Origin of the sequence: Silvimonas iriomotensis (assembly GCF_014645535.1) — a bacterium.
Classification (GTDB): domain Bacteria; phylum Pseudomonadota; class Gammaproteobacteria; order Burkholderiales; family Chitinibacteraceae; genus Silvimonas; species Silvimonas iriomotensis.
In genome coordinates this window covers 691,556-919,409 of record NZ_BMLX01000002.1, presented here as the reverse complement: position 1 = coordinate 919,409, position 227,854 = coordinate 691,556, and the positions used below count along the sequence as shown (strand labels likewise).

At 60.3% G+C, this 227,854-nt stretch carries 216 protein-coding genes, 2 tRNA genes, 1 pseudogene and 1 CRISPR repeat array (2 of these 220 cut by a window edge); of the genes and pseudogenes, 108 read left to right on the top strand and 111 right to left on the bottom strand.

Annotated elements, in window-relative coordinates; translation table 11 throughout:
* Both IEX57_RS10730 and IEX57_RS10725 read left to right on the top strand, forming a co-directional pair.
* Window positions 1-879: the 3' portion of a TAXI family TRAP transporter solute-binding subunit gene (locus IEX57_RS10730; protein ID WP_229708964.1), read on the top strand. It extends 366 nt beyond the left edge of the window; 879 of the gene's 1,245 nt are visible here — the last part of the coding sequence; its start codon lies beyond the left edge, outside the window; the stop codon is at window positions 877-879.
* A gap of 110 nt (window positions 880-989) precedes the next feature.
* Window positions 990-1,496, top strand: coding sequence for a hypothetical protein (locus tag IEX57_RS10725; protein WP_188704314.1), 507 nt, complete (start codon window positions 990-992; stop codon window positions 1,494-1,496).
* 166 nt (window positions 1,497-1,662) lie between these two features.
* Here the strand turns inward: IEX57_RS10725 and IEX57_RS10720 are convergent, their stop codons facing one another.
* Window positions 1,663-2,478 carry an SDR family NAD(P)-dependent oxidoreductase gene (locus IEX57_RS10720; protein WP_188704313.1) on the bottom strand — a complete coding sequence of 272 codons (816 nt, stop codon included), beginning with the start codon at window positions 2,476-2,478 and terminating at the stop codon, window positions 1,663-1,665.
* Between the two features lie 282 nt (window positions 2,479-2,760).
* Here IEX57_RS10720 and IEX57_RS10715 point away from each other — a divergent pair, with 282 nt between their 5' ends.
* Together IEX57_RS10715 and IEX57_RS10710 are read left to right on the top strand one after the other, a co-directional pair.
* A complete protein-coding gene (locus IEX57_RS10715; protein ID WP_188704312.1) occupies window positions 2,761-3,708 on the top strand; it encodes a GlxA family transcriptional regulator in 948 nt (315 codons plus the stop codon).
* Window positions 3,709-4,112: 404 nt separating this feature from the next.
* Window positions 4,113-5,816, top strand: a complete 1,704-nt coding sequence (locus IEX57_RS10710) for an amidase (protein WP_188704311.1) — start codon at window positions 4,113-4,115, stop codon at window positions 5,814-5,816.
* 346 nt (window positions 5,817-6,162) lie between these two features.
* Here IEX57_RS10710 and IEX57_RS10705 read toward each other — a convergent pair whose 3' ends face one another.
* The 14 genes from IEX57_RS10705 to IEX57_RS10640 form a co-directional block, all read right to left on the bottom strand.
* Entirely contained in the window at window positions 6,163-6,441 is a 279-nt protein-coding gene (locus IEX57_RS10705; RefSeq protein WP_188704310.1) for a hypothetical protein, read from the bottom strand.
* A gap of 426 nt (window positions 6,442-6,867) precedes the next feature.
* Window positions 6,868-7,485 carry a DUF1801 domain-containing protein gene (locus IEX57_RS10700; RefSeq protein WP_188704309.1) on the bottom strand — a complete coding sequence of 206 codons (618 nt, stop codon included), beginning with the start codon at window positions 7,483-7,485 and terminating at the stop codon, window positions 6,868-6,870.
* A gap of 19 nt (window positions 7,486-7,504) precedes the next feature.
* Window positions 7,505-8,005, bottom strand: coding sequence for an SRPBCC family protein (locus IEX57_RS10695; protein ID WP_188704308.1), 501 nt, complete (start codon window positions 8,003-8,005; stop codon window positions 7,505-7,507).
* Complete coding sequence (locus IEX57_RS10690; RefSeq protein WP_188704307.1) at window positions 7,995-8,339, bottom strand: ArsR/SmtB family transcription factor; 345 nt, start codon at window positions 8,337-8,339, stop codon at window positions 7,995-7,997. Before IEX57_RS10690 ends, IEX57_RS10695 begins: the two co-directional genes overlap by 11 nt.
* A gap of 443 nt (window positions 8,340-8,782) precedes the next feature.
* Window positions 8,783-9,634, bottom strand: coding sequence for an MBL fold metallo-hydrolase (locus IEX57_RS10685; RefSeq protein ID WP_188704306.1), 852 nt, complete (start codon window positions 9,632-9,634; stop codon window positions 8,783-8,785).
* Window positions 9,631-10,278, bottom strand: a complete 648-nt coding sequence (locus IEX57_RS10680; protein ID WP_229708986.1) for a cysteine hydrolase family protein — start codon at window positions 10,276-10,278, stop codon at window positions 9,631-9,633. Before IEX57_RS10680 ends, IEX57_RS10685 begins: the two co-directional genes overlap by 4 nt.
* Before the next feature lie 76 nt (window positions 10,279-10,354).
* Window positions 10,355-11,335 (bottom strand): ABC transporter substrate-binding protein, encoded by a 981-nt coding sequence (locus tag IEX57_RS10675; protein ID WP_188704304.1) that lies wholly within the window; start codon window positions 11,333-11,335, stop codon window positions 10,355-10,357.
* Between the two features lie 103 nt (window positions 11,336-11,438).
* Window positions 11,439-12,428 carry a LysR family transcriptional regulator gene (locus IEX57_RS10670; protein WP_188704303.1) on the bottom strand — a complete coding sequence of 330 codons (990 nt, stop codon included), beginning with the start codon at window positions 12,426-12,428 and terminating at the stop codon, window positions 11,439-11,441.
* Window positions 12,429-12,669: 241 nt separating this feature from the next.
* On the bottom strand, window positions 12,670-13,824 hold the full coding sequence (gene argE, locus IEX57_RS10665) for an acetylornithine deacetylase (RefSeq protein ID WP_188704302.1): 1,155 nt from the start codon (window positions 13,822-13,824) through the stop codon (window positions 12,670-12,672).
* Between the two features lie 12 nt (window positions 13,825-13,836).
* Complete coding sequence (locus IEX57_RS10660) at window positions 13,837-14,511, bottom strand: DUF1028 domain-containing protein (protein WP_188704301.1); 675 nt, start codon at window positions 14,509-14,511, stop codon at window positions 13,837-13,839.
* Window positions 14,508-14,933: a RidA family protein gene (locus IEX57_RS10655; RefSeq protein WP_188704300.1), complete on the bottom strand. Its 426-nt coding sequence runs from the start codon at window positions 14,931-14,933 to the stop codon at window positions 14,508-14,510. The genes IEX57_RS10660 and IEX57_RS10655 overlap by 4 nt, the downstream gene beginning before the upstream one ends.
* 9 nt (window positions 14,934-14,942) lie before the next feature.
* A complete protein-coding gene (locus IEX57_RS10650; protein WP_188704299.1) occupies window positions 14,943-16,244 on the bottom strand; it encodes a flavin-containing monooxygenase in 1,302 nt (433 codons plus the stop codon).
* 20 nt (window positions 16,245-16,264) lie between these two features.
* The gene (locus tag IEX57_RS10645) at window positions 16,265-17,632 is read right to left on the bottom strand and encodes an aspartate aminotransferase family protein (protein WP_188704298.1); all 1,368 of its coding nucleotides are present in this window, start codon (window positions 17,630-17,632) and stop codon (window positions 16,265-16,267) included.
* Between the two features lie 21 nt (window positions 17,633-17,653).
* Window positions 17,654-19,153 (bottom strand): aldehyde dehydrogenase, encoded by a 1,500-nt coding sequence (locus IEX57_RS10640; RefSeq protein ID WP_229708963.1) that lies wholly within the window; start codon window positions 19,151-19,153, stop codon window positions 17,654-17,656.
* Window positions 19,154-19,311: 158 nt separating this feature from the next.
* Between IEX57_RS10640 and IEX57_RS10635 the strand changes: the two genes are divergently transcribed.
* Window positions 19,312-20,088, top strand: a complete 777-nt coding sequence (locus tag IEX57_RS10635; protein WP_188704297.1) for a helix-turn-helix transcriptional regulator — start codon at window positions 19,312-19,314, stop codon at window positions 20,086-20,088.
* A gap of 274 nt (window positions 20,089-20,362) precedes the next feature.
* On the opposite strand, the gene IEX57_RS10630 is transcribed toward IEX57_RS10635, so the two are convergent.
* The 3 genes from IEX57_RS10630 to IEX57_RS10620 are packed head-to-tail and all read right to left on the bottom strand — an operon-like array spanning window position 20,363 to window position 23,234.
* Window positions 20,363-21,382 (bottom strand): zinc-dependent alcohol dehydrogenase family protein, encoded by a 1,020-nt coding sequence (locus IEX57_RS10630; RefSeq protein ID WP_188704296.1) that lies wholly within the window; start codon window positions 21,380-21,382, stop codon window positions 20,363-20,365.
* A gap of 55 nt (window positions 21,383-21,437) precedes the next feature.
* A complete protein-coding gene (locus IEX57_RS10625) occupies window positions 21,438-22,442 on the bottom strand; it encodes a zinc-dependent alcohol dehydrogenase family protein (RefSeq protein WP_188694512.1) in 1,005 nt (334 codons plus the stop codon).
* A gap of 54 nt (window positions 22,443-22,496) precedes the next feature.
* Window positions 22,497-23,234, bottom strand: coding sequence for an SDR family oxidoreductase (locus IEX57_RS10620; RefSeq protein ID WP_229679093.1), 738 nt, complete (start codon window positions 23,232-23,234; stop codon window positions 22,497-22,499).
* A gap of 152 nt (window positions 23,235-23,386) precedes the next feature.
* Here IEX57_RS10620 and IEX57_RS10615 point away from each other — a divergent pair, with 152 nt between their 5' ends.
* Window positions 23,387-24,316 carry a LysR family transcriptional regulator gene (locus IEX57_RS10615; protein ID WP_188694515.1) on the top strand — a complete coding sequence of 310 codons (930 nt, stop codon included), beginning with the start codon at window positions 23,387-23,389 and terminating at the stop codon, window positions 24,314-24,316.
* Between the two features lie 346 nt (window positions 24,317-24,662).
* Here the strand turns inward: IEX57_RS10615 and IEX57_RS10610 are convergent, their stop codons facing one another.
* Window positions 24,663-25,130, bottom strand: a complete 468-nt coding sequence (locus tag IEX57_RS10610) for a MarR family winged helix-turn-helix transcriptional regulator (RefSeq protein ID WP_188704295.1) — start codon at window positions 25,128-25,130, stop codon at window positions 24,663-24,665.
* Between the two features lie 40 nt (window positions 25,131-25,170).
* On the opposite strand from IEX57_RS10610, the gene IEX57_RS10605 reads away from it, so the two are divergent.
* Window positions 25,171-25,605 (top strand): cupin domain-containing protein, encoded by a 435-nt coding sequence (locus tag IEX57_RS10605; RefSeq protein ID WP_188704294.1) that lies wholly within the window; start codon window positions 25,171-25,173, stop codon window positions 25,603-25,605.
* A gap of 77 nt (window positions 25,606-25,682) precedes the next feature.
* A complete protein-coding gene (locus IEX57_RS10600; RefSeq protein WP_188704293.1) occupies window positions 25,683-26,048 on the top strand; it encodes a hypothetical protein in 366 nt (121 codons plus the stop codon).
* 401 nt (window positions 26,049-26,449) lie between these two features.
* On the opposite strand, the gene IEX57_RS10595 is transcribed toward IEX57_RS10600, so the two are convergent.
* The 3 genes from IEX57_RS10595 to IEX57_RS10585 form a co-directional block, all read right to left on the bottom strand.
* Window positions 26,450-27,610, bottom strand: a complete 1,161-nt coding sequence (locus IEX57_RS10595; RefSeq protein WP_188704292.1) for an NHL repeat-containing protein — start codon at window positions 27,608-27,610, stop codon at window positions 26,450-26,452.
* A gap of 673 nt (window positions 27,611-28,283) precedes the next feature.
* Window positions 28,284-28,838, bottom strand: a complete 555-nt coding sequence (locus tag IEX57_RS10590) for a helix-turn-helix domain-containing protein (protein ID WP_188704291.1) — start codon at window positions 28,836-28,838, stop codon at window positions 28,284-28,286.
* A gap of 20 nt (window positions 28,839-28,858) precedes the next feature.
* Complete coding sequence (locus IEX57_RS10585) at window positions 28,859-30,148, bottom strand: NAD(P)/FAD-dependent oxidoreductase (RefSeq protein ID WP_188704290.1); 1,290 nt, start codon at window positions 30,146-30,148, stop codon at window positions 28,859-28,861.
* Window positions 30,149-30,468: 320 nt separating this feature from the next.
* Here IEX57_RS10585 and IEX57_RS10580 point away from each other — a divergent pair, with 320 nt between their 5' ends.
* A complete protein-coding gene (locus IEX57_RS10580) occupies window positions 30,469-31,614 on the top strand; it encodes an alpha/beta hydrolase family protein (protein ID WP_229708962.1) in 1,146 nt (381 codons plus the stop codon).
* Window positions 31,615-31,761: 147 nt separating this feature from the next.
* On the opposite strand, the gene IEX57_RS10575 is transcribed toward IEX57_RS10580, so the two are convergent.
* From IEX57_RS10575 to IEX57_RS10545, 7 genes are all read right to left on the bottom strand, one after another.
* Window positions 31,762-32,985, bottom strand: a complete 1,224-nt coding sequence (locus IEX57_RS10575; RefSeq protein ID WP_188704289.1) for a Bcr/CflA family efflux MFS transporter — start codon at window positions 32,983-32,985, stop codon at window positions 31,762-31,764.
* 3 nt (window positions 32,986-32,988) lie between these two features.
* Window positions 32,989-33,420 (bottom strand): MarR family winged helix-turn-helix transcriptional regulator, encoded by a 432-nt coding sequence (locus IEX57_RS10570; protein ID WP_188704288.1) that lies wholly within the window; start codon window positions 33,418-33,420, stop codon window positions 32,989-32,991.
* A gap of 169 nt (window positions 33,421-33,589) precedes the next feature.
* Window positions 33,590-34,003 carry an Ohr family peroxiredoxin gene (locus IEX57_RS10565; RefSeq protein ID WP_188704287.1) on the bottom strand — a complete coding sequence of 138 codons (414 nt, stop codon included), beginning with the start codon at window positions 34,001-34,003 and terminating at the stop codon, window positions 33,590-33,592.
* A 159-nt stretch (window positions 34,004-34,162) separates the two neighbouring features.
* Window positions 34,163-37,030 carry an ATP-binding protein gene (locus tag IEX57_RS10560; RefSeq protein ID WP_229708961.1) on the bottom strand — a complete coding sequence of 956 codons (2,868 nt, stop codon included), beginning with the start codon at window positions 37,028-37,030 and terminating at the stop codon, window positions 34,163-34,165.
* A 109-nt stretch (window positions 37,031-37,139) separates the two neighbouring features.
* Complete coding sequence (locus tag IEX57_RS10555) at window positions 37,140-38,303, bottom strand: acyltransferase family protein (RefSeq protein WP_188704286.1); 1,164 nt, start codon at window positions 38,301-38,303, stop codon at window positions 37,140-37,142.
* Window positions 38,304-38,490: 187 nt separating this feature from the next.
* The gene (locus IEX57_RS10550; protein ID WP_188704285.1) at window positions 38,491-39,123 is read right to left on the bottom strand and encodes a response regulator transcription factor; all 633 of its coding nucleotides are present in this window, start codon (window positions 39,121-39,123) and stop codon (window positions 38,491-38,493) included.
* 299 nt (window positions 39,124-39,422) lie between these two features.
* Window positions 39,423-40,103 carry a TetR/AcrR family transcriptional regulator gene (locus IEX57_RS10545; protein WP_188704284.1) on the bottom strand — a complete coding sequence of 227 codons (681 nt, stop codon included), beginning with the start codon at window positions 40,101-40,103 and terminating at the stop codon, window positions 39,423-39,425.
* A 107-nt stretch (window positions 40,104-40,210) separates the two neighbouring features.
* Here IEX57_RS10545 and IEX57_RS10540 point away from each other — a divergent pair, with 107 nt between their 5' ends.
* Window positions 40,211-41,350 (top strand): FAD-dependent oxidoreductase, encoded by a 1,140-nt coding sequence (locus IEX57_RS10540; protein WP_229708960.1) that lies wholly within the window; start codon window positions 40,211-40,213, stop codon window positions 41,348-41,350.
* Between the two features lie 31 nt (window positions 41,351-41,381).
* On the opposite strand, the gene IEX57_RS10535 is transcribed toward IEX57_RS10540, so the two are convergent.
* Window positions 41,382-42,158, bottom strand: a complete 777-nt coding sequence (locus IEX57_RS10535) for a hypothetical protein (RefSeq protein WP_229708959.1) — start codon at window positions 42,156-42,158, stop codon at window positions 41,382-41,384.
* A gap of 155 nt (window positions 42,159-42,313) precedes the next feature.
* Window positions 42,314-42,946, bottom strand: coding sequence for a TetR/AcrR family transcriptional regulator (locus IEX57_RS10530; RefSeq protein WP_229708958.1), 633 nt, complete (start codon window positions 42,944-42,946; stop codon window positions 42,314-42,316).
* A gap of 61 nt (window positions 42,947-43,007) precedes the next feature.
* On the opposite strand from IEX57_RS10530, the gene IEX57_RS10525 reads away from it, so the two are divergent.
* Window positions 43,008-44,219, top strand: a complete 1,212-nt coding sequence (locus IEX57_RS10525; RefSeq protein ID WP_188704281.1) for a TCR/Tet family MFS transporter — start codon at window positions 43,008-43,010, stop codon at window positions 44,217-44,219.
* Between the two features lie 121 nt (window positions 44,220-44,340).
* Complete coding sequence (locus IEX57_RS10520) at window positions 44,341-45,777, top strand: MFS transporter (protein WP_188704280.1); 1,437 nt, start codon at window positions 44,341-44,343, stop codon at window positions 45,775-45,777.
* On the opposite strand, the gene IEX57_RS10515 is transcribed toward IEX57_RS10520, so the two are convergent.
* Complete coding sequence (locus tag IEX57_RS10515) at window positions 45,774-46,679, bottom strand: LysR family transcriptional regulator (RefSeq protein WP_188704279.1); 906 nt, start codon at window positions 46,677-46,679, stop codon at window positions 45,774-45,776. The two genes, IEX57_RS10520 and IEX57_RS10515, sit on opposite strands and share 4 nt — an antisense overlap.
* A gap of 148 nt (window positions 46,680-46,827) precedes the next feature.
* Here IEX57_RS10515 and IEX57_RS10510 point away from each other — a divergent pair, with 148 nt between their 5' ends.
* From IEX57_RS10510 to IEX57_RS10500, 3 genes are read left to right on the top strand one after another with little or no spacing between them, the layout of a single operon-like run.
* A complete protein-coding gene (locus IEX57_RS10510; protein WP_188704278.1) occupies window positions 46,828-48,033 on the top strand; it encodes a Bcr/CflA family multidrug efflux MFS transporter in 1,206 nt (401 codons plus the stop codon).
* 22 nt (window positions 48,034-48,055) lie between these two features.
* Entirely contained in the window at window positions 48,056-48,898 is an 843-nt protein-coding gene (locus tag IEX57_RS10505; RefSeq protein ID WP_188704277.1) for an SDR family oxidoreductase, read from the top strand.
* 13 nt (window positions 48,899-48,911) lie between these two features.
* Window positions 48,912-49,904 carry an aldo/keto reductase gene (locus IEX57_RS10500; protein WP_188704276.1) on the top strand — a complete coding sequence of 331 codons (993 nt, stop codon included), beginning with the start codon at window positions 48,912-48,914 and terminating at the stop codon, window positions 49,902-49,904.
* A gap of 126 nt (window positions 49,905-50,030) precedes the next feature.
* On the opposite strand, the gene IEX57_RS10495 is transcribed toward IEX57_RS10500, so the two are convergent.
* On the bottom strand, window positions 50,031-50,243 hold the full coding sequence (locus IEX57_RS10495; protein WP_188704275.1) for a hypothetical protein: 213 nt from the start codon (window positions 50,241-50,243) through the stop codon (window positions 50,031-50,033).
* A 208-nt stretch (window positions 50,244-50,451) separates the two neighbouring features.
* Entirely contained in the window at window positions 50,452-51,471 is a 1,020-nt protein-coding gene (locus IEX57_RS10490; RefSeq protein ID WP_188704274.1) for a LacI family DNA-binding transcriptional regulator, read from the bottom strand.
* Between the two features lie 299 nt (window positions 51,472-51,770).
* On the opposite strand from IEX57_RS10490, the gene IEX57_RS10485 reads away from it, so the two are divergent.
* From IEX57_RS10485 to IEX57_RS10465, 5 genes are all read left to right on the top strand, one after another.
* Entirely contained in the window at window positions 51,771-52,910 is a 1,140-nt protein-coding gene (locus tag IEX57_RS10485) for an ABC transporter ATP-binding protein (protein ID WP_188704273.1), read from the top strand.
* Window positions 52,907-54,904 carry a beta-galactosidase gene (locus tag IEX57_RS10480; RefSeq protein ID WP_229708957.1) on the top strand — a complete coding sequence of 666 codons (1,998 nt, stop codon included), beginning with the start codon at window positions 52,907-52,909 and terminating at the stop codon, window positions 54,902-54,904. The genes IEX57_RS10485 and IEX57_RS10480 overlap by 4 nt, the downstream gene beginning before the upstream one ends.
* A 74-nt stretch (window positions 54,905-54,978) precedes the next feature.
* Window positions 54,979-56,223, top strand: a complete 1,245-nt coding sequence (locus IEX57_RS10475) for an ABC transporter substrate-binding protein (RefSeq protein WP_188704272.1) — start codon at window positions 54,979-54,981, stop codon at window positions 56,221-56,223.
* Window positions 56,224-56,295: 72 nt separating this feature from the next.
* Window positions 56,296-57,225, top strand: coding sequence for a carbohydrate ABC transporter permease (locus IEX57_RS10470; RefSeq protein WP_229708956.1), 930 nt, complete (start codon window positions 56,296-56,298; stop codon window positions 57,223-57,225).
* Between the two features lie 20 nt (window positions 57,226-57,245).
* The gene (locus tag IEX57_RS10465; RefSeq protein ID WP_188704270.1) at window positions 57,246-58,097 is read left to right on the top strand and encodes a carbohydrate ABC transporter permease; all 852 of its coding nucleotides are present in this window, start codon (window positions 57,246-57,248) and stop codon (window positions 58,095-58,097) included.
* Between the two features lie 20 nt (window positions 58,098-58,117).
* Here IEX57_RS10465 and IEX57_RS10460 read toward each other — a convergent pair whose 3' ends face one another.
* On the bottom strand, window positions 58,118-58,753 hold the full coding sequence (locus IEX57_RS10460; RefSeq protein ID WP_188704269.1) for a glutathione S-transferase family protein: 636 nt from the start codon (window positions 58,751-58,753) through the stop codon (window positions 58,118-58,120).
* An 85-nt stretch (window positions 58,754-58,838) separates the two neighbouring features.
* Between IEX57_RS10460 and IEX57_RS10455 the strand changes: the two genes are divergently transcribed.
* Complete coding sequence (locus IEX57_RS10455) at window positions 58,839-59,534, top strand: TetR/AcrR family transcriptional regulator (protein ID WP_188704268.1); 696 nt, start codon at window positions 58,839-58,841, stop codon at window positions 59,532-59,534.
* 63 nt (window positions 59,535-59,597) lie between these two features.
* On the opposite strand, the gene IEX57_RS10450 is transcribed toward IEX57_RS10455, so the two are convergent.
* The 4 genes from IEX57_RS10450 to IEX57_RS10435 form a co-directional block, all read right to left on the bottom strand.
* The gene (locus IEX57_RS10450) at window positions 59,598-59,972 is read right to left on the bottom strand and encodes a surface-adhesin E family protein (RefSeq protein ID WP_188704267.1); all 375 of its coding nucleotides are present in this window, start codon (window positions 59,970-59,972) and stop codon (window positions 59,598-59,600) included.
* A gap of 139 nt (window positions 59,973-60,111) precedes the next feature.
* On the bottom strand, window positions 60,112-60,978 hold the full coding sequence (locus IEX57_RS10445) for a helix-turn-helix transcriptional regulator (RefSeq protein WP_188704266.1): 867 nt from the start codon (window positions 60,976-60,978) through the stop codon (window positions 60,112-60,114).
* A 117-nt stretch (window positions 60,979-61,095) separates the two neighbouring features.
* Window positions 61,096-61,413: a hypothetical protein gene (locus IEX57_RS10440; RefSeq protein WP_188704265.1), complete on the bottom strand. Its 318-nt coding sequence runs from the start codon at window positions 61,411-61,413 to the stop codon at window positions 61,096-61,098.
* Between the two features lie 36 nt (window positions 61,414-61,449).
* The gene (locus tag IEX57_RS10435; RefSeq protein WP_188704264.1) at window positions 61,450-62,553 is read right to left on the bottom strand and encodes an AbrB family transcriptional regulator; all 1,104 of its coding nucleotides are present in this window, start codon (window positions 62,551-62,553) and stop codon (window positions 61,450-61,452) included.
* Window positions 62,554-62,757: 204 nt separating this feature from the next.
* Here IEX57_RS10435 and IEX57_RS10430 point away from each other — a divergent pair, with 204 nt between their 5' ends.
* On the top strand, window positions 62,758-63,405 hold the full coding sequence (locus tag IEX57_RS10430; RefSeq protein WP_188704263.1) for a TetR/AcrR family transcriptional regulator: 648 nt from the start codon (window positions 62,758-62,760) through the stop codon (window positions 63,403-63,405).
* Here the strand turns inward: IEX57_RS10430 and IEX57_RS10425 are convergent.
* From IEX57_RS10425 to IEX57_RS10405, 5 genes are all read right to left on the bottom strand, one after another.
* The gene (locus IEX57_RS10425) at window positions 63,392-64,114 is read right to left on the bottom strand and encodes a LytR/AlgR family response regulator transcription factor (protein ID WP_188704262.1); all 723 of its coding nucleotides are present in this window, start codon (window positions 64,112-64,114) and stop codon (window positions 63,392-63,394) included. The two genes, IEX57_RS10430 and IEX57_RS10425, sit on opposite strands and share 14 nt — an antisense overlap.
* A 12-nt stretch (window positions 64,115-64,126) precedes the next feature.
* Window positions 64,127-65,197, bottom strand: coding sequence for a sensor histidine kinase (locus IEX57_RS10420; protein ID WP_188704261.1), 1,071 nt, complete (start codon window positions 65,195-65,197; stop codon window positions 64,127-64,129).
* Window positions 65,194-65,889: a DUF6622 family protein gene (locus IEX57_RS10415; protein WP_308433865.1), complete on the bottom strand. Its 696-nt coding sequence runs from the start codon at window positions 65,887-65,889 to the stop codon at window positions 65,194-65,196. Before IEX57_RS10415 ends, IEX57_RS10420 begins: the two co-directional genes overlap by 4 nt.
* Entirely contained in the window at window positions 65,846-67,228 is a 1,383-nt protein-coding gene (locus IEX57_RS10410; protein WP_188704259.1) for an MFS transporter, read from the bottom strand. Before IEX57_RS10410 ends, IEX57_RS10415 begins: the two co-directional genes overlap by 44 nt.
* Window positions 67,229-67,385: 157 nt before the next feature.
* Window positions 67,386-67,598 (bottom strand): DUF1289 domain-containing protein, encoded by a 213-nt coding sequence (locus IEX57_RS10405; protein WP_188704258.1) that lies wholly within the window; start codon window positions 67,596-67,598, stop codon window positions 67,386-67,388.
* A gap of 133 nt (window positions 67,599-67,731) precedes the next feature.
* Here IEX57_RS10405 and IEX57_RS10400 point away from each other — a divergent pair, with 133 nt between their 5' ends.
* The 4 genes from IEX57_RS10400 to IEX57_RS10385 all read left to right on the top strand — a co-directional run bounded on the left by IEX57_RS10400 (window position 67,732) and on the right by IEX57_RS10385 (window position 71,326).
* Window positions 67,732-68,592: a UDP-2,3-diacylglucosamine diphosphatase gene (locus IEX57_RS10400; RefSeq protein ID WP_229708955.1), complete on the top strand. Its 861-nt coding sequence runs from the start codon at window positions 67,732-67,734 to the stop codon at window positions 68,590-68,592.
* Window positions 68,589-69,644 carry a glycosyltransferase family 4 protein gene (locus IEX57_RS10395; RefSeq protein WP_188704257.1) on the top strand — a complete coding sequence of 352 codons (1,056 nt, stop codon included), beginning with the start codon at window positions 68,589-68,591 and terminating at the stop codon, window positions 69,642-69,644. Before IEX57_RS10400 ends, IEX57_RS10395 begins: the two co-directional genes overlap by 4 nt.
* 90 nt (window positions 69,645-69,734) lie before the next feature.
* The gene (locus IEX57_RS10390) at window positions 69,735-70,577 is read left to right on the top strand and encodes a M90 family metallopeptidase (RefSeq protein ID WP_188704256.1); all 843 of its coding nucleotides are present in this window, start codon (window positions 69,735-69,737) and stop codon (window positions 70,575-70,577) included.
* Window positions 70,574-71,326, top strand: coding sequence for a class I SAM-dependent methyltransferase (locus tag IEX57_RS10385; RefSeq protein ID WP_188704255.1), 753 nt, complete (start codon window positions 70,574-70,576; stop codon window positions 71,324-71,326). The genes IEX57_RS10390 and IEX57_RS10385 overlap by 4 nt, the downstream gene beginning before the upstream one ends.
* On the opposite strand, the gene IEX57_RS10380 is transcribed toward IEX57_RS10385, so the two are convergent.
* On the bottom strand, window positions 71,327-71,857 hold the full coding sequence (locus IEX57_RS10380) for a helix-turn-helix domain-containing protein (RefSeq protein ID WP_188704254.1): 531 nt from the start codon (window positions 71,855-71,857) through the stop codon (window positions 71,327-71,329). It lies immediately after the preceding gene.
* A gap of 267 nt (window positions 71,858-72,124) precedes the next feature.
* Between IEX57_RS10380 and IEX57_RS10375 the strand changes: the two genes are divergently transcribed.
* Window positions 72,125-72,949, top strand: a complete 825-nt coding sequence (locus tag IEX57_RS10375; protein ID WP_188704253.1) for a symmetrical bis(5'-nucleosyl)-tetraphosphatase — start codon at window positions 72,125-72,127, stop codon at window positions 72,947-72,949.
* 86 nt (window positions 72,950-73,035) lie between these two features.
* On the opposite strand, the gene IEX57_RS10370 is transcribed toward IEX57_RS10375, so the two are convergent.
* The 10 genes from IEX57_RS10370 to IEX57_RS10325 form a co-directional block, all read right to left on the bottom strand.
* Window positions 73,036-73,920 carry a lysophospholipid acyltransferase family protein gene (locus IEX57_RS10370; RefSeq protein WP_188704252.1) on the bottom strand — a complete coding sequence of 295 codons (885 nt, stop codon included), beginning with the start codon at window positions 73,918-73,920 and terminating at the stop codon, window positions 73,036-73,038.
* A 169-nt stretch (window positions 73,921-74,089) separates the two neighbouring features.
* Window positions 74,090-74,839, bottom strand: coding sequence for a GNAT family N-acetyltransferase (locus IEX57_RS10365; RefSeq protein WP_229708954.1), 750 nt, complete (start codon window positions 74,837-74,839; stop codon window positions 74,090-74,092).
* Between the two features lie 95 nt (window positions 74,840-74,934).
* Entirely contained in the window at window positions 74,935-75,132 is a 198-nt protein-coding gene (locus tag IEX57_RS10360; RefSeq protein ID WP_188704250.1) for a DNA gyrase inhibitor YacG, read from the bottom strand.
* A gap of 57 nt (window positions 75,133-75,189) precedes the next feature.
* A complete protein-coding gene (gene zapD / locus IEX57_RS10355; protein ID WP_188704249.1) occupies window positions 75,190-75,948 on the bottom strand; it encodes a cell division protein ZapD in 759 nt (252 codons plus the stop codon).
* 171 nt (window positions 75,949-76,119) lie between these two features.
* On the bottom strand, window positions 76,120-76,713 hold the full coding sequence (coaE, locus tag IEX57_RS10350) for a dephospho-CoA kinase (protein ID WP_188704248.1): 594 nt from the start codon (window positions 76,711-76,713) through the stop codon (window positions 76,120-76,122).
* 13 nt (window positions 76,714-76,726) lie between these two features.
* Window positions 76,727-77,611: a prepilin peptidase gene (locus IEX57_RS10345; protein ID WP_188704247.1), complete on the bottom strand. Its 885-nt coding sequence runs from the start codon at window positions 77,609-77,611 to the stop codon at window positions 76,727-76,729.
* The gene (locus tag IEX57_RS10340; RefSeq protein ID WP_188704246.1) at window positions 77,611-78,855 is read right to left on the bottom strand and encodes a type II secretion system F family protein; all 1,245 of its coding nucleotides are present in this window, start codon (window positions 78,853-78,855) and stop codon (window positions 77,611-77,613) included. Before IEX57_RS10340 ends, IEX57_RS10345 begins: the two co-directional genes overlap by 1 nt.
* Window positions 78,856-78,908: 53 nt before the next feature.
* Complete coding sequence (pilB, locus tag IEX57_RS10335; RefSeq protein WP_308433864.1) at window positions 78,909-80,618, bottom strand: type IV-A pilus assembly ATPase PilB; 1,710 nt, start codon at window positions 80,616-80,618, stop codon at window positions 78,909-78,911.
* A 292-nt stretch (window positions 80,619-80,910) separates the two neighbouring features.
* Complete coding sequence (locus IEX57_RS10330; protein ID WP_188704245.1) at window positions 80,911-82,179, bottom strand: HlyC/CorC family transporter; 1,269 nt, start codon at window positions 82,177-82,179, stop codon at window positions 80,911-80,913.
* A 114-nt stretch (window positions 82,180-82,293) separates the two neighbouring features.
* Window positions 82,294-83,106 (bottom strand): cytochrome C assembly family protein, encoded by an 813-nt coding sequence (locus IEX57_RS10325; protein WP_188704244.1) that lies wholly within the window; start codon window positions 83,104-83,106, stop codon window positions 82,294-82,296.
* 249 nt (window positions 83,107-83,355) lie between these two features.
* Between IEX57_RS10325 and ffh the strand changes: the two genes are divergently transcribed.
* The 9 genes from ffh (at window position 83,356) to IEX57_RS10280 (ending at window position 91,252) form a co-directional block, all read left to right on the top strand.
* Window positions 83,356-84,699 (top strand): signal recognition particle protein, encoded by a 1,344-nt coding sequence (ffh, locus tag IEX57_RS10320; RefSeq protein ID WP_188704243.1) that lies wholly within the window; start codon window positions 83,356-83,358, stop codon window positions 84,697-84,699.
* Window positions 84,700-84,909: 210 nt separating this feature from the next.
* Window positions 84,910-85,161 carry a 30S ribosomal protein S16 gene (rpsP, locus tag IEX57_RS10315; protein ID WP_184099752.1) on the top strand — a complete coding sequence of 84 codons (252 nt, stop codon included), beginning with the start codon at window positions 84,910-84,912 and terminating at the stop codon, window positions 85,159-85,161.
* Between the two features lie 10 nt (window positions 85,162-85,171).
* Window positions 85,172-85,720, top strand: coding sequence for a ribosome maturation factor RimM (gene rimM, locus IEX57_RS10310; protein WP_308433863.1), 549 nt, complete (start codon window positions 85,172-85,174; stop codon window positions 85,718-85,720).
* Between the two features lie 28 nt (window positions 85,721-85,748).
* On the top strand, window positions 85,749-86,549 hold the full coding sequence (gene trmD / locus IEX57_RS10305) for a tRNA (guanosine(37)-N1)-methyltransferase TrmD (protein ID WP_188704242.1): 801 nt from the start codon (window positions 85,749-85,751) through the stop codon (window positions 86,547-86,549).
* A gap of 4 nt (window positions 86,550-86,553) precedes the next feature.
* Window positions 86,554-86,934, top strand: coding sequence for a 50S ribosomal protein L19 (gene rplS / locus IEX57_RS10300; RefSeq protein WP_188704241.1), 381 nt, complete (start codon window positions 86,554-86,556; stop codon window positions 86,932-86,934).
* 106 nt (window positions 86,935-87,040) lie between these two features.
* A complete protein-coding gene (locus IEX57_RS10295) occupies window positions 87,041-87,565 on the top strand; it encodes a methylated-DNA--[protein]-cysteine S-methyltransferase (protein WP_188704240.1) in 525 nt (174 codons plus the stop codon).
* A gap of 6 nt (window positions 87,566-87,571) precedes the next feature.
* Window positions 87,572-88,483: a site-specific tyrosine recombinase XerD gene (gene xerD / locus IEX57_RS10290; RefSeq protein WP_188704239.1), complete on the top strand. Its 912-nt coding sequence runs from the start codon at window positions 87,572-87,574 to the stop codon at window positions 88,481-88,483.
* Window positions 88,484-88,557: 74 nt separating this feature from the next.
* Complete coding sequence (locus tag IEX57_RS10285) at window positions 88,558-89,388, top strand: mechanosensitive ion channel family protein (RefSeq protein WP_188704238.1); 831 nt, start codon at window positions 88,558-88,560, stop codon at window positions 89,386-89,388.
* Between the two features lie 253 nt (window positions 89,389-89,641).
* Complete coding sequence (locus tag IEX57_RS10280; RefSeq protein WP_188704237.1) at window positions 89,642-91,252, top strand: response regulator; 1,611 nt, start codon at window positions 89,642-89,644, stop codon at window positions 91,250-91,252.
* Window positions 91,253-91,340: 88 nt separating this feature from the next.
* Here IEX57_RS10280 and clpA read toward each other — a convergent pair whose 3' ends face one another.
* Complete coding sequence (gene clpA, locus IEX57_RS10275) at window positions 91,341-93,611, bottom strand: ATP-dependent Clp protease ATP-binding subunit ClpA (protein ID WP_188704236.1); 2,271 nt, start codon at window positions 93,609-93,611, stop codon at window positions 91,341-91,343.
* Window positions 93,608-93,919, bottom strand: a complete 312-nt coding sequence (clpS, locus tag IEX57_RS10270) for an ATP-dependent Clp protease adapter ClpS (protein ID WP_188704235.1) — start codon at window positions 93,917-93,919, stop codon at window positions 93,608-93,610. Before clpS ends, clpA begins: the two co-directional genes overlap by 4 nt.
* A gap of 242 nt (window positions 93,920-94,161) precedes the next feature.
* Here clpS and IEX57_RS10265 point away from each other — a divergent pair, with 242 nt between their 5' ends.
* Window positions 94,162-94,365 (top strand): cold-shock protein, encoded by a 204-nt coding sequence (locus IEX57_RS10265; protein WP_018748498.1) that lies wholly within the window; start codon window positions 94,162-94,164, stop codon window positions 94,363-94,365.
* A gap of 243 nt (window positions 94,366-94,608) precedes the next feature.
* On the opposite strand, the gene icd is transcribed toward IEX57_RS10265, so the two are convergent.
* Window positions 94,609-95,832: an NADP-dependent isocitrate dehydrogenase gene (gene icd, locus IEX57_RS10260; protein WP_188704234.1), complete on the bottom strand. Its 1,224-nt coding sequence runs from the start codon at window positions 95,830-95,832 to the stop codon at window positions 94,609-94,611.
* A gap of 208 nt (window positions 95,833-96,040) precedes the next feature.
* Between icd and IEX57_RS10255 the strand changes: the two genes are divergently transcribed.
* Window positions 96,041-96,592, top strand: coding sequence for a pseudouridine synthase (locus tag IEX57_RS10255; RefSeq protein ID WP_188704233.1), 552 nt, complete (start codon window positions 96,041-96,043; stop codon window positions 96,590-96,592).
* A 79-nt stretch (window positions 96,593-96,671) separates the two neighbouring features.
* On the opposite strand, the gene IEX57_RS10250 is transcribed toward IEX57_RS10255, so the two are convergent.
* A complete protein-coding gene (locus IEX57_RS10250) occupies window positions 96,672-96,899 on the bottom strand; it encodes a hypothetical protein (RefSeq protein WP_188704232.1) in 228 nt (75 codons plus the stop codon).
* Between IEX57_RS10250 and IEX57_RS10245 the strand changes: the two genes are divergently transcribed.
* Together IEX57_RS10245 and mnmA are read left to right on the top strand one after the other, a co-directional pair.
* Window positions 96,898-97,353 (top strand): NUDIX hydrolase, encoded by a 456-nt coding sequence (locus tag IEX57_RS10245; RefSeq protein WP_229708953.1) that lies wholly within the window; start codon window positions 96,898-96,900, stop codon window positions 97,351-97,353. The two genes, IEX57_RS10250 and IEX57_RS10245, sit on opposite strands and share 2 nt — an antisense overlap.
* Window positions 97,354-97,356: 3 nt before the next feature.
* On the top strand, window positions 97,357-98,415 hold the full coding sequence (gene mnmA / locus IEX57_RS10240; protein WP_188704231.1) for a tRNA 2-thiouridine(34) synthase MnmA: 1,059 nt from the start codon (window positions 97,357-97,359) through the stop codon (window positions 98,413-98,415).
* 70 nt (window positions 98,416-98,485) lie between these two features.
* On the opposite strand, the gene IEX57_RS10235 is transcribed toward mnmA, so the two are convergent.
* Together IEX57_RS10235 and purB are read right to left on the bottom strand one after the other, a co-directional pair.
* Window positions 98,486-99,991, bottom strand: a complete 1,506-nt coding sequence (locus IEX57_RS10235) for a YdgA family protein (protein ID WP_188704230.1) — start codon at window positions 99,989-99,991, stop codon at window positions 98,486-98,488.
* Between the two features lie 82 nt (window positions 99,992-100,073).
* Complete coding sequence (purB, locus tag IEX57_RS10230; RefSeq protein ID WP_188704229.1) at window positions 100,074-101,444, bottom strand: adenylosuccinate lyase; 1,371 nt, start codon at window positions 101,442-101,444, stop codon at window positions 100,074-100,076.
* A gap of 459 nt (window positions 101,445-101,903) precedes the next feature.
* Here purB and IEX57_RS10225 point away from each other — a divergent pair, with 459 nt between their 5' ends.
* Window positions 101,904-102,815, top strand: coding sequence for a 2OG-Fe(II) oxygenase (locus IEX57_RS10225; RefSeq protein ID WP_188704228.1), 912 nt, complete (start codon window positions 101,904-101,906; stop codon window positions 102,813-102,815).
* 109 nt (window positions 102,816-102,924) lie between these two features.
* Here IEX57_RS10225 and IEX57_RS10220 read toward each other — a convergent pair whose 3' ends face one another.
* Complete coding sequence (locus IEX57_RS10220; protein WP_188704227.1) at window positions 102,925-104,118, bottom strand: pyridoxal phosphate-dependent aminotransferase; 1,194 nt, start codon at window positions 104,116-104,118, stop codon at window positions 102,925-102,927.
* Window positions 104,119-104,311: 193 nt separating this feature from the next.
* On the opposite strand from IEX57_RS10220, the gene IEX57_RS10215 reads away from it, so the two are divergent.
* Window positions 104,312-107,239, top strand: a complete 2,928-nt coding sequence (locus IEX57_RS10215; RefSeq protein ID WP_188704226.1) for an HD domain-containing phosphohydrolase — start codon at window positions 104,312-104,314, stop codon at window positions 107,237-107,239.
* Here the strand turns inward: IEX57_RS10215 and IEX57_RS10210 are convergent, their stop codons facing one another.
* Together IEX57_RS10210 and xseA are read right to left on the bottom strand one after the other, a co-directional pair.
* Window positions 107,240-108,337, bottom strand: coding sequence for a PLP-dependent cysteine synthase family protein (locus IEX57_RS10210; RefSeq protein ID WP_188704225.1), 1,098 nt, complete (start codon window positions 108,335-108,337; stop codon window positions 107,240-107,242). It abuts the gene before it with no gap.
* 161 nt (window positions 108,338-108,498) lie between these two features.
* Complete coding sequence (xseA, locus tag IEX57_RS10205) at window positions 108,499-109,815, bottom strand: exodeoxyribonuclease VII large subunit (protein ID WP_229708952.1); 1,317 nt, start codon at window positions 109,813-109,815, stop codon at window positions 108,499-108,501.
* Between the two features lie 575 nt (window positions 109,816-110,390).
* Here xseA and IEX57_RS10200 point away from each other — a divergent pair.
* The 6 genes from IEX57_RS10200 (at window position 110,391) to adk (ending at window position 114,150) form a co-directional block, all read left to right on the top strand.
* The gene (locus IEX57_RS10200) at window positions 110,391-111,014 is read left to right on the top strand and encodes a MotA/TolQ/ExbB proton channel family protein (protein ID WP_188704223.1); all 624 of its coding nucleotides are present in this window, start codon (window positions 110,391-110,393) and stop codon (window positions 111,012-111,014) included.
* A gap of 15 nt (window positions 111,015-111,029) precedes the next feature.
* Window positions 111,030-111,455, top strand: coding sequence for an ExbD/TolR family protein (locus IEX57_RS10195; protein WP_188694827.1), 426 nt, complete (start codon window positions 111,030-111,032; stop codon window positions 111,453-111,455).
* Window positions 111,455-112,501, top strand: a complete 1,047-nt coding sequence (gene lpxK / locus IEX57_RS10190) for a tetraacyldisaccharide 4'-kinase (RefSeq protein WP_188704222.1) — start codon at window positions 111,455-111,457, stop codon at window positions 112,499-112,501. Before IEX57_RS10195 ends, lpxK begins: the two co-directional genes overlap by 1 nt.
* Window positions 112,482-112,667: a Trm112 family protein gene (locus IEX57_RS10185; RefSeq protein ID WP_184099711.1), complete on the top strand. Its 186-nt coding sequence runs from the start codon at window positions 112,482-112,484 to the stop codon at window positions 112,665-112,667. The genes lpxK and IEX57_RS10185 overlap by 20 nt, the downstream gene beginning before the upstream one ends.
* Window positions 112,664-113,428 carry a 3-deoxy-manno-octulosonate cytidylyltransferase gene (gene kdsB, locus IEX57_RS10180; RefSeq protein ID WP_188704221.1) on the top strand — a complete coding sequence of 255 codons (765 nt, stop codon included), beginning with the start codon at window positions 112,664-112,666 and terminating at the stop codon, window positions 113,426-113,428. The genes IEX57_RS10185 and kdsB overlap by 4 nt, the downstream gene beginning before the upstream one ends.
* Before the next feature lie 65 nt (window positions 113,429-113,493).
* On the top strand, window positions 113,494-114,150 hold the full coding sequence (adk, locus tag IEX57_RS10175) for an adenylate kinase (protein ID WP_188704220.1): 657 nt from the start codon (window positions 113,494-113,496) through the stop codon (window positions 114,148-114,150).
* An 80-nt stretch (window positions 114,151-114,230) separates the two neighbouring features.
* Here the strand turns inward: adk and IEX57_RS10170 are convergent, their stop codons facing one another.
* From IEX57_RS10170 to aceB, 7 genes are all read right to left on the bottom strand, one after another.
* The gene (locus IEX57_RS10170) at window positions 114,231-114,866 is read right to left on the bottom strand and encodes a histidine phosphatase family protein (protein ID WP_188704219.1); all 636 of its coding nucleotides are present in this window, start codon (window positions 114,864-114,866) and stop codon (window positions 114,231-114,233) included.
* 182 nt (window positions 114,867-115,048) lie between these two features.
* The gene (locus IEX57_RS10165) at window positions 115,049-115,546 is read right to left on the bottom strand and encodes a glycine zipper 2TM domain-containing protein (RefSeq protein WP_188704218.1); all 498 of its coding nucleotides are present in this window, start codon (window positions 115,544-115,546) and stop codon (window positions 115,049-115,051) included.
* Window positions 115,547-115,692: 146 nt separating this feature from the next.
* On the bottom strand, window positions 115,693-116,310 hold the full coding sequence (locus tag IEX57_RS10160; protein WP_188704217.1) for a glutathione S-transferase N-terminal domain-containing protein: 618 nt from the start codon (window positions 116,308-116,310) through the stop codon (window positions 115,693-115,695).
* A gap of 145 nt (window positions 116,311-116,455) precedes the next feature.
* On the bottom strand, window positions 116,456-117,769 hold the full coding sequence (locus IEX57_RS10155) for a DUF3422 family protein (protein WP_188704216.1): 1,314 nt from the start codon (window positions 117,767-117,769) through the stop codon (window positions 116,456-116,458).
* A 151-nt stretch (window positions 117,770-117,920) separates the two neighbouring features.
* On the bottom strand, window positions 117,921-118,202 hold the full coding sequence (locus IEX57_RS10150) for a HigA family addiction module antitoxin (RefSeq protein WP_188704215.1): 282 nt from the start codon (window positions 118,200-118,202) through the stop codon (window positions 117,921-117,923).
* A gap of 9 nt (window positions 118,203-118,211) precedes the next feature.
* Window positions 118,212-118,496 carry a type II toxin-antitoxin system RelE/ParE family toxin gene (locus IEX57_RS10145; RefSeq protein WP_188704214.1) on the bottom strand — a complete coding sequence of 95 codons (285 nt, stop codon included), beginning with the start codon at window positions 118,494-118,496 and terminating at the stop codon, window positions 118,212-118,214.
* A 133-nt stretch (window positions 118,497-118,629) separates the two neighbouring features.
* Window positions 118,630-120,225 (bottom strand): malate synthase A, encoded by a 1,596-nt coding sequence (gene aceB, locus IEX57_RS10140; RefSeq protein WP_188704213.1) that lies wholly within the window; start codon window positions 120,223-120,225, stop codon window positions 118,630-118,632.
* A 405-nt stretch (window positions 120,226-120,630) separates the two neighbouring features.
* Between aceB and IEX57_RS10135 the strand changes: the two genes are divergently transcribed.
* The gene (locus IEX57_RS10135; protein WP_188704212.1) at window positions 120,631-121,527 is read left to right on the top strand and encodes a LysR family transcriptional regulator; all 897 of its coding nucleotides are present in this window, start codon (window positions 120,631-120,633) and stop codon (window positions 121,525-121,527) included.
* A gap of 108 nt (window positions 121,528-121,635) precedes the next feature.
* Window positions 121,636-122,289, top strand: coding sequence for a glutathione S-transferase family protein (locus IEX57_RS10130; RefSeq protein WP_229708951.1), 654 nt, complete (start codon window positions 121,636-121,638; stop codon window positions 122,287-122,289).
* Window positions 122,290-123,522: 1,233 nt separating this feature from the next.
* Here the strand turns inward: IEX57_RS10130 and aceA are convergent.
* Window positions 123,523-124,803 (bottom strand): isocitrate lyase, encoded by a 1,281-nt coding sequence (gene aceA / locus IEX57_RS10125; protein WP_188704211.1) that lies wholly within the window; start codon window positions 124,801-124,803, stop codon window positions 123,523-123,525.
* A gap of 208 nt (window positions 124,804-125,011) precedes the next feature.
* On the opposite strand from aceA, the gene IEX57_RS10120 reads away from it, so the two are divergent.
* The 5 genes from IEX57_RS10120 (at window position 125,012) to dnaJ (ending at window position 129,431) form a co-directional block, all read left to right on the top strand.
* The gene (locus IEX57_RS10120) at window positions 125,012-125,254 is read left to right on the top strand and encodes a hypothetical protein (protein ID WP_188704210.1); all 243 of its coding nucleotides are present in this window, start codon (window positions 125,012-125,014) and stop codon (window positions 125,252-125,254) included.
* Window positions 125,244-125,786 (top strand): nucleotide exchange factor GrpE, encoded by a 543-nt coding sequence (gene grpE / locus IEX57_RS10115; protein ID WP_188704209.1) that lies wholly within the window; start codon window positions 125,244-125,246, stop codon window positions 125,784-125,786. Before IEX57_RS10120 ends, grpE begins: the two co-directional genes overlap by 11 nt.
* Before the next feature lie 156 nt (window positions 125,787-125,942).
* Window positions 125,943-127,877, top strand: coding sequence for a molecular chaperone DnaK (dnaK, locus tag IEX57_RS10110; RefSeq protein WP_188704208.1), 1,935 nt, complete (start codon window positions 125,943-125,945; stop codon window positions 127,875-127,877).
* 25 nt (window positions 127,878-127,902) lie between these two features.
* Entirely contained in the window at window positions 127,903-128,262 is a 360-nt protein-coding gene (locus IEX57_RS10105; RefSeq protein ID WP_188704207.1) for a four helix bundle protein, read from the top strand.
* Between the two features lie 35 nt (window positions 128,263-128,297).
* Window positions 128,298-129,431 carry a molecular chaperone DnaJ gene (gene dnaJ, locus IEX57_RS10100; RefSeq protein ID WP_188704206.1) on the top strand — a complete coding sequence of 378 codons (1,134 nt, stop codon included), beginning with the start codon at window positions 128,298-128,300 and terminating at the stop codon, window positions 129,429-129,431.
* Window positions 129,432-129,522: 91 nt separating this feature from the next.
* On the opposite strand, the gene IEX57_RS10095 is transcribed toward dnaJ, so the two are convergent.
* Both IEX57_RS10095 and IEX57_RS10090 read right to left on the bottom strand, forming a co-directional pair.
* Entirely contained in the window at window positions 129,523-129,882 is a 360-nt protein-coding gene (locus IEX57_RS10095; protein ID WP_188704205.1) for a 5-carboxymethyl-2-hydroxymuconate Delta-isomerase, read from the bottom strand.
* Between the two features lie 99 nt (window positions 129,883-129,981).
* Window positions 129,982-132,498 (bottom strand): beta-N-acetylhexosaminidase, encoded by a 2,517-nt coding sequence (locus IEX57_RS10090; protein ID WP_188704204.1) that lies wholly within the window; start codon window positions 132,496-132,498, stop codon window positions 129,982-129,984.
* 406 nt (window positions 132,499-132,904) lie between these two features.
* Here IEX57_RS10090 and purL point away from each other — a divergent pair, with 406 nt between their 5' ends.
* Window positions 132,905-136,855, top strand: coding sequence for a phosphoribosylformylglycinamidine synthase (gene purL / locus IEX57_RS10085; RefSeq protein WP_188704203.1), 3,951 nt, complete (start codon window positions 132,905-132,907; stop codon window positions 136,853-136,855).
* A 398-nt stretch (window positions 136,856-137,253) separates the two neighbouring features.
* The gene (locus IEX57_RS10080) at window positions 137,254-137,559 is read left to right on the top strand and encodes an Mpo1-like protein (RefSeq protein ID WP_188704202.1); all 306 of its coding nucleotides are present in this window, start codon (window positions 137,254-137,256) and stop codon (window positions 137,557-137,559) included.
* Between the two features lie 9 nt (window positions 137,560-137,568).
* Here the strand turns inward: IEX57_RS10080 and IEX57_RS10075 are convergent, their stop codons facing one another.
* Entirely contained in the window at window positions 137,569-138,504 is a 936-nt protein-coding gene (locus tag IEX57_RS10075) for an ankyrin repeat domain-containing protein (protein ID WP_188704201.1), read from the bottom strand.
* A gap of 181 nt (window positions 138,505-138,685) precedes the next feature.
* Here IEX57_RS10075 and IEX57_RS10070 point away from each other — a divergent pair.
* Window positions 138,686-138,770: transfer RNA gene (locus IEX57_RS10070), tRNA-Leu, on the top strand.
* A gap of 76 nt (window positions 138,771-138,846) precedes the next feature.
* Here IEX57_RS10070 and IEX57_RS10065 read toward each other — a convergent pair.
* Window positions 138,847-139,560: an SAM-dependent methyltransferase gene (locus tag IEX57_RS10065; protein WP_188704200.1), complete on the bottom strand. Its 714-nt coding sequence runs from the start codon at window positions 139,558-139,560 to the stop codon at window positions 138,847-138,849.
* Entirely contained in the window at window positions 139,557-140,156 is a 600-nt protein-coding gene (locus IEX57_RS10060) for a Maf family nucleotide pyrophosphatase (RefSeq protein WP_188704199.1), read from the bottom strand. Before IEX57_RS10060 ends, IEX57_RS10065 begins: the two co-directional genes overlap by 4 nt.
* A gap of 60 nt (window positions 140,157-140,216) precedes the next feature.
* Here IEX57_RS10060 and IEX57_RS10055 point away from each other — a divergent pair, with 60 nt between their 5' ends.
* From IEX57_RS10055 to IEX57_RS10000, 12 genes and pseudogenes are all read left to right on the top strand, one after another.
* Window positions 140,217-140,741 (top strand): YceD family protein, encoded by a 525-nt coding sequence (locus IEX57_RS10055; RefSeq protein ID WP_229708949.1) that lies wholly within the window; start codon window positions 140,217-140,219, stop codon window positions 140,739-140,741.
* An 87-nt stretch (window positions 140,742-140,828) separates the two neighbouring features.
* On the top strand, window positions 140,829-141,008 hold the full coding sequence (rpmF, locus tag IEX57_RS10050) for a 50S ribosomal protein L32 (RefSeq protein ID WP_188694896.1): 180 nt from the start codon (window positions 140,829-140,831) through the stop codon (window positions 141,006-141,008).
* Window positions 141,009-141,125: 117 nt separating this feature from the next.
* Entirely contained in the window at window positions 141,126-142,190 is a 1,065-nt protein-coding gene (plsX, locus tag IEX57_RS10045; protein ID WP_188704198.1) for a phosphate acyltransferase PlsX, read from the top strand.
* Between the two features lie 43 nt (window positions 142,191-142,233).
* Window positions 142,234-143,190 (top strand): beta-ketoacyl-ACP synthase III, encoded by a 957-nt coding sequence (locus IEX57_RS10040; RefSeq protein ID WP_188704197.1) that lies wholly within the window; start codon window positions 142,234-142,236, stop codon window positions 143,188-143,190.
* Window positions 143,191-143,235: 45 nt separating this feature from the next.
* Window positions 143,236-143,463, top strand: a pseudogene (locus IEX57_RS21420) (hypothetical protein); the annotation flags it as partial.
* Window positions 143,369-144,295: an ACP S-malonyltransferase gene (fabD, locus tag IEX57_RS10030; RefSeq protein ID WP_188704196.1), complete on the top strand. Its 927-nt coding sequence runs from the start codon at window positions 143,369-143,371 to the stop codon at window positions 144,293-144,295. The pseudogene IEX57_RS21420 and the gene fabD, both read left to right, overlap by 95 nt.
* A 77-nt stretch (window positions 144,296-144,372) precedes the next feature.
* Window positions 144,373-145,116 (top strand): 3-oxoacyl-ACP reductase FabG, encoded by a 744-nt coding sequence (fabG, locus tag IEX57_RS10025; RefSeq protein WP_188704195.1) that lies wholly within the window; start codon window positions 144,373-144,375, stop codon window positions 145,114-145,116.
* Between the two features lie 170 nt (window positions 145,117-145,286).
* Window positions 145,287-145,526, top strand: a complete 240-nt coding sequence (gene acpP / locus IEX57_RS10020) for an acyl carrier protein (protein ID WP_184099651.1) — start codon at window positions 145,287-145,289, stop codon at window positions 145,524-145,526.
* A gap of 196 nt (window positions 145,527-145,722) precedes the next feature.
* On the top strand, window positions 145,723-146,964 hold the full coding sequence (gene fabF / locus IEX57_RS10015) for a beta-ketoacyl-ACP synthase II (RefSeq protein ID WP_188704194.1): 1,242 nt from the start codon (window positions 145,723-145,725) through the stop codon (window positions 146,962-146,964).
* Between the two features lie 111 nt (window positions 146,965-147,075).
* The gene (locus IEX57_RS10010) at window positions 147,076-148,374 is read left to right on the top strand and encodes an aminodeoxychorismate synthase component I (protein WP_188704193.1); all 1,299 of its coding nucleotides are present in this window, start codon (window positions 147,076-147,078) and stop codon (window positions 148,372-148,374) included.
* Window positions 148,375-148,377: 3 nt separating this feature from the next.
* Window positions 148,378-149,196, top strand: coding sequence for an aminodeoxychorismate lyase (gene pabC / locus IEX57_RS10005; protein WP_188704192.1), 819 nt, complete (start codon window positions 148,378-148,380; stop codon window positions 149,194-149,196).
* 219 nt (window positions 149,197-149,415) lie between these two features.
* Window positions 149,416-150,759 carry a sigma 54-interacting transcriptional regulator gene (locus IEX57_RS10000; protein WP_188704506.1) on the top strand — a complete coding sequence of 448 codons (1,344 nt, stop codon included), beginning with the start codon at window positions 149,416-149,418 and terminating at the stop codon, window positions 150,757-150,759.
* On the opposite strand, the gene IEX57_RS09995 is transcribed toward IEX57_RS10000, so the two are convergent.
* The 6 genes from IEX57_RS09995 to IEX57_RS09970 are packed head-to-tail and all read right to left on the bottom strand — an operon-like array spanning window position 150,701 to window position 158,061.
* Complete coding sequence (locus tag IEX57_RS09995; RefSeq protein WP_188704191.1) at window positions 150,701-151,516, bottom strand: amidohydrolase family protein; 816 nt, start codon at window positions 151,514-151,516, stop codon at window positions 150,701-150,703. The genes IEX57_RS10000 and IEX57_RS09995 overlap by 59 nt on opposite strands.
* Before the next feature lie 8 nt (window positions 151,517-151,524).
* Window positions 151,525-152,328 carry a GIY-YIG nuclease family protein gene (locus tag IEX57_RS09990; RefSeq protein WP_188704190.1) on the bottom strand — a complete coding sequence of 268 codons (804 nt, stop codon included), beginning with the start codon at window positions 152,326-152,328 and terminating at the stop codon, window positions 151,525-151,527.
* Complete coding sequence (locus tag IEX57_RS09985) at window positions 152,321-153,454, bottom strand: aminotransferase class I/II-fold pyridoxal phosphate-dependent enzyme (RefSeq protein ID WP_188704189.1); 1,134 nt, start codon at window positions 153,452-153,454, stop codon at window positions 152,321-152,323. The genes IEX57_RS09990 and IEX57_RS09985 overlap by 8 nt, the downstream gene beginning before the upstream one ends.
* A gap of 18 nt (window positions 153,455-153,472) precedes the next feature.
* Window positions 153,473-155,632: a hypothetical protein gene (locus IEX57_RS09980; RefSeq protein ID WP_229708948.1), complete on the bottom strand. Its 2,160-nt coding sequence runs from the start codon at window positions 155,630-155,632 to the stop codon at window positions 153,473-153,475.
* 20 nt (window positions 155,633-155,652) lie between these two features.
* A complete protein-coding gene (locus IEX57_RS09975) occupies window positions 155,653-156,978 on the bottom strand; it encodes a hypothetical protein (protein ID WP_188704188.1) in 1,326 nt (441 codons plus the stop codon).
* Between the two features lie 15 nt (window positions 156,979-156,993).
* Entirely contained in the window at window positions 156,994-158,061 is a 1,068-nt protein-coding gene (locus tag IEX57_RS09970) for a hypothetical protein (RefSeq protein WP_188704187.1), read from the bottom strand.
* A 99-nt stretch (window positions 158,062-158,160) separates the two neighbouring features.
* Between IEX57_RS09970 and IEX57_RS09965 the strand changes: the two genes are divergently transcribed.
* Window positions 158,161-158,340, top strand: a complete 180-nt coding sequence (locus tag IEX57_RS09965; RefSeq protein WP_188704186.1) for a hypothetical protein — start codon at window positions 158,161-158,163, stop codon at window positions 158,338-158,340.
* Window positions 158,341-158,526: 186 nt separating this feature from the next.
* Here IEX57_RS09965 and IEX57_RS09960 read toward each other — a convergent pair.
* Window positions 158,527-158,616: transfer RNA gene (locus IEX57_RS09960), tRNA-Ser, on the bottom strand.
* A 109-nt stretch (window positions 158,617-158,725) separates the two neighbouring features.
* Between IEX57_RS09960 and mltF the strand changes: the two genes are divergently transcribed.
* From mltF to IEX57_RS09940, 4 genes are all read left to right on the top strand, one after another.
* Complete coding sequence (mltF, locus tag IEX57_RS09955) at window positions 158,726-160,246, top strand: membrane-bound lytic murein transglycosylase MltF (RefSeq protein ID WP_188704185.1); 1,521 nt, start codon at window positions 158,726-158,728, stop codon at window positions 160,244-160,246.
* 937 nt (window positions 160,247-161,183) lie between these two features.
* On the top strand, window positions 161,184-162,572 hold the full coding sequence (gltX, locus tag IEX57_RS09950) for a glutamate--tRNA ligase (protein ID WP_229708947.1): 1,389 nt from the start codon (window positions 161,184-161,186) through the stop codon (window positions 162,570-162,572).
* 54 nt (window positions 162,573-162,626) lie between these two features.
* Window positions 162,627-164,222 (top strand): beta-N-acetylhexosaminidase, encoded by a 1,596-nt coding sequence (gene nagZ, locus IEX57_RS09945; RefSeq protein WP_229708946.1) that lies wholly within the window; start codon window positions 162,627-162,629, stop codon window positions 164,220-164,222.
* 179 nt (window positions 164,223-164,401) lie between these two features.
* A complete protein-coding gene (locus IEX57_RS09940) occupies window positions 164,402-164,947 on the top strand; it encodes a hypothetical protein (RefSeq protein WP_188704184.1) in 546 nt (181 codons plus the stop codon).
* Window positions 164,948-165,005: 58 nt separating this feature from the next.
* Here IEX57_RS09940 and IEX57_RS09935 read toward each other — a convergent pair whose 3' ends face one another.
* The 7 genes from IEX57_RS09935 to glgB form a co-directional block, all read right to left on the bottom strand.
* Window positions 165,006-165,578: an NUDIX domain-containing protein gene (locus tag IEX57_RS09935; RefSeq protein WP_188704183.1), complete on the bottom strand. Its 573-nt coding sequence runs from the start codon at window positions 165,576-165,578 to the stop codon at window positions 165,006-165,008.
* 105 nt (window positions 165,579-165,683) lie between these two features.
* Window positions 165,684-168,131 (bottom strand): glycogen/starch/alpha-glucan family phosphorylase, encoded by a 2,448-nt coding sequence (glgP, locus tag IEX57_RS09930; RefSeq protein WP_188704182.1) that lies wholly within the window; start codon window positions 168,129-168,131, stop codon window positions 165,684-165,686.
* Window positions 168,132-168,154: 23 nt separating this feature from the next.
* Entirely contained in the window at window positions 168,155-169,591 is a 1,437-nt protein-coding gene (gene glgA / locus IEX57_RS09925; RefSeq protein ID WP_188704181.1) for a glycogen synthase GlgA, read from the bottom strand.
* 364 nt (window positions 169,592-169,955) lie between these two features.
* Window positions 169,956-171,230 carry a glucose-1-phosphate adenylyltransferase gene (gene glgC, locus IEX57_RS09920; RefSeq protein ID WP_188704180.1) on the bottom strand — a complete coding sequence of 425 codons (1,275 nt, stop codon included), beginning with the start codon at window positions 171,228-171,230 and terminating at the stop codon, window positions 169,956-169,958.
* Between the two features lie 63 nt (window positions 171,231-171,293).
* Entirely contained in the window at window positions 171,294-172,925 is a 1,632-nt protein-coding gene (locus tag IEX57_RS09915) for an alpha-D-glucose phosphate-specific phosphoglucomutase (RefSeq protein WP_188704179.1), read from the bottom strand.
* Window positions 172,926-173,004: 79 nt separating this feature from the next.
* Window positions 173,005-175,062, bottom strand: a complete 2,058-nt coding sequence (glgX, locus tag IEX57_RS09910) for a glycogen debranching protein GlgX (protein ID WP_188704178.1) — start codon at window positions 175,060-175,062, stop codon at window positions 173,005-173,007.
* Entirely contained in the window at window positions 175,059-177,239 is a 2,181-nt protein-coding gene (gene glgB / locus IEX57_RS09905) for a 1,4-alpha-glucan branching protein GlgB (protein ID WP_188704177.1), read from the bottom strand. The genes glgX and glgB overlap by 4 nt, the downstream gene beginning before the upstream one ends.
* Window positions 177,240-177,454: 215 nt before the next feature.
* Between glgB and IEX57_RS09900 the strand changes: the two genes are divergently transcribed.
* Window positions 177,455-179,089, top strand: a complete 1,635-nt coding sequence (locus IEX57_RS09900) for an alpha-amylase family glycosyl hydrolase (RefSeq protein ID WP_188704176.1) — start codon at window positions 177,455-177,457, stop codon at window positions 179,087-179,089.
* A gap of 26 nt (window positions 179,090-179,115) precedes the next feature.
* Window positions 179,116-180,258 (top strand): glycerate kinase, encoded by a 1,143-nt coding sequence (locus tag IEX57_RS09895; protein WP_188704175.1) that lies wholly within the window; start codon window positions 179,116-179,118, stop codon window positions 180,256-180,258.
* Here IEX57_RS09895 and IEX57_RS09890 read toward each other — a convergent pair.
* Both IEX57_RS09890 and IEX57_RS09885 read right to left on the bottom strand, forming a co-directional pair.
* Window positions 180,255-180,809, bottom strand: a complete 555-nt coding sequence (locus IEX57_RS09890; protein ID WP_188704174.1) for a YbhB/YbcL family Raf kinase inhibitor-like protein — start codon at window positions 180,807-180,809, stop codon at window positions 180,255-180,257. The genes IEX57_RS09895 and IEX57_RS09890 overlap by 4 nt on opposite strands.
* 137 nt (window positions 180,810-180,946) lie before the next feature.
* Complete coding sequence (locus tag IEX57_RS09885; protein WP_188704173.1) at window positions 180,947-181,843, bottom strand: AraC family transcriptional regulator; 897 nt, start codon at window positions 181,841-181,843, stop codon at window positions 180,947-180,949.
* A 287-nt stretch (window positions 181,844-182,130) separates the two neighbouring features.
* Between IEX57_RS09885 and cysE the strand changes: the two genes are divergently transcribed.
* The 12 genes from cysE to IEX57_RS09825 all read left to right on the top strand — a co-directional run bounded on the left by cysE (window position 182,131) and on the right by IEX57_RS09825 (window position 190,920).
* Entirely contained in the window at window positions 182,131-182,886 is a 756-nt protein-coding gene (gene cysE / locus IEX57_RS09880) for a serine O-acetyltransferase (protein ID WP_188704172.1), read from the top strand.
* Between the two features lie 116 nt (window positions 182,887-183,002).
* Window positions 183,003-183,503 carry a Fe-S cluster assembly transcriptional regulator IscR gene (gene iscR / locus IEX57_RS09875; RefSeq protein ID WP_188704171.1) on the top strand — a complete coding sequence of 167 codons (501 nt, stop codon included), beginning with the start codon at window positions 183,003-183,005 and terminating at the stop codon, window positions 183,501-183,503.
* 79 nt (window positions 183,504-183,582) lie between these two features.
* Window positions 183,583-184,797, top strand: a complete 1,215-nt coding sequence (locus tag IEX57_RS09870) for an IscS subfamily cysteine desulfurase (protein ID WP_188704170.1) — start codon at window positions 183,583-183,585, stop codon at window positions 184,795-184,797.
* 143 nt (window positions 184,798-184,940) lie between these two features.
* Window positions 184,941-185,324, top strand: coding sequence for a Fe-S cluster assembly scaffold IscU (gene iscU, locus IEX57_RS09865; protein WP_188704169.1), 384 nt, complete (start codon window positions 184,941-184,943; stop codon window positions 185,322-185,324).
* A 65-nt stretch (window positions 185,325-185,389) separates the two neighbouring features.
* Complete coding sequence (gene iscA / locus IEX57_RS09860; RefSeq protein ID WP_188704168.1) at window positions 185,390-185,713, top strand: iron-sulfur cluster assembly protein IscA; 324 nt, start codon at window positions 185,390-185,392, stop codon at window positions 185,711-185,713.
* Between the two features lie 118 nt (window positions 185,714-185,831).
* Entirely contained in the window at window positions 185,832-186,365 is a 534-nt protein-coding gene (hscB, locus tag IEX57_RS09855) for a Fe-S protein assembly co-chaperone HscB (RefSeq protein WP_188704167.1), read from the top strand.
* A gap of 162 nt (window positions 186,366-186,527) precedes the next feature.
* On the top strand, window positions 186,528-188,384 hold the full coding sequence (hscA, locus tag IEX57_RS09850) for a Fe-S protein assembly chaperone HscA (protein ID WP_188704166.1): 1,857 nt from the start codon (window positions 186,528-186,530) through the stop codon (window positions 188,382-188,384).
* Window positions 188,385-188,425: 41 nt separating this feature from the next.
* A complete protein-coding gene (gene fdx / locus IEX57_RS09845) occupies window positions 188,426-188,764 on the top strand; it encodes an ISC system 2Fe-2S type ferredoxin (RefSeq protein WP_188704165.1) in 339 nt (112 codons plus the stop codon).
* A complete protein-coding gene (locus tag IEX57_RS09840; protein ID WP_188704164.1) occupies window positions 188,764-189,255 on the top strand; it encodes a YbaK/EbsC family protein in 492 nt (163 codons plus the stop codon). Before fdx ends, IEX57_RS09840 begins: the two co-directional genes overlap by 1 nt.
* On the top strand, window positions 189,252-189,443 hold the full coding sequence (iscX, locus tag IEX57_RS09835; RefSeq protein ID WP_188694999.1) for a Fe-S cluster assembly protein IscX: 192 nt from the start codon (window positions 189,252-189,254) through the stop codon (window positions 189,441-189,443). Before IEX57_RS09840 ends, iscX begins: the two co-directional genes overlap by 4 nt.
* A 114-nt stretch (window positions 189,444-189,557) precedes the next feature.
* On the top strand, window positions 189,558-190,529 hold the full coding sequence (locus IEX57_RS09830; RefSeq protein WP_188704163.1) for an HD-GYP domain-containing protein: 972 nt from the start codon (window positions 189,558-189,560) through the stop codon (window positions 190,527-190,529).
* A gap of 79 nt (window positions 190,530-190,608) precedes the next feature.
* Window positions 190,609-190,920, top strand: coding sequence for a DUF2322 family protein (locus IEX57_RS09825; RefSeq protein ID WP_188704162.1), 312 nt, complete (start codon window positions 190,609-190,611; stop codon window positions 190,918-190,920).
* Between the two features lie 70 nt (window positions 190,921-190,990).
* On the opposite strand, the gene cysB is transcribed toward IEX57_RS09825, so the two are convergent.
* Window positions 190,991-191,941, bottom strand: coding sequence for an HTH-type transcriptional regulator CysB (gene cysB, locus IEX57_RS09820; protein WP_188704161.1), 951 nt, complete (start codon window positions 191,939-191,941; stop codon window positions 190,991-190,993).
* 132 nt (window positions 191,942-192,073) lie between these two features.
* Here cysB and IEX57_RS09815 point away from each other — a divergent pair, with 132 nt between their 5' ends.
* The 9 genes from IEX57_RS09815 to IEX57_RS09775 all read left to right on the top strand — a co-directional run bounded on the left by IEX57_RS09815 (window position 192,074) and on the right by IEX57_RS09775 (window position 201,756).
* Complete coding sequence (locus tag IEX57_RS09815; RefSeq protein ID WP_188704160.1) at window positions 192,074-192,847, top strand: sulfite exporter TauE/SafE family protein; 774 nt, start codon at window positions 192,074-192,076, stop codon at window positions 192,845-192,847.
* Window positions 192,848-192,884: 37 nt separating this feature from the next.
* Window positions 192,885-193,613 carry a phosphoadenylyl-sulfate reductase gene (locus IEX57_RS09810; protein ID WP_188704159.1) on the top strand — a complete coding sequence of 243 codons (729 nt, stop codon included), beginning with the start codon at window positions 192,885-192,887 and terminating at the stop codon, window positions 193,611-193,613.
* Between the two features lie 186 nt (window positions 193,614-193,799).
* A complete protein-coding gene (locus IEX57_RS09805) occupies window positions 193,800-194,681 on the top strand; it encodes a glucosamine kinase nucleotide-binding domain-containing protein (protein WP_188704158.1) in 882 nt (293 codons plus the stop codon).
* A gap of 100 nt (window positions 194,682-194,781) precedes the next feature.
* A complete protein-coding gene (locus IEX57_RS09800; protein ID WP_188695019.1) occupies window positions 194,782-195,528 on the top strand; it encodes a GntR family transcriptional regulator in 747 nt (248 codons plus the stop codon).
* A gap of 525 nt (window positions 195,529-196,053) precedes the next feature.
* The gene (locus IEX57_RS09795; RefSeq protein ID WP_188704157.1) at window positions 196,054-197,307 is read left to right on the top strand and encodes an ABC transporter substrate-binding protein; all 1,254 of its coding nucleotides are present in this window, start codon (window positions 196,054-196,056) and stop codon (window positions 197,305-197,307) included.
* 193 nt (window positions 197,308-197,500) lie between these two features.
* Window positions 197,501-198,748 (top strand): ABC transporter substrate-binding protein, encoded by a 1,248-nt coding sequence (locus tag IEX57_RS09790; RefSeq protein WP_188704156.1) that lies wholly within the window; start codon window positions 197,501-197,503, stop codon window positions 198,746-198,748.
* A gap of 99 nt (window positions 198,749-198,847) precedes the next feature.
* Entirely contained in the window at window positions 198,848-199,714 is an 867-nt protein-coding gene (locus tag IEX57_RS09785; protein WP_229708945.1) for a carbohydrate ABC transporter permease, read from the top strand.
* An 18-nt stretch (window positions 199,715-199,732) separates the two neighbouring features.
* On the top strand, window positions 199,733-200,572 hold the full coding sequence (locus IEX57_RS09780) for a carbohydrate ABC transporter permease (RefSeq protein WP_188704155.1): 840 nt from the start codon (window positions 199,733-199,735) through the stop codon (window positions 200,570-200,572).
* Between the two features lie 83 nt (window positions 200,573-200,655).
* A complete protein-coding gene (locus IEX57_RS09775; protein ID WP_188704154.1) occupies window positions 200,656-201,756 on the top strand; it encodes an ABC transporter ATP-binding protein in 1,101 nt (366 codons plus the stop codon).
* Window positions 201,757-201,820: 64 nt separating this feature from the next.
* Window positions 201,821-202,568: direct repeats of the CRISPR family, unit length 28 nt; unit sequence CTTCTAAACCGCCTGCACGGCGGTGAAC.
* A 207-nt stretch (window positions 202,569-202,775) separates the two neighbouring features.
* On the opposite strand, the gene thrC is transcribed toward IEX57_RS09775, so the two are convergent.
* From thrC to IEX57_RS09735, 8 genes are all read right to left on the bottom strand, one after another.
* Window positions 202,776-204,185: a threonine synthase gene (gene thrC / locus IEX57_RS09770; RefSeq protein WP_188704153.1), complete on the bottom strand. Its 1,410-nt coding sequence runs from the start codon at window positions 204,183-204,185 to the stop codon at window positions 202,776-202,778.
* A 13-nt stretch (window positions 204,186-204,198) separates the two neighbouring features.
* Window positions 204,199-204,492 carry an antibiotic biosynthesis monooxygenase family protein gene (locus tag IEX57_RS09765; protein ID WP_188704152.1) on the bottom strand — a complete coding sequence of 98 codons (294 nt, stop codon included), beginning with the start codon at window positions 204,490-204,492 and terminating at the stop codon, window positions 204,199-204,201.
* 16 nt (window positions 204,493-204,508) lie between these two features.
* Window positions 204,509-204,898, bottom strand: a complete 390-nt coding sequence (locus tag IEX57_RS09760) for a hypothetical protein (protein WP_188704151.1) — start codon at window positions 204,896-204,898, stop codon at window positions 204,509-204,511.
* The gene (locus IEX57_RS09755) at window positions 204,891-206,207 is read right to left on the bottom strand and encodes a homoserine dehydrogenase (RefSeq protein ID WP_188704150.1); all 1,317 of its coding nucleotides are present in this window, start codon (window positions 206,205-206,207) and stop codon (window positions 204,891-204,893) included. The genes IEX57_RS09760 and IEX57_RS09755 overlap by 8 nt, the downstream gene beginning before the upstream one ends.
* Window positions 206,204-206,644, bottom strand: coding sequence for a GNAT family N-acetyltransferase (locus IEX57_RS09750; protein ID WP_188704149.1), 441 nt, complete (start codon window positions 206,642-206,644; stop codon window positions 206,204-206,206). The genes IEX57_RS09755 and IEX57_RS09750 overlap by 4 nt, the downstream gene beginning before the upstream one ends.
* Window positions 206,644-207,873 (bottom strand): pyridoxal phosphate-dependent aminotransferase, encoded by a 1,230-nt coding sequence (locus IEX57_RS09745; RefSeq protein WP_188704148.1) that lies wholly within the window; start codon window positions 207,871-207,873, stop codon window positions 206,644-206,646. The genes IEX57_RS09750 and IEX57_RS09745 overlap by 1 nt, the downstream gene beginning before the upstream one ends.
* 176 nt (window positions 207,874-208,049) lie before the next feature.
* Window positions 208,050-208,544 carry a DUF3291 domain-containing protein gene (locus IEX57_RS09740; RefSeq protein WP_188704147.1) on the bottom strand — a complete coding sequence of 165 codons (495 nt, stop codon included), beginning with the start codon at window positions 208,542-208,544 and terminating at the stop codon, window positions 208,050-208,052.
* Between the two features lie 106 nt (window positions 208,545-208,650).
* Window positions 208,651-210,180 carry a sensor domain-containing diguanylate cyclase gene (locus IEX57_RS09735; RefSeq protein ID WP_229708944.1) on the bottom strand — a complete coding sequence of 510 codons (1,530 nt, stop codon included), beginning with the start codon at window positions 210,178-210,180 and terminating at the stop codon, window positions 208,651-208,653.
* A 136-nt stretch (window positions 210,181-210,316) separates the two neighbouring features.
* Between IEX57_RS09735 and IEX57_RS09730 the strand changes: the two genes are divergently transcribed.
* A complete protein-coding gene (locus tag IEX57_RS09730; RefSeq protein ID WP_188704146.1) occupies window positions 210,317-210,685 on the top strand; it encodes an Mth938-like domain-containing protein in 369 nt (122 codons plus the stop codon).
* Between the two features lie 71 nt (window positions 210,686-210,756).
* Here IEX57_RS09730 and murJ read toward each other — a convergent pair whose 3' ends face one another.
* The gene (gene murJ, locus IEX57_RS09725) at window positions 210,757-212,295 is read right to left on the bottom strand and encodes a murein biosynthesis integral membrane protein MurJ (RefSeq protein WP_188704145.1); all 1,539 of its coding nucleotides are present in this window, start codon (window positions 212,293-212,295) and stop codon (window positions 210,757-210,759) included.
* Between the two features lie 176 nt (window positions 212,296-212,471).
* On the opposite strand from murJ, the gene rpsT reads away from it, so the two are divergent.
* Window positions 212,472-212,738 (top strand): 30S ribosomal protein S20, encoded by a 267-nt coding sequence (rpsT, locus tag IEX57_RS09720; RefSeq protein ID WP_184099541.1) that lies wholly within the window; start codon window positions 212,472-212,474, stop codon window positions 212,736-212,738.
* 268 nt (window positions 212,739-213,006) lie between these two features.
* Window positions 213,007-214,125 (top strand): diguanylate cyclase domain-containing protein, encoded by a 1,119-nt coding sequence (locus IEX57_RS09715; protein WP_188704144.1) that lies wholly within the window; start codon window positions 213,007-213,009, stop codon window positions 214,123-214,125.
* 69 nt (window positions 214,126-214,194) lie between these two features.
* Here IEX57_RS09715 and IEX57_RS09710 read toward each other — a convergent pair whose 3' ends face one another.
* Entirely contained in the window at window positions 214,195-215,589 is a 1,395-nt protein-coding gene (locus IEX57_RS09710; protein ID WP_188704143.1) for an N-acetylmuramoyl-L-alanine amidase, read from the bottom strand.
* Window positions 215,559-216,038, bottom strand: coding sequence for a tRNA (adenosine(37)-N6)-threonylcarbamoyltransferase complex ATPase subunit type 1 TsaE (gene tsaE, locus IEX57_RS09705; protein ID WP_188704142.1), 480 nt, complete (start codon window positions 216,036-216,038; stop codon window positions 215,559-215,561). The genes IEX57_RS09710 and tsaE overlap by 31 nt, the downstream gene beginning before the upstream one ends.
* A 6-nt stretch (window positions 216,039-216,044) precedes the next feature.
* Between tsaE and queG the strand changes: the two genes are divergently transcribed.
* The 6 genes from queG (at window position 216,045) to IEX57_RS09675 (ending at window position 221,577) form a co-directional block, all read left to right on the top strand.
* The gene (gene queG / locus IEX57_RS09700; protein ID WP_188704141.1) at window positions 216,045-217,118 is read left to right on the top strand and encodes a tRNA epoxyqueuosine(34) reductase QueG; all 1,074 of its coding nucleotides are present in this window, start codon (window positions 216,045-216,047) and stop codon (window positions 217,116-217,118) included.
* A complete protein-coding gene (gene pxpB, locus IEX57_RS09695) occupies window positions 217,115-217,762 on the top strand; it encodes a 5-oxoprolinase subunit PxpB (protein WP_188704140.1) in 648 nt (215 codons plus the stop codon). The genes queG and pxpB overlap by 4 nt, the downstream gene beginning before the upstream one ends.
* Window positions 217,759-218,703: a 5-oxoprolinase subunit C family protein gene (locus tag IEX57_RS09690; RefSeq protein ID WP_188704139.1), complete on the top strand. Its 945-nt coding sequence runs from the start codon at window positions 217,759-217,761 to the stop codon at window positions 218,701-218,703. Before pxpB ends, IEX57_RS09690 begins: the two co-directional genes overlap by 4 nt.
* Window positions 218,679-219,404 (top strand): 5-oxoprolinase subunit PxpA, encoded by a 726-nt coding sequence (gene pxpA / locus IEX57_RS09685; protein WP_188704138.1) that lies wholly within the window; start codon window positions 218,679-218,681, stop codon window positions 219,402-219,404. The genes IEX57_RS09690 and pxpA overlap by 25 nt, the downstream gene beginning before the upstream one ends.
* A 102-nt stretch (window positions 219,405-219,506) precedes the next feature.
* Window positions 219,507-220,964, top strand: a complete 1,458-nt coding sequence (locus tag IEX57_RS09680) for a peptide MFS transporter (protein WP_229708943.1) — start codon at window positions 219,507-219,509, stop codon at window positions 220,962-220,964.
* Between the two features lie 223 nt (window positions 220,965-221,187).
* A complete protein-coding gene (locus IEX57_RS09675) occupies window positions 221,188-221,577 on the top strand; it encodes a hypothetical protein (RefSeq protein ID WP_188704137.1) in 390 nt (129 codons plus the stop codon).
* Here IEX57_RS09675 and IEX57_RS09670 read toward each other — a convergent pair.
* From IEX57_RS09670 to IEX57_RS09660, 3 genes are all read right to left on the bottom strand, one after another.
* Complete coding sequence (locus IEX57_RS09670) at window positions 221,574-221,870, bottom strand: hypothetical protein (protein ID WP_188704136.1); 297 nt, start codon at window positions 221,868-221,870, stop codon at window positions 221,574-221,576. The genes IEX57_RS09675 and IEX57_RS09670 overlap by 4 nt on opposite strands.
* Before the next feature lie 107 nt (window positions 221,871-221,977).
* Window positions 221,978-222,640 carry an amino acid ABC transporter permease gene (locus IEX57_RS09665; protein ID WP_188704135.1) on the bottom strand — a complete coding sequence of 221 codons (663 nt, stop codon included), beginning with the start codon at window positions 222,638-222,640 and terminating at the stop codon, window positions 221,978-221,980.
* A gap of 84 nt (window positions 222,641-222,724) precedes the next feature.
* A complete protein-coding gene (locus IEX57_RS09660; RefSeq protein WP_188704134.1) occupies window positions 222,725-223,504 on the bottom strand; it encodes a transporter substrate-binding domain-containing protein in 780 nt (259 codons plus the stop codon).
* A 216-nt stretch (window positions 223,505-223,720) separates the two neighbouring features.
* On the opposite strand from IEX57_RS09660, the gene IEX57_RS09655 reads away from it, so the two are divergent.
* Entirely contained in the window at window positions 223,721-224,170 is a 450-nt protein-coding gene (locus IEX57_RS09655; RefSeq protein ID WP_188704133.1) for a hypothetical protein, read from the top strand.
* 37 nt (window positions 224,171-224,207) lie between these two features.
* Here IEX57_RS09655 and IEX57_RS09650 read toward each other — a convergent pair whose 3' ends face one another.
* The 3 genes from IEX57_RS09650 to IEX57_RS09640 form a co-directional block, all read right to left on the bottom strand.
* A complete protein-coding gene (locus IEX57_RS09650; RefSeq protein WP_229708942.1) occupies window positions 224,208-225,077 on the bottom strand; it encodes an AraC family transcriptional regulator in 870 nt (289 codons plus the stop codon).
* A gap of 154 nt (window positions 225,078-225,231) precedes the next feature.
* The gene (locus tag IEX57_RS09645; RefSeq protein WP_188704131.1) at window positions 225,232-227,445 is read right to left on the bottom strand and encodes a TonB-dependent receptor; all 2,214 of its coding nucleotides are present in this window, start codon (window positions 227,443-227,445) and stop codon (window positions 225,232-225,234) included.
* A gap of 269 nt (window positions 227,446-227,714) precedes the next feature.
* A protein-coding gene (locus IEX57_RS09640; protein WP_188704130.1) for a cupin domain-containing protein crosses the window boundary here: on the bottom strand, window positions 227,715-227,854 show its end. It continues 829 nt past the right edge of the window; only the last 140 of its 969 coding nucleotides appear in the window; the start codon falls outside the window, past its right edge — the gene reads right to left on this strand; it ends in the stop codon at window positions 227,715-227,717.

The window sequence follows — 227,854 nt, the reverse complement described above, 5'->3', positions numbered from 1 at the left end:
CGTGAAGGTGGCGGCACCCGGGTTATCGCGCTGAATTTGCTGAAGGCGAATGGCATAGAACCCGGCGACGGTACCACGCTGCTGCCTTTCGACGGTCAAGAGGCGGCGCGGCAGGTCGCCATTGGCAAGCTCGACGCCGCGTTTTTCAATGGTGACTCTGCTACACGCGGGCTCATGCTGCGGCTACTGCAAATTCCGGGGGTGAAGGCCATGAGTTTTGAGCAAGCAGCGGCCTATACGCGCTTGTTTCCGTATTTGAACCAGATTGATCTGCCACCCGGTGTGCTTGATCTGGGCCGCAATCAGCCGCCCGCTACCGTACATTTGATCAGCCCCATGGTCGAGTTGGTCGCACGGCCCAATCTGCATCCGGCCATTTCAGACTTGTTGATCGAGGCCGCGCAAGAAGTACATGGCCCTGGCAGCTTGCTGCAACACAGTGGTGAATTCCCCAGCCCGATCGAACATGAATACCGCATCAGCGAAGACGCGGCGCGTTATTACCATTCGGGCAAAAACCTGTTGTACCGGAATTTGCCATTCTGGGCCGCCAGCTTGCTTGACCGCACGCTAGTGCTGCTCATCCCGTTGGCGGTGCTGGTTTTTCCGACGCTGCGGCTGTTGCCTGCGATTTACCGCTGGCGGGTACGCTCGCGAATATACCGCTGGTATGGCTTGCTGATTGCCATCGAGCGAGAAGCGCTGGGGTCAGTCGCGCCAGAAAAACGCGAAGAACTGATCAAGGAACTGGACCATATTGAAGAGAATATCAACCGTATCAAAATGCCGCTGGCGTATGCCGATGGCTTTTACGTGTTGCGTGAACATGTTGGTTTTGTCCGGGCACGTCTGACTGGCGAACATTCGCAGCACTTCTGAGCGCATACTCTGGTCCGCCGAACAAACGCTGGTCTAGTACCTCCAGACTAAAGTCGAGACCGCGCAGTAACCGCGTTGATGTACTTAATCTACACACCAGGGAAGGCACGATGGGCCTGGATATTTTTGCTTACAAAGCGCTGCACGCGGTCAAGAAGCGGAGCGATGATGATGACGGTGATGAGCTGATCGCCTTCTATAAAAACCCGGATTTTGCCGGGCGGGCGGATGATATTGACGAGAGTTCACTTTACGAAGCGCAGGATAGTGTTGAGTTCCGGGCGGGAAGTTATAGCTGGTACAACTGGTGGCGAGAGCAATTGGCCAGGATTGCCGGTTACCCGGCAGTAGCCGCGCCGGGAGGGCAGAGTCAGGCGCCGAGCCATGCCCAGGGGGCCTGGAATGCGACCAGCGGACCTTTCTGGGAGTTGATTCATTTCAGTGATGCCGAAGGCGTGATTGGTACTGCGATCTCCAGAAAACTGGCAGCAGACTTTGCGGCCTTTGAACACAAAGCCAGATACTGGTGTCCAACCGATGACTGGTATGCACTCTACCTGGAGTGGAAAAAAGCCTTTGAATATGGGGCGGCCAATGGCGCAGTCGTGTTTTGCTGAATCGTTGGGCATCACTTGAGCGCTGGTTTCGCGGCAAGGGCTTGGGATTCGGCTTGTACGCTTGCTGTAGTAGATGCCCGGAGTAGTTGGCGGAGGGCGATGAAATGAAAAAGCCCTCGAATGAGGGCTTTTTCTATGCTGCGGGCCTGCGTGAATTGCAGCAGGCTCAGGCTTTGCTGCTTGCAATGCCATAGCGCGGAGCGGGTATGGCGTTGGCGAATTTTGGCGCCAGAGTGCGGCGATCCGCTTCCCAGCGTGCCCAGTCGTCACCGTCGTGCAGTGTCGGGATCGTCACCAGTTCGCCCTGATCAAGGCCAGCCAAGGCAGCGTCCACCAGGTCTTCGGCGGTCATGGTACTGGCGGCTTCTTTTTGTTTGGCGTAGCCCGCCACATCCCAGAATTTAGTGGCGGTCGCCGCCGGCAGCACGGTCTGGATGCGCACACCTTTATCCGCAAGATCACGCTGCAGCGCATGACCAAAGCTCAATACATAAGATTTAGAGGCGCTGTACACCCCGTTCAGGAGTTCAACCGCGATCCCGACCACAGAGCTGATGTTGATGATGGTGCCGGCGCCCCGGGCGGCAAACGCCGGCGCGACCGCGTAGGCCAGGCGCGTCAGCGCCGTAATGTTCAGATGGATCATCGACTCCATCTCGTCGACGTTGCCGTTGAGGACCGAGGCCACCGAGCCGACACCTGCGTTGTTGACCAGCATGGTGATGCTTTGGTCCTCACGCAGCACGCTCTCAACCTGCGCCAGCGCGGCTTTGTCGTTGAGATCGGCAGCCATGGTCCGGATTGAGCGCCCCGTTTCGGCGGCCAGGCGTGATGCCAGCGCATTCAGGCGCGCTGCATTGCGGGCGACCAGGATGAGGTCATAGCCCTGTTTGCTCAGGCGATCTGCATACACGGCGCCGATGCCGGTGGATGCGCCAGTGATGAGCGCGGTGCCTTTGGTAGATGTCGTTGGGTTGGTCATGACGGGTTTCCCTCTTGTGATGTTTACCCGACGGGATGTCAGGAACTGAGGGCAATTCTGGCAACGTCATGGGATATCTTCAATGACGTATATGCAATGTTTAAGGACATTGGCGGTTCTTGTCTTTTGGGTCTGATAGGGGCCTCGTGATCCAGATTAAATCGTTGTGAATACTGGAAATCCTATCAAATTATGGAGTAGCAGCAAGGAGACAAAAGCGCCGGCAGGTTTGTCTTCATGATGATATATTCAATGAATCGAGACATATGTGGCGGCACAACCATGCACTCCGTCGGACTTGTGGTTTACCCAGGCTTTCAGTCACTTGCACTGGCCGTCGCGAGCGTCTTCGAGTACGCCAATCTGTCGCGCGGGGAGCGGGTTTATCAGTTCCGCGTGGTGTCTGAAGCAGGCGGGCCTGTCATGACCTCCCAGAGCTTTTCCATCAATACGGACCGGCTGCGGGACGCTAACTACGACACGCTGATCGTGGCGGGCGACAACAACTGCGATCTTCCCCCAGATAGCTTGCTGGACTACGTCCGCAATGCACCCAACCAGAGCCGGCGCGTTGCGGCCATTTGTACCGGGGCGTTTGTGCTGGCCGCTGCGGGCTTGCTGGATGGCAAGCGTGCGACTACCCACTGGTTTCACGCGCAGAACTTCAAAAAGCAGTATCCCGCCGTGTTGCTCGATGAAGACCGCATCTTTGTGAATGACGGACAGTTCTGGACTTCCGCCGGCATGACCGCCGGGGTCGATCTTGCGCTCGCCATTGTGGAAAACGACTTCGGGCTGGAGATGGCGCGCATGATCGCGCGCAAGCTGGTGGTGTACCAGCGCCGTGGTGGCGGGCAGTCCCAGTTTTCGGCATTGCTGGAGCTGGATGCAAAGTCTGACCGGGTCCAGATGGCTCTGGCTTATGCAAAAGAGAACCTTGGCGGCGACCTGTCCGTGGAGACGCTGGCTGACATTGCACGGCTCAGCCCACGCCAGTTCAGCCGGGTATTCCGGGAAGAAACCGGCCAGTCTCCCGCCAAAGCGGTCGAGCGCCTCCGGGTAGAGGCTGCCCGGCTGATGATGGAAACGACCCGACATCCTATCGAGGTGATTGCCCGCGAGACCGGCTTTGGCGATCGCGAGCGAATGCGACAGTCATTCCTGCGCGCCTTTGGGCAGCCGCCGCAGTCGATACAACGGGCGTCTGGAGGCGCTTCGATCTCGCTGTGAGCAAGGTTCTCTTGCAGGGGGGGGCGTTTAAAGTTGTCCGTCATTTCGCCAGTCGCGTAAACATGGCCTGGCGTGATCCTCCCCAGAAATCCCGTCCCGATGAAAAATGGGTGGAATCCCTGTGGAATGGCGCCAATACGTCATTGCTTCAAATTGCTGGAAGACCGGTGGAGTACACGGGATTTTGAACGTCAGCGGGCCTGACTGCAGGTGTGCTCAGCAATGCTGAACCGGTTCACGGTGCTGGATACCCCGCTGACGATGCGTGTTGCATAATCCGGTGCGAGGCATGGCGTTACGCCGGATGCCGGCTGATTGATGCAACATCGCACCGCCACACGATTCGTTCGCCGCCAGGGTTTGCAGGCTAATAAAACCTTCACCTGCCTGCAGGAGATAACAAGATGATCGAGGTTACCGAGGTTTCCATTGCCGAGCTGCGAGAAGCACTCGAATCCGGCCGGGCGACGTCGGTCGAACTGGTCAAAGCCTATTTCGCACGGATCGATGCCTACGACGGTCCCGAGACGGAGACCCGACTGAATGCGGTGGTGGTGCCCAACCCCGACGCGCTCAAGGAAGCCGAGGCTTCCGACGCCCGCCGTGCCCGTGGCGAGATACTCAGCCCGCTGGACGGCATTCCCTATACCGCCAAAGACAGCTACCTGGTGAAGGGTCTTACCGCCGCATCCGGCAGCCCGGCCTTCAAGGATCTGGTCGCCTGGCGCGATGCGTTCACCATCGAGCGCCTGCGCGCCGCCGGTGCCATCTGCATGGGCAAGACCAACATGCCGCCGATGGCCAATGGCGGCATGCAGCGCGGTGTCTACGGTCGCGCCGAAAGCCCATACAGTGCCAGATACCTTACCACGCCGTTCGCCTCCGGCTCCTCCAACGGGGCTGGCACGGCCACAGCCGCCAGCTTCTGCGCCTTCGGCCTGGCTGAAGAGACGTGGTCCAGTGGCCGGGGCCCGGCGTCGAACAACGGCCTGTGCGCCTACACCCCTTCGCGCGGCGTGATTTCGGTGCGCGGCAACTGGCCATTGACGCCCACCATGGACGTCGTGGTGCCGTACGCCCGTACCATGGCCGATCTGTTCGAAGTGCTTGAAGTCGTGGTCGCAGACGACCCGGACAACCGCGGCGACCTGTGGCGCCTGCAGCCATGGGTGGACATTCCCAAGGCCTCGGCGGTACGCCCGGCCTCTTACCGTGACCTCGCGGCCCAAGCCGACACACTCAAGGGTAAGCGCCTCGGGGTGCCACGCATGTACATCAACAAGGATGAACTGGCCGGCACCAGCGAAAAGCCTGGCATTGGCGGCCCGACTGGCCAGCGCATCAACACCCGCGCTTCGGTGATCGACCTTTGGGAAGCCGCACGTCGCGCACTGGAAGCGGCCGGCGCAAAAGTGCTGGAAGTGGATTTTCCGCTGGTCTCCAACTGTGAAGGTGACCGCCCTGGCGCGCCGACCTTGTTCAACCGCGGCATCGTCTCGCCGGAATTCCTCAAAGATGAGTTGTGGGCGTTGTCCGGCTGGGCCTTCGACGACTTCCTGCGCGCCAACGGCGACCCGAAACTGAACAAACTTGCCGACGTCAACGGACCGCTGATCTTCCCGCACGACCCGGGCACGCTGCCGAACCGCGAGGACGACCTGGCCGCCGGCATGCACGAGTACGTCAACATGGCCAGGCGCGGCCTGAAGAGCTGGGACCAGATTGGGAGCCTGCAGGACGGGCTGCGCGGCCTGGAGAAGACCCGCAAGCTGGATCTGGAAGACTGGATGGACGAGCTCAAACTCGACGCCGTGCTGTTCCCCACCGTGGCCGACGTCGGCCCGGCAGACGCAGACGTCAACCCGGCCTCGGCCGACATCGCCTGGAGCAACGGCGTCTGGGTCGCCAACGGCAACCTGGCCATCCGCCACCTGGGCGTGCCTACGGTGACCGTGCCGATGGGGGTGATGGCTGACATTGGCATGCCGGTGGGCCTGACCTTTGCCGGTCGTGCCTATGACGACAACAACCTGCTGCGCTTCGCCGCTGCCTACGAGGCAACCGGCAGCAAACGTCTGGTCCCGCCACGAACGCCGCCGCTGGGTTGATACGCGCGGCGTTGCTGTATAAACCAGGCGACCCTGACGCGTAGCCGCCAGCGTGGCACAGGGCAGCCATAAGCAAACCTGCCCCCGCCCGCTATAAAACTATCAACTGGAAGGCGGACCACACCGCCCTCAAGCAGCGGGACGGCCTGGGTATCAGGCCAGATAAAGACACGCAGTGGTTCGCTGCTCTGCGTATTTGTGTTTTACACAGGCTTGCCGATTTGCAGCCAGCCTGGCAGCGGTACGGCTGCTTATCGGCCTGAGCGGACCTTAAGAGCCTACGGTAGCGCTGGCTGCTTTGCGTACCAAAGCGGCGCCTGAGCGCGTCTACAAAAGCAGGATCAATTCATACAGCGGCTTGGCTCGGAACATAAAACCCCCACACACCGTTGGAAAGCTCCGTGGCGGCAAAGCGGATCGTTTTATTACCCGTGGAAACCTCGTAGACCCAAGCCCTATGACGCTGTTGTGGGTATGAGGGATGAGGAACAACGATGTGTAGCTCCTGAACCATATGCCAAGTAAGTGCGTGTAACCATGGATTGATACCGGCAATGGAGAGTGCCGCCCCCTCTAGTCCGACATGAACCGGCTCCCAACCCTTGGTAAATTCTTCAAGCTGCATGACAGTTGACCAGTCTCTGTTTTGCCCAGGTGATTACTAAAGATATCCCAACTGGACCGCCCCGTGTTCAGTGGCAAACTTCCGCCTGCACGCTGCAGCCTGTTCATGGCCCTCGGGACGAATGCTCCACCCAGGCCCCATGTAAAAGTCGGATACCCAACTCAGAGCAGACACTCAGAGCTGCGCGTGTGTAAGACTGCTTCGGCCGAAAAGCTGCCGGACACTCCCTGACAAATTGACGAGTGAAGTGCGCATTGCAAAGCGAACTTGATAAGCTATCTGAACGCGTGAAATCGCTTGAATCCAGTCAGTCTTGAAGCGCAATCAAACGCAACTGCTCGCGTTCAATCACAGTGACTTTGCTGCCTGTGATGACATAGCCAAGGCTGGACGCCGCGACCTGTTGCCGCCTTGAATGGTTCGCCGCTATTTGGCGTACTTCCAGAAACGCCCCTTGCCCTCCGCGATCCAGGCTAGCGCTTCTTCGATGCGCTTTTCACGCGTGGCATCTGTTTTTGCTTCGCCAATCCAGACGTTGTATTCCTTTTGAAACGACGCCGACTTGCTCTCGAAAATCTTGATGATCTCCGGGTTGGCCTGGAGCTTTTCGGCAAATGCCGCTGGCACGCCAACTTCTTTGGGCGTTTTGGCTTCGCGTGCCGGCAGCTTCAGGCCTTGCTCATTGAGTCCCATCGCTTCCTTGATCCAGGCGGTCAGCTCATCTTCTGGAGGCAGGTCGGTCACCCTGGTCAGCTTGCCCATGAAACGCCTGGCAGCGGGGAGGGCATCATTGGCCTTGAGCCGTGGGTCGCTCATCAGCGCGTCTTTGTAAAACGTGAAGGAGCAATGCTTCTTGTAGGCGGCGAAGATACACATCATGTCGCCTTTGTAGTCGAAATGCGGGATTCCCCATTTGACCTCTTCAACGACCTCCGGGCACACCGTATGAATCAGGTTTCGCAGATGGGTGAAGATGGGCTTGGCAAAGTCTTCGGCCTGTTCTGCGTAGGCATCTACCTTGGGATTGTGTTTTGGCGTAGGCATCAGATCATGCTCTCAATGTTCAGTTGAGGGTTAAAAGCAGTTCGTCCAGACGTTCCAGTGTCGAGGCCAGACCTTCTTTCAGCCCCATCTGGATGACTTGCTGGAGAGCTTCGGCCGACGCGTAGGAAACGACCGTCTCGACCAGCGTATGCGTCTCGGCGTCCGAGAAGGTGACGCTCCATTGAGATCTGGGCAGCGCCGGATTGAGCGCGCCGGTGTTATCGCAAAAACCATCAAGCGAAGTGTAGTGGTCGATGGGCCGAATCGTTTGGTAGTCCATGCGGCCCCAGTATTCCTGGCCACCGGGTTCCACCATGGCATAGAGCCAATGTCCGCCTTCACGAAAATCCATAAAGCTGGTTTTCGTGATTAAAGGCTTGGGTGCAAACCAGCGGTCGAGCAGCTCACTTTTGGTGTAGCAGTCCCAAACCAGCTGTCGTTTGGCCGCAAACGCTCTTTTGATGGTGATGGTGTTTTTTTCTTTGTTAACGAGGAAATCAAATTGAAGCTCAGCTTTCATCTTGTTCGCCTTTCAGGTGAGTTAACAACTGATCCAGATTTTCATAGCGGCTTTCCCAAGCGACGCGTTGCTCATCAAACCACTTTTCAGCAGCGGCCAAATTGCCACGTTGGAGTTTGCAGGTCCGCACTCGCCCTACCTTCTCTGACGCAATCAGGCCGCTGTTTTCCAGCACTTTGATGTGCTTCAAAAACGACGGCAGCCCAAGCCCGAAAGGCGCTGCAAGCTCCTTGATCGACGCCGGGCCTCTACCTAGCCTCGCAATCACCGAGCGCCTTGTGGGGTCGGCCAATGCGTGAAATACGCCGTTGAGCGCGATTGAATAGTTTTCCATGTAGAAAACTATAGCAAATGGTTTTCTACATGGAAAACTATTTAAATGGACGATGCCGGAATCCCCGTGATCACGCTTCAGGGGCGAGGTGAGGTCAGCGCCTGGGCTGATCGGCTTGCGCCGTGTGGCAACGCGTTGGTCAAGCCGTGCCAGGAATATGTCTGCTTCAGACGCGTTTGAGGGAGACCTTTACGGGCGGCGGCTGACAAATCCAGTCGTGGTTTGCGTCGACAGTCCGGAGACAATTCGCTGACTCAGGCCACGACTGGGTCTGTAGCCTGCATATGATGTCTGCGCCACTGCGTAATAAGCCAGCCACGGTGTTGGTCAAAGCAAAGGCCCGCAGGTGCGGGCTTTTGTTGGTGCTGCTGTTTGCCATTCTGTATGGGGCCCAGTCGGTAAATCTGCTCTGTATCCCGCTTTACCCTGGGCAGACACCCCGCCTACGCAGGCTGAACCTGGTCGCTCATGCCCCATCGGCGCAGGTAGGTATCAATGATCTCGACCAGTCTTTCACGCCCGAAGCTGGGGTCGTGTCCGGCGTGGACGGTCTGGATCGGCATGGCCTTTAGCCGGCGTAGAGACTGCGCGTAGATATCCAGATCCATGCCTGGGCCTTCGTACACCAGGGGGCCGTCGTAGATGAGGTCGCCGGAGTAGAGTGTGGCTGTCGCGGCTTCCCAGACGCAGATGCTGCCGGGGGAGTGGCCGGGTAGCTGGATGATCTCGAAACGCCGGTCGCCCAGATCAATGATGTCTTTGTCCCTGACCAGATGAGTCGGTTCTGCGCCGCGCAAACGGTATTGGCGCGGGTCGTATCCGGCGTGGGGCATTGCATCGATAAGCAGTTCGTCGAAGGGCGGGTACCCGGCTGCGACGAACAGTGCTGCCAGTTGCGGGTGGATATCGGCGCAGACCAGTGTGGTCACCCCGGATGGATGCGCCATTTGCCGCGCCTCTGCCTCGTGCACCCAGCGCTGCTCGAATTCGTGCACCGCGCCGATGTGGTCAATATGCGTGTGGGTGGCCAGCGCAATCACTTCTTTGCTGCCGAACAGGTCTGGAAAGCTGGGGCGCAGCGGTACGATGCCCATGCCGCTATCAATCAGCAAATCCCGGTCTCTGCCGCAGATATGCCAGAAATTGGCTTGTTCCAGTGGGTGCACGTGCGGCTCCCAGAAGCGGGTCACGCCGTTCTCCAGGGTCAGCCGTTCGTACCAGCGTGCTGCGATGGGGTAGGGGCGCCCGCTGCCCCAGGGCTGTGGCTTTGCCGCGGTTTCAGTTGGCACATTCATGCGCATGCTCCGATGACACCTGGGGCGGTTTCGAGGGCCGGGTTAGCGAGCGCCGCAACGACTTGTTCGCCCTCGGTGATCCAGCCGAACAGGTGCGCTTCGCTGGCGATGATCTGCAGTGTGGCGTCGTGCAGGGCGGGTTCGAAACTCGCGCAGCAATCCGCCAGCGTCAGGCAGAAAAAGCCGCGGTCGACGGCCTCACGCAGGGTTGAGTGGACGCAGCACTGGGTCGTCACGCCGGCCAGCAGCACATGGGTGATGCCCATGTTGCGCAGCATGTGTTCCAGATCCGTGGCGTAAAAGGCGCCGTATCCGGGCTTGTCGATAATCGGCTCGCCGGGGACAGGTTGCAGTTCGTCGATAAAGTCGTGGCCGAACTCCCCACGGACCATGAAGCGCCCGAGCGGTCCGCGCGCGCCGATTTCTGCGCCTGCCTGCAATGTGCGTTGCTGCTTTGTTGCGCACAGGTCGGCCAGGTCGGTGCGATGTCCTTCGCGGGTATGAAACACCCGTACACCGTGCCGCCGTGCCGCAGCCAGCACGTTTTGCAGGCGGGGAATGATGGTGCGCAGCGGGGCCAGATCAAAGCCGCTGACCCCGCTGGCACCTTCCGGTGCCAGGAAGTCGCGCTGCATATCAATCACGATCAACGCCGTGTGCTGCGGGGCAAAATCAAACTGCCGATCATGATGGCAAGAGACCGCAATCATCGTCGTTCTCTCAATGCGCCGGGATGAAAGAGCCGTCCACCATGTCGCTGCCCTTGAGGGTTTTGGGGATGGTCTTGTGGCTGCTGTAGAACGCCGAGATATTGTCCAGCGTCTGCGCGGCCACCTTGTCGTGCAGCAGTCTGGCGTTGCCAGCCATGTCATAGAGCCGCACACCCACCAGCATGCCTTTGACTTCGTCCGGCTTGACCTCAAGCCGTTTGGCCACCAGGGGCAAGGCTTCATCCGGGTTGGATCTGACATAGGCCGTGCCTTTGTCTACCGCAGCCAGGAACGCGGCAATCGCTCTGGATTTGTTTTTGATGGTGGCGGGGCTCACCGTCACCACGTCCAGGATCAGATTGGGCACCTGCGCGCTGGAAAACACCACTTTGCCGCCCCCGGCCACTGCTTGCGAAATCCAGGGCTCCCACGTGACGGCAGCGTCGACCTGGCCGGCAATGAACGCTGCGCCTGCGCTGTCGGGGTCCATGTTCACGCTTTTGATGTCGCCGGGCTTCATGCCAGCTTTTTCCATGCCCTTGAGCAACAGCAGTTCGTTCACTTCGTTCTGCGTCACGGCCACGGTTTTGCCTTTCAGATCGGCCAGGCTGGTGAGGTTTTTCTTCGAGACCACGGCATCTGCACCGTTGGAGGTATCGGTCGCAAAAATGATCTTGAGATCGGAGCCACTTCTGGCGTTGACCAGCACCACGTTATCGGCCGTCGTCAGGGCGACGTCGATATGGCCGGCCACCAGCGGTGGAATGGCGTCGCTGGGGCCTTTGAACGGTACGAACTCGACATCCAGCCCGGCCTGCTTGAAAAAGCCTTTTTCCTGCGCGACAAACACGCCGGCAGAACCAACCCAGTTGTTGTAACCGATCTTCAGTTTTTCAGAGGCGTGTACCGACGGGCTGAACAGCCCGGCCGTCAGCAGCAAGGCGGCAAACAGAGACTTCCGCCGGGGCAGCACAGACCGCTTTTTGCTCATATCTCGCATGATTCGCTCCAAAGTATTTACGGTGCCGCAGGACCATCGTCGCGCGGGTGGAAACTTGTGAGCTCATCCTATGAGGCGCTGCTGATGCGTTCAATTACAGAGCTTCAATGTTGACATCGCTGGCAGTGAAGTGAGTGCGTGGCGCATCGTTCAGGGTGTCAGTGGCCTCGGCGCGCATTTCATTGAGCACGATCTCCACGCACTGCAGAAAGCCGCTTAATGAACGGGATGGCGCGGGCTGATAGGTGCGCGTGACCAGAGAGAAATCAGAGTAGCGCGTGCATTGCCCCGGTAATAACGCCACCATGTCGCCACGGTCTATCCAGTGCCGGGCATAGTGCTCTGGCAGAAAGCCGATATAGGCACCGCTGCGAATCAGCAACGCCGCGGCCTCGACATGGGTGACCGTGGCAAAGATGGTGTCGGCATCGGTATCCAGCGGCACCAGCTCTTGCGTGCCCAGAAATGTCCGGATCACCTTGCGCGCGCGGCTGATTTCGGCGGCCAGCGCCGGGCCGTGCGGCATCCGGGCGATGGGATGGGTGCGATGGCAGACCAGGAGATCGCGCTCGCGGTAAAGCGGTTGGTAGGTCAGCCCGGAAAGCGGGCTGCAGAAAATGCCGAACGCCACATCGATGCGGCTATCAAGCAGCTGGGTTTCCAGTTCTTGTGGCGACATGACCTGCAGCGATACGCGTACCGCGTTGTTGGGTTTGCGCGCAAATTCTGCCAGTGCACGGCTCACCGGACAGGCCGGGTCGGTAATGATGCTGTCGATGATACCAATGCGCAGATGCCCGCTCAGCCCTCCTTTCAGCTCTTCGGCTTGCTGGTGAAATTGCTGGAACGACTGGAACAACTGCACCACCTGGCGGTACATCAGATCGCCCTGTTCGGTCAGCCGGAAACCACTGCGCCCGCGATGGCACAGCGTAAAACCCAAGCGGGTTTCCAGCTGCGACATCTGCGTGCTGATGGTCGACTGGCTGATATTGAGCAGAGCCTGGGCATTGGAAAAACCGCCGGCCTCGACCACCGCCCGGAACACGCGCAACAAACGCAGATCGATATCGCTGATCACCATGGTATTGACCCGAATCTATGGGCAGCCGCAGGCCCTGGATGGAAGCATGGCCAGGGCGCCGGATCATCTTGTGCGGCGCACCTTTGGCACACGGACAAGATACCTGACAGACACCGATGAGATGCAAGCCGTGTTACCGGAATAACCAGTATCGCAACATGCCGGCATGGCGTTCATTGTCATGAACACGCTCTCGGCCGGCGCGCAATCTACCCCGAGCGCTTTGCCAAAGTCAGCGCATTCACTGTGTCAGTTGCTGGACCAGATTGGCCAGCATGGCATCGCACGCGGCGAGTTGATCCAGCGCCAGCCATTCATCAGGCTGGTGCGCCTGGGCAATGTCGCCGGGGCCGCAGACCACGGTAGGAATTCCGCAGCGTTCGGCAAACAGGCCGCCTTCCGTGCCAAAGGCAATCTTGCCAGGCGCGGTGTCGTCGCCCAGCAAACCTTGCACAAAACGCACCACGGCGGCATCGGGCGGGGTGCACAAGCCAGGGTAGGTGCTGCGTTCGGTGAAGCTGATGCCGGTGTCAGCCGCCACGGCCTGCATGGCGGGTTCCAGCGTCTGGGCTGCAAACTGGCGGATAGCGGCGATCAGTGCATCGGGCGGGTCTTCCGGCAAGTGGCGGATTTCAAAGTCGAACACGCATTCAGCCGGGATGATGTTCAGCGCGGTGCCGCCGCGTACCGTGCCGACGTGCAGCGTGGTGTACGGCACTTCATACAGCGGATCGAACGGGCCGTTTTGCTGGCGTTCGCGTGCCAGTTTGCGGATAAAGGTGATCAGTTCGGCGGCGTATTCCACGGCGTTGACGCCCGCCAGCGGGTTGCTGGAGTGCCCTTCATGGCCGCGCACGCTGACGCGAAACGCCGTTTTACCCTTGTGGGCGGCAATCACGCGCAGGGTTGTGGGTTCACCCACGATGCCCATCACCGGCAGCACCGGCAAGCCACCCAGGACATCCAGCAGGCGGCGCACGCCAATACAGCCGATTTCTTCATCGTAAGTCAGGGCAATGTGCACCGGCATGCTCAGGTTGGCACCGGCCAGTGCCGGCACGGCGGCCAGCACCGCGGCAATAAACCCCTTCATGTCTGCGCTGCCCCGGCCATAGGCGCGGCCGTCGCGGATATCCAGCGTGAACGGCTCGGACTGCCAGTGCTGGCCGTCTACCGGCACCACGTCGGTGTGGCCGGCCAGCATGATGCCGCCGCGGTCGGTGGGGCCGATGGTGGCGTACAGGTTGGCTTTGGTGCCGGTGGCATCCTCCACCAACTGGCTGGTAATGCCAAAGCCGGCCAGATAATCCTGCACAAAGCCGATCAGCGCCAGATTGGATAAACGGCTGGTGGTATCAAAGCCCACCAGTTTGTGCAGCAGCGCCAGGGAATTCATGGTCGATCCTTGCTACAAGTTGCCCGGCACGCCATAGCTGGGCGCGGCCTCGGGTGATACGGCGCGGGTAATATAGGCCTGCATCTGGGGTTGATAACGTTGCCACAATCCGGCCAGTTCGGCCACGGGCTGGCCGTCGCTCCAGTCCACGCGCAAATCCACCACCGGCCAGCCGGTCATGTCGGCCACCTTGATGCCGCTGGCGTGGATGGGGCCGGCTTCACCGCCCATGTCGACCGCAGCCTGCAAGGCCGCCAGCAGCCGGTCTGGCAGGGTGCCACGGCTGCGCTCAAAGGCATCGACCATGGCCTGGGGCAGGTCGGGCGTGTTCAGCAAGTTGCCCGCTGCGGCGCAATGCTGGCCGGTGGCCGAGCCATACACCCCCAACGCTTTGTCGCCGGTAAACACCAGCGGCGTGCCCCGAAAAGGCACCAGCACCACCTGACGCCAGGCCATATGCGGATCAAACACGCCCAGCCGCTGGGCGATCTGTTCACTATCCAGCCCCATGGCCATCAGGTCCAGCGCGTGCTGGCCCAGCATGGGGTTGGTGACATTCTGACTGAGTACCGCGCCGATGCGCGCACGCACATTGGCGCAGCGGCTGGCCACGCAAATGCTGGATGACGCCAGCGCCACGCCAACCATGCCGCTGTCCCGGCAACGGGCGGCTATCGAAAACGTCATGCCTGACGCTCCTGCGAAATCACGGCGGTGATATCGATCTCGACCAGCCACTCGGGCCGGGCCAGCGCCGACACCACCAGCCCGGTCGAAACCGGGTACACGCCTTTGAGGTATTTGCCGACAATCCGGTAGACGGCTTCGCGGTAGCGCGGGTCAACAATATAGATGACCACTTTGCAGACATCGTCCAGGCAGCTGCCGGCTTCTTCCAGCAGCATTTTGACGTTGGCCATGGCTTTTTCGGTTTGCGCGGCCACGTCACCAATCCCGACGGATTCGCGGGTTTCCAGGTCCTGGCCAATCTGCCCGCGCAAAAACACCATATTGCCGGCCACGACGGCCTGGCACAGATCGTTGTCCAGATTCTGTTCCGGATAGGTGTCGCGGGTATTGAACTTGCGGATGCGGGTATGGGTGGTCATGGACAAGTCTCAGTTCTGAATGGCAGCTTCTGCTACCGGATGATGGAAGTCGGCCTGCTGGCGGCGACCGGGATCGCCCTGGGCAAAATACTGGCGCTGTATGGCGATGTGATCGGCCACATAGCTGGCGTCGTGCCACACACCCCAGATAAAGCTGGAGCCGCGGCGAGACAGCCAGGGCAGGCCGACAAAATAGATGCCAGGTTCGCTGGATACCCCGCGGTGATGACGCGGTTTGCCTTTGTCATCCAGCGCGTTCACCTGCAGCCAGCTGTAATCGGTGGTAAACCCGGTGGCCCAGACAATGGCCGTCACGCCGGCGGCGGTCAGATCCAGTTCGGCCAGGGGTTCGGTCAAACAAGCCGGATCAGCCAGCACCTGGCGGGCGGCGGGCTCTGGCGGCAAATCCAGGCCGTTGCGCGCGGCATACGCGTCAGCGGCATCCAGCAGCGCCAGATAGTTGGCATCACCGCGGGCAATGTTCCGGGCCAGATCAGGCTGAAAACGGATCACCCCGTCGGCAAAGGATTGGGTCATGCCCACCAGCACCATGCCCTGGTGCGCCAGACGCCGAAAATCAATGGTCTCGCCGCCGCGCGCGCCGCTCACGGCAATGGTTACATGTTCTGCGCCCGGCTTCATGGCGGGGGCATCCCACTCGCCCAGCACGCCCAGCCACCAGCAAAAATCCCGCCCGCGATACCCGCGCGGTGGCCGGTCGTGCGGGCCCACCGACAAATACACCTGGCGGCCAGCGCGCTGCAGTTCATCGGCAATCTGCACGCCAGACGAACCCGAGCCCACCACCAACACCGCGCCTGGCGGCAATTGCGCCGGATTGCGGTACTGGGCCGAGTGAAGCTGCAGCACGGCAGCGTCTTGCGGCACCACTGGCGGGATCACCGGGCGCTGGAACGGGCCGGTCGCCACCACCACCCGCTGCGCCTCTATCACCCCGGCTGAGGTGTTCACCGTAAAGCCCGGCTTGCCGTGGTTGCGCACCACTTGTGTGACCTCCACTCCCGTGCGGATGGGGGCGTTGAATTTGCGCGCATACGCTTCAAAGTAGGCGGCCACGCGCTCTTTGGGGGCGAAGCCGTCGGGGCTGATGTCGTCAAACTCTAGCCCGGGAAAACGGTCGTGCCACGCCGGGCCGTTGGCCACCAGCGAATCCCAGCGTTCAGTACGCCAGCGCTCGGCAATGCGGTGGCGTTCCAGCACCAGGTGCGGCACGCCCTGGCGGCTCAGGTGTTCGCTCATGGCCACACCGGCCTGACCGGCACCAATGACAAGGGTATCGATTGTTTCCATCGTGTTGTCTCCGGTCCGGGTCAGAGCAGGCCCAGTTCTGCCGCGGTGCGATCCACGGCGCGGCGGGTTTTGTCGATCAGCTCGTCAATCTGCGCATGGCTGATCACCAGGGCCGGCGCCATGATCATGCGGCCTGCGGTGGAGCGGATGATCACGCCTTCTTCAAAGCCATGGGTGCGGCAGCGCCAGGTGATGTCGGCCTCGTTGGCAAAGCGTGTGCGGCTGGCTTTGTCCTCACAGAACTGCAAGGCGGCCACCATGCCGGTGCCCTGGATTTCGCCCACCAGCGGGTGCCGGTCAAAGACTTCACGCAGCGACTTTTGCAGGTAGGGGCCGGTGTCGTTTCTGGTGCGTGTGACAATGCCTTCCTGATCCAGCGCATTGAGGTTGGCCAGTGCCACGGCCGCCGCCACCGGGTGGCCAGAGTAAGTCAGGCCATGGGCAAAGACGCCGCCGCGTTCGACCAGGGCATCGGCCATGCGCTTTGACAGCACCAGACCGCCCATGGGCACGTAGCCAGAGGTCAGCCCTTTGGCAATGCTCAGGGTGTCTGGCTCAAAGCCAAAGTGCTGATGCGCAAACCATTCGCCGGTACGGCCAAAGCCGCCAATCACTTCATCGGCACACAGCAAGACGTCGTATTTGCGGCAAATGCGCTGGATTTCCGGCCAGTAACTTTCCGGCGGAAAAATCATGCCGCCGGCGCCCTGGAAGGGCTCGGCCACAAATGCTGCCACTTTGTCGGCGCCCAGCGCCAGAATGCGGGCCTCCAGTTCCTGCGCGCATTTGAGGCCGAATGCCGCCGGGCTCAGCTCGCCGCCGTGGGCATACCAATAGGGCTCGCCAATATGTTCAACGCCGGGGATGGGCAAGCCGCCCATCTCGTGCATGAACGCCATACCGCCCAGCGAAGCGCTGCCGACGGTGGAGCCGTGATAACCGTTGTGGCGGCCAATGAAGATTTTCTTCTCTGGCTGGCCCATGACATCCCAGTACCGGCGCACGGTGCGGATCAGCACTTCGTTGGCCTCAGAGCCCGAGTTGGTGTAGACCACGTGGCTGTAATGGCCGGGCAGCAGATCAAACAGTTTTTCCGAGAGTTCATTCACCGCAGGGTGCGTGGTGTGAAAGAACATGTTGTAGTAGCTCAGCTGTGCCATTTGCTGGCTGGCGGCGCTGATCAGATCACGGCGGCCGTAGCCGATATTGGTACACCACAGGCCAGACATGCCATCCAGGTATTGCTTGCCTTCGCTATCCCACAGATACACGCCTTCGCCTTTGACCATGACGCGCGGGCCTTCCTGATTCAGCGCCTTCTGGTCAACAAATGCGTGGATGTGGTGGGCGGCATCAATGGCTTGATAGCGCTGGGTAGACGTGGACATGACAATCTCCTTGGGCGCGCTTTAGCGCTGCAATTGAATCCAGGTGGTCTTGAGCTGGGTGAATTTGTCGAACGCATGAGGCGAGAGATCGCGGCCAAAGCCTGATTGCTTGACCCCGCCAAACGGCACGCCGGGGTCCAGCGCATCGACCGTGTTGACCGATACCGTGCCGGCGCGCAGGGCGCGGGCCACGCGGTGGGCGCGAGTCAGATCATCGGTCCACACCGCAGCGGCCAGGCCGTAAATGCTGTCGTTGGCCATGGCAATGGCCTCGGCTTCGCTATCAAAACTGAGAATGGACAACACTGGCCCGAAGATTTCTTCGCGGGCGATGGTCATGTTTGGGGTTACGCCGGTGAAGATGGTGGGGCCGATATAACAGTCGCTCTCGCCCACGCGCAGGCGCTGGCCGCCGGCCACCAGCGTGGCGCCTTCATCCTGGCCCAGCTTGATGTAATGCATGACGCGATCAGTCTGGCGGGCATCGACCAGCGCGCCGGTGCGGGTGGCCGGGTCCAGCGGGTTGCCCGGTTGCAAGGTGGTGATCTCGGTCAGCAGCTTGTCGACAAAGCGATCGTGGATACTGCGCTCCAGCAACAGGCGGGAGCTGGCCGAACACACCTGGCCCTGGTTGAAGAAAATCCCCATGGCGGCTTTGCGCACGGCGGCATCCAGATCGGCGCAATCGGCAAACACCAGGTTCGGGCTTTTGCCACCGCATTCCAGCCATACCATTTTCATGTTCGATTCGCTGGCGTAGCGCATGAACAGCTTGCCCACCTCGGTCGAGCCGGTAAACGACACGCAGTCGATATCCGGATGCAGGCCAAGGGCTTTGCCCACTTCTTCACCAAAGCCAGGTAACACGTTGAGCACGCCATCCGGCAAGCCGGCCTGAGTGGCCAGCTCCGCCAGCCGCAGGGCTGACAACGGCGATTGCTCCGCCGGTTTGAGGATGACGCTATTACCTGCCGCCAGCGCCGGCCCCAGTTTCCAGGCCGCCATATCCAGCGGGAAATTCCACGGGATCACCGCGGCCACCACGCCCACCGGCTCGCGCGTGACCAGTGCCAGGGCATCCTGGCCGGTGGGCGCCACCTGGTCGTACAGCTTGTCGGTGGCTTCGGCGTACCAGTCCAGCACTGCCGCCGTGCCGGGCACATCAATATTGAGTGCATCGCTGATCGGTTTGCCCATATCCAGGCAATCGAGCAGCGCCAGTTCTTCGCGATGTTCCAGCACCAGTTGCGCCAGCCGTTGCAGCACTTTCTTGCGCTCACGCGGCGCGCAGCGTGACCACGTGCCGGCGTCAAAGCTGCTGCGGGCGGCGGCCACGGCCCGGTCTGCATCTGCCGCAGCACAGCGCGCCACGTTCGCCAGCGCCTTGCCCGACAGCGGGCTGATCGCCTCAAAGGTGCGGCCATCGGCGGCCTCGACAAAACGCCCGCCGATATACGCCAGCCGGCGCGGTTGCACAGTGCGGGCGCGTTCTTCCCACATGGCTTGATCCTGGGTTTGCATCCGTTTCTCCAGAAGGTGTGCCGGGGCGGCACAGCGACAGCGCGGCGTTAGCTGCACTGCACGATTTAAGGCGATACTAGTGAGCATCTGGAGAGACGGACATAACGCTGAGACGTTAGAAGTCCGGGGTTAGAACTAACCTGTCGGGGGTAGCAGGCATGCTGCTGGATGTAGCAGAACTGGCGTTCCACCAGCGTTTGGGGCGATTGATCAACAGTCAGGGCGAGGCCGCTTTCTGGCCGGCGCTGGCCGGTTTTTTGCGGGAAGTAGTGGAGTTTGATACCTGGGTAGCCGTGCTGTTCCGCGCCGCCCAGCCGCCACTGGTGCTGGCAGACAGCGCCGTCAACTATGCCGAAGGCAACCTGTTTGACGACTACATGCGCGGGCTGTATCTGCTTGATCCGTTTTATGGTTTTGGCCTCGGCGCCATTGCGCCCGGCGCCTACCGGCTGGACGAAGTCGCACCGGACAGTTTTCGGGAAACCGAATACTTCAAACGCTATTTCTCACGCAATGTAGTGGAAGACGAACTGCAGTTCCTGTTGCCCCTGCCCGGCGTGGGCACGCTGTCGCTGGCGCTGGGCAGCAAGCGCCGGTTCAGCGCAGACGAAATGGGCGCCGCCGTCTTGTACACCCCCTGGATCTTGCCGCTGATGCGCCACGGCGCGCGGCTGGTAGCAGCGCCGGAGGAACCCAGCGGACAAGATCGCCACCACCGGCTGGAAGAAGCCCTGCGCCAGCGCGGCGACCCGCACCTGACCGAACGGGAAGTACAAGTCGCCTTGCTGATCCTGGCCGGGCACTCCACCAAAGGCGTAGCCCGACACCTGGGCATCTCGCAGGAAACCGCCAAAGTCCACCGGCGTAACCTGTATGGCAAGCTGGCAGTCACCAGCCAGGCAGGGCTGTTTTTGCTGTTTGTGGGGCTGGAATAAAAGGCCTGGCCGAGGGGAGGGGGTGTTGGTGCTGGCGGCAGTGGTGAGGTTGGGGGCTAATTGTGGCTGGGTGCTTATCGGCCGAAGCGGACGTTCTTACTTCATGGCTTCGCCGTCCGTTTTCGATCCAAAGCGGACGCGCTGCCCAGCAACAGCGCCTGACTTGAAGTCCGTAAAATTGTCAGCATCGCTCTCCTGATCTCCCAAAAATGACCGTACCATGAGTGGAGTATGGTGTTTTATAGCCGGCCGCCATTCCTTCAAGAAGTGAGCGCTACAACGTCACGACTATTTTGCCGATCTGTTGATTGGACTCGAGATACCGATGCGCATCGACAATATCCTCAAATGAAAAACTGCGGTCTATCGCTGGCTTGAGCGCCCCCCGGGCAAGTCCGTCGAGGATAAAACGGGTTGCGCGGGCAAGGCACTCGGGGTCATTGACCACTTCACTGAAGACATATCCGCGCACAGTCAGGCTTTTGCGCAATGCTGTTTTGAGCGGATACAGCGTCGGCTCCGGGCTGAGCGCACCATGAACAATCAGCATGCCAAACGGGCTCATGGCCTCGGCAATGTCGGCGAGTTGCGGGCCACCTACCGCATCAAAAGCAACCTGTAATCCCTTGTCACCGGTCATTTCTCTTATGCGCGCCAGTAGGGGTTCTTCTTGTGTGGCAATAACATGCTCGGCACCGCCGGCAATCACTGCAGCCTTCTTGGTGCTTGTCAGTGTCGTGCCGATGGGCGTAGCTCCGAGCATTCTGGCGATCTGTATCGCTCCGAGCCCAACACTGCTTGACGCTGCTGTAATCAGTACCGTATCACCCGGACTCAAAGCTGCCGTTTCAACCAGTGCGCCATAGGGCGTCAGGTATTGCATCCAGGCTGAAGCAGCTTCTGCAAATGACAAACCGGCCGGCTTGAGGGCCAGATATTGCTGCGGCACCACCAGCTCGTCTGCATAGTAGCCATAGCGGGAAGCGCCAAGCTGGGGAACAACACACACAGGATCCCCAATCCGCAAGTCGTTAACCTCTGGGCCAACTCCAATCACGACCCCAGCAGCCTCGTAGCCTACGGTCGAGGGTAGAACTGCCTGCTCAATGTACTGGCCACGCCGGAACATGGCGTCGGCGCGATTCAGCGCAAGCGCTTTCACGGCAATCCGCACATCGGTTGATGCGAGGGTCTGTCGCGGCAGGGTTTCAATTTGCAGGACTTCGGGACCGCCCAGTTGATGAAAACGCACAACCCGCACGGTTTGCCTTTGGTTATCAATACTTATGCTCATCGCGATACCTCCTGCCGATGGCGCCACGCGACGCGGACGCCATCGCAAACAGCAATCAGGACTCAATAACGTCGATCACAACCTTGATATTGGCACCTTGTTCGACGGCATCATGTGCGGCCATGGCTTTATCAAGTGTGAACCTGCGTGAATCGAGCACTGCGCGAACCTGACCGGCTTCCACCAGCGCGGTGACGCGACGGAGAATCTCGCCGTGATGCGCACGGCGCTCGCCACTGAGCATCGGGTGCAACACGAAGACACCACTGACGTCTGTCGAGCGCAGGGACGATGAGGCCAGGTTATGCGGTCCGAAGGCAGCGCAGCTCACTACCCGGCCATAGTGGCGGGTAGCGCCCAGCGATGCTTCCAGCGTAGGACCACCCACAGTGTCGTAAATGATGTCAAAACCCTGACCCTGGGTATATTCCTGCAAGTACTGCTCTAGAGGGGTCTTGGTGTAGTCAATGGCCGTCGCGCCCAGTTCTTTGACCAGCGGCAGCTTGTCGGTGCTAGTCGTCGCAAACACCTTTGCGCCGAGTGCTTTTGCTATCTGGACAGCCATATGGCCGACGCCACCTGCGCCGCCTTGTACCAGAACGGTCTGACCTGGCTGGATATTGGCACGATCCACCAGGCCTTCCCATGCAGTAAGGGCGACCAGCGGAATGGCTGCTGCTTCACGCATGGAAATGTTCTTCGGCTTCAGGGCGATCAATGCAGCATCGACATTGGCATATTCAGCCAGAGAGCCCTGCAGGCCTCGCACGCCCCCGGTCAGGCCGTAGACCTGGTCGCCGACGGCGAATTCGACAACGCCAGCGCCGATTGCAACGATTTCACCGGCCAGGTCAGTACCCAACACAGCTGGCAAAACCGGCATGGCATAGGGTGCCTGACCGGTCCTGATCTTGTAGTCGATCGGATTCACGCCGCTTGCATGGATTTTGACCTGCACTTCGCCTTGGCCAGGCGCGGCAAGATCAATCTGTGTGTCACGGAAAGGTGCACCTTCGTAATTGTCGAGAATAAGTGCACGCATGGATGTTTTGGTAGTCATGGTTATGTCCAGAAAAGCGGCCTCCGGCGCCAAACCAGAGGCTGAAAAATACAATCAGAATTCCTGCACTGTGGGACGCAGAACGATCTCGTTGATATCTACATCGGCGGGCTGTTCGATGGCATACGCAATGGCGCGAGCAACCGAGTCAGCTGGAATGGCAATCTTGTAGAAGTCTTTGACGAAGGCCGAACTTTGCTCGTGCGAGCTACCCAGTTTGAGCTCGGTGTCGATTGCACCCGGTTCAATGGTGGTGGTCCGGATTGCGCCACCCACTTCATGCCGCAGACCTTCCGAAATGGCGCGCACTGCAAACTTGGTGCCGCTGTATACAGTGCCACCGGGGCTAAACACCTTGATGCCGGCAACGGAGGAGATGTTGATGAAATGCCCGCTGCCTTGCTGCTGGAAGACCGGCAAAGCCGCAGCGATGCCGTAGAGGACACCCTTGATGTTGATGTCGATCATGCTTTCCCATTCGTCCACTTTCAGTTCTGACAGTGGCGCGATTGCCATCAGACCTGCGTTATTGACCAGAACATCGATGCGGCCAAAAACGCTCAGGGACTTGCTGATCAGGGCTTTGACATCGTCGACGGCGGTGACGTCGGTTTTCACGACTTCAACCTTGCCACCCTTGGCGCGGATGTCCTCGGCGATGGCTTGCAGTTTCTCTACACGCCGAGCGGCAAGTACAACCGAGGCACCAAGGCCGCTCAGGTGACGTGCCGTTGCTTCACCCAGACCACTGCTTGCGCCAGTAATAACAATAACTTTGCCCGCGATACTCATGATTTTGCTCCTTGCTGTACACGGTTAAATGAAAAACGAATGCTTTGGATGCGTGACAGTATGAGTGAGCCGATAAGCACAGAAAATGGAAGTGTTTGGATTTCAAAAACAACTAAAATGGAATAATTAGGATCAACCTGCAGGAACGCACCGTGCTTAACCGTCTGGAAATGCTGCGTATTTTCATTGCCACCGCTGAAGCGAGTAGCTTCAAGGAAGCTGCAGCACGCCTCGGCATCTCACCACAGGCTGTGACGCGTGCGATCAAAGAGCTTGAACAGCTGCAGGGCGAACTCCTGTTTCATCGCAATACACGCAATATGCGCATCACCAGCTTTGGAGAAACCCTGGCAGGACAAGCCCGGGTGAGTGTGGGAGCCCTTGACGAGCTATTCTTGCGTGACAAGGCTGAGGCAGATTTCGAATCAAGCGGTCTCGTGCGGGTTGCCGCACCGGTGGGTCTGGGGCGATTGCGGTTGCTGGATGTCCTGACCGCGCTCGCTGTCGAGCATCCACGCATCACCTTCGATTTGCATCTGAGCGATCAGCACTCTGATGTGGTGGACGAAAAAATCGACATCGGGGTCCGCTTTGGCTTCATGCGGGACAACCGCTTTGTTGCCCGCAGGGTGACGAGTCAGCGCTTCCATGTGGTGGGCACCCCCGATCTGATCCGTCAGGTCGGGGCGCCGCAGGATATCGGGCAGCTTGATACGCTACCCACCACCGCTTTTCTTGATGCCAGTACCGGCCGCGCCTGGCCCTGGTTATTCAAGGGCGGAATACAATGCAATCCCGCCCGACCACGATTCACCGTCAATGATGGCGAAGCGGAGTGTCGCGCCGTCCTCGCCGGGCTCGCATTTGCCCAAATGCCTTCTTTTCTGGCTGAGCCCTATATGGCATCGGGTGAGCTGGTTCCCGTATTGGCCGAACTGGAACCGGAACCATGGGATATCTACGTATATCGCCCCCAGAAAGGCCCTGTGCCCGCACGTATAAGGCTGGTACATGACCGCCTTGTTGCGGCACTGGCGGGAACATCCGGAGTCAGCGGGACTGAAGCGGCGGCAAGCCCATGAAGGGCGTGCCACCTGCGATGTTCTCCCAAGTTTGACTAGGGCAGCGATTCAGTGTCCATGGATGCGTAGGTTTTCGATTCAGGTGATGGACGCTTTCCAGTGCAAAGCGGACTTGCGCTGCCGCATGCGCCAACTTCCGCTTCGGCCGATTTGCCGCCAGGTCAGGCCAACTATGGGCAGTTCGTCGGCCAAGGCTGCCAGCCCTGACAATATGCTGGCGTGATCGCGATCGTCCATGAAGAAACGGTGGCCGAATGTCTGTTTCCGGATTGGTGACGTGGCACCTGAATATCCAACACAGCGGCCCCATCACGCGTCGCGTCTGCCTGAGTGCCCCCAACTCATCTCAACCGTCCGTCAGTTCTTTGAGGACGGCGTAAAACATCTGAAAGCGCTCTGTGCCGATCCGCTGCTCCCATTCGCGTTCGATCTGGTGCACCGTGGCGCGCTGGATTTCGGCCACTTTCCAGCCTTTCTCGGTCAGGGAAACAAGACGCGCAGGTGATCCCTCCACCGCAACCCTTTGCACATAACCCAGTTCTTCAAGTTGCTGCAGCAGATAGTTCATTGCCTGCTTGGACATGCCAGCGCGCTGTGCCAGGTCAATGGGGCGCTCGTTCTCCGGAGGTGGAAAGCGGAACACTTTGAAGTGGGCCGTCTGGATGTCAGCCAGGCCGGCCGAGGCCAATGCCTGCACCAGGCGCTGTTCCACGTGGCCGAGGCAATAGCGCAGCCGCGCCCCGATGAGTGGGTCATTGGGGTCTGGATCGCCGGAGAATCTCCGGTCGGAAAGGGATTGACGGTGGGTAGGCATGTGGTAAAGTCACTTTACTTCATTTCGAAGGAGTTGCGCGATGAATTCGACAGGTCATGAATTGATTACCATTGGCTCGTTGTCGATGAGGTTCCTGGTCGATGGTCGGGACACCGCAGGTCATATGGCGATGGCGGAAATGATTGTCCAGCCGCTCGCCAAAGTCCCGCCTCCTCATCGCCACGTCGACGTCGACGAGACAGTGCACATCCTGGAAGGATCGCTAACCTGTCGGGTCGACGATTGCGTCAGCGTCCTCAACAAGGGCGATTATGGCTTCTCGCCGCGCGGCAGCGTTCATCATTTCTCTAATCCTGGCGATGTTCCCGCGCGCGTGCTCGTGGTGTTTTCGCCTGCCAACATCGGGCCTGAATATTTCCGCGAGGTGGCCGACGTGCTGGGTGCAGGCGGCCCACCGGATATGGAGATGATCAAGTCTGTGATGAAACGCTACGGGATCGAACTGGCCTCTTGAGCGCCGCGCGGGCCGACCGCGATCTACCCGGATGCGTTGTGCAGGGCTCTGGCAGCGCAGTTCAGGCGAACAGCCCAGTGACCGCTGCAGGCAAGGCGATTGCCAAGGCGAAGGTGCGCTTCGGCTGCAAAGCGGCCTCGACGAAAGGACGTCGGGAGGAAAAGATGATCCACCCGCCTGACCCGGGATTCATCCGCGATTTCGTTCAATGCAATGTGTGGAACGGTGAATATCAGACAATCAAATGGACTGATCAGGTTTGCCCAAGGCAGTTCAAGTTGGTTAACAACGCTGGTTGTGCGCTCGGCATATCAACCGCGATGTACACAGCGGCCATCCAGAAACAACTCTCTTTGCTTCTCTCACGCAACTGCAGCACCACCCTGCGTTGCTCGTTCCAGGTCAGCATGCTGGTGCGCCTTTGTCCGCCCACAAGCAAGTAGTTGATATTGCATGATCATAAGTGCTGCCCCGAATTCCGGGTCTTGAGTGTAAACGCCTTTTTTTGCCTGATATGGCCGTGTTGTGGGCAGACGCGAGCGGGGTATCACAACCTCAGGGGGAATGGCTGCCCAGGCCATGTTCAGGGCCACGCACGATCAAGACAAAGCGACCCCAAAGAGCCGTTTTGTTTTTATTGCAACCTCGCCTCACACATCAGCGCCTTCCCCAAACGTAAACGATCAAGCTTGCGGTTTTCCCTCGGGGCAATGTCGTGGCAGGCCACAAAATCCTGCGCGGCTTTGCCGTTGTTTCCAACAGCTTGCCAGGGCCCAAAGCCAATAAGGTACGTTAAAAAAGCCCCGGCAAGACCGGGGCTTTTCAAGGCTGGCGTGCTCACGCGTTACGGATAGGCAAACCGGTAAACCTTGCGCATAGTCAGGTCCGTGGCGTACACATTGTCAAAGCTATCCACTGCGACGGACCACAGGCCCGTGGTTAATATCACCGTGTAGGTGTTCAAAACTGTTGCAGTCGTTGCACCAGGGGCAATCTTGTAAATCAGGTCCCCGGAAGCCACATACACATTGCCCTGCGAATCAATAGCCACACTCCGTACGCCGTGGAATGTCGTCCCACTGGCCAATTGCGTTGCGGATGTCGCGCCTGGCGCAATCTGGTAAACCTTGCTATCGCCGCTATCGGCTACATAAACATTGCCCGCAGCATCGACCGCAATGCCAAGAGGAGAGTGGAAACTGGTACCCATTGCCAGTTGGGTCGGGGTCGTTGCACCCGCTGCGATCTCGTAGACTTTGTTCGCGGTGTAGTCGGTCACATACAGATTGCCTGCTGCATCTACAGCCACACCCGTCGGGCTGACCAATGTAGTACTGCCCGGCACGACTGTTGCAGTGCTTGCCCCCGGCGCGATCACATACAACTTGCCATCGTCATGATCAGCCACGTAAACGTTACCTGCGGCATCAACCGCTGTGCCAGTCGGCCCACCGTAAGTTGTACCAGTACCAATCTGGGTTGCTGTGCTGGCACCCAGTCCGATCTGGTAAATCTTGCCGGAAGAGCTGTAATCAGGCACGTAGACATTACCTGCCGCATCGATAGATAAGAGCATGGGTTGGCCAAATGCGGTGGACGCAGCCAGTTCGGTAACCGCAGCAACACACCTCACGACTACGCTGGTCACGTTTGCGCTGATATTGCTGCCAGTCCCTTTATTCACTTTGCAGATTACGTCGGCGGGCTGACTGCTAACAGTCACGCCGTAGCTGCCGCCTGCGCTCACCGGGTTGGCAAAAGTAAAGCTGCCATTGGCACTGACAGTCAGCGTGTCGCCATTGCTGTTTTTCAGGGTCACGCCACTGCTGTTCAAACCAGAAACCGTGCCACCGACGGTATAGGTAGCAGCGACCGGCGCTGGTGTCGGAGTCGGCGTAGTCGAGGTGGCCGGCGCGGAAACGCTGCCGGCAGAATCATCGCCGTTGTTGCATGCAGTCAGCGCGACCGCCAGCAAAATGGGGATGAGATGAAACGCGGTTTTCATGAGTGCTTTTCTTTAAAGGGGAGTGATCCGGTCTCGAGGCCGGTTTATCTGATTTCTGTCAGTGTGTGTCTGGTGCCGTGTTGATTGCTCATCTCTGCGGCGCAGCAAAGTCTACCCGATCAGCCCCATAATTAATCGTAAGAAAACATACGTGTGTCATTTTTGCAGCGATTTTTCAGCTTGATTTAAACTCATTTCTGACAGTATTTACGGATGAAACAAAACCAGAGTTTGCCTATATATAAGCAATATCTTATTAATAATCATCAGAAACACTTGCAGATAGGCCAGAAGACGGTGTTTGAGATGTTACTGCGAGAGCATTTCAAATTCTTTCAATCCATGAAATTTTTAAAGGCAGGTCCGATCCAGCCAGAGGCTTCCGGGCTCTGCAAAATGGTTGCGGTTTGATGGCGCTGTACCTCGGGCATGCCGGCAGTGTGAAGCCGCTTTTCAACGCTTGGCAGACCGATGTTCAGCCAACGGGAAACGGCAGCTTCGGCCGACCAGCAGACCTCCATTGTGAAAACTCAAAACCCGGAAGACTCAACGCTTTTGGGGGCGGTTTATCCGGGGAAGTCCTGGGCTGCTGGCCAGGGGTCAAAGGCGACTTCCCCTTCAGAGCGTGCCGCTTGCCACTCCTGCCACAACACCATCTCTGCGTGCACGCCACTCACGCATAGACCCAAAGTAGCCGTACCGGGGTTTGCGCCTGGTTGGCGTAGCGGCAGGGTACGTGGGCGGGGATCTGGAAACCGTCGCCGGGGCGCAGGCGGTGTTCGGTTTCTTCCAGCCACAGGGTCAGTTCTCCTTCAAGCACGTAGCCGCCTTGTTCCGAGCTATCGAGCAGGTCGCGCTCGCCGCTGTGGGCGCCGGGTTCGAGGCGTGTCTCCAGCATGAAAAACGGGCCGCCCAGCCGAGGGGAGATAAGTTCGTCGGCCACGCCGTTGGCGTACGTCATGGCGCGTCGTTCGCCTGGCCGGGTCAGCCAGGGCGATGCCGGCTGGCCGTGGTCGCTGAAAAAATAGGTGGCGGCAACACCAAGGACCTGGCTGATCGCCACCAGGTCGTCGACGGCCAGGTGCGAGATCCCGCGCTCCAGCTGGGACACAAAGCCGACCGAGCGCCCGATGCCCTCGGCCAGTTGTTGCAGTGTCATGCCTTTGCGTTTGCGCAGTTCGCGCACCAGGCCGGCGACACCGGCTACTTTTGTATCTTGATCAGCCATGAATGAGATTGCCTTTTGCGTCAGAACAAGTCCCGCACACGGTAGTACGCTTTGCCGACGGCTTCCAGCGGTGCGGCCAGCAAGGGGCCGCCGGGAAAGCCAGGGTTGCGGATGCGCTGGTAGAGGTCCAGTAGTTCGGTATCCCCCAGCAAGGCGTTGCTGACGGCGGTGGCGGCGGCGAGCGTGGGTAGTACGCCGTGGCCGGAATAGCCTTGCAGCCAGTAACGGTTGCCCTTGCGGCCCACATCCGGGGTGCGGCGCATGCTGATATCAATGTGGCCGCCCCAGGCGTAGTCGATCTCGACGCCCTTGAGTTGCGGGAAGACCTTTTCAATATGCGGGCGAGTGGCGGCGCGGATGTCTGAGGGCATGCCGCCCAGATAAGTGCAGCCGCCGCCAAACAGCAGGCGGTGATCAGGCGTGAGGCGGAAGTAATCCAGAATGAACTGGTTATCGGTGACGCAGCAATTGCGCGGCAACAAGGCGCGGGCGAGGGCTTCACCCAGTGGCGCGGTGGCGACCTGGTAAGTGCCGACCGGCAGCAAGCGTTGCGAGAGGCCAGGATCAAGCTGATCAATATACGCATTGCAGGCCAGCACCAGCGCGGCACAGCGAATTTCACCGCTCGCGGTCTGCACCCGGTACCCGCTGCCGTCCTCTTTCCAGGATAAGGCGCGGGTCTGCTCATGAATGAGTCCGCCGGCCGTTTCAATGGCAGCGGCCAGACCATAGGCCAGTTTAAGCGGGTTGAGATGGGCGGCGTTGGGGTCGTACAAGCCCGCCTGGTAGCGCTCGCTGGCGATCCATTCAGGCAACCGGGCGCGCGGCACGAACTCAAGCCCCTGATAGCCCCAACGGGCAGGCGCTTCTTCCAGCCAGTGTTGCAGGATACTCACGCGGCGCGGCAGTACAGCGGTCCACAAATGCCCCACCCGATACTCGCAATCAAAACCGTGGCGCAAGGGCAGTTCGCGCAGTTCTTGCGCGGCCTGCAGCATGCTTTGCCACAGCCGCAGCGCACCTTCGTGGCCCAGATCGGCCTCTAGCGGCGCCAGATCGCTGGACCACCCCGGAATCGCCTGGCCACCATTGCGGCCGGATGCGGCCCAGGCAATGCGGCTGGCTTCGATCACGCACACCTTGCGCCCGGCACTGACCAGCCGCAGCGCGGTGTGCAGCCCGCTGAAGCCGGCCCCGACGATCAGGACATCGCAATCCAGATCACCGGCCAACGGGGCGCGCGGCTGGGTTAGTTCCGGGCTGGCGGCGGCATACCAGGAACCGATGTGCGTCGTCGATTGAGCGAACATACTGCCTCCGTGAAAAAATGGCGTTATTTTTTCACAAGGTAGCATGAGGCGAAGACGACGGACAACGCTGTCGCCGGGGACTCGTTCAGGGCGTCTTTTATGTGGGGATGCCGCAACAGCTGGGGTTTCACGGTCGCCGCTGCATAACCGGCCTGGAAAACACGGTCTGTTACCGGCGCAACGCGGTGGCTGATGTTCTGACGATATCCAGCACCAATGCGCCGCCAGAAGCCGGTTCTTGCCCCCATTTACCGCCTTTGCTAACTTGGCGCCGGTTGCGGTTCTCTTCACTGTTGTTCACCCCCAGGATACGCCCCGCCATGCGCCGTGCCATGTTTGCCAGTGTTGTGTTCATGTTTAGCGCGCTGCTTGCGCGGGGTGAAGACGTCAAACTGGCCACCGACCTGCAAGAACAGATCAGCCAGATTCCGGTCACGCTCACCGGGCTGCATGGTGGTACGCAAACGCACGACATGGTGATCACCACGTTTCGGCCGGCGGGCGCCGGGCCATTCCCTGTGGTCATCATCAGCCACGGCCGTGCAACCACGCCGGCAGAACGGGCCGCAGAAGGGCGTTTTCGCTATGAGGTCGCCAGCCGCTACTTTGCGCGCAAGGGCTTTGTGGTGGTCGTGCCCACCCGCATTGGTTACGGTGTCTCTGGCGCGGCATTTGATGCAGAAGACTCGGGCCACGGGTCGTCTTCAGACCCCGCCATCGGGGTGGGTAATTCCACGATCGAGACCTTGGCAGCCATCGACTTTGCCCGCGCCCTGCCTGGCGTAGACCCCAAACGCATTGTGCTGGTGGGTCAGTCCATGGGTGGCCTGACCACGGTATCTACCGCGTCGCATAACCCGCCAGGTGTCGTGGCGGCGATCAACTTTGCCGGTGGCAGCGGCGGCGATCCGGATAGCCACCCTGGCGTGCCGGCTAACCCGGGCGCTCTGGATGCGCTGTACACCCAATGGGGCAAGGTAACGCAGCTGCCGATGTTATGGATTTACACGCAAAACGATCAGTTTTTTGGCCCGCGCTACAGCCAGCAATGGGCCACGGATTTTGCCGCCGGCGGCGCCAGGGTGGATTACCAGCTGCAACCCGCCTTCGGCAACAACGGCCATTTTCTGTTTGTGCAGGGCTCTGATTTGTGGACGCCGATTGTCGAGCGCTGGCTAGCCGCTCAGGGCTTTACCCGGACTGGTTTGATTGCCCGTCCGGCTGCAACATCGACAGCGCCAGTGACCGCAGACAGCGCCCTGCCGGGCATGGGAGACAAGAGCAGCGAAGTGGCGAAGCGCTATCTGGCGCTGCCGCAACCACGGGCCCTGGCCATCAGCGGCGACGGCCATTGGGGTGAGGGCCACGGCGACGCGGCGCTGGGCAAAGCGTTGGGGGCCTGCCAGCGTAACAGCCCCAATACCCAATGCCGTTTGTATGCGGTGGATAACGACGTAGTGTGGTGATAGTGGGTTGCAGGCAAGAGGTGTGGTTCTGCCCGCAACTGGACTTTGTTTAACCTGGCGGATGCGGCCAGCCGTATGTCATTCCTCAACCCGCTGCGACGGCAGGATGAGCCCCGTGCATACCCGCCGGGGCTCACCTGCAGCTCATCACGCCGCCTGCCGGACTTCGGCTTGTTCCGCTGGCTGGATCAGCAGCCGGTTGGCAAAGAAACAGATCAGCGCCAGGATCAGGTACACCACCAGCAAGGCCGGTGCGCTGTGTACCGACAACAAACTGAGCAGGAACGAGGTCACGCTGGTGATCAGGATGTTGATCAGGAACATCAGCGCAGTGGCGGTGCCGGCGATGTGCCGGAACAGCGACAAGCCGCGGCCCATGGACATCGGGAACAACATGCCCTGGCCGAAGAACATCAGGGCGCTGATGCCGCACAGCAGGGGCAGGCTTTCCGGCCAGATCTGAGCCAGGCCCAGCGCGATCAGCACCACGGTCAGCAGCAGGCTGGTCATGACTTGCTGCACGCGGGCCACCGGGAACCGTTTGACCACGGCACGGCAGACAAAAGTTGCCAGCATGAACACGCAGCCCAGACCGAAGGCGATGTGGCCAAAGGTGATCGGGGAGTAATGCCAGGCGCTCTGGATAATGAACGGGCCGACGGTGTTGAAGGCAATGCTCATCGAATAAATGGCGCCCATCAGCACCACCATGCCCATGAACTGGCGATGGCGGATCACTTCGCCCAGATTGCGGCGAATGGTGTGCACGGACAGCGGGTGACGGCGGAAATGGGTTTCCGGCACCAGAAAGACCACCAGCAACCACATCAACGCCATAGAGACGGCGAAGAACACAAAGCATGCCTGCCAGCCAGCGTACACCTGCAGATAACCGCCCAGCACCGGGCCGATGATCGGGCCAAGGCCGAACATGCTGCCGGAGAGCACGCCGATTTTCACGAGTTCATGCGCTTCGAGCACATCCGGAAAGATGGAGCGCGCCACTACCGAAACCGTGCCGACCATCAGACCCTGAATCAGGCGGGTAGCCAGCAGTACCGGCAGCGACGGCAAGCACAAGGGCAACAGGCTGATCACCACAAAACCGGCCATGCCACCCAGCAGCAATTTGCGGCGGCCCCAGGCGTCTGTCAGAAAGCCGGACGAGAAATTGCCCAGCGCGTAGCCCAGCAGATACAGGCTGATCAGGTTCTTGACGGCGCTGTCGGACTGGCCCAGTTCAGAGGCCATGGCCGGCAGCGACGGGGCGATCAGGTCAACCGCCATGCCGAACAGCGGCATCAGCAGCAACAGTACAGCCAGCATGCGTTTCTGCTGCCAGGGGGTCAGGGAGAGCGTGTTATCTGTCATTGATTATTGCTCCTCGTCGGGCTGCAGATTGGTGTTCATCTTGTCCAGCATGGCGTGCATCCGGGCGTGTTCTTCTTCGCTGAAACCCAGAAACATTTGCTGTTCCACGCTGTTCATGGCGGCCAGCAGGCCGGGCATGCGTTCATTGCGGCAAAGCTCGGTCATCTGGACAAACATACAGCGGCGGTTTTCCTGCCAGGGTCGGCGGGTCACGTAGCCGTCTTTTTCCAGCGCATCCAGCGTGCGGGCCAGTTGGGCCGGGTCCATATCCAGTTGGCCAAGCAGGTTTTTCTGCGTGCCGTCGCCATGCACGTGCAGCATCAACAGCACCTGGCATTGCGGCCGGGTAATGCCGGCGCTTTGCAGATAAATGTCCAGCTTTCGCCGCTTGAGGTTCACGACATGCGCCAGTTTGTGGCCGAGATAGGGAAGCATGCTTGTCTCTGAGTTGACTTATGCAACAATTGTATTTATCAACTCATGACAAAGTCAATTGTCATTTCAAGCCGGGAACAAACGCTGATCTGTGACGGCGATGAGCGCCTCAAGCCAGAGCGCACGCGTCCCCGCGCCTGCAGCAGGGCGCGCTTGCGTGGGATGTTGTTCAGGAGAAGCTGAGGGCCACGTGGATATTGCTGCGCGTGGCACTGGCATACAGGCAAGTCTGGTGTGCGGCATCAATGATCGCCTGCGCCACATTGCGCTCCAGTTCAGGCAGGCTCACCTTCAGGCGTGCGCCCAGAAAATAGCCGTCCGTTGCGTCTTGCAGGTCGATTTCGGTGTTGATGGCAAAGCCTGGCGGCAGCAATACGTTCATCTTGCGGGCCGCCAGTTGCATCGCCCCTTCGAAACAGGCCGACCAGCCGGCAGCAAAAAGTTGTTCTGGCCTGGTGTCCGGCGCCTCTGCGTCCGGCGGTGCCAGCAAGTCTTTGAAACGGCCGTCGACGCTGCGGGCGGTGCCGTTGCTGCTCCCGATGGTCTGGACCTTTGCGGTGTAAATGGCTTTGTGCTGTTCCATGGGGCCGACTCCTTGATGCAGTGACAGGTCATCGCGGTAGCCTGACCAGGGCCAGGCCGTACCGCGCGATTTATGCATATGGAATCGTATGGATGGAACGCGTGACGCGCACGTTATGCGTTGTGATGAAGTGTTAGCGCGGTGCGGCCGCCGGTGCGCTCAATCCCGGGGTGAGTCCAGTTGTTGCAGCAGTAAACTGGCTGCGAGCAGATCGGCCGTCTCAAAACCTTCTTCGAAATGGCCAAGGGTGCTGGCCAGCAGGTCACGCGCTTGCTGGCGTCTGGCGGGCGCCCACAGGCGGGCAAGGTCGGTGGCTGCGCGCAGCGTCCAGGACAGCGCGCCCTGGCGCTGGCTGAGTGCCAGTGCTTCAGCCAGGCAGGCCTGCGCGGCCAGGACATGATCACCTTCGGTCTGCTGCAAGGTACGCGCCTTGATCCGCAATAGTTCGGGCAGGTAGTAAAGGTCGCCGTTCGCGTTGACCTCTGCAATGGTGTGTTCCAGCAGAGCGAGCGCTTCGCCGGTCCGGCCGGCAGCCCCAAGGCCCTCGGCCAGGGCCAGGTTGAACCCGGTGTTCAGCAACTCGTAGCGCGACTCATGCAGTTCAACCAGGCAACTGCGAATGGCCGCAATGCCTTGCTCGATGTCGACGCCTGTGCGGATAGCCAGCTCGCCTTTCACGCCCCGGCCGACAGCCAGATACGGCCCGAGCGAATGGGCCTGGGCGCAGGCGATAAAGCGATCGATATCGGCCTCGGCCCGCGCAAAATCGCCCGCCCAGACGTAAACCGACACCGCCCAGATCAACGCAATGCACAGCGTGACCGGGTGATCCAGTTTGCCGGCGTCTTCCACGGTGCGCTGTGCCGTCTGCATGGCCAGATTTGCGTGGCCCCGCAGCCAGAGCGTGCGCGCCAGGGCAATGCCGGCCCGATTGCGGTGATCAAAGCCGATGTAGATCGAGCTTGTGCGGCGGGGTTGCATTGGCGCGGCGAGGGCGGCTTCCAGCAAGGTGCGCGCTGCGATCTGATCGCCGATCAGATGCTGGCACAGGCCCATGATGGCATTCGCCGTGGCGATGGTGGCCGGATCAGCACTGGCGGTCGCGACGCTCATGCTGCGTTCGGCTTCACTGAGTGACGCTTTGAAATTGCCGACGCGCTCGTCAAAAATCTGCAGCGCCCCCAGCAACTGGACCTGACTGGGCGCATCGCCCAGCGCCTGGGCCAGCTCCAGACTTTTGGCCAGCGCTACGCGCACATCGTCGGTATTGCCGCGGGTAAACATCAAGGACAAGCCCAGCGCGGCGAATAACTGCATTTCGGCGCGCAGGCCGTGTACCACCGGATTCAGGACACGGAGTGCCCGCTCGGCCCACTGGCGGCATTCGATCAGCAGGGACGTCGCCAGCAGCATGGGGGTGGCTGCGGCGGCCACGGCGACGGCGAGATCAATCTCGCCATCCGGGCCGAAACTCCACTCCAGCGCGGCGCGCACATTGGCGATATCGGCCGGCGCGCTGGCGCTGCTGGCCGCAGGCGCGGCGCAGAGGTCTTCCAGATGGCGTAGGACGTAACGTGCGTGCCGTCGCGCCAGGCCGTCGATCTGTTGGTCTGATTTGGACAACAGATAGTCGCGCGTGCTTTCCAGCAGGCGGTACTGGATCAGCGAGCCGGTCAGATGCACCGCAAGCAGGGATTTCTCTGCCAGACAGGCCAGTGTGTCGACCACGTCTTCTTCTGAGAGCGCGCCCGCGGGCACCACTTGCCGCGCGGCCGCCAGCGTGAAATCCCCGACAAAGACGGGAAGCTGGCAGAGCACGCGCTTTTCCCGGTCGTCCAGCAGGTCGTAGCTCCAGTCAAGCGTGGCGCGCAGCGTCTGGTGGCGTGGCAAGGCGCCCCGCTGACCGCGCCATGCCAGCGTCAGGCGCTCGTTCAACAGCGCAGCTGTTTGCTGAAGCCCGTAGGTGGCCACACGCCGCGCAGCCAGTTCAATCGCCAGCGCCAGACCGTCCAGCTTGCGGCAGATATCTGCGACCACGGGCGCGTCGGCATCGCTCACATCCAGCGTCGCACCACTGGCGCCGGCCCGCTCTACAAAGAGCCGCGTGGCCGGGTAAGCCAGGATGGCATCGGCGGTCACGCCAGGTTGATCAGGCGGCGTGGCCAGTGGCTCCAGCCGGAAAACCTGCTCGCCGGGCACATGCAAGGGTTCGCGGCTTGTGGCCAGGATGTGTACATCTGTCGTGGCTTGCGCAATGCCACTGGCCAGCCCCGCAGCGGCATCGATCACGTGCTCGCAATTATCCAGAATCAGTAGCAGGCGCTTGTCCCGCAGCCAGGCCAGCAAGCTGGGCAGCGGGTCGGCAGAACGCACCGACAGGCGCAGCGCGGCGGCCACGGCAGTGGGCACCAGGGCCGGATCGCTCAGCGCGGCGAAGTCGACGAAGGCAATCGCATCGCCCAGCCGTTCGCGGCTGTCATGGCCGACCTTGATCGCGACACTGGTCTTGCCGACACCGCCGGCCCCGACAATCGTGAGAAACCGGCTGGCCGCCAGCCGTTGCGAGATCGCGGCAACGTCCTGGCCGCGCCCGTAGAGTTCGGTCACTTGCCCGGGCAGGCTCACGTCCAGCCGCTGCGCCCCAATGTGTTCATCCGGCGCCAGCAACTCGCCCTGGGTTGATAACTCGGCAACAAAGCTGTACCCGCGCCCCATCACATTAGAGATATACCGGGCACCATCAACCCCGTCGCCCAGCGCTTTGCGGATCAGGGTGATCTGGAGCCGCAGGCTGCCTTCGGTTACCACCATGCCGGGCCATGCGGCGGCGATGAGCGCGTCTTTTTCGACCACTGAACCGGCCTGGGCGACGAGGGCCAGCAGCACGTCCAGCGCCCGGCCACCCAGCTCTACCGGTACGCCCTGGCGTGTTAACAAGCGCTCGGCAGGGAACAACTTGAATGAGCCAAAACAGAGGCATGCACCTGGATCAAACGGAGAAATCGGGCGCATGTGCGATCTGGCCATGAAGGTTCAGTGGGGTGTCTGGTGAATGAAGGTGGAGGGCGAAACCGGCGTTGCCGGGTTCAGCGCAAGAGTACCCATTTGGCATGCGGGTTTCGAGCACAAAATGCAGTTACCGGCTCAGGTATTGCATGCCGCACAACAGGGCCATCGCACCCCAGATCCACCAGGCGCCGACGCCTTGCTGAATCCAGCGCCGGCTGCGGGTGCGCCATGGGGTTTCAACATAACGATGCAAAGCACTTGCCAGAGCCAGGGTGACCGCCAGAAAGACCAGATAAACGCCTGCGGCTTCGACCAGTTGCAGCTGTGGCAGGTTGGAGTCATCCGGAATACGATCCGGCAGACCATAGAACAAAGCCAGAAACAGCAGGTACAGCACAAAGGCGTGCACCATGTAGATGGCATAAGAATGCTGGCCCAGCCATTGCAGCGCCGGCGCACGCAACACGCGCTGGAACAGCCCCGGCCGGCCGCAGACAATACCCAGAATCAGCAAACCGGCCAGCGGGAAGATCGCCACATCGTTACGCACGCTGTGGTTGAACTGCAAAAACGCCAGCAACAAGCCAAAGGCCAGCCACGGTGTAAAAGCGGGCAGCACCAACGAGCGCGCCTGCACCAGCGCGGCAATCAGACAGCCAAGGAAGAACCCGGCCACGCACCACACCAGGTTGACGTAATCCGCCCCCAGTTGTGCCCACATCATGTACATCGCGCCCAGTGCCAGCACGGCGCAAACCCACAGCTTGATCCGCGGTAACAGGCACACCACGCCGGCAAACAGCAGGTAGGTATAGAACTCCACACTGATCGACCACGCCGGGCCGTTAAAGGTGAACCCGGCGTTATGCGGGCCGATGGCCTGGATCAGCAGCAGTTGCTGGAAAAAGGCATGCCAGGTGTTGGAGACAAACGGATCACCCAGGTTGTAGCCCATTTTCAGCAAGGGCGACTTGAGAAACTCTACCGCCAGAAAGATCGCCAGCATCAGCAGATGCACCGGGTACAGCCGCCCCAGCCGCAACAACTGGAAACGCAACACGGCGCTGCCGGACTCCAGCTTCTGGCCATAGGCGGTGTAAATCACAAAGCCGGACAAGACGAAAAACAACTGCACCATCAGCGCGCCGTTGCGGATGATTGCAACATCATGCAATGCGCTATTCCAGCCAGGAACATGAAACAGCACCACCAGCAATGCCGCCAGCCCGCGCAGGCTTTCAAGTTCCGCGTAGCGGGTTGCGCCAGCGGGCGCAGAGGGCAAAGAGGACATAACGGTGACGGCTGCACGGGAAAGGGGCCTGGATCGTAACCGAAGCCCCGTTGGCCCGCAACTTTGCCTGTAATTTCATCAGGATGGGCGTCAGCAGGGGCCCGCTATCCGTGCTGAAAAAGACGCGTCATGACGTGGGAGGGCAAGGCGATGACCTCTGCCGGTCGCCCACTTTGCTAACACCCCGTCAGGGCCCCGGGTTCACCGTAATCAGCCCGCGATCTCTGGCAATGGCAGCGGCGCGGGTACGCGAACTGGCTTGCAGTTTGCCCAGAATGGAGGCGACGTGCGTTTTGGTGGTGCCGACAGAAATGCCCAGCGAGCTGGCGATCTCCCGGTTGCAATTACCGTTGGCCAGCAGCGTCAGCACATCTTGCTCCCGCGCAGTCAGTGACTCGCGGGAGAGAGAGTCCACCAGCCGCTGCGACAGCGTGTCACTCAGATAACGCTGGCCCGCTGCCAGCCTGCGGATGCAGTCTTCCAGGGCGCCGGCATCGCAATCGATCAGCAGATAGCCGTGAATGCCAAGATCAAACGCGGTGCGCATTTCCCGCTCGCTGTCGCGCACGGTTAACAGCAACACCCGTGGGGCATGTTCCGGATAACGCGAGTTACCGCGCAATCGCTGCATGAACTGGCAAGCGGTGTCGTAATCCCCGATCAGGACATCAATACCGGTAAAGCGGCGTGACTCGACCCAGTCTGGCTGGTGTATCGATACGGTGATGTCTTTTGCGAAAGCGAGAAGTCTTTCGATGCCGCAGGCAATCAACGGGTTGCGGTGCGCTACGGCAACATGCAATGGCATAGAGTCGATCATGGCAATCCCTTGGCTGACAATGGTTGTTCTGCACCCGGACGGTGAGTTGCAGGCGCCCCGCAGCAGTGGGGTGATCCGGCCTGCGTGCCCGCAGGGGCGCGGACCAGCACCTGGTTGCGCTGGCTGACGCGTGCAAGTTCAATCAAAACCGGGATTGAGTATTCCGGGGTCAGCGCCGGTTGGTCTTGCACCCGAATGCTTTTTTTTGAATAAAAGGTGCGTTATGCAAATGGAATATTTGGGCGCGAAGGGGCCGGGGCTCCTGCCTGGGCTGCGCAGCGGTGGCCGGTGCTGCGTATTTAGCGCTGCGGTCTGTGTACGCCGGCCAGGATCAGATCAATGCCCGCCAGAAAATCCGCCTGGTCGTCATGGGCGCGCAGGGCAGGGGCCATGCTGCGCGTGAAGGGGAATTCTTCCTGGTCCAGCGCGGACCAGGTCCTGGCCATGTCGTCCAGAAACCCCTCCCGCGGCAGCCCTTGGTGCTGGGCAAATTGCGAGTTGACGGCGTTTTGCTCGCCCACACCTGTGATGTAGTTCTGCAGGGTGCAGGTGACGATCCACTGGGTTTCAGCGGCCACACCCAAGGCGCGCACTTGCTGGCCGAGGTGTTCCAGCATGCGCACGCTGGGCAATTGCCCGGGTGCCTGGGTTAACGCAGACCCCACCCAGGGGTGCTGATCCATGGCATCAAACAAGGCCAGCGCGATGGCGCGAATGCGCGCTTGCGGCGTGCTTGCCGCCTGCGTGGCTTCGCTCAGGGTGCGGGTCATGATGGCGTCGCACGCGGCGGTCAGCAGATCGCTCTTGTTGGCGATATGCCAGTAAATGGCGCCCGCGCCGGTGGCCAGCGCTTGTGCCAGCGCGCGAAAGGTCAGGCCGGCTTCGCCATCGCGATCAAGCAAGGCGATGGCGGCTTCAATGATCCGGTCGCGCGACAAGGCGTCTTCGCGTCTTTCCGTGCTTTGCGCTTTTCTGGGCATGGGATGTCTTGACACAAGTGGAACAATGTTCCAATACTATCATGGAACGACGTTCCAGTGATGGTCATGTGCCACCGGCGGGGCGTTTTAACGATCACGGAACTGCAATGAACATGAATACATCGATTGTCATTATCGGGGCGGGGCTGGGCGGGTTGATGCTGGCCCGCGTGCTCCATATCCACGGCATTGCCGCCACGGTCTATGAGGCCGAAACCTCGCCCATGGCGCGCACCCAGGGCGGCTTGCTGGATATCCACGATTTCAACGGACAACTGGCACTCAAGGACGCCGGTCTGTATGAGGAATTTGTGCAACTGATCCATCACGGCGGGCAGGCGTCCCGCGTGCTGGCGACCGACGGCACGGTGTTGTTTGAGGACGACGATGACGGCACCGGTGGCCGCCCGGAAGTGCGCCGGGGCGAGCTGCGCCGGATTTTGCTGGGATCGCTGCCGCCCGATACGGTCCGCTGGGGCTACAAGCTAAGCCATGTGCAGGCGCTAGGCCAGGGCCGGCACGAGGTCAGCTTTGCCAATGACGAGACCATGGTCAGCGATGTGCTGGTGGGCGCAGACGGGGCGTGGTCCCGGGTGCGGCCATTGCTGTCTGACGCGCAGCCTGTGTATGCCGGGCTGGCGCTGGTCGAGACCTGGTTGTCTGACTGTGACCAGCGTTACCCCGCCACGGCGCAGCTTGCCGGCGGTGGCGCGTTGTTTGCGGTGACGCCCGGCAAGGGCATTCTGACGCACCGGGAGCCGGACGGCGTACTGCACGCGTATGTGGTGCTGCGCAAGCCGCAAGACTGGTTCAGCCGGATTGATGAGGCCACGCAGGCTGATGCGCTCTCTTGCCTTGCTGCCGAGTTTGCCGGCTGGCACCCGGCGCTGACGACCATGATTACCGCCAGTGACAAGGCACCGGTCGTGCGGCTGGTGCATGAACTGCCGGATGAACACCAGTGGCCGCGCATCCCCGGCGTGACACTGCTGGGAGACGCCGCCCATTTGATGGCGCCGTCGGGCGAGGGCGCCAATCTGGCTTTGCTGGATGGTGCCGAACTGGGCAAGGCCATTGCCGCGCAGCCAGCAGATATCGAGGCGGCGCTGCTCAGTTTTGAGCAACAGATGTTTGTGCGTAGCGCCGCCGCAGCCGCCGATGCCAAAGCCTTGCAGGAGATCTGCTACGGCGCGCGGGCGCCGCACAGCCTGGTCGAGATGTTCAGCGCGGTGCCGGCGTCCGCCTGACCGTGGCGTCGCGGCTAGCCGCGTGTGTTTCTCACGCTGTCGCTTGGGTTCTGGACAAAATCTCTGCGGCGATCTGGCGGATGGCCTGATCCATGGCTTCATTGACTGGATAACGTGCCTTGAGCCAGTCCAGCACATGCAGCGCGGCCTGCGGCGTTGCCGTGTAACCGGGCATGAAGGGCGCCACGGCTTGATCCGGATAACGGAACTCGAAGCGGCGCTCTGGCGCAAAGCGGTCAGTCGGCGCGGCTGGTGCGGCGGCCAGCGCCGTCAGTTCCAGCACGCGGTTGACGGCGTCTACCTGCACAAGGCGAAAGCCGGACAACCGTTCACCGCGCGCATAGCGGCCCAGGCCCACATACACGTTGCCGAGGATTTCACCGATCAGCCAGCTTTCTGTTCTGGCGGCGGGCGGCTGCGCTATGGGCTGGCAAATGGTGTCGGGCACGCCCGGTGCCGCCCAGACCATTTGCCCGGGCGAGTAGAAAATGCGCGGCAGTTCATCCAGTTCAAACACGGCAAATTCGCAAAAGATGCCGTCGTCGAACATGACTTTGTGGCCGTCGATGGTATTGCGGTAGGCAAAGGCCAGCGGGCGGATGTTTGATAACCAGTCCAGGAGGTCGATCAGCCGGGCCTTCTTGCCGTCTTTGGCAATGGCGAAGAAATCCAGGTCAGACCACTGATCCATCCGCTCGCGCTCGATCCCGGCGGAGCCCAGACCAAACAGCGCCAGTGCTTCGCCGCTGTGTTCAAGTGATTGACCAATTTCTTGCAGACGCTGCAGCAGATCCAGGCGGGTATTCACGACCATTCTCCAGACAAGGGAAGAATGAGTCTAAACCGCCGTTCATGGATATCAAACCGGTTTGAATGTCAAAAAACAGCGAAAGATTGCATATTTCCGCGGTGAGTCAGCAGGAATGATCGATCAAGGCACGGGCGAGGCTGCGTGAAGCGCAGTCAAACGTAGGGCGAACCCGCCAGCGCGGCGTTCACGCCCAGCGTGCCCTGGTCAATCAGGGCCAGAAAAGCCGTATTGGCCGCCGCTGTATCGCGCTGCGCCTGAAATAGCCGATGCGCGTGCAGAAAAGCCGTGGTCCAGGTGGCAACCAGCAACGCCGCAGCCAGTTGCGCTGCAGGATCGGTCGGGTCTTGCCCGGCGCTGTGGGCCAGTCCGGTGGCGACCGTCTGCCCCAGTTCATCACGCATGGCCCGCGCTCGCGCTTTGAGCGTCTCGCTGCTTTCTACGGTTTCGATAAAGCCTTTGCTGTCGGCCGAGAACGCCACAAACGGGCTGCGCATGGCAATCAGGCGGTGTGCCAGCAAGCGCAGGGTTTCGATGGCTGATACGCCGGGCGCGCGCTGGCGCAGGGCCTCGCGCAGTACCTCGTGCGCTTCTTCATCACGGTCAAAGAACATGTCTTCTTTGCGCGGGAAGTAGTTGAACACCGTCATGCGGCCGACGTCTGCGGCGGCGGCAATCTCATCAACCGTCACCCGGTCAAAGCCATGCTCCAGAAACAGGCGCGTGGCCGCATTGGAGATACTTTGCCGCGTGGCGAGGCGTTTACGGGTCCGAAGATCAGATGGCATTGACATGCCGGCGATCATAGCACATGCTATTTTGTACTCAGTACAAAATTATATTGAATCTATGAAATATCCCGACAAGTCACTGATCGTGATCTTCTGTGCGATTGGTCTGGATGCCGTTGGCATCGGGCTGATCTTTCCCATCCTGCCGCGCTTGCTGGCCCAGGTTACCCATGCCGGCAATATCGCCTTCTGGATCGGCATCATGACGGCGCTGTATGCCTTGATGCAGTTCATCTTTGCCCCGGTACTAGGCGCCTTGAGCGACCGCCTGGGGCGGCGGCCGGTGCTGTTAATATCGCTGGCCGGCGCGGCCATCAATTACCTGTTGATGGCGTTTTCCAGCCAGTTGTGGCTGCTGTTCCTGGGGCGCGCCATTGCCGGCCTGACCAGCGCCAATATGGCGGTGGCGATGGCCTATATCACCGACATCACGCCAGAAGACCAGCGCGCGCGGCGCTTTGGGCTATTCAACGCGGTGTTTGGCGCCGGCTTCATCATCGGCCCGGTGCTGGGCGGTATCCTGGGCGATGTCAACCTGCGTTTGCCATTTATGGCGGCGGCCATTCTCAATGCGGCCAACTTCTTGCTGGCGCTGCTGGTCTTGCCGGAATCACGCACGCCAGTGCGCGCGCCAGTCAATCTGGCCGCACTCAACCCGCTGCGCCCCTTGCGCTGGGCGTTCTCCATGAAACCCTTGCTGCCGGTAATGCTGATCTTTTTCATCTTCAGCGGCACGGGCGAGGTCTACGGCACCTGCTGGGCCTTGTGGGGCAATGATGCCTTCCAGTGGAACGGGCTGTGGGTGGGCTTGTCGCTGGGCACCTTCGGTGTGTGCCAGACGCTGGCGCAGGCGTTTTTGCCGGGGCCCGCCGTCAAACTGCTTGGCGAGCGTGGCGCGGTACTGGCCGGCATGGCCGGGGTCTGTGTGGCGCTGGTGGTGATGGCATTTACCCGGCAGGGCTGGCTGGTGTTTGCGATCATGCCGGTGTTTGCCCTGGGCGGCATTGGCGCGCCCGCGCTGCAAGCCATGGCGACCCGCCAGGTGGATGAAAGCCAGCAAGGGCAATTCCAGGGCGTGCTGGCCTCGGTGGTGAGCCTGGCGTCCATCATCGCCCCGCTGGTGTTCTCCACACTCTATTTTGGCGTGCGCGCGCACTGGCCCGGCGCAATCTGGTTGTCGGTGGTGGTGTTGTATGCCATTGCGGTGCCGCTGGTGCTGGGCTTGCGCCTGGGCCATAACACCCACCTGGCTACCGCAGGGGGCGGTTGAGGGCAGGGGGGGAGATCTCTGGTGGCAGTTGCCCGGACGGTGCGATTTCCGGGTACGCTAGCCGCTTTGCCGCATGCAGACCGGCTTCAGACCGGTTTTCAAAATCCAGGAAGAGATAGCAATGGCCGCCCAGCCCGACTCCAGCACCCAATCCGCCCATGCCGGCACACAAGCCCGGCTTGATGCAGCCCTGATCTCCGCCCGCCTTGATCGCCTGCCTGCCACGCGCACGGTCTGGATTCTGGTGGCGCTGTTGAGCCTGGGCTTTTTCTTTGAGTTGTACGACCTCTTGTACACCGGCTATATCGCGCCGGGCCTGGTGAAAGGCGGCATTCTGACCGCGACCACGCAAGGTTTGTTTGGCACCACCGGCGTGGCCAGTTTTATTGCAGCGCTGTTTGCCGGTCTGTTTGTCGGGACCAGCGTCTGCGGTTTTCTGGCCGACCGTTACGGTCGTCGCGCCATCTTTACCTGGTCGCTGCTGTGGTATTCGGTGGCGAACATGGTCATGGCATTCCAGGACACCGCGCTGGGACTGAACGTGTGGCGCTTCCTGGCCGGGATCGGCATCGGCGTGGAAATGGTGACCATCGGGGCGTATATCTCGGAACTTGTCCCGCGGGAAATCCGTGGCCGCGCCTTTGCCTGCGAGCAAGCCGTCGGTTTTCTGGCTGTGCCATTTGCGGCGTTTCTGGCGTATTTGCTGGTGCCGCACAAACCGTTCGGTCTGGATGGCTGGCGCTGGGTGGTGCTGATCGGTGCCCAGGCCGCCATTGGCGTGTGGTGGATTCGCCGCGCCCTGCCGGAAAGCCCGCGCTGGCTGGCGCGCCAGGGGCGCCTGGCTGAGGCCGAACAGATTGTGGCTGCGCTGGAGGCCAAAGTCGCCGCTGAACTGGGCCGCCCGCTGCCGCAACCGGCCGCGCCTGATCTGACCGAGGCCGATACCGCCAAAGGCCGCTTTGCCGATCTGTGGATGCCGCCGTATCGCAAACGCACCATCATGCTGGTGATCTTCAACATTTTTCAGACCGTGGGGTTTTTTGGCTTTGCCAACTGGGTGCCGACGCTGCTGATCAAGCAAGGCATCACCATTACCACCAGCCTGATGTACTCCAGCCTGATTGCCATTGCCGCGCCGGTTGGCCCGCTGATTGGTTTGTATATTGGCGACCGGATCGAACGCAAAACGGCCATTGTGGTGATGGCGGCTGTGATCATGCTCTGCGGCCTGGGTTTTGCGCACAGCACGGACGCCATCATGCTGGTGACGCTGGGTATTCTGATTACCCTGGCCAGCAACATCATGTCCTACAGTTTTCATGCGTATCAGGCTGAACTCTTCCCCACGGCCATCCGCGCGCGGGCGGTCGGGTTTGTGTATTCCTGGAGCAGGTTCTCTGCCATTTTCTCCAGCTTTATCATCGCCGCCGTGCTCAAGGGCTTTGGCACGCCGGGCGTGTTTGTCTTTATCGCGGCGGCCATGCTGGTGGTGATGGCGGTGATCGGCCTGATGGGACCAAAAACCAACGGTCTGGCGCTGGAACAAATCTCTCACTAAGCCCGCGTGGCCGCTGCCCAGTCGCGCACCGCTTGCGCAAACAAGCGCAAGGCGGCGGGCGGGTGGCGATTGGCCGGGTAGTAAAGACACAGGCCGGGAAAAGACGGGCTCCATTCCCCCAGCAGGCGCACCAGCCGGCCGCTGGCCAGATGTGTTTCGATCTGCGTTTCGTTGATCCAGGCAATGCCGATGCCTTGCAGCGCGGCTTCGATGGCCAGCCGCATACTGCCGACCGTGATCGGGCCGTTAACGTCCAGGTTGACGGGCCGCCCGCGCCAGCGCAAGTCCCAGCGGTAGAGCGCGCCGCTCTCAAAGCGGAACCGGATGCAGCTGTGCTTGAGTAGATCCAGCGGCACCTGCGGGGGCGCGTGGCGGGCCAGATACTCGGGCGAGGCCACTGCTGCAAAGCGGATGTCCGGGCCAAACTTCACCGCAATCATGTCTTTGGGCACCGCTTCTTCAATGCGGATGCCAGCGTCGTAACCGGCGGCGACGATATCCACCATTCTTGAGTCCACCACGAACTCGATATGGATATCCGGATAGCGCGCCAGAAAATCCGGCAACACATGTTGTATGAGTGGCGTGGCGGCAGATTCAGAGCAGTTGATCCGCAATGCGCCGGACGGCCGCTCGCGCGCGTTGGTCACTTCTTGCAGCGCCTCATCAATATCCGTCAGGGCGGGGCGGATGCGGTTCAGCAGTTTCTCGCCCGCCTCGGTCAGCGCTACAGAGCGCGTGGTGCGGTTGAGCAAGCGCGCGCCCAGGCGTTCTTCCAGTACGCGCATGGCATGGCTGAGGGCCGAGGGCGACACATCCAGCGTGCGCGCGGCTGCGCGAAAACTCCCCTGTTCGGCAATGGCCATAAACGCGGCCAGTTCAGAGACGCCGGTTTTCTGCATTGATGAAAATCCTTCACTAAGAGATGCAATCCAGGCTGGATTGTTCAGCATATCACTGCGTCATACACTTTTCTCCATCGCAGACCTGTCACTTGCCGGAGAAAACCATGCAACAGAGATCGCCCACCATTTTGGCGTTCAGCCGCCCATGAACACCCCTCGCGACCATGGCCTGCGCCTGATGATCATCCTCAGCGCGCTGATGTCGTTTTCCTCGATCGCCACAGATATGTACCTGCCGGCTTTGCCCACGCTGGTCCATGATCTGCACACCGACATGGGCCGGGTCGCGTTGACGATCTCTACCTTCCTGACCGGGTTTAGTCTGGGCCAGTTGTTGTGGGGCCCGATCAGCGATCGTATTGGCCGGCGCGGCCCCATTGCGGCGGGTTTGCTGCTGTTTGCCGTGGGCTCGGTGGGCTGCGCGGTGGCGGCGGATATCAACCAGTTGCTGTTCTGGCGTGCGGTACAGGCACTGGGCGCATGCGCCGGCCCGGTGCTGGCACGGGCCATGGTGCGTGATCTGTATGCGTGGGAACGCTCGGCGCAGATATTGTCGCTGCTGATCCTGATGATGGCGGTGGCCCCGCTGGCCGGGCCCTTGCTGGGCGGACAGATTCTCAAATTCTGGTCATGGCGTGCCATTTTTGGCGTACTGGCTGCTTGCGGCGTGCTGGCGTTGTTCGCCTTGAAACTGCTGCCGGAAACCTTGCCGCCAACCCGCCGTAACCGCGCACCCTTGCGCCACACGCTGGCCGAATATCTGCAGCTCATCCGCGATCCGCGCTTGCTGACCTATGCGCTGGCCGGTGGTTTTTACTACGGTGGCTGTTATGCCTTCATTGCCGGCACGCCGTTTGCGTATGTCGATTACTACCATGTGTCCCCCACCGTATTCGGCTTGTTGTTCAGCGTGAATATCGTCGGTCTGATGGCCGTGAATTTCCTTAATACCCGGCTGATTGCCCGCATGGGCAGCGAGCGCTTGTTCCAGCTCGGCGCGGTCATGGTGGCGGTGGCCGGCGTGGTGCTGATCTTCACGGCAAAAACGGGCTTTGGCGATGTGGCCGGGCTGGCCGTGCCGGTGTTTTTCTTCATGGCGCCCAGTGGTTTTATCGTCGCCAATTCGGTGGCCGGTGCGCTGTCATTGTTTGAACGCCAGGCCGGCGCGGCATCGTCGCTGATCGGGGCGGTGCATTACGGCAGCGGCGTGTTCACCGCCGCCATGCTGGGCTGGTTTGCCGACGGCACGCCCTGGCCAATGGGGCTGATCGTGGGCCTGGCTGGCGTGGGCTGTCTGGTGGTGGCACTGCTACCCCGGCTGAGCCTTGTTGCCCGGCCGGTACGTACTTGATCGATTCAAAAGGAGCAACAACATGACCCAACGAACATGGCTGATTACCGGTATCAGCAGCGGTTTTGGTCGCGAGCTCACAACGCAATTGCTGGCGCGTGGCGACCGGGTGATCGGCACGGTGCGTGATCTGGCCAAAGCCGCAGATCTGGCCGCGCAATACCCCGAGACCTTCCACCCCGAGTTGCTGGATGTCACCAATACCGACGCCATTGGCAACCTGGTTGAACATGCGTTTGATCGGTTCAAGCGCATTGATGTGGTCATCAGCAACGCCGGATATGGCTTGTTTGGCGCGGCCGAAGAACTCTCCAACGCGCAGATCGAGCAGATGATTGCCACTAACCTGGTGGGCTCTATCCAGTTGATCCGTGCCGTGATTCCGCATCTGCGCGCGCAAGGGGGCGGCCGGATCATCCAGCTGTCTTCTTACGGTGGGCAGGTGGCGTTTGCCGGTAATTCGCTGTACCACGCCACCAAGTGGGGCATTGAGGGTTTTGTCGAGTCCGTGGCGCAAGAAGTCGCCGGTTTTGGCATCGGCATGACGCTGGTCGAACCCGGCGGCGCGCGGACCGAGTTCCGCTACGGCAGCGCGCAAGTGGCCAGTCTGATGTCGATTTACGACGACACGCCGGCCCATGCCTTTTTGCGCATGCTGGACCCGCAAAACGGCCTGGCCGCGGGCGACCCGGCGCGGATGGCAGCACGCATGATTGAAAGCGTCGACATCCACCCCGCGCCGCTGCGCATGGTGCTGGGCTCGCAAGCGCTGCAAAGCACGCTGGACACGCTGCGTGCGCGCCTGGCCCATTTTGAAACACAAACCGCGCTGGCGGCTTCGACCGATTTTCCGGCCGGCGAATAAACAGGAGAACACCATGCAAACACGCACACTGGGCCAACTGGAAGTCTCCGCCCTGGGGCTAGGCTGCATGAGCATGAGCGCCGCCTACGGGCCGCCTGCCAATAAAGAGGACATGATCCGGTTGATCCGTAGCGCGCACGATCTGGGCGTCACGCATTTTGATACCGCAGAAGCCTACGGCCCCTTTACCAACGAAGCGCTGGTGGGCGAAGCCCTGCAACCCATCCGCAACCACGTGGTGATCGCCACCAAGTTCGGTTTTGACATCGACCAGAAAACCGGTGAGCGCCGTTCTGGCGGCACCAATAGCCACCCGGCCCACATCAGGGCCGTGGCCGACGCCGCGCTCAAGCGCCTGGGCACGGATCATATCGACCTCTTTTACCAGCATCGGGTAGACCCGAACGTGCCGATTGAAGACGTCGCCGGCGCGGTGAAAGACCTGATCGATGCGGGCAAGGTGCGCCATTTTGGCCTGTCTGAAGCCAGCGTTCACACCATCCGCCGCGCCCATGCCGTGCAAGCCGTGACGGCCGTGCAAAGCGAATACTCTTTGTTCTGGCGCGGCCCGGAAGCGGAACTGTTGCCGGTCCTGGCTGAACTGGGCATCGGCTTCGTACCCTTCAGCCCGCTGGGCGCGGGTTTTCTGACTGGCAAGATCGACGAAAACACCCGGTTCGACCCCAGCGACTTTCGCAACCATGTGCCGCGTTTTTCGGTGGAGGCCCGCAAGGCCAATATGGCGCTGGTGGATGTGGTGAAACAAGTCGCCACCCGCAAAAACGCCACCCCGGCGCAAGTGGCCCTGGCCTGGCTGCTGGCGCAACAGCCCTGGATTGCGCCAATTCCTGGCACCACCAAACTGCACCGGCTGGAAGAAAACCTTGGTGCTGTGAACCTGGTGCTGACGGCGGAAGACCTGGCCAGTATCAACACCGAAGTGGCCAAGGTAGAAGTGCAAGGCGCGCGCTTGCCGGAGGCGAATTTGCGGATGACGAATGGGTGAGAGGAGGGCGGCGTGGCTGGATTCCTGCCTGCGCAGGAATGACGAAGTGGTGGGGGCGCGAAGGCACACCCTGCCAGCAACGATAACCTGCCCGGCAAAGCCCCTCCGTCACCCCTGAAACAACCGTTACTTCTGCGGTTCCGGCTTGGTATCTTGCGGTTCCGATGCCGTCATCTTCTGCGCCGCCGGCACGGTGGTTTTCTTCTGATGCTTTTGCGATTTGTGGGTCGAGGCCTTGGCGGCTGCGCTGGCGGGTTCTGCGCCAGATGCGCCCTCCGCCATGCTCACACCAGAAAAAGCCAGACCGGCCAAAGCCATTGCAGCGATAACAAGTTTCATGATGTTTCTCCTGTTTAACCATAAAGGTCACAGGATTCACTGTGCGCTGACAACAAAGTCAACACTATCAGTCACTTGCATGCAGCGCTGTAGGCCATTCTGAAACGGGCCGACAGTCAAAGACCGGGCTGTTGACCGGGCGTTCTCGCGGCAAAACATCCTGGGCAGCAAGATCAGCCGCTGCCATTGCGGGCAACCGTCTGACTACTCAGAGCTTGTGTTTCGGGGGCGCGGTGCTTGCCCTGGGTTTGAGCAAAGGTTCTGACGTCACGCGCATTTCATCCGGGGTGTCTGGCAGGGCCGGGTGCTTGATCAGTTTGCGCAACAGATCGACTGCCATTTCAGCCGCTTCTTGCGTGGGGATCGCCACGGTAGAAAGCGCGGGGCGGGTTTCCTGCGCCATCTGGATATCGGTAATGCCAATCACCGACAAGTCGTCCGGCACGTTCAGGTTCAGATCGGTTGCGGCGTGCATGGCGCCAATGGCGGGCAGGTCGTTGGTGGCAAAAATGGCGGTCAGACCCGGTTGATCCAGCAAAAGGGCGCGGGCGGCGTCGTAGCCGCCCTGAACGGTATCAAGCCCGTTGCGGCAGTGACTGTCGGGCAAATCCACGCCGGCAGCGCGCACGGTATCGATAAAACCCTGCATCCGTGTGGTGTGCACACCGCCTTTGCCGTTACCGATAATCACGCCAATCTGCCGGTGTCCCAGCCGCAGCAAGTGCTCTGCCGCCAGTTGCCCGGCCAGACGGAAATTGACCGCCACACAAGGCAGGCCGGGCGGTTCTTCCGGTTTTTCCCACATGCACAGCACCACCGGCGCGCGGCTTTGGCGCAAGGTGCCGAAATCCAGGTTGCAGTTCATCACCAGCACGCCTTCAGAGAGCGAGCCGGACAACTGGTTGAGGTAGGCGTAGGCCGTTGCCGCATCGTCATTGGTGTTACACAACAGCATGAAGCTGCCATGCTCGCGCGCGGCTTGTTCCACGGCCAGCGCAAACTCTGGATAGAACGGGTTGGCAATGCTGGAAACCATCAGCGCCAGCGTTGGCCCGCGGCCTTCTGCCAGGGCGCGCGCGTTCAGGTTGGGGCGGTAGCCCAGCGCAGTGATGGCTTCCATGACCCGCTCGCGCGTTTCCTTGCTCACACGGCCCCGGTTACGCAACACGTTGGAGACGGTGGCGGGGGTAACACCCGCGCGATGGGCGACCTCTGAAAGTGTAGTCATGTCTTTCTGATTACCTTTTTTGTCTTTCGTCGCCATCATGCTGGCGATTTGCGTGTATCCCGCAATGATGCTGATTTCTATGTATTTTACGCTGCATGGCAGCATGAAAAGTACGCCGCAATAGCATGCCACTGTATTGCAATCGGCAAAAATCTGCTGATATAGTCCGTAGCAATTAATCGCTAACTACATCCCGGCAGTCTCTGCCAGTGCTGTGTTGATGTGGCTGGCGGCTTTTTTTTGAAATGCATGATTAAGCGCTTAATCATATGGCGCGATCACACCACGGAGCCAGGTTGATGGCAAGCATTTCGTTGAGAGGGGCCCAGAAAAGCTATGGCGATCACCAGCAGGTGATCCGCAATGTGGATCTGGACATTGGCGACAACGAGTTCTGCGTGTTTCTGGGGCCGTCCGGCTGCGGCAAGTCTACCTTGCTGCGCATGATTGCCGGTCTGGAAGACCTGACTGAGGGCGAGCTGCGCATTGGTGGCCGCCTGATGAACGAGGTCTCGTCGGCCGAACGCGGCGTGGCCATGGTGTTCCAGAGCTACGCGCTGTTCCCGCATATGACTGTGTTCGAGAACATGGCGTTTGGTCTGAAGCTGGCCAAAACCCCGGTCGATGTCATCAACAAAAAAGTCGGTGAAGCCGCCCGCATCTTGCAGCTGGAAAACCTGCTGAAGCGCTATCCCAAGGCGCTTTCCGGCGGGCAACGCCAGCGCGTGGCCATTGGCCGCGCCATTGTGCGTGAACCCGGCGTGTTCTTGTTTGATGAGCCGCTCTCCAATCTGGACGCGACCTTGCGCGGGCAAACCCGGATCGAGATCGCCCGCTTGCACAAGCAGTTTGCCGCCGCCAGCGTGGTGTACGTGACGCATGACCAGATCGAAGCCATGACGCTGGCCGACAAGATTGTGCTGCTGCATACCGGCAAGGACATGGAACAGCACGGCAGCATTGCCCAGGTGGGCGCGCCGCTGACGCTGTATCACCGCCCGGTCAGCCGTTTTGTGGCGGGTTTTATCGGCTCGCCGCGCATGAATTTTCTCAATGCCAAAGTCGCGGCGCTGCGTGATGACGGCGTCGTGATCACGCTGGATGGCTCGGGCGAAACGCTTCAGGTTGCCGTGTCTGGCGCAAAGCTGGCGCTGGGGCAGGCCGTCACTCTGGGTATCCGGCCCGAGCACCTGGAAACCACCACAGACGCCAGTGGCGAGACGCAAACCCTGCGCCGCACGATCACGCTGATCGAAGCGCTGGGCGAACTCAGTTATCTGCACCTGAACGCCGCCGGCGAGCCCGCGCTGATTGCCAAAGCGCCGGGCGATGCCGTCGCCAGCGTGGGCGATACGCTCAAGGTCCGCGCGCCCGCCGCGCTGTGCCATCTGTTTACCGAAGACGGTTTTGCCGTGCCCCATCTGGAGACCCTGCCGTGACCCACAACGACGCTGCCATGCGCCTTGGCGTGTGCTATTACCCGGAACACTGGCCAGAGAGCATGTGGGCGGACGACGCCCGCCGCATGCGTGAGCTGGGTATTGATCAGGTGCGGATTGCTGAATTTGCCTGGAGCCGGATCGAACCTGAACCGGGCCGGTTTGACTGGGGCTGGCTGGATCGCGCCATTGATGTACTCGGGGCGGCCGGGCTGAAAGTGGTGATGTGCACGCCAACCGCCACGCCGCCGAAATGGCTGATCGACCAGTACCCGGACATTCTGGCCATCAACGCTGAAGGCCGCCCGCGCCGCTTTGGCTCGCGCCGGCATTACGACTTTTCCTCCCCGTCGTGGTTTGAGGCCTCGCAACGCATCTGTACCGAGATCGCCCAACGCTATGGTCAGCACCCGGCGGTCCGGTTCTGGCAGGTGGATAACGAATACGGCTGCCATCACACGGTGGTGAGTTACTCGAACGCGGCCAGCAGACGTTTCCGGCAGTGGCTGCAGGCACGTTATGGCGATATCAAAACGCTGAACGAAGCCTGGGGCACGGTGTTCTGGAGCATGGAATACCGCAGTTTTGACGAGATTGACCCGCCGGTCGACGCGGTGACCGAAGGCCACCCGGCGCACCGCCTGGATTACCGGCGTTTTGCCTCGGATGAAGTGGCGCGCTACAACCGCATGCAGGTCGGCATTGTCCGCGCGCACTCGCCCGGCCGGCCGGTGGTGCATAACTTCATGCAGATGTTCAACGAGTTTGACCATTACAAAGTCGCAGCCGATCTGGATGCGGCCAGCTGGGATAGCTACCCGCTGGGCGCACTGGAAGAAATGTGGTTTGCGCCGGAGGTCAAAGCGCGCTGGCTGCGCACGGGTCATCCGGATTTCGCCAGCTATAACCACGATCTGTATCGCGGCATGTCGCGCTTGCCGTTCTGGGTGATGGAGCAACAACCCGGCCCGGTGAACTGGGCCCCGTGGAACCCCGCGCCGCTGCCGGGCATGGTGCGGTTGTGGACATGGGAGGCGCTGGCCCACGGTGCCGGTTGCGTCTCGTATTTCCGCTGGCGGCAAGCACCGTTTGCGCAAGAACAAATGCACGCCGGTTTGAACACGCCAGACAACAAACCGGATATCGGCGCGGCCGAGGCGGCGCGTGCGGCAGATGAAATCCGCCAGGTGCTGGCCAGCGGTGCCGATGGCGCGGTGAACGCGCGCGTGGCGCTGATTCATGATTACGAAGCCAAATGGCTGTTCGAGATCCACCCGCAAGGCGCGGATTTCCAGTACGCCCGTTTTGCCTTTGGCTACTACAGCGCGCTGCGCAGCCTGGGGTTTGATGTCGATATCGTGCCGGCCAGCGCAAAGCTGGATGGCTACAGCCTGATCGTCGTGCCACCGCTGCCGGTGGTGCCAGATGACCTGGCGCAACGGCTGGCACAGAGCGGTGCGCATGTGGTGCTGGGCCCGCGCACCGGCTCCAAAACGGTCAGCGTGCAGATTCCGGATCAACTGCCGCCAGGCCCGCTGGCCAGCATCCTGCCGCTGCGCGTGTGGCGTGTCGAATCGCTGCGCCCCAACGTGACCGAAGCGGTCGATGCGCCGGCTCTGGGTTTGCCGCGGCTGCAGGCGCATCACTGGCGTGACCTGATCGAGGCGACGCCGGCGGTCGATATCCTGGGGACGTTCACCGATGGCGCGCCGGCGATTTTGCGGCACGGCAAGGTGCATTACCTCGCCAGCATTTTCAGCGAAGCCGGCACCCGCGCCATTCTGGCCAATGTGGCGCAAGCCGCTGGCCTGCAGCCGCAGGCGCTGGAAGAAACCATCCGCATCAGCCGGCGTGGCGAGCTGGTTTACGTCTTCAATTACGGTGAGGCCGCGCATGACATCCCGGGTGTCGATGCGGGCGCGTTTGTGGTCGGTTCAGCGCGCGTCGAACCACAAGGGGTGGCGATCTACCGCCAGCCCGGTCAAGTGCAGTGAAGTGGCAAGCAGGGTTCGGTTTTTGATCTCGTCAAAGCAGGCACATACAACGTTGCAGCAGCAAGGAGACAACAATGAGCAAGGTACGCACTCGCATTCTGGGTTTGACACTGGCCGCCGCCGGCCTGTGTTATGGCGCCATGGCGCAGGCCGGTACGCTGGCCATCAACGTGGCCTTCAAGGGCGCCAGCCAGCGCGCAGTCTGGCAATCGGTGTTTGATGATTTCAAAAAGGCGCATCCGGATATCGAGATGAAAGTCGCCTTTGTGGATGAAGAAGCCTACAAGGTGCAATTGCCAGGCTGGCTTTCTTCAGTGGCGCCGGATGTGGTGAACTGGCATGACGGCGAGCGCATGGCGTACTACGCCCGCCGCGGTCTGCTGGAAGACCTTTCTGGCGACTGGGCAAAGAACGGCTGGAACGAGACCTATGCCTCGACCAAAGAAGCGTCCTCCTGGAATGGCAAGCAATACGCCATGCCGACGGTGTATTACTCCTGGGGCATGTTCTACCGCAAGGATCTGTTCCAGAAAGTCGGCATCAGCGCCGAACCCAAGACCTGGGATCAGTTCATTGATGCCTGCAAAAAGCTCAAGGCCGCCGGCATTGCCCCGATCGCCGTGGGCGGGCGTGACGCCTGGACGCTGGCGGGCTGGTTTGACTACCTGGATCTGCGCCTGAACGGGAACGCCTTCCACCAGAAACTGATGGCCGGTGAAGTGCCGTACACCGATGCCCGCGTGAAGAAGGTCTACACCACGTGGAAGGGCCTGATCGATGACAAGTATTTCATCGACAACGCGCTCTCTTACGATCTGGATGCCGCCCAACCGTTCCTGTTCCAGGGCAAGGCCGCCATGATGCTGATGGGGACGTTCATCTCTGCCGGTTTCCCGGCCAACGTCAAACCGAACATGGGTTATTTCCAGTTCCCGATCATCGACAGCAAGGTACCGACGGCAGAAGACGGCCCGGTCGAGTCTTTGCATATTCCGGCCAAAGCCAAAAACAAGGCCGATGCGCATACCTTCCTGGCCTTTGTGGGTACGCCCGAGATCAGCGGCCGCCTGGCCAAGGGGCTGGGTTCTTTGCCGGCCAACAGCAAGGCAGAAGAACCGGAAGATCCGATCTCGAAGATCGGCTTTCAGATCCTGTCGCAAACCCGCGGCGGTATCGCCCAGTTCTATGATCGTGACATGACCAAGGAAATGGCCGACGAAGGCATGAAGGGCATGCAGCAGTTCCTGTCTGACCCCAGCCAGATCGACAGCATCCTGGCGCAGCTGGAAACCACCCGCAAGCGCATCTACAAGAAGTAAGCACGGCGCCGCCCGCAGGCCACGGCTGGCGGGCGGCCAGCGCTCTGTATGGCATTGCCAGGAGATGATCGCGTGATCGATTCAGTACCGGATACCCCGCTGCACCAGCCGATGGCGCCTGCGGCAAAAGCGGCAGGCAAGCGGCTCTCGCCCAGCGCGCGGCGGCAGCGGCGGGCGGCGTGGCTTTTTCTGGCGCCGGCGTGCGTCATGGTCGCCCTGTTTGTGCTGTACCCGATTCTCAAAAGTATCTCGCTGAGCTTTTACAGCTGGGATGGCATGACCGACAAAACCTTTGTCGGGCTGGCCAACTATATCGAGTTGTTTCACGCGCCCACCTTTTACACCGCGCTCAAGAACAACCTGCTGTGGCTGCTGCTGTTCTTGCTGGCCCCGCCCATGGGGCTGGCGATTGCGCTGTATCTGAACCAGGCCGTGGCCGGTATCCGGCTGGTCAAATCACTGTTCTTTGCGCCATTTGTCTTGTCTGGCGTGGTGGTGGGGCTGATTTTCAGCTGGTTCTATGACCCCACCTTTGGCTTGCTGGCCTTGATCCTGGGCCATGGGATTCCGGTACTGGGCGACGCGCATTACGTCACCTTTGGCATTGTGTTTGCCGCGCTGTGGCCGCAAACCGCCTACTGCATGATCCTGTATCTGACCGGGCTGACCGGCTTGAACGCAGACCAGATCGAAGCCGCCCGCATGGAAGGCGCCCGTGGCTGGGCGTTGCTGTGGCACGTGGTGCTGCCGCAATTGCGGCCGACCACTTTCATGGCCATGGTCGTCACCATCATTGGCGCGCTCAGAAGCTTTGACCTGATCTCGGTCATGAGCAGCGGCGGGCCGTTCGAAAGCTCCACCGTGCTGGCGTATTACATGTACGACCAGGCCATCAAGTACTACCGCTATGGCTATTCCGCCGCCATTGCCGTGGTGCTGTTCGCCATCATGCTGGTGTATATCGCCTGGCATCTGCGGCGCTTGCTGCGTAACGAGCATTAACCAGGACCAGAGAGACCGCCATGTTTCCCATGCCTATTGATCACTGGAAGCCCGTTAACCGGCGTCTGTACAAACTCACCCTGCCGCTGGCTTTGCTGGTCTGGCTGTTGCCGCTGATTGCGGTGATGGTGACGTCGATCCGTTCTACTGAAGAACTCACCGAAGGCAATTACTGGGGCTGGCCGAAGCACTTTGCGCTGTTCGCCAACTACCACGAAGCACTGACCACCTCGCCCATGCTGCATTACTTTTTCAACAGCGTGATGATCACGGTGCCGGCGGTGATTGGCGCAATTGCGCTGGCCGCCATGGCCGGGTTCTCGCTGGCGGTGTATCAGTTCCGCGGCAATCTGGCGCTGTTTGCCACTTTTGTCGGTGGCAACTTTGTGCCCATCCAGATCCTGATGATCCCGGTGCGCGATCTGTTTTTGCAGATGGGTCTGTACAACACGCTGTGGGCGCTGATGTTGTTCCATATCGCGTTCCAGACCGGCTTTTGCACGCTGTTCTTGCGCAACTTCATCAAGCAACTGCCCTACGAGTTGATCGAAGCCGGCCGCATTGAAGGCGCGGGGGAATGGGCGATTTTCTGGCGCATCATCCTGCCGTTGATCCGCCCCGCGCTGGCGGCGCTGTCCATCCTGGTCTTCACCTTTGTCTGGAACGATTACTTCTGGGCGTTGTGCCTGACCCAGGGCGATGACGCCGCGCCGCTGACCGTTGGCGTCGCGGCCTTGCGCGGGCAGTGGGTCACGGCGTGGAATCTGGTCAGCGCGGGGTCGATCCTGGCGGCCTTGCCCTCGGTCATGATGTTCTTTGCCATGCAGCGGCACTTTGTGGCCGGGCTGACCTTTGGCGCGACCAAGGGCTGAGGCGACATCCGCCCGCCGGCTCAGTGGTTCATTTCTCTGGCATAAGCCGCGGTTTCTTCCGCCAGGGCGCGGGCGACCGCCGGCCGCTGTTTGAGCGCTTGCGCATAGGCCTCTATCTGCGGCCATTGGGCCAGATCAATCCCGGCGTAGGGCGACCAGTTCAGCACCGTAATCAGGTAGGCATCGGCCACCGAAAAATAACCCAGCAAAAACGGGCGCGCCGCCAGTTGCTGGCTCAGGTAGCCAAAGCGCAATGCCAGCTTCTGCCGGGCAAATGCCTTGGCCCCGTCCGGGCTGCGCCGGTCCAGCAGCGGGATATACGTCCCCTTGTGCAGTTCTGTGGCAATGAAATTAAGCCATTGCTGCAAACGATAGCGTTCCATGCCGCCCGCCGGGGCCAGTTGCGCGTGCGGATGCAGGTCTGCCACGTACTGCAAGACCACCGGGTTTTCGGTAATCACTTCACCGCTTGAAGTGCGGATGGCGGGCACTTGTCCCATCGGGTTGATCGCCCGGTAATCAGAGCCATCTGCCAGCAGACGCTCTCCGGGCCGGGTGTGGATATCGACATAGACAAAATCAGCGGTGGCGCCCGCCTCGTAAAGGGCAATGCGGGTCGCGGCCGAACAGGCCAGCGGCGCAAAGTAAACCTGCATGGGATGCTCCTTGCTGTTGATTTTTGTACTACATGGTAATAAATTATGCCGGTGATCATGTCCCGTCAAGAAATTAATTTACCAAATGGTACGAAAATCATCTGACTCCGCGCCAGCAACGCCAACGCCGTTGCAAGACGCCACCCATAGCCAGCCTCGCACTCGTGGCCGCCCCAAAGCCTACGATGCCGGGCAAGCGCTGGCCCAAGCGCGTGATGCCTTCTGGGATGCCGGTTATAACGGTACCTCGCTGGATGATCTGACCCTGGCCACGGGCATGAACAAGCCCAGCCTGTACAGCGCGTTTGGCGACAAACACACGCTGTACCTGGAAACGCTGGCGCGCTATCGGGAACTGGGCCGCGATGCCATGCGTGAAGCGCTGGCGCCCGGGCAGCCACTGGCTGAGTCATTGCGGGCGGTTTATGCCAAAGCCATTGCCATCTATACCGCCGGCCCACTCGGGGCGCGGGGTTGTTATCTGATCGGGACTGCCGCCACCGAGGCCGTGCATGATCTGGCCGTGCGGGCGATGTTTGCCGATGGCCTGCATGAACTGGATGCGTTGCTGGAAGCGCGTTTGCGCGCTGCCGTGACCTCCGGGGAGCTGGTCGCCACGGTGGAACCCGCCGTGCTGGCGCGGTTGTTGTGCGGGGTCATGAATTCGCTGGCGCTGCGGGCGCGGGCCGGTGAGCCGGCCGCCATGCTGGCGCAAATGGCTGAGGCGGCAGTGCAACTGGTGGCTTCATCCATCCGCCAGACAGACCCCACCACCCGCTAACGCGCGCAAAAAAGGCCGCGAACGGCCTTTGGGGTAGCGCAATGCGGATGGCTCCGCAACGGCTTATTTGGTGGCGGCTGGTGCCACAGCAGAGGCTTGTGGTGCCGGCTTGCGGCTGTCGCAGACGCGGTCTTCAATCAGCGCAAATACGCTGTCGTCAGAATACGGTGCGGCGGTGCTGTCGTGGGGCGGGTTTTTCGACAACAGCTTGAATTTGTCGTCAAAGAAATAGGTCGCGTAAATCCGGGCCTTGTGGGCGGCGCAATCGAGTTCGATATCGCTTAACACGTTGGCAATGCGCGGGTCTTTGTCAGACTTGATGCCTGACGTGACCATCCGCACGGTGATGACATTACCGGTCCGCTGGATGGTATCCAGATCGATCTGGTTGGTTCCATCCAGAGAGAACAAGCTGGCAGCAAGCAAAAGAGGCAGCATGGTTTGGGTTCGTTATTTTGGTTGAAGAGCACGCATGGGCACTGTGCCCAAAACCGCGCGGGGATTCAATCACTTTGCAGTGGGCCCGTTGCGGCAGCGGGACAGCGCTGTAGCTATAACGGCGGGCCAGGGCGCTGGTTTACCCGATCAGAACCCGCACGCGTTCGACATCCTCGGGCGTGGCGGGGTTGTAGACCACCATGCTCAGATCAGGCTGGCCATCAACGGCAAAAGCGGAGTAATCCAGCGTCAGCAGCCCCACCACCGGATGCATGATGTGCTTGGTGCCTTCGCCATGCGTGCGGACTTCATTGCGATGCCACATGCTGGCAAATTCCGGGCTGGTGGCGATCATGTCGGCCACCAGCGCACGCACCGCATCAGGCGCGCCGGCCCGGGTGGATTCTGCGCGAAAGGNACGCACCGCATCAGGCGCGCCGGCCCGGGTGGATTCTGCGCGAAAGGTGGCGACCACCGAGCCCGCGTCTTCCTCCCAGTGCAGCATGCGTTTGCGCACGTCCGGATTGCTGAACAGCATGCGCAGGGTATTGCGTTGCTGCGGCGGCATGTTGTCGTAATCGCCCAGCACTTTGAGAGCGGCCTGATTCCACGCCACGATATCCCAGCAGGATGTACGCACGAACGCCGGGCTTAACGGCATGGCGTCCAGAATGCGCTGCAGACGGGCAGAGACCGGGCCCGGCGCCTGGTAGCGGATTTCGGGCGGGCGATCTTGTGCCAGCAAAAACAGGTGCTCGCGCTCGGCGGTGGTCAGATCCAGCGCGCTGGCAATGCGTTCGAGCACAGCGGTAGAGGGCACGCCACCGCGACCTTGTTCCAGCCAGGTGTACCAGGTGGCGCTGATGTTGGCGCGCAGGGCGACTTCTTCACGCCGCAAGCCGGGCGTGCGCCGGTTGCCGGACGGGTAACCAAACGCGACCGGGTCCAGCCGCGCGCGGCGGTTCTTCAGGTAATTACCCAGCCGGTTTTCTTCCAGGGTGCTCATGTTCTGTCCATTCATCGCCGTTGCGGCGTTGCCTGATACGAGCATAAACACATGCACCCGCCAGCGGAAGATGGCGGCAGGACTGGTCAGGCCGGGCGCATCGCCACCACGATTGCATCACTGCCCGCCCTGGCGTTTGGCACGCTGCACTTCGCCAAAGCGTCGCGACATGCGGTCACCCAGCACCAGCGCACCCGCAATCAGCACCACAAAAGGCCCGTTCCAGCCCGGCGTTACCGGGTGCGCATAGAGCAACAAAACGCCCACCACCAGGTTAAACAGACCCCAATGAAAATTCACGTGCGGTGATGAATCCCCCTTGCCACGCGGTTTGGCAAACGGGGTGGGGAACGGCAGGCCGGCAAGACCCATGGCCAGATGAGGCAGGCTGTTGCACAACAAGGCACCGGCAAAAAAGAGAGCGAGGTAATTCATGGTATCGGTCAGAGGCTTGATGGAGGAGGGAAAGGTTTACGGACGTGCCGCGGCTTTGCCCCGGCGCGCCATCAGCCGCGCCAGTAACGGGCTCAGCAGCAGAATGGTCATGAAACGGCAGACCTGCATGGCCATGACAAAAGACACATCGACATGGCTGGACGCAGCGATGATGGCGACGGTATCGGCCCCGCCAGGACTGGTGGCCAGGTAAGCGGTGAGCGGATCAACCCCGGCCACTTGCACCAGCACCACGGCCAGCCCGCCGCAGGCCGCGATCAACGCCAGCGTACACAGCAAAATCCGCGGCAGTGCACGCGCCGCGTATTGCAGCAAGGGTCGGGTGAACTTCAGGCCGATATGCCAGCCGATGATGGCGTAGGCCGCCACCAGCAACCACACCGGCAATTCAATTTTCAGCCAGCCCAGATGCACCAGCAGCATGCCGCCGAACATGGGGATCAACATCGCGCCGGCCCGCAATCTGAAGCGGCGCGAGATCACAATGGCAAATGCAGCCAGCGCAACCGTGCCGGCCAGTGCGGTCCAGTCTGGCATTTGCCACCAGTTGGTCGAAGCCAGCGTGCCATGCACTGCATGTGCTCCCAGTACGCGGGTAATGATGCTGGCCGCCGCGGCCACCAGCATGACGCGCAGGTATTGCATCAGCGCCACCAGTTGCACGTCAGCGCCGAAGGCCTCTGCCATCAGGGTCATGGTCGTGGCGGCGCCGGGGCTCAGGCCCCACATGGCGGTGGAACCCGGCAGCACCTGCATGCGCGTCAGCAGCCAGCCCAGCAGCACGCAGACGGCCAGCACCGAGAACACGCCCCCGACGAACAACAACCAGTGCCCGCCGACATCGCCATGAACCCAGCCGGGCAAGGTGCGGGCAATCATGGCGCCGACAATGCTTTGCGCAATCTGGAACGGCAGTGGCGCAACGCCCCGGCTGCCGCCATTGGCGGTCACAATAATCCCCGCAATCATCGGCCCCAGCAGCAAGGCTGCCGGCAGACCGCAAGCCGCAAGCCCGGCGCCAAGCACGGCCGACAACGCCAGCAGAATCAGCCACTGGCTGCGGGCAGAGGTGCCGGCAAGGCGGCCAGGGCGAGTGGTATCGGCGTGACTGGTGGGCATACGGTAGATGTCCAAGCGTTGACGAGATATGCGAGGGTATCCTCTCAAAAAATACTAGAGGATATCCTCGCATAAATCAATGACCATTTCATAAATGGCCATATGCTGATGCTATATAAGGCTCAATGCCGGTTAAGAACTGCATTTGGCTTAACAGGCGCTTGAGTATAGTATGCGAGGAATATATCAAATACATTCGCGTTTATGTCCAGACTGCCCAAAGAGAACGCCGCTGTGCCGCTGGCACAGGCGGTCGCCCCGCAACGTGAACGCGGTCGCTTGCGCGTCGCCGCCATTCTTGAGGCGGCCGCACTCGTGTTTGTAGAAAAAGGTTATGACAAAGCCACCATGACCGAAATTGCCGCCCGCTCCGGTACGGCCATCGGCTCGCTTTACCGGTTTTTCCCGACCAAAGGGGCGCTGGCGGACAACCTGCTGCTGCGCTACGCCCACAGCACGGTGAGCGGCCTGGCAGAACTGGCAGAGCAGGCGGATCGCATGACGCTGGAAGGGCTGGCCGAGGCGCTGGTGGATCTGCGGGAAGATCTGTTAACCCAGCGCGCCGTGGTGCTGGCGCTGGTCGATGCGCGTGAAGGCAGCCAGGACATCCGCCAGCAGTTCCGGGAGCACTCCCGCGCTGGCATGAGCCAGGTGCTGCAAAAGGCGATTCCCGGTTTGCCGGCTACGCGGGCGCATGCCATGGCGGTGCTGATGCTGCATGTACTCAAAGGCGCGGCCACAGCCAGCGCCGAAGACCCGGCCACGCGGCATATGGTGCTGGCCGAAATGCGTGAACTGCTGCGCAGCTGGCTATTTAGCGCACGCCAGGCGGTGGCGGCTACATCTGCTTGAACAGGCCGGTATAGGCGCGGCTGACAGGCAGGGTGTCGGTGCGATTGCGCAGATGGATGCGCAGGCGGCCCAGCAAGTCGCGCTGCACATGATCAATCGCCGCCAGCGACACAATCACCCCGCGGTGCACCTGGACAAAGCGTTCCGGGTCCAGCCGCAAGGCCAGGTCTTTGAGCGGTGTGCGGATCAGGTGGCGTTTGTCGCCCACGACCACCTCGGTGTATTTGTCGGTCGCCTGGAAAAACGCCACTTCATCTACCGCGATGAGGTGCGTGGTATCGCCCAGCCCCACCGTCAACCAGCGGATCGGCCCGGTGTCCTTGCTGGCCGGCGGCAGCGCGACTGGCGCAGGTGCCGGGGCCTCGCGCTGCAGGCGGGCAATGCAACGCAGCAGACGCTCGTCACTCAGGGGCTTGAGCAAGTAATCCACCGCAGATTTGTCAAACGCCTCGACCGCGTATTCGTCATAGGCGGTGACAAAGATCACGCGGGTATCGGTGGCCAGGCTGGCCACTTTCAGGCCGTCCAGACCCGGCATGCGGATATCCAGAAAAGCAAAATCCGGCTGGGTGGCGTTGATCTGCGCCAGCGCTTCAATGCCGTTGCGTGGCATGCCGACAATGGTTAGCTCTGGCCAGAAGCGGGTCAGGCGTTCGGCCAGTTCGGCGGCCAGATTGGGTTCGTCATCAGCGATCAGGGCGGTGGGCATGGGGTGAAGTGCTCAGACTGGAATGATCAAACGGGCGGTGACGCCGCCACCGGCATTGCCTGAAACCGACAGACTGGCCCGCTCGCCATACAAGGTGTGCAGCCGCGTGCGGACATTGGATAAACCCACGCCACCATGCACATGGCTGCTTACGCCAAGGCCAACGCCGGTATCCAGCACGCTCAGCACCAGCTGGCCGGCTTCACGGGTGGCGCTGACGGTGATGCTGCCGCCATCAACCGCCGGCTCAATGCCGTGCAGCAAGGCGTTTTCCACCAGTGGTTGCAGCAACAGGGGCGGCAAGACCAGATCACGCAGGGCATCGGGCACCTCAATGCGATAGTGCAGACGCTGGCCCAGGCGGATGGCGGCAATCGATAACAGCGCGTCAATCAGCGTCAGTTCTTCTTGCAGCAAGGATTGCGGCTTGCGGGTGCGGGAGAGGCTGGCGCGCAGATAGCGGTTCAGGTGGTCCAGCATCTGCGTGGCCCGCTCTGGATCGCGGCTGATCAGGCTTTGTACGTTGGCCAGTGTATTGAACAGAAAATGTGGCTCGATCTGCGCCTGCAGCATGGCCAGGCGCGCGGCAGTCTCGGACTGGCGCAATTCAGCCGCGCGGCGTTTCTCGGTTTCCAGCGCAGTACGCATGCGCATGGACTGGAACAGGATGGTTACCAGTGCACACACCACGCTGGCGGCAACAAACGTCGGCAACAAATGCAGCCAGATTTTGCCGCTGCCCGCCGCAAAGAACGGCGGCAGCGCACCCGTGGTCAGGCCGGTAAAGGCCACGCCGACCACCACACTGACCGGTGCAATGATCAGACTGCGAACCAGCAGCCCCGCCTGGCGGCCACCGCGTGTCAGTAACCGCCCCAAGCCCCAGGCGGCAAACCCGATGCTGTTTGAAATCAGCAGATCAAACCACAACACGTCGCCGCGCCCGCTTGCCCAGAAGCTCACCCCGATCAGGCTGTTGAGCAGCACCAGGGTGAGGGCAAACCAGGCCGAGCCGGTGTCGCTAAGCCGGGCCCAATGCACCGACCAGGTAGCCGGCAAACGCGCAGCGACAGGGCTGTTCATCGCGCCACTCCGGACCATTGGGTCGGGGCAGAGACGGCCTGCTGCCGGCGCACGAGGACATTGATCGCACGGCCCGCCGGCATGCCGGCCAGCAACCCCCACACGGCCAGTGCAGCTGGCGCAAACAGCGAAGAATGAGTCCAGGACAGATGCGCAGCCAGGGCGAAATGCAGCACGAATTCAAATCCGAAAGTGAACAGAATGATGATCAGCAAACCGGGATCACCCGGCAACCGTACCCGGCTGCCCTCTGCGTTGAATGACAAGCGCCAGCCCCGAGCATGATGCCAGCCCGCCGCAAGGCCAATCGCCCCGGCCATGACCGCGCAAGCCCAACTGCTTGCAGCTGCGTCCGGAAACAAGCCCGTCATGCTGTTCAGGCCACCCGCCACAATCAGCAAGGGGAACAGCAGCAGCCGCTCCGGCCGTACTTCACGCGGCAGGCAGCGTTTGACGCCAATGTAAATGAGTACCGCGAGGATGACAAAAACATATCCGGGGATGTGTGACATGACGGGCTCCGTGCCTTGGGGTTGGAAACTGGAACCCAGTGTAGAGACGCCGCCGCACGCGCATTTCAGCTTGCGACAAGCCGTGTCCGGCGCGGATGAGTTGTTCCCGGCGGCGACGAACTGCTTTTGGCGTGGGCTACGTGTGCGTGGTGCCGATATGCCGCCAGGCCAGCGCGACACAAACCAGCTGAACGGTCACACCGGTGGCCATGGCCGCACGCAAGCCGGCGGGGCCGCCGCCCGCCATGGTGTAGATTGCGCCCAGTATGGCCACACCCAGCGTGGCCCCCGCCATGCGCGCCACGTTGATCAGCGATGACGCGGTACCCGCCCGCGCCGCCTGCACAGCGCCCACGGCGGCCCCCATCAGCGGACCCGTGGCCATCCCCATGCCCAGCCCAGTCAACGCCAGGCCGATCTCTGCAATCAGCAACTGGCAGCTGCCGGCGCTCAGGCCAATCAAGGCCAGACCGCCGGCGATGACCAGCACGCCGCCACAAGTCATGCTACGCACACCCCAGTGCCGTGTGCCTGCGCCAGAAAACGGCGAGACCAGTACAAACACCAGTGCCATTGGCATCAGCGCCAGTCCGGCAGCGGTGGTGGAAAGCTGGCCGCTGCCCTGCCAGGTCAGCGGTAGCAAGAACAGCACGGCATACATGCCGAACGTCATGCCGATCGTGCCCGCCGCAGCACCCCTGAACGCCGCAATGCCAAAGAGATCAAGCGGCACCAGCGCCGCTTTGCCCTGATGTTTTTCGATGCGCACAAACAAGGCGGCCGCCAGCGCGCAGACAATCAGCGCTGCCACAGCCCACGGCCAGCGCGCATGGGCTTCGATTGCGGCAAACGCCAGCGTGGCCAGCGCCAGTGCGCCGGTCAGCTGCGCGCCGGGATCAAAATGACGCGCCTGTGGATCGGCAGATTCGGGAACATACAGCGCGGCCAGCACCACCGCCGCGACACTGAACGGCACCACGGCCAGAAAAACACTGCGCCAACCCCAGACATGAATCAGCACGCCACCCAGCGTCGGGCCAATGGCCAGCGCAACCCCGTTGCAGGCCGCCCAGATGCCCAGCACCCGTCCACGCGTGGCTTGATCGGGCCAGACCACGCGGATCAGCGCCAGCGAGGCCGGAATCAGCAAAGCCGCACCCAGCCCGGCCAGCGCGCGCCCGGCAATCAGCGTGGTGACCTCAGGCGCCACGGTGCAGATCACCGAGGCGACCGTGAACAGTGCCGCGCCAATCATGAAAACCAGCCGCCGGCCGCGCAGATCAGCCAGCAGGCCGCCCGTGAGTAACAGGCTGGCGTAGACCAGGTTGTAGCTATCGACCACCCATTGCAGCTGGCTGGTCTCAGCGGCCAGGGCCATGCCGATCGGGCGGGCGGCCAGGTTGATGATGGCGGTGTCGACCTGCGCCACCAGCACCGCCAGGCAGAGCGCCAGCAAGGTCAGGCGCTGCAACGGCGCGCGGGTTTGCTGGCCGGCGTGGGGGAGAGAAAGATCGTTCATGCTGGTTGGTCCGTGCGTGCAACAGGAGTTCAGTCTATTGGCGCAAACGGCGGCATGCTTCGATGTGGAACGAAGTATCTGCGGCGGCCGGGGTGGACCGCTGCAATGCAAAAGACCCGCAAGCGCGGGTCTTTATGGGGAACTGGAAGAGGGCGAATCAGACACCACGCGCCAGCCACGGTGGCGGCAGGCCTGCTTTGGCCCAGTGTGCTTCCAGCCGGTCAAACACTGCGCCGCGTTCTTCGTCGGTCATCATCACCCATTGCGAGACCTCGACAAACGTGCGGCCGCAGCCACGGCAGACGTCGTCACCCATGCCGGTGGAGCACACGGCGATGCATGGGGTAGCGGGGCGGGCGGGTTTGTTCATGGCGGGCAGGTCTGGCGAAAATCCGGGTTCGACTATCGACGTTGCAAGGGGAGTGTGTCAAGCCGCAGCCGCCTGGCGTGATTCACGCAGCCGTCATCAAACCGACGCGCAGTTGTCATTTGATCTATGCAATATGCGTCAAACCAACGGCTGGGACTTCGACATGGCGGATCACGCACTGAAATTCCGCAGTATCTGGATCTCCGACATCCACCTTGGCACCGCAGGCTGCCAGGCCGACTATCTCCTCGATTTTCTCAAGAACACTGAATCAGAATACCTGTACCTCGTCGGTGACATTGTCGATGGCTGGGCAATGAAGCGTTCCTGGTACTGGCAACAAAGCCACAACGATGTGATCCAGAAAGTGCTGCGCAAAGCGCGCAAGGGCACCCATGTGATCTACATTCCGGGCAATCACGATGAAGCGGCGCGCCAGTTCCTTGGGCTGATGTTTGGCGATATCCGCATTGAAGACGAAGTGGTGCATGAAACCGTGGATGGCCGCAAATTGCTGGTCCTGCACGGCGACCGCTTCGATGGCGTGGTGCAGTGTGCCAAATGGCTGGCCATTGTGGGCGATCGCCTTTACGGCATCACCCTGCGCCTGAATTACTGGTTCAACCGCCTGCGCGCCCGCATGGGCCTGGGTTACTGGTCCTTGTCGCAATACCTCAAGCACAAGGTCAAGACGGCGGTGAACTTTGTCAGCAGCTTTGAAAACGCAGTGGCGCAAGAAGCGCGGGAGCGCGGGCTGGATGGCGTGGTCTGCGGCCACATCCACAAAGCCGAAATGCGCGAGATCGATGGCATTTTGTACTGCAACGACGGTGACTGGGTCGAAAGCCTGACCGCCCTTGTGGAATTGCCCACGGGTGAGTTGCGCATCGTGACCTGGCAAAAATACTTCGAAGAACAATCCGCCCAGATTGCCGCGCTGGCCGCACCCGCCTCTGCGCCCAATGCTCTGGGTCTGCAAGGGGCCGCTGCATGAAAATCCTGATCGTGACCGATGCCTGGGAACCCCAGGTCAATGGCGTGGTGCGCACGCTCAAGCAAACCCGTGCCGAACTGATCAAGATGGGTCATGCCGTCGAATTGATCACGCCGCAGCAGTTCCGCACTTTTCCGTGCCCGACTTACCCGGAAATCCGCCTGTCCTGGCGGCCGGGCAAGAAGATCGCCCAGCAGATCGAAACCTTCAAGCCCGATGCGATCCATATCGCCACCGAAGGCCCGCTGGGCATGGCGACCCGTCGTTATTGCATCAATCACAAGCTGCCGTTCACGACAGCGTATCACTCGCGCTTTCCGGAATACGTGCAGTTGCGGTTCGGGATTCCGCTGTCCTGGACCTACGGCTTCCTCGCCCGCTTTCACAATGCGGCCGAAGCCGTCATGGTGCCGACCCGCGTGGTGGTCGATGATCTGCAAGCCCGTGGTTTCAAGAATGTGGTGATGTGGTCGCGCGGCGTGGATCTGGAGATCTTCAAGCCAGGCCAGCGCGAACGCCTGCAAACCCGCCGCCCCATCTTTGTGTATGTCGGGCGCGTGGCGGTAGAAAAGAACGTTGAAGCCTTCCTGCAGCTTGATCTGCCCGGTTCGCGCTGGGTGTGTGGCGATGGCCCGGCGGCATCATCGCTCAAGGCGAAATATGGCGAGGCGCAAGGTGTGCACTGGCTGGGCGTGCTCAACCAGAACGAACTGGCCGAGGTCTACAACGCGGCCGACGCGTTTGTGTTCCCGTCCCGCACTGACACCTTTGGCCTGGTGTTGCTGGAAGCCATGGCTTGCGGTTGCCCGGTGGCGGCGTACCCGGTGACCGGCCCGATCGACGTGATCGGCACCGATGGCCCGGGTGCCTTGCAGGAAGACCTGGGCAAAGCATGTCTGGATGCGCTGCGCATTGATCGTGATGCCGTGCGCAAGCATGCCGAGAAATTCTCCTGGGCCGAGGCCAGCCGCCAGTTCCTGACCCATCTGCACCCGTTTACCACGGAAGCGCAGCGGGAAGTGGCGCTGGTCGTGGAAGGCGCTGCCCAGTAAACGCGTCATCCAGAGGGGGAATTGCGTCACCTTGAAAGTGCGCAATTCCCCCTCACTTCATTCGGGTCACCTTTTACTGGTTGAGCCCGCATGTTCGGATTTTTGCGCCAGCGCCGTCGCGCCAGTTTCCTGGCGGCCAATCCCGTTGACGACGCGTTGTGGCAAACGGCGATCGATCTGCCGCTGTTCATTGGCCTGACCGCGCCAGAACGGCAGCGGCTGCGCGAGCATGCGGCCTGGTTTTTGCACACCAAAACCATCACCCCGCTGCATGGCCTGGAGCTGAACGAACAGGCCCGCGTAATCCTGGCCGCGCAGGCCGTGTTGCCGATCATGAACCTGGATTTCGACGCCTATGACGACTGGTCAGAGGTGGTGGTGTATCCAGGGCAGTTTCTGTCGCGCGACCGCTATACCGATCATATCGGCCTGGTGCACGAGTACGAACAACACCTGGCCGGTCAGGCACGGCCGGAAGGGCCCGTGTTGTTATCCTGGCTGGATGTCTCGCAATCGCCGTGGCTGGATGGCTGGAATGTGGTCATTCACGAGTTCGCGCACAAACTGGATATGCGCAATGGCGACGCCAATGGCCGCCCGCCGCTGCACGCCGGCATGGACGCGTCCGAGTGGAAAACCGCGTTTTCGCAAGCGTATAACCAGCTTGTCCGGTTGGCGGAATACAACATGTACAGCCCCATAGACCTGTATGCTGCCGAGTCCCCCGCAGAGTGCTTTGCCGTGTTCAGTGAATATTTCTTCGAAACGCCCCACGCGCTCGTGACGCATTACCCGCGTATCTACGAGCAACTCAAACTGTTTTACCGCCAGGACCCGGTCAAACGCTTGCCGGCAGTACGGTATCGCCCCGCCTTTGAACCGCTGGATCTGGGCCCGGCCATCCCGACACCCGTGCCCGGAGGCTGGGCATGAGCGTTGGTGTACTGGCGCCGGCCGACAGCGCAGGCGCGCAACTGGCCGCGCAACTGGGTCTGCCCTTGCTGGATGCGGCGCCCGCAACAGGGCATTACCTTGTGTGGGAGCGCGAACGGCTGGCCTTGGCCGAAGTCGGGGAAAAAGCGCGCGTCGAAGTCGATCTGATCGAAGGCGCACAGGCGCACCGGCGCAAATTTGGCGGCGGTCGCGGGCAACCTGTGGCCAAAGCGGTGGGCCTGAAAAGCGGCAACACCCCCACGGTGCTGGATGCAACGGCCGGGCTTGGGCGCGATGCCTTTGTGCTGGCCACGCTGGGTTGTACGGTGCATTTGCTGGAACGCAATGCCGTTGCCTGCGCGCTGCTGGCCGACGGTCTGCGGCGTGGCCTGACCGACCCGGACATCGCGTTGATTGTCAGCCGGATGCGGCTGGAACACCATGACGCTCGCCAGTGGCTGCCGGAACAAGGCCAGCCGGCCAGCTACGATGTTGTCTATCTGGACCCGATGTTTCCGGAGCCGGACAAGCGCGCCCGTGCCAAAAAGGACATGCACGCCTTCCAGTCGCTGATTGGCGGCGATGCCGATGCCGATGTGCTGCTGGCCCCCGCGCGCAAGATCGCGCGCCAGCGCGTGGTGGTCAAACGCCCGCGTACCGCACCCTGGCTGGCCGGTGTCAAACCGGATTTCAGCTTTGACGGTGAAAGCACGCGGTTTGATGCCTACCTGCCGCTGCGCGACGCCTGATCAGACTTCGTTGTTGTCTTCGATCAGCCGCTTGTAGCGGTACAGCGTGGCGATCGAGACATCCATATGCCGCGCGATATCACGCGTATTGAGGCCGGCCCGCAAACGCTCAGCAATCTGGCGCATGGCGTCGGCATCCAGTTTGGGACGGCGACCCCGGCGCTTGCTCAGGTGACGGCTGTTGCCCGGCCGTTCCGAACGCAATTGCCGGATCAACAGATCAAGCAGCAACTGCTGACCTTCAGGCTGGCTGGAGCTCAACATGGGCGAGGCGACTTCCAGCGTCGCGCCACGGCGGTCGATCTGCTCCAGCAAGGACAGAAACTGGAAAGCGCTGAAGCCGGATTGCTTGATCGACTCGATCACCAGTGTGTCATGACTCACCATACTGGTCAGCGCCATCGACAACTGCCGGCGCGTATGCGGCCCAGGATCGACAAACACCGCCTGGCAATTGAGTTTTTGCATCATGTGGCGACGCAACTGGTCAATGTCCGTCCCCCCGTTGTACAGCAGATATCCGATTCTCACGTGGCCGCTCCCCTCAGCGTAAAACGGCGCCGCATCAGAGAGCGCCGTGATCAGGCGCTTAAGTTATCGACCAGGCAAATTACGATCCATGGGATTCATCTTAAATTCGCATAAGCTGTATCCCTGATTATTGCAAAACCAACCATTTTTGACCTTTCAGCGGGCTCCCAAGCGTGTTGCCCTGCAGCGTGACCGGATGGCACTGCGTATAATTGAGCACATGTTTGCGTGCGACGCTTTGCACGCTGGTCTGGGCAAGGGATACGAATGGCGCGTTATGTAATCGGAGACATCCAAGGCTGTTTTGAAGAATTGACCCTGTTGCTGGACAAGCTGGAATTTGACGCCAGCCGTGACCGCCTGTGGCTGGTCGGGGATCTCGTCAACCGCGGTCCGCAGTCGCTGGAGGTGCTGCGCTGGATCATGGGGCAGGGCAGCGCGGTGCAAACGGTGCTGGGCAATCACGATCTGCACCTGCTGGCGGTGGCCGCCGGCATTGCCAAACGCAAGGCGGGCGATACGCTGGATGCCATTCTGGATCATCCGCAATGTGCCGCGTTCTGTGAGTGGCTGCGCTACCAGCCGCTGATGCTGGATCTGGGCGATGCGCTGCTGGTGCATGCCGGCGTCTGGCCAGGCTGGAACAAGGAAAAAGCGCTGGAAGCCGCCGCCGCGGTCGAGGCCACCTTGCGTGGCGAGCAATGGCGCGCGTTTCTGGAAGACATGTACGGCAGCCAGCCCGCGCACTGGAGCGACGCCAAAAACAAGACCGAGCGCTTGCGCTTTACCGTCAACGCCTGCACTCGCATGCGGTTTGTCGACAAAGACCTGAACCTGCAGCTCAAGTACAAGGGTGAGCTGGATCAGGCCCCGGCCGGCTTGCAGCCCTGGTTTGCAGCGCAAGGACGCAAGCGCACGCCGCGTGTGCTGTGCGGTCACTGGTCGGCGCTGGGCTTGCGCATGAATGATGAGGTCTGGGCAACCGACACCGGCTGTATCTGGGGTGGTCAACTGACTGCCGTGAACCTGGATACCGCCGCGGTGATCCAGCAACCGGCACTGCGCAGCTATCAGGAAGTCGCCGCCGAATAAACCACCCGCAGCCCTGCATGCAAAAGGCCGGCCTCCTGATGGAGTACCGGCCTTTTTGATGGATACATACAGCGTGCTGCCGGCGGTTACACCGGGATATGCCGGGCGGCCAGGTTTTCTTCCAGATCAGACGGATTGTCTTGCGAACAGGCTTCAGCCGGCGCGCAATTGGCCGGGCTGACCGGTGCAAACAGCGCGTCGCAATTGCCATCCCCTTCATTCAGGGCACGATGCGCCGCCGAAATACGGGACTCGACAAACTGCGTCAGATGGCGGCGGTCAGCGTGGTCCGCCGGAAACGGCGCCAGGAAGTTGATCTCTGCATGCAAACCGCGCGCGCCCAGAATCTGCCACAGCGAACTGACAATCGACATATCGTCGATATACGCCGGGATCGGATTGTAGTTGCCATCTGCATCGGTGTAGCGCAGATACACCGGCTGGATCGTGGCATGGCTATCGAGTGCGGCCTGCATCAGCGACGAACGGAACGGCAGAATGCGCGAGCCGTCAGACGTGGTGCCTTCCGGGAAGACCGCAACGCAATGCTCGGACTGCAAGGCCTCGATCATGGCGTTGTTGACGCGATGGGCATCGCGTTTTTTCTCGCGCTCAATAAACAGTGTGCCGGTATGGCAGCACAGACGCCCGATCAGCGGCCATTCGCGGATTTCAGACTTGGCAACAAAACGCGACACCGTCACCGCGTTAAGGATGAAGATATCCAGCCAGGAAATGTGGTTGGACAGCAACAGGTGATTGGGCGGGTAACGGCCAGGGGCAATGCCTTGCACGCGCACCGTAATGCCCAGGATCTGCGCCAGCCGCATGGACCACCAGTGGGTGTAGTCGATGCGTTGTTGCTGGCTCAGACGCGGAAAACGCACAGAACCCACGTACAGTGCACGTGTCAGATGCAGGGCAAAACGGGAAAGGCGGCTGATACGCAGCGCAGTACGGGTAAGCGACATGGCATTCGACACAGTGGGGCGTGTTTTCTTGTGTGTCCTCAATATTCTGAGGAAAAAACGCGCCCCGACTGTTTCAATTCTGATAAAAGACAAGTTCAGTGTAGCTGCTTGTGTCTGGTGTCGAAATGGTCATATTACAGACTGTCTCGCACAGACGACGAAACCGTGATCAGCGCATGAAATGGCGTGCGTAGCGGTCGTCAACCTGATGCATGGACAGCAACAGGAACAGGTCAGCCGTGTTGAAATCTGGGTCCCAGGCCGGGGTGCCGCACAGCTGGGCACCCGCACGCAGATAACCCTTGATCAGCGCCGGGATTTCCACATCCAGCTTCTGGTTCAGCGCAGCCAGGGGCAGCGGGCAACGCGGGAACACGCGCCATTCCACCGGGCCCATCGCAGTTTCAGCCAGCTTGTTGTAGATGCTGGCGGCAGTGTGACCACCATCGGCCAGCGAGACGCTGGCGCAACCCACCAGGTAGCGGTAGTTGCGTTCACGCATGTAGGCGGCCAGACCGCTCCACAGCAAGGTGATGGTCGCGCCGGTGCGGTAATCCGGGTGCACGCAGGAACGGCCGATCTCGACGATCTGCGAGCGGATGTGCGACAGACGGGTCAGGTCAAATTCGGTATCGGAGTAATAGCTGCCCAGTTTGCGGGCCTGGTGCGGCGGCAGAATGCGATAGGTGCCGACGACTTCGCCGGTGTCTTCGTTCTGCACCAGCAAATGGTCGCAGTAGGCATCAAACAGGTCTTGATCAAGGCCGGCCTCGCGGGTGTGAATGCGGGCGCCCATTTCGTCGGCAAAGACGCGGTAGCGCAAGGCCTGTGCTGCGCGGACCGCATCTTCATGCTGTGCCAGCGTCACGGTCAGACGACGCTTTTTGGTGGCCGGTGCGGTATTTTGAGTCTGGAGCATCATTTCCCTCCTGTGGGTATGGAGAGAAATTAAGCGGGACGCATGACCATGCAATGACGGTTAATTGAAGAAACCGTGACACCAGGATGGCCGGATTATGACAGGCGTGGCGGAGCGGATTCGTCGAAGGGATCGTCCTCAACCGGGACGCGATAGTTCTCGGCTGCCCAGCTGCCCAGATCAATGAGCCGGCAACGCTCGCAGCAGAACGGACGGAAGGGATTTCCGGCCGAATACTCACTCTGCTTTTTGCACGACGGGCAGGTGACAAGCCGTGGTTTACTTTGTGTCATGGGTGTTTCTATCAGTTCGCAGCAAGGTTGCGCGAATATGCATCTGTTGTTACAGCGTTACAGATTGCAGTAGCTCAGGGCAAATTCAATATCGGCTTCGACCACTTTGGTCCGGTCGCCCGAGGTGGACGGCTGGATAAAGCGCACGTTGATCGCATAACGGTTGGCCGATAATTCCGGCACCACCGGCAGATCAGACGGCAAGGTCACACGCAGCATCTGGATGGTTTTGCCGCCGGACATCTGCTGGAACGAGCCCTGGCGCGCGGTAAAGTGCGACACCTTGGCCGAATCACGCAGTAGCCGCAGCACGATCTGGATCCCGTGGCGAATCGGCATCAGCGGGGCCAGCCAGCGCTCCAGATCGGCCTTGCGGCGTTCCGGGGCCTGCTGACGCCAGTAGTGATAAGAGGGCAGGTCAAACTCGCAAGCGCCACCCGGAATGGCCAGGCGTTGCTTGATGGCCATCAGCCACTCGTTTTCACGCAGGTACTGGCCGACCTTGCCGGTCATCTGCAAGAGCTGGCCGTGGGTGTCTTCTATGTCGGAAAGTACCCGCTCCAGCGCTTCTTCCGAAATATGCGGATTGTGGCGTAAAGCCGACAATGACTGCCGTTGACGCTCCAGTTCCTGCAGCAGATCGGATTTCAGATCGGCCCGGCTGGCCACCTCCATGATTTCGAACAACCCTATCAGCGCCATGTGATGGTCAAGCGGATGCTCCCGTGCAGCCAGCGTGGTTGTCCGGTCGTAGATGTCTTCCAGACGCAGCAGGGTGCGAATCCGCTCGTTAATGGGAAATTCGTAGCTAATCACAGTGTGCCGGGCAGGTAGGGGAGGCAAAGATGATCAATTTTGCAGCAAGCCAGGACGTTTGAAAACCCGTCTGTAAGTTTACCAGTGCCAATTTCACATATGTCGCGCCCGATTGAGCGTTCTTGCTGCTAACCATAGGCGAAAAATAGCAGCCGTGCGCGATTGTATCTGTCAGCCGGCGCTGAATTGAGCGTGCAATTGCCTGACCTGACAGGTCAGGGCTTCAAGGGTGCTGTTGTTGTCGATCACCGCATCGGCACGGGCCAGGCGCGCTTCACGCGACAACTGTGCTGCCAGCAGCCGGTCAATGGCCTGCGGGTCCAGCCCGCGTTCTGCCAGGCGTGCCCGTTGCTGGTCAACCGGGCAATCGACCACCAGCGTGCTGGACACCAGTGGCAAAAAATTTCCGGTTTCAAACAGCAGCGGGACCACCAGCAGCGTGTAGTCATGCCGGTGTTCCAGCGCCCGCAACTGTGACTGTGCCGAATCCAGAATGCGCGGATGAAAAATGGCCTCCAGCCGCGCCCGGGCGGCCGGATCAGCAAAGACCAGTTCGCGCATCCGCGCGCGATCCATGGTGCCGTCGGCCGCGATGAAGTCATCCCCGAAGACCTGACGGACTTCATCGAGTGCGGCTGAAGGTGGGCGCGACAGCGCGTGCGCGATGTCGTCGGTGTCGATCACCCCGGCGCCCAGTTCGGCAAACAGGCGGGCCGCCGTGGATTTGCCACTTCCTGCTCCGCCAGTCAGACCGATCACGCGCATGATGTGCTTTTGCTCAGAAAAGAAGGTTGCCGAACAACAGCGCTTGCAGCTGCGGGCCCCAGATCAGCATGCCCCAGCCTGCCAGTGCCAGATACGGGCCGAACGGCATGGGTTTGCCAAAGCCGCGTTTTGCCGCCATCACCATCGTCATGCCGATCAGCGCGCCGGCAACGGAAGAGAGCAGCACGATCACCGGCAGGCTTTGCCAACCAAACCAGGCGCCCAGCGCCGCCAGCAGTTTGAAATCGCCATAGCCCATGCCTTCTTTGCCGGTCGCCAGCTTGAACAACCAGAAGACGCTCCAGAGCACGAGATAACCCGCCGCCGCACCGATCACGGACGAAGACAGGCTGGTGAAGCCCTGATCACCCAGGTTGAACAGCATGCCGGCCCACATCAAGGGCAGAGTGATGCTGTCAGGCAACAGATAGGTATCGGCATCAATGAAGAACAGCGCAATCAGCGCCCAGGTGATGACGATCGCCGCAATGGCATGCAGGCCAAAGCCCAGATGCATGCCAGTAAACGCCGTCATCAGGCCGGTCAGCAATTCAACCGCAGGGTAACGGATACTGATCGGGGAGCGGCAGCCGCGGCATTTGCCACCCAGGGCCAGCCAGCTGAGCACCGGAATGTTCTCCAGCGCACTGATCTGATGGCCGCAAGTGGGGCAGGCCGAGCGCGGCACGACAAGGTTGTAGCGCGTCTCGGGTTGCGGCAGCGGCTCTTCCGGCGGCAAATCCAGGGCGGCGCATTCCAGACGAAATTGCGCCTCGATCATCCGGGGCAAGCGGTGAATCACCACATTGAGAAAGCTGCCAACCAGCAAACCCAGAAGCAAACAAAACCCGCCGAACAGCAGCGGGTTTTGGGAAAACAGCAAAGCATAATCGTGCATTAGCCGACCGCCTGACCCATTTTGAAGATGGGCAGATACATCGCTACCACGAGGCCGCCAATCAAGGTGCCCAGAACGACCATGATGATTGGCTCCATCAAGCTGGACAGCGCTTCCACCGCGTTATCCACTTCTTCTTCGTAGTAGTCGGCAACCTTGCCCAGCATGGAATCGAGCGAACCGGACTCTTCACCGATGGCCGTCATCTGCAAGACCATATTGGGGAAGACGTTCACGTTCTGCATGGCCGAAGTCAGGCTGGTACCGGTCGCGACTTCTGTCTGGATCTTGCGCGTTGCCTGGCGATAAATGTAGTTACCGGCCGCACCGCCCACGGACTCCAGCGACTCCACCAGCGGCACACCGGCGGCGAACATGGTCGAGAGCGTACGGCTCCAGCGCGCCAGCACCGAATTACGCATGATCTCGCCCAGCACCGGCAGTTTCAGCACCCAGCGGTCAATGGCGATCTGCACCGCTTCCGAACGGGCCCACAGGCGTTTGAAGCCCCAGATGCCGCCAAAGATGACGCCGAAAATCAGCCACCAGTAGTGGACAAAATAATCCGAGATCGCCATCACCAACAGCGTCGGGCCCGGCAAATCGGCGCCGAAACTGGAGAACAGATCCTTGAACGCCGGAATCACGAAAATCATGATCACGGCGGTAATGATGAAGGCCGCCACGATCACCGCCGTCGGGTAGAACATGGCGGATTTGATCTTCTTTTTCACCGACAGCATTTTTTCTTTGTACGTCGCCAGGCGTGCCAGCAACGTATCCAGAATACCGGCCTGTTCACCGGCCTGCAGCAGGTTGCAGTACAAGGCATCAAAGTACTTGGGATGCTTGCGGAAAGCCTGCGTCATGGACGAACCCGCTTCAATCTCGGCCTTGATATCAAGCAAGAGCTTGGTCACTGACGGATTGCTGTGGCCCTTGGCCACGATATCGAACGACAACAGCAGCGGCACGCCCGACTTGAGCATGGTCGACAGCTGGCGGGTGAACATGGTGATATCTTCATCCGTGATCTTCTTGCCGCTGCCAACGCGCTGGCGTTTGACACGGATGACGTTGATGCCCTGACGGCGCAGGTGCGTCTTGATCACAGCCTCGCCGCTGGCACGGCTCTCGCCCTTGATGATCTTGCCGTTGCGATCCTTGCCTTCCCAGCTATAGGTGTATTCCTTGACCTTGAGCTGTTGCTGCCTGGATGACGGTCGGGCAGTACTTGTCGCCATTGATTGGTCCCCTTGCGGCGCGCTGGCGCGCCTTTGTTTTGCCGCGTTTGCGATTATTCGTTGGTGATCGCCATGATTTCTTCAAGCGATGTCACACCCAGCTTCACTTTGATCAGGCCGGATCGACGCAGATCGCGCACGCCTTCACGTTGTGCCTGGTCCGCAATATCGATCGCCGTGCCGTTTTTCATAATGATACGGTTCATTTCGTCCGAGATCGGCATGACCTGATAAATGCCCACGCGGCCCTTATAGCCGGTACCTTTACAGATGTCACAACCCACAGGTTTGTAGGGTGTCCAGCTGCCATCGAGGTCTGCTTCGGTAAAACCGGCGTCCAGCAGTGCCTCGTGCGGAATGTCCGCGGGCTGCTTGCAGCTTGAGCACAAACGACGGCCCAGACGCTGGGCGGTAATCAGGATCACCGACGAAGCGACGTTGAACGGCGCAACGCCCATGTTCAACATCCGCGTCAATGTGGTGGGCGCGTCGTTGGTGTGCAGGGTAGAGAACACCATGTGACCCGTCTGCGCCGCCTTGATCGCGATATCGGCGGTTTCAAGGTCACGGATTTCACCGACCATGATGATGTCCGGATCCTGCCGCAGGAACGCCTTGAGCGCGACCGCAAAGGTCAGACCGGCTTTTTCATTCACGTTGACCTGGTTGACGCCCGCCAGGTTGATTTCAGCAGGGTCTTCCGCCGTCGAAATATTGGTGCCCGGCACATTCAGGATGTTCAGGCAGGTATACAGCGACACCGTTTTGCCCGAGCCGGTCGGGCCGGTGACCAGCACCATGCCATACGGCCGGTTGATGGCATGCAGCAGGGCCTCTTTCTGGTCCGGATCGTAGCCGAGCGCATCAATCCCCAGCGTGGCGGATGACGGGTCAAGAATACGGATACAAATCTTCTCGCCGTGCAGCGTGGGCAGGGTCGATACCCGGAAGTCGATGGCGCGGGTGCGGGACAGTACCAGCTTCATCCGGCCATCTTGCGGGACGCGTTTTTCGGCAATATCGAGTTTGGAGATCACCTTGATCCGGGAAGCGATCTTTTCCTTGATCGCCAGTGGCGGCTGGGCCACTTCACGCAAGATGCCGTCCTGCCGGTAACGGATGCGGTAGAACTTCTCATAGGGCTCGAAGTGAATGTCAGAGGCTTCCGCCTTGATCGCATCAAGCAGGATTTTCTGGATGTATTTGACGACCGGGGCATCATCGACGTCGACTGTGTTGACTTCCTGCTGCTGCTCTTCTTCACCACCTTGCAGGTCAAGGTCGGACTCGTTGACTTGCAGGTCCTTGATGCTGGCGCCCGAGGCTTCAACCAGTTTGGCCTGCAGGGTCAGCAGCTTGCCGTCTTCGACAATGATCGGTTCGATCTGCTGGCCTGTCTGGAAGCGGACTTCTTCCAGCGCCTGCAGATTGGTGATGTCAGAAATACCGATGAACAGCCGGGTTCCACGCTTGTACAGCGGCACAATGCGCTGGGCCGTCATCAACTTGGGATCAAGGACGCCTTGCGGAATGTAGCTGTCGTCAATCTGGTCCAGATCCAGCAGCGGATAGCCGAATGCCTGTGAGGAAAACTCGGCGACTTCCTTGCCGGTCATTTTCCTGCTCTGGATCAATTGCTCGATAAAAGACGATTTGCCGTCGCCAGCGGCGCCGTGAATGGCTTCGATATCGGCTTCAGCCAGTCGCCCGTGCTGAACCAGCAAACGCGCCAGGCCGGAAATGGGGGCAGTAGTGGTAGACATGATCGCCGTATTCAATTCATGCAGGTTTCGACCAACGCCAGAATCAGGGCGCGCTATTGTCGATCCGGTTTAAACAAATCCATTTGTCAGTCTGCAGACAGACAAAAGCATCAGGAATTGCAATTGCGCCAAGGCCGGGTTCTGGCGGCCATTAACCAGTCTAGCAAAGACAATGGCGTATTGTGCGCATTCTGAGCCTTTCGGCAAGCCACCGAAACGCGGCGCTGAACGGTGTCGCGCTTTCGGCACAAATATGCGTGCGGCTGGAGTATTGCCCGGATTGCTGACGCAATCAATGCGTCGTGGCCAGTGGATACAAACGAATTACTTTGATACTTCTATCCTGGGTCTGGACAATTTCCAGTCTTTCTCCGGCAATGGCAAGGCAAGTGCCTGCATCCGGAATATCCTCAAAATATTCCAGCACCAGCCCGTTGAGGGTCTTGGGGCCATCCAGCGGGAAATTGCGTTTGAGCTTGCGGTTGAGTTCACGCAGGCTCATGGAGCCATCCAGCAAATAGCTGCCGTCGGATTGCTTTTCCAGACGTGATCCGGCGGACGGTGCATTGGTGGTGAATTCGCCAATAATCTGCTCAAGAATATCTTCCAGTGTCACCAGCCCACGCAATTCACCATATTCATCGACCACAAGGCCGATCCGGCGGCGGTTTTCCTGGAAATTCTGCAATTGGGTAAAGAGCGGCGTGCCTGACGGAATGAAATAAGGCGGCCGGATCAAGGTGCGCAAGGTATTGCCGGTCAGCTCATCTTCACTGAGCGAGAGCGCTTTGCGGGTATGCAAAATACCGACCATGTTGTCCGGATTGTCTTCAAATACCGGCAAACGGGTGTGGTGACAGGTATATAACTGGCGCGCCAGTTCTTCTTGTTCGGCGGACAGATCCAGTGCCTCGATCTGGTGTCGCGGCGTCATCACGTCATCAACCGTGATATTGGTCAGCTCAAACAGGTTGACCAGAATGGCGTGGTGCTTCTTTTCCATGAAGCGGCCGGATTCAAGCACCAGCATGCGCAATTCTTCCGGTCGCAGGCTGCCGTGATCGTGTTTTTTGCCTTGCAGATGCAATAGCCGCAGCATGCCGTGCACAAACAGATTGATGAACCAGACCGCCGGATAAAAGATGCGCAGCATCACGGTCAGCGGGTAGCTGGCTAGCAATGCAGAGCGGTCAGGGTGTGTTGCGGCAATGACCTTCGGGGTCGCCTCGGAGAACACCAGAATGGCAAAGGCCACCAGCAAGGTGGCTGCACCCAGCGCGAAATGATTGTCGGCAAAGAAGCGCGTGGTGATCAATGTTGCCAGCGTAGCCGTGGCGGTGTTGATCAGCGTGTTACCCAGCAAGATCACGCCGAGCAGCCGATCAGTGTGTTCCAGTAACTTGAGGGTGAGCAGGGCGCCGCGATTGCCCTGTTGGGCCAGCGCCTTCAGGCGAAAACGGTTCACCGCCATCATGGCGGTTTCTGAAGCGGAGAAAAAAGCGGAACTGAACAGGCAGATGATCAGGGCAATGACCAGCTCACCTGAAGGGATGTCGTCCAAAGCGGCATTCCACAATGATAATGGGACGGATTATAGCAGTGCTGGCCGCATCGACGCCGCGTCGGCCAATGACGCCGGCATGGCGGCCCGCGCCGTGTTCCTCAGATCCGGGTCTCAACCAATGCCGGGCTTGTGCAGAATCACATCCAGCACAAAGCGGCTGCCGATATAGCCCAGGATCAACAGGAAGAAGCCGGTTGTTGTCCACAGCGTGGCAACACGGCCGCGCCAGCCGCGCAAACGGCGGCCCAGCAGCAACAGCCCGTATACCGCCCAGGCGGCCACCGACAGCACGATCTTGTGGTTGAACTCCAGCGCCCGGCCAAAGATTTCCTCGCTGAAGGTAATGCCGGTCACCAGTGCAATGGTCAGCAGCAAAAAGCCGACACTGATGCAGGCAAACAACAGGCGTTCCAGCGCCAGCAAGGGCGGCAACTTCTGGACCAGCAGGCTGGCAGAGGCGTGATGCAGGCGGCGGTCAGCCAGGCGCATCAGGATGGCGACACCGGTGGCATTGGTAAAAAGACCATAAGCCAGCATCGCGGCCAGGAAATGCAGGCGCGATACACCATTTTGCGCATAGGTAAGGACATGGCCGGGTGGCAGCAACAGGCTCAGCCCAAGCAACACCACCGTTAATCCCATGACGGGCGGTTGCAGACCTTCCAGCGGAAAGGCTAGATGACCCAGCAGATAGGTAATCAGGGCTAGCCAGGCAATCATCGACAGCGCTTCTGCGGCGCCAAAATGCAACGGCGGGGCAGCCAGTTGCGGCCACAACGCAAGGCCGTGCACGGCCAGCGCCAACAGCAGCAGCGCAGTCTCTGCGCCGGTGTGAATGACCCCGCGTCCAGCCAGGCGGGTACGGCAAAAATGCCAACCCAGGGTCAGATAAATGAACAAGGCGATCAACGCAAGCCAGGACACGGGTATCAAATCAGTTAGAATTAGCGAATTGTTTAGTCTAACAGGGAACCTCTGTACCCGTCTGTCCGGGAATCAGCTGGATCTGATTCAGGACGAAATGTCAGGCGCAAACCCGCGCGTAGCAGGACTACGGCGCCCGTTTGCCCGGTGACAGATCGCCTGAAACAGCGCCTGCGACCGGCGCCGGACCTTGTCAGAGGCACCATATCGCCCGCTTGCCCGTCGAGTGCGGCAGGGAAGAATTTATTTATGCTGGATAACCTCTCCAACCGCCTGAGTGGCGTGGTCAAGACCCTGCGTGGTCAGGCCCGCCTGACCGACGCCAACATCCAGGACGCTTTGCGTGAAGTGCGCATGGCGCTGCTGGAGGCCGACGTGGCCTTGCCGGTGGTCAAGAAATTCATTAACGACGTCAAGGAACGCGCGCTCGGTCAGGAAGTGATCGGCAGCCTGACGCCGGGCCAGGCCTTTATTGGTGTGGTGTATGAAGAACTGACCCGCCTGATGGGTGCGCAGAATGACGCGCTCAACCTGGCGGCCGTACCGCCGGCCGTGGTGCTGATGGCCGGTCTGCAAGGTGCCGGTAAAACGACAACCTCCGGCAAGCTGGCCAAACGCCTGAAAGAAACCCAGAAAAAGAAAGTGCTGCTGGTGTCGACTGACGTGTATCGCCCGGCGGCGATCGAGCAGCTCAAGACGCTGGCAGGACAGCTGGAAGTAGAGTGGTTCCCGTCGGATGTCTCGCAAAAGCCGGTTGATATCGCACTGGCCGCGCACGACTACGCCAAAAAGCATTTTCACGATGTGCTGATCGTCGATACGGCTGGTCGCCTGGCGATTGATGACGCCATGATGGCCGAAATCAAGGACCTGCACGCCGCCATCAATCCGGTTGAAACCCTGTTTGTGGTAGACGCCATGCAGGGGCAGGATGCGGTCAATGTGGCGCGTGCGTTCAATGAAACGCTGCCGCTGACCGGCGTGATCCTGACCAAGCTTGATGGTGACTCGCGCGGTGGCGCGGCCTTGTCGGTGCGTGAAGTCACCGGCAAGCCGATCAAGTTTGTCGGTGTCGGTGAAAAACTCAACGGTCTGGAACCGTTCTACCCGGATCGTATGGCCAGCCGCGTGCTGGGCATGGGCGATGTGCTGTCGCTGATCGAAGACGTACAAAAAACCGTCGACGAAGCCGAAGCACTGCAAATGATGAAGAAGGTCAAGTCCGGCAAGGGTTTTGACCTGGAAGACTTCAAGTCGCAGATCGGCCAGATGAAAAAGATGGGCGGCATGGGCGCCTTGCTGGATAAGTTGCCCGGCCAGATGAGCCAGATGGCCAGCAGTCAGGTGACCGATAAATCGGTGGCCCGGATTGAAGGCATCATCAATTCCATGACCCCGCTGGAACGCCGCAAGCCTGAGCTGATCAAGGCCAGCCGCAAGCGTCGTATCGCGATCGGTGCCGGGGTTTCCGTGCAGGAAGTCAACCGCCTGCTCAAGCAGTTTGAAGAAACCCAGAAGATGATGAAACAGTTCAGCAAGGGCGGCATGATGAAGCTCATGCGTGGCATGAAGGGTATGTTGCCGGGAATGTAAACTCACCGGCCGGCGCAGCTTGACCCACAGCACCACACACTCAAGCTGCCCGGGGTTTCATGTTTCAACGTTCGCGCCTTGCACAGGTGCGAAAAATGCAGAAAATGACCAGTTCGCGGCGCAGGGTGCAGATAAAGGCTTGTATTGCCTTGTGCTTTTCACTTACAATCGCTGGTTTCGCGTAAACCGATTTCAAACTGGGTATCAATCATGGTTGTGATTCGTCTTTCCCGTGGCGGCGCTAAAGACCGTCCGTTCTACAATGTTGTTGTTACTGATTCGCGCAACCGCCGCGATGGCCGCTTCATCGAGCGCGTGGGTTTCTACGACCCGTCCGCTGGTGAAGGCCAGGAACCGACCCGTTTCGCGCTCGACCGCGTGAACTACTGGGTTGGCGTTGGCGCACAAGTGAGCGACACCGTTGCTCGCCTGCTGAAGGGCTACAAGCCGGCTGCTGCCTAAGCAGTTGACTGTGACCAGCAATAAACCGACTGCCCCGCAAGCCACGTCCACTGCGGTACCGGATGATCTGGTATCCATGGGCTACATCAGCGGGGCTTTTGGCATTCGTGGCGGTGTAAATATCGTCGCGGATACCGAATACCCGGATAGCCTGCTCGACTACAAAACGTGGTGGATCGGGCGCGATGGCAACTGGCGCGCCTACAAGGTGGTTGAAGCCTCGGTGCAGCCTAAAAAGCTGTCTGCGCGCTTTGCCGGCGTGGATGACCGTGACCAGGCATTTGCCCTCAAGGGCTGCCAGGTGGCCATTCCGCGTAGCGAAATGCCGCAGGCCGGTGAAGACGAGTATTACTGGGCTGACCTGATTGGTCTGTCCATCGTCAACACCGAAAGCCAGAGTCTGGGTGTGGTTGAAAAGTTGTTCGAGACCGGCGCCAACGACGTGATCGTGGCGCGCGACGGTGATACCGAACGCCTCATTCCCTTTGTCGGGCATGTGGTGCTCAAGGTTGATCTGGCGGCCCGCATCATTACGGTGGACTGGGGTCTTGACTACTGAGGTCACACAAAGGGAAACGGTGGTGAAGATGCATTTCGATGCCATCACGCTGTTTCCTGAAATGTTCGAGGCCATTACGCGCTACGGGATTACCCAGCGTGCAGTGGAGCAGGGCATTATTGATTTTGTCGGCTGGAACCCCCGGGATTTCACGCATGACAACTATCGCCGTGTCGATGATCGCCCCTATGGGGGTGGCCCCGGCATGGTGATGCTGCCGCAACCGCTGGAAGACGCCATTGATGCGGCCCGACAGCGCCAGGCGCAACTGGGCATTACGCCCAAGGTGGTTTATCTGTCGCCGCAGGGCGCGCCGCTCACTCATGAGCGTGTGCTGCAACTGGCGGCAGAACCCGGCCTGATCCTGTTGTGCGGCCGTTATGAAGGAGTCGACGAGCGCGTTTTGCAGCGCCAGGTTGACCTGGAAATATCGGTTGGCGACTACGTGCTCTCTGGCGGAGAACTTCCCGCCATGGTGCTGATGGATGCAGTAGCAAGACATTTGCCTGGCGTGCTGAACACCGCCGCCAGTGCACAAGAAGATTCATTCGTGGACGGGTTGCTGGATTGCCCGCATTACACCCGTCCCGAAGAATACCGCGGTATGGCGGTGCCGGAAGTGCTGCTTTCGGGAAATCATGCCAACATACGTCGCTGGCGTTTGAAGCAATCGTTGGGCCGCACCTGGTTGCGCCGTCCTGACCTTTTGCAGCACCGCCAGCTTTCGAAAGAAGAAACTCGTCTTCTGGCCGATTTCAAGGCGGAGTACGCGGCACAAGCCGGCTCCCTCCAGTCTGGAGAGGAAGGAACAAGTTTCGTAAAGGAGTAAGGTCATGAACCTGATTCAAAAGCTCGAACAAGAAGAAATCGCCCGTCTGGGCAAAACCATTCCTGAATTCGCACCTGGCGATACCGTTATCGTTCAAGTGAAGGTTAAGGAAGGTAACCGTGAACGTCTGCAAGCGTTTGAAGGTGTTGTGATCGCCAAGCGTAACCGCGGCCTGAACAGCGCGTTCATCGTACGCAAGATCTCCGCCGGTACCGGCGTTGAGCGTTCCTTCCAGACCTATTCCCCGCTGGTTGCTTCCATCGAAGTGAAGCGCCGCGGTGATGTGCGTCGCGCCAAGCTGTACTACCTCCGCGATCGTTCGGGCAAGTCCGCACGTATCAAGGAAAAGCTGCCGGCACGCAAGCAAACCACCACTGCAGCCTGATCGCTGCTCCGGTTGGTATAAAACGCGAGGTTTCTACCTCGCGTTTTTTTTCGTCCATACGAGGCAGGGAGCGGGTAGCATGATGCTTTGCCCGCCCTGTGCCGCCATGTCTGATTCGCCCCGTACTTTCAACGACGACTTCTCTGAATACCATTACGATGCAGTCATCGATAGCCCGGTGGCGCGTCTGGGGCTGATTGCCCGTCAGGGAGCGTTGGCCCGGATTGATTTCACGCTGCCCGACACGCCATTGCAGCCCCCACAAGACCCGCTGCTTATTGAGGCTGCCCGGCAGTTGCAGGCCTGGTTTGCTGATCCGAATTTTGTGTTTGATCTGCCGCTCAAGCTGTCTGGTTCTGCGCATGAAATGGCGGTGTGGGAGCAGATTGCGCAGATTCCCTGTGGTGAAACGCGGACGTATGCCGACATTGCCACCGCCATTGGATCGGTGGCGCGGGCTGTTGGCGGTGCCTGCGGCCAGAATCCGGTTCCGCTTATCATCCCGTGTCATCGGGTGGTGGCGGCCAGCGGGGTGGGTGGTTTCAACGCGCACCGGGGCGGGGTGGACTGGGTGCCGATCAAGCGTCAGCTACTGCTGAAAGAAACCCGTGATCTGTTTTCGGACCTGTGATCCCCCATGGCACTGACCGCAAACGAGACGCAGCAAGGCTGGATCGATCAGTTTATCGACCATATCTGGCTGGCTGACGGGCTGGCGCAGAACACTGCAGAAAGCTACCGGCGTGATCTGGTGATCTGGGCGGTGTGGTTGCAAACGCAAGGCAGCGACATGCGTACCGCGCAACGGGCCGATGTGCAGGCGTTTCTGGCTGCCCAGTCGCGTGAGGCCAAGGCGGCGACCATGGCGCGGCGCATGGCCAGCCTGCGCAAGTTCTATCAATACTGGCTTAACAACGGCCAGATCAACCACGACCCGACACTGACGCTGAACACCCCCAAGCGCGTGCGGCCCTTGCCCAAAGAGTTGTCCGAGGCACAGGTAGAAGCGCTGCTGGCCGCGCCGGATGTCGATACCGATGCCGGCCTGCGCGACCGCGCCATGCTGGAAGTCATGTATGCCACCGGTTTGCGGGTGTCAGAACTGATCGGGCTCGATAGCGCGGTGCTGCACCTGAACGAAGGTTATCTGCAGGTCGTCGGTGGCAAAGGGGGCAAGCAGCGGCTGGTGCCACTGGGAGAGGAAGCCCGCCACTGGCTGCAGCAGTATCTGACGCGCTCCCGCCCGATGTTGACCGCAGGCAAGAGTCAGGGCCTGATCTTTGTGAACCAGCGTGGCGAGCCGCTGACCCGTCAGGGCGCCTGGTTCATCATCAAGGGCTACGCCAGCCAGGCCGGGATTGATGCCAGCCGGTTATCCCCGCACGTGATGCGTCATGCCTTTGCCACACATCTGTTGAATCATGGGGCTGATCTCAGAATGGTGCAGGTGTTGCTGGGGCATGCCGATATTGCCACCACCCAGATCTACACCCATGTCGCCACGGCCCGTTTGCAGGCGCTGCACGCCCGGAATCACCCACGCGGCTGAAGGTGAATTTTCGCTAAATTGTGCCAGGCTGAGATATCACTTTTTTCTCATGCAGCCCATTACCGGAGATTCACATGGATTTGAGTACCGATTCCGTCGTGCACTACAAAGATGTCGTCATCGGCATCGTTACCGCCTTCGGGGTCAAAATCATCGGCGCAATCATCTTCTGGGTGGTGGGGCGCTGGTTGATCGGCTTTGCCGTACGCATGGTGGAGCGCTCGCTGGAAAGCCAGAAGCTGGACCCCACCGTACTGCGTTATATCGGCTCGATCATTACGGTCACGCTCAATGTGCTGCTGGTGATAGGCATTCTGGGCTACTTTGGTGTGCAGACCACCACCTTTGCCGCGCTGATTGCCGCAGCGGGTGTCGCCATCGGGATGGCATGGTCCGGCCTGCTGGCCAACTTTGCGGCTGGCGCATTCATCATCGTACTGCGGCCATTCAAGGTGGGTGATTTTGTGACCGTGGCGGGCGTGACGGGGACGATCAAGGAAATCGGCCTGTTTGTCACGGCAGTGAACACGCCCGACAACGTGCTCACGCTGATCGGCAACAACAAGATTTTCGGTGACGTGATCCAGAACTACACCGTGAACGAATTTCGCCGGGTTGACCTGAAAGCGCAACTGGCCGGTTCTACCGATCATGCCGCAGCCATTGCCTTGCTCAAGCAGAAAATTGCCGCGATTCCCAATGTGATCCCCGAGCCTGCGGTGGATGTGGAAATCCTGGAGTTCAACCTGGTTGGCCCGGTGCTGGCCGTACGTCCGTATTGCCACAACGACAACTACTGGCAGGTTTATTTTGATACCAACAAGACGATCCGCGAAAGCTTTGGTGAGGCCGGTTTTGCCGCGCCGATGCCGGCTCAGGCCGTGATCGTGCAGCAACAAGCCTGAGCGTTCCAGCCACAACGGGATGCGCAGGTGGTACAGGCCGGCAGCCGCGCCGGCCTGCAGGGAGTTTGCAGGGGCGGCACAACAAATATAAAAGGCGCGATGAACCTGGCCAGGCGAGGGGCGAGGCATCGCTGTTTCTGTTCCGGTTACGTTCTTTGAACCGGCGCGTGGCCATTGGGCTGACGCGCCCGTAGCCGTTCCTGCAAACGTACGTTTGGCTGTCTCCTCGCGATTGGTGATGTGAAGGATGAGCATGGCCAGTACGCACGACAATACCGGCAAGGGGCAAGCCGGACTCCACGAAGGGTTGTCCTCCACGCTGGACGAACTGCGCATGCAGATCGAACAGTTTCTGGAAAAAGGACTGGACCCGGCGGGACACGAACGCCTGCTGAACCGCATTGGTCAGCTGCATGACACCGGCACAGGGTGGGGGGCGACCGGTGTACGTTCTGCTGCGCAGACGCTGGAGCGTCTGTATCACGATTACCAGACCAACCCGCCGGAGTTCCGGGCCCAGGGGGCGGCGCAACTGCGGCAGGGGGTGGATCACCTGGCGCAGGCGGTTGCGCATTTTCTGGCGTCCGGGCTGGAGCACCTTACCGGTGCCATGGCAGGTATCGCCCAACCGCCAGAGCGGGTGGTCATCGTCAGCACGGATATGGTGTCGGCCGAGTTGCTGGAGGTTGAACTGGCCTTGCAATTGCCCGGGGCCGAGGTCTCGCAGCAAGCGCAACTGCCAGAGCAGTCTGTCGATCTGCTGTTTCTGGATCTGGACGACCAGGCCGCGCCCTTTGTGGCCTTGTCTGATTTCCTGCCCAACGGCCCGCGCGCGCCGGCGCGTCTGGTGTGTCTGTCCAGTCAGTCTGACATTGCCACCCGGCTGGTGGCGGCGCGCTTTAACGCCCGTGCCTTTGTCCACAAGCCGGTGCATCCGGGCGAGCTGGCTGAACTGATCAACCGGCTGGAGGAAGAGCGCAAGCATACGGCCTACCGCATCCTGATTGTGGATGACGAGCCCGATGTAGCGGAGTACTACGCGGAAATCCTGCGTGAAGCGGGCATGGCCGTCGCGCTGGCCAACGGGCCGGTGCAGATGTTTGAGAAGATCGCCCAACTGAACCCGGAACTGATCGTGCTGGATCTTTACATGCTGGGCTGGAGCGGTCTGGAAATTGCCAGCGTGCTGCGGCAGCAACCGGCCTATATGGGCGTGCCGATTGTGTTCCTGTCATCCGAGCACGCGCAATCCAAGCGGCTGGAGGCCATGCAGCGGGGCGCGGACGATTTCCTCGTCAAACCGATCGAGCCCGATTACCTGGTCGCCGCCATCCGCGCGCGGGCCTCGCGCTTTCGGCTGCTGCGTGAACAGCACACGCGTGACGCGCTGACCGGCGTGCTGGGGCGACAAGCCATCATGCAACTGCTGGATGTCGAGAGCGCGCGCTGCAAACGTAACCAGCAACCGCTGGCGGTGGTGATGCTTGATATCGACCGCATGCAACAGATCAATCAGGTACTGGGCCACCAAAGCGGCGATCAATTGTTGCGCGCATTGTGTGCGTTGTTGCGTCAGCGCTTGCGGGTCAGCGACGGCATCGGGCGGATCAAGGGCGGCTTGTTTTTGCTGGTGTTGCCAGACATTGAGCAAAGCGATGCGCTGGGGTTGATTGAATCCTTGCGGCTGCGTTTTGGCCAGACCGTGCTGCCGGGGCACCGCATGGCGCAGCCGCCGGGCTTCAGTGCCGGCGTGGCCATCAAGCGCGTGTCAGAGAGTATTCCCGGTTTGCTGGAGCGCACAGAGCAGGCATTGCACCAGGCCAAAACGGCGGGCGGAAACCGGGTTTACAGCCACTTTGAGTAAGGCATGGGCCTGTGTGGCCACCGGCAAAACAAAAGCCCCGCCGGGTAACCGGGCGGGGCTTTTTTGAGACAGCGCAGGACTGGATCAATCAGGCCGGAACGGCTTGTTCATCCTCAGACAGCTTGAGGACAACCTTGTCGTCATCATCCAGATCAATCGTCACTTCACCGCCATGCGCCAGCTTGCCGAACAACAGTTCGTCGGCCAGCGCCTTGCGGATGGTGTCCTGGATCAGACGCGCCATCGGCCGAGCACCCATCAGCGGATCGAAGCCTTTCTCTGCCAGCATTTCCTTGAGCGCTGGCGTGAAGTGTGCTTCCACCTTCTTCTCTTGCAGTTGCAGTTCCAGTTGCATCAGGAACTTGTCCACCACTTGCAGAATGATCTCGTGCGACAGCGGTGCAAACGAGATGGTCGCATCCAGCCGGTTACGGAACTCCGGCGTAAACAGACGCTTGATCTCGATCATTTCGTCGCCGGTTTCCTTCTTGGCGGTAAAGCCCATGATCGCCTTGTTCATGGTCTCTGCGCCGGCGTTGGTGGTCATGATCACGATCACGTTGCGGAAGTCCGCCTTGCGACCGTTGTTATCGGTCAGCGTACCGTGATCCATCACTTGCAACAGCACGTTGAAGATATCCGGGTGTGCCTTTTCAATTTCATCGAGCAGCAGCACAGAGTAGGGGTGCTTGGTGATCTGCTCGGTCAGCAAACCGCCTTGCTCAAAACCCACATACCCCGGCGGTGCGCCGATCAGGCGGCTCACCGCATGACGTTCCATGTATTCGGACATGTCAAAGCGGATCAACTCCACGCCCAGCGTGTAAGCCAGTTGCCGTGCCACTTCGGTCTTGCCCACACCGGTCGGGCCTGAGAACAGGAACGCCCCGATCGGCTTTTGCGGGTTGCCAAGGCCGGCCCGCGACATCTTGATGGCTGCCGACAGTGCATCAATGGCCGGGTCTTGCCCGAACACCACGCTCTTCAGATCACGATCCAGCGTCTTCAAGGTGCTCTTGTCGTCGTTGGACACGCTCTTGGGCGGAATGCGTGCAATCTTGGCCACGATCTCTTCGATCTCGGGCTTGCCAATGGTCTTCTTCTGCTTGGACTTGGGCAGAATCTTCTGCGCCGCGCCGGCTTCGTCGATGACGTCGATGGCTTTGTCCGGCAGATGACGGTCATTGATGTACTTGGCCGCCAGTTCTGCCGCAGCAGACAAGGCCGTTGCCGTGTACTTCACGCTGTGATGCTTCTCGAACTTGTCCTTCAGACCCTTGAGGATCTCGACGGTCTGCTCGACGGTCGGCTCGACTACGTCGATCTTCTGGAAGCGACGCGACAGCGCGTTGTCTTTTTCGAAGATGCCGCGGTATTCGGTATACGTGGTCGCACCAATGCACTTGAGCGTGCCGTTGGACAGCGCCGGCTTGAGCAGGTTGGACGCATCCAGCGTGCCGCCAGAGGCCGCGCCGGCACCGACAAGGGTATGAATCTCGTCAATGAACAGAATGGCGTTGCGCTCTTCGGTCAATTGCTTGATGACTGCCTTGAGGCGTTGCTCAAAATCGCCACGATACTTGGTGCCAGCCAGCAGTGCGCCCATGTCGAGTGCATAGACCGTGGCATCGGCCAGAATATCCGGTACCTCGCCTTCCACAATGCGGCGCGCCAGGCCTTCGGCAATGGCAGTCTTGCCCACGCCAGCCTCGCCCACCAGCAGCGGGTTGTTCTTGCGGCGACGGCACAGGATCTGCACCACGCGTTCCAGTTCGGAATCGCGCCCGATCAACGGGTCGATCTTGCCTGCCAGCGCTTGCTGGTTCAGGTTCTGGGTAAAGTTCTCCAGCGCGCCGCCAGGGCTGACCTCGGCGTCGTGCTCTTCAGAACCCTGGTCAGAGCGCGGCGGTTGCGATGCATTCGGCGTCGATTTGGTAATGCCGTGGCTGATGAAATTGACCACGTCCAGACGCGTTACGCCTTGCTGGTGCAGGAAATAAACGGCGTGGCTGTCCTTCTCGCCAAAAATGGCGACAAGCACATTGGCACCGGTCACTTCTTTCTTGCCGGACGACTGCACGTGCAAGATGGCACGCTGGATCACGCGCTGGAAACCAATGGTCGGCTGGGTCTCGACTTCTCCCGTGCCAGAGACCACCGGCGTATGTTCGGTGACAAAGTCCGACAACTGATGGCGCAATTCATCCATATTGGCGCCACACGCACGCAGCACTTCTGCTGCAGACGGGTTGTCGAGCAGGGCGAGCAGGAGGTGCTCCACAGTGATGTACTCGTGGCGCTTTTGTCTCGCCTCCATGAAAGCCATGTGCAGGCTGACTTCTAGTTCCTGGGCGATCATTCGTTTACCTCCATGATGCATTGGAGCGGGTGCTGATGTTGGCGGGCGTGCTCGGTAACCTGCGCCACTTTTGTAGCGGCGATGTCCTTGGGGAACACGCCACATATGCCTCGTCCTTCTGTATGGACTTTGAGCATGACTACGGTTGCCTGTTCACGATCCATCGTGAAAAAAGTTTGCAGTACGGCAACCACAAATTCCATTGGGGTGAAATCGTCGTTTAAAAGTACGACGCGGAACATGGAGGGAGGCCCGGTCCGGATCTCTTTCTCTGCTAATTCCCGCTCAATTTGATGCTGTTGCGTCATCACTATCCAACCGAGTTTCAGTTCTCATTTTGGCCCGGAAGAGGGCTTTTTCAAGCGTTTCCTGGAAACAACAGTTTGCATCTTCCGGGTTTGGCTTGCTTGACCTCTCAAGTAAATATCGCGTAAAACGAATGCGCGTTTGATGGACAAGTTTCATGCTGTGCCGGTCTAACCCGCTGTACAGGTCTTGACTTCAAACCTCTGGCAATGCGTTAACTGTTTATCTTGGAGAAAGACCTAATATGGCAACCGGTACCGTCAAGTGGTTCAATGATTCCAAAGGCTTTGGCTTTATTACCCCGGACGAAGGCGGCGAAGACATTTTCGCTCACTTCTCCGCGATCAACATGCCTGGCTTCAAGACCCTGAAAGAAGGTCAGCGTGTTTCGTTTGAAGTTGCTCAAGGCCCGAAGGGCAAGCAAGCTGCAAACATCCAGACCGCCTGATCAGGTTCTTGTCTGATCATGAAACCCCGCTCCGGCGGGGTTTTCTGTTTTCAGGGCCGCGCTTGTGGCTCCCGGTGTGGTCTTTCTCCTGACTGCCGTTCCACACTTGTTACTGTAAATGGAGCAGGGGCGGAAAAATACAATAGTCCGCCGAATGTGTTCCCATGCCACACCTTTTGCGCGGGCATGAAAAAGCCCCACCTGGGTGGGGCTTTTCTGTGTCATGCTTGACCGAATCGGCGCTTACATGCGCTCGACGATGGCCTTGCCGAAGGCCGAGCAGCTGACTTCCTGCGCGCCATCCATCAGGCGGGCAAAGTCGTAAGTCACGATCTTGTCCTTGATGGTCTTTTCCATGGCGCTGATGATCAGATCAGCGGCTTCCTTCCAGCCCATGTGGCGCAGCATCATCTCTGCCGACAGCAGCAGCGAACCCGGGTTGACCTTGTCCTGGCCGGCGTATTTCGGGGCCGTGCCGTGGGTGGCTTCAAAGCACGCCACGTTGTCAGACAGGTTGGCACCCGGAGCGATACCGATACCGCCCACTTCAGCAGCCAGCGCGTCAGAGATGTAATCGCCGTTCAGGTTCAGCGTAGCGATCACGTCGTATTCGGCCGGGCGCAGCAGGATCTGTTGCAAGAAGGCGTCAGCGATCACGTCCTTGATCACGATGCCGTTCGGCAGTTGTACCCACGGGCCGCCGTCGATCTCGACGCCGCCGAACTCGCTCTTGGCCAGCTCATAACCCCAGGTGCGGAACATGCCTTCCGTGAACTTCATGATGTTGCCCTTGTGGACAAGCGTCACGGACTTGCGGTTGTTGTCGATGGCGTACTGGATGGCCTTGCGCACCAGGCGCTCGGTGCCTTCCTTGCTGACTGGCTTGATACCGATGCTGGACGATTCCGGGAAGCGGATCTTCTTCACGCCCATTTCGGATTGCAAAAATTCGATGACCTTGCGGGCACCTTCAGACTGCGCATCCCACTCGATACCGGCGTAGATGTCTTCGGTGTTTTCACGGAAGATCACCATGTCGATCAGCTGCGGTTGCTTGACCGGGGAAGGCACGCCTTCGAAGTAACGCACCGGGCGCAGGCACACGTACAGGTCCAGTTGCTGGCGCAGGGCCACGTTCAGCGAACGGATACCGCCGCCAACCGGGGTTGCCAGCGGGCCCTTGATGGACACCACGTATTCTTTCAGTGCGTCCAGCGTTTCCTGTGGCAGGTAAGTGTCGTTACCGTAGATGCCGGCGGCTTTCTCGCCACAGTAGATTTCCATCCAGTGGATCTTGCGGCTACCGCCGTAGCTCTTGGCCACAGCAGCGTCCACCACGTCTTTCATCACCGGGGTGATGTCGGCACCGATACCGTCACCTTCGATGAACGGGATAATGGGATTATCCGGCGTGGCGAGATTTGCAACGATCTTCGCGCCTTCTTTCGGTACTTGAATGTGGCTCATTAGGTACTTCCCATGCTTGAGATCAGGAAAACGCCGTGGCGTGGCTAACAAAAACCGGCGACAGGCCTGCGCCGGCCCGCTGCGGGCGGTTTTTGTTAGCCACTCTTGCTGGCGTGGGCAAGCCGCAATTATCGCGTGAACAGTTCCGAAAGCCAAGCACGGCGGCATGTTTGCGCTGTCCGGTCTCGTGAAAGGTTAGAATGACGCCATGGACAAACTGATTCTCTTTAACAAACCTTACGGCGTTATTTGCCAGTTTTCACCCAGCCCTCCGCATCAATGTCTGGCGGATTACGTCACGGTCAAAGACGTCTATGCAGCGGGCCGGCTGGATACCGACTCTGAAGGATTGTTGCTGTTGACAAATAATGGTGCATTGCAACACCGGATTGCCAATCCCAGGCATAAGTTACCTAAAACCTACTGGGTGCAAGTGGAAGGCGAACCGGATGACGCGGCATTGGCGCCATTGCGCAAAGGCGTTGATCTGGGCGACTTTGTCACGCGGCCTGCCAGCGTGCGGCGCATTACAGAGCCAGCCGGCCTGTGGCCTCGCGTGCCGCCCATCCGCGAACGTAAAAGCATTCCTGTGAGCTGGCTGGAAATCATCATCAGCGAAGGTAAAAACCGCCAGGTCAGACGTATGACGGCCAAAGCCGGATTTCCCACTTTGCGGTTAATTCGTTATGCAATTGGCGAATACACAATTGACGATCTGCCTTGCGGCCAATGGCGTGAATTGCCATTGGGGCGAAAATAAACCGGTCTGATCGGCGTGCCATAAACAATGGGTCTTTTTTGAAATAATTACGCTTTAAAAGCCAGGGCGTCCAACGCGGTTATATGGATATATCTTTTGGCCGACAAGGTTGATCCTCGCGCAATTGGCGCAATTGAATCTTGCCGGTGCTGATTTGAATAAATGGCAATCCTTTGATATTTGCCGGGTTTTGCAATTGGGCCGCGCCCGCTGCCAACGCGCTGCGCTGGTGGGCCCCGTGTGACGATGCCGCAGACGCGCCGGGTGCGTTCAGGTAAAATCTCTTTTTGATTTCAGTGTGTTGCATGATGTTCAAGCCCAATGCCACCGTGGCCGCCGTGATCGAACGCGACGGCCGCTTTTTGTTTGTGCAAGAACGCATCCAGGGTGCGTTCAAGCTCAACCAGCCCGCGGGTCATCTGGAACAGCACGAGTCCATCATCGATGCCGCCGTGCGCGAAACGCTGGAAGAAACCGCGTTCCACTTCGTGCCGCAGTGGCTGACCGGTATCTATCAGTGGACGCCGCCTGAGCGGCCGCAGCTGACATATCTGCGCTTCACCTTCACCGGCGCGATCACCGGTTTTGAGGCGGATCGCGTGCTGGATGACCCGATTGTACAAACGGTGTGGTTGACTCGGGACGAACTGGCCGCACGTAAGGATGAGCATCGCAGTCCGCTGGTGCTGGCCTGCGTGGATGACTACCTTGCCGGCCGCCGCTATCCACTGGACATCCTGCAAGACTTTGACCGGAAGTAAACAATGAAAGACAAGATTGTGGTGGGCCTGTCTGGCGGCGTGGATTCGTCCGTCACGGCCCATCTGCTGAAAGAACAGGGCTATGACGTCGTCGGCGTGTTCATGCAGAACTGGGAAGACGACAACAACGATGAGTACTGCTCGATCAAGGAAGACAGCATGGACGCCATCTCGGTGGCCGACCTGCTGAACATCGACATTGAACTCGTCAACTTTGCCAAAGAATACAAAGACCGCGTGTTCAGTTACTTCCTGGCGGAGTACTCGGCCGGCCGCACGCCAAACCCGGACATCTTGTGTAACAGCGAGATCAAGTTCAAATGTTTCCTGGATTACGCCATCAAACTGGGTGGCGTGAAGATGGCAACCGGCCATTACGCCGCCAACCGCGTGCGGCCGGACGGGCGTACCGAGCTGATCCGCGCCGCTGATCAATCCAAGGATCAGACCTACTTTTTGTACCGGCTGAGCCAGGAGCAGGTCAGCCAGGCTGTGTTTCCGCTGGGCGGTTTGCAAAAGACCGAAGTGCGCGCCATTGCCGAGCAGATCGAACTGCCCAATGCCAGAAAGAAAGACAGTACCGGTATCTGTTTTATCGGCGAGCGTCCGTTCCGCGAGTTCCTTAACCGCTACCTGCCGAAAGTGCCGGGCGCCATGGTCACGCCGGAAGGCCGCCGCATGGGCGAGCACATGGGGCTGATGTACTACACCATCGGTCAGCGCCAGGGTCTGGGGATTGGTGGCGAAGGCCTGCCGTGGTTTGTGGCCGGCAAGGACATGGAAAAGAACGAGTTGATCGTGGTGCAAGGCCATGATCATCCGCTTTTGCTCAAGCACGACCTGATTGCGAAAGACTGCTCCTGGATTCTGGGCGAAACCCCGGCGCCGGGCCGCTATACCGCCAAGACGCGTTACCGCCAGCAAGATGCCGCGTGTACGCTGGAACACATCGACGGCGGTGTACAACTGACTTTCGACGAGCCGCAATGGGCCATGACGCCGGGTCAATCCATGGTGCTGTATGACGGTGACGTCTGCATGGGCGGCGGTATCATCCAGTAATCATTGCCATCACCGGTAAAAGAAAAGGCCACCAGAAAGGTGGCCTTTTTCATGGATCACGCCAGCGCGCTTATTTGCTTGCCTTGGTCGGCGCCTTGGCCGCAGGTTCGCTGCTGCCGGTCGCGCCGGAGACCGCGTGCTGCACTTGTTCCCACGGCAGCGGGACATCCACACCGTTCAGGATGAACTTGCCGTTTTGCAGCGAGGCCGTGGCCGACACCGTATCGCCATCGACCCGGATCAGTTTCTGGTCAGCCATGCGATCAAGCTGGCCCTCGACAAACTGGCCGGCGAGGTAATCCAGATCAGCTTGCGACACGCCATTGTCGGCATTGCCAAACATGTTGCGGGCTTGCCAGGTCACGACGGTAGAGATCACCTTGCGCGGCACGTTGAAGTCCGCCTTGGCGGTCAGCTTGCGCATGAATACGGCCGGCTGGTCCAGGTCTTCCGGCTTGAAGCCGGTCAGACCCACTTCACCCGACAGATGGATGCTGCTGTCCGGCAGTTTGATATCCAGATGGCGGATGGCCAGATGCGGATCATGTGTCAGCAGCGGCATGGCGTCAGACTTGGCCAGCTTGGCCAGTTCGGCAGTCAGCTGCTCACGGGTGAGTTGCTGCTTTTGCAGGCGGTTGAACGCGTCGCCAAGGCGGGCCAGCGTCGGGCCGTGCAGATGGTTGGCTTCTGCCAGCAACTCGGCCGGGCCGTAGGGCTGGTCGTTCAGCGTCAGTTTTTCCAGACGGAACAGGGCGCTACCATCGACCAGCTCGCCGTTTTCCGACAGCTTGCCGTTATAACTGGCGTTCTGCAGGGCCACCTTGAACGGTGCGTCGCCCGGCATATCCAGGGCGAAGTTGTCCATCTTTGCGGTCGATTCGCCAATCATCAGGCCGGTTTTGCCGCGCACATGGTCCACCGTGAACGTCAGGCCATTCACGCTGAAATTGCCTTTGCCCTTGGCTTCGCCAGACAGGCCCGGTGCTTCGGCCAGCAGTTTCACGCGGTTGAAGTCGCCGCCGTAATCAAGCGTGGCGTTCAGGCCCTGCCACTTGGCTTTGACGCCGGAGATGGCTTCTTCGTAATCGAAAGACGGCACTTTGATCGTCATCACGCCATCATCGTTAAAGCTGATGCGGTTTTCGATGCTGATCGGTTTCTGGTCGCCAAAGAAACGGGTCAGGAACTTCTGGGTCTCCGGGGCGAACTGGAACTCGGTCGTGACCACAGCTTTGTACGGGTGCGGGTTACCGCGCGTAAACAAGAGCGGCAGCGGGCCGTGCTGGATGTTCTGGGTGTAGGTCACTTCAAACGTCGGCAGCGGCTCGCCTTCCTTTTCCAGGAAAAAGCGATACAGCTGCGGGTTGATCTGCAACGTGGTCTTTTCAGTGGACGAGAACCAGCCGCGGTGATACTCGCGGTTTTTCACGATGAAATAAGGCAGGTTGGAGAGCCACTGATTCTGCTTGTCGAGCGTCTCCTGCACAGAGCGGCCAGCCTTCCACGAGCCGCCCACGTAAGCGACGCCCAGCAGCACAACGGTCAGCGTGCCGGCAACCAGTACTTTGCGTTTCACCGGGTAAATCTCCCCTTGTTGCGATCAGTGCCGGCAGCTTCGTGGCTGCCGGCTATGCGAGTATGTCCGCGTCCGGTTTTAATCAGATGCGGTTGGCCAGCGCGACTGCGGTACCCAGATAGGTCCACGGGGTCATCGCCTTGAGCCGGGTTTTTTCGGATTCCGGAATCGCCAGGCCGTCAATGAACACAGCCAGTGCTTCCTTGGTGATACCGGTCTTGCCGCGAGTCAGTTCCTTGAGTTGCTCGTACGGGTTAGGCACCCCGTAGCGGCGCATCACGGTCTGGATCGGTTCGGCCAGCACTTCCCAGTTGTCGTTCAAATCGTCCAGCATGGCCTGACGGTCTGCCAGCAGCTTGTTCAGGCCCTTCAGGCAAGAAACATAACCCAGTTGCGCATAACCGACACCCACGCCCATGTTACGCAGCACGGTCGAGTCGGTCAGGTCACGCTGCCAGCGCGAAATCGGCAGCTTTTGCGACAGATGTGTCAGCACGGCGTTGGCCAGACCCAGATTGCCTTCGGCGTTTTCGAAGTCGATCGGGTTGACCTTGTGCGGCATGGTCGAGCTACCCACTTCGTTCTTGTTGACCTTCTGCTTGAAGAAGCCCAGCGAGATATAACCCCAGATGTCACGGTTCAGGTCGATCAGGATGGTGTTCACGCGGGCGACCGAATCAAACAGCTCGCTCATGTAGTCGTGCGGCTCGATCTGGATGGTGTATGGGTTGAACGTCAGACCGAGGCTTTCGACGAAGCTGCGGCAGAATTGTTCCCAGTCGATTTCCGGATAAGCCGACAGGTGCGCATTGTAGTTGCCCACAGCGCCGTTGATCTTGCCCAGCACCTCGATCTTTTCCAGACGGGTCAGTTGGCGTTCCAGACGGTAGGCCACGTTGGCCATTTCCTTGCCCATGGTCGTCGGCGTGGCCGGTTGACCGTGGGTGCGGCTCATCATCGGCGCGTCAGCCAGTTCGTGCGCAAGGTCTTTGAGCTTGGCGACGATCTCGCGGATCTTCGGCAACGTGACGGCGTCGCGCGCGGACTTGAGCATCAAGCCGTGCGAGAGGTTGTTGATGTCTTCCGACGTGCAGGCAAAGTGAATGAATTCGCTGGCAGCAGACACTTCATGGTTGCCCGAGAGCCGTTCCTTGAGCCAGTACTCCACGGCCTTCACGTCATGGTTGGTCGTGCGTTCGATGGTTTTGACTTCCAGCGCATGTTCTGGCGAGAACTGCGCGACCACCTGATCCAGTTCAGCGATGGTTGCTGCAGAGAACGGGGTGATCTCTTCAATGGCAGCCTCTGCCGCCAGCGCCTTCAGCCACGCAATTTCAACGGTGACACGGTGTTTGATCAGCGCGTACTCGCTGAAGAACGGACGCAGATCGGCCAGTTGCTTTTCGTAACGGCCGTCGAGAGGGGAAAGCGCGGTCAGTGCGGAGAGATCCATATCGGTGAGGGCTAGCCAAGCAGTTGAATCGAAGCGCGAAATTTTAACACACCCGCGCGACAAGCTCCTGGCTGCTTACGGGTGGCAGTTTTTTACTAGAGTAAAAAGTGCTGGCGCCGTGATTCTGCAGCAATCATCTGACGGTTTTGTTGACACGGCCTGCCACCCGTAGCGGTGTTGCAACGGGCGTTGCCGTGCTTTGGCAAGGATGAGCGAATGACTCAACACACCTGGCCAGGCGGCTGGCCCGATAAAATTGACCGCCTGGTTCGCCCGCCAGCCAGGCAGAAAGCCCCGGCGCCGCCGCATGCCCCATGACCGTAAGGCGGCCCGAGTGTTGCGCCTGTTGTGCTCAACCCGCCAGTGTGGGTGACATTCCCCCCGCCAGCGGTTAAAAATGACAACACAAGAAAAGCCCGACGCTGTACTCACAAAAATCGTGGATGGATGAGTTCATATATGGAAAAGATCACCAACATTTCGCCCGACTGGCAAAAGTGGATTCTGGATAATCTGGCGCGGGGTTGTACTGCCCAGTCGCTGATTGACGTCATGGTCGAAAAAAACTTCGACCCGATGTTCGCCAGCGCCATCGTGTTCCACTTCTCCACGGCCCACAAAGGCAATATCGGCCCGGTCGCCGTGGCGCAACTGGGCTCGCAGCCTGCGGTCAGCAACGTCAAAGACAAGATCCACAGCAACGGCAACACCTACAGCTACGAAGCGCCGCGCTTCAAATCCGGCAATGTCATCCACACCCATGACCGCGATATCCAGGTGATGGGGCGCGTCGACAAGCCCTATATTGCCGTGCTGGACAACGTACTGAGCCACGACGAGTGCGACGAACTCGTCCGCCTGTCGCAGGCGCGGCTCAAGCGCTCTACCATTGTTGATCCGACCACGGGCAAGGACGCGGTGATTGAAGAGCGCACCAGCTACGGTACGTTTTTCCATGTGAACGAGAACGAATTCATTGCCCGGCTGGATCGCCGTATTGCCGAGCTGATGAACTGGCCGGTTGAAAACGGTGAGGGCTTGCAGATTCTCAATTACAAGGTCGGCGGCGAGTACAAACCGCACTTTGATTATTTCCCGGAACACGATCCGGGCAGCAAGGTGCACCTGAATAACGGCGGCCAGCGCGTTTCTACGCTGGTGATGTACCTCAATGATGTAGAAGAGGGCGGCGCCACGGTGTTCCCGGAGCTGGGCATGACGGTCGGCCCCAAGAAGGGCGCGGCGGTGTATTTCGAGTACACCAACAGCAAGAACCAGGTCGATCCGCTGACCTTGCATGGCGGCCTGCCGGTGCTGCAGGGTGAGAAGTGGATTGCAACCAAATGGATGCGACAGCGTCGTTTTGGCTGATGGAATACGGTAGTTTTCTTTCGGGTCGCCTGCTGCGGTGGCCCGGATAAAAAAACGGAGCGACTTCGCTCCGTTTTTTTATTTTACCGGCCCGATCGCGCGAACCTGATCAGCCCAGCGCCTTGCCAATGCGCTCCAGCGCTTTTTGCAGGTTCTGCATGCTGGTGGCAAACGAGATGCGGAAGTAGCCTTCTGAACCGAAGGCCGAACCTGGCACCACAGCGACGTCCTGGGTCTCCAGCAGATACGCGCCCAGCGCCATATCGGTGGCTTCGGCAATCTTGCCTTCGGCATGCAGCAACTGGATGGCTTCGCGGGCATCGACAAAAGCGTAGAACGCGCCGCCGGCTTCCAGACACTTCAGGCCACGGATGCCGTTGAAGGTATCGACCACAAAACGATGGCGGTCGTTGAAGGCGGCCAGCATGGGCTTGATGCAGTCCTGGCTGCCAATCAGCGCGGCTTCGGCAGCCACTTGCGAGATCGAGGTCGGGTTGGACGTCGATTGCGACTGGATGTTTTCCATGGCCTTGATCAGTCTGGCCGGGCCGCCAGCGTAGCCGATACGCCAGCCGGTCATGGAGTACGCCTTGGAGACGCCATTGAGCAGAATGGTCTGTTCGTACAGTTCCGGGCAAGCATTCAGGATGTTGTAAAAGCGCGTGTCGCCCAGCATCACGTGTTCGTACATGTCATCCGAGGCAATCAGGATATCCGGATGTTGCTTGAGCACTTCGCCCAGTGCCTTGAGTTCGTCCAGCGTATACACGGCGCCGGTCGGGTTGGACGGGCTGTTGAGCACCAGCATGCGGGTTCTGGGGGTGATGGCCGCGGCCAGTTGTGCCGGCGTCAGCTTGAAGCCCTGTTCAATGCCGCATTCCACAATCACCGGCTTGCCTCCGGCAATCAGCACGATGTCCGGATAAGACACCCAGTACGGCGCCGGGATGATCACTTCATCGGCCGGGTTGATATACGCCTGGCACAGATTGAAGAAGCTTTGCTTGCCGCCGACCGACACCAGAATCTGGTTGGCGGCGTAATCCACGCCGTTGTCGCGGCGGAATTTTTCGATGATGGCTTTTTTCAGACCGGGCGTGCCGGACACCGGCGTGTACTTGGTGAAGCCTTTGTTGATGGCTTCAATGGCGGCGGCCTTGATGTGGTCCGGCGTGTCAAAGTCTGGCTCGCCAGCGGCCAGCGCAATCACGTCACGACCTTCAGCCTTCAGTTTGCCTGCCTTGGCGGTAATGGCCAGGGTGGGGGATTCCTTGATGCCAAGTACACGGTTGGAGAGCTGCACGATTCGATCCTTCAGGATGCATGTGAACGGGGAGGTCACATTTTACCCGCAGCGCAACATCCCCCCAAGTGCGGCGACGTATCAATACGGTAAATGTCAGGCGGTATGCTGCCGCTTGTCTAAGCTAAAACGTGACAGATATATCTCACCCGCACCTTTACCGCATCGGCCTGATGCACAACGGGATACCAGTATGGGGTCTTTCAGACGTTTTCTGCGGTGGCAGCGTTACCCGCTGCATATCCATATTGCCTGGTTGTTCATCTTGCTGATCCTGGCGTATGCACTGGTCAACAACTGGTACAACGATCGTCAGAGCCGCCGCATGCTGCTCAGCTCGTCACAAACCCTGTTCAACCAGATTGGCGCCCGCACCGGCGATACCGTGTCGGGCCTGTATGCCAGCACCGGCCTGGCGGTGGACCTGCTGGCGCGGGAGAAACTTGCCCGCGCCCGCACGCTTGATGAACGCCTGCAAAGCCTGCCGTACCTGATCCAGATCCTGCGCGATCAAGCTGCCGTGACGGCCGCCTATGCCGGCTATGCCAATGGCGACTTCTTTTTGCTGCGGCGGATTCCGGACGAGCCCACCTTGCGCACGCCCTTGCACCCGCCGGTGGGCGCCACCTTGCTGGTGCAAAGCTTTGTCACCGGCAAGGGCAAATCGCAGGGCAAGTATCTGTATTTTGATGACCAGCTCAAGCTGATCGAAACCCGTGTGCGCGATGATTACCACTACGACCCGCGCACGCGTGACTGGTACAAGCGCGCCATTGCCGGTAGCGGCAGGGTAGTCACGCAACCGTATGTGTTCTTTACCACGCATGAGATCGGCACCACGTTCTCGCGCCGCAGCCTGGACCGCAACGCCGTGGTCGGCATGGATGTCACGCTGGCCGCGCTGAGCAGCATGCTGGCCGCCCAGCACGTCACCACCCACAGCGAAATGGCCCTGCTGGACCCGGATGGCCAGGTGCTGGCCTGGCACGACACCACGCGCGTGGTGCGCCCGGATCAGCGCGGTGGTTTCCGGCTGGCGCGGGTGCGTGACCTGGGCATTCCGGCGCTGACCACCATGATGGCGCACCCGGACACCTACAAGGGCAATACGGCCCCGATCGAACTGGGCGGCGCCACCTGGTACGGTTATCTGGCGCCGCTGGTGTTGCCGCAGGGCGATACGCTCTATCTGGCCGTGGCCGCGCCGGATGAAGAACTACTGGCCGATGCGCACCAGTTACGCAAAGAGACCGCGCTGATCTCGCTCTTGCTGTTGCTGATCACCGTGCCGGTGGCCATGTGGGTATCGCTGATCGCCTCGCGCCCGCTCAAGGCACTGATTGCCCAGGCGCGGGATATCCAGGCCATGCGCTTTGATTCGCCGGTAGTGGTCAATTCAGTGGTGCGGGAAATCCACGAACTGGCCGACGCCATGCGGCGCATGAAACAGACCATTGCCCAGTTCCGGGATATTGGCGATGCGCTGGCGGACGAGCGCGAATTCAGCCCGCTGATCCAGCGCATCCTGAACGAAGCGCTGCACATGGCCGAAGCGCGCGCGGCCATCATCTACCTGACCGAAACCGATGGCCACCTGACCGCTGAACAAGCCTGCCGTTCTGACCAGGAACCGGTGAACCCGGCCGCCTTGCCGGTGCTGATCCCGGAGCATGAAGTCCAGCATCCGGCCGTGATGGCCGACGCCACCGGCCAGACGCAGTCCGTGTGGCTGGAACCCTCTGAACTGAATGCCTGGTTTGGCGGCGTGCGGCATTTTGAACACGCCGCGGTGGTGGTGGCGATTCCGCTGATCAACCGCCAGGAAGAAACGGTGGGCGTGCTGACGCTGTTTATCGAGGCGGCCGAAGCATTGCGCGGCGGTCATCCCATGCTGGCCATGCTGGAGGCGGTCTCGGGCACGGCAGCGGTGGCAATCGAAACGCAACGGCTGATCAAGGAGCAACAGGCGCTGCTGGAATCGTTCATCCAGCTGGTGGCCGGCGCCATTGATGCCAAGAGCCCGTATACCGGCGGCCACTGCCAGCGCGTGCCGGAACTGACCAAAATGCTGGCCCGGGCCGCTTGCGAAACCGACGAAGGCCCGTACCGGCATTACTCGCTGACGACTGAGGAATGGGAAGCGCTGCACATCGGCGCATGGCTGCATGATTGCGGCAAGGTCACCACGCCGGAATACGTGGTCGACAAAGCCACCAAGCTGGAAACCATCTACGACCGCATTCATGAAATCCGCATGCGGTTTGAAGTGCTCAAGCGCGATGCCTGGATCGGTTACTGGCAAGGCGTGGCCGAAGGCGGCGACGCGCATGAACTGGCCGCCGTGCGTGAACAATTGCTGCATGAACTGGATGACGAATACCGCTTTGTGGCCCGCAGCAACGAGGGCGGCGAGGCCATGGCGCAAGCGGATATCGAACGCCTGTACGACATTGGCCGGCGCACCTGGCAACGCACGCTCGATGACCGCATCGGCATTTCCTACGAAGAGCAGCAGCGCAAAGGCCGCACGCCCGCGCCCATGCTGCCCGTCGCCATGCCCTTGCTGGCTGATTTGCCGGAGCACGTGATCTACCGCAACCCGCGTGACCAGCTTCCACAAGGTTTTGGCTTTGACATGAAGGTGCCGGAGTACCTCTACAACCGGGGCGAGTTGCATAACCTGTCGGTCAAGCGCGGCACACTGACGGAAGAAGAGCGCTACAAGATCAACGAGCACATCGTCCAGACCATTGTCATGCTGGAAAAGCTGCCGTTCCCGCGCCACCTCAGAAACGTGCCGGAAATCGCCGGTGGCCATCATGAGAAAATGGACGGCACCGGCTACCCGCGTCGTCTCAAGCGGGAGCAGATGAGCCCGCTGGCCCGCATGATGGCGATTGCCGACATCTTTGAAGCGCTGACCGCCGTGGATCGCCCCTACAAGCGCGGCAAGACGCTGACCGAGGCAATCAACATCATGGCGCGCATGCGGCGCGAACAGCACATTGATCCGGAGTTGTTTGAACTGTTCTTGCGTTCTGGCGTGTATCTGCAATACAGCGAACGCTACCTGCAGCCAGACCAGATCGACTCGGTGAATGTCGAGGCCGCGCTGGCTTGATCAGCGATCATGCCGCTTAATGACGGTATCATCGAGCGGCGCGCCTTGTTCCGCGCAGGCGGCAATGCTGCCGTGCGGCCCGGCAATGTGATAACCGTTCTTCTTGAGCCAGGTATCGTTGTAATAAGAATGGGCGTATCGATCACCGCTATCGCACAGCAAGGTGACAATCGAGCCGCCGGTGCCCGCCGCCCGCATGGCCTGCGCCAGTTGCAGTACGGCCACGAACTGGCAGCCGGTGGAACCGCCGACGCGCCGGCCCAGCTTGCCCGCCAGCCAGCGCGTGGCCGCAATCGACAGCACATCGGGCACCTTGAACATGGTATCGATCACATCGGGCATGAACGACGCCTCGACCCGCGGCCGGCCAATGCCTTCAATCCTGGAGCCGCAATCGAGCGTGTGATCGCGCCGGCCACTGACAAATGCATCAAAAAACACGCTGTTTTCCGGATCGGCGCAGGCAATGCCTGTGGCATGGCGGCGATAGCGCACATAGCGCCCCAGCGTGGCGGAGGTCCCGCCCGTACCGCAACTGGCGACAATCCAGCTGGGCTCTGGATACCGCTCCAGCTTGAGCTGGCCAAAAATCGACTCGGCGATATTGTTGTTGGCGCGCCAGTCGGTGGCGCGTTCGGCATAGGTGAACTGATCCATGAAATGCCCGCCGGTCTGCGCGGCCAGTTGCTGCGAACGGGCCGCGATCTGCGTGGGGTCGGTGACCAGATCACATTTGCCGCCCTGAAATTCAATCGCAGCGATTTTGTCCGGGCTGGTCGTGGCCGGCATCACCGCAATAAATGGCAAACCCAGCAGCCGCGCAAAATAGGCCTCAGATACAGCCGTGGAGCCGCTGGATGCTTCAATCACCGGCTTGCCCGGGCTGAGCCAGCCGTTGGCCAGCGCATACAAAAACAATGAGCGCGCCAGCCGGTGCTTGAGGCTGCCGGTCGGATGGCTGGATTCATCTTTCAGATAAAAATCGATATCCGCAAAACCCGCCAGCTTGAGCGGAATCAGATGCGTATCGGCTGAGCGATTGAAGTCCGCTTCAATGATGCGGATGGCTTCGGCGGTCCATTGGCGTGCGCTTTGCATGGGGCGTATCAGCTTGCGATGATCAAATAGAGGGTTTGAGCATGGCAGCTAGCAGACCGCTGCGCCAAGGTTCAGCTTGGCGGGCGGTTGTGGGGCACAGTTTTATGCCGGCGGGATGGCTGGCGTCGCCGGGAGCGAACAACGGCAGGTATGGCAGGCGCTCAGAACAGGCTCTGCTGTCCGTCCGGCTTGCCGGTTACCGCAGCATCTATCGCATCATCGGCAAACCGCACGCGGATTTTGTCGCCGGCATGTAACTGGGCGGCCTGCTGGATCACCTGACCCTTGGGCGTTTCGACCAGCGCATAGCCCCGCGCCAGTACCGCGTTGGGGTTGAGTGCCTGCAACTGGCCGCGCAATTGCGCCAGTCTGGCCAGACGCTGATCCTGCGCGCGCGCGCTGGCGACGGCCAGCCGGCTGGCGGTATGGTTCAGCCGGTTACGGGCGGTATCCAGCGCCGGGCTGGCGTGGATAAGGCGCAAGCGCATCTGCGCCAGCGCCGACAACTTGCGGTCCAGTTGCCGGGCCGGGGCGGTGTTCAGGCGGACTGACAACATGGCCAGACGCTCGCGCTGGCGGGTCAGCGTATCGCCCGGGTGACGCAGCCGGCGGGCGAGGTTGTCCAGCTTTTGCATGCGCAATTGCAACTGGCGCTCAAACGCGCGTTGCAGATGGCGTTGTTGTTCGGCCAGGCGGCCCAGCCACTCGGCGCGATTGGGGCTGGCCAGTTCGGCCGCGGCGGTTGGCGTTGCGGCGCGTACGTCGGCCACAAAATCGCTGATGGTAAAATCGGTCTCGTGACCGACACCGCTGACCACCGGGATGGCGCAGGCGGCAATGGCGCGGGCGACGACTTCTTCGTTGAACGCCCACAAGTCTTCCAGACTCCCCCCGCCGCGACACACGACCAGGGTATCGACCTCATTGCGCTCGGCCGCCTTGTTGATGGCGGCGGCGATCTCTGCGCCCGCACCGGCACCCTGCACGGCGCAAGGGTAGAGGATGACCGGCAAGCCCGGCATGCGGCGGCCCAGCGTGGTCAGCACGTCGCGCAGGGCGGCGGCCTTGGGCGAGGTGACAATCCCGATGGCGCGGGGGAAGGTCGGCAGCGTCTGCTTGCGGGCGGCGTCGAACAAACCTTCGGCGTTCAGCCGGGCCTTGAGTTTCTCAAACGCTTCAAACAGCGCGCCCAGCCCGGCCGGGCGCATGGCTTCGACCGTCAGTTGATAGTCACCGCGCGCTTCATACAGCGTGACCACCGCGCGGATTTCCACGCTCATTCCTTCCTTGGGCTGAAAGTCCAGCAGGCCGGCGCGGTTACGGAACATGACACAGCGCACCTGTGCATTCTTGTCTTTCAGGCTGAAATAGCAGTGGCCGGAATCGTAACGTTTGAAATTGGAAATCTCCCCGCTCACCCACAAAACCGGCAGGCTGCCTTCCAGTAATTCGCGTACCGTGCGGTTCAGGTCAGACACGGTCAAAACAGCGTTTGAAATACTTGACAAGTTGGAGAACATGCGCGGGAAAACCCAAAATAATCCACAAAAGCCATACTGCTCAAGGCATAGCGGCGATTTCGCGGGTTGTAGTTGATGTAGTGTTCGTAACTGATTGATTTTTATCAGTTATGGTAAAACGCCCAATTTGCAGGCAACTTGTCTGCAATCCTTTGCAGACAGGCATTTAGGGTATATCGGGGCAGGTTGTTCACAAAGTTATCCACAGCTTGTGTGGGTAAGGCAAAAAAACCAAGGCGGGGCGGGGAGTTACCTGTATTCCTTCACCTGGAGTCAGCCTTTTCCGGCTCCGCCGACAGTGGTAGTCGGACAACTTTTATGCCGTGCGCGACAAGCCCGTTACAAATATGTAATCCGGGCGGTCACCTTGCGCGTTATTCTCCGTCCGTGTTTCGCATTTGCCCGCGCGGCAGTCCGGCCCTTCACGATCAGGGGCAATCCGGCTAAAGTTACGCGATTCACGGCAGCGTGCATACCCGTTCACACGACGGCCCGCTGTTCCAGTACCCCTAAAACGCACCACAGGAACCCTTATGCTGGAGATTATTCAAGCCGCTGGCTGGCCGATCTGGTTGATCATTGTTGCCTCCGTGGCGGCGCTGACCATCATCATTGAACGGCTGCTGACCCTGCGCAAGGGCGTGGTCCTGCCGGAAGGCATGCTGGCCCGCGTGGTGCAAGAACTGCGCGCCAGTGGCGTTAATGCCGACATGGTATCCAAACTGGCGGCGTCTTCCCCGCTGGGCAAGGTGCTGGCAGCCGGCCTGAAGAATGTAAAAAGCTCCCGCGAGATCATGAAAGAGTCGATCGAAGAAGTGGGCGGTGCCGTGGCGCATGATCTGGAGCGTTATCTGTCGGCGCTGGGCACCATTGCCGCCATCACCCCGCTGCTGGGTCTGTTCGGCACCGTGGTCGGCATGATCGAAATCTTCGGCGCGCAATCGCCGGCAACGGGTGCCAACCCGGCGGCACTGGCGCACGGTATCTCCGTGGCGCTGTACAACACAGCCTTCGGTATTATCGTGGCCGTGCCCAGCCTGTTGTTCTACCGCTACTTCCGTTCCCGCGTGGACGGCTACCTGGTTGAGATGGAACAACAAGCCATCAAGCTGGTGGAAGTCGTGCACGGTGAACGCCAACTCGGCACTTCCAAATAAGCAACGGGGCCGGACATGAATTTTCGACGTGGTCGCAAGCGGGAAGAACCGGAAATCAATTTCGTCCCGCTGATCGACGTGCTGCTGGTGATCCTGATCTTTGTCATGGCCACCACCACGTACTCCAAGTTTGCTGAACTGAAGATCAACCTGCCGACGGCCAATGCGGAAAAAACGCCGGATAACCAGCCGCAGGCAGTGAATGTGGCGGTCTCGGCCAACGGTCAGTACAGCATCAACAACGATCTGGTGACGTTTACCTCTCCGGATGACTTTGCGCTGCTGTTGCGCAAGGCTGCGGGTGGTAACCAGGACCCGATGATCGTGATCGATGCCGATGCCCAGTCCACGCACCAGAGTGTGGTCAATGTGATGGAAGCGGCGCGGGTAGCTGGCTACGGCAAGCTGACCTTTGCCACGCAGAACCAGCCGGGCAAGTAATGGCGCAGTCTGAAACAGGCTTTGCCAGACAACTGGTAGACGCTTGGTACAAACCCGGTCTTGATGGCCGGGTTTTGCTTTTGGTGCCATTGGCGTGGCTGTACCGGGCCATTACCGCTGTGCGGCGCGGCTTGTTCCGCCTTGGCCTGAAAAAGAGCGCCCGTCTGCCGGTGCCGACCATCGTCATTGGCAATATCACGGCCGGCGGCAGTGGCAAGACGCCGTTGACCATTTATCTGGCGCAGGCGTTACTGGCCGCCGGTTTCAAACCCGGCATCATCAGCCGCGGTTATGGCGGTGCTGCGCTGACAGCCACCCTGGTGACCGCCAGGAGTGATCCGGCCATGACGGGTGATGAACCCGTGCTGATGGCGCAAGCCACCGGCGTGCCGGTGATGGTCGGGCGTGATCGCGTCGCCGCCGGGCTGGCGCTGCTGGCGGCGCACCCGGACGTCAACGTGATCCTGTGCGATGACGGCCTGCAACACTACCGGCTGCAGCGCGATATCGAACTGTGCGTGATCGATGGCGCCCGCGGTCTGGGCAACGGCCAGTTGATCCCGGCCGGCCCCCTGCGGGAAGGGCGCGGCCGCTTGCGCCAGGTGGATGCCGTGATCGTCAACGGTGAGGGCACAACCGACTGGCACCCGCGCACCCACACCATGCAGTTGCAACCCGGGCCGATCTATCACCTGCAAGACCCCACCCGCACGGTTACGCCGGCAGCGCTGGCCGGACAAACCCTGCATGCCATGGCCGGGATCGGCAACCCGGCGCGCTTTTTTGCAACGCTTTCGGCGCTGGGTTTACACACGCAAAACCACGCGTTTGCTGACCATCAGCGCTATACCGCGGCCGATTTGCCGGCCGACGGGCTGATCATCACCACAGAAAAAGATGCGGTGAAACTGACCTCTTTGTCCGGGATTGCCCTTACGGATGATAGAATCCGGGTTTTGCCGGTACGCGCACAGCTTGATGACGGGCTGATGACGTGGCTGGCGGCAAGGATTCTAGAGGTTAGCAATGGACGCCAAGCTGCTTGAAATTCTGGTTTGCCCGCTGTGCAAGGGCCCGCTGGTTTTCGACAAAACCCGCCAGGAACTGATCTGCAAGGCAGATCGTCTGGGCTTTCCGATCCGTGACGGTATTCCCACCATGCTGGAAACCGAGGCGCGCGAGCTGCCGGCGGATGAGGAAATCAAGGCGTGAGCTATGTGGCGCTGATCCCGGCCCGGATGAAATCCACCCGGTTGCCGGACAAACCACTGGCCGATATCGCCGGTCAGCCCATGATTGTGCGCGTGGCCGAGCGCGTGGCGCTGTCTGGCGCCGTGCGCGTGGTGGTCGCAACGGATGATATCCGTATCCGCGAAGCCGTTGAAAAGGCTGGCTTTGAAGCCGTGATGACGCGGGCGGATCACCCATCGGGCACGGACCGGCTGGCAGAAGCCGCTGATCTGTTGCAATTGCCCGACACCGACGTGGTGATCAACGTGCAGGGCGATGAACCACTGATCGACCCCAAACTGCTGGATCACGTTGCCGGGCAATTGCTGGCCGATGCCGACTTGCCCATGTCGACCGCAGCGCATGTCATTGACGAAGCCGCCGACTTTTTTAACCCGAATGTGGTCAAGGTCGTGACCGATGCCCGCTCGCGCGCGCTGTACTTCAGCCGCGCGCCGATCGCCTGGGCACGTGACGCATTTGCCAAAGACACCGCCGTATTGCCAGAAGGCCTGGCGCCGTTGCGCCACATCGGTATCTACGGCTACCGCGCCGGTTTTCTGCGGGCCTACAGCCGTTTGCAGCCGTCGGCGCTGGAAGGCTGGGAGGCGCTGGAACAATTGAGGGTGCTATGGCATGGTTACGCCATCGGCGTGCATGTGGCTGCACATGCGCCAGCGCCAGGCGTTGATACCCCCGAAGATCTGGAACGCGTGCGCAAGCTTTACGCTGCGGGCGTGTAACATCAAGATTTCGTTGGCTTTTTTATCATTAATCATTTCAATAACGAAACCACAGGGACCGTACAATGAGGTTGATTCTGCTTGGCGCACCGGGTGCAGGTAAGGGCACTCAGGCCACTTTCATCAAAGAAAAATTCAACATTCCGCAAATCTCCACCGGCGATATGCTGCGTGCTGCCGTCAAGGCTGGCACCCCGCTGGGTCTGGAAGCCAAGGCCATCATGGATGCCGGCGGCCTGGTGCGTGATGACATCATCATCGGTCTCGTGAAAGAACGCATTACCGAGGCCGATTGCGCCAACGGTTTCCTGTTCGACGGTTTCCCGCGCACCATTCCGCAAGCGGAAGCCATGAAAGAAGCCGGCGTAACCATCGACTTCGTCGTTGAAATCGACGTGCCTGATTCGAGCATCATCGAGCGTATGGCTGGCCGCCGCGTCCACGTGGCGTCGGGCCGCACTTATCACGTCAAGTTCAACCCGCCCAAAGTGGAAGGCAAGGACGATGTGACCGGTGAAGAACTGATCCAGCGCGCTGACGACGAAGAAGAAACCGTCAAGAAGCGTCTGGCCGTGTACCACGAACAGACCGAAGTGCTGGTCGGTTACTACGGCAAGCAAGCGGCATCTGGCGACGCCACCGCACCGAAGTACGTCAAGGTGAACGGCGTGGGCGACGTGAACGCCATCCGAGACGGCATCTTCAAGGCACTGGGCGCCTGATCGGTTGATCCCGCCTTGCTTTGCAAAACAAAACCCCGCCTTGGCGGGGTTTTGTTTTTGGCGCAGGCCAGACGGACGGTTTATTCCAGAATACCCGGATCAAGGTGCGAGACATCGCCCCAGTTGATCATGCTGAAAGCGTGACCATCAAACGCAATCTGGTTGATGCTGGCGTTCAGCAGCGTATGGTCGCGCACTTTTTCCAGCCCCTGGCCGGTGGCCAGACGCCACGCGATATCCAGCACGCCGCCGTGGCAAACCACCAGTACCTGCTGGCCGGGGTGACGGTGGGCAATGCCACGCAAGACCCGGTCCACCCGGTCGGCAAACTGGCGGATGCTCTCGCCTTCGGGAATCTGGTAATCCACTTGCCGCGCCTTGATGGCGGACGAGGCCTCGGGTTGTTCTTCCGCGATTTCTGCGCGGGTCAGTCCTTCCAGAATGCCGTAGTTGCGTTCACGCAGTTCCGGGTCCAGCAACAGCGGCAGGCCCGTGAAACCGCTGGCAGGCTCGGCAGTTTGCCGGGCACGGCTCAGGTCGCTGACCCACAAGGCGCCAAAAGGCTGGCGTTGATGTTCGGCCCGGATGCGCACGCCCAGCATATCGGCCTGCTCCAGGCCGGTTTCGTTGAGCGGAATATCAGTGTGGCCTTGCATGCGGCCTGCGGCGTTCCAGGCGGTTTCGCCATGCCGGATCAGCCAGAGGGTGGTGGTCATGCCTTCTCCTTGGTGCTTGAAGGGTTTGAGCGTACCGCAAAAGGACAGAGGCCGCCCTCAGGCAGCCTCTGTTTTTTTGCACGCTAACCGGTATCCGGTTGAGTTTCTCTTTTGCGCCGTACGCTGTTTTTGTTGTTTACGGCCTTGTTTTGTAGATGTTTGCTGGTGTTGTCTGGCGACGCTTAGCGCGGCGTTACATTCACTTCAACCGGAATGCGGTCACCCGGTTGTTGCGGCAGGTTGGCGCTGAACTGGCGGCCCTTATAGTCATACGTCACGTGGTAACCGGTGACCTGGTCTTGCCAGGCATCGACCTGACGGCAGCGCTGTACTTGCTGGTTCTGTACCTGCGGCTGGCCGCTACCCACCTCATTACCGATCAGCGCGCCACCAATGGCGCCGGCCACGGTGGCGACATCTTTACCGCGACCACCGCCAACCTGATGGCCCAGCACACCGCCGGCCACGCCGCCGATGATACTGCCCACCACGCCACCGGCCTGGTTCTGGGTCTGGACTTGCTGGTTTTCAGTCCAGCATTCCTGGCGCGGGGTATTCACGCGCTGCACGATGGCGGTGGAGCTGACCACGCGTGCGTAATCGGGATAAGCATCTGCCATGGCAAACGTAGCGGACAGGGCAAGTGCGGCAGCGATCAGTGTTTTGAATTGTGTCTTCATGGTGTTCTCCTCATATGTCGCTATGACATGGTGATTAAAACGCATAAGACACGCGCAGGCTTACGACAAATTCACACTCTGACGCATTGTTACACGCGGACACACGCTTTGCGTGAAGGCCGTCACAACAATGCTTACGGTTAAATTCAGGAAACAGGAGGCGGCGGCAGGGTTTCAATGAACGAAGGGCGCTCGTTCAGGCGCACCTGCAATTTCAACAGGTTGGGGTGGGCGTTTTGCCAGTGCAGGTCAGCAAAGCGCAGATCCAGATAGGCCAGCAAGCAACCCACCGCAATGTCGGCCAGGGTAAAGCTGTCGCCCATGCACCATTTGCGCTCGCCCAGATCCAGCGCCAGTTGCGCCAGGCCGCGATCAATCCGGCCTTGCTCATGCGCCATGACGCCAGTGGATTGCTGTTCAGGCGGACGACGCTTTTCCCGCACGATCAGGATGGCGGCGTCCAGGATGCCATCACATAGCGCTTCCCAGCGTTTGACGTTGATGGCCTGACGCGCATCACCCGGAATCAGCTTGCCGACCGGAGAGATGTGATCCAGGTAATCCACGATCACGCTGGAGTCATACAAGGGCCGGTGATCGTCCAGCACCAGCGCGGGCACCTTGCCCAGCGGGTTGATGTCTTTGACCGGACTGTCCGGCGCGCCGGTCGTGACTTCAACCAGTTGCATCTCGATCCGTTTCTCGAGGCAAACAATCCGTACCTTGCGGCCGTACGGGCTGGTCAGGGAGGTATAAAGCTTCATGGCGGCGGGTGTCAGTCAAATCATGAACAGATCAAAATTGATTCTAGTTGCCAACACCGGTGACAGCCACCCCAGTTGCTCAGATAAGACAACAAAGGCGTTACCTGTCGGGGTAACGCCTTTGTGAGAACACCCGGGTTGGCGGCTAAGGGTGGTTTTCCGCCGCCAGCCGTTGCCGCAATTTGCGCCCAGCCAGATACACCGCGCCCGCTACCAGCGGCACCGCGCTGGCCATGACCAGCTCTGGGCTGATGGCGGCGCCCGCCACCTTCAGGCCCTTGGCCAGATACCCGATCAACGCCACTGCGTAATAGGTGATCGCGGCAATCGACAGCCCCTCCACCGTTTCCTGCAGCCGTAATTGCAAATGGGCACGCCGGTCCATCGAACTTAACAGCGCCTGGTTCTGCCGCTCTCTTGAGATATCCACCCGCGTACGCAGCAGGGCAGAGGCCCGGTTCACGCGTTCGGCCAGCGTGCGCTGACGCGCCGCGGCCGACTGGCAGGTATCCATGGCCGGCCGCAGGCGGCGCTCGGTGAACTCATGAAACGGCTGAATGCCCTGAATGCGCACCTCGCGCAGTTCTTCAATCCGCCGCTGTACGATGTCGTAATAGGCATGGGACGCCGAAAAACGGTAGTCCGTCATCGACAGCGCCCGTTCCACCCGCGCCGCCAGTTGCGTGAGGCGGTCCAGTACCTGCGGTTCATCGGCCAGCCGGGCTTCGGTCATGGCATTGGTCAACTCGGCCAGTTCACGATCGGCCTGCGCCAGTTCCGGCGCAATGCTCTTGGCCAGTGGCAACGCCAGAAAAGCCATCATGCGATAGGTGTCGATCTCGAACAGCCGCTGCAGCATGCGGCCGGCCTGGCGTTGCCCCATATGACGATCCACCAGCAAATAGCGCGAAAAGCCGTCACTGTGGATACGAAAATCAGTCAGCACGCGTGCCGCGCCTTCACCGATCTCTGAGCCAATCAAGTCCTGACCGGCAAAGAACAGCTGTGCGGCATCTGTCGTGCTCTCCGGCGCGTCATGCTCCGCCACCAGTGCAGCGTGCGCAGCCACCAGCACCTGGCCGGGCAACTGCTGCAACCAGCCCGCCGGCACGGTAGTCAGCGCGGGGCGTTCAAAGGGCTCGGCCACCCAGCCCGGCCGCGTAAAGGTGTAGGACGAGAATTCTGAATGCCGCGCCCATTTGATACGCATGACGCCGACATCCACCGAATAATGAATCTGCGTTTCGTCCGGCGTGGGCGCTTCGTACTCCGCGCACAACTGCGCAAGCAGACAATGCTCTTGCTCCAGCGAAAGATTACGGTTCAAAAAGGCGATATAGCTGATCTGACTGGGCGCACTGACCGGATCAAACGGCCGCGCATGCGCTTCTGCGGCCAGATCATGACGCAAAGGGTGGTCGACCAGCCGCAACGAAGAAGGGGCATCCAGCACGAGCATGGCGCGCTCCTGGTTGGTTCAGGAATGGCTTCATGATAGTTGCTGGAATCAATGATTGTTGCGTCGCAGCATGAGCGGCGATTTGTAGTGGAAATGGCGCAACTTCAAGGTCAACCTGCGCGGCTTGCGGTGACCTCAGTCCCGGAGATCTTCAAGCAGCAAGGCGTGGCAATGTTTCAAGCTCAGCTGAGGCGGCCCGTTCCAGATCATGATCCGTCTGCAGATTCATCCAGAATTGGGGGCTTGTGCCCAGCACGATGGCCAGGCGCAAAGCACTGTCGGCACTGATCGCACGCTTGCCCAGCACAATCTCGTTAACCCGGCGCGGCGGGACGCGCATGGCGCGGGCGAGCGCATTCTGACTGAGATTCATGGGGCGCAGGAATTCTTCCAGCAGGATTTCGCCCGGATGGATATTGGAGAGCCTGTCCATGAAGTGTCCTTAGTGATAGTCGACAATCCCGACATCAAACGCGTTGCCGTTATCCCACTGAAAACAGATGCGCCACTGATTGTTGATACGGATGCTGTACTGCCCCGATCGTTTTCCTTGCAGTGGCTCCAGCCTGTTTGCAGGCGGGATACGCAGATCGTCCAGCGTTAACGCCGCGTTGATCATGCGTAGTTTGCGGCGCGCCACGTTTTGTATTTCCAGCGGGAGTTTGCGGACCGGTTCGCCAGCCCAGATGGCAGCCGTTTCTTTGTTCCGGAAAGTCTGGATCGCCATTGTTTTACACTATAACGCGTAACGTTATATGACGCTACGCGTTATGGCGTGCCCGCGCGATCAGGCTGACCCTAAAACAAAAACGCCACGGCAGGCCGTGGCGTTTGGCAAAACGTGAACTGAAGCTGCGAGCTCAGATTTCCTCATACAACGGCAGGGTCAGGAACTCGGCAAAGTCTTCGCTGGTGCTCATTTGTTCGAAGATTTCTGCGGCGCGGGCATACGGGATGCGGTTATAGGTGGTCTCGCCGTGTTCATTGCGGATGTCATCCAGCACTGGCGCAATCAGGCCGCGCACCATGTCGGCGGTCACTTTGCGGCCGTCGTCCAGCACGCCCTTGGTCGAGCGGATCCACTGCCAGACCTGGCTGCGGCTGATTTCGGCGGTGGCGGCGTCTTCCATCAGGTTGTGGATCGGCACGCAGCCGTTGCCGGCCAGCCAGGAACCCAGGTACTGGATGCCCACGTCGATATTCATGCGCAGGCCGGCTTCGGTGATCGGCTGTTCCGGCTGGAAATTCAGCAGATCGGCCGCCTGGGTGTGTACGTCGTCGCGTTGCTTGCTGATCTGGTTGGGCTTGTCGCCCAGCACCTTCACCCACTCTTCCATGGCCAGGGCCACCAGGCCCGGGTGCGCCACCCAGCCGCCGTCAAAGCCGTCACCGGCATCACGGGTTTTGTCGGCACGCACGGCGGCAAGGGCTTTTTCGTTGGCGACCGGGTCGTTCTTGATCGGGATCAGTGCACTCATGCCGCCAATGGCCGGGGCGTTGCGCTTGTGGCAAGTCTTGACCAGGTTCAGCGCATAAGCGCGCATGAACGGCACGGTCATGGTGATCTGCGCGCGGTTGGCCAGGCAGAAATCCTTGTCGGTCTTGAATTTCTTGATGCAACTGAAGATGTAATCCCAACGGCCCGCGTTCAGGCCGGAGGAGTGCTCGCGCAACTCGTACAGGATTTCGTCCATCTCGAACGCAGCCAGAATGGTTTCGATCAACACCGTGGCGCGGATGGTGCCACGCGGAATGCCGACTTCTTCCTGCGCCAGAATGAAGATGTCATTCCACAAGCGCGCTTCCAGGTGCGATTCCATCTTGGGCAGATAGAAATACGGGCCGGAACCGCGCGCCAGTTGTTCTTTGGCGTTGTGGAACAGGAACAGCGCCAGATCAAAAATGCCGCCAGAGACACGCTGGCCATCGACCGTGACGTGTTTTTCATCCAGATGCCAGCCGCGCGGACGCACGATCAGGGTGGCGATCTTGTCGTTGAGTTTGTATTCCTTGCCCGCTTCGTTACGGAACGACAGCGTGCGGCGCACGGCCTGCTTGAGGTTGATCTGGCCCTGAATCTGGTTGTCCCAGTTGGGCGTGTTGGAGTCCTCAAAGTCCGTCATATAGCTATCCGCGCCGGAGTTGAGCGCGTTGATGATCATCTTGCGCTCGACCGGGCCGGTGATCTCTACCCGGCGGCAGGCCAGATCGGCCGGCAGCGGGGCAATGGTCCAGTCGCCTTCGCGGATAGACTTTGTTTCAGCCAGAAAATCCGGGCGCTTGCCTGTATCCAGATCTTTCTGGCGCAGCACGCGGCGGGACAACAATTCTTGCCGGCGGCCTTCAAAGGCGCGGTGCAGTGTGGCAACCAGCGCCAAGGCTTCAGGCGTGAGGATTTCGGCAAATTCGGGCGAAACGGGCGCGTTGATGACAACGCCTTGCGGCAACTGGCTCATGGTGCGGACCTCAGGTTGGGGTAGCGGATCAATTTTTGACTACAGCCAGTGTAGTGAGTGCTTCATGGATGAAAAAGCGCGGTTTATGCATATCATCTTTTACTTTTAAGTACATAATGGGTGAGGGGTGAGGGGTGAGGGGTGAGGGGTGAGGGGTGAGGGGTGAGGCGGGGGCGCGGGATGTGGAGGTTGGGGGCAAAATGGTATGCAAGCCTCTGACTTGTCATTCCGGCGCAGGCCGGAATCCAGCACGCCCGCCGCAAGTGGGCATATCCCGGCAAACCCTTTTCAGTGTCCTTGGTACCGTCGTCCACGCACCGCGCGCCCCACTGGATTCCTGCCTGCGCAGGAATGACGAAGTTGCAGGATCCCGCGTTAATCATATTCAGAAGACGGCCATCTCCCATGAGTGAACTGAAACAGCTGCAAACCTTCATCGAAGTGGTCAACCATGGCTCGCTCAGTGCCGCCGCACGGGTAGAAGGCGTGGTCCCGGCCGTCATCGGCCGCCGGCTGGACGCGCTGGAAGAACGTCTGGGCGCGCGTTTGCTGGTGCGTACCACCCGCCGCGTCACGCTCACGCAAGAAGGCGCGGCGTTTTATGAAGATGGCCAGCGCATTCTGGCTGAACTGGAAGAAGCCGAGGCGGCGGTGGCCTCCGGCAACAGTCGTGTACGCGGCCATTTGCGGGTGACGGCGCCGGCGGGGTTTGGCCGGCGGCATGTGGCGCCGCATCTGGCCACCTTTCAACGCCTGCATCCAGATTTGCGCGTCACGCTTGATCTGTCTGACCGGCTGGTCGATATGGCGGCAGAGCGCGTTGACTGCGCTATCCGCATCAGCGATATGGCCGATTCCAGCCTGGTGGCAGTGCGCCTTGCCGAGAACCGCCGTGTGGTCGTCGGCGCACCAGCTTACCTGGCGCAGCACGGTATTCCGCAAACGCCAGATGACCTGGAGCGCTACGAGTGCTTGTCGCTCGGCGCCAGCCAGTCGCGCGGCTGGGTGTTCCGGGTGGAGGGTGAACTGGTGAACCGGCGCGTAACCGGTGTACTCGAATGCAATGATGGTGTCGTGCTGCACGAATGGGCGCTCAAGGGCTACGGTCTGGCCTGGCGCTCTTTGTGGGAGGTCAAGGACGACCTCACCGATGGCCGGCTGGTGACAGTGCTCGATGCCTTCTCCGCGCCCGATTACCCGGTCTACGCCATGATGCCGCAGCGCAAATTCATGCCGCTGCGGGTGCGGCATTTTGTCGATCACCTCAAAGCCGTATATAACGAACCGGGCTATTGGAATTAACCAGTGCTGCGATTTTTGTATATGCTATGCCCGCAGCATGGCCATGCCACTGCCCGTTTTTGTACCAGACTTGTTTGAACCGCTAACCAAACCGGATGGAGAACCGCCGTGCCTGCAGCCGCACTGAAAGTATGGGGAAGACGCAATTCGTTGAACGTGCAAAAGGTCATGTGGATTATTGGCGAGCTTGAGCTGGAACACGAGCACATCAATGTGGGCGGCGCATTTGGCGGCCTTGATACGCCAGAGTTTCTGGCGCGCAATCCGCACGGCAAGATCCCGGTGATTGAGCATGATGGCGTGGTGGTGTGGGAATCCCAGGCCATCCTGCGCTATCTGGGCGCCACGTTTGGCGAGGGCTCGTTGTGGTCTGCCGACCCGGCGCAGCGTGCCGTGGCCGATAGCTGGCTGGACTGGTCCCAAACCACCTTGCAACCGGCGTTCATCGACCTGTTCTTTGGTTTTTACCGCACCCCTGAAGCCCAGCGTGATGCCGGGCGGATTGAACGTGCTACCCAGCAGTGTGCCAGGTTGTATGGCCTGCTGGATCAACAACTGGCGCAGCGACCGTATCTGGGTGGCGATACGCTGACCCTGGCCGACTTTGGCGCCGGCACGACCGTGTTCCGCTATCTGACCATGGGGGCTGAGCGGCCGCCGCTGCCCAATGTGGAGCACTGGCTGGAGCGGCTCTCGCAGAGCCCGGCGTATCGGGAGCATGTGATGATGCCATTTGGGGATATGTTCGGGAAATTGCCTTGATGGTGGTGGCGTTCCACCATTGCCTCCATTGCAGTGCCCTGGGTGGAGTTGGGGTGGGAGCGACAACCTGCGGGTTGCTGTTGCTAAACCCTTAACTGCTGCTGTTAGCGCCTGACGGCGCGGTGGTTTACATGTCGGGGGTTGCCCGACAGCAAGGCACTTTCTTTTGGGTCGCCAAAAGAAAGTGCCCAAAGAAAAGGCGACCCCTGCGACGGCGCCCTTCGGGTTCCCTGCGCTTCTCGCAAGGCGCGGCTGGCTACGGGAACTCGCTTCGCTCAGACACCCCTCCGCCGAAACCCCGCGCCTTGCTGCGATGCTCGGCGCAGTCAAGGGGCTCAACGGCAAAGGCAACTGCAACTGCAATTGCAACTGCAACTGCAACCGCGCAAATCAACGGCAACTTCGGAAGCAACCCCAAACCCGCAAACCATCCGCACGCAAGAATGACGGGTTTAGCCCACCACTTCGTCATTCCTGCGCAGGCAGGAATCCAGCCCGCAGCCCAACGGGCTGCTTTCGGCGGATTACTGCCAATGTCTCGCGTTGATCCTGTGGCTCTTGCATACATCGCAGCTGGATTCCGGCCAAGGGGGCCGCCGAGGTCCGGAATGACGAAGTGGTTGGGTTAACCGGCCATTCTTGCAAGTCAACGGCGTAGGGTGGATTCGCGAAGCAATCCACCGCTGCGATGATGGATTGTCGCTCCGCTCCGAATCCACCCTACAAAAACTGCACCTGGATGACCTTGTGTTGGTGTTGGTTTCAGGCTTCAGGTTTTGTCGTTGTCGTGGCTTTTGCCGTTGCTTTGTTTTTGGGGTTTTGTCGTTGCAGTTGCCTTTCCTCCCCCCATTAAAGCCAAGCGCCGAAGGAGGGAGGGAGACCTTAGGCTCCCGAGTGAGAGAGGGCAGCCCGGAGGGCCGCAGGGCTGGGGTCGCCTTTCTTTGCCTACTTTCTTTGGCGAAGCAAAGAAAGTAGGGTGCTCCCGCCACCGCGGGTATCAATGCTTTTGAAAACCCGCGCCGCAGGCGCTAACAACCGCTGTTCACCCGCACAAGCAAACCACCAAATCCAAACCCACACCCCAAACCCCAAAAAAAAGACCACCCGGTCAGGGTGGTCTATCAGAGCGTGAAGACAAGAATTGCAGCTACAGCAAAACAGTCTTGCCACGGCAGCGTGCGGGTGGCGCCGCCGTGCGCAAAGGTGCAATCAAACACCAGCAAAACAACCGGCTTAGTGGAACTGTTCTTCCTCGGTCGACCCCTTCAGCGCGGTCGTGGAGGACTGACCTTGCTGGATGGTCTGCGTCACGGCATCAAAGTAACCGGTACCCACTTCGCGTTGATGCTTCACCGCGGTGAAGCCACGTTCTGCGGCGGTAAACTCGGCCTGTTGCAGTTCCACAAAGGCACTCATACCGGTACGGGCGTAGCCGTGGGCCAGGTTGAACATCCCGTAGTTCAGCGAGTGGAAGCCCGCCAGGGTAATGAACTGGAACTTGTAGCCCATCTTGCCCAGCTCTTGCTGGAACTTGGCAATGGTGGCGTCGTCCAGGTTCTTCTTCCAGTTGAACGACGGCGAGCAGTTGTACGACAGCAGCTTGCCCGGGAATTTGGCGTGGATGGCCTCGGCAAACTTGCGGGCGTATTCCAGATCCGGCTTGCCGGTTTCACACCAGATCAGATCGCAGTACGGCGCGTAGGCCAGACCACGGCTGATGGCTTGCTCCAGACCCGGTTTGGTCCGGTAGAAGCCTTCCGGCGTGCGCTCGCCGGTGCAGAACGGCTTGTCGTTGTCGTCCACATCGCTGGTCAACAGGTCCGCAGCTTCCGCGTCGGTACGGGCCACGAGGATAGTCGGGACACCCATGACGTCGGCAGCCAGACGGGCAGCGACCAGTTTTTCGATGGCTTCGCGCGTCGGAACCAGCACCTTGCCGCCCATGTGGCCGCATTTCTTCACGCTGGCCAGCTGGTCTTCAAAGTGCACGCCAGCGGCGCCGGCTTCGATCATGCCCTTCATCAGTTCGTGAGCGTTCAAGACGCCGCCAAAGCCGGCTTCGGCATCGGCCACGATCGGGGCGAACCAGTCGATGCTGTCGTCGCCTTCGGAGTGAGAGATCTGGTCAGCACGTTGCAGCGTGTTGTTGATGCGACGCACGACTTGCGGTACCGAGTTCGCCGGGTACAGCGACTGGTCCGGATACATTTCGCTGCCCAGGTTGGCGTCTGCCGCCACCTGCCAGCCAGAAAGATAAATGGCTTTCAGGCCCGCTTTCACTTGTTGCATGGCCTGGTTGCCGGTCAGCGCTCCCAGCGCGTTGATATACGGCGTTTCATGGAGCAGCTTCCACAATTTGTTGGCGCCGGTACGGGCCAGCGTGTGCTCGACTTGTAGTGAGCCACGAAGTCTTTCAACATCTGCGGCCGTGTAGGGCCGTGTGACGCCTTTCCAGCGCGGGTTTTCTCGCCAATCCTGTTCAAGCTGAGCAATGCGTTGTTCACGAGTGGTCATGGCGTTCTCCCGCAGTAGTCTTGGCTTTGCAGCCGGGTTCAAAAAGAAGTTGCACCTTGTTTTGCAAAGGTTATTGCGGTGCACCATCAAATGTAGTGAAATTTTTGTGACTACATATTGGGGCTTACCCCAGGGCTTCGGTTTCAAATAAAAAAGAGGCCGCCAAACCCGTCAGCTATCGCGTTTTAGCGCGATCTGGCCGTCTGTCATGTCGTTGCGGCGCAACAATGACAGGCGGCATAAAACGCACAGTGCTTGCCTGATCCTGCCGGGTTTCGGGCAAATGACGGGCATGCAAAATGCCGCAGCGCCGCAGGCCGGCCTGCTGCAGAAACGAATCCTTGTCTTGATTTGCCTGAGAAAAACACTTCTGTATGCAAATACCCTTGAAATGGGTAAGGGCATCCCCATTTCTGCCTGCATCGTTATGGAGGTATGCAATGTCTGGTGAAAACGAAAATCAACCGAACCTGGAAAACGCCGCAGACCTGGAGGTCGGCGCAGGTGAGCAAGCCGCAGCTGATGATGGCCAGCTGGATGTGAATCTGGCCGCTTTGCTGGCTGAACTGGATAAAGCCCGTCAGGACGTGCTGTATGTGCGGGCCGAGGCGGAAAACATCCGTCGCCGTGCTGCTGAAGACAATGAAAAGACCCGCAAATTTGCGGTTGAGAAGTTCGCCCGGGAACTGCTGGCAGTGCGGGACTCGCTGGAAATGGCGCTGGCCGATCAGTCCGCATCGTTCGAGAACCTCAAGACCGGCGTTGATCTGACCAACAAGCAACTGGCTGCTGCTTTTGAAAAGGCTGATCTGAAAGAGATCAACCCGCTGGGCGAGAAGCTGGACCCGAACAAGCACCAGGCGATTTCGATGGCGCCGGCCGATGCCGAGCCCAACACGGTCGTCCAGGTCATGCAAAAGGGCTATGAGTTGTCGGGTCGTGTTATCCGCCCGGCCATGGTCGTGGTTGCAGCACCGAAGTAAGCGCGGATTGACGCGCCTTATCGGAGAAATAGCGAATCGCTATCGTTTCTCTTGAAAAGGTCGGTGACATCCCCACTTTTGCATCAAGGTTATTGAACTGAACGCCGGCGCCAACAAGGCGGCGGCAGGCACAAAGCATTGAAAGGACAAAATTAAATGGCAAAAATCATTGGTATTGACTTGGGCACCACCAACTCGTGTGTGGCCGTGATCGAAAACGGTCAACCGAAAGTGATCGAAAACTCTGAAGGCGCACGTACTACGCCCTCCATCATTGCCTACCAGGAAGACGGCGAGACCCTCGTTGGCGCGCCGGCCAAGCGTCAGGCCGTGACCAACCCGAAGAACACCCTGTACGCAGTGAAGCGCCTGATTGGCCGCAAGTTCACTGAAAAAGAAGTGCAGAAAGACATCGACCTGATGCCGTATGCCATCGTCAAGGCTGACAATGGCGATGCATGGGTTGAAGTGCGCGGCAGCAAGATGGCCCCGCCGCAAATCTCTGCCGATGTGCTGCGCAAGATGAAGAAGACCGCCGAAGACTATCTGGGCGAAGAAGTGACCGAAGCCGTGATTACCGTACCGGCCTACTTCAACGACAGCCAGCGTCAGGCCACCAAGGACGCCGGCCGCATCGCCGGTCTGGAAGTCAAGCGCATCATCAACGAGCCGACCGCTGCCGCACTGGCCTTTGGTCTGGACAAGAACGAAAAGGGTGATCGCAAGATCGCCGTGTATGACCTGGGTGGCGGTACGTTTGATATCTCCATCATCGAAATTGCCGATGTGGATGGCGACAAGCAGTTTGAAGTGCTGGCCACCAACGGTGACACCTTCCTGGGTGGTGAAGACTTCGACCAACGCCTGATCGACTACATCATTGGCGAATTCCAGAAAGACACCGGCATCAACCTGAAGAACGACGTGATGGCCCTGCAGCGCCTGAAAGAAGCTGCTGAAAAGGCCAAGATCGAACTCTCCAGCACGGCGCAGACTGAAATCAACCTGCCGTACGTGACCATGGATGCAACCGGTCCGAAGCACTTGACGCTGAAAATCACCCGCGCCAAGTTCGAAAGCCTGGTCGATGAACTGATCGACCGCTCCATCGAACCGTGCCGCATTGCGCTGAAAGACGCTGGCCTGAAGATCACCGACATCGACGACGTGATCCTGGTGGGTGGTCAGACCCGTATGCCGAAGGTGCTGGACAAGGTCAAAGAGTTCTTTGGCAAGGACCCGCGCCGTGACGTGAACCCGGACGAAGCCGTGGCCGTAGGCGCCGCCATTCAGGGCGCCGTGCTGTCGGGCGACCGCAAGGACGTGCTGCTGCTGGACGTGACCCCGCTGTCGCTGGGTATCGAAACCCTGGGTAGCGTGATGACCAAGCTGATCCAGAAGAACACCACGATCCCGACCAAGGCATCGCAAGTGTTCTCGACGGCCGACGACAACCAGAGCGCCGTGACCATCCACGTGCTGCAAGGCGAACGTGAAATGGCCGCCGCCAACAAGAGCCTGGGCCAGTTCAACCTGGAAGGGATTCCGGCTGCACCGCGTGGCACGCCGCAAATTGAAGTGATTTTTGATATCGACGCCAACGGCATTCTGCACGTGTCCGCCAAGGACAAGGCCACCGGCAAGGAAAACAAGATCACCATCAAGGCGAACTCTGGTCTGTCGGAAGAAGAAATCCAGCAAATGGTGAAGGACGCCGAGGCCCACGCCGAGGAAGACAAGAAGGCCCGCGAAATGGTTGACGCCAAGAACGGCGCCGACAGCCTGATCCATCAGGTGAAGAAGTCGCTGGTCGAGTTTGGTGACAAGGTGTCGGCCGAAGAAAAGACCGCCATTGAAGCCGCGATCACGGCACTGGAAGAAGCCGCCAAGGGTGACGACAAGGCCCTGATCGACGAGAAATCCAACGCGCTGATGCAAGCCAGCCACAAACTGGCCGAGCAAATGTACGCCGCACAAGGTGGTGACGCCGGTGCCGCAGGCGCCGCGGGTGCGCAGCAACAAGGCGCAGCCGGCAAGGATGACGGCAATGTCGTTGACGCCGAGTACACCGAAGTCAAAGACAACAAGTAAGCGTGTGAGGCGCGAGGAGTGAGGGGTGAGGCGTAAACATCACGATTTGCTGGCATGGCAAGCTGCCATGACGCTGGTCGAGACGGTTTACGACTTTACTGCCGCACTACCTCGCGACGAAGCATTCAACTTGACGAGCCAGATGCGTCGCGCGGTAGTCTCGGTTCCGAGTAATATCGCAGAAGGCGCTGCCCGGATGACTGCAAAGGAGTTCGGGCATTTTCTTTGTATAGCGCGCGGATCGCTCAGCGAACTCGAGACGCAATACATGCTGGTTTGCCGGTTGAAAATGGCCGATCCGTCAAAACAACTTGAGGAAGGTATGCATGAAGTGTTTGGCTTGCTGGGCGGGTTGTTGCGCAAACTGAATGCGCAACTGGTTTAGCCCCTCTCACCTCTCACCTCACACCTCACACACACATGTCAAAAAAAGATTTTTACGAAGTATTGGGCGTCAACCGCGATGCTTCGGACGATGACATCAAAAAGGCGTATCGCAAACTCGCGATGAAGTACCATCCGGACCGCAATCCGGATAGCAAGGAAGCCGAAGAGAAGTTCAAGGAAGGCAAAGAGGCGTATGAAATCCTCTCGGACAGCCAGAAGCGCGCTGCGTATGACCAGTACGGCCACGCCGGGGTAGACCCGCAGGCCGGCATGGGCGGTGGCGGCTTTGGTGGCGGCGGCTTTGCCGATGCGTTCTCTGACATCTTTGGCGACATCTTCGGTGGTGGCCAGGGTGGTGGTCGCGGCGGGCGCAGCAATGTGTATCGCGGGTCTGACCTGCGCTACAACATGGAAATCACGCTGGAAGAAGCCGCACGCGGCGTCGAGCGCCAGATCAAGATTCCGGCGCATGAAGAATGCGACCTTTGCCACGGCTCCGGTGCCAAGCCGGGCACGGAGGCCAAGACCTGCCATACGTGTAACGGTCAAGGCCAGGTGCGCGTGTCGCAAGGGTTCTTCTCGATCCAGCAAACCTGCCCGACGTGTCATGGCAGCGGCAAATACATTCCGGACCCATGCCGCAATTGTCATGGTACCGGCCGTGTGCAGACCACCAAGACCCTCGCGGTGAAGATTCCGGGTGGCGTGGACGAGGGCGATCGTATTCGTCTGTCTGGCGAAGGCGAGCCAGGCGTGAACGGCGGTCCGCACGGCGACTTGTATGTGGTCATCCACATCAAAGCGCACAGCGTATTTGAGCGTGAAGGCAACGATCTGCATTGCGAAATGCCGATCAGCATTACCGCCGCTGCGCTGGGTGGCGAGATCGAGATCCCCACGCTGGACGGCAAAGCGCGGATTTCCATCCCGGCCGGTACGCAATCGGGCCAGGTGTTCCGTCTGCGCGGCAAGGGCATCAAGGGCGTACGCAGTGCCGTCACGGGTGACCTGATGTGCCACGTGATGCTGGAAACCCCGGTGAACCTGACTTCGCGCCAGAAAGAACTGCTGCGCGAGTTTGAACAGATCAGCCAGGACGAACCCGCCAAGCACAACCCGCGTGCCAAGTCCTTTATGGACAAGGTCAAAGACTTCTTCGGCGGCTGAATGCGTTGATGAGTTCGGCCGCGTTCGCGGCAGCAATAAAAAACCCGCCGGTGTGGCGGGTTTTTTTATGTCCGTTGCCGGGCCGGTATTGTTAGCCGGCAAAGTAAAACGCCGGATCAATCGGCACGATCTCCACCCGCAATTGACACTGCACCTCATCGAACTTGCTGCGAAACGTCTCCTGCAACACCGCCACAATCGCCTTGCCCAAGCGCTGCTTGAGTTCTGCGCTGCGGGTAGTCATGGTCGCCACGGTGACGTGTACAAAGGATTTCTCCGGGGCCTCGTTCAGCCCGACCTGAAAGGTATCAATCCGGAACGCACGGCCTTTCACGTCTGCCATGGCAAATTCGCCCGTATCGGCAAAAGCCTGATGCACCCGGCCGAGCAGGGCGGCAGGGTCGAAATCATGGGCGAGATTGGCGGTGTATTGCAGGGTGACGTTGGGCATGGTGACCTCCAGAAGTGGACTGCCACTGTAACTGGCGTTCAGGCAACAAAAAACCCCGCATCAGCGGGGTTTTTCTTTTCATGCATTTGCGGCAAAGGTTTACTCGCCCACCACCACAGTCCGGCTCTTGCGGTTGGTGCTGCTGAACGTCGCCAGTTTCACATCACCAGAAGCACTGATCGGGCCTTCGTACACAGCGCTGAAGGCGTTCGGTTCGCTGCCGTCTACGGTGTAGCGGACGGTCAGGCCCGGGGCGCTGGTGTTGGCGATGATCTTGCCGCCCTCAACCACGGCACCCGGCAGCGGGATGCGGTAGCCGTAGCCGCCCAGGAAACCGTCCAGACGCGCCAGTTCACGCTGGCCAAGGCGATTGGCAAACTGGTTCCAGTCGGTCGCCATTTTCTGGTTGCGCTGGGTGGCGTCGGCGATGAAGGTCCAGCCCGGATCAACCGCCCAGGCGCGCTCGGCCAGGGCCAGCAGGCGCGGTGCGGCCAGGTATTCCACGCGGCCGGCGTTGCGGGCGTTTTCGCCCCACAACTGGCCCTGGATGCCCAGGACGTTCTGGGTGCCGGTTTCGGTCAGGCGGGCCATCTTGTCCAGCGCTTCGCGGTCAAGCGGGTGGCCGAACAGGTTGACCGTGGCGGTGGTGTAGATATCCAGCGGGCAGAACCAGAACGGTTTGCGCGTCTCGATAAAGCCGCCCCAGTAGTAACCCGGTTCTTGCGGGTCTTTGGCGTAGGCAAGGTCAAAGTACAGATCGGTCACGTTAGACAACACCACCTTGTAACCGGCGTTGGCCAGTTGGTAGGCGATATCTTCCTGGCCCCAGCCCCACACGTTGTTCCAGATGTACGGGCGGAAGTTGGCATCCTTGAAGCGCGGGTTCGGCGCCGGCTTGTGGCTGCCGTCGGCCTGTTGTTCGCGGATCAGGGCGATTTCTTCCCAGCCGGCAAATTCCAGCTTGTGGCGGGTCAGGATTTCGCGGAAACGGGTCAGGAAGTAATCCTGCAGTTCCTGAATGGTCTTCATGCCCTTGTCGGTCATGAATTTCTGGCACACCGGGGAGCCTTCCCACGCGCCGTGCGGTACTTCATCGCCACCGGTATGCAGTGCCAGGAATGGTGCGCCGGCTTCGACGAACATGGCTTCGATGTCCGACACCACGGTTTCGATAAAGCGGTAGCTCGATTCCATGGCAATGCAGATCACGTTGTCGTGCCACAACTGCACGGACTCGTACTTCGATTGATCGGCAAAGTCGGTCAGCAGATATTCTTCGGCTTCGCGCTGCAGGCCCTGGGCCTTCAGGCGGTTGTAACGCACGTTCATGGCCTTGATGGCGGCGCGCGCGTGGCCGGGCACGTCCACTTCGGGGATGACCTCGATATGGCGGGCGGTGGCAAAGCGCAGAATCTCGATGAACTCTTCGCGGGTATAAAAACCCGTACCGTGAGAGCCTTCGACCTGGGCGCCAGAACCAAAGCACGGCACCAGGTTATCGGTTTCATCCGGCGTGAAGCCGCGTCTGGAGCCGATTTCGGTCAGTTCCGGCAGTGACGGGATCTCGACGCGCCAGCCTTCGTCATCGGTGATGTGGAAGTGGAACTTGTTCAGCTTGTACAGCGCCATCAGATCCAGCAGGCGCAGGATGGTCTCTTTGCTGGAGAAATTGCGGCCCACGTCGATATGCATGCCGCGATAGGCAAAGCGCGGGGCGTCGGCCACCTTGATTGCCGGCACGGCCAGCGTGGCTTGCGGGTTCACCCAGGCGGATACCGGCAGCAACTGGCGCAGGCTCTGGATGCCGTTGAATACGGCGTGTGCCGTGGCGCCGGTGATGGTAATGCCGTGGCTGTCGACATTCAGTTCGTACGCTTCAGCCAGGTTGCCGGTGACTTGCGGCGCGGCCACTTTGGCCAGTTTGAGCACAATGCCGCTGCCTTGCGCGGCCAGCGTCGGGCGCACGCCCAGATCAGCCAGGCTTTGCTGCAGGAAAGCCGCTTCATTGGCCAGTTCGGCCGGGTGCACGATCACGGTGGCGGCGTCGATCACGAACTCGCCATGGCCGTGCAGCAACGATTGCGGCGTCGGGGTAATCAGGCCCACTTCAGCGGCCGGCAGCAGCGACAGGTCTTTGTTGTCGGCAAAGCGGCTTTCAGCGGTGACCGGGGCCACCTTGTCGTTGGCATTGCGGTTGCGCTGTTCCAGGCGGGTGAACGGTACGATTTCCGGATCGCCAATGGCTTCGGCGCGGGCGGCCGGCGTGCCATCGTCATACACTACATAGAAACCCAGCGGTGCGTCGGTTTCCTGGATAACCCAGAACATGCCCTTGTAACCAATGGTGCGCGATTCGCCCGGGGCCAGCGTGCCGAAGTCGGCCTTGGGGACGAGCTTGAACAGGTCGCCATTGACCTGGCTGATGGCGACGCCACCCGTCACCGATTCACCGTAGATCTTGCGGCACGTATTGAAATACAGCGCCCAGTCGTTGCCGGAGAGCGGTTTGTCCGAGTGGTTGGTAAGGACGAGTTCGGCCAGGAAATTGTCGCCCTCGTGAGCGTTGGAGAGGCATTCCCACTTGAGTTTGAGCTGGGAACCACTGGGTCGGGTCATGTTTCGTCTCCTCGACGGTTTCGAAGTGAGCTTCTTGCCGTTCGTCCTGGCCGCATGGGCTCAGGTTCCGTAGCGGGCCAGAGCAATCGTTATTGGTTTGGGCATTACGCTGTCCTGGCGCGGGTAAAGGCGCTGGATCGCGGTGGTCGAGCATAGGCTTTTGGCCGACGCACGGCGCACGACCGGGCAATATCGGCAAATTGCGACGGGTCGATGTGCTGTAGGTAGTATGCCTTACCCTTATGGGGGCGGCATGTTTCAGGCGGCGCTGATTGGCAATGACGCCACAATCCTGGAAGCGGGCCCTGAACCTGCAAGGTCTGGCAGATTGCCGGGGCGGCGGGAAGGGTAATTTTTCGGTATCATTACGCCTCTGTTTACTCTGGCAAATCCGGATCAGACCCACATGGCAGAAGTTCTCAAATTGCGCGGCGGTGCTGCGCTCTCCGCGTTCCGTGTCGAAAAACTGCAGGCTGCACTGACCAGCCAAGGTATCAAGGCGGATATCCAGGCCGAATTCTGGCATTTCGCTGAAACCAGCACCGCACTGACTGAGGCAGAGCAAACCACGCTGGGACGCGTGCTGCATTACGGTGATCCGGCCCCGGCCGAAGCGGGCAAGGGCTCGCTGCTGCTGGTGTTGCCACGCCTTGGGACGATCTCCCCGTGGTCTTCCAAAGCCACCGACATCCTGCAGCACACCGGTCTGGACAAAATCAGCCGTATCGAGCGCGGTATTGCGGTGTACGCCAGCAAGAACGGCCAGCCGCTCTCTACCGCTGAAAAGAGCCTGCTGCTGCCGCTGATCCACGATCGCATGACCGAACAGGTCTTTGAGACGCTGGATGCCGGCAATGAACTTTTCCGCCACCTGGACGCCAAGCCGTTCCAGAGCGTGGATATCCTCAAGGGCGGGCGTGAGGCCCTGGACAAAGCCAACCTGGAATTCGGCTTTGCCCTGTCGCCTGATGAGATCGACTATCTGGTCGAGAGCTACAAAAAGCTCAATCGCAACCCCAGCGATGCCGAGCTGACCATGTTTGCGCAGGCCAATTCCGAGCACTGCCGCCACAAGATTTTCAATGCCGACTTCATCATTGATGGCGAGAAGCAATCGCACTCGCTGTTCGGCATGATCCGCGAAACGCACAAAGCCCACCCGCAAGGCACGGTGGTGGCGTACAACGACAACTCGTCCGTAATTGAAGGCGCCGACATTGGCCGCTTCTTCCCGCAGCCGGACAGCGCCGAGTACGGTTACAACGATCAGACCACCCACATCCTGATGAAGGTGGAAACACACAATCACCCGACCGCGATCTCGCCGTTCCCGGGCGCGGCAACCGGCTCTGGCGGTGAAATCCGTGACGAAGGCGCCACCGGCCGTGGCTCCAAGCCCAAGGCGGGTTTGTCTGGCTTTACGGTATCCAACCTGAATATTCCGGGCGCGTTGCAAGCCTGGGAAACCGAGCAATACGGCAAGCCGGATCGCATTGCTTCGCCGCTGCAGATCATGATCGAAGGCCCGATTGGCGCCGCCGCATTCAACAACGAATTCGGTCGCCCCAACCTGGCCGGTTATTTCCGTACCTTTGAAGAAACCTGGCATGGCGAGCGCCGTGGCTACCACAAGCCCATCATGCTGGCCGGTGGCCTGGGCAATATCTCCGCCGCGCACATTGGCAAGAACGACATCCCGGACGGCTCGCTGCTGATCCAGCTGGGTGGCCCTGGCATGCTGATCGGCATGGGCGGCGGTGCAGCCAGCTCGATGGCGACCGGTGCCAATGCCGCTGACCTTGATTTTGATTCGGTACAGCGTGGCAACCCGGAAATCCAGCGCCGTGCGCAGGAAGTCATCGACCGTTGCTGGCAGCTGGGCGATCACAACCCGATCCTGTCGATTCACGACGTCGGCGCGGGCGGTATCTCCAATGCTTTCCCGGAACTGGTTGACGGTTCGGATCGCGGCGCGGTGTTTGAACTGCGCAAAGTGCCGGTCGAAGAATCCGGCATGGCGCCGCGTGAAATCTGGTCCAACGAATCGCAAGAACGTTATGTGCTGGCGATTCCGGCAGACCGTCTGCTGGCATTTGAAGCCATCTGTGAACGTGAGCGTTGCCCGTTTGCCGTGGTGGGCCGTGCAACGGCAGAAAAGCGCCTGGTGGTGGCCGACGAGCATTACGGCAACAACCCGGTCGACATGCCGATGGACGTGCTGCTGGGCAAGCCGCCCAAGATGACGCGTGATGTGACGCGCGTGCCGGTGAAGGGCGAGGTGTTTGATTCGTCCACGCTGGAACTGAAAGACGCCATCTACCGCGTGCTGCGTTTGCCGACCGTGGCCAACAAGTCGTTCCTGATCACCATTGGTGACCGCTCCGTGGGCGGTATGACCGCGCGTGACCAGATGGTCGGCCCGTGGCAAACCCCGGTGGCTGACGTTGCCGTCACCGCCATGGGTTACAACACCGTGCTGGGCGAAGCCATGAGCATGGGCGAGCGCACGCCGCTGGCGCTGCTCAACGCCCCGGCATCTGGCCGCATGGCCGTGGGCGAGGCGCTGACCAACCTGGCCGCAGCGCAAATTGCCGACCTGGGCGATGTGAAGCTCTCTGCCAACTGGATGGCCGCGGCTGGCCATGCTGGCGAAGACGCCAACCTGTATGACACCGTCAAGGCTGTCGGCATGGATCTGTGCCGCGATCTGGGCGTGAGTATTCCGGTCGGTAAAGACTCGCTGTCGATGAAGACCGTATGGCAAGAGCGCGATGAGAAGAAGGAAGTGATCGCGCCGTTGTCGCTGATCATCTCTGCCTTCGCGCCGGTTACCGACGTGAAGAAAACCCTCACGCCGCAACTGCAAACCGAACTGGAAAGCGACCTGATCCTGATCGACCTGGGCGATGGCAAGTGCCGCCTGGGTGGTTCTGCGCTGGCGCAGGTCTACAACCAGATTGGTCAGTGGGCGCCGGACGTGGTCAGCACGGAACGCCTGAAAGCGTTCTTTGATACGGTGCAAAAGCTCAATCGCGAAGGCCGCATCCTGTCGTATCACGACCGTTCCGACGGTGGTCTGATCACCGCTGTGGCCGAAATGATGTTCGCCAGCCACGTTGGCGTGACGCTGGAAATCGACGAATTGTGTATCGAGCGTCGTCGCCGTGGTCGTGAAGAAGACGAGCAGACCTCCGCCGAGGGCATCGCCCGCGAAGAAAACGGCCGTGTCATGGGCGTGCTCTTCAACGAAGAACTGGGCGCCGTGCTGCAAGTGAAGCGCAGCGACACCTCGGCCGTGATTGCCGAATTCAGCAACGCCGGCATCCGTAGCGAACTGCATGTGATCGGTACGCTGAACCATGATGATCGCCTGAAGATCAAGAAGCGCAATCGTCTGGTGCTGGATGAAACCCGCGTCGAACTGCAAAAAGCCTGGTCGGAAACCAGCTACCAGATCCAGCGCCTGCGCGATAACCCTGCCAGCGCCGATGCCGAATTCGCCCGTATTGGCGACAAGCATGACAAGGGTCTCTTTGCCAAACTGGGCTTTGAGCCGGCGCAAGACATTGCTGCCCCGTTCATTGCCACCGGCGCCCGCCCGGCCGTTGCCGTGCTGCGTGAGCAAGGTGTGAACGGCCATGTTGAAATGGCTGCCGCGTTTGACCGTGCCGGCTTCAAGGCGGTTGACGTCCACATGAGCGATATCATCAGCGGCCGTATCTCGCTGGCTGATTTCAAGGGTATCGCCGCATGTGGTGGCTTCTCTTATGGCGACGTGCTGGGCGCCGGCGAAGGCTGGGCCAAGAGCATTCTGTTCAACGCCCGCGCCCGCGAGCAGTTTGAAGCGTTCTTCCAGCGTGCCGACACCTTTGGTCTTGGCGTGTGTAACGGCTGCCAGATGATGGCCAACTTGTCCGGCATTATCCCGGGCGCAGAAGCCTGGCCGAAGTTCACCCGTAACCGCTCTGAGCAATTTGAAGCCCGCGTGGTGATGGCTGAACTGCCGCAATCGCCGTCGCTGTTCTTTGCCGGCATGACTGGCTCGCAAATGCCGGTGGTGGTCTCGCACGGCGAAGGCTTTGCCAACTACAGCCAGCAAGGCGATATCGGCAAGACCATCGTTGCCATGCGTTATGTCGACAGCCACGGCAAGCCGACCGAAACCTACCCGCTGAACCCGAACGGCAGCCCGCAAGGCATTGCCGGCGTTACCACCGCCGACGGCCGCTTCAGCATCATGATGCCGCACCCGGAGCGTACTTTCCGTACGCTGCAGATGTCGTGGCATCCGGCGGGGTGGGGTGAGGATAGTCCGTGGATGCGGATGTTCCGCAACGCCCGCGTCTGGCTTGGCTAACACCCGGAAAAGCCCCGCTGGACTGCGTTACGCGAGCTTGTCGTACCAACGTGTACTGCCAGCGCTCGCGTGCCTTGCCAGCGGGGCTTTTGCGGGCGCCGAGATGTCAGTGGTATGCGGAACCCAAGAAAAAAAGCGTGCTTCGGCGCGCTTTTTTGTTTTTGGATGGTGAAGAACAGAAGGGCCAAAGCCTCTACCCCTCGTCATTCCTGCGGAGGCAGGAATCCAGCCGGCCGCCAGCCGCGGCCTTGCCGATGAGCAACAAGGCGGATTCGCCCGGCAATCCACAGCCCCGCCACAACCCCCTGTCGCAATCGCCCCACTTTGCTGCGCCGCGTCTTGAACTGCCGCGTCACCCCGGGTATCCAACAGCCATGACAAAACCATAAGGCAAGGCCATGGCTGAGCGCTTTCGTTCCTTCTCTGCGTTTTATCCGTTTTACCTGAGTGAACACCGCAATGTGATTTGCCGGCGGCTGCATTTTGTCGGCTCGCTGGGGGTGCTGGCTTGTCTGGCCATGCTGCTTGCCGGACACGGCTGGGTCTGGCTGCTGGCGGGGTTGCTGTGTGGTTACGGCTTTGCCTGGGTCGGGCATTTTTTCTTTGAACACAATCGCCCGGCCACGTTTCAGTATCCGTTGTACAGCCTGGCGGGTGACTGGGTCATGTTCAGCGATATCTGCCGCGGGCGTATCCGTTTGTAGCCCGCTGCCTCAGGATGTCTGGCGCTGCCGGGCACGCTGGCGTGCTTGCAGGCCGGCCGCCAGGGTCAGCAGGTCTGCCATGCGCTTGTTGTCACTGGTCTGCGCCAGCGAGAGCGGCGTTTCGCCGTCCATATGGCGGGCCGTGGCATCGGCGCCGTAGTCCAGCAAGGCGACAGCGGTAGACAGGTGATTGTTGGCGACGGCCTTGTGCAGGGCGGTCCAGCCTTCGTTGGTGGCTACGTTGGGGTCAGCGCCGACCGCAATCAGTTTGCGCACAATATGTTCAAGACCCTGGCTGGCGGCTTGCAACAACGGGCTGAATCCTTGCAGGCTCAACTGGTTGACGTTGACGCTGCGATCCAGCAACAACTGGATGATGTCTTCGTGCCCGGTAAGCGCGGCCCAGTGTAGTGCGGTGTATCCGTCCCGGTCGGTGGCGTGCACATTGGCGCCGTGCTGCAGCAGCACCAGCGCCATCTCGGTACGGCCTTCAAAGGCGGCGCGGATCAAGGGCGTCCACTGGCCTTCCACTTCAAGCTGGTCTACCGGCAGGCCGGCGCTCAGGAACAGCAACACGGCGTTGATATTGCCCAGCGACACCGCGCGCTGGAAACCTTCGGCAGACGCATCAAAACCCAACTCGCGCAGCTGGCTTTCGACCGATTCGCGAACGTGTTCCCAGATGTCTTCGTGCTCTTCCTGCAGGCCCAGAATCTGGTCATGCGCCAGTGCCACCGACATCAGTTCCGCGCCGATCTCCGGCGGAAAACCTTGCCGGTCGTAGCGGTCCATAATCAGCAGTTCGTCGAAATAATCATGCAGGTTGGGCGTGCCCCACAGCTCCATGATCCGGGTGACAATGCGCGGAAAGCGCGCAGCCAGTTGTTCCGGGTAACGGTGTTCCAGCTTGTAGGCAGCCAGTTTTTCACGTAGCGGATCGGTCATGTCGGGCGAGCAGTGGGTGTGGTGATGAGCGGCGCAGCCGGGTTGGGCGTGCTGTTACAGGTATAGCGCTAACCTAGCACTTTTATGACAATCTGTATGCGGTAGTCGTTCGTTTCTTGCTGGACAAGTCACGGCACTATCGCTAGAATGCCGCCTCTTGCTGCCCGTACGGGTTGCAAATGCCGACATGGTGGAATTGGTAGACACGCTATCTTGAGGGGGTAGTGACTGCGGTCGTGAGAGTTCGAGTCTCTCTGTCGGCACCAAAGAATACCTCAACAAAAAGCCCGGAGCAGATGCTTCGGGCTTTTTGTTTTTCTGCGTGGCCCATGCCAGGCCCGCTTAGCCGGCGTACAGCACAAACACGGTCGGGCGCTTGTGCAGGTCTGGCGCGCCGTGTTTTTTCCACTGGCCGATCTCGCGGGTGACGATCAGCTCATCCGGTGTGGTGATATCGCGCGCCACGGTCAGCAAGGTTTGCGGGCGGCAGCTTGCCAGCAGGGCGTCAAACAGGGCGCCATTGCGGTAGGGCGTTTCAATGAACAACTCCGCCTGTTTGAGTTTGGCCGAATCCTGTTCCAGTTTGCGGATGGCATCAATGCGTGCCGCGCCATCCGCCGGCAGGTAGCCGTTGAAGCGGAACTTCTGTCCGTTGGCGCCACTGGCCATCAGGGCCAGCAAAATGGACGACGGCCCCACCAGCGGCGCGACCTTGATGCCGCGCGCGTGGGCCAGGCGAATCAGATTGGCGCCTGGATCGGCCACGCCGGGGCAGCCGGCCTCTGACATCAGGCCCACGTCTTGACCGGCCAGCAGCGGCGCCAGCAAGGCGGCCAGTTCTTTGTCCTGCGTATGCTCGTTCAATTCCTGCATCCACAAGCTGCGCAGTTCATGCGGCGTGCCAAAGGCCTTGAGCATGTGGCGGGCGGTTTTGGGGGCCTCGACAATAAAGTGCGTCAGTCGGCGTGCAATGCTGATGACATCTGCGGGGAGAACACTATCGAGCGTGTCCTCGCCCAGCGGCACGGGCAACAGATATAAAGTACCGGTCGTCACAGAACCTCCACGCCGTGTTGTTGCAACAGATTGCACAGTGCAATCAGCGGTAGCCCGATCAATGCGGTGGGGTCGGTGGATTCCACTGCGGCGATCATGGCGATGCCCAGGCTTTCCACCTTGGCGCTGCCGGCGCAGTCGTACGGCTGTTCGCGGCGCAGGTAATGTTCGATCTGGGCATCAGAATAATTGCGCATGCTCACCCGGGTGATATCGGTGGCGCTGCTGGTCTGGCCGCTGGCGGCATCAAACAGGGCTACGGCAGTGTGAAATTCCACCGTCCGGCCGCGCATGTGTGTCAGTTGTGCCACGGCGCGCTCATGCGTGCCGGGTTTGCCCAGTTGCTGGCCATCAAGCAGGGCCACCTGATCAGAACCGATCAGCAGGGCGTCGGGAAAAGCGCCTTTGAGCGCGCGGGCCTTGGCAATGGCAAGGCGCAAGCTGGTTTGCGCGGCGGTTTCATCGGCCAGCGGTGTTTCGTCAACCATGGGCGAGGCCGTCTCAAACGGCAAACCCAGTCGCGACAAGAGTTCGCGCCGATAAACGGATGTAGAGGCCAGTACCAGCGGTCTGGTTGGAAGGGCTTGTTTTTGCATGGGAAATTCTTGTGCTTTGGCTGAAAAAGCCTTTGACAGAAGGGCGTGGCGGATTATATCATGCGCGGTTTCTTAGCTCCGGCGGCCTTGGCCATGAATGTGATCGACAGCGCGGCGTTTGCGCGAGAGCAACGGGAATTGTCCGGTACCATTGCGGTATCGTCACTCACTCGTTTGCACGATCAACTGGCCGATCAGTCTGGCTCGGTGGAGTGGGAATTGCAGGGTGGCGTCGACAAGATCGAACGTCCCTGGCTTGATCTGGCGGTCAAAGGTCAGCTGCGGCTTGTATGCCAGCGCTGCCTCAAGCCGATGGACTGGCCTTTTGCCATGCAGACGCTGCTGACGCAGTTCTCTGATGAGGCAAAGCTCGACGAAGCCGAAGAGCAGGACGAAGAACTTGAAGGCATGCTCATCGACCCCGCGCTGGATGTCGAAGCGCTGGTCGAAGAAGAAGTTATCCTCGCTGTGCCGTTTGCGCCCGTGCATGATCAATGCGGTGGCACTGAAGGCGCAACAGAGGCAGGCAAGAAACCGAATCCGTTTGCTGTCCTGGCTGGTCTGAAAACCAGGAAAGCGGAATAAGGCGGACGAGACCGTAAAGCCGGATGTGCTTATAGCGTCGTCCGTCGAGTTATCAAATACATAAACTGGTTTTCAAGGAGTACCCAAATGGCTGTTCAACAGAATAAAAAGTCCCCGTCCAAGCGCGGCATGCATCGCGCCCACGACTTCCTGACCGCTCCGGCCCTGGCTGTTGAAGCCACGACCGGTGAGACTCACCTGCGCCACCACATCAGCCCGAACGGTTTCTACAAGGGCCGTCGTGTGATCAAGGCCAAGGGCGAATAATTCGCTTCGGGTGAAAACCCTTTATAACCATATGGTTATGTTAGCGGCGCAAGCGGGAGTACCTGCTTGCGCCGTTCGCCATTCTGGCCAAGCGATTCGCAAAGCAGACCAAAGCTAATGGATATTACTGTTGCTGTTGACGCGATGGGCGGTGACCATGGCACCCATGTCACCGTACCTGCCGCGCTGCGCTTTCTGGACGACCACCCCGATGTGAACATCGTGCTGGTCGGGATGCCTGACGCCATTGAGGCTGAACTCAAGGCCCGCCGACGCACGCTCGGCCCGCGCCTGAGGGTGCAGCCCGCCAGCGAAGTGGTCACCATGGATGAGGCGCCGCAATCGGCCCTCAAGAACAAGAAAGACTCGTCCATGCGGGTGGCCATCAATCTGGTGAAAACCGGCGGGGCCAATGCCTGTGTTTCGGCGGGCAATACCGGCGCCCTGATGGCGACTGCACGTTTCGTGCTCAAGACCATCAAGGGGATTGATCGCCCGGCCATTGCCAAAATGCTGCCGACGCGCAAGAACACCTATTCGTGCGTGCTGGACCTGGGCGCCAACGTCGATTGCACCCCGCAGCATCTGGTGCAGTTTGCGATCATGGGCGCCATGCTGGTTTCGGCCACGCGCCAGCAAGCCCGTCCGAGTGTCGGCTTGCTCAATATCGGCGAAGAAGAAATCAAGGGTAACGAGGTGGTCAAAGAGGCCGCTGAACTCTTGCGCCGGTCCAACCTCAATTTCCATGGCAACGTGGAAGGTGACGACATCTACGCCGGTACGGTAGATGTGATTGTCGCTGACGGCTTTACCGGCAACGTCGCGCTCAAGACCTCTGAAGGTCTGGCCAAGATGATTGCCGAACAACTGCGGGAAGAATTCCTGCGTAACTGGTGGTCGCGTCTGCTGGCTGGTCTGGCATGGCCGGTATTGTCCCGGTTCAAGAAACGCGTTGATCCACGTCGGTACAATGGCGCATCTTTGCTCGGCCTCAATGGTATTGTGGTAAAAAGCCATGGCGGAGCGGATCGCATGGCGTTTTACTGGGCACTTTCACAAGCTGTGGATGAAGCCCGCGCCGGTGTGACCCAGCGCATTGCAGAGCAGGTGCAGCAAGAGCTTGAATTGCTCGCCGCCCAGCCTGCTGCTGACGCAGTCTCCCCCGATACGCCTTTAGCCTGAGCGGGCGCCACGCCCGTTCAGACCCTGCCAGGAGAACAAATCCATGTATTCGCGCATTGCCGGCACCGGTTCTTACCTGCCGGCCAAAACGCTGACCAATCAAGATCTGGCGCAGAAAGTTGAAACCAGCGACGAGTGGATCGTATCGCGGACCGGTATCCGCGAACGCCGCATTGCCGCTGCTGATGAAACCACGTCTGATCTGGCCTTCAAGGCCGTCGAACAGGCGCTGGCTGCTGCCGGTAAAACGGTTGAAGACATTGATCTCTTGATCGTCGCGACGACCACGCCGGACAGCGTATTCCCGTCGACCGCATGTATTTTGCAAGACAAACTGGGTGTGCACGGCTTCCCGGCGTTTGACGTCCAGGCCGTTTGTTCCGGCTTTATCTACGCGCTCTCTACAGCTGACAAGTTTGTGCAGACCGGCGCAGCGAAATGCGCCGTGGTCGTGGGGGCAGAGAAGCTCTCCAATATCGTCGACTGGAATGACCGTGGTACCTGCATCCTGTTTGGTGACGGGGCCGGTGCCGTTGTGCTGACCGCCAGCGAAGAGCCGGGCATCCTGCAGACCCGTCTGCGTGCCGACGGCCGTTATCGTTCCATCCTGAAAGCCGACGCCCGTCTGCAACAGGGCGAGATTGCCGGCAATCCATATATCTATATGGAAGGCAACGCCGTATTCAAGTTTGCAGTGCGCGCGCTGGCTGATATTGCTGAAGAAACCCTGACCGCAGCAGGCATGGACAAGTCTGACGTGGACTGGCTGGTGCCGCACCAGGCCAACCTGCGCATTATCGAATCTACGGCCAGGCACCTGCACCTCTCCATGGAGCAGGTCATTGTCACGGTGGACCGTCACGGTAATACTTCGGCCGCGTCGATTCCGCTGGCGCTGGATGAAGGTATCCGCAGCGGCAAGATCAAGCGAGGACAGACCTTGATGCTGGAAGGCATCGGTGGCGGGTTTGCCTGGGGCTCCGCGCTGATCCGCTATTGAAAAAACGGCGCTTCATGCGCCGTTTGTTTTTTCAAACAGTCATTTGAACTGATCGTTTGCGATCAGCCCGAAAAGTACTTTGTTGTAAAGTTCGGCCGCCAGAATCCGCAGCGGCAAACACGCGTGATTGCCCGGGAGGCCCGGCGAACGACAACAAAGGCAACAAGGAGAAAAATCCATGAAACTGGCATTTGTTTTCCCCGGCCAGGGTTCGCAGGCCATCGGCATGATGAACGCATGGGCCGATGTGCCCGTCGTGAAAGCCACGTTTGATGAAGCATCCGGTGTGCTGGGTCAGGACTTGTGGCAGATGGTCGCCAACGGCCCGGCCGAAGACCTCAACGCCACCGTCAACACTCAGCCGGTGATGCTGACCGCCGGTGTCGCCGTATGGCGCGCCTGGCAAGCCAGCAACGGCCGCACGCCCGACGTGCTGGCCGGCCACAGCCTGGGCGAGTACGCCGCGCTGGTCGCCGCTGGCGCCATGGGTTTTGGCGATGCGCTGCAACTGGTGCGCCTGCGTGCCGAAGCCATGCAGAACGCCGTGCCGGCTGGCGAAGGTGCCATGGCCGCGGTGCTGGGTCTGGATGACGCCGCCGTGGTGGCCGCTTGCACGCAAGCTGCGCAAGGCGATGTGGTGCAGGCCGTCAATTTCAATTCGCCAGGTCAAGTGGTGATTGCAGGCTCCAAAGCTGCAGTCGAGCGCGCCTGCGAAGCCGCCAAGGCTGCCGGCGCCAAGCGCGCCATGTTGCTGCCGGTTTCGGTGCCGTCGCACTGTGATCTGATGAAGCCTGCCGCCGAAGTGCTCAAGGCCCGTCTGGCCGCGATCAATATCGCCACGCCGGAAATCCCGGTGCTGCACAACGCCGACGTCGCCAGCTATACCGATGCCGACCGTATCCGTGATGCCCTGGTGCGTCAGCTGTACATGCCGGTGCGCTGGGTGGAAACCGTCAGCCATATGGCCGCCGATGGCGTTGGTGTGATTGCCGAATGTGGTCCGGGCAAGGTGCTGGCCGGTCTGAACAAGCGTATCGCTGCGGATGCACAGCAATTTGCGCTGACTGATCCGGCCGCGCTGGACGCGTTGCGCGCCGCGCTCTGAATCAAGCCGCGGCGTGAGGCGCTGCCCGGGCTGGCAGCGTTCATGACCGCGTTAAACGAATTTGAGGAGATAACCCCATGAGTCTTGAAGGCAAGATTGCGCTGGTGACCGGCGCATCGCGCGGCATTGGCCAGGCCATTGCGCTGGAACTGGCAAAGCAGGGCGCCACCGTGCTGGGTACGGCAACGTCTGACAGCGGTGCCGAGGCCATTACTGCATACTTGAACGCAGCCGGCGCCAAAGGGCAGGGCCTGCGTCTGCAAGTCACCGAAGAAGGCGCTTGCGAAGCAATCGTCAGCCAGATCGAAAAAGAATTTGGCGCAATCACCATCCTGGTCAACAATGCCGGCATCACGCGCGATAATTTGCTGATGCGCATGAAAGACGACGAATGGGATGCCATCATGGCGACCAACCTCAAGCCGGTGTACCAGCTTTCAAAAGCGGTTATTCGTGGCATGATGAAGGCGCGCTGGGGCCGGATTGTGAATATTGCCTCTGTTGTCGGTGCAACCGGCAATCCGGGCCAGACCAACTACTCTGCAGCCAAGGCTGCACTGTTTGGTTTCACCAAGTCGCTGGCCCGTGAAATCGGCAGCCGTGGCGTGACCGTGAATGCCGTGGCTCCTGGCTTTATTGATACAGACATGACCAAGGTTTTGCCGGAAGAACAAAAGGCAAAACTGGTCGAAAGCATTGCGCTGGGCCGCCTTGGCGACCCGCAGGACATCGCCGACGCAGTGGCGTTCCTTGCCAGCGACAAGGCCGGTTACGTCACCGGCAACACGCTGCATGTGAACGGCGGCATGTTCATGAACTGATTCTTTCCGGTGCGCATCCAGATGCTTGCGTGCCGGGGAATGGAAGTAGTTTTACAACCGTACGGCGTGTGCATTTTCATCAATCGAAAGCTGAGGCGCTTGGCGTTCAGGTTTTTTTTGGTAGAATGCGGACGCATTTTTCCGAATCTTAGAAAGGCTTGGCTAAACCCATGGAAAACATCGAACAGCGCGTGAAGAAAATCGTTGCTGAGCAACTTGGCGTACCGGAAACCGACGTCAAAATCGAATCGTCCTTCGTGAACGATCTCGGCGCCGACTCCCTCGACACCGTTGAGCTGGTGATGGCACTCGAAGAAGAATTCGAATGCGAAATCCCGGACGAAGAAGCTGAGAAGATCACCACTGTTCAGCAAGCGATTGACTACGTCAGCGCCCACCTGAGCAAGTAATCGTTCCGATTCGTCTCCATGGCCGCCTGGCGGCCGTGGTCAGAGCGGTGCGCAAGACCAACGCCTGCATCAGTCACTCCGGTTCGTGCCGGCAATACGGTTTCCGTGTTGTCGGAATGAATTGGGGCCGCCTGACTGTGGGCGCTGCGCCATTGCCACCGCTCTTGTTACATCCGGTTCACTCTCGGAGATTACCGTGTCCAAACGTAGAGTAGTCGTTACCGGCCTCGGTCATGTCTCGCCCGTGGGCAATGACGTGGCAACTGGCTGGGCGAACCTTCTCGCCGGCAAGTCCGGCATTGGCAAGATCACCCGCTTTGATGCGACCGACTATGCCTGCCAGATCGCCGGTGAAGTCAAAGAGTTCGACATCAGCAGTTATATTTCTGCCAAAGACGCACGCCGCATGGATGTATTTATCCATTACGGTATTGCTGCGGCTTTCCAGGCGATCGCCGATGCTGGCATTGAAGACATCCCCAACCTGGACAAAACCCGCGTTGGCGTGAACATTGGTTCCGGAATTGGCGGCCTGCCGCTGATCGAAGAAACCGGCGCTACCTTGCTGGCCGGTGGCCCGCGCAAGATTGGTCCGTTCTTCATTCCGGGTTCGCTGACCAACCTGATCGCCGGTCACGTGACCATTTACAAGGGCTTCCAGGGCCCCAGCTACGGCATCGTGTCCGCATGTACCACCGGTGCTCACTGCATTGGCGATGCTGCGCGCATGATCGCTTATGGCGATGCCGACATCATGGTCGCGGGCGGCGCTGAAGGCGCAGTCACGGGCCTCGGTATTGGCGGTTTTGCCGCCATGAAGGCGCTGTCGACCCGCAATGATGATCCGGCCGCCGCTTCCCGTCCGTGGGACAAGGGTCGTGATGGTTTTGTCATGGGCGAAGGCGCTGGCGTGCTGGTGCTGGAAGACTACGATCACGCCGTCAAGCGTGGCGCAAAGATCTACGCCGAGCTGGTTGGTTTTGGCATGAGCTCTGACGCTCACCATATCACCGCACCGAGCGCTGAAGGTCCGGCACGTGGTGTGGCCAACGCGCTGCGTGATGCAGGTGTGAACCTGGACGAAGTCGATTACGTGAACGCTCACGGCACATCGACCCCGCTGGGTGATGCCAACGAAACCAACGCGCTGAAGATGGCCTTTGGTGATCACGCCAAAAAGCTGGTGGTGAACTCGACCAAGTCGATGACCGGCCACTTGCTGGGTGGCGCTGGTGGCGTAGAAGCCGTGTACTCGGTACTGGCGCTGCACAACCAGATTTCCCCGCCGACCATCAACCTGGATGACCAGGACGTTGAAGGCGGTTGCGATCTGGATTACGTCGCCAATACCGCGCGCGAAATGAATATCCGTGTGGCGATCTCCAACTCCTTCGGGTTTGGTGGTACCAACGGCACGCTGGTGTTCAAGCGCGTCTGATCCGCGTTGCATCAGCGACAAAGGGCTGCCTTGGGCAGCCCTTTTCTTTTGTGCTGCGCATGAGTGATTGTCATGACGAGAGAGGCGGGCAAGCCTGATAAAATCGCGCTTATGACTTCCGCATTCCATTCTCGCGATCTGCAGAACCCGCTAGATCTGGCGGCTCTGCACGCCGCCAGCCCGGCGCGCTTTCCCTTGTTGATGCAATCATCCGGGCAAACCGGCTGGGATATCCTGCTGGCCCTGCCGCAAACCGGCCGCGTTTACCGCCAGGCCGAGGGCGCGCAGTTCCTGGCCGATCTGGCCGCTCTGCCCGTTGAGCCCAGTGCCAGCAGCGACCTGCCTTTTACCGGTGGCTGGGGCGTGTACGCCGCCTACGAATTGCTGGAGCAGTTCGAGCCAACCGTGCCACACCGGGATTGCGGCGACGTGCCGGTCGCCGCCTTGTGGCGCTGCCCGGCAGCGGTGTTGCATGACCGGGCCCGGCAGCGCTGGCTGCTGGTGGCCGAAACCGCCGCCGCGCTGGATGAACTGGCCGCTGCCGTTGCCGCGACGGCGGCACCGCTGGCGATGCCGGTTGTGGTCGCCAGCGTGACGGAAGACGATCCGCAAGCCTTCCTGGATGGCGTGCTGGCCAGCAAGCGCTACGTGTATGAAGGCGACGTGTTCCAGGTGAATCTGTCGCGCGCCTGGGATATCCATCTGGCCAGTGGCGCCGCCGGCGATGTCTATACCCGCTTGCGTACCGCCAACCCGGCTCCGTTTTCCGCCATCTGCCATCTGGATGGCTACGACATCATCAGTTCCTCGCCGGAGCGCCTGGTGAAAGTGCGGAACGGCGTGATCGAAACCCGCCCGATTGCCGGCACGCACCCGCGCTCGAGCGACCCGGCGGAGGACGCACGCCTTAAAGCGCAATTGCTGGCCACGGTCAAAGAGCGCGCCGAGCACATCATGCTGGTTGATCTGGAGCGTAACGATCTGGGGCGCGTGGCGGAACCGGGCACGGTTGAGGTGGACGAACTGATGGCCGTCGCCAGCTATGCCTATGTGCATCACATTGAGTCGAACGTTCGCGCCCGCCTGCGCCGGGATATCAACCCCGCCCAGGTTTTGCGCGCGCTGTTTCCGGGCGGCACCATCACCGGCTGCCCCAAGGTGCGTTGCATGCAGATCATCCGCGAGCTGGAACAGCGCCCGCGCCACGCTTATACCGGCAGCCTGGGTTACATTGGCAAGGATGGCAGCATGGATCTCAACATCCTGATCCGTACTTTCCTGATGCATGAACAGCACCTGTATGTGCGCGCCGGCGCCGGCATCGTGGCCGATTCTGACCCGGAGCGCGAATTGCAGGAAACCCGTCACAAGGCCCGCGGCCTCTTGCGCGCGCTGGGTCTGGAGCAATAAAACGTGCGCTTGATCAACGGCCAGGCCGCCGAGCGGCTGGATTTGTCAGACCGCGCTTTCCAGTTTGGCGATGGTGTTTTTCGCACGCTGTATCAGCGTGATGGCAAGGTTCCTTTCTTGCAGCGTCATCTAGCCAAACTGCGTGCGGATGCCCTTGCGCTGGGCATTGCGGCGCCGCCCGATGAACTCTGGTTGGCGGACTTGCGCCAGGTCGGCACGGCCGATGCGACCCTCAAGCTGCTGCTAACGCGCGGCGAAACACCGCGTGGTTATGTCTACCCGGCTGACCTGCAGCCCAACCGGGTGGTGCAGGTGGCCCCGCTGGCTGCGCCGCGACCGCTGGCGGCCGGTGGCGCACGCGTCAGGGTGTGTGAAATCCGGGCGGGCTGGCAGCCGCGCCTGGCCGGGATCAAGCACCTTAACCGGCTGGAAAATGTGCTGGCGCGGGCCGAGTGGCAAGACCCGGCCGTGTTCGAAGGTCTGCTGCTCGATCGCGACGATCATGTCATTGAAGGTTGCATGAGCAACGTACTCATGCTGGAAAACGGCCGGCTGATCACGCCATTGCTGGATGGTGCCGGGGTGGCCGGGGTCATGCGCAGCGTGGTGGTCAGCGCAGCACAGCAGGGCTGGTCAGTGGCAGAAGAGCGCATTACGCTGCCGCGCTTGCTGGCGGCGCAACGGGTCTGGCTGTGTAACAGCCTGATCGGGCTGGTGCCGGTCGGGTCACTGGCCGGGGTGAACTGGCCGGTGCATGAGGCCGATGCCGCCTTGTTTGCGGCGATTGAAATTATCCTCAGTAAGGAAAGTTTCACGCTTTAATCCCCTCCCGCGGGCCTTGTCAGACGAGGCTTGCGTCGCCTCTGGACGTCGCATTGCAGCTGGACCGAACGGCCGCTCGTCCGTGTGTTCCGTCTGTCTTGCCGTACCGCCGAGCGCCTCATCGCTGCGCTATCACTTCATCACAAAGGGCAACGCAACGCTGTATTGCCGGGCTGCGATTGCCACCATAACTCCACGTCGACCGGAGAAGAGGTGCGGATGCGCGTCGTGCTCGATCACGAGGGCGGGGAGCGGCTGTCGCAGTCGCTTTACCAGCACGGCTTGCCAGACGATATCGATGCGTCAGGGGCGGGCGAGGGTGCGCTGGTCGTTGTGGTGGTGGCGGGGTTGGCCTCTGTGGCCGATGCGGCCGAGCACTGGTTGCGGCATCTGCCTTTGCCGGATGCGTTCATCATTGGCTGCACTCACCGGACCCGCTGCAACTGTCAGCCCGAAGACTGGTGGCCCGATGGCATTTGCGATCTGGTCACCGCGCAAGATGAAGATGCGCTACTGACCGAGCTGGCCATGCGGCTGACTCGCCTGTCAGAGCTGGAATCCATCCTGGATTCAGCCTGGTTGCATGAACGCGCCGTGGGGAGTTCCCCGGTCTGGCGACGGACCTTGCAAAGCGTGGCCGAGGTCGGGCGTTTCAGCCATGGTGCCTGCTTGCTGCTGGGCGAAAGTGGTTGTGGCAAAGAGTTGCTGGCGCGGCTGGTCCATGATCTTGATCCGGAACGGCGCCGCGGCCCGTTTGTGGTGGTGGACTGCACCACCCTCAGCCCGGAATTGTCTGGCAGCGAACTCTTTGGTCATGCCCGGGGCGCATTCACCCATGCCCTGAGCGCGCGCGATGGCGCAGTGGCGCTGGCCGATGGCGGCACGCTGTTTCTGGATGAAATCGGTGAACTGGAACTGCCCTTGCAGGCAAGGCTGTTGCGGGTGATTCAGGAGCACACCTACAAGCGGGTCGGGGAGGACAACTGGCGCCAGTCGGATTTTCGGCTGACCTGCGCCACCAACCGCAATCTGGAAGACGATGTGCTGAGCGGCCGTTTTCGGGCCGATCTGTTTTTCCGCATTACCCAATGGACCATCCGTGCCCCCAGTCTGTCTGAACGACGCGAGGATATTCCGGCGCTGGTCCGGCATTTTCTGGGGCAAAGCGGGCAGAAAGTGCCTTGCATCATGCCGGAAGTCATGGCGCGGCTGAAAGCGGCGGACTACCCGGGCAACGTGCGGGAATTGCGGAATGTGGTGCTGCGCATGGCCGACCGTCAGCGCGGGTTTGGCGTGCTCAGCACAGGTTGCCTGCAAGGCATGATGCCGGGTCGGCCAGTGGTCAGCGCCGAGAGCTGGGAGCAAACCATGGCCAGCGCGGTGGAAGGCGCGCTGGATGCCGGCATGGGCTTGAAGGGCATCGGGCAACTAGCCGAATCAATGGCGGTGCAGATGGCAGAGCGGCGCATGGGCTCGACCGCGCGTGCCGCAGAACTGCTGGGCGTTACCCCGCGCGCATTGCAACTGCGCCGGCGTGGCCGCCAGCCGGAGGCCGGCCCGTAGCGCGGCCCGCAATATTGTTCCGGAAATGCCGCGCCCGCTGCAGCAACCGTAGCGCATTGCCCCCTGCCATGGCCCGTAATGCCGGGGCATCGGGCTTGAGGGCGTACACCTTGGCCAGCTCCAGCCCAGGATGCAAGAACACACCATCGGACCCAAATAGCAATTTGCCAGGCCCGGCGCGGTGAAAGGCTTCTTCCAGCAGATCAAACCTGCGGATGCCGGAGGTATCGCTAAACAGATTGGGATACCGCACGATCAGATCGATCATCCGCCGTTGTGCCGCCCAGTCATCGGCAAAGCTGCCCAGATGCGCAATCACAAACGGGACATCAGGATGCGTCTGGGCCAGCAACTCCAGCGGGCCGATTTCGCCGGCCGGGTCATACAACACCGGCAGGTGCCAACGGCGCGCCGCATCGCAAATCTGCCGGTTGATCCGGGCGTCATGGTGATGCACCTTGATGCCGCACAGCCCGAGATCCAGTACAGCTTCTTCAATCATGCGGTGAATGCGGTCGCGATCACGTGAGGCGTGCACCATGGCAAAACCGAACCAGCGTTGCGGCTCTGAACGCACCAGTGCAGCGATATCGTGATTGCCGCGCCGGTAATCCGACTGGAAGACGGGCAGCAACACCGAATGGGTAATGCCGGCCTCGTTGGCGCGGGCCACATATTTAGCCAGCGGGGCGCTGGTATCCCAGGGGCCGGTCATGCCATCGCCCTGGCCGGCGTGGACGTGGAAGTCGATGATCATGGTTGGGCTCAGGGTTGCCAGAGTTCATATTGGCCGTGGGGCGGCCGGAACAACCGGTTGTTGCTGGCTTTCAGTTCTGTGGTTTGCCAGGTCTTGAAGGGCAATAGATTGCCGATATCCAGCGGTTTGTCGCCCACGGTCAACGGCGCATTGAGCACGGCATTGGAGGGCTGATAGCGTTGCAGCGCGCGGACGAGAGCGTGTTCTACCGCCAGCCGGTGATACGGGTTGGCCACAAACGTGATGCAGGCTTTGAGCGTGCTGTCCTTGTAACGGCGCGCATTGGCCAGATGAAATCCAAGTCTTTGCTGGAGGTCTCTGGACTCCCCGACGTACAGCGGCACGCTGCCACGGCGGATGATATAAACACCGGCGTTTTTTCCCTGATTGCTGATGGCGGCAAGGGCTTTGTCGAGGGTGTCGTAACAGGCCCATTCCAGCGTCAGCGTGGCAGAGCGCGTTGCCGTTTCGAACTCTTCGTTGAGGAGTTCGGTTTCAAACTCATTGAGACTGGCGTCGTCGGCCAACAGGCCGGGGACGATCGACAACCCTACCAGCTCCAGCACATCCCGCCGCTGTTGCGCCATAAAGCAAGCCTGGCAGCAGGCGCCCTTGCTTTGATAATGCGCGGTGCCAATGCGCGGATTGCCGCCAGTGCGCCGGGCGCGGGCGATGATCTGGCGCAAATCCTGAATCAGGGTATGCGGTGGTGTGCCGGCCGGGTAATGGCGGGCGTCGGCAATCAGTCGCAGCAGCCGCCGCAAGCGCCAGGGCGCCAGCTCCAGGGTTTCTCCGTCTGCGGTTTTAAACATGCTCGCGTTCCTCCAGAAAAAGACGTTGGCCGGCGGTGTTGTCGCTGGCTGACGGCAAGCGCGACGCCAGTGCCACCATGCCCTGCAACAGCGCCTCGATATCGCTGGCGGCATGGTCAGCCCGCACGATCACCGCAACGGCATAGCGCCCGTCACGCTGGCGCAGTAGCGCGGTGCGGATGCCGCGTTCCCGCAAGCCACTGTGCAGCGCCCGCGTGCGGGCCGTGGTGGCCAGACACAAGTGCTGCATCGGATGCGCCTGGCGTGACGTGCGTAAATCCGGCAAGGACGACCGTGCCAGTCGTCGCAAACCCTGCTGCAAATACCGTAGCGCTTGCCACAGGCGCTGGCGCAAGCGCACGCCATGCTGGCCGTTCAGCGTCAGCGCATTCAGGCCGGCCCGCAGCGCCGCTTCACTGGCACTGCTGCAATGGGATTGCGTGGGGCCCTCACGCGCCAGATCACTGATCAGCGCGAGGGGACCGCACAGCGTGGCCAGCGGCGCACCAAACGCTTTGGACCAGGAGGCCAGCAACAGCACCGGCTGCTCCGGCCCCAGACCCGCATGGCGCAACAGGCCGCCGCCGCCATGCCCCCATGGCGTACGCAGCGAAGGATGTTCACCCAGCACACCCAGCACCTGGCTGTGATCAACCACCACCACGCCGCCATGTTTGCGCGCCAGTTTCAGGTAGCGCGCCAGTTGCACCGGCGCACCTTCGCGCCGGGTGGCATCGGTGATGATGGCCGGTGGCCGTCCGCCCCAGCGCTGCCGTATCTGCCGCGAGAGATCAGCCAGATCGGCATGGCGAAACCACGCGACCGGTACGCCCATGCCCATCACCCGCTCCAGCCCCCAGCGCATGATCGGGTAGATGGATTCATCCGCGATCAGCGCATGGGTGCGGCCCAGTTGGTCGAACACATCAATGGCCAGATGCAGGGTGGAGGGCGCCACCATGCCGGCCTCGCATCCCTGCAGGGCCGCCGCTTGCGCCGCCAGTACCCGGGCCAGTGGCGCGGCGGCCAGTGAGGCCGGGGTACCGGTGGTCAGCGCCGGGTAGCACCCCAGTTGCTGTGCCGGGTGTGACAGGCCCAGATACAAGGCGGTAGAGAAGTCGATCATGGCGCGCTCCAGCCCCGATTACGCCGCTCTGGCCCCCTTGTGTTCTTGCAAACGTCGCAGCAGATGAATGCCAGGCACTTGTACATCTACCGGTTCAGCGCTGACATCAATGCCGGTGACGGCGCGGTAAGAGTGGATATACGTCTGGATTTCCGGCCGGAAAAAGGTTGCCCAGTTGGCGGCATTGACCGGGTCGTTGATCGAGTTCCAGTCGCCCCAGCGGATTGACGACACAATCTGCTCACCGGTGGTGGCCAATTGCCAGAACTGATAGGTGTTGGTGTCACCCCAGCCTTGCAGCTTGCGCATGCTTTCCACCGAATGCATCCATGGTTCTGGATACGCCACCATGGCGCGGCGTGGCAGGAACTCGCGAAACTCCGGTCGGGCCAGCAGCCATTGCTGCATCATCATTTCCACGCGGGCCGTGGTCGGCAGATCGCGGAACTGGTTATGCGCGCCTTCAGACAAAATCAGGTGCACTTCACGCAGGGCGTTCAACAGCGGGAAACCATCCGGCACCACGGTCGTGTCGTCGGCTTGCCGGAAGAACGGCACGCACAGATTGAGCAGCGTATGAAAGGCCTCCAGGAACTTGCTGCGGTTGTCCGCCGGACGGGCAGTGGGCACGGCTTTGCCGAAAATCCTGAAACCGTAGTGATGGCTGTATTCCAGCGCCCGCCGTTCAATCGGCAAGCGGTGTTGTTCATCCTGTACCCAACCCCAGATCAGGTTGTTCAGGGGCCGCAGCGGGTCCAGTTCCAGTTGTGCGAGCGGATCCCGCGGGCCGGAAGACACATTCTGGAAGCGCCGCGTCACCGCATTCATGGTCTGCACCAGCTGCATTTCTTCCATCCAGTAACTCCAGATGAGTTCAATGAGCGGTGCGTGGGTGAGCTTGGCAGAGATGTTGTCGTTCCAGTGGCTGAGCCACAGGCAGCTTTCGCCGCACATGCCGTTAGCCGATGCGGTGGCCTTTTTGAACTGGATCGCCGCGGTTTCTTGTTCCAGTGCGTCTTCGATGACCACGGCGGCATCTGTACCCTGAAGTGCGGTGGCGACCCGTTGCAGATACGGCAAGGTGGGCGAGCCGCCGCTGCCAAAGTACTGATTGCTCAGTACGTTGGGCGCGGTAATGTTCAGCCCCAGTCGTTCGTTGGCCAGCGCCACAGCCGCCGGGTCCAGCGCCAGAAGGCTCTGCAGCACTTTGGTATCGGCCCCGCGCGGCGCCACGCCACCCCACGTGACCACGAAGGCTTCGGTGGCCACCTTGAGCCCGCGATAGGCATCTGTATCAGTAAAAGGCAGGAAGCGACGGCGACTCAGTTTTGCGGCGTTCGGGTAGAGCGGGGATTGCTGGCTACCGGCTGGATCAGGCTGCGTCGCGTTTGGGCCGTCCGGGAAGAACAAGAGGTCCATCTGCCGCACGTAGTTATCAAAGCTCAGCGTGTCGGCGTTGAGTTTGATCAACAGCCAGAGCGCGACGTCGCCGGTTAACGGGCGCGTGGTCCGTTGCAGGCTGACCGTGGTGGGTGGTTTGTAATCGGCCGGTTCGGCCGGGCCGGAGAGCGCGGCAATGGGATCAAAGCTGTGGCCGAAACCGGCGGGCTCTGTGACATTCATGGTGGCAGGCGGGATCGGCGTTGTTCCGGACAGAATCACGGACGCGGTGGGCAGGGCGGTGCCATTGATGGCTTCGCCCAGGTCCAGAAAAAGTTTCATCTGGATCAGGTCGGCGGTGCTGGAGCGTTGCCCCGTGGCGGGCAGTAAAAACTCGGGCCGCAGGAGCAAGCCCAATGCCGTGTTGACCGCGTTCATCATCTGTTCGCGATGCTTGCGGAACAACTGGGCGTACGTGGTGCTGCCATCGCTGGCGAGCACGGTTTTGTGCATGGCTTCTGAAGCAGAAACCGTCAGGGTGACCTGCGCTTCAACCTCACTGGTATCGCCATTCACAGGGGTGACCGTTGCCGTGAGGTTATTGGGCGCGCCTTGCTGCTCGTGGGTGCGTCCTGCGCTGGTGCTTTGCAGTACGGCGTCGACCGTGACATACGCGGCATAGTGGACCGGGAGATCATCAAACGGAAACTTGACCTCGTATTTCCCCGGGCTGGGCACGGTCACATCGAGCTGCAATACGCCGCTGAAGTCGGCGGCGAATTTTTCTTGAGCCATCATCTTTCTCCTTCAGGAGCCATTCACGCAAAGGCGGCGGCAAGAGGCCGGCGCTGGTTCAGTACGACAGAAAGTTCCTTGCTGCCGGCGCGCCAGGGCAAATATCCGGCCAATGCCCAGCGCTGCAACAATTCGGCAATCACCTGCAGTTCCTGGCTGGCGGGCAGCAAACCACTGAAACGGGCCTGACCCAGGACGGCAAAGGCCAGTGTTGGTGTCTCTGCCAGCATTTGTTGCGGCCTTGGTCTGACCTGATGCCAGCGCGCCAGCAGCGCTTGCGGGTGACGATCCGGCAACCGCAGCACACTGCCCAGACTGCGACCTTCAAGGGCTGGTGGGTGTACGGCCAGCAACATGTGGATGAACTCACCAATGGATTGGTCCAGCCCGGCAAACGTCTGTTGCTGTCTGGCGGTCATCTGCGAGCGGGGGTACTGCAGCTCCCAGATTTGCGCCAGTCGCGCCCATTGCGGATGCGGGTAGAGCGCATTACCCATGGCCAGCGACAACTTCACCCGAATCCACGGCGCCGGGTGCGGATCGTCCAGATTGATCCGCAACACAAAGGCCCGCGGCAGGCTCACCACGCTCATCAAACCGCAGGTGGCGGCAATGCCCACGCGGGACACCGCCCACAGGTCCGCCAGGATTTCACTGATCCAGCGATCCCAGGCTTGCCATACCGGCGGTGGCTGAGCAACGCCAAACCGTTGCTGCAGTGCCCGTTTGAAAGCATTGACCAGCCCCAGCAAGGCCGCCGCCTGGTGCCCGACCTCATGAAACAGCGAGGCCGCAATCCCGGTGCCGACCATGCGTTCACGCGGCATGCGGATGACGGACACCGGGTTGTTGCCGCCGCCCGGCAAGCGTGTGCGCGCCCGCCGGATGGCGCCGCCATGTCCGCGCTCTACGTAGCAGATCACCGGCGGCACATCGTGCAATACACCCGGCTGCCGCAGGCCATCCTGGGCGGCCACATCCAGCCCGGACAACCACACGCCGGTACCATGCTGGCTACGTTGTGTGAGCACTTCGGCAAAAATCTCGAAGTGCGTCAGCGCCGCGTGAAAATACAGTTTGAGCAAGGCATAGCGGTGCTGGGCATCGGCCACGTTCCGGGGCGTCGGCTGCATTTGCCGCAACCGGCGCAGGAAGTGGGTGATCCGCAAGCGCAGTTGCCGCCGCGCCGCCTGCATATGCTGTTCAATGGCAGCCATGGCGGCGTCACTGACGTTGGCCGCCGGCACCATCGGCATCTGCAAGGCGTAGGGCAACTGCGCATCAAGCCGGGCACGGATACCGTGTACTTCCTGTTCCAGCAGATGCAGGGCCTGGGTACATGCATCCATGAGGGGGCCTCGCGGTCAGTAGGTCTGACGCGGTGGAGCCAGCATGACGATAATGGCCCGCCCGCTGCGTGATCGCCGCCAGTAACCCCCCTGAGGCAGGCCGCCGCTACGTACGGGAGTGCCGCAGTTGGGGCAACCGGTGCTGGCAGGCTGGCTACCATAGGCAGTGCCGCCGCCATAGGTCGGTGCGGGGCCGGATGGTGACGTGGGGACTTGCGGTTGGGCCGCGTAGCCATTCTGGCCGCCATAATCCTGCCCGTAGCCGCCCCAGGGCTGCGCCGCATAGCCGCCGCCGGTGCCGCCGTAACGCCGGTGATGATGCCGGCGGTAAGGACGTGCCACGCCAGGAATGGCCGGCCCGAAGATCGGTGTGCCGGCTTGCCGTGCCGCTGCGACACCCTGTCGGGCAATGACGCGCATTGCGGGCAAGAGGCCTGGCGCCACCTGGCGGGCCGCTTTCAGGAAGGCCACCTTGGCCGCTTTGGCTGGCGGAATGTGCGGCGGGACGACGGCCAGATGACGCGTTGCCTGCTGACCAATGCGCACCAGCCGGCGGGCAACTTCAAACTCACGGTCTTCATTGGACAGCCCTTCCAGCTCCAGACCCAGCGCACTGCCTGCCATGCCAGCAAGCTTGCCGCCAATCATGCCGCCCACGCCGGGCACGATCATGTTGCCCAGCGCGCTACCCACGACCGGCAGGGCAGACTTGGCAGCCGTTTTCAGAATCCCGCCCAGTGCCTTGCCGGCAGAAGACTTGGCAAAGTTGCTGGCAACCCGCCCGACAGACTTGATCAGGCCGCCCAGGAATTGCTCCATCTCCTGTTCGTTGTTGACGGCCAGCAGTTCTGCAGCCAGTTCCATCTCCTGCATCTCGCCCGAGACTTCGGTTTCAAACTCGTTTTCAAACTCGCCTTCGAACTCGTTCTCGAACTCACCTTCGAATTCGCCTTCGAATTCACCCTCGAATTCGCCTTCCATTTCCTGCCCCATTTCGCCGGACAGTTCGGGGGAAAGCTCCTGTTCAAACTCGTTGTAACCAGGGCCCCAACCGCCGGGCCTGGAGGTGCCGATATCGTGCATTTGCCGCTCCTTTTTCATGGAAGTTGGCGAGAGACTGGGCCCCGCACGATGTCTCTCAGTGCACGATACGTGCCAGCTTGAAGAAAACACGGCAGCACCTTGAAAACAAAGGAGTTTGATTTGAAAGGGAAAATGGCAGGCGCGAAACGGGCTTCGCACGGGCGTATGCCGTCTGGCGGCTGGCGCGAAGATATCTTCGTTTGTAAGTTTCTTGGGGTGGTGCAATGCGGCAAGCGCATCTATGGTTCAAAGCGGTTCGCCGGGATTGGGCCGCTCTGAACTTCACAAACCGCATCAGCATCTGTCAGTGCGAACCGGACAAGAAAATGCTGGACATGCCTGGGGGTGGTGACGATTGCCCCCTGGCTAGAATCTCGCCGTCGTCGTCACGCAGACGGCAAGGCAGGACAGGCGCACAAATGACAAAAGGCCGCCGGATGGCAGCCTTTCAGTATGGGGTTTCACTGGCGGAGAGGGGGGGATTCGAACCCCCGGTAGGCTTGCACCTACGCCTGATTTCGAGTCAGGTACATTCAACCACTCTGCCACCTCTCCGCAGCGAAGGGCGGATTCTAGCCGGTTTCATGGGCGCTGCCAAGTCTTTACATTTGTGCTGACACAACAAAATTGGCAGAATGCCGGTTCCTCAACGATCTGGAGTCGCATGAAACGCTGGTTGATCTCTATGGCCGTAGTGGCATTGGTGGGGTGTGGAGGCATGAATGACAAAGCTTCCGACCAACAACACCTGATGTCATGGAAAGATTCGAAAGAGCTTGTGGTGCTGGTCCAGAATGGCCCGACCGCGCTCTACATCGATGCCGAAGGCAACTATGCAGGTTTGGAATACGACCTGGTGACGAAATTTGCCCAATCCAATGGCCTGAAAATCCGGTTTGTGGTGGACAACAGCTACGCTAGTCTGCTGCAAAGGCTTCAACGCAACGAAGCGCATATTGCCGTCGGTTTGCATATCGACGGTGCGCATCCTGGTCTTGCGTTCGGGCCATCCTATCAATCGGTTTCCCCTGTGCTGGTTTACAACGACAGCATGACCGAAGCTGCCGCCTGGCAGAAGCTCTACAACGGGGAAGCCACCATCAAGACCCTGCCGCAATACGTGCCAACGCTCACCGCGCTCAAGGTGCAGCATCCTTCTCTGGCATGGCAGGTGGTTCAAGACCAGGATAGCGAAACCCTGATTCAGGGTGTATCGACCGGCGACACGGATTTTGCGCTGGTGGATTCGCACGCCGCTGATGTGGCACAGAACTACTTCCCGCAAGTGGGCATCACTGACACGATCGGGCAACCGCAACAACTGGCGTGGGCCAGCAATGCCAATGACAAGGAACTCCAGGACATGATCCAGAAGTTCTTCGGTCAGGCCATTGCCGACGGCACCCTGCGCCAATTGATGGACCGTTACTACGGCCACGTCAACCGCGTCGACCAGATGGATGCCCAGGCATTCCTGGACAAGCGCGAAGATGTGCTGCCAACGTTCCGCAAGTGGTTCCATGAAGCCCAGCAGAAAACCGGGCTGGACTGGCGTCTGGTGGCGGCTCTGTCTTATCAGGAGTCGCACTGGGATCCGGCGGCTGCCTCGCCCACGGGCGTGCGCGGCATCATGATGCTGACCACCGAAACCGCGCAGCGGCTGGGTGTGGACCGGCTCAACCCGTACCAGAGCATTCTGGGTGGCGCGCGCTATATTGCGACGCTGCGGGACTCGCTGGATCAGGCTATTCCTGAGCCGGATCGCACCTTCATGGCGCTGGCTGCGTACAACGTTGGCCTCGGGCACTTGCTGGACGCCCGTGAACTGGCCCGCAAGATGAACAAGAACGCCGATAGCTGGGCCGACGTGAAATCCACGTTGCCGCTGCTGCGTTTGCCCAAGTACTTTGGCCAGACGAAGTTCGGTTTTGCCCGCGGGGGCGAGCCGGTGGTGTTCGTGGAAAGCTTGCGTACGTACTACGATGTGCTGGCCCGTTTTGAGCCGCCGATGGGGACATCCCAGCCGACGCTGTCGAGCGAGATTGAGGTGCGTAACCCCAATAACCTGCCGCTGGAAATCAACAGCGCGTTGCGTCCGGTGCAGGCTGCGGCCTCGATGCCGGCCAATGTGGCGGCGGGGGCGGTCAAGCCGGCACCGATGCGGGTGGCGATGTTGCATCAATAAGGTGTGTTTCAGCGTTTCATGCTGGCAGGGTGTTTTTATGCTCTGTGGAAAACCCGGGTGGCTTTGTGTCATCCGGGTTTTTTGTTTTTTCGGGGGTGTTCAGTTGTGATGATTGTTGTTGCCACGATGCCTGGGTTTTTCCGCTGACTCGTCATTCCGGCGCAGGCCGGAATCCAGTTGCGATGGTGGCTGTTGCCACGATGCCTTGGTTTTTCCACCGACTCGTCATTCCGGCGCAGGCCGGAATCCAGTTGTGATGGTGGCAGTTGCCATGACGCTTGGGTTTTTCCGCTGACTCGTCGTTCCGGCGGAGGCCGGAATCCAGTTGCGATGGTGGCTGTTGCTACGATGCCTGGGTTTTTCCGCTGACTCGTCATTCCGGCGCAGGCCGGAATCCAGTTCGGGGCTGGGATGGCGCTCTGTGGTGGGCAGAGCCAGTGGGTAGGGTGGATTCGGAGCGGTGGCGACAATCCACCATTGCGGTGTGTGTTAGCGCCTGGCGGCGCGGTGTTTTGATACCGGGGGTGCCCGGAGCACGGTACTTTTCTTTGGATCGCCAAAGAAAAGTACCCAAAAGAAAGGCGACCCCTGCGACTGCGCTCGCTGCGCGAGTTCCCTGCGCTTCTCGCAAGGCGCGGCTGGCTCGCGAATTCGGCCTGCGGCCTACCGCTTCGCCTTGATCGCCGCGCCTTGCTGCGATGCTCGGCGCAGTCAAGGGGAGGGACGTCAAAAGCAACGGCAACCCCGAAAATCAACACCAACAGCAACTTCAACAGCAACTTCAACGGCAACTTCAACCGCAGCCCAGCCCCAATCCGCCTTGTGCGGGGGCCATTTTCCCGGTCAGCTGCGGCGTCCTGCCGGGTGCTTTTGGCGGCGGGCGCACTAGCCGGTACAATGGGCCACTTCCCGGCCAATATTGAATTGAGAGCCCATTGTGACTGTCCGTACCCGTTTCGCCCCCAGCCCCACCGGTTTGCTGCATATCGGTGGCGTGCGCACTGCGCTGTTTTCCTGGGCTTATGCCCGCAAGCATGCCGGCACGTTTGTGCTGCGGATCGAAGACACTGACCTTGAACGTTCCACGCCTGAATCGGTAAAAGCCATTCTGGACGGGATGCACTGGGTGGGTCTGGATTACGATGAAGGCCCGTTCTATCAAATGCAGCGCATGGACCGCTACAAGGAAGTGATCCAGCAAATGCTGGCGGCCGGCACGGCGTACTACTGCTATTGCAGCAAGGAAGAACTGGAAGCCATGCGCGCGGAGCAAGAAGCGCGGGGCGAGAAGCCGCGGTATGACCGCCGCTGGCGTCCGCAGGAGGGCAAGACGCTCCCGGCGATGCCGGCCGATGTGAAGCCGGTGGTGCGTTTCATGAACCCGATTGATGGCGTGGTGGCGTGGGATGACCAGGTGAAGGGCCGCATCGAGATCAGCAACAATGAACTCGATGACCTGATCATTGCGCGTCCGGATGGCACGCCGACGTATAACTTCTGCGTGGTGGTGGATGACTGGGACATGAAGATCACCCACGTGATTCGTGGTGATGACCATGTGAACAACACACCGCGCCAGATCAACATTTTCAAGGCGCTGGGCGCGACGTTGCCGCAGTTTGGCCACTTGCCGATGATCCACAACGACCAGGGCCAGAAGCTCTCCAAGCGTCGCGATGCGGTCAGCGTGGTGGATTATGACGAAGCCGGCTTCCTGCCTGAAGCGCTGCTCAACTACCTGGCCCGTCTGGGCTGGGGGCATGGCGATGATGAGTTCTTCACCATGGCGCAATTTGTTGAATGGTTCGACCTGAAAGACGTTAGCCCCAGCCCCAGCCGTTTCGATCGTGAAAAGCTGCTGTGGCTGAATGCGCAGCATATCAAGGTGGCTGATACGGCTCGTCTGGCGGCACGTGTGGCGCAGTTCCTGGCCGGCAAGGGCGTGGATACGTCCGGCGGCCCGGCGCTGGCTGATGTGTGTGCGCTGCTCAAAGACCGTTCGCAAACGCTGGTGGAAATGGCCGACCAGGCAGAATACTTCTACCGCCCGCTGACCCCGTCGGCCGAAGTGGTTGAAAAACATCTGACTGCAGACGACCTGACCCGCCTGGCTGCTTTTGCTGCGGGCGCTGCTGCGCTGGCAACGTGGGATCAACCCACGCTGGGCCAGTTCATCAAGGATTTCGTCAAGGAACAGGGCGTGAAGATGCCGCTGGTGGGCATGCCGGTGCGGGCCAAGGTGCTGGGTACCACGCATACACCATCAGTTGATGCTGTGCTGGCGTTGCTGGGCCGCGAAGAAGTGCTGCGCCGCCTGGGCGCGTAAGCAGCAAGGGCGCCAGGGGAGGGGTGTACAACCAGCTCCTCGCCAGCGCCTGGCATGATCTGGCAGATGCAATCGGTGTATCTGTCAGGCTTTAACTCCTCCTCCCTCTCTTCTCGCGCCGCACACACCATGCTCTCTCTCAAGCAGAAAATCGGTCAGTTGTTGATGGTGGGCTTTGATGGCCTGACGCCCAACGCCCATATCGAACACATGCTGCGGGAGCGGCAGGTGGGCGGTGTGATCCTGTTCCGGCGCAATGTCGATCACCCGGCGCAGATTGCCGCGCTGACCCGGCGTTTGCAGGAGATCAACGCAGAACACACCAATGTGCCGCTCATGATCAGCATTGATCAGGAAGGAGGCATGGTGGCGCGCATTGAAAATGGCGTGACGCCCTTGCCCTCTGCGCTGGCGTTCCGCGCGGCGGGTTCGGTGGCAGATTGCGAGACATTGACCCGCTTTGCCAATGAAGAACTGCGACTGCTGGGGTTCACCGTCAACTTTGTGCCGGATGTCGATGTGAACAACAACCGTCGCAACCCGGTGATCGGCGTGCGTGCGTTTGGTGAAACGGTGGAGGAAGTCACCACCTGGAGTCTGGCCGCGCTGCGCGGGGTGCAGGCTGCGGGCATGATCTCGGCCGCCAAGCATTTCCCGGGGCATGGTGATACCGATGTCGATTCCCACCTTGGCTTGCCGCGCGTGCCGCATGCGCGGGCCCGGCTGGATGCGATAGAGCTGGCGCCGTTCCGTGCGGCCATTGCTGCAGGTGTCGATACCATCATGACGTCGCACGTGGTGTTCCCGGCGTTCGAAGCTGATCCGGATACGCCGGCCACCATGTCGCACGCGGTGCTGACGGGTTTGCTGCGTGAGGAACTGGGCTTTAACGGCGTGGTGTTTACCGATTGCCTGGAGATGGATGCCATTGCCAAAGGCCCGGGCACCGTCGCAGGGGCGGTGGCGGCGTTCAAGGCGGGGGCCGATGTGCTGCTGATTTCTCATACCCAGGCGCGGCAAGAAGGTTTTCTGGATGCGCTGGCTGATGCCGTCACGCGTGGCGAGATCAGCGAGTCACGCATTGATGCCTCGCTGGCGCGCATTCTGGCGCTCAAGTCGCGGCACCCGGTGGCCTGGCGTGATCTGCCGCTTGATCCGGCGCCCTTGCTGGCACAACCGGCGGCACTGGCGTTGTCGCAGTCGGTACACCAGCGGGCGGTGACGGTGGCGGGCACGCTGGCGCCGTTGCAGCCGCAGCAACCGGTGTTGCTGATCACGGTGGAAGTGCGCGAGCGTACCGAGATTGACGAGGTCGAGGCCCGCCCCGATACGCTGGCGGCACCGCTGAGGGCCGCCGGGCTGGGGGTGGAGGAAATCCGCATTCCGCTGGCGGTGACAGAAGCTGACCGCATGCGCGTGTTGCACAAGGCGGCTGAGGCCGCGCAGGTGGTGATGGTGAGTTACAACGCCATTTTGCAACCGGCCCAGCAAGCGTTGATTGCGGCTTTGCCGGCAGAAAAACTCTGGCTGGTGGCCGGTCGCTTGCCGTATGACCTTGATCTGGCGCCCGCCGCGCGTGGCCGTTTGACCGCGTATGCCAACCGGCCCGCAGCCTTGTCTGCCATTGCCGGGCGCTTGCTGGCAGGCTGATGCGGATCGGCCTGCGTCGGTATGCCATTTGTATATATGGACGAACGCACTTCGGCTCAGGCGATCACCTCGTTATACTGCAACTTTTTTGCGATTCGCGCGTTAGCCATAACGCCTGTTATAACCAGGAACCGGGCCGGCCACGGCCGCGCTTTTACCCAACGATTTCGGGAATCTGTATGAAACGAATTCTGGCGCTGTGCCTGAGCGCACTCTTGGTGTCGATGACTGCCTACGCAGAAGATGCACCGCTGCCGTTTGATGATCCGTCCTCCGCCCCGCCGGCAGGCAAAACCCACGCCGCAGCGCATTCGGGCACTTCCACTTCGGCCCACACCGCCGGCAAGAGCAAATCGTCCGCACACGGCAAGCACAAGACCGCCTCAGGCAAGACCTCTGGCAAGCACGCCGGCAAGAGCACCACTGCCAAGGACAGCACGGGCAAGAGCACGACCGCCAAGAAGGGCACTGGCAAGAGCAGCACCGGCAAGAGCAGCACCGGCAAGAGCAGCACCGGCAAGAGCAGCACCGGCAAGAGCAGCAAGGGCGGCAAGAAGAACGCCGCACCGGCCAAAGCCACGGGCAGCAAGAGCCACAAGGCATCGTCCGGCGCGAAAAAACCGGCGGCCCAGTCTGGCCATGCCAAAAAGTCTGGCAAGAAGTCGACGTCTGGCTCAACCAAGAAAACACAATCCAGAACCAAGGGCCACACCAAGGCGGCCTGAGGTCAGCATGAAAAAAGGCCGGTTTGACCGGCCTTTTTTTATTGGGCGCGCTTCTGGCTTAGCGCGGCTGGCCCGGCAGGTCGCCGGTTTTTGCCAGTTGCTCCAGCCAGAACATGCCCGCGACGGTTTTGCCGTCGGTCACACTGCCATCCACAATGCCGGCAATCAGTTCGGCCTGGTCCTTGATGACCAGTTCCAGAAACTCGCCTTCATCCAGTTGGGCCTTGCCAGCCTCAAGGCCATGCGCCAGGAAGATGTGAATTTCTTCCGAGGTGTAGCTGATGATCGGGTGCAGCACGCCCAGCTTGCGCCAGTGACGCGCGGTATAGCCGGTTTCTTCCAGCAGTTCGCGCTTGCCGCAGGTCAACGGGTCTTCGTTGGGGTCCAGCTTGCCGGCCGGAAACTCCAGGAACACGCGCTTGAACGGGTAGCGGAACTGCCGCTCCATCAGCAGGCGGCCGTCATCCATGACCGGGATCACCATCACTGCGCCAGGATGCTGGATGTACTCACGCGTGGCGGTACTGTCATCGGGCAGGCGCACGGTGTCGCGGTTGATATGCAGCAACGCGCCATCAAATACGCGTTCGCTGGCAATGCCGGTTTCGATCAGATGCTGGTCGTCTTTCATGGGTCTGGGCTCAGGTGTGGCGCAAAGGCGCATTATGCACTGAAGGATATGACACAAAGCAACGGGGCAGCCGTGGCTGCCCCGTGCGCTGCGTGGTGAGTGAGATCAAAGTTTGACCGGTTGCACGTTCCAGATTTGTTCGGCGTACTCGCGGATGGTGCGATCGGACGAGAAATACCCCATGCCGGCGATATTCATCACCGCCGCGCGCTGCCAGGCGGCCTTGTTGCGATAAAGGGCGTCCACCTTGTCCTGGGCATCCACATAAGAGCGGTAATCGGCCAGCAACTGGTAATGGTCGCCCCAGTTGACCAGCACGTCGAACACCATGCGGTAGCGTTCCGGATCATCCGGGCTGAAATGGCCGGACGCCAGCAGGTTGAGGACCTCATGCAGTTCTGCGTCGTGGTCGTAGAACTCACGCGGGTTGTAACCCTTCTTGCGCAGTGCTTCGACCTGTTCGGTGGTGTTGCCGAAGATAAAAATGTTGTCCGGGCCGACATGGTCTCGCATCTCGACATTGGCGCCATCCAGAGTGCCCATGGTCAGCGCACCGTTGAGCGCAAACTTCATGTTGCCGGTGCCGGAGGCTTCGGTCCCTGCCAGTGAAATCTGCTCGGACAGATCGGCCGCCGGGATGATCAGCTCCGCCAGGCTTACGCCGTAGTTGGGGATGAACACCACCTTGAGCTTGTCGCCAATGGCGGGGTCGTTGTTGATCTTGCGGCCCACGTCGTTGATCAGTTTGATGACAAGCTTGGCCATCTTGTAGGCCGAGGCTGCCTTGCCGGCGAAGATCACCACGCGCGGCTGCCAGTCTTTTTCCGGGTGCTTGATGATGCGGTTGTAACGCGTGATCACGTGCAGCACATTCAGGAGCTGGCGCTTGTATTCGTGAATGCGTTTGACCTGCACATCAAACAGCGCATGCGGATCGACCACGCCCCCCATCTTGCGGGCGATGTGCTGGGCCAGGCGCTGCTTGTTGGCAAACTTGGCCTCGGCCACGGCGTCGATGAACGCCGGGAAATCCATGTGTTGCTTGAGTTCGGCCAGTTCATCCAGATTGCCGCGCCAGGTTTTGCCAATGTAGTGATCAATCACCCCGGCCAGCGCCGGATTGGCCTGGGCCAGCCAGCGGCGCGGCGTAATGCCGTTGGTCATATTGCAAAAGCGGTCGGGGAAGAGTTTGGCGAAATCGGCAAAGATCGACTGCACCATCAGGTCTGAGTGCAGTTGCGATACGCCATTGATCTTGTGGCTGGCCACAACCGCCAGCCAGGCCATGCGCACGCGGCGCTCACCGGATTCATCAATCAGCGAGATGCGGCGGATCAGGTCCACGTCGTCTTTATGCTGCTCACGCGTGTCATCCAGGAAGCGTTCGTTGATTTCAAAAATCAGCTTCATGTGGCGCGGCAACACGCGGTTCATCAGCTCAACCGGCCACGTTTCCAGCGCTTCTTGCATCAGCGTGTGGTTGGTGTAACTGAACACTTTCTGGGTGGTGGCCCAGGCGTCGTCCCATTTGATTTCAAAATCATCAATCAGGATGCGCATCAGTTCCGGAATCGCCAGCACCGGGTGCGTATCGTTCAGGTGGATCGACGTTTTCTCGGCAAAGCGCGTGAAGTTCTCATGGGTTTGCCGATAGCGGCGGATGATGTCCTGCAGGCTGGCGCTGGTAAAGAAATACTCCTGGCGCAGACGCAGTTCCTTGCCGCTGTAGGTGGAGTCATCCGGGTAGAGCACGCGTGAGACGTTCTCGGACAAGTTCTTTTCTTCCACGGCGGCAAAGTAATCGCCCTGGTTGAACTTGGAGAGGTTGATCTCATTGGACGAGCGGGCCGACCACAGCCGCAGCGTGTTGGTGGCGGTGGTGTCGTAGCCGGGGATGATCTGGTCATGGGCGACGGCGAAGACATCTTGCGTTTGCAGCCAGCGCGTGCGGCTGCCTTCCAGTTGCAGATGACCGCCAAAGCGCACCAGGTATTGCACTTCAAAGCGTTCGAACTCCCACGGGTAGCCATTGGCCAGCCAGTAGTCCGGCGCTTCGATCTGGTTGCCGTCAATGATGCGCTGCTTGAACATGCCGTAGTCGTAACGGATGCCATAGCCGTAACCCGGCAGGCCCAGCGTGGCCATCGAGTCGAGGAAACACGCGGCGAGGCGCCCCAGGCCGCCGTTGCCCAGCGCGGCATCGGGTTCCAGTTCTACCAGTTCGTTGTAATCCATGCCCAGTTCATCAAGCGCGCCACGGACCTCGTCATACAGCCCCAGCGCGAGCAAGGCATTGGTCAGCGCACGGCCGATCAGGAACTCCATGGAGAGGTAGTACACGCGTTTGACGTCTTGCGAGTACTGGGCGCGCGTGGTGCGCATCCAGCGCTCGATCAGCCGGTCGCGCACGGCCAGGAACGAAGCATTGAGCCAGTCGCGCGGCTGGGCGCTGATCGGGTCTTTACCGATCGCGAATACCAGCTTGTTGGCGATGGAGCGTTTGAGCGAGGCTACGTCGGTGTTCGGGGAATCATGAACGAACGTGACGGTCATTGTGGATCTCCCAGGCAGGCAGTTCAGGCCAGCAATTGTTCATAAAGCGTGAAATACGAACGGGCGGCGGCATCCCAGCCAAAATCCTGTTTCATGGCCACTTGCCGCACCGCCTTCCAGTCTTTGGGGCGCCCCCACAACGCCAGCGCCCGGCGCAGGGCTTGTCGCATGCCGTGCGCTGAGAACTCGTCGAACACAAACCCGGTGGCTTGCTCGTCTGCCATGTTTTCCAGCGAGCTATCGACCACCGTATCAGCCAGCCCGCCCACGCGGCGAACCAGCGGTAATGCACCATATTTGAGCCCGTACAACTGCGTCAGACCGCAGGGCTCGAACCGGCTGGGCACCAGCACCACGTCGGCCGCCGCCATCAGGCGGTGGGACTGGGCCTCGTCATAACCTATCTGCACGGCCACCTGGCCCGGATCACGCAAGGCAGCGGTGGCAAAGGCGTGTTCCAGCCCCTGATCGCCACTGCCCAGCAAGGCAAACTGCGCGCCGGACGCTACCAGTTCCGGAAGCAAATCCAGTACCAGGTGCAGGCCTTTTTGCTCGGTCAGGCGGCTGACCACCACAAACAGCGGCGCATCAGCGTCTGACTGCAACGAGGTGTGCTCTTGCAAGGCCAGCTTGTTGCGCGTCTTGTTCTGCGGTTTGTCCGCCGTGTAATTGGCCGGGATCAGCGCATCGGCCGCCGGGTTCCAGATGGCATCGTCCACGCCGTTCAGAATCCCGGTCAGCGCGCCGGCACGATCCCGTAACAGACCATCCAGCCCGCAACCTTGTTCCGGCGTCGTGATCTCGCGCGCGTAGGTCGGGCTGACGGTGGTGATGTGGTCGGCGTAAAACAGGCCGGCTTTGAGGAAGGACATCTGGCCGTGGAACTCCAGGCCATGCATGCCAAAAAAATGGCCGGGCAGGCGCAACTCGCCAAATTGCCAGGCCGGGAACACGCCCTGATAAGCCAGGTTGTGGACCGTGAACACCGACTTGGCCGGTCGCCCGCGCGCAGCCAGATACGCCGGGACCAGACCGGCATGCCAGTCATGCCCGTGCACGATCTGCGGCCGCCAGTAAGCATCCAGCCCGCTGGCCAGTTCTGCCGCCACCCAGGCCAGCAGCGCAAAGCGCAGATGATTGTCGCCGTAGGGTTCCTGATGCGGGTCCAGATACGGATTGCCGCTGCGGTCATACAAACCCGGGGCGTCGATCACATACAGTTCAAGCCCGTTTTCCGGCACACGACCAAAGATCACCCGGACATGGCCGGCAAAGGTATCGATTGCCGCCACTTCGCCGGCTTCTTCAATCCCGGCGCGAATAGCCGGAAAACCCGGCACCAGCACGCGCGTATCCGCACCCAGTTGTTTGAGCGCGGGCGGCAGGGCGCCGGTGACATCGGCCAGCCCCCCCGTCTTGAGCAGCGGAAACAGTTCGGAACATACGTGCAGCACTTGCATGTCAAATCTCTCCCGGCGTTGCCTTGTTGGCAAACGTATTGAGCGCCGTTCAGGTTGCAGGCAGATAAAAGTGATCGATAAAACCGGCGCTTCGTAATGCAGTGTCGCTGTTGCTGTTGGTGCCGCTGTTTTTGCGCTTTCCCCCGTTCAGGGACTTTGCCGATTGATGAAGAGCCCGCAGGCGCTCACGAAGGACTTGAATCCGGTCCCGCTGGATTATCGCTAGCGCGCTGAATCCATCCTGCAGATCAATCGGCGTGATGCCTTTCCACCCAAGGCCACCTGTGGTGGCCGTACTGGATTGCTGCCTTCGCCGGAATGACAGACTGGTTGGGTGGCGCAGGCAGGGTTGCCGGCAAAGCCCTCAAAGCTTCGCCAGCATCTCTCGGGTGATCAGCAGTACGCCGTCATCGCTGCGATAAAACCGCTTGGCGTCTTCCTCGGCGTTTTCGCCAACCACCAGCCCGTCCGGAATCACGCACGCGCGGTCAATCACGCAGCGGCGCAAGCGGCTGGAGCGGCCGACGACCACGTCAGGCAGGATCACCGCAGAGTCGATGGTGCAGAACGAATGCACCCGCACGCGGGAGAACAGTACGGAGTTGATCACCAGCGAGCCGGACACAATGCAACCGCCGGACACCAGCGAGTTCAGCGTCATGCCGTGGCTGCCGTTGCGGTCCTGGACAAACTTGGCTGGTGGCAGTTGTTCCTGATGGCTCCAGATCGGCCAGTCGCGGTCGTAAACATCCAGCTCCGGCGTGACGGAGGCGAGGTCCAGGTTGGCTTTCCAGTACGCGTCTACCGTACCGACGTCGCGCCAGTAGGGTGGGGATTCGGGGTCGGTCGAGACGCAAGAGAGTTCAAACGGGTGGGCGAAGGCTTTGCCCTGGGAAACGGCTTTGGGGATGAGGTCCTTGCCGAAATCGTGACTGGATTTATCGTCCTGGATGTCTTCTTCCAGAATCTGGTTCAGATAGGCCGCGTTGAAAATGTAGATCCCCATCGAGGCCAGCGCGGATTCCGGCTTGCCCGGCATGGGGGGCGGGTCCGCCGGTTTTTCCACAAAGTCGATGATGCGGCGGTATTCGTCCATGTGGATCACGCCAAAGGCGGTGGCCTCGGCGCGCGGCACTTCAATGCAGGCCACCGTGCACTCGCCGCCTTGCTCGACGTGATCAAGCAACATGCGCGAGTAATCCATCTTGTAGATGTGATCCCCGGCCAGGATCACCACATATTCAGGCCGGTAGCCGCGGATGATGTCCATGTTCTGGTACACGGCATCTGCCGTGCCGCGATACCAGTGTTCTTCATCAATACGCTGCTGCGCGGGCAAGAGGTCAACGAACTCGTTCATCTCGTTGCGCAAGAACGACCAGCCGCGCTGCAGATGGCGCAGCAGGCTGTGCGACTTGTACTGCGTGATCACGCCGATGCGGCGGATGCCCGAGTTCAAACAGTTGGAAAGGGCAAAGTCGATAATGCGGAACTTGCCACCAAAGTGGACCGCCGGTTTGGCCCGGCGATCCGTCAGGGCTTTCAGACGGGAACCACGACCACCCGCCAGCACCAGCGCGACCGATTTGTTCGGTAATTGCCGGGCCAGCGTAATCTTGTCCATGATCGGATATTGCATGGTGGTCTCCACGGTTTTCTGGTGAGCGCCCATTTTTCTGCCCCTTCTTTGGTGGTTTGTCTGTCAGGTCACGACTGTGGGTTCAGTCCGGCCGGTAAGTGGTGCAATGCGGGCCAGATCACGCGAGGTGGTGATCAGGTCTGCCAGCGCCTCCTGGGTCGGCGTGGCGTGGCGTGCCGCATCGGCCTCGTAACTTTCAAGATAGACCCGCAATGTCGCGCCTTCCGTACCGGTGCCGGACAAGCGGTAGATCAGGCGGGCGCCATCTTCAAAAATGATGCGCACACCTTGCTTTTGCGTGGTCGAACCGTCGACCGGATCATGGTAGGCAAAGTCATCTGCCAGTTTGACCTTGCGGTGTGCCAGTTGCGTGCCGGCCAGTTGCGGCAGCCTGGCGCGCAGTTCATCCATGAGCTTGTTGGCGGCGTCGGTATCAATGCCTTCGTAGTCGTGGCGCGAGTAAAAATGGCGGCCGTATTGTGCCCAGTGCTCGGTGACAATCTGGTTCACGCTCTTGCCGGTGGCCGCCAGAATGTTGAGCCAGAACAGGATGGCCCAGATGCCGTCTTTCTCGCGGATATGGTTGGAGCCCGTGCCGTAGCTTTCTTCGCCGCACAGCGTGGCCTTGCCGGCATCAAGCAGGTTGCCGAAGAATTTCCAGCCGGTCGGCGTTTCAAAGCACGGCACGCCCAGCGCCTTGGCCACCACGTCGGCCGCTTGCGAAGTCGGCATGGAGCGCGCAATGCCGCTGATGCCTTGCCGGTAGCCCGGTGCCACCGTGGCATGTGCGGCGATGATCGCCAGGCTGTCGGACGGGGTGACCACCAGTTTGTGGCCGACGATCATGTTGCGGTCGGCATCGCCGTCAGAGGCGGCGCCCAGGTCTGGCGCGTTGGCGGCATCAAGGTGTTCGATCAGGTCCGTGGCATAGACCGGGTTCGGGTCCGGGTGATGGCCGCCGAAGTCTTCCAGCGGTTCGCCATTGACGACCGAGCCAGCCGGCGTGCCCAGCAGACCTTCAAAAATGTGTTTGCCGTACGGGCCGCCGACGGCAGAAAGTGCGTCGTAACGGATACGGTGGCCGGCATCCAGCCATTGCTTGATGGCGGCAAAGTCGAACAGTTGCTGCATCAGTTCGGCGTAGTCGGCCACGGGGTCGATGACTTCGACCGTCATGCCGTCCAGCGTGCCACTGCCAACAGTGTCGATGTCGTAATCAGGCGCATCGGAAATCAGGTACTGCGTGATGGTGCCGGACCTGGCGTAAATGGCATCGGTCACTTTCTCCGGGGCCGGGCCGCCGTTATCAATGTTGTACTTGATGCCGAAATCGCCATCCGGGCCGCCCGGGTTGTGCGAGGCAGACAGGATGATGCCGCCAGAGAGCTTGTGCTTGCGGATAACGCAGCTGGTGCCCGGGGTCGACAAAATGCCGCCCTGGCCGACCATGACCTTGCCCACACCGTTGGCGGCGGCCATTTTCAGGATGACCTGCACGGCTTCGCGATTGTGGTAGCGGCCGTCGCCACCCAGTGCCAGGGTTTTGCCTTTCACATTGCCCAGCGCGTCAAAAATCGACTGGACGAAGTTTTCCAGGTAATGCGGCGCCTGGAACACGCCGACTTTCTTGCGCAAGCCGGAAGTGCCAGGCTTCTGGCCGGCAATGGGCTGGGTGGAGATGGTTTGCGTACTCATATTGATAACCCGTTCTCTAGGAGCTGTTGTCGTGAGCGGCCGGCCCGCCGGGCCTGATGCCGCAGGGGTGCAGTCGCTCTCATTGTGTTGTCGTGCCGGCAGCTTGCGCCGGTTCGGTCTCTGTCATCATGACGGTCACACTGCGCGGTGAGGCGCGGTACTCGCCTTGATGCAGGCCCGATTCCCTGGCCTCGGCGCTGGCCAGTTCAACGCGCCAGCAGCCAAGGGGTAAACGGAACTCCAGTTGGTGCGCGGAGCCATTGATCAAAATCAGGATGCCGTCTTTTAATGCCAGCATCATGGCGCGCGCCGCGCTGTCGTCCCAGTCGTGCGATTTCAGCGCTGCGCCGGATGGATTGAGCCATTGCACATCGTACTGGCCGTCCGGCGAGGGCGTATCTTGCCACCACTGGCCGTTAACCAGAACAGCACACGCCTTGCGCAGCGCAATCAGGCGGGCGACGAAGTCGATCATGTCGGCATCGGCATGCGCCCAGTCCAGCCAGCTGGTGGCATTGTTCTGGCAATAGGCGTTGTTGTTGCCGCCCTGGCTGTGGGCCAGTTCATCGCCGGCCAGCAGCATGGGCGTGCCCTGGGCCAGCATCAGCGTGGCCAGCAGTGCCCGGCGCGAGCGTGTGCGCAACAAGAGCACGTCTTCGTCCTCGCTGGGGCCTTCTTCGCCGCAGTTCCAGGAGTAATTCTCGTTGTGGCCGTCACGGTTGTTTTCGCCATTGGCCTTGTTGTGCTTCTGGTTGTAGCTGGTCAGATCGGCCAGGGTAAAACCATCATGCGCGGTGATCAGGTTGACCGACGCCCACGGCTTGCGGCCCGGCACGCCAAATAGATCACTTGATGCGGCCAGCCGCTGGGCCAGTTGTCCGCGGTTGATACCGTCATGCAGCCAGAAGCGGCGCAGCGTGTCGCGGTACTGATCGTTCCATTCGGCCCAGCCCGGCGGAAAATGCCCCAGCTGATAGCCGCCACCGCCGACATCCCATGGTTCTGCAATCAGTTTGACGTGCGCCAGTACCGGGTCTTGCGCCAGCGCTGCAAACGGGCCGGCCGAGGTGGTATAGCCGCCGCCAGGACCACGGCCCAGCACGGGCGCCAGATCAAAGCGAAAACCGTCGACATGACAGACGCCCACCCAGTAACGCAGGCTGTCCATCATCAATTGCAGCATGCGCGGGTGGCTGAGCTTGAGCGTGTTGCCGCAGCCGGTCCAGTTCTCGTAGCCGCCATCGCCCGCCAGGTGGTAATAGCTGGCGTTATCAATACCGCGCATGGACAGCGTCGGGCCTTTGTCATCCAGTTCTGCCGTGTGGTTGAACACCACATCCATGATGACTTCCAGCCCGGCCTGATGCAGCGCTTTAACCAGATCACGAAATTCCGAGAGCGGTGTGGTGCCGGCGCGGCCAGACCAGTAGGCAGACTCGATCGCCATCATGGCCAGCGGGTTGTAGCCCCAGTAATTGCTCAGGTTCATGCGCTGCAGACGGGGCTCGTCGGCATGCAGGGTCACCGGCAACAGTTCGACCGTGGTCACGCCCAGCCGCTTGAGGTGGGCGATGACCGCCGGGTGGGCAAACCCGGCATAGGTGCCGCGCAGGTTCTCCGGCACATCCGGGTGTTGCATGGTCATGCCGCGTACATGCGCTTCATACACCACGGTTTGGGCCCACGGCACGCGCGGCGCTTTGTCGCCTTCCCAGTCGTAATCATCATGGCCGGGTACACGGGCCTTGGGGGCGAGTTCGGCGCTGTCGGTCGGGTCCGGCTGGCCGGGGTTTTCCAGATCATCGCCCAGAAAGTTGGAGTGATCGTGCGCATGGCCGATCACGTCTTTGGCATACGGGTCCAGCAACAGCTTGGCCGGATTGAAACGATGCCCTTCACGCGGCGCGTAACGGCCGCTGACCCGGTAACCATAAATTTGCCCGGCTTTGCCGCCGGCCAGAAAGCCATGCCAGATATTGTTCTCGCACACTGGCATGGGCAGACGGGTTTCGTGACCGTCGGCATCAAACAGGCACAACTCGACGCCGGTCGCGTTTTCTGAAAACAGCGCAAAGTTGACGCCGTCTTCATCCAGCGTGGCCCCGAGCGGGAACGGTCGCCCGTCCTGCAGCGTCATGGCGCCACCCGTTTCAGGTAGATGGTGGCCAGCGGCGGCAAGGTCAGCACCAGCGAGTGCGGCTGGCCGTTGCAGCCTTCGGTGGTGGTGTATTGCGGCGGGTTGCCGACGTCGCTGCCGCAGTAGTAGTGAGAATCGGTGTTGAGGACTTCTGCATACTGGCCGGCGTCCGGCACGCCAATGCGGTAGCCCTCACGCGGGACCGGGGTGAAATTGCAGATCACCACAATGCCGTCGCCCGGCGCATTGCCGTAGCGGATGAAAGGGTAGACCGAGTTGATGTTGTCATCGGGATTGATCCAGCGGAACCCTTCCTCGTTGAAGTCTTTCTGATGCAGCGCGCCTTCACGCTTGTAGACCTGGTTCAGATCACGGATCAGCGACTGCACGCCGCGGTGCCAGTCCACCTCCAGCAAATGCCAGTCCAGGCTGGCTTCGTGATTCCACTCGCGGCCCTGGCCGAACTCGCAGCCCATGAACAACAGTTTCTTGCCCGGGTGCGCCCACATGAAAGCGTAATAGGCGCGCAGGTTGGCAAACTGCTGCCAGGCATCGCCCGGCATGCGTGACAACAGTGAGCCCTTGCCGTGCACCACTTCATCGTGCGAGAGCGGCAGCACAAAGTTCTCGTGCCAGGCGTACATCAGGCCGAAGGTCATCTTGTTGTGGTGGTACTGGCGATGCACTGGGTCCAGTTTCATGTATGACAGCGTGTCGTTCATCCAGCCCATGTTCCACTTGAAGTGGAACCCCAGACCGCCATCAGACGGCGGGCGCGTGACCGCGGGGAAAGCGGTGGATTCTTCGGCAATGGTGATGGCTTCCTGGCGCACGGTGCCGACGGTTTCGTTCATGCGCTTCAGAAAGTCGATGGCTTCCAGGTTCTCGCGACCGCCAAAGCGGTTAGGCACCCATTCGCCTTCCTTGCGGCTGTAATCGCGGTACAGCATGGAGGCCACGGCATCCACGCGCAGGCCGTCAATGCCATAGCGCTCGATCCAGTAAAGCGCATTGCCGATCAGGTAATTGCGTACTTCATTGCGGCCATAGTTGAAGATCAGCGTGTTCCAGTCCTGATGGAAGCCTTCACGCGGGTCGGCGTGCTCATACAGATGCGTACCGTCAAAGCGCGCCAGGCCGTGCGCATCAGACGGAAAATGTCCGGGCACCCAATCCAGAATGATGCCGATGCCGGCGCGGTGGGCGGTATCGACAAGGTGGCGGAAATCATCCGGCGTGCCAAAGCGCGACGTCGGCGCGTACATGCCCAGCGGTTGATAACCCCAGGACGCATCAAACGGGTGCTCGTTGACCGGCATCAACTCAATGTGGGTAAAGCCCAGGTCTTCCACATACGGGATAAGCTGGTCGGCCAGTTCGCGGTAGGTCAGCCAGCGCTGGCCGTCTTCCGGCACGCGTTTCCAGGAGCCCAGATGCACTTCATAGATGGATACCGGCGCATCGAACGCGTTGGCCTTGCGCCGCGCTTCACTGGGTTCAACCCAGGCGGGCAGGCGTGCCACCTTGCTGGCGGTGCCGGGGCGCAATTCCATGGTCAGGCCGTAGGGGTCTGATTTAAGAAAGATGTCGCCGTTCTGGTCGCGGATTTCGTATTTGTACATCTGGCCGATCTGCGCATTGGGCATGAACAACTCCCACACGCCGCATTCGGGCCGGAACCGCATGGGGTGGCGGCGGCCATCCCAGTAGTTGAAGTCGCCCACCAGCGCCACGCGTTGGGCGTTCGGCGCCCACACGGCAAAGGCCACGCCGCCAATGCCTTCCAGCGTGGTCGGGTGCGTGCCCAGTTTTTCATAGGGGCGGGTATGCGTGCCTTCGGCCAGCAACCAGACGTCCATATCCCCCAGGCTGGGCCCGAAACGGTAGGCGTCTTCCAGATCAAACTGCCCGTGCGCCCAGGTCACCAGCAAGCGGTAAGCGAAGCGGTTCTTGCGGCGCGGAATCAGCCCTTCAAAGAAGCCGCGCTCGTCGGTGCACGGCAAAGCCACAATCTTGCGGCCACCGGGATCGGTCACGGTGACGGCGGAGGCCTGCGGCTGAAAGGTGCGGATCACCAGCCCCTCATCGCTCTCGTGCAGACCCAGCACGGCAAACGGGTCGGTATGGTCACCTTCAAACAGGGCGTCGCGGGTGGCTGCGTCAAGCTGGTAGGGCATGGGCACGATCTCTTGGTGGATTTTGTCGGGAAATCTGTCTGATTCACGTGCTATATAAGCAGCGGTGCGCAGGCGTCACACCACCTGCACGACACGCTTGCCATTAATTTATAGCCTAATGGTTACGCGCATGCAGTGCTGCAAGACGAGGTTGAGTATCCGCTTTCAGACATATCTCACAAAAACCGGAATGCTGATTCAAAGGGGAGCAAGACATGGCCAGATCTGCCAAAGCCTGGTGGCGCGGTGCGGTGATCTACCAGATTTACCCGCGCAGTTTCATGGATAGCAACGGCGACGGCGTGGGCGATCTGCCCGGCATTCGCCAGCATGTGTCTTATCTCAAGCGGCTCAATATTGATGCAGTCTGGATCTCGCCGTTCTTTACCTCTCCGATGAATGACTTTGGCTACGACGTGTCGGATTACCGGGATGTCGATCCACTGTTTGGCACACTGGCGGACTTTGACGCGCTGGTGGCAGATCTGCACAAGGCCGGGATCAAGGTGATCATCGACCAGGTGTTGTCGCACACCGCCGACGCCCATCCCTGGTTTGTGGAAAGCCGCCAGAGCCGCGACAACCCCAAGGCCGACTGGTATGTCTGGGCCGATGCCCGCCCCGACGGCACGCCGCCCTCCAACTGGTTGTCGGTGTTTGGCGGCTCGTCCTGGCAGTGGGATACCCGGCGCCGCCAGTACTATCTGCACAATTTCCTGACCAGCCAGCCTGATCTCAATTTCCACAATGAAGAAGTGCAACAGGCCACGCTGGATAACATCGAGTTCTGGCTCAAACGCGGGGTGGACGGCTTCCGGTTTGATGCCTGCAACTATCATTTTCATGATCGCAAGCTGCGCAGTAACCCGGCCGCAGAGTCGGTAGACGACATGACCGTGACGCTCTCCAACCCGTATGGCATGCAGCAGCACCGTTACGACAAAAGCCGGCCGCAGAACCTCAAGTTCCTCAAGCAAATCCGCAAATTGCTGGATCAGTACGGGGCGGCCAGCGTGGGCGAAGTGGGGGACGATGACTCGCTGGCGCGCATGGCGGAGTACACCTCCGGCGGCGACAAGCTCAATCAGGCGTACAGCTTCAACCTGCTGACCGAAGCGCATACGGCCGAGCATATCCGCCGCCAGGTAGAAGACCTGGAAGCGCACATGGCCATGCATGACAAGCCCGGCTGGGCGTGCTGGTCGGTGGGCAATCACGATGTGCCGCGCGTGCTTACGCGCTGGGGCCACAACACGGACGACCCGCAATTCTCCAGAATGGTGCTGGCGCTGGTTACCACCTTGCGTGGCAGCAGTTGCCTGTATCAGGGCGATGAACTGGGCCTGCCCGAAGCAGACATCCCGTACGCCTTGCTGCAAGACCCGTATGGCAAAGCCTTCTGGCCGGAGTTCAAAGGCCGCGATGGCTGCCGCACGCCCATGCCCTGGAAAAAGAACGCGGCGTTTGGCGGGTTTTCCACCGCGCAACCCTGGCTGCCGATACCGGGCGAACATCTGGCGCGGGCGGTGGCGGTGCAGGAACGGCCAGCGGATTCGGTGCTGAACTTCACCCGGCATTTTCTGGCCTGGCGGCGCGGCTATCCGGCGCTGATCCGTGGCGATATCCATTTTTACAAAGTGCCGGAGCCAGTGCTGCTCTACACCCGCAAACACGATCATGTCACCGTGCTGGTGGCGTTCAATCTGGGCAGCGCCAAAGTGCGCGTCAAACTGCCGACCCTGCTGCGCGATGTCATTCCGCTCTCCGGCCATGGTCTGGGGCGCGGGTTGATTGAAAACGGCATGCTGGACCTTGGCGCATATGGCGGAGTTTTTGGTACTGTGCGCTGATCGATTAGCACAACCGGTTTTCATTCATGCACATTGTCATTGCGCCGGATTCATTCAAGGAAAGCCTCTCTGCATGGCAGGTGGCGCAGGCCATTGCCGCCGGTTTTGCCGAAGTGTTTGCGGATGCCCGCTATACCCTGCTGCCCATGGCTGACGGGGGCGAGGGCACGGTCGATGCCTTTGTCGTCGCCACCGGCGGCCAGCGGGTTGAGGTGTCGGTGACCGGTCCGCTGGGGACCCCGGTCAAGGCCTTTTACGGGCTGACGGGCGATGGCCACACGGCCGTGATCGAAATGGCCGCAGCCAGCGGGCTGGCGCTGGTGCCCGCTGCCGCGCGCAACCCGCTGTTGACCACCACACGCGGCACGGGTGAGTTGATCATGGCCGCGCTGGATGCCGGCGCACGGCATCTGGTGATCGGTCTGGGTGGCAGCGCAACCAATGATGGCGGCGTCGGCATGGCGCAGGCGCTGGGGTTGCGCTGTGTCGATGCGGCCGGTGCCGAAATCGGCCCGGGCGGCGGTGCCCTGGCGGCGCTGGCGCAGCTGGATGCGGCCGGTCTGGATACGCGGCTGGCCCGGTGCCGGATTGAAGTCGCTTGCGATGTGGATAACCCGCTGACCGGGCCGCAAGGCGCCTCTGCCGTCTTCGGCCCGCAAAAAGGGGCGACCCCGGCCATGGTGGCGCGTCTTGACGAGTGCCTGGGCCGCCTGGCCATCTGCCTGAAACAGGGCCTGGGCAAAGATGTGGCGGATGTCCCCGGGGCCGGTGCCGCAGGCGGCATGGGCGCCATGATGCTGGCGCTGGGCGGGCAGTTGCGGCCCGGCGTGCAGATTGTGGCGGACGTCTTGCGGCTGGATGAAGCGATCCGCGACGCGGATCTGGTCATCACCGGGGAAGGGCGCATGGACAGCCAGAGCCTGCGCGGCAAAACCCCGGTGGGCGTGGCGCAAGTGGCCAGACGTCATGGCAAGCCGGTAATTGCGCTCAATGGCTCACTCACCGCCAGCAGTGACGAATTGCAGCGCGCCGGCCTGGATGCCGCATTCAGCGTACTGCACGAACCAGGCGATCTGGCGCAGGCACTAAGCCAGGCTGCGCCCAATGTCCGGCGGGCCGCACGCAATGTCGCCGCGACCCTCCAGCTGGCACAACAACTCAAGCCTTAACGGCCAAACGTGGCCATGACCTCTGCGCTGCCCAGCGCTTGCGCCTTGATCTTGTCGACCAGGTTGTCCGGGCTGCTGTTGCTGGCATCCGCGCCCAGCTTTGCGCTTTTCAGCGCGTACACGGTGAAGTGATAGTGATGCGGTTTGTCGCCGGCGGGCGGGCATGCCCCGGTATAAGAAAAGCTGTAGTCACTGTTGCGGCCCTGAACCGCGCCGGCGGGCAGCGTCTTGCTGTTGTACTCGCCAGCCGCTGCGGCCACGTTGTTGACGCTGGCCGGGATATCAAACAGCACCCAGTGGAACCACGTCCGCGCACCGGGCGCATCCGGGTCTGATACCACGATGGCAAAGCTCTGGGTGCCGGCAGGCGGGTTGTTCCAGGCCAGATCGGGCGAGATATTCTGGCCCTTGCATCCTTCGCCGTAGGCCACGTGTTTCTGGCTCAGGGTGGCGCCGCTGGTGACATCATGGCTGGTAACGGTAAAGCCGGCGGCGTGGCTGATGCCGGTGGCAAGCAAGAGCGCGCTGGCCCAGGTCAGATGGTGTTTCATGGTGGCGTTCCTTTTCTCTCTGTGAAAAGGCAGTGCTGATGGATGCGGTCGTCTGCCGCGTGCACTGCGCCAACCCATCATAGGAAAAGCGGACCGGACCGTGTCGCCCGATCCGGTCAGATTCTGGCCCGAACCGGTCAGGCCAGCGCGTCGGCCGCAGACTCGGCGTGCGTTGCCTGCGGCGTCTGGAAAGAGGCGCGCAAGGCCAGTGGCGACAGCCCGAAACGCTGGCGGAACGCAGCGGCAAACCGCGACGGCGAGGTATAGCCGCAGGCCTCGGCAATGCGCTGGATCGGCGTGCTGCCATCCATCACCATGGCTAGCGCGCGTTCCATGCGCACATCCAGCAACAACTCGCTGAACGAGACGCCTTCATCACGCAGGCGGCGGCGCAGCGATGACTCGCTCAAGGCCAGCTTGCGGGCGACGTCGTCAGCGTGCCAGTCTGCCGCCACATTGCTGTACAGCGTCCACACCACGCGTTCACGCCAGCGGCCCGGCTGGGCCATGACCAGATCACGCGCCACGCCTTGGCGCGCCAGTGCCAGCCACAGGGCTTCCCAGCGCAACTCAACCAGCGCGTCAGAGAGTTTGTCGTGGCGGGTAATGAGGATTTCGCTGATGTAATCGTGCAGCGCCTGGCGGCTGCCGGTGTCGGGCGCAATGAGCGGGTGGGCATCCAGTTGCGCGGGCAGTACGCCGGCATAACGCTGGCGGAATCGCTGCAGCATGCTGGCATCAGCGGCAATCACCACCGCCGCAAAATAACCGCGTTCCGGATCGGGCACATTGGTAAAGGTGATGGTGGTGCCCGCACTGACCGTAAACCAGTCGCCGGCCTTGCAGATGAACTCGCCACTGGCGGTCTTGATGTGTTTTTCACCGGCCAGCACCGCGATCAGACACGGCACAAAGTAGGGCGTGCGCTGCACCTGTACGCGGTGATGAAAGCGGAACAAGGCCGCACCACCCACAAAGGTGCGCTCGGCCAGATTGGGCAAGGCCATGAGTTGCGACAACAGGGTTTGATGCATGCTGATCACCCCGACCGGTTGAATGGGCGCTTAGCCTACAGCCAGTTGATGACATTGGGTTGGTTTTATGGGCCAGCGGCCCACCGCTTGTCGCATTCCTGCGCCAGGCCTGCCGCAACGGGATTGCAGGTCTGCCGGTGTTTTCTGACAGCCTGATGGAAAAAGTCATATCTGTTTTAGAAATAACCTTGAATATCAATGGCTTGTGATTTTTGTTCTGACTGGTCTTGCCGGTAAAAGTCGAGTAAAATAGTCGGCTTTCCAACCCTCCCCGAAGCAGCCAGCTTATGCTTGATCGCTTGCGTGAAGACATCCGGGCCATTTTTGAGCGCGATCCCGCCGCACGTTCCATGTGGGAAGTGGTCATCTGTTATCCGGGTTTTCAGGCGCAAACGCTGCATCGCATGGCGCACGCCCTCTGGCTGCGCGACTGCAAGCTGCTGGCTCGCACCGTGTCGCATTTCGGCCGCTGGCTGACCGGTATCGAGATCCACCCGGGCGCCAAAATCGGCCGCCGCGTGTTCATCGATCACGGCATGGGTGTGGTGATTGGCGAAACCGCAGAGATCGGCGACGACTGCACGCTGTACCAGGGCGTGACCCTGGGCGGCACCTCGCTGCATGAAGGCAAGCGCCACCCGACGCTGGAAGAAGGTGTGGTGGTAGGCGCGGGGGCTAAAGTGCTGGGCGGCTTCACCGTGGGGCGCGGCGCCAAGATCGGCCCGAACGCTGTGGTGATCAAGCCGGTGCCGGCGGGCGCCACCATGGTGGCCAACTTGGCGCGCATGGTCGACAAGGAACGTGACAAGGTCCGGGCCGAGCAGGCAGAGAAAATGGGCTTTACAGCCTATGGCCTGTCTGACGACATGAACGACCCGACGGTGAAAGCCATTCACGGCCTGCTGGATCACTCAGTCACCACCGACAAGCGTCTGGACATGATCCTGGCGCGGCTGGAGCAACTGGGTGTGGATTGCTCCAAAGAGCGTGCCGCGCAAGACGGATTTGACCCCAATTATCTGAACCGGATTGTCGAGGAATAAGCCCTCGGCAGACGGTATTTTGACGATAAAAACCCACTGAACTACCAGGGTTTTTAGTTGACTAAATTTGTAGGGTATTTTACGATGCCCGCTAAACGATCAACCAGGACAAAGCGATGCGACTGACGACCAAAGGCCGGTTTGCCGTAACGGCAATGCTCGACCTGTCCCTGCGCCAGGCCAAAGGCCCGGTGACACTGGCGGGGATCAGCGAACGCCAGCAGATTTCGCTTTCTTACCTGGAACAACTGTTTGGCAAGCTGCGCCGCCGTGAACTGGTTGAAAGCGTGCGCGGCCCTGGCGGTGGTTACTGTCTGGCGCGTGGCGCCGAACTGATCACCGTGGCCGAGATTATCAAGGCCGTCGATGAACCGATCGACGCGACGCAATGCGGTGGCAAGGAAAACTGCCTGGAAGACCACCGCTGCATGACCCACGACTTGTGGGCCAGCCTGAACAAAACCATTTACGACTATCTGTCTTCGGTCACCCTGGCGCAGCTGGTAGAGCAACAGCACGAAAAACAGCGCCGCCGTGAGCAATGCCAGCAAGCGGTCCTGATGGACCAGCGCCCTGGCAGAACGGCGGAAGCCGCTGGTGTGTTGCCGGGTCTGTAAACCCTGGCCGCATCGAAACAGAAGCAAGCAGTAAAAACAGTAAAACCCATACGCACAGATTGAGCACGGAGTACCTGTAATGGACCGCAAGTTGCCGATTTACCTTGATTACTCTGCCACCACCCCGGTTGATCCGCGCGTGGCGCAGAAGATGATTCCGTACCTGACCGAACACTTCGGCAACCCGGCCTCGCGTTCGCACGCCTACGGCTGGGAGACGGAATCGGCCGTAGAAGAAGCGCGTGAACAAGTTGCCGCGCTGCTCAACTGCGACGCCAAGGAAATCGTGTGGACCTCCGGCGCGACCGAATCTGACAACCTGGCCATCAAGGGCGCTGCGCACTTCTATCAAAGCAAGGGCAAGCACCTGATCACCGTGAAGACCGAGCACAAAGCCGTGCTGGACACCACGCGTGAACTGGAACGCGAAGGTTTTGAAGTTACTTACCTGGATGTCAAAGCCGACGGGCTGATTGATCTGGACGTGCTCAAGGCGGCCATCCGCCCGGACACCATCCTGATCTCGGTCATGCTGGTGAACAACGAAATCGGCGTAATCCAGGATGTCGACGCCATTGGTGAGTTGTGCCGCGAGAAGGGCATTGTGTTCCATGTCGACGCCGCGCAAGCCACTGGCAAGGTCGTGATCGACCTGCAAAAGACCAAGATTGACCTGCTGGCCCTGTCTGCCCACAAAACCTACGGCCCGAAAGGCATTGGCGCGCTGTACATCCGCCGCAAGCCGCGTATCCGTCTGGAAGCACAAATGCACGGTGGCGGCCACGAGCGCGGTTTCCGCTCCGGCACGCTGGCCACGCACCAGATCGTTGGCATGGGCGAGGCTTTCCGCATTGCCCGTGAAGAAATGGGCACTGAACTGGAACGCATCCGCATGTTGCGTGACCGTCTGTGGGCCGGTATCTCTGATATCGAAGAAACCCACCTGAACGGTGACATGGATCAGCGCGTTCCGCACAACCTGAACGTGAGCTTCAACTTTGTTGAAGGCGAATCGCTGATCATGGCGCTGAAAGAACTGGCGGTGTCCTCCGGCTCGGCCTGTACCTCTGCCAGCCTGGAACCGTCTTACGTGCTGCGCGCGCTGGGCCGCTCTGATGAACTGGCGCATTCGTCGATCCGTTTCACGATCGGCCGCTTCACCACGGTTGAAGATATCGATTTCGCCGTCAAGTTGATCCATGAAAAGATCGGCAAGCTGCGTGAACTCTCGCCGCTGTGGGAAATGTTCAAGGACGGCGTGGACATCAGCCAGGTGCAGTGGGCTGCACACTGATTGTGAGCGTGAGGGGTGAGGCGTGAGGAGAAAAACCGCCACATCCCTTGGTGTAAAAACAGATTGAAATCAGGTCGTGAGTGGTGGGGTTCCAACGGGTTTTACCCCTGACACCTCGCCCTCACACCTCACTGGAGAATCTCATGGCTTATAGCGAAAAAGTAATCGACCATTACGAAAATCCGCGCAACGTCGGTTCCTTTGAAAAGGGCGACGAGACCGTTGGTACCGGCATGGTCGGCGCACCGGCCTGTGGCGACGTGATGAAGCTGCAGATCAAGGTCGGCGCAGATGGCGTGATCGAAGATGCCAAGTTCAAGACCTACGGCTGTGGTTCGGCCATTGCTTCCTCGTCGCTGGTGACCGAATGGGTCAAGGGCAAGACGCTGGATGAAGCACTGGCTATCAAGAACACCCACATTGCCGAAGAACTGGCCCTGCCGCCGGTGAAAATCCACTGCTCCATCCTGGCTGAAGACGCCATCAAGGCAGCGGTTGAAGATTACAAGCAAAAGCACACCGCCTGAGCACGGCTGGATCGGGATGCCGGCATGACGCGGCATCCGTAACGTGACTGGACTGGAGTTTTTGAATGGCTTTGACTTTGAGTGAACGCGCTGCGAACCATATCTCTGGCTACCTCGCCCGTCGTGGCAAGGGCTTGGGTGTGCGTCTGGCAGTGAAGACATCGGGCTGTTCCGGCATGGCCTACAAGCTGGAATTCGTGGACGTGCAAGCGGATACCGATCTGGTATTTACCAGCTTTGGCGTGCAGATTTTTACCGATGCCAAGAGCCTGCCGTACATCGACGGGACCGAGCTTGATTACGCCAAGGAAGGGCTGAACGAAGGCTTCAAGTTCAATAATCCGAACGTGAAAAACGAGTGCGGCTGCGGCGAGAGTTTCCACGTCTGAGCGGCATGACTGAACCCCTGCCTTGCGATCACGCGGGCAGGGCGGCGTTAAAAAGAACGGGTATAGCCCGTTTTCTTGTTAATCTGCAGGTTCACGCGACCCAGGCCAGCACCGCCCGATGAATTTCGACTTCAACCAGACTCATTTCGAGGTATTCCAGCTCCCGGCCGCTTTTGCGCTTGATACAAAAGCTCTGGAAGCGCAGTACCGTGCGCTTCAGGCCACCTGGCACCCCGACCGTTTTGCCGGTAGCGATGACACTGAAAAGCGGGTCTCGCTGCAGGTTGCCACGCGCCTGAACGAAGGCTATCAAACCCTCAAGTCCCCGGTTTCCCGCGCCCGTTATCTGCTCAAACTCAATGGTGTGGATACGCAGGAAGAAACCAACACCGCCATGCCCATGGATTTTCTGATGAACCAGATGATCTGGCGTGAGCACATTGCCGAGGGCAAGGCGTCGCAAAATGTGGAGCGGCTGGAAGAACTCAACCATGAACTGCGCCAGGAAATCGGCGCCATGGAAGACGAGTTGTCCCGCCTGATCGACGACGAGGCTCGCTATGACGATGCCGCCATGATTGTGCGCAAGATGCGTTTCATGGAGCGGCTGGATCAGGAAATCGGCAACGCCATCGAGTCTGTTCTGTACTGATACTGACGGGTCGCCCCAGGGCGGCCCGTGCAATCCATCTGACCGCGTTTGTTCTGGCCGATAACGGCGCAGGCAAACGCGAGTTATCGCCAGAAGCCGGTCTTCTGGTTTCAATCCAGGCGCGCGGCAGCAATAACGCGCGCCTTTTTGACTTTACGAGCTATGGCCTTACTGCAAATCGCCGAACCTGGCATGTCCACCGCCCCGCACCAGCATCGTCTGGCGGTCGGGATCGACCTTGGCACCACCAACTCGCTGGTTGCCACCGTGCGCAGCGGCAGCGCGGTCTGCCTGCCTGATCATGATGGCCGCGCGCTGTTGCCCTCGGTGGTCAATTACGCGGCCGACGGCGGTGTGCTGGTGGGCCGTGCCGCGCAGGCAAAGCAAAACAAGGACCCGGCCAACACCGTCGTGTCGGTCAAGCGCTTCATGGGCCGTGGCCTGAAAGACATCGCGGAACTGGCTACGCCTTACCGCTTTGTCGATGAGCCGGGCATGCTCAAGCTGCAAACCGCCGCTGGTATCAAAAGCCCGGTGGAAGTCTCTGCCGATATCCTGCGTACGCTCAAAGATCGTGCCGAAGAAAGCATGGGCGGCGAACTGGTTGGCGCGGTGATTACTGTGCCGGCGTATTTTGACGACGCCCAGCGCCAGGCCACCAAAGACGCGGCGCGTCTGGCCGGTTTGAATGTGCTGCGCCTGCTCAACGAACCCACCGCTGCAGCCATTGCCTATGGCCTTGATAACGGCGCCGAAGGCACCTTTGTGGTGTATGACCTGGGCGGCGGCACCTTTGATGTGTCGATCCTGGAGCTGACCCGCGGTGTGTTTGAAGTGCGCGCAACCTCGGGTGATTCGCAACTGGGTGGCGATGATTTTGATCACCGCATTCACTGTTGGGCGATGGAGCAAACCGGCCTGTCGCGCCTGAATGCGCAAGACTCGCGCCTGTTGCTGACGCGCGCCCGTGAAGCCAAGGAAGCGCTCACCGATCACGACAGCACGCACCTGACCGCCATGCTCTCTGACGGGCAAATGGTGGATCAGGAACTGACCGCAGACAAACTGCACGAGCTGACTTCGCACCTGGTGCAAAAAACGCTGCTGCCGGTGAAAAAGGCGCTGCGCGATGCCAAGCTCACCGTCAATGACATCAAGGGTGTGGTGCTGGTGGGCGGCGCGACGCGCATGCCGCAAGTGCGCCGCGCCGTGACCGAATTCTTCGGCAAGACGCCGCTGACCAACCTGGACCCGGACAAAGTGGTGGCGCTGGGCGCGGCCATGCAAGCCGACGTGCTGGCAGGCAACAAGGGCGATGATGAATGGCTGCTGCTGGACGTCATTCCGTTGTCTTTGGGGCTGGAAACCATGGGTGGCCTGACCGAGAAGGTCATTCCGCGCAATTCCACCATCCCGACCGCACGCGCCCAGGAATTCACCACTTACAAAGATGGCCAGACCGCCATGGCCATTCACGTGCTGCAAGGCGAGCGTGAAATGGTCAGCGACTGCCGTTCGCTGGCGCGCTTTGAATTGCGCGGCATTCCGCCCATGGTCGCCGGTGCGGCGCGGATTCGCGTCACGTTCCAGGTGGATGCCGACGGCTTGTTGAGCGTGTCGGCGCGGGAGCAATCCACCGGCCTGGAAGCCAGTATCGCGGTCAAGCCGTCGTATGGTTTGTCGGATGAAGAAATCGGCCGCATGTTGAGCGAGTCGATGACCCACGCGGCCGACGACATGACCGCGCGCAAACTGGCCGAGGCCAAAGTGGAAGCCACCAGCCTGTTGCAGGCGACGGAAGCCGCGCTGGAGGTTGATGGCCAATTGCTGGATGACGCTGAACGCGCGGCCATTCACGCCGTGCTCGATGATCTGCGCCAGCGCCTGGCCGGTAGCGATGCCGATCTGATCCGCACCACGGCCGAAGCACTGAACCAGGCAACGGTGGAATTCGCCGGTCGCCGCATGGATGCTGCCGTGAAGCGTGGCCTTGCCGGCCAGAAGATTGGCGAACTCTGAACGCGCCCAACTGAACACCCGTAACCCGAAGGGACTGTAACGTGACTCAAATCGTCGTACTGCCTCATCCCGTGTTGTGCCCGGATGGCGCGGTCCTTGAAGCCGAGCCGGGCACTTCGATCTGTGATGTGCTGCTCGAAAATGACATCGAGATCGAGCACGCCTGCGAAAAATCGTGTGCCTGCACCACCTGTCACGTCATCGTGCGTGAAGGTTTCAACAGCCTGGAAGCCAGCGACGAGCTGGAAGACGACTTGCTGGACAAGGCCTGGGGCCTGACCGCGCAATCGCGCCTGTCGTGCCAGGCGATTGTGGAAGAAACCGATCTGGTGGTCGAAATCCCCAAGTACACCATCAATCACGCCCGGGAAAACCACTGATGACAGATGTCTCTGCAAGTCAGCAACGCGTAGCCGACGTGCTCACGCGCCATGGCATTGCGGCGCGCATCGTCACCTTTGATGCATCTACCCGGACGGCAGTCGATGCCGCCGCGGCCATTGGTTGCGATGTGGCGCAAATTGCCAAATCCATTATCCTGAAAACGCGCCAGAGCAATCAGCTGGTGCTGGTAGTCACCAGTGGCCGCAACCGCGTCTGCGAGAAAAGCGTGACCGAACTGGTAGGGCAAAAGGTGGGCCGGGCCGATGCCGATTTCGTGCGTGAGAAAACCGGTTTTGCCATTGGCGGCGTTGCCCCGGTGGCGCACCTGGAAGACCCCATCGTCCTGATTGATGAAGACCTGCTGAGCTACGCCGAACTGTGGGCAGCAGCAGGAACCCCGAACAGCGTATTCCGGCTGACCCCCGCGGAGCTGGTGGCCTTGACCACCGGCCGCGTCGCCCGGATCAAAGAGGAGAGTGCAGTATGAAGTGGACCGATACCCATGACATCGCCATTGAACTGGCGGACCGCTTTCCGGAAATCGACCCGCGGACCATCCGCTTTACTGACCTGATGGAATGGGTCATGGCGCTGGATGACTTTGATGACGAGCCCTCCCGCTGCGGCGAACGCATCCTGGAAGCCATCCAGGCCGCCTGGATCGAAGAAGTCTGATCTGCATCACGTCGCGCCAGGTGTCTCATTGCCTGGCACCCGGTTTGACCAGAGGGCCGGATTGAACCATACAATGATGGATCAACCGGCCACCTGAACGGACCCACCCCCAACATGCCTGCCGCGCAACCTGCCCGCGACACCGTGACTACACCTCCCGCCGCGCGTTCTGTCGCCAGCCTGGTGCTTAATGCCCGCTTCAAACTGTTCGATCTGCTTGAGCGCCACCCGGACCAGGGTGATTTCACCCAGCGCCTGACCGATATCGTCTGGCAACTGCAACTGGCGTGCGAGCAAGATGCCGATGTGGCACTGGCCGTTATCCTGCATGCGCAGGAAGGCGGTTACGGTATCCGGCACTCGGTCGATACCGCCATCGTGGTTGATCTGGTGTGCGAGCGGCTGGACATGAACCCGCTGGATCGCCAGTCAGTCGTCAGCGCTGCCCTGACCATGAACATGGGCATGATGGCGCTGCAGGAAACCCTGGCGCAGCAATCCACGCCGCTTTCCAGCGCACAACGCGAAGAAATGCATCGTCACCCGATGATTGGCCGGGAAATGCTGCGCCGGCTGGGCGTGTCGGACCAGTTGTGGCTCGATTGCGTGCTGCAACACCATGAAATGCCCGATGGCAGCGGTTACCCGGCGCGGCTGGAAGGGGAAGAGTTGCGCTTTGAAGCGCGGCTGATCGGTCTGGCCGACCGTTATTGCGCCATGCTGACCCAGTCGGCCTGGCGTAGCGGCAGTGTGGTTGATAGCGCCTTGTTCCGCACTTTGCGCGCCCATGGCAGCGCTGCGGACGCCAAGCTGGGCCGCCTGTTTGGCGATACGCTGGGCCTGTTCCCGCCGGGCGCGGTGGTGCGCCTTGCCAACGGCGAGAGCGGCGTGGTGAAGCATTACGCCAATGAATCCGCGCCGCTGGTGACCGCCTTGTTTGACGATGCCGACATGCCCTTGCTGGAGCCGGTTGATCGCGATACCGGCAAACCGCAGTTTGCGATTACCGACATGCTGGAGCCGGCCGCGCTGGTCGGGCGTGTCCAGTTTGAACAAGTCTGGGGCGCTGCGGCCATGGGCCTGTAAGCGGTGCCGACCAGGCCGCGTGTTCTCTTACCTTTCTTTTTACTTGTTTTTATTCCACAAGAAACGCAGGAACTGATCCATGCAATTTGCTGAAGTACTGGCTGGCTTGCCCACCGTTGACCACCTGGCTGGTCTGGAACTGCTTGATGGCGAAACCGTCGCCGCCCGCCTTGAAAACAAACCCGGCCAGGCCGGCAGCGTGCGGGTATACCACGCGCTGTACCAGGAATTTGGCGCCATCGATACCGTCGCCGCCGACAAAGGCCTGCGCCTGTATGCCGAACACACGGTCGATGCACGTGCCAACCCGGGCAAGCATCCCAATATTGATCGCCTGCTGACGCTGGCCGAGGGTGGTCAGCCGTTCTCCGTACGCTTGCTGCCGGCCTGAGCGGGCAGGGCGCAGACGTAAAAAAGGCCAGCAGTTGCTGGCCTTTTTTTTGTGCCCGGTGACTGGGCGATTATTCCTCTTCTTCGCCTTCCGGCTCGCTCATCAGCAAAGAGCCCTGAACGGTTTCGCGCGTCAGGTGCGGCGAGAACAGCTCGATAAAGTCAAAGGCATAACCGCGCAGATAGGCATCACGGCGCACGCCAATGCGCGTGACCGAGGGCTCGAACAAATGGCCGGCATCAATCGCCACCAAGCCGCGATCACGTTCCGGTTCAAAAGCCATGGTCGCTAGAATACCCACGCCCAGACCCAGCGTGACGTAGGTCTTGATCACGTCAGAGTCGATGGCGGTGAGCACGACATTGGGGGTCAGGCCCTGCTTTTCGAAAGCGCGGTTGATCAGCGAACGGCCGGTAAAGGCAAAGTCGTACGTCACCAGCGGGTAGGCCGCGACATCATCCAGACCGATCTTGCGATCCAGCGCCGCCAGCGGGTGGCCTTCCGGTACCACGATGGACCGGTTCCATTCGTAGCACGGCAGCATGGCCAGTTCCGGGTAATGGTCGATGCCTTCCGTGGCGATGGCGATATCGGCCTCGCCTTCGACCACCATTTCGCTGATCTGGGTCGGGCTGCCTTGTTTGATCGACAGCCGCACCTTGGGGTAACGCGACAGGAACGCCTTGATGGTCCGCGGCAGGGCGTAACGCGCCTGCGTGTGCGTGGTGGCAATGGTCAGGCTGCCGCCTTCCACGTTCACGAACTCTTCACCAATGCGCTTGAGGTTCTGCGCCTGCATCAGGATGCGTTCGGCAATGTGCAGGATCTCGCGCCCCGGCGCGGTCACATCAACCACGCGTTTGCCGTTGCGGATAAAGATCTGTACACCCAGTTCGTCTTCCAGCAAGCGGATCTGTTTGGAAATCCCGGGCTGTGACGTATGCAGTTTTTCTGCTGCTTCAGAGACGTTGAGTCCTTGTTTTGATACTTCAACCAGGTATCGCAATTGCTGTAATTTCATGGCGTTCCCAATAAATAACCACGCATTCTAAAATCTTAACATAACAGTCTATAGCATTATAAACCCAATGATATGATCGCCAGTTCCGGGGGAAAAAACGGTCTGTGTATCCCTCAAGTGAGGGGTACTTGGATGACGTTGGGTTTCATTGTTTCCGGCCTTCTGGTCGGATTTATTGTGGGTATGACTGGCGTGGGCGGCGGCTCTTTGATGACGCCGATCCTGTTGTTTTTTGGTATCAACCCCGCCACGGCGGTCGGTACTGATCTGTTGTATGCCGCCATTACCAAATCCGGCGGCGTGTGGGTGCACCACCGCAACCGCAATATCGACTGGAAAATCACCGGCTGGCTGGCGTTGGGCAGCGTGCCGGCGGCCATGGTCACCGTGTTTTTCCTGCACCGTCTGCAAACAGACCAGGCCGTCATCAACGGCCTGATCAAACATATGCTGGGCGTGGCGCTGCTGCTGACGGCGGTCGCCATCCTGATCAAACCACTGATCCAGAAAGCCACGTTTTCAGGTGAACTGACCCTGAAAGCCGATTCGATGCATCGCCGCGTCATTACGGTCATTGTCGGCCTGGTGCTGGGCGTGATCGTGACCTTGTCATCAATTGGTGCCGGTGCGCTGGGTACCATCGCCCTGTTTTTGCTGTACCCGCTGATCCCGACATCCCGCCTTGTCGGTACCGAAATTGCCCATGCCGTGCCGCTGACGCTGGTGGCGGGTCTGGGTCATGCCGGGCTGGGTAATCTGGATTGGGGCATTCTGGGATATTTGCTGATTGGTTCGCTGCCGGGCATTTACTTTGGCAGCCAGCTTTCCGGCCGTCTGCCCGATCGCCTGCTGCGCCCCTTGTTGGCCTTGATGCTGGCCCTGGTTGGCAGCAAATTGGTCTTTTAAGCCACTTTTTCTGAATTCATCGCCTTCGGAGTCTTTGATGGATCTCGACAGCAAGATTGCCGACACACTGGCACTGCTCAAGCGGATTGCCGCTGATTATTCGCCCGCCGTGTTTGCCAACTCGTTTGGTGCCGAAGACATGGTGCTGACCGATCTGATCGCCCGCAATAACATCGGCATTGCTGCGTTCAGCCTGGACACCGGCCGCCTGCCGGAAGAAACCTATGAACTGATGCAAACCGTGCGTGAGCGCTATCCGGAACACGCGGTGCAGGTGTTTTTCCCGGACGCCGCAGCGGTGGAAGCCTATGTCAAAGACAACGGCGTCAACGGTTTTTATGAGTCTGTCGACCTGCGCAAATCCTGTTGTCATATCCGCAAGATCGAACCGCTGCAGCGCGCACTGAAAGGCAAGAAGGCCTGGGTGACGGGTCTGCGTCGCGAGCAATCGCCCACCCGGACCGATCTTGGCAACCAGGAATATGACGCCGGCAACGGGCTGGAGAAATTCAACCCGCTGATCGAGTGGACCGAAAAAGACGTGTGGGCCTATATCAAGGCCAACAACGTGCCCTACAACAAGTTGCACGATCGGCATTACCCCTCGATCGGCTGCGCGCCCTGTACGCGCGCCATTGCGATGGGCGAAGACGTTCGCGCTGGCCGCTGGTGGTGGGAAAATCCGGAAAACAAGGAATGCGGCCTGCACGTGAAAGACGGCGGCGAAGTGAGCGCGGTGTCGTTTGTTTCGTCGGTAAATCGTTGATAGTTCGCAACGCGAACGCCGGATTCGTTGCCTGATTCTTACAATGCCGCCATCATTATGGCGGCATTGCCGTTTTTGCTTATGCCGTATGCAGTGCTGCGCCGCATCAAAAGAGGCGGCGACAAAAAGAAAACATGAAACAAAAAAACCTGGACCAGGTTCAGGACAGAGGAAAGGAATCGAAACATGAGTGGCATTCAATACCTGATTGGCGTTGATGGCGGCGGCACGGGCACGCGCATCTGTATTTCCGGGCTCGACGGCAAAGAGCTGACCCGCGCCGAAGGCGGTGCATCGGCACTGCAACAAGGTATCGACAAAGCCTGGGACAACATCGTGGCGACCATCCGCGCCGGCTTTGCCGCGCTGGGGATCAACGCGCCCGACTTTGCCCAATGCGCTGTCGGCTTTGGTTTGTCTGGCGTGCATAACCGCGCCTGGGCGGCCGAATTTGAAGCCAGAAACCCGGGATTTGCCCGCATCATTGTCGAGACCGACGGTTTTTCGACGTTGCTGGGCGCGCACAAAGGTGCGCACGGCGGCATCATCGCGGTCGGTACGGGTTCGATTGGTGAAGCCTGGTTGCCGGATGGCCAGCGCATTGAAGTCGGCGGCTGGGGTTTTCCGACGTCTGATGAAGGGTCTGGCGCTTATCTGGGCCTGAAGGCCATCAACCACGTGCAACGCCTGTTTGACGGCCGCCAGCCGATGACCGACTTTGGTCGCGCGCTGTTCGCCGTGGTGGGTGACACCAAAGAAAAGATTTTTGAATGGATGGGCAAGATGAAGCAGGGCGAATGCGCCTCGCTCTCGCCCATCATTGTCCAGTTCGGTGAGACTGACGATGTCGCGCGCGGCTTTTTGCAAGATGCCGGTCGCGAGATCGAAATCATCGGCAAGGCCCTGCGCGCCACGGCGCCAGCGCTGCCGCTGGCCATTTGCGGGGGCGGCCTCTCTGAAGCCTTGCGCCCGTATATTCCGGCTGCGTTCCTCGCGACCACCACGCGGGCGCAGGCCGATTCTTGTGCCGGTGCTTTGATCCTGATCCACAAGGCGGTAACAGCCTGAGAGTCTGGTAACGCGCGGCGGTGCCTTGTGCCCGCCGCCAGGCATTGTTGACCAGCCCCGGCCTGACCGGGGCGCTTGCCAATCTGGGGAGAGCAGGACCATGGATCAGCAGCAAAAGCTGTTGTTTCTCAAGCCCGAGGCAGACAGCGCGACGCCGCTTTATCTGCAACTGAGCCATAAACTGGCCGCGGCCATTCACGCCGGCTTCTGGAAAGCGGAAGACCCGCTGCCGTCCGAGCGGACTTTCTGTGAAGTGCTGGGCCTGTCCCGCGTGACAGCCCGCAAGGCGCTCGATCTCTTGTATGAACAAGGCATGATCGTGCGCCGGCAAGGGGCGGGCACGTTCATTACGCCCAAACTGGAGCAACCGCTCTCCCGCCTGACCAACTTGTCGGAAATGCTCAAGCAACGCGGTTTTGTGCCGGGCAGCCGCTGGCTCAAGCGTGAGGTGGCGCCGGCAACGGCAGAAGAACTGATGCGGCTGAACCTGGCGCCCAATGCACGGGTGTCGCGTTTGCTGCGGGTACGGACGGCCAATGACGTGGTAATGGCGGTGGAAGAGACCGCTTTGCCGCATCACCTGGTGGCAGATCCGGCCAAAATCGGTGATTCCCTCTATGAATACATGCAGAACGCCCGGCTAGGTGTTGTAAGAGCGATACAGAATATCGCCGCCGTGAACGCAAATGCGCGTCTGGCAAGCCTGGCGGACATTCCGGAAGGGCAGGCCATGTTGCACCTGGTGCGCGTTGGCTATCTGGAAAACGGCCTGCCGGTTGAATTGACGCACTCCTGGTTTCGTAGTGACTACTACGACTTTGTGGTCGAATTGCACAGAAAGGCTTAGTGTTTTCGCGGCCTCAGGGCAATTGCTTAGGGTATTTGCTGTAGTCAGGTGTTTTACTTAAGTGTAATTAACTACAAAATATGAGAATCAAGCCGTTCATCCGGCAAGGTGCGACGCACAGTCCCGCCAGAAGTGAAGGCTTCGAAGTGATTCACCGTATTGATAAATTGTTGTAATCTGCCAAAGCCTCGAGAAACGAGGCGGCATGGCCAGGCGCTACAAAGCAGCCGGCCAGGAACCAGAAATAACCGGCAACGACCGGACTGAGCATGAGGATGGGGTAGTCACCGCACACTGGGCGGGGCCCCCGGGAAACGAAACTGGGACAGGGTATTTCGGCGGGTGCAGCCAGACTGCGCCATGTCCGCGCGCAACCTGGGAGAGGGTGCGTGCGCGATCGCCTGCAGTATCACGCCTTTTTTGCGTCCGTATTCCTTTCTGCTTCTATTTCTGCGTTCCATGCCGCACTGACCGGTAATGGTCAGTGTCCATGACACCAGTTTGAATAGAGGATGGGGAATCGAGATGAAGTTCAGGCAGTCCGTTCTGACCCTTGTTGCCGCCAGCTGTGCATTTGTGTCCTTGTCTGCCGTCGCTGCAGACAAGACCAAAGTCGAATTCTGGTCCAACAGCCTGTCGCCCAAGTTCGACGCGGTCATGAAAGACCTCACCGCCCGCTTCAACGCTGCCAATCCCGATATTCAAGCTGTCTGGGTCGATGTCGACTGGGACGCTTTCCAGCCCCGTTTCATTGCTGCAGTTGCCGCTGGCAACGCGCCTGACCTGATTAACCTGCCGGTGCCCTGGGCCGCTGAGTACGCCCAGAAGGGTCTGCTGCTGCCGCTGGAGAACAAGATCACCGGCTTCAAGGGCATGTATACCGATGCCGCCCTCAAGGACGTCACCTACAACGGCAAGATCTATGGTCTGCCGTGGTACAACTCGGTCTCCATCATTGCCTACAACAAGGGCATTTTCGACAAGGCCGGGCTGAAGGCTGCGCCCAAGTCGCTTGATGAGCTTTTTGCCTACGCCAGGCAGATCAAGGACAAAACCGGTGTGGCCGGTTTTGCCCCCAAGGTTCAGGAATTCTCCAGCTGGTTCATGTACCAGGGTTTGCCGGTCATCCAGAATGGCAAGGCGGTGTTCAACAGCCCGGAACACGTGAAGTTTGTTGAGCGTTTTGCCCAGGCCTGGAAAGACGGCGCCATCCCCAAAGACGTGTTCAAGATGGAGTTCGAGCAAGAAATTGCGGCCTATGACTCTGGCAAGATCGCCATGATGACCACGTCGCCGCAAGCGCTCAAACGCACGCAAACCGATGCCAAACCGGTCTACGCCCAGACCGTGACCACTTCTTTCCCGCTGTCCAAAGGCGATACCCCGTTTGGTGGCTATCTGTTCTTCTGGTCGGTGCCGCAAGGCTCGAAACACGCTGATGCCGCCGTCAAACTGGGTCAGTTCCTGACCAATGACGCCAACCAGCTGGCGTTCTCCAAAGCCACTGAAACCACCTTCCCGTCGACCCGCAAAGCGGTCAGCGATGCTTATTTCCAGAGCGGCGCCAATTCTGCCGATCCGATTGAACACGGTCGCGCCGTGGCAGCCCAGGCCATTGGCCAGGCCCGCACGCTCACCGTCACCGGCCTGCCTGATGAGGCTGCCATGAACAAGAAACTCCAGGATGAACTGGAAGAAGCGATCTCCGGGCGCAAGCCGGTCAAGCAGGCGCTGGATGAAGCTGTTGCATTCTGGAACAGCAAACTTGGCGCCAAATAAGGCTTTGGCGGCAGGTAGGTGTAATTCGCAATTGACAGTTGTGAGAACTGGAAATTCGCTGCGGGTAATCTGCTACACTCCCGCAGCGTGCTGAAATCCGCATGATCTGGTGGGCACACGCCGGATCAAGTGTGGTGTACCGCAAGGAAAAGATTCCTGGCGTATTTGTCGATAACTCCAAGAGGAAGACAAGATGAAGCTCAAGAAGATGTTGGCCGTTGGCGCAGTGGTATTCGGTTTTGCTTCTGTTTACGCACAAGCTGATACTGAACTCGAATTCTGGACCATGAACCTGGCTCCGAAATTCAACGATTACTTCAACAAGTCCGTTGCTGATTTCAACAAAGCCAACCCTGGCCTGACCGCCAAGTGGGTTGACATGAACTGGGATCAGATCCAGCCCAAGCTGATCGCTTCCATCGCTGCTGGCAACCCGCCGGCGCTGGTGAACTTCAACGTGCCCTGGGTGCATGATTTTGCCGCTCAAGGCAACATCCTGCCGGTTGACCAGTACATGGGCGCCGCCAAGAACAACTACTCCGTTGGCGCGATCAAGGACGTAACGGTGAACGGCAAGGTTTACGCCTTCCCGTGGTACAACTCCGTGTCCATCATCGCCTACAACAAGGACATCCTGGCCAAGGCCGGTGTGAAGTCTGCTCCGAAGAACTTTGACGAATTCGTCAATGACGGCAAGCAAATTACCGCCAAGACCGGCGTTCCGGCTTACGCACCGAAGCTGGGTAACTTCGTGGGCTGGTTCTACTACGCTGGCCTGCCGGTCGTTGAAAACGGCAAGGCCGTGTTCAACAGCCCGAAGCACGTCGCTTTCGTACAAAAGTTTGCTGACCTGTACAAAGCTGGCGTAATGCCGAAGGACGTGTTCAAGGTTGAGTTCGAGCAGGAAATCGCTGCATACAACTCCGGCAAGATCGCCATGATGACGACCGCACCGCAAGCCCTGAAGCGCACCGAAACCGACGCCAAGGACATCTACGCCAAGACTGGCGTTGCCAAGTTCCCGGTTGACGCAGGCAAGATGGCCTTCGGCGCATGGCTGATGGACTTCGTGATTCCGAAGGGCACCAAGGACCCGGCAGCTGCCGGCAAGCTGGGTGTGTTCCTGACCAACGACGCGCAACAAGTTGCGTTCTCGAAGGCCACCGAAACCACCTTCCCGTCGACCAAGAAGGGCAACCTGGATCCGTACTTCCAGGCTGGTGCCAAGAGCGCCGATCCGGTTGAAGCTGGCCGTGCTGCTGCCGCTGGCTCCATGGACAACGCTCGCACTCTGACCATCCCGCCGGGCGTGCTGCCGGACGAAGCTGCCATGACCAAGAAGCTGCAGGATGAAATCCAGGACGCCGTTGAAGGCCGCAAGCCTGTCAAGGCCGCTCTGGACGAAGCTGTTGCTGCCTGGAACGAAAAGCTGAAGAAGTAAGCAGTTGAAGTAGCATGAAGTTCCTGAGCGGAACCGCCCCTCGGGTGGTTCCGCTCAGTCCGTTACACCAGAAAAATAAAGATACAGTCGAGTTGCGTCGTGAAGACTTCAAACAGTTACACCGCGATCGCCTACATGTTCCTGGCTCCGGCCTTGATCCTGATGGGCGTCCTGACGTTCTGGCCTGTTGGCTATAACACCTACCTCGCGTTCCAGGACTACAGCATTGCTGACGGTTCGGCCACCTGGAACAATTTTGCAAACTTCAAATACATCGCTCACGAAGACCTGTTCTGGAGTGCGCTCAAGAACTCGCTGCTGTATCTGCTGATCGTGCCGGTCATCCAGCTGGCAGCGCTCGTTGTGGCCAAGATGGTGAACAACAAGCTGCCGGGCATGACCTTGTTCCGCGCCTTGTTCTACATCCCGGTCATTACCTCGATCTCGATCGCCGGCGTGGTGTGGGCCAACGTCTACAAGTACGACGGCGTGCTGACCTGGCTGCTGCAAAGCCTTGGCATCCTGCATGATCAGGTGAACTGGCTGGGCGAGCCTTCCATTGCGCTGTACATGCTGATGATCTTTACCTTCTGGAAAGGTATCGGCTACTACATGGTGCTGTATCTTGCCGGCCTGCAAGCCATTCCGGCCGAGGTGGAAGAGGCCGCCATTCTGGATGGCGCCAATGCTTTCCAGCGCTTCTGGAAAATCACCGTGCCCATGGTCAAGCCGACCATTCTCTTGTGTACGCTGTTAAGTACCATCGCCGCGATCAAGGTTTACCTTGAAGTGATCGTGCTGACCAAGGGTCAGGCCGACACCTATACGGCGCTGTACTACGTATACGACCAGGCGTTCCGGAACTACAACTTCGGTCGTGCTGCGGCCGCCGGTGTCGTGGTGACGTTCTTCTGCGTGCTGCTCGCCATCGTTCAGTTCCGCATGTTTGGCGAAGAGAAGAAATAAGGCACAGGGAGACATAACATGGCGCTTGGTAAAACTGCTCGCTCAGTGATTGGCCGCACCTTGCATTACGCAGGCCTGTTGCTGTTCGCGATCTTCACCGCATTTCCGTTTATCTGGGCCCTCTCGGTAGGGCTCTCGCAAGATCCGTCCAACATCTGGATTTTCCCGCGGGCTTTCTGGCCGACGGACCCCAGCATCAGCTGGTTCATCCGCGTGTTCCATGAAATGCCGTTCATGACGTATCTGGGTAACTCTGCCCTGATGTCGTTCTGGGCCGTCGTTGGCGTGACCGTGGTTTCGGTCCTGGCCGGCTACCCGCTGGCCCGTCTGAAGTTTGCCGGTCGTAACTTCATCTTTGTGGCGATCATTGCCACCATGATGCTGCCGTCTGAAGTGGCACTGGTTCCCAACTTCATCACCATGAAGCATCTGGGCCTGCTGAACACCTGGACTGGTGCGATTCTGCCCAACATTGCCGGCGCATTTGGTATCTTCCTGATGCGCCAGGCGTTTGAGGCCGTACCGCAAGACCTGATCGACGCCGCCCGTGTGGATGGCGCGACAGAGTTGCAGATCATGTGGCGGATCATGGTGCCAGTATGTGCACCGTCGATTGCTGCGCTGGCCATCTTTACCCTGGTCAATGAATGGAACGACTACCTGTGGCCGTCGATCGTGCTGAACTCGAAAGACAAACTGCCGCTGGCCGTGGGTGTGTTCAATGACCTGACCGGTCCGTTTGCCACCTCGACCAGCCTTGTCATGGCTGCGATCGTGATGACGATCATCCCGGTACTGATTTTCTTCGCCTTTACCCAGCGCTACTTCGTCAGCGGTCTGGATGGCGCTGTGAAATAAGCTGCCTCTCGCTCACAGGACGGCGGGACAGGTGCCCGCCGTTCAGGCAGACTCAGAACAAAAGATTTAAAGGAATCGAATAAATGGCTTCGGTTACGCTCAAAGATATCAAGAAGACCTACGGCAAAGACGTACAAGTGATCAAAGGGGTAGACCTTGAGATCAAGAACGGCGAATTCGTCGTATTCGTGGGCCCGTCCGGCTGCGGCAAATCCACCCTGCTGCGCATGATTGCCGGCCTGGAAGACATCACCTCGGGCGATCTCATGATCGGCGACACCATCGCCAACGACATCCACGCCTCCAAGCGCGGTATCGCCATGGTGTTCCAGTCTTACGCCCTGTACCCGCACATGAGCGTGTACGACAACATGGCGTTCTCGCTCAAGCTGTCGGGCGAATCCAAAGAAGACATCGACCGTCGCGTGCAGCGCGCCGCCAACATCCTGCAGATCACCCATCTGCTGGAGCGCAAGCCCAAAGCCCTGTCGGGCGGTCAGCGTCAGCGTGTGGCCATCGGCCGCGCCATCGTGCGTGAGCCGGAAGTGTTCCTGTTCGACGAACCGCTGTCCAACCTGGATGCCGCGTTGCGTCTGAACATGCGTGTGGAGCTCTCCAAGCTGCACAACGATCTGAAGACCACCATGATCTACGTGACGCACGATCAGGTTGAAGCCATGACCCTGGCTGATCGTATCGTCGTGCTGAACGCCGGCGTGATCCAGCAAGTCGGTTCCCCGCTGGAACTGTACGAGCACCCGTCCAACCTCTTTGTGGCCGGCTTCCTGGGCTCGCCCAAGATGAACCTGCTCGAAGCACAACTGGTCAGCGTGGAAGCGCAAGCCGCCGTGGTGCGTCTGCCCAAGGGCATTACCGTACGCGCTGCAGTTGACGCCAACGCAGGCCGCGTGGGCGACAAGGTAACCCTGGGTATCCGTCCGGAACACGTTCAACTGAAGCTGGAAGGCGAAGAAGGCGTGCCGGCCCGTATCGATCTGATCGAGCACCTGGGCGACATCGTGCTGGCCTATGTTGAAGTGGCCGGCGTGAACGAAATCCTGTGCGTGAAACTGCCAGGCAACCATCCGGAACTCAAGCGCGGCGCCTCCGTTCGCCTCGTCTTCCCGGAAAAGGACACCCTGGTGTTCAACGAACAAGGCGCCGCATTCAAGCGCACCTGCTGATCGCAGACGTTCACCGCAAAAGAAAAACCCGCCGTGAGGCGGGTTTTTTGTTGGCAGAAGCAAACTGGCATACCGCCTGCACGGCGGTGAATAGCGCTGCGATGCGCGAGCTGCGCAACGAGATCTTCTAAACCGCCTGCACGGCGGTGAACCTCGGTTGCGATGTGGTGTCCCTGCCGGTTTGCTTCTAAACCGCCTGCACGGCGGTGAACGTTGGCGTGGCCCACCCAGAAAAGTCGGTCCCCTTCTAAACCGCCTGCACGGCGGTGAACGAAAACGCCGCTGCGGTCGGTGAAGCCATGGTCTTCTAAACCGCCTGCACGGCGGTGAACGCCCAGCGCCAGGTTTTCTTGATTGTCCACCGCTTCTAAACCACCTGCACGGCGGTGAACAAGTTTGGCCAGCGCCGCCTAGATCGGGCGCTCTTCTAAACCGCCTGCACGGCGGTGAACTGCCTGGGCAGCGGTGGCCAGCTGGTCGATCTCTTCTAAACCGCCTGCACGGCGGTGAACGTCTCTTCCCGCAGCCGGTCCAGCATCAGCGCCTTCTAAACCGCCTGCACGGCGGTGAACACGGCAGCGCCGCCGGCGCGAAAACTCTTCTTCTTCTAAACCGCCTGCACGGCGGTGAACCCTGGACGTGCGCCCGACTGGCGCCAAAGTGTCTTCTAAACCGCCTGCACGGCGGTGAACTGGCCCAAGAGCTGCGGCGATTTCCAGCCATTCTTCTAAACCGCCTGCACGGCGGTGAACACCTTGGCGCGGCTTACCTGGGTGTGCGGACGCTTCTAAACCGCCTGCACGGCGGTGAACTGAAAAGCGTGACCAATATATCCTGCCAGATCAGGTATTTGCCCTGATTTCATGCAAGTTGGGTTCATTTTTGGGGTGGAGGCGTAAGGCACTGTTTTTAAATGATTTTTATTTTATCTTTAAAAACGAAGTCAAAATGAAGGGGTAGGGGGCAATAAAAATGGCCCGAAAAGACGGGCCATTTTTATGGGTGTGTCGCGTTATGGATCAACCGGCGCGGGCAGCCACGTAGTCTTTCAGCGTCTGCACGTCGGCGTCCATCACGTCAAAGCGTTGCGGCAGCTTTTCCAGGTCGGCTACGGCGGCGGGCATGGCGGGTTTGCTGCCCAGTGCTTCTTGCATGGTGGCTTCAAACTTGGCGGGCAGGGCGGTTTCCATGATGACCATTTTCACGCCGGCCTGACGGTGCGCCTTGGCGGCGTGGTAGCCGTCGGCAGTGTGCGGGTCGATCTGCACGCCGTATTTGTTGAAGACTTCACGGATGCTGTTGATGCGGTCGGCGTGGGTGCTGCGATCCGAACGGAAACCGTATTCGCCCCGCATGCGGGCAAAGTCCTCGGCAGAGAGGTCAAAGCCTTTGGCTTTTTCCACGGTGTGCCACAGCGCGGCCAGCTTTGCGCCGTCACGGCCGGTCAGGTCGAACACAAAGCGTTCCAGGTTGGATGCCTTGGTGATGTCCATGGACGGGCTGGAGGTCTCGTAAGTCTGATCCAGGCCGCGCGGGTGATAGCCGCCAGTCTTGAAGAACTCGTCCAGCACGTCGTTTTCGTTGGTGGCGACGACGAGGTTGCGGATCGGCAGGCCCATCTGGCGTGCCACGTGGGCGGCGCAGATATTGCCGAAGTTGCCCGACGGTACGCAGAAGTCCACCGGTTCGCCCACTTCTTTGGCGACGGCAAAGTAGCCCTTGAAGTAGTACACCACCTGGGCAACCACGCGGCCCCAGTTGATCGAGTTCACGGCGCCGATCTTGTACCTGGCCTTGAACGCGGCGTCGTTGTTGACGGCTTTGACCATGTCCTGGCAAGCGTCGAACATGTTGTTGACCGAGATATTGAAGATGTTCTCGTCTTGCAGCGTGAACATCTGCGCGCGCTGGAAGGGGCTCATCTTGCCGTAGGGCGAGAGCATGAACACGCGCACGCCTTTCTTGCCACGCATGGCGTATTCTGCCGCGCTGCCGGTGTCGCCGCTGGTGGCGCCGACAATGTTGATTTCCTCGCCGGCGCGGTTAAGCACGTATTCAAACAGATTGCCCAAAAGCTGCATGGCCATGTCCTTGAAGGCAAGGGTCGGGCCGTTGGACAGTTGCTGGATGAAGAGGTCGTCTTCCAGGCGCGTCAGCGGGGTGATTTCATCCGTGCCGAAGGCGGCTTTGGTGTAGGTCTTGTCGATCAGGGCTTTGAGGTCTGCCGCCGGGATATCGTCAACAAAACGGCTGATGATGGCGAAGGCCAGATCGGTATAAGACTTGCCTGCCAGTGCCTTGAGGTCATCGGCGGACAGGGTGGGGTATTGGTCCGGCACCACCAGGCCGCCGTCCGGCGCGAGGCCGCCCAGCAGGATTTCAGAGAATTTCTTGGGCGACATGCCGCCGCGTGTGGAGATGTATTGCATGATCGAAGCCTGTTCAGGGCGCGATGTGCGCGTAATGTTCCACCGTCGGGAACGGATCATAAAAGTGATGCAGTAACGCTTTCCATTGCTGGTATTGCGCAGAACTCCGGAAGCCCTTGGTGTGGTCTTCCAGTGTTTGCCAGCGCACCAGTAGCGCGTAATGCTGCGGGCGTTCAAGACAGCGTTGCAGTTCGTGGCTGATATAACCGGGCATGCTGGCGATGATGGCCTGGGCTTGCCCGAATGCGACCTCGAACTCGGCAGTCAGGGCCGGTTTGACATCGAGATGGGCAATTTCCAGAATCATGGCGTGCTTCCGGGTGTTATGGCGCGGGCTGATCGACCAGCTTGTCGATCTCTTCGCCCAGGCAACTAAACCCGGCCGCCGCCGCTTTGCCCTTGAGCACGCGTTCCAGTGCATCATCAGCCAGTATGGGTTCCTTGCCGGCGATCAGCCCGTTGATACGGGCGTCATGCATCAGGCGCTGGCCCACGCAGCCACAAAACGCATTCTGGTCAAACGGGATCTGCAGTTTGGCGAGCTGGTCCGCGACGTTTTGCGGCAGGTTCTGGCGTTTGCAGGCGCTGATGGCCTGCGCGCGCATCACCGAGATATTGGTGCCGCGCACGCTGGTCACTTGCGCCGCGCCGGCCGGCAACGCTGCGCTGAGCAACGTTGCCAGAACCAGCCAGCTCGCCAGAGCCTTAGCCATTCAGATGTTCCAGACGCAGTTTGACCACCTTGCCGGTAATGCTGGAGAGCGCTTCGATCTTTTCCAGCGCGCCATTCACATTCTTCTCCACGGCCTGGTGGGTCAGGATGATGATGTCGGCACGGTTGTCCTTCTGCTCGTCCGCCGGCTTTTGCATCATGGATTCAACCGAAATGTTGGCATCGGCGAGGATGCGCGAGACGTCGGCCAGCACGCCCGGACGGTCTTCAGCGTCCATGCGCAGGTAGTAACACGTTTCCACTTCGTCGATCGGCAGGATCGGCAGATTGGCCAGGGCGCTGGGCTGGAACGCCAGATGCGGTACGCGGTTTTCCGGGTCGGCGGTGGCCAGGCGGGTTACGTCCACCAGGTCTGCAATCACGGCAGAGGCGGTCGGCTCGGCGCCGGCACCGGCACCGTAATACATGGTCGCGCCCACGGCGTCGCCCTTCACCAGCACGGCGTTCATGACGCCATCAACATTGGCGATCAGGCGCTTGTGCGGGATCAGCGTCGGGGCCACGCGCAGTTCAATACCGTTTTCGCGGCGGCGGGTCACGCCCAGGAGTTTGATGCGGTAACCCAGTTCGCCGGCGTACTTGATATCGGCGGCATCCAGCTTGCTGATGCCTTCCAGGTACGCTTTGTCGAACTGCACCGGAATCCCGAATGCGATGGCGCTCATGATGGTGAGCTTGTGGGCGGCGTCGTGGCCTTCAATGTCGAAGGTCGGATCGGCTTCGGCGTAACCCAGGCGCTGGGCTTCGGCCAGCACATCGTTAAACGCCAGACCCTTGTCACGCATCTCGGTCAGGATGAAGTTGCTGGTGCCGTTGATGATGCCGGCAATCCATTCGATACGGTTGGCGGTCAGGCCTTCACGCAGGGCCTTGATCACCGGAATGCCACCGGCTACGGCGGCTTCAAATGCCACGGTCACGCCTTTTTCCTGGGCGCGCTCGAAAATCTCGTTGCCGTATTCGGCGATCAGCTTTTTGTTGGCGGTGACCACATGCTTGCCGTTGGCAATGGCCTTGAGGACCAGCTCTTTGGCAATGGTGGTGCCGCCAATCAGTTCGACCACGATGTCGACATCAGGGTGGTTCACCACCTTGAGTGCATCGTTGACGATTTCGACATCGGGGCCGCACATTTCGCGGGCGCGATCCAGATCACGGTTCGCGGCAATGATGATCTTGATCGGACGCCCGGCGCGGCGTGCGATCTCTTCTGCATTGCGTTTCAATACGGCGGCAGTGCCACCGCCAACGGTGCCAACACCGCACAGACCAACATGAATCGCTCTCATTTCAGCGCCTTCTTGAAGTTGAATGAAGGGATATGCAATCCCTCCCGGAAATAGAATTTATGTGCAAGCGTACGCTGCACGCCGGAATCCAGCGCCAGCACGTCACAACCTTGCGCGCGTGCCTTTGTTTCAAGCCAGTCCAGCATCTTCTTTCCAACGCCTGTGGATCGCACAGTGGCATCGGTGACCAGATCGTCCACGTAAAGACGACGGCCTTCGTAGGTGTTTTCAATCAAGCGCCATAGCGCCAGACCGAGTACCTGATCGTTTTGGGTAACGGCGATCAGGCGACCGCCGTTGTGCGCAATGACCGCAAGCCGGCCGGTGTAGTCTGCCGGCAGGTTGGGGCGCAATTGAACATGAACTGGTTGTGCCCTGGCGAACCAGTGGGCCTCGGCAAACTGGCCGTGATCATCAATCAGTTCAAGAATCTGCATTATGCCGTACCGTGCCGTTTGCGATAACCCGAGAGGAAGCGCTCGACGCGGCCCAGCGCATCGGTCAGGTCATCCAGGTTAGGCAGGAAGGTCATGCGGAAATGATCCGGCTGCGGCCAGTTAAAGCCGGTGCCTTGCACCATCAGCACTTTTTCTTCTTGCAACAGTTCCAGGATCAGCTGCTGGTCGTCCTGCACCGGGTACATTTTCGGGTCCAGTTTCGGGAACATGTACAAGGCCGCTTGCGGCTTGTTGCAGGTCACGCCAGGAATGCTGTTGAGCAGGTCGTACGCCAGATCGCGCTGACGCGTCAGGCGGCCACCCGGTTTCACCAGATCGTTGATACTTTGATAGCCGCCCAGCGCCGTCTGGATGGCGTATTGCGCCGGCACGTTGGCGCACAAGCGCATGGTGGCCAGAATATTCAGCCCTTCAATGTAATCTTTGGCGATTTTTTTGTTGCCCGACACCACCATCCAGCCGGCGCGATAGCCGCAGGCGCGGTAGTTCTTGGACAAACCATTGAAGGTGACAAACAGCACGTCTTCGGCCAGCGAAGCCAGCGAGGTGTGCGTGCGGCCGTCGTACAAGACCTTGTCGTAGATCTCGTCGGCGTAAATGATCAGCTTGTTCTGGCGGGCGATCTCGACGATCTCTTTGAGCAGATCATCCGGATACAGCGCGCCGGTCGGGTTGTTCGGGTTGATCACCACAATGGCGCGCGTGCGCGGGGTGATCTTGGCGCGGATGTCGTCCAGCGACGGCAGCCAGCCGTTGGCGTCATCACACAGATAATGGCGCGGGGTGCCGCCGGCCAGACTCACGGCAGCGGTCCACAGCGGGTAGTCGGGCATCGGCACGAGGACTTCGTCGCCGTTGTTCAGCAGACCCTGCATGGACATCACGATCAGCTCGGACGCGCCGTTGCCAATGTAGATGTCATCAACGGTGACGTCTGCAATGCCCTTTTCCTGGGTGTAATGCATGATGGCCTTGCGGGCCGGGAACAAGCCTTTGGAATCCACATAACCGGCCGAGTTGGGCAGGTTGCGGATGACGTCCTGAACCACTTCATCCGGTGCTTCAAAACCAAACGGGGCCAGGTTGCCAATGTTCAGTTTGATGATGCGATAGCCTTCTTCTTCCATCTGCCGGGCTTTTTCGGGCACCGGGCCGCGGATTTCGTAGCAAACGTTCAGCAGTTTGTTCGACTTGAGAATGGCTTCCATCAACAGTGGCCTGCAAGAAAATCGGGGGAACCTCGTATGATAGCGAAGAAGTGAGCGCTGCGGGCGCTCGTCTGCACCGGTTTGGCAACTTGTGTGTATCGCCAGAAATGAAAAGGCGATTGCACCGCGTAATCAACGGTTTGCAATCGCCTTGCGTGCTGGCTGGCCAGCGTGTCTTAGCCGGCCGGGCAGGTATCTTCAAAAACCGTAAAGCTTTCGCCGCGTGCATCCGGTGCGGGCCAGGCTTGTTTGAAGGTGAACGCGAACGCAGTCGGGCCGTGCCGGCGCAGGCAATCAAGCCGTTCTTTGGCCTCTTCGGTCGTCGGAATATGGCCGGCCTCAACCCACCACAGCACCAGGTATGACTCTGGCATGCGTTCAAAGAACTCGCGGCGGCGGCTCATGATTTCGGTGTGGGCGGTGTGATAGACGTAATGCCGCAACGCGTCGACATCCTGCCAGACCGACATGTTGACCAGCGTATCAGGGTCGTAGGGGCGCAGATCGGTGGCATTGCCGGCGTCGTCCTTCAGCCGCCAGACAAAACCGGGCGAAGACTCCGCCAGCGCGTTGATCCGATCCAGGTTGGCGACAAAATCGGCCATGACCGGCGAGTCGATCGGGCCTTTGGCGATACCGATGTTGAGCTGGGCAAGCTGGTATTGCGACATGGCACTGTCCTTATGGCAGGGGACGGGAAAGGGCAGTGTAATCAATTGGCTAACGCAACGCAGCACGGGCCGACAGAGCGCCGGCCCGATGGCGAAGCACGTGGGCTCAGGCATCGCTTGCGCTGCTTTCCACGCGGTTGCGACCGCTTTCTTTGGCGCGGTACAGCGCTTCATCGGCCGGTTGTACCAGCGCAGGCGTGTGCTGGTCCGGCCGCGGGATCAGTGCGTGCACGCCGGCGCTGATCGTGACAAAGCTGGCCGGGTTGCCGGCGTGGATCATGTCCAGCGCGCGTACCGCCGCGCAGAATTTCTCTGCCAGGCTGCGGGCGCCGGCCAGATCGGTATTGGGCAAGAGCACGGCCATTTCTTCGCCGCCGTAGCGCGCGGCCAGATCGCCGGGGCGGTGTACCAGATCATCAATGGCGTGGCTGATGGCGCGCAGACAGTCGTCGCCCGCCGGGTGGCCGTACAAGTCGTTGTAGCGCTTGAAGAAATCGACATCGATCATGATCAGCGCCAGCGACGTTTGCTCACGTGCGGCGCGGGCGAATTCTTCGGCCAGCCGGCTATCAAACTGGCGCCGGTTGGCCAGGCCGGTCAGGCCATCCTGCGCGGCCATTTTCTGCAAGGTGGCGTTGATGTTTTCCAGCGCGCGGTGTGCCTTGAGCAAGTCTTGCTGCGCCCGTGCACGCAGGTTGATCTGTTGTACCAGATGCGTGCCGGCCAGCCCCAGGATCGACACCAGCACCAGAATGCCCAGCGAGTGGAACAAAGTGTGACGCCACCATTCAGCCAGGATTTCATCGCGCGAGAACGCAGCGGCGACAAAGACCGGCCAGCCTTCCACCTGCTGGAAACTGTTCAGGCGGGTGACGCCATCGTAGATGGATTTCACGATCAGCGAGCCGCTGCCGTCGCTGTTGCGGTAACCCTGATATACGAGTGAGCTACGCATGTCAGAGCCAATATTGGCCGGGTTGAACGGGCGGCGAACCAGCAAGGTGCCGTTGTCCAGCACCAGGCTCATGGCGCCGGCGCTGCCGATATCAAAACTGTTATAGAACGCGGAAAAGTAGTCCAGCCGCACCGAGGCCAGGACCACGCCGGCAAAGCTGCCATCGTCATGATTGAAGCGGCGCGAGACCGGAATGATCCACAGGCCGGTGGAACGGCTGATCACGGGTTTGCCGATATGCGGCCCGCGATCGGTGTGGGTGCGGTGCCAGATAAAGTAATCGCGGTCTGAGTTATTGAGGTTGTAGCTGACTTGCGCCTGGGAACTGGTCAGCCAGTTGCCTTGCTCGTCATACACAAACAGGCCGGCCAGATGCGGTTGTTCCAGCAATTGCTGCTGCAAAAAACGGTGCAGGCGCTGCATTTGCAAGATGCCGGTGCCGTCAAACTCCAGTCGCTCGACCATGCCAAACAGCACGGTATCGGTGACTTTGAAGGTGGCCTGGGCATGATGGGCGGCGGCGTGCGCCAGGTTGGTGGTTTCCTCCCGCATTTCTTTCAGTTGCTGATCGCGGGCGTTCCAGCTCAGGGCGATATCCATGATGACCAGCAGCAGACATACAACGCACACAAAGCCAAAGGCCAGCGTGGATACCCGTGCGGGTTGATACCTGGTGTTCAAACCCTGCCTCCTGATGGTCCGGACTCTCAATATATACACATGACCCGGCTCAGGTTAAGCAGATGAACGGCGAGTGTGGCGGCGCAATCAGATGGCATCCGGTAAAATGGCCGCTTACCTCATCTGGATTGCTGTCATGAAACTGCATCACACCAATGTCGATAACCTGAACCAGTTCACGTCTTATGGCGAAGGCTTCGTCAAGGTGAACCAGCAACAATACGACGGCAGCCTGATCGTGACGCCGTCTGAAGTGCGTGAATGGCAGCCCGTGCGGTTTGAAGACCTGCAGGCCGGACACTTTGAGCAATTGCTGGAACTCAAGCCGGAAGTCGTGCTGCTGGGTACCGGCAAAAGCATCCGTTTTCCGCATCCGCGCCTTTATGCCGCGCTGGCGCAGGCGCATGTCGGGCTGGATGTGATGGACACCGGCGCGCTGTGCCGTACCTTCAATATCCTGACCGCTGAAGAGCGCCGTGTGGTGGCGCTGGTGCTGAGTGCCTGATTCAGTCAGGCTTTGCAGCAACAAAAAAGCCCGGCGCAGTGCCGGGCTTTTTTGTTGCTGCACAGTGCAGATCAGTGCACCGCGTTACGAGAGAAATCGCGCGGGCGGAAACCCAGCAGACCCAGCATGCCGAAGTAAGCGACAAGGCCTACCGCCACCAGCCCGGCCAGCCGCGCAATGCGTGAGGGCATATTGCCGATATCCCAGGCCGGCATCAGCACCAGCGTGCCATACAGCGCAATGGCCATGACCACGACCGCAATCAGCAGCTTGGCAAAGAAAGCCTTCCAGCCCGGTTGCGGGTGGAAAATACCGTGCCGGCGCAACTGGTAATACAGCAGCGAGGCATTGCAGCAGGCGCCCAGACCAATCGCCAGCGACAGGCCCGCATGCTTCAGATGCCAGATGAACGCCAGGTTCATGACCTGCGTCAGCAGCAGGGTAATGACGGCAATCTTCACTGGCGTCTTGATGTTCTGGCGGGCATAAAAGCCCGGCGCCAGAATCTTGACCATGATCAGACCGATCAGCCCGGCTGAATAGGCAATCAGCGCATATTGCGTCATCAAGGCGTCGTGCGCGCCAAAGCGGCCGTACTGGAACAGCGCCGAGACCAGCGGGCCGGAAATCACCGCCAGCGCCACGGCAGAGGGCAGGGCCAGCATCAGGCACAGGCGCAAGCCCCAGTCGAGCAGCTTTGAATACTCTTCCGGGTTTTTGCTGGCGTGCGCCTTGGCCAGCGAAGGCAGCAAAATCGTGCCCAGCGCAACGCCCAGCACGCCGGTCGGGAATTCCATCAGGCGGTCAGCGTAATACATCCAAGAGATCGAGCCCGAGACCAGCCACGAGGCAAAGATGGTGTTGATCAGCAAAGAAATCTGGCCGACCGACACACTGAAAATGGCCGGCCCCATCTGCTTGAGCACGCGCCACACGCCGGCGTCTTTCAGATTCAGGCGCGGCAGCACCAGCATGCCGATCTTTTTCAGATGCGGCAGTTGATACAACAGTTGCAGCACGCCGCCCACAATCACGCCCCAGGCCAGCGCGATAATCGGTTGCGCCATGTGCGGCGCCACCACGGTGGCAAAGAAAATCTGCGAGACATTCAACAGCGTCGGCGCGAAGGCGGGGACGGAAAAACGGTTCCAGGTATTCAGAATGCCGCCAGCCAGGCTGGCCAGCGAGATCAGGAAAATATACGGAAACGTGATGTGCAAGAGCTGCACGGTCAGGTTGAACTTGTCTGGCGTGTTGGCAAAACCCGGCGCCGTGAGCCACAGCACCACCGGGGCGCCAATGACGCCCAGCACGGTGATCACCGCCAGCACCAGCGTCAGCAGGCCGGCAATATAAGAGATGAAAATACGGGTGGCTTCTTCGCCCTGGGTGTTTTTATACTCGGCCAGAATCGGCACGAAGGCCTGGCTGAACGCCCCTTCGGCAAAAATGCGCCGCAACAGGTTGGGTAATTTGAACGCCACATTGAACGCGTCGGTGGCGAGCGTGGCGCCAAACATGCGGGCGACAATGGCGTCCCGCGCGAAGCCCAGAACCCGCGAGGCCAGCGTCATGGAACTGGTCGTGGCGAGTGATTTCAGCAGATTCATTGAAATGATTTCGGCGTTGTTCTTGAGAGGATGGCGCATCATATCCAAGGTAGAGCGATCAGAGAAGTTGCATTGCTCGCAATTACCCGATATCATCGGCGGTTTCCGAATTGAACCAACCCGTCGCTATCGAGCTTCGGGATGGATGTAACCGAACCCGTCAGGAGTCAGAACACATGGCAAATAGCGCCCAAGCTCGCAAGCGTGCGCGTCAGGCTGAAGAAGCCCGCCAACACAATGCTAGTCAGCGTTCGGCATTCCGCACTGCGATCAAGAAGGTGCTGAAGGCCGTTGAAGCTGGCGATAAGTCTGCTGCTCAAGCAGTATTCCAGCAGTCTGTCAGCACCATCGACAGCCTGGCTGACAAGAAGATCTTCCACAAGAACAAGGCAGCTCGTCACAAGAGCCGTCTGTCCGCTGCAATCAAGGCCATGGCTGCCTGATCTGCTTCGGCTTCTTGCTGAGAAAAAACCCCGCTCCGGCGGGGTTTTTTATTGCCTGCGCGCAGCCTGCACTGCTGTCGCGAGTGGCTTGTCAACAAACGCACACCGGCAAACTGTCAGGCAGGATGCGCCCCGAATTGCCGCAGGCGCAACACCTTTCAGTGACAGACGGGCTTGTAGCCAATGGTCTGGCGGAGACGAACGGCGCGCGACATGCATTTGTGCTAGATTGGGTTCTCGCACCAAATACATGGTTTGTTTACAAAATATGCAAGCAAATGATGAACTGTCGCCTCTGCCGCGCGTTCTGGTTGTCGACGATTCGCGCATTGTGCGCGCCACGATCAAAAAGCACCTGTCCGGTGCCTACGACATCATCGAAGAAGCCGATGGTGAAGCCGGATGGCAGCGTTTGCAGGCAGACGAATCCGTCTGTTTGCTGATTTCCGATCTGACCATGCCGGAACTGGATGGCCTGGGTTTGCTGGCCCGCATCCGGTCGCAATCCGAAGCGCGATACCGGCTGCTGCCAATCATCATTGTGTCTGGTGAAGAAGACGAAGAAACCCGCCAGCGCTGCGTTAATGCCGGCGCCAGTGACTTCGTGACCAAATCGACCGACCGCGCCGAAATGCTGGCCCGGGTGGCGGCCAATATCGAACTGGCACGCACCCACAAAGAACTGGATGCCGTGCGCGAAGAACAGGCCCGCACCGCGACCCATGTGGCCGATGGCGTGGGCACCAACCATTTGCTGAAACTGCAAATGGAGCAATCGCTGTCTTATGCCCGCCGTCATCGCAGCGAAGTCACCGTGCTGCTGATCGAGATCGACGCCTTTGATCAGGTGCAAGCCAAGCTGGGCGAGCGCGTCGCCAACCAGATGCTGCAATTGCTGGGCAAGCAACTGGCCGGCAAGCTGCGTAATGAAGACACGCTGGCTCAGGTGTCCGGCCCGCAATTTGCGGTGGTGTCGGCCTCGACCACGTTGTCGGAATCCCGCATTCTGGGCGAGCGTCTGCGGCAGGCCATTGCCACCGCGCGCATCAACTTCCGTGGCGAGCAGATTCAGGTTACCGCCAGTATTGCCGTGGCCAACTCATTGCATGACGATGCGGACGCCACCGATGCGCTGATGACCGCCGCCAGCGCCCGCCTGGCCGCGCGCACCGAGCACAATACCGTGATCGTGCCGCAACCGTCGGCGGTGCATGTCGCTACGCCATCCATTGCCGAGGCACTGGCTTTGCTGCACAAGGGCGACGCCGCCGAAATCGCCGCGCTCAAGCCGCATCTGCCGGCGATCCTGGCCAACCTGGCGCCGCTGCTGGAACTGGCGAACCAGGAACTGGGCCTGGGCTGGAATACCGGTCAGCTGCCGCAGTGATGTGTGGTTTGACCCAACAAAAAAGGCTGCATATGCAGCCTTTTTTGTTGGCGGCCCGCACTGGGCGGGTCAGCTCTGGGCCAGCTTGGTCCGCGACAGCGGCGGATTCCTGGCAAAGTATTTCTTGATGCCGGTGTGCAAGGTGTCGGCCATCTTGTCCTGATAGTCGTCGCTGATCAGGCGCTGTTCTTCTTGCGGGTTAGAGATAAACGCCGTTTCCACCAGAATCGACGGGATATCCGGCGCCTTGAGCACCGCAAACCCGGCTTGTTCCACCGCGCCTTTGTGCAGCCGGTTCAGGCCACCCAGTTCAGTCAGCATGGCGCGGCCAAAGCGCATGCTGTCGTTCAGCGTGGCAGTCTGGGTGAGGTCCATCAGCGTGTGGGCCAGGTATTTGTCCTGGGTGTTGCTGATCTTCACACCACCGATCAAGTCGGCATCGTTCTGGGTTTGTGCCAGCCATTTGGCTGCAGTACTGGTCGCGCCCTTGTCAGATAACACAAAGACGGACGAACCGTTGGCATCCGGCCGGATAAACGCATCGGCGTGGATGGACATGAAGAGGTCACCCTGCACCGCGCGCGCTTTTTTCACGCGCACACCCAGCGGCACGAAAAAGTCGGCATCGCGCGTCATCACCACCCGGATATTGGGGTCGGATTCCAGCCGAGCCTTCAGTTTGCGGGCAATCGACAGCACCACGTCTTTTTCGTGATTCCCCGCCGGGCCGGTGGCACCGGGGTCTTCACCGCCATGGCCAGGATCAAGCACCACCGTGATCAGGCGATCCACCTTGAGCTTGCTGCGGTCGATCGGCTTGCCATCGGTTTGTGCCAGCACGTCATCTGCAGGCGAGCGATCCGGCTGGGCCGCTTGCTGCGGGGCCTGTTGCGGCTGGCTGGCGGCACTCGTGTTCTTGTCGAGCTTGAGTTGCTGCGGGTCCAGCAGGCCATCCGGCGTGGTCTGGTTATCCAGGAACGCCAGCAGCGGGTCTTTCTGCACGGCAGGGTAGAGGTCGATCACCAGGCGGTTTTTGTACTCGGCCACCGGCGCCAGCGAAAACACCTGCGGGCGCACCTCGGTTTTCAGGTCGAGCACCAGCCGCACGGTGCCCGGTTTGTTCAGGCCCGCACGCAATTGCTGGATGTAGGGATCGTCGTTACCCACCTTGCCGGCCAGTTTTTGCAGTTCGCTGTCCAGATCCACCCCTTGCAAATCCACCACAAGGCGATCCGGATTTTTGAGTACGAACTGGTTAAACGTGAGCGGCGCGGTCGATTCAATGGTGACGCGGGTGTACGCCTGGGCGGGCCAGACGCGCACTGCCACCACGCTGGCCGCCGCGGCGGCACGGGCAAGACCGGCAGGAACAACAGTCAAAAAGAGGGTCGAGACCGCGGCGCGCAGGGCGCTGCGACGGCCAGAATCTGGGGTCAGGGCGTGAGGGCGAGTTGCGCGAGACATGCCTTGCCGTGCTCCGTATGTGCTTGAATTTCAATGTTTCTTCCGTCTTCAAAAGGCGTAAGACGGATAGTCCAGTCTGCGGTTGGCAGCAAGCCTGCTGCCTTGTCTGCCCATTCGATCAGGCAAATGCTGTGCGGATTGAAGTAATCCCGAAAGCCAGCATCCACCCATTCCATAGGGTCTTGAAATCTATATAAATCAAAATGATACAAGTTTAAATTAGAAACAGCATAAGGTTCAACCAGTGTGTACGTCGGACTTTTCACGCGGCCGGCAAAACCCATGCCGCGCAAGATGCCGCGGGTGAGTGTGGTTTTGCCCGCGCCAAGGTCGCCCTCAAGAAACACGGTCATGCCCGGTTGCATGGCGTTGGCTATGCGCGCGCCCAGCGCCAGTGTCGCGTTCTCGTCAGCGAGGTAACCGCTTCTAGTATCATCGGCAGCATGCATAAACAAATGTCTTCCATTGAATCGTCAGGGCCGGATTTGCCCGCGCTGGCCAGCCAGATCAAAGGCTGGGCGCAAGAGCTGGGTTTTGCCCGCGCCGCCATTACCGGCACGGACCTGTCGCATGCCGAGCCCGGTTTGCTGGCCTGGCTTGAGGCAGGTTTTCACGGCGAGATGGATTATATGGCACGGCACGGCCTCAAACGCGCCCGGCCTGCAGAATTGGTGCCGGGTACGCTCTCGGTTATCAGCGTGTTCATGCCGTATTTGCCCGCGGGCACCTCCAATGCTGATGCCGTGCTGGCGGCGGACAACAAGGCGTATCTCTCGCGCTATGCGCTGGGGCGCGATTATCACAAGGTGTTGCGCAACCGCCTGCAAAAGCTGGCCGACCGCATCCAGCAGGCGGTCGGGGAGTTTGGCCACCGTGTCTTTGTTGACTCTGCGCCGGTGCTGGAAGTGGAACTGGCAAAGCAGGCCGGGCTGGGCTGGCGTGGCAAACACACGCTGTTGCTGAACCGGGAATATGGCTCATTCTTTTTTATTGGCGAGTTATTCACCGATTTGCCGCTGCCGCCGGACCCGCCAGAACAGAATGAACACTGTGGCCGCTGCACCCGCTGTATCGATGTTTGCCCGACCCAGGCGATTGTTGCACCCTACAAGGTTGATGCGCGGCGTTGTATCTCCTACCTTACCATTGAGTTGAAGGGGAGCATTCCAGAAGAATTCCGGCCCATGCTGGGCAACCGGGTTTACGGCTGTGATGACTGTCAGCTGGTGTGTCCGTGGAACCGTTTTGCGGTGGATAGCAAAGAGGCGGATTTTCACGTGCGGCACGGGCTTGATGACGTCGAGCTGGTTACCCTGTTTGCCTGGGATGAAGCCACATTCCAGAACAAGATGGCTGGCAGCGCCATTTTACGGATCGGTCATGAGCGCTGGTTGCGCAACCTGGCCGTCGGGCTTGGCAACGCCAGTACCTCGCCGCAGATCATTGCGGCACTCAAATCCCGCGAAAACGACCCGAGCGAGATCGTGCGCGAGCACGTCGCCTGGGCACTGAAAAGGCATGGTGCATGAATCCGGTGATCCAGCCGCTGGGCGATACGGCACTGGTCCTGAGTGTGTCCGCAACCCTGGAAGACCAGCGACGCCTCTGGATCATGCAAAAACTGCTGCAACAACAATTTCCCGCCTGGTGGGTGGTGCTGGGCGTGGGCAATCTGACGGTCCGGTTTGACCCGATGATTGAAGACGCTTCGGTGATTGAACACGGCATCGAACTGGCCTGGCAACGCAGCCAGAAGCGGATGGAGGTCGCCAGCCGCCATCATGATGTGCCGGTGGTGTACGGCGGCAAGGCCGGGCCGGATCTGGCGCGGGTGGCCGAACACGCCGGCATCAGCCCGGCGCAGGTGGTTGAGCGCCACGCGGCGGCGCAATACGTGGTGTTCTGCATCGGTTTTTTGCCTGGTTTTCCGTACCTGGGCGGGCTGGACCCGCAACTGGCCACGCCGCGGCTGGACAAGCCCCGGATCAAGGTGCCGGCCGGTGCCGTGGGCATTGGCGGCGCGCAAACCGGCATCTACCCCAGCGCGTCACCGGGCGGCTGGAACCTGATCGGCCATACCGATCTGCGGTTGTTCAACCCGGCCATGATTCCGCCCGCCTTGCTGGCCCCCGGCGACACGCTGCGCTTTGTGCCGACCGAGGTGCGCGCATGAGCATCGCCATTCTGAAAACCGGCGCGCTGGCGACTGTCCAGGATGCGGGCCGCTATGACGGCGCCCAGTGGGGCGTGCCGCGCAGCGGGGTGATGGATATTCCGGCGTGGCTGATCGGCAATTTGCTGGTGGGCAACGAGCCTGATCAAGCCGTGATTGAAATCACGCTGGGCGGCTTCAAGGCGCAATTTGAGACCGATTGCCTCATTGCGGTCACCGGTGCCATCGCCCCGGTCACGCTCGATAAACAGGATATCGGCCAGTGGCGCACCGTCAGCGTCAAGGCCGGGCAGACCCTGCGCGTGGGCTTTGCCGAGACCGGTGCCCGCATGTTTCTGTGCGTCAGCGGCGGTATAGAGGTGCCGCTGGTGCTGGGCGCACGGGCGACCGATCTGGCCGGCGGCTTTGGCGGGTTTCAAGGCCGTGCACTCAAGGCGGGCGATGCGTTGCCGCTGGGCGAGCCGCAAGGGCCGGCCCCGCATGCCTCGGTACGGCCGCCGCCGCGCGGGGATTTCCTGCGCATTTTGCCGGGTACCGAGTGGTCTGCGTTTACCATTGCCGCCCATCAAACGTTACTGAGTGAGGCCTGGGTGGTGACGCCCGATGCCAACCGCATGGGCGCGCGCCTGGCCGGGCTCTCCTTGCCGCTGGCACAACCGCTGGAGATGACCTCGCACGCAGTTCATCCGGGCGTGGTGCAAGTGCCGCCTTCCGGTCAGCCCATCTTGCTGATGGCCGACGCCCAGACCACCGGCGGCTACCCCAAAATTGCCCAGGTGATCCGCGCTGATCTCTGGCGCATCGGGCAGTATCGCCCGGGGGAAGCCATCCGTTTTATTGAAGTCACGCTGGGGGAAGCGCTGGACACCTTGTCGGCACAACGGCGCTGGCTGGCGCAACTGGAGACTCAACTGAAATGGCGCGCTTCAAGATCGACCTGAACGCGGATCTGGGTGAAGGCTATCCGTTTGATGCCCAACTGATGCAGTTTGTGAGTTCGGCCAATATTGCCTGCGGCGGGCACGTGGGCGATGCAACGTCCATGCGCGCCACCGTGCAGCTGGCGCAAGCGCATGGCGTGCGCGTCGGCGCGCATCCCTCATACCCCGACCGTGAACACTTCGGCCGGCGCACGTTGCAGATCCCGGCAGAAGCCCTGGAGGCCAGCTTGCGCGATCAGATCGGCGCCCTGCACCGCATCTGTGCCGAAGAAGGCGTAACGCTGGCCTATGTGAAGCCCCACGGCATGCTGTACAACGATGCCGCCCGGGACGAGGCGCTGGCCGATGTCATTATTGATGCCGCGCGTGCGATCAGCCCGGATCTGGCCGTGATGGCGCTGGCAGGCAGCCGCATGGTGGCGCGCTGCCGCGAGCGCGGTGTAGTGGTCATCGAAGAAGCATTTGTTGATCGCGCCTACCGCGATGACGGTTCGCTGGTGCCGCGCAGCGAGCCCGGCGCCGTGCTGGACGATGACGCGGCGGCCGTCGCACAGGCCCTGCGTTTTGCCCGTGCGGGGGAGGTGGTCGCCCGCTCGGGCAAGCTGCTCAAACTACCGGTGGAATCCTTGTGCCTGCACGGCGATACGCCGCACGCGGTGGCGTTTGCGCGCGGACTATATAACCAGATGGAAGTTCTTTAGTCCAAAAAGTAAATAATACCATCTGTAATCAACATTAGTTGATCGCGCTGGCCTTGCCCAATCCGGACAATCCTTATTGATACGTCATATAAGGAGAGCCCAATGGGCAGTGCAGAACACGCGTTGGACATGCCGGCCGGTGCCGCGGCACCGATACCGGATGAAATCCCCGAAGATCAGTTGATCGCACGGCAATCCCGTGCGCATCCACGCGGCTTGTATCTGCTGTTTGCCACCGAGATGTGGGAGCGCTTTTCCTACTATGGCAACCGTGCGCTGCTGGCGCTGTTCATGGTGCAGGCGCTGGCTTTTGACAAACAGTTTGCCGCCGCGCTGTACGGCAAGTACACCGGCCTGGTTTATCTTGCGCCGCTGATTGGCGGCTACGTGGCCGATCGCTGGTGGGGCAATCGCCGCTCGATCTTTGTCGGTGGCGCCCTCATGGCCGCTGGCCAGTTCACCTTGTTTGCTGCGGGCAGCATGCTGCAGACGCCTTCCAGCGCCATCATGTTGTTCTACTGCGGGCTGGGTCTGATCGTGGCGGGTAACGGCTTTTTCAAGCCCAATATCTCGTCCATGGTGGGCCAGTTGTACACCCAGAACGACAGCCGCAAAGACTCGGCCTATACGATCTTCTACATGGGGATCAACCTGGGGTCGTTCATTGCGCCGCTGATCTGTGGTTTCCTGGGCGATACCGGGAACGCCGCTGATTTCCGCTGGGGTTTCTTTGCCGCGGGCGTGGGCATGTTGCTCTCTTTGGTGGTGTTCGGCTTTTTCCACAAGCGCTATCTGGTGTCGCCCACCGGCGCGCCAGTGGGCCTGGCCCCGAAAGCCGCAGCAGCCAGTGCTGCCAGCAAGGGCAATGCGCCGCTGACCCGTGAAGACATTGATCGCATGATCGTGATCGGTGTGATTTCGTTCTTCGTGATCTTCTTCTGGTCGGCGTTTGAGCAGGCCGGGGTGTCGCTGACGTTCTTTGCTGAAGAAGCCACAAATCGTCAGTTGTTTGGCTTTACCGTGCCGGCATCGTGGTTCCAGTCGCTCAATCCGGTGTTCGTGCTGATCTTTGCGCCGATCCTGGCGCAATTGTGGTCCGCGCTGGGTCGTCGCAACAAAGAACCAAGTTCGCCGACCAAAATGGCGTGGGGTCTGATCTTGCTGGCGGTGGGTTATCTGATTATCGGTTTCGGGGTGAAGGACATGTCGTCCACCGCCAAGGCCAGCATGATCTGGCTGACCGCCATGTACCTGATGCACACGCTGGGTGAACTGTGCCTGTCGCCAATTGGTTTGTCGCTGGTCAACAAGCTGGCGCCGGCGCGGTTCGGCTCGCTGATGATGGCCGTGTGGTTTACTGCCAATGCCGCTGCCAACTGGTTTGCCGGTATCCTTGCCACCTTCTACCCGGAAGCAGGGCGCACGCCAGTGTTCCTGGGTTATCAGATCACCGGCCTGCATGAGTTCTTCATGCTGTTTGTGGCCATGGCCTTTGTGGCTGGTGCCATCTTGCTGACGCTGACCAGGCCGCTGCAAAAAATGATGCACGGCGTGCGCTGATCGCCAGCGTCGTTGCAGTCAACACAAGGCCCGCCCGCTTGCCCGGCGGGCTTTGTGTTGTGTACAAGGTACACAATTGTCTGACTGGCGGAGAAAGCGTGCCGTTTGGCCTGTGCAAAGTGTTTGCGCACGCATTCCAGGCTACATTGGGAGCATTGGTGCGCCGCAATATCGGCCGCGCTGATTACTCCAATCCGCACTTTCAAGTTGTTGTCTCTTCATCATGCGTATCTTTGCAATTGAAGTCTTCAGGGATGGTGGTTCCATCGAGTTCACGCTGGAAAAGAACGGAACCGAGCGTCACGTCTGGCTGGAAACGCCCATCTACGGCGAGCCACGCACGCTGCTGATCAATTCCAGCCTGATGGCCAGCGGTTGCGCAGAAGTGGCCGAGTTGCTGGCCGACATGGATCACTGGTGGTCAGAACTGCCAGAGAAAATGCGCGCCCTGGTCGATGAAATCATGGACGAACACAACCCGTCGGCAGACGCCCAGGCGCCGCTGGCCGAAGCCATTGACCTCACACGCGTGGTGCATGTTCACAACTACGTGCTGGCCAACTATAGCGCCACGCCTGACCCGCAAACGCCTGGGGACACCGCGCCGGCCTAACGCCAGCAAAAGCTGGAATGCTGGCAGCGCTGCTTGCTGGTGCCGGTCTTGCCTTTGCCCTGTTTGCGCTTGGAGGCCGGCTTTCTGGCCGGCGTGGCGGTGGCCGCGTGCGGCTTGCCTTTGGGTGACGACGCCTTGCGGGTGGTGTGTTCTACCGGACGCGCCGCCCGGGCATGATCGGTGTCATAGCCGTGCGCCGTGTCGTGCTGTGCCAGCGCCGCCGGCGCCGCCGGCGCCAGCATGGTGTTGAGGGCCAGCAGCAGCCCCGCGATCAACCCTGTTTTCATCATCATTGCAATTCCTCGCCACTGGCACATTGCCAGGGCAAGCAATCTAGCCAGCGATGCCGGCCAACGACATTGCCTGAATGCTGAAAACAGGGGGTTCGGGGATCAGGTGCTCAGCGCGCCAGCGTGCGGTTCATGCGTGCTTCCAGCCAGCGCTGCACTTGCTCAAAGGCCAGACTCAGACACCAGTAGATGGCGGCAGCGGCCAGATACAGCGGAAACGGCTGGAAAGTAGTGGAAATGACTTCCTTGGTCGCCAGCATCAGTTCCGTCACCGCAATGACCGAGACCAGCGAGGTATCCTTGATCAAGCTGATCAGGCTGTTGGACAAGCTGGGCACCGCCAGGCGCAAGGCCTGTGGCCAGACAATAAAACGCAGCGTCTGCATATGCGTCATGCCCTGGCTGTACGCCGCCTCCCACTGCCCGCGATCGACCCCGTTGATGCTGCCGCGGATCGTCTCTGACAGATAGGCGCCCACGTTCAGGCTCAGCGCCAGAATCCCCGCACTGATCGGATCGAACTGCACGCCGATGACCGGCAGGCCGTAATAGATGATGAAGATTTGCACCAGCAACGGCGTACCGCGCATGCAGCTGACATAAATCGCGGCCGGCCAGTTCAATACCCGCCAGTGCGACAGCCGCAGCAACGCCACCGTGCCGCCCACCAGCAAGCCACCCACCATGGCACCCACGGCAAACAGCAAGGTGTAGCCGGTGCCCTTTAGCAGATAGGGCCAGGCGGTTTGCAGCAAATTGATCAGGTCACCCAACTGTGTTCTCCCATGCAAAACCCCCTGCACAGGGGCAGGGGGCTTGAAGCGGCTCGCCGGTCTATGACCGGTCGAACCGGGTGATCAGGCGCCAGGCGCCCGGCTCACGTCACGACCGAAATACTTTTGCGAGATACGCGCATAGGTGCCGTCGGCCTTGATGTCGGCCAGCGCCTTGTTCAGCGCGCTCTTGAACTTGGGGTTGTTCTTGGTGAACGGAATACCGTTGCTGGAGGTCTCGCCTACGGCGGCGCCCGGCTTGAGCGGCAGGCTGGTTTTCTTGATCAGGTACGGGATCATCAGCGTGTCGTTCAGCGCTGCGTCAATGCGGCCCAGCGCCAGGTCTTGCAGGTATTCCTGCTCGCCCGGATAGGTTTTGACATCCACCCCGGCTACGGCGCGCGCCATGTCGGCGTAGTTGGTGCCCTGGCCCACGCCCAGTTTCAGGCCCTTGAGGTCATTCAGGCTTTTCAGATTGCGGGTTTCGTTCTTGCGCACAACCAGTTGCGCTTGCGAGATCACGTACGGATCGCTGAAATCAAAGGTTTCCTGGCGCTTGGCGGTAATGCCGACCTGATTGACGATGACGTCGTATTTGCCGGCCTGCAGGCCAGCCAGAATGCCGCTCCACTCTGTGGTGGTGAATTCGGCTTTCACGCCCAGTTTCTGGGCAAGCGCGTTGGCGATCTCGACATCAAAACCGGTCAGCTGGCCGTTTTCCCGGTAATTGAACGGCGGGTAGGTGCCTTCCAGTGCCACCTTGAGGGTGCCGCGTTGTTTCACCGTATCAAGCAGGTCTGTTGCGCTTGCGGTAAAAGCGACAAGTCCAAGTACACCGGCAACAAGCAGCTTGCGCATATTCATATTACTTTTCCTTATAATAAAACATCTGGAACTTCTGGCACGGATATTTAAAGTAAGGGTTGGTGTCGCGTATGCCTATCAGGAATATCGGCAATCAACTTACAAAAACGGCCGCTTTCCCGCGAGGATGCGCTACTGTGAAAATTGTCAGGTTTGGGGCTGACACCAGTATGCCAGGCTGATATTTCCGCTGCGCTGACTGGGGGGAAGGCCGCAATGAGATATCAGATCATTCCTGTGTACGCCGATGACGGCAAACAAACCGATGAGATCGGCTGGGTCGTCATTAACCCGGCCGGGTTCAGGGTATCTATTGTGTATAGCGTAGATGCGCTGTGGCTGGCAGAACGCCAGTGTGATTTTCTGCAGGCCGAGCTGGAACACGTGAGCAGCCTTGCACGCGAGCAGGATAAAACCGTGGCGCTGAATACCAACGGGCGTTTTCCTGGCGTGGTCATGAGCGTGCACGACAAACACGTGCTGATCGATGCCGGGCAGGGCGAGGTCTGGGCGGTGGAGATTTTTCTGTTGAACCAGGCGGGCATTACCCTGCGCGAGGGCAACCGGGTCAAGCTGTCGTACATTGATGGCTACATGATTGACCTGGCGCCACCGGTGAGCGGCAACTCATGGTCGCCGCCTTCGCCATCCATGCGCGCATACTGACTTTTATTGTCAGAATCAGGCGTTGGACCTCGGCAAGTCAGACCAGCGGTAGATAGATATCGCTGATGGCTTCATGTTCTGGCACGTCCGGATAAAACCGCACGCGCTCGATCCACAGCGGCGTTTCCCGCAGCGTTTCGCCGCTTTGCGCCAGCCAGCCCGTATATAGCGCAGCAATGGCCACACCCAGAGTTTCATCCGGCCCGGTATAACGCAGCCTGGCGTAACGCCCGCCGGGCAACTCGGCCGCGATCAAACCCTCGGGGCCGCCCGCAACCGGCGCGGTGCAGGCGACCGCCAGATCAATGCGATAGTCCGCGGGCGGCGTGGTGTACGGGTCGTTGTACAGCACGTTGTAGGTGGCGTGCGTGGACGGCGGCATGTGGTTGCGTTTGCGCCAGCTGATAAAGCTGCGGATGGTCTGCCCCAGCAGGGCTGGATCACCGCAATGCCGCAATAGCGCGACCGGCGTGGCGGCGCGTTCCACAATCTCGGGCTGGCAGGTAGGCTGGCTCGTCATGATCCGGTTCCTCAAGGTATACAGCGGCAGATAAACATAGTGCCAGTCGCGCCATTGCGGCGATTGCCGGAACGCGGCCGGGCTCTGGCCCAGTTGCTGCCTGAACGCACGGGCAAACGCTTCCGGCCCGGCGTAGCCGTTGTCCAGCGCGATATCGAGCACCGATTGCGTCGGCCGGAACGCCAGTTGCAGCGAGGCACGTTTGAGCCGGCGCAAACGGATGTATTCATACACGCCAAGGCCCAGTGCCGCTGCAAACTGGCGCTGGAAATGCCAGCGCGATACCCCCGCCACGGCAGCAAGACGCGTGAGCGGCAGGTCTTCATCCAGATGCGCATCCACAAAGTGCAGCACGTTGGCAAAGCGGGTGTAGAGGTCCGGGTTCAAGCGCGACTCAATGGGCTGTTGGGAGCAAACAGGTGCCAGCATAGCCGGTCACGCCAGGCGGTGTCCTGACCGATATTGCGCCGCGCGCCACAAACAAAACGGCCCGCATGATGCGGGCCGTTGTTGCGGGTAAAGCGGATGCCGGGTCTGTGGCTTAGAAGTCTACGCTGGCGCTGACCGAGAAGGTACGCGGGGTGCCCACGGTCAGATAGCCATAGCCTGGGTAGCCACCCACGGCAGACCAGTAATCGCGGTTGAACACGTTGTCGATGCGGCCACGCAGTGTCACGGCACGGTTCTGGATTTCGGTCAGGTAACGCACGCCCAGGTCCAGACGGGTCCAGCTGGGCACTTCCAGCGTGTTGGTGGCGTCGGCGTAGCTGGCGCCGGTGTAAACCACGCGGCCGTTCAGGGCCAGGCCTTCCAGTTGCGGTACTTCCCACTCCATGCCCAGGTTGCCCTGGAAGCGCGGTACGCCGATCACGCGTTTGCCATCAGTCAGATCAGAACCGGTGTCTTTCTGGGTGGCGTCCAGCCAGGTGACACCGCCCAGAATGCGCAGGCCGGTGGCGGCCAGGCCATAGACATTCAGTTCGGCACCACGGTGCTCGTCTTCGCCCGAATCGGCAAAGTGGTTGTTGGCATCGACCACGCCGCGCGGCTTGTCGGTGCTGAACAGGGCCAGACCGGCGCCCAGACGGCCACCGTCATATTTCACGCCCACTTCTTTTTGCTTGGCGACATACGGGGCCAGCATTTCGCCAGAGTTGGTTGCATTGGCCGGTGCGGTATCGCCTTGCGCCAGGCCTTCGATGTAATTGGCATAGAGCGAGACTTGCTTGACCGGCTTGTACACGATGCCCACGGCCGGGCTGGTGCGGCCCTTGGTGTAGGCGGCGCTGGCTTCGCCCGTGTCATAGGCGTAGTTGGTGATATCAAAGTGCTGATAGCGGGCGCCCACGGTCAGCAATACCGACTTGTCCAGCAGCGACAAGGTATCGCCCACAGCCACGCTGGACAGGCGGATGATGCCGTTCAGGGCCGGGTCGGACAGCTGGTTACCGGTAAACGCGGTGCTGGAGATCGCCGGTTGCGCGTAGCTGGTCGGGTTGTACAGGTTGGTGTTGAAGGTGTTGAAGAAGTCCATCGCATAGGCGTTGTCTTTCTTCAGCTGGAAATAGTCGCCTGCCACCACCCACTCATGCCCGACCGAGCCGGTTTGCAGCTTGCCGCGCAGGCCGACTTCGCCGGTATCAACCTGGTCGTCACGGGTATTGTCAAAGCGGTAGAAGTTGCCGTCGCCGTTGTCGCTGGTCACGGTCAGGTTGGCCAGCGAGTTGGCTTCGTGGCTGCGGCGCAGGCCGTAGGCACCCCAGGCGGTGACATCATTGGTGATGTCGTATTCGGCGCGCAATGTGCCAAACAGATCGCGCTCGTTAGAGTACGACCACGGCTGGGCAAAGTTCTTGCTGGCGTCCGGCGCATCCGGCACGCGGGTCACGCCGCTCAGGGTGACTTCCGGGCGGGTGGCTTGCAGGCGGTTATCCTGCGCACCCAGGTCAGCCGACACACGGGCGCGCTCGCCACGCCAGTCCAGCCCGACCGAACCCACGCTGGTCTGCGACTTTTCATCATCCACACCAGTGCCGCCATCGCGATAACCGGCGTTCAGGCGCAGGCCCCAGCTTTTGTCCGGACCAAAACGGCGCGCCACGTCGGCGGCCACATTGCCGCTGCCGCCGCTATCCACCCCCACGGTGACCCGGTTCAGATCTTCATTGGGCGCGCGCTTGGGCAACAGGTTGATCGAGCCGCCAATGCCGCCGCCATTGGGTGCTGCGCCCATCAGGAAACCGGTGGCGCCTTGCAGCACTTCAACCCGTTCAAACAGTTCGGTCGCAATGTACTGGCGCGGCAGCAGGCTGTAGAGGCCGTTGTAGGCGACATCATCAGAACTCAGCACAAAGCCGCGAATGAAATACGACTCCTGGAAGTTGCCAAAGCCGCGCGCCACCCGCACGCCCGGATCGTTCTGCAGAACATCGCCCACGCCATGCGCTTGCTGATCCTGGATCAGTTCACTGGTATAGCTGGTGATGTTGAACGGGGTGTCCATATTGTTTTTGGTGCCCAGAATACCGGCGCGGCCCCCTTTGGCGACCTGGCCACCGGCATAGGCGGGCTGCAGACCATCTTTGGAGGCATCGGCACTGGCCGTCACCGTGACCATGCCCAGATAGGTGGGCTCTGCGGCGGCAGGGGCAGAAGCACTGGCCGCAGCAGGGGCCGAGGCGGTATCGGCGGCGTGAGCCAGCGGCAGGGCGCAGGCAACAGCCAGCGCGGCGGCGATCGGGGTCATTTTTTTCATTGGAGGTATTCCGGCAGACAATGAGTACGCCACGGCCCGGGGGCACGCCATGGCGGAAAGGTTTGCATTTTAAATGTAAATGCGAATTATACTCATTAATACATTAAGAAATGTTGCGCTGCCGTAAGATTTATACAACAGCGCGGGCCGGTTTTTCGGGATGGGAAAGCGGTTTACGCCGGATTGGCAGAAATTCTTTGGTGACTGGAAAGATTTTTCAGTCAAAAAGAAAGTTTTCAGAAAGTATGTGGGCGTGCCCGATTGCGGTATCAAGCCGCGCCACCCGTGCTGCCCGCTGCCGGGTGCTGCCGCAACCGGCGCCGGTACTGCCCCGGCATCTCGCCCGTGTGTTGCCTGAACGCTTTGCCAAATGCCGCTTCAGACTGATAACCCACTTCCATGCCGATAT

Coding starts and splice junctions, on each gene's coding strand:
- IEX57_RS10725 (WP_188704314.1), top strand. CDS start 990: ATGGGCCTGGATATTTTTGCTTACAAAGCGCTGCACGCGGTCAAGAAG.
- IEX57_RS10720 (WP_188704313.1), bottom strand. CDS start 2,478: ATGACCAACCCAACGACATCTACCAAAGGCACCGCGCTCATCACTGGC.
- IEX57_RS10715 (WP_188704312.1), top strand. CDS start 2,761: ATGCACTCCGTCGGACTTGTGGTTTACCCAGGCTTTCAGTCACTTGCA.
- IEX57_RS10710 (WP_188704311.1), top strand. CDS start 4,113: ATGATCGAGGTTACCGAGGTTTCCATTGCCGAGCTGCGAGAAGCACTC.
- IEX57_RS10705 (WP_188704310.1), bottom strand. CDS start 6,441: ATGCAGCTTGAAGAATTTACCAAGGGTTGGGAGCCGGTTCATGTCGGA.
- IEX57_RS10700 (WP_188704309.1), bottom strand. CDS start 7,485: ATGCCTACGCCAAAACACAATCCCAAGGTAGATGCCTACGCAGAACAG.
- IEX57_RS10695 (WP_188704308.1), bottom strand. CDS start 8,005: ATGAAAGCTGAGCTTCAATTTGATTTCCTCGTTAACAAAGAAAAAAAC.
- IEX57_RS10690 (WP_188704307.1), bottom strand. CDS start 8,339: ATGGAAAACTATTCAATCGCGCTCAACGGCGTATTTCACGCATTGGCC.
- IEX57_RS10685 (WP_188704306.1), bottom strand. CDS start 9,634: ATGAATGTGCCAACTGAAACCGCGGCAAAGCCACAGCCCTGGGGCAGC.
- IEX57_RS10675 (WP_188704304.1), bottom strand. CDS start 11,335: ATGAGCAAAAAGCGGTCTGTGCTGCCCCGGCGGAAGTCTCTGTTTGCC.
- IEX57_RS10670 (WP_188704303.1), bottom strand. CDS start 12,428: ATGGTGATCAGCGATATCGATCTGCGTTTGTTGCGCGTGTTCCGGGCG.
- argE (WP_188704302.1), bottom strand. CDS start 13,824: ATGAATTCCCTGGCGCTGCTGCACAAACTGGTGGGCTTTGATACCACC.
- IEX57_RS10660 (WP_188704301.1), bottom strand. CDS start 14,511: ATGACGTTTTCGATAGCCGCCCGTTGCCGGGACAGCGGCATGGTTGGC.
- IEX57_RS10655 (WP_188704300.1), bottom strand. CDS start 14,933: ATGACCACCCATACCCGCATCCGCAAGTTCAATACCCGCGACACCTAT.
- IEX57_RS10650 (WP_188704299.1), bottom strand. CDS start 16,244: ATGGAAACAATCGATACCCTTGTCATTGGTGCCGGTCAGGCCGGTGTG.
- IEX57_RS10645 (WP_188704298.1), bottom strand. CDS start 17,632: ATGTCCACGTCTACCCAGCGCTATCAAGCCATTGATGCCGCCCACCAC.
- IEX57_RS10640 (WP_229708963.1), bottom strand. CDS start 19,153: ATGCAAACCCAGGATCAAGCCATGTGGGAAGAACGCGCCCGCACTGTG.
- IEX57_RS10635 (WP_188704297.1), top strand. CDS start 19,312: ATGCTGCTGGATGTAGCAGAACTGGCGTTCCACCAGCGTTTGGGGCGA.
- IEX57_RS10630 (WP_188704296.1), bottom strand. CDS start 21,382: ATGAGCATAAGTATTGATAACCAAAGGCAAACCGTGCGGGTTGTGCGT.
- IEX57_RS10625 (WP_188694512.1), bottom strand. CDS start 22,442: ATGACTACCAAAACATCCATGCGTGCACTTATTCTCGACAATTACGAA.
- IEX57_RS10620 (WP_229679093.1), bottom strand. CDS start 23,234: ATGAGTATCGCGGGCAAAGTTATTGTTATTACTGGCGCAAGCAGTGGT.
- IEX57_RS10610 (WP_188704295.1), bottom strand. CDS start 25,130: ATGCCTACCCACCGTCAATCCCTTTCCGACCGGAGATTCTCCGGCGAT.
- IEX57_RS10605 (WP_188704294.1), top strand. CDS start 25,171: ATGAATTCGACAGGTCATGAATTGATTACCATTGGCTCGTTGTCGATG.
- IEX57_RS10595 (WP_188704292.1), bottom strand. CDS start 27,610: ATGAAAACCGCGTTTCATCTCATCCCCATTTTGCTGGCGGTCGCGCTG.
- IEX57_RS10590 (WP_188704291.1), bottom strand. CDS start 28,838: ATGGCTGATCAAGATACAAAAGTAGCCGGTGTCGCCGGCCTGGTGCGC.
- IEX57_RS10585 (WP_188704290.1), bottom strand. CDS start 30,148: ATGTTCGCTCAATCGACGACGCACATCGGTTCCTGGTATGCCGCCGCC.
- IEX57_RS10580 (WP_229708962.1), top strand. CDS start 30,469: ATGCGCCGTGCCATGTTTGCCAGTGTTGTGTTCATGTTTAGCGCGCTG.
- IEX57_RS10575 (WP_188704289.1), bottom strand. CDS start 32,985: ATGACAGATAACACGCTCTCCCTGACCCCCTGGCAGCAGAAACGCATG.
- IEX57_RS10570 (WP_188704288.1), bottom strand. CDS start 33,420: ATGCTTCCCTATCTCGGCCACAAACTGGCGCATGTCGTGAACCTCAAG.
- IEX57_RS10565 (WP_188704287.1), bottom strand. CDS start 34,003: ATGGAACAGCACAAAGCCATTTACACCGCAAAGGTCCAGACCATCGGG.
- IEX57_RS10560 (WP_229708961.1), bottom strand. CDS start 37,030: ATGGCCAGATCGCACATGCGCCCGATTTCTCCGTTTGATCCAGGTGCA.
- IEX57_RS10555 (WP_188704286.1), bottom strand. CDS start 38,303: ATGTCCTCTTTGCCCTCTGCGCCCGCTGGCGCAACCCGCTACGCGGAA.
- IEX57_RS10550 (WP_188704285.1), bottom strand. CDS start 39,123: ATGATCGACTCTATGCCATTGCATGTTGCCGTAGCGCACCGCAACCCG.
- IEX57_RS10545 (WP_188704284.1), bottom strand. CDS start 40,103: ATGCCCAGAAAAGCGCAAAGCACGGAAAGACGCGAAGACGCCTTGTCG.
- IEX57_RS10540 (WP_229708960.1), top strand. CDS start 40,211: ATGAACATGAATACATCGATTGTCATTATCGGGGCGGGGCTGGGCGGG.
- IEX57_RS10530 (WP_229708958.1), bottom strand. CDS start 42,946: ATGCCATCTGATCTTCGGACCCGTAAACGCCTCGCCACGCGGCAAAGT.
- IEX57_RS10525 (WP_188704281.1), top strand. CDS start 43,008: ATGAAATATCCCGACAAGTCACTGATCGTGATCTTCTGTGCGATTGGT.
- IEX57_RS10520 (WP_188704280.1), top strand. CDS start 44,341: ATGGCCGCCCAGCCCGACTCCAGCACCCAATCCGCCCATGCCGGCACA.
- IEX57_RS10515 (WP_188704279.1), bottom strand. CDS start 46,679: ATGCAGAAAACCGGCGTCTCTGAACTGGCCGCGTTTATGGCCATTGCC.
- IEX57_RS10510 (WP_188704278.1), top strand. CDS start 46,828: ATGAACACCCCTCGCGACCATGGCCTGCGCCTGATGATCATCCTCAGC.
- IEX57_RS10505 (WP_188704277.1), top strand. CDS start 48,056: ATGACCCAACGAACATGGCTGATTACCGGTATCAGCAGCGGTTTTGGT.
- IEX57_RS10500 (WP_188704276.1), top strand. CDS start 48,912: ATGCAAACACGCACACTGGGCCAACTGGAAGTCTCCGCCCTGGGGCTA.
- IEX57_RS10495 (WP_188704275.1), bottom strand. CDS start 50,243: ATGAAACTTGTTATCGCTGCAATGGCTTTGGCCGGTCTGGCTTTTTCT.
- IEX57_RS10490 (WP_188704274.1), bottom strand. CDS start 51,471: ATGACTACACTTTCAGAGGTCGCCCATCGCGCGGGTGTTACCCCCGCC.
- IEX57_RS10485 (WP_188704273.1), top strand. CDS start 51,771: ATGGCAAGCATTTCGTTGAGAGGGGCCCAGAAAAGCTATGGCGATCAC.
- IEX57_RS10475 (WP_188704272.1), top strand. CDS start 54,979: ATGAGCAAGGTACGCACTCGCATTCTGGGTTTGACACTGGCCGCCGCC.
- IEX57_RS10465 (WP_188704270.1), top strand. CDS start 57,246: ATGTTTCCCATGCCTATTGATCACTGGAAGCCCGTTAACCGGCGTCTG.
- IEX57_RS10460 (WP_188704269.1), bottom strand. CDS start 58,753: ATGCAGGTTTACTTTGCGCCGCTGGCCTGTTCGGCCGCGACCCGCATT.
- IEX57_RS10455 (WP_188704268.1), top strand. CDS start 58,839: ATGGTACGAAAATCATCTGACTCCGCGCCAGCAACGCCAACGCCGTTG.
- IEX57_RS10450 (WP_188704267.1), bottom strand. CDS start 59,972: ATGCTGCCTCTTTTGCTTGCTGCCAGCTTGTTCTCTCTGGATGGAACC.
- IEX57_RS10440 (WP_188704265.1), bottom strand. CDS start 61,413: ATGAATTACCTCGCTCTCTTTTTTGCCGGTGCCTTGTTGTGCAACAGC.
- IEX57_RS10435 (WP_188704264.1), bottom strand. CDS start 62,553: ATGCCCACCAGTCACGCCGATACCACTCGCCCTGGCCGCCTTGCCGGC.
- IEX57_RS10430 (WP_188704263.1), top strand. CDS start 62,758: ATGTCCAGACTGCCCAAAGAGAACGCCGCTGTGCCGCTGGCACAGGCG.
- IEX57_RS10425 (WP_188704262.1), bottom strand. CDS start 64,114: ATGCCCACCGCCCTGATCGCTGATGACGAACCCAATCTGGCCGCCGAA.
- IEX57_RS10420 (WP_188704261.1), bottom strand. CDS start 65,197: ATGAACAGCCCTGTCGCTGCGCGTTTGCCGGCTACCTGGTCGGTGCAT.
- IEX57_RS10410 (WP_188704259.1), bottom strand. CDS start 67,228: ATGAACGATCTTTCTCTCCCCCACGCCGGCCAGCAAACCCGCGCGCCG.
- IEX57_RS10405 (WP_188704258.1), bottom strand. CDS start 67,598: ATGAACAAACCCGCCCGCCCCGCTACCCCATGCATCGCCGTGTGCTCC.
- IEX57_RS10400 (WP_229708955.1), top strand. CDS start 67,732: ATGCGTCAAACCAACGGCTGGGACTTCGACATGGCGGATCACGCACTG.
- IEX57_RS10395 (WP_188704257.1), top strand. CDS start 68,589: ATGAAAATCCTGATCGTGACCGATGCCTGGGAACCCCAGGTCAATGGC.
- IEX57_RS10390 (WP_188704256.1), top strand. CDS start 69,735: ATGTTCGGATTTTTGCGCCAGCGCCGTCGCGCCAGTTTCCTGGCGGCC.
- IEX57_RS10385 (WP_188704255.1), top strand. CDS start 70,574: ATGAGCGTTGGTGTACTGGCGCCGGCCGACAGCGCAGGCGCGCAACTG.
- IEX57_RS10375 (WP_188704253.1), top strand. CDS start 72,125: ATGGCGCGTTATGTAATCGGAGACATCCAAGGCTGTTTTGAAGAATTG.
- IEX57_RS10370 (WP_188704252.1), bottom strand. CDS start 73,920: ATGTCGCTTACCCGTACTGCGCTGCGTATCAGCCGCCTTTCCCGTTTT.
- IEX57_RS10365 (WP_229708954.1), bottom strand. CDS start 74,839: ATGCTCCAGACTCAAAATACCGCACCGGCCACCAAAAAGCGTCGTCTG.
- IEX57_RS10360 (WP_188704250.1), bottom strand. CDS start 75,132: ATGACACAAAGTAAACCACGGCTTGTCACCTGCCCGTCGTGCAAAAAG.
- coaE (WP_188704248.1), bottom strand. CDS start 76,713: ATGCGCGTGATCGGTCTGACTGGCGGAGCAGGAAGTGGCAAATCCACG.
- IEX57_RS10345 (WP_188704247.1), bottom strand. CDS start 77,611: ATGCACGATTATGCTTTGCTGTTTTCCCAAAACCCGCTGCTGTTCGGC.
- IEX57_RS10340 (WP_188704246.1), bottom strand. CDS start 78,855: ATGGCGACAAGTACTGCCCGACCGTCATCCAGGCAGCAACAGCTCAAG.
- pilB (WP_308433864.1), bottom strand. CDS start 80,618: ATGTCTACCACTACTGCCCCCATTTCCGGCCTGGCGCGTTTGCTGGTT.
- ffh (WP_188704243.1), top strand. CDS start 83,356: ATGCTGGATAACCTCTCCAACCGCCTGAGTGGCGTGGTCAAGACCCTG.
- rpsP (WP_184099752.1), top strand. CDS start 84,910: ATGGTTGTGATTCGTCTTTCCCGTGGCGGCGCTAAAGACCGTCCGTTC.
- trmD (WP_188704242.1), top strand. CDS start 85,749: ATGCATTTCGATGCCATCACGCTGTTTCCTGAAATGTTCGAGGCCATT.
- rplS (WP_188704241.1), top strand. CDS start 86,554: ATGAACCTGATTCAAAAGCTCGAACAAGAAGAAATCGCCCGTCTGGGC.
- IEX57_RS10295 (WP_188704240.1), top strand. CDS start 87,041: ATGTCTGATTCGCCCCGTACTTTCAACGACGACTTCTCTGAATACCAT.
- xerD (WP_188704239.1), top strand. CDS start 87,572: ATGGCACTGACCGCAAACGAGACGCAGCAAGGCTGGATCGATCAGTTT.
- IEX57_RS10285 (WP_188704238.1), top strand. CDS start 88,558: ATGGATTTGAGTACCGATTCCGTCGTGCACTACAAAGATGTCGTCATC.
- IEX57_RS10280 (WP_188704237.1), top strand. CDS start 89,642: ATGGCCAGTACGCACGACAATACCGGCAAGGGGCAAGCCGGACTCCAC.
- clpA (WP_188704236.1), bottom strand. CDS start 93,611: ATGATCGCCCAGGAACTAGAAGTCAGCCTGCACATGGCTTTCATGGAG.
- clpS (WP_188704235.1), bottom strand. CDS start 93,919: ATGACGCAACAGCATCAAATTGAGCGGGAATTAGCAGAGAAAGAGATC.
- IEX57_RS10265 (WP_018748498.1), top strand. CDS start 94,162: ATGGCAACCGGTACCGTCAAGTGGTTCAATGATTCCAAAGGCTTTGGC.
- icd (WP_188704234.1), bottom strand. CDS start 95,832: ATGAGCCACATTCAAGTACCGAAAGAAGGCGCGAAGATCGTTGCAAAT.
- IEX57_RS10255 (WP_188704233.1), top strand. CDS start 96,041: ATGGACAAACTGATTCTCTTTAACAAACCTTACGGCGTTATTTGCCAG.
- IEX57_RS10245 (WP_229708953.1), top strand. CDS start 96,898: ATGATGTTCAAGCCCAATGCCACCGTGGCCGCCGTGATCGAACGCGAC.
- IEX57_RS10250 (WP_188704232.1), bottom strand. CDS start 96,899: ATGCAACACACTGAAATCAAAAAGAGATTTTACCTGAACGCACCCGGC.
- mnmA (WP_188704231.1), top strand. CDS start 97,357: ATGAAAGACAAGATTGTGGTGGGCCTGTCTGGCGGCGTGGATTCGTCC.
- purB (WP_188704229.1), bottom strand. CDS start 101,444: ATGGATCTCTCCGCACTGACCGCGCTTTCCCCTCTCGACGGCCGTTAC.
- IEX57_RS10225 (WP_188704228.1), top strand. CDS start 101,904: ATGGAAAAGATCACCAACATTTCGCCCGACTGGCAAAAGTGGATTCTG.
- IEX57_RS10215 (WP_188704226.1), top strand. CDS start 104,312: ATGGGGTCTTTCAGACGTTTTCTGCGGTGGCAGCGTTACCCGCTGCAT.
- IEX57_RS10210 (WP_188704225.1), bottom strand. CDS start 108,337: ATGCAAAGCGCACGCCAATGGACCGCCGAAGCCATCCGCATCATTGAA.
- IEX57_RS10200 (WP_188704223.1), top strand. CDS start 110,391: ATGCTGGAGATTATTCAAGCCGCTGGCTGGCCGATCTGGTTGATCATT.
- IEX57_RS10195 (WP_188694827.1), top strand. CDS start 111,030: ATGAATTTTCGACGTGGTCGCAAGCGGGAAGAACCGGAAATCAATTTC.
- lpxK (WP_188704222.1), top strand. CDS start 111,455: ATGGCGCAGTCTGAAACAGGCTTTGCCAGACAACTGGTAGACGCTTGG.
- IEX57_RS10185 (WP_184099711.1), top strand. CDS start 112,482: ATGGACGCCAAGCTGCTTGAAATTCTGGTTTGCCCGCTGTGCAAGGGC.
- adk (WP_188704220.1), top strand. CDS start 113,494: ATGAGGTTGATTCTGCTTGGCGCACCGGGTGCAGGTAAGGGCACTCAG.
- IEX57_RS10170 (WP_188704219.1), bottom strand. CDS start 114,866: ATGACCACCACCCTCTGGCTGATCCGGCATGGCGAAACCGCCTGGAAC.
- IEX57_RS10165 (WP_188704218.1), bottom strand. CDS start 115,546: ATGAAGACACAATTCAAAACACTGATCGCTGCCGCACTTGCCCTGTCC.
- IEX57_RS10160 (WP_188704217.1), bottom strand. CDS start 116,310: ATGAAGCTTTATACCTCCCTGACCAGCCCGTACGGCCGCAAGGTACGG.
- IEX57_RS10155 (WP_188704216.1), bottom strand. CDS start 117,769: ATGCTCGTGCTGGATGCCCCTTCTTCGTTGCGGCTGGTCGACCACCCT.
- IEX57_RS10150 (WP_188704215.1), bottom strand. CDS start 118,202: ATGGACAGGCTCTCCAATATCCATCCGGGCGAAATCCTGCTGGAAGAA.
- IEX57_RS10145 (WP_188704214.1), bottom strand. CDS start 118,496: ATGGCGATCCAGACTTTCCGGAACAAAGAAACGGCTGCCATCTGGGCT.
- aceB (WP_188704213.1), bottom strand. CDS start 120,225: ATGAGCCAGTTGCCGCAAGGCGTTGTCATCAACGCGCCCGTTTCGCCC.
- IEX57_RS10135 (WP_188704212.1), top strand. CDS start 120,631: ATGAGTGAACTGAAACAGCTGCAAACCTTCATCGAAGTGGTCAACCAT.
- aceA (WP_188704211.1), bottom strand. CDS start 124,803: ATGACCACTCGTGAACAACGCATTGCTCAGCTTGAACAGGATTGGCGA.
- IEX57_RS10120 (WP_188704210.1), top strand. CDS start 125,012: ATGTCGTTGCGGCGCAACAATGACAGGCGGCATAAAACGCACAGTGCT.
- grpE (WP_188704209.1), top strand. CDS start 125,244: ATGTCTGGTGAAAACGAAAATCAACCGAACCTGGAAAACGCCGCAGAC.
- dnaK (WP_188704208.1), top strand. CDS start 125,943: ATGGCAAAAATCATTGGTATTGACTTGGGCACCACCAACTCGTGTGTG.
- dnaJ (WP_188704206.1), top strand. CDS start 128,298: ATGTCAAAAAAAGATTTTTACGAAGTATTGGGCGTCAACCGCGATGCT.
- IEX57_RS10095 (WP_188704205.1), bottom strand. CDS start 129,882: ATGCCCAACGTCACCCTGCAATACACCGCCAATCTCGCCCATGATTTC.
- IEX57_RS10090 (WP_188704204.1), bottom strand. CDS start 132,498: ATGACCCGACCCAGTGGTTCCCAGCTCAAACTCAAGTGGGAATGCCTC.
- purL (WP_188704203.1), top strand. CDS start 132,905: ATGGCAGAAGTTCTCAAATTGCGCGGCGGTGCTGCGCTCTCCGCGTTC.
- IEX57_RS10080 (WP_188704202.1), top strand. CDS start 137,254: ATGGCTGAGCGCTTTCGTTCCTTCTCTGCGTTTTATCCGTTTTACCTG.
- IEX57_RS10075 (WP_188704201.1), bottom strand. CDS start 138,504: ATGACCGATCCGCTACGTGAAAAACTGGCTGCCTACAAGCTGGAACAC.
- IEX57_RS10060 (WP_188704199.1), bottom strand. CDS start 140,156: ATGCAAAAACAAGCCCTTCCAACCAGACCGCTGGTACTGGCCTCTACA.
- IEX57_RS10055 (WP_229708949.1), top strand. CDS start 140,217: ATGCGCGGTTTCTTAGCTCCGGCGGCCTTGGCCATGAATGTGATCGAC.
- rpmF (WP_188694896.1), top strand. CDS start 140,829: ATGGCTGTTCAACAGAATAAAAAGTCCCCGTCCAAGCGCGGCATGCAT.
- plsX (WP_188704198.1), top strand. CDS start 141,126: ATGGATATTACTGTTGCTGTTGACGCGATGGGCGGTGACCATGGCACC.
- IEX57_RS10040 (WP_188704197.1), top strand. CDS start 142,234: ATGTATTCGCGCATTGCCGGCACCGGTTCTTACCTGCCGGCCAAAACG.
- fabD (WP_188704196.1), top strand. CDS start 143,369: ATGAAACTGGCATTTGTTTTCCCCGGCCAGGGTTCGCAGGCCATCGGC.
- fabG (WP_188704195.1), top strand. CDS start 144,373: ATGAGTCTTGAAGGCAAGATTGCGCTGGTGACCGGCGCATCGCGCGGC.
- acpP (WP_184099651.1), top strand. CDS start 145,287: ATGGAAAACATCGAACAGCGCGTGAAGAAAATCGTTGCTGAGCAACTT.
- IEX57_RS10010 (WP_188704193.1), top strand. CDS start 147,076: ATGACTTCCGCATTCCATTCTCGCGATCTGCAGAACCCGCTAGATCTG.
- IEX57_RS10000 (WP_188704506.1), top strand. CDS start 149,416: ATGCGCGTCGTGCTCGATCACGAGGGCGGGGAGCGGCTGTCGCAGTCG.
- IEX57_RS09995 (WP_188704191.1), bottom strand. CDS start 151,516: ATGATCATCGACTTCCACGTCCACGCCGGCCAGGGCGATGGCATGACC.
- IEX57_RS09990 (WP_188704190.1), bottom strand. CDS start 152,328: ATGTTTAAAACCGCAGACGGAGAAACCCTGGAGCTGGCGCCCTGGCGC.
- IEX57_RS09985 (WP_188704189.1), bottom strand. CDS start 153,454: ATGATCGACTTCTCTACCGCCTTGTATCTGGGCCTGTCACACCCGGCA.
- IEX57_RS09980 (WP_229708948.1), bottom strand. CDS start 155,632: ATGATGGCTCAAGAAAAATTCGCCGCCGACTTCAGCGGCGTATTGCAG.
- IEX57_RS09975 (WP_188704188.1), bottom strand. CDS start 156,978: ATGGATGCATGTACCCAGGCCCTGCATCTGCTGGAACAGGAAGTACAC.
- IEX57_RS09970 (WP_188704187.1), bottom strand. CDS start 158,061: ATGCACGATATCGGCACCTCCAGGCCCGGCGGTTGGGGCCCTGGTTAC.
- mltF (WP_188704185.1), top strand. CDS start 158,726: ATGAAACGCTGGTTGATCTCTATGGCCGTAGTGGCATTGGTGGGGTGT.
- nagZ (WP_229708946.1), top strand. CDS start 162,627: ATGATCTGGCAGATGCAATCGGTGTATCTGTCAGGCTTTAACTCCTCC.
- IEX57_RS09940 (WP_188704184.1), top strand. CDS start 164,402: ATGAAACGAATTCTGGCGCTGTGCCTGAGCGCACTCTTGGTGTCGATG.
- IEX57_RS09935 (WP_188704183.1), bottom strand. CDS start 165,578: ATGAAAGACGACCAGCATCTGATCGAAACCGGCATTGCCAGCGAACGC.
- glgP (WP_188704182.1), bottom strand. CDS start 168,131: ATGACCGTCACGTTCGTTCATGATTCCCCGAACACCGACGTAGCCTCG.
- glgA (WP_188704181.1), bottom strand. CDS start 169,591: ATGCAAGTGCTGCACGTATGTTCCGAACTGTTTCCGCTGCTCAAGACG.
- glgC (WP_188704180.1), bottom strand. CDS start 171,230: ATGCAATATCCGATCATGGACAAGATTACGCTGGCCCGGCAATTACCG.
- IEX57_RS09915 (WP_188704179.1), bottom strand. CDS start 172,925: ATGAGTACGCAAACCATCTCCACCCAGCCCATTGCCGGCCAGAAGCCT.
- glgX (WP_188704178.1), bottom strand. CDS start 175,062: ATGACGCTGCAGGACGGGCGACCGTTCCCGCTCGGGGCCACGCTGGAT.
- glgB (WP_188704177.1), bottom strand. CDS start 177,239: ATGCCCTACCAGCTTGACGCAGCCACCCGCGACGCCCTGTTTGAAGGT.
- IEX57_RS09900 (WP_188704176.1), top strand. CDS start 177,455: ATGGCCAGATCTGCCAAAGCCTGGTGGCGCGGTGCGGTGATCTACCAG.
- IEX57_RS09895 (WP_188704175.1), top strand. CDS start 179,116: ATGCACATTGTCATTGCGCCGGATTCATTCAAGGAAAGCCTCTCTGCA.
- IEX57_RS09890 (WP_188704174.1), bottom strand. CDS start 180,809: ATGAAACACCATCTGACCTGGGCCAGCGCGCTCTTGCTTGCCACCGGC.
- IEX57_RS09885 (WP_188704173.1), bottom strand. CDS start 181,843: ATGCATCAAACCCTGTTGTCGCAACTCATGGCCTTGCCCAATCTGGCC.
- cysE (WP_188704172.1), top strand. CDS start 182,131: ATGCTTGATCGCTTGCGTGAAGACATCCGGGCCATTTTTGAGCGCGAT.
- iscR (WP_188704171.1), top strand. CDS start 183,003: ATGCGACTGACGACCAAAGGCCGGTTTGCCGTAACGGCAATGCTCGAC.
- IEX57_RS09870 (WP_188704170.1), top strand. CDS start 183,583: ATGGACCGCAAGTTGCCGATTTACCTTGATTACTCTGCCACCACCCCG.
- iscU (WP_188704169.1), top strand. CDS start 184,941: ATGGCTTATAGCGAAAAAGTAATCGACCATTACGAAAATCCGCGCAAC.
- iscA (WP_188704168.1), top strand. CDS start 185,390: ATGGCTTTGACTTTGAGTGAACGCGCTGCGAACCATATCTCTGGCTAC.
- hscB (WP_188704167.1), top strand. CDS start 185,832: ATGAATTTCGACTTCAACCAGACTCATTTCGAGGTATTCCAGCTCCCG.
- hscA (WP_188704166.1), top strand. CDS start 186,528: ATGGCCTTACTGCAAATCGCCGAACCTGGCATGTCCACCGCCCCGCAC.
- IEX57_RS09840 (WP_188704164.1), top strand. CDS start 188,764: ATGACAGATGTCTCTGCAAGTCAGCAACGCGTAGCCGACGTGCTCACG.
- iscX (WP_188694999.1), top strand. CDS start 189,252: ATGAAGTGGACCGATACCCATGACATCGCCATTGAACTGGCGGACCGC.
- IEX57_RS09830 (WP_188704163.1), top strand. CDS start 189,558: ATGCCTGCCGCGCAACCTGCCCGCGACACCGTGACTACACCTCCCGCC.
- IEX57_RS09825 (WP_188704162.1), top strand. CDS start 190,609: ATGCAATTTGCTGAAGTACTGGCTGGCTTGCCCACCGTTGACCACCTG.
- cysB (WP_188704161.1), bottom strand. CDS start 191,941: ATGAAATTACAGCAATTGCGATACCTGGTTGAAGTATCAAAACAAGGA.
- IEX57_RS09815 (WP_188704160.1), top strand. CDS start 192,074: ATGACGTTGGGTTTCATTGTTTCCGGCCTTCTGGTCGGATTTATTGTG.
- IEX57_RS09810 (WP_188704159.1), top strand. CDS start 192,885: ATGGATCTCGACAGCAAGATTGCCGACACACTGGCACTGCTCAAGCGG.
- IEX57_RS09805 (WP_188704158.1), top strand. CDS start 193,800: ATGAGTGGCATTCAATACCTGATTGGCGTTGATGGCGGCGGCACGGGC.
- IEX57_RS09800 (WP_188695019.1), top strand. CDS start 194,782: ATGGATCAGCAGCAAAAGCTGTTGTTTCTCAAGCCCGAGGCAGACAGC.
- IEX57_RS09795 (WP_188704157.1), top strand. CDS start 196,054: ATGAAGTTCAGGCAGTCCGTTCTGACCCTTGTTGCCGCCAGCTGTGCA.
- IEX57_RS09790 (WP_188704156.1), top strand. CDS start 197,501: ATGAAGCTCAAGAAGATGTTGGCCGTTGGCGCAGTGGTATTCGGTTTT.
- IEX57_RS09780 (WP_188704155.1), top strand. CDS start 199,733: ATGGCGCTTGGTAAAACTGCTCGCTCAGTGATTGGCCGCACCTTGCAT.
- IEX57_RS09775 (WP_188704154.1), top strand. CDS start 200,656: ATGGCTTCGGTTACGCTCAAAGATATCAAGAAGACCTACGGCAAAGAC.
- thrC (WP_188704153.1), bottom strand. CDS start 204,185: ATGCAATACATCTCCACACGCGGCGGCATGTCGCCCAAGAAATTCTCT.
- IEX57_RS09765 (WP_188704152.1), bottom strand. CDS start 204,492: ATGATTCTGGAAATTGCCCATCTCGATGTCAAACCGGCCCTGACTGCC.
- IEX57_RS09760 (WP_188704151.1), bottom strand. CDS start 204,898: ATGGCTAAGGCTCTGGCGAGCTGGCTGGTTCTGGCAACGTTGCTCAGC.
- IEX57_RS09755 (WP_188704150.1), bottom strand. CDS start 206,207: ATGAGAGCGATTCATGTTGGTCTGTGCGGTGTTGGCACCGTTGGCGGT.
- IEX57_RS09750 (WP_188704149.1), bottom strand. CDS start 206,644: ATGCAGATTCTTGAACTGATTGATGATCACGGCCAGTTTGCCGAGGCC.
- IEX57_RS09745 (WP_188704148.1), bottom strand. CDS start 207,873: ATGGAAGCCATTCTCAAGTCGAACAAACTGCTGAACGTTTGCTACGAA.
- IEX57_RS09740 (WP_188704147.1), bottom strand. CDS start 208,544: ATGTCGCAATACCAGCTTGCCCAGCTCAACATCGGTATCGCCAAAGGC.
- IEX57_RS09730 (WP_188704146.1), top strand. CDS start 210,317: ATGAAACTGCATCACACCAATGTCGATAACCTGAACCAGTTCACGTCT.
- murJ (WP_188704145.1), bottom strand. CDS start 212,295: ATGAATCTGCTGAAATCACTCGCCACGACCAGTTCCATGACGCTGGCC.
- rpsT (WP_184099541.1), top strand. CDS start 212,472: ATGGCAAATAGCGCCCAAGCTCGCAAGCGTGCGCGTCAGGCTGAAGAA.
- IEX57_RS09715 (WP_188704144.1), top strand. CDS start 213,007: ATGCAAGCAAATGATGAACTGTCGCCTCTGCCGCGCGTTCTGGTTGTC.
- IEX57_RS09710 (WP_188704143.1), bottom strand. CDS start 215,589: ATGTCTCGCGCAACTCGCCCTCACGCCCTGACCCCAGATTCTGGCCGT.
- tsaE (WP_188704142.1), bottom strand. CDS start 216,038: ATGCATGCTGCCGATGATACTAGAAGCGGTTACCTCGCTGACGAGAAC.
- queG (WP_188704141.1), top strand. CDS start 216,045: ATGTCTTCCATTGAATCGTCAGGGCCGGATTTGCCCGCGCTGGCCAGC.
- pxpB (WP_188704140.1), top strand. CDS start 217,115: ATGAATCCGGTGATCCAGCCGCTGGGCGATACGGCACTGGTCCTGAGT.
- IEX57_RS09690 (WP_188704139.1), top strand. CDS start 217,759: ATGAGCATCGCCATTCTGAAAACCGGCGCGCTGGCGACTGTCCAGGAT.
- pxpA (WP_188704138.1), top strand. CDS start 218,679: ATGGCGCGCTTCAAGATCGACCTGAACGCGGATCTGGGTGAAGGCTAT.
- IEX57_RS09680 (WP_229708943.1), top strand. CDS start 219,507: ATGGGCAGTGCAGAACACGCGTTGGACATGCCGGCCGGTGCCGCGGCA.
- IEX57_RS09675 (WP_188704137.1), top strand. CDS start 221,188: ATGCGTATCTTTGCAATTGAAGTCTTCAGGGATGGTGGTTCCATCGAG.
- IEX57_RS09670 (WP_188704136.1), bottom strand. CDS start 221,870: ATGATGATGAAAACAGGGTTGATCGCGGGGCTGCTGCTGGCCCTCAAC.
- IEX57_RS09660 (WP_188704134.1), bottom strand. CDS start 223,504: ATGAATATGCGCAAGCTGCTTGTTGCCGGTGTACTTGGACTTGTCGCT.
- IEX57_RS09655 (WP_188704133.1), top strand. CDS start 223,721: ATGAGATATCAGATCATTCCTGTGTACGCCGATGACGGCAAACAAACC.
- IEX57_RS09645 (WP_188704131.1), bottom strand. CDS start 227,445: ATGAAAAAAATGACCCCGATCGCCGCCGCGCTGGCTGTTGCCTGCGCC.